Origin of the sequence: Streptococcus sp. 2_1_36FAA, assembly GCF_000161955.2 — a bacterium.
Classification (GTDB): Bacteria; Bacillota; Bacilli; order Lactobacillales; family Streptococcaceae; genus Streptococcus; species Streptococcus gordonii.
In genome coordinates, this window is sequence record NZ_KI391973.1 from 264,895 (window position 1) to 492,057 (window position 227,163).

The window sequence follows — 227,163 nt, forward strand, 5'->3', positions numbered from 1 at the left end:
CTTAAATTTTGCTATAATAGAAACATTGAAAAAAGAAGAAGGTTCGGATTAATCATGTTTAAAAAATACATTCCAGGTTTGGGTTTATCTTTAGCCATAGCTACGCTTGCTACTTTTTTGGGCAAAGCTTTTCCTTTGTTTGGCTCCAGTGTATTTGCAATTTTACTTGGTATTCTGTTGAATCATTTTTGGAAAATTCCTCAGAAATTTCATTCTGGCTTGGTTTTTTCGGGTAAGAAACTCTTACAGTATTCTATTATCTTGCTAGGTTTTAGTCTGTCTATTTCAAAAGTTTCTGCAACTGGCTTATCATCTTTAAAAATCAGTATTCTTACGATTTTACTAGCCTTTTTATCCTCTTATCTTATAGGCCGTTTTTTGGGAATGGGACGAGTCTTAACCTTGTTGATTGGATTTGGAACGGCTATTTGTGGGGGTTCTGCTATTGCGGCAGCTTCACCTATTTTAGAAGCTAAAGAAGAAGAGATTGCTCTTTCGATTTCAACTATTTTCTTCTTCAATATTTTAGCAGTTTTCATTTTTCCTTTTCTTGGACATGTTATGCAGATGTCGGCCGAGACCTTTGGGACCTGGGCAGGGACAGCTATCAATGATACTTCGTCTGTAGTAGCTGCTGGCTATACCTATGGACAGACTGCTGGTGATTTGGCAACTATTGTTAAATTAAGTCGAGCTCTGATGATTGTGCCAGCTTGTCTCATTTTTGCAGGTGTTCGCTATATTAAGTCCCAGTCATCTAAACAAAAAGTAGATTTAAAGAAAATTTTCCCTTGGTTTATTTTATGGTTTGTCTGTGCATCTCTGATTAGTAGTACGGGTGTTTTACCTGCTTCCTTTATTTCCTTTACAAAAATTCTATCTCAATGGCTGATGGCAATGGCTTTAGCAGGAATAGGCTCTCGGGTCTCTTTTGCTCAGTTTAAACAAGCAGGAGCAGCTCCACTTTTAACTGGTGCCTTTGCTTGGTTTGTTGTTGCTGTCTCTAGCTTGATTATTCAGTATTTTTTCTAGACAGGAGTGAGTATGTCTTATTTTAAACCCTCGATTGATTCGCGAGTGGATTATAGTTTAATTTTACCAGTTATTTGTTTATTGATTTTTGGCATCATGGCCATTTATATAGCAGTGAATCATGACTACCCTGCTAGTGCCTGGGCAATAGTTGGACAGCAAATTGCTTGGATAGCTTTAGGGATTGTGATTAGTTTTGTTGTCATGTTTTTTAACACCAAATTTCTTTGGAAGATGACTCCCCTGCTCTACGTTTTTGGTTTAGGTCTCATGGTTTTACCCCTGGTCTTTTATAGCCCGTCTCTTGTTGCTTCAACAGGAGCTAAAAACTGGGTAACTATTGGTGGTACGACCCTCTTCCAGCCGTCAGAGTTTATGAAAATCTCTTATATTCTGATCTTATCGCGTTCAGTTGTTCAATTCAGCCAACGAAATAAAGACAAGATTAGGACGATCAAAATGGATTGGCTATTGATTTTGGAGCTCTTTCTCTATACTGTGCCAGTCTTGATTTTGCTGACCTTACAGAGTGACTTGGGGACGGCTCTTGTTTTTATGGCTATTTTTTCAGGAATTGTACTCTTATCTGGAGTCTCTTGGAAAATTATTCTTCCTATCTTTCTAACGGGCGTTTCACTTTTTCTAGCCTTTATGCTAATTTTTACCTGGGAAGGTGGTAGGGCGTTTCTTCACAATCTAGGCATGCCGACTTACCAAATTAATCGGATTTTAGCATGGCTTCATCCTTTTGAATATGCCCAAACGACTACTTATCAACAAGCTCAGGGCCAGATTGCTATCGGTAGCGGTGGAATCTGGGGGCAAGGTTTTAATGTATCCAATTTATTAGTGCCGGTGCGAGAAAGTGATATGATCTTTACGGTAATTGCGGAAGACTTTGGCTTTATGGGCTCGATCTTCCTGATTGCCCTCTACCTCTTGCTTATTTATCGCATGTTAAGGATCACTCTGAAATCGAACAATCAATTTTATACCTACATTTCCACTGGTCTCACTATGATGCTGATTTTTCATATTTTTGAAAATATTGGAGCTGTGACGGGCTTACTTCCTTTAACAGGAATTCCTCTGCCCTTTATTTCCCAAGGAGGCTCCTCTATTATCAGTAACCTAATTGGAGTAGGTCTCTTGCTTTCTGTTAGTTATCAAAATAATCTTTTAGAAGAGCAACAGACAGGATATTCTAGAAGACGAAAGAAAATTATTCTGAAAAAATTAAAATAGGAGGATAGGATTCATGACGAAAGTTGCGGTTATACTGGCTAATGGTTTTGAAGAAATAGAAGCACTCACAGTTGTGGATGTTTTGCGTCGAGCCAATATTGCCTGTCATATACTTGGATTTGAGCAAGTAGTGACAGGTTCTCATGGAATCAGTGTCCAAGCTGACCGATTGTGGCAAGGAAATTTAGACGATTATGATATGGTTGTTTTGCCGGGTGGAATGCCTGGGTCTGCTAATCTTAGAGATGACCAGAACCTGATGAAAGCTCTAACTAAGATGCAGGAAGAAGATAAGTGGATTGCTGCAATCTGTGCCGCTCCCATAGTACTTGAAAAAGCAGGAGTACTGGAGAATAAAAAATTCACCTGTTATGATGGCGTTGAGGAGAGCATTAAGAGCGGGAATTACCTGAAGGAGACAGTGGTCACTGATGGCAAACTTATTACAAGTCGAGGTCCCTCAACTGCGCTTGCTTTTGCTTATACCATAGTGGAGAAGTTAGGCGGTGACGCGGATTCCTTACGTCAAGGTATGCTATATACAGATGTTTTTGGAGAATAAAATAGGAAACCCATTTATCAATAAGTGGGTTTTTTATTTATTAATATAAATGAGGAATCCATACTTTATTTTTATTTGGTTTAAAAGGATTCTTATCAGTATATTTTGCCAATATTAGCGCTTTTTCAGGAAAAATATGGTATAATAAAAGCTATGGATTATCAAGATTATATCTGGGATTTAGGCGGTACGCTTCTCGATAATTATGAAACTTCCACAGCTGCTTTTGTACGAACTTTAGCGTCATTAGGCATAGAAGCTAGCCATGATGAAGTATATCAAGCTTTAAAAGTATCAACGGATTATGCAGTACAACAGTTTGCACCGGGAGTGAAAGATTTTTTGAGATCTTACAAGGCCAATGAAGCTAAGGAACTTCAGCATCCTGTTTTATTTAACGGGGCAAAAGAGCTACTAGAGACCATAATTAAGCAGGGTGGCAGAAACTTTTTAGTCTCCCATCGGGACAATCAGGTTTTAGAGATTATCTCTAAAACAGGAATTGATTCCCTCTTTACGGAAATTGTCACAGCGGATAATGGTTTTAAGAGAAAACCTGACCCAGAATCCATGAATTATCTCAAGGAAAAGTACAAGATTAGCTCCTGCATAGTTATTGGTGATCGCCCATTAGATATAGAGGCTGGTCAAGCCGCAGGTTTTGCTACTTATCTTTTTGATAATATGGAACATCTAAAGAATTATTTACATTTAAATACAGAAAAGGAATAAAATGACAGAAGAAAAGCAACAAGACATCCAATCTCAAGAATATGATGCCAGCCAGATTCAGGTCCTTGAAGGACTTGAAGCAGTTCGTATGCGTCCGGGTATGTATATCGGATCAACTTCTAAAGAAGGTCTGCACCATTTGGTATGGGAAATCGTTGATAACTCTATTGACGAAGCCTTGGCTGGTTTTGCTAGTCATATTCAAGTCTTTATTGAAAAAGACAATTCTATCACAGTAGTCGATGATGGGCGTGGGATCCCTGTCGATATTCAGGAAAAAACAGGTCGTCCTGCTGTTGAAACTGTCTTTACTGTCCTTCACGCTGGAGGGAAATTTGGCGGTGGCGGCTACAAGGTTTCAGGAGGTCTTCACGGTGTAGGTTCTTCTGTTGTAAATGCTTTATCCACCCAACTAGATGTTAAAGTATATAAAAATGGTCAAATTCATTTCCAAGAATACACTCGTGGCCAGGTCGTGGCTGATTTGAAAGTGATCGGTGATACAGATCGTACAGGTACAACGGTTCATTTTACGCCAGACCCAGAAATCTTCACCGAGACTGTTGAATTTGATTTTGAAAAACTCAATAAACGGATCCAAGAACTTGCCTTTCTCAATCGAGGCTTGTCTATCTCAATTACCGATAAACGAGATGGTATGGAACAAAGCAAAGACTATCATTACGAAGGTGGGATTGCTAGTTATGTCCAGTACATCAATGAAAATAAGGAAGTAATCTTCGACAATCCTATCTATACAGATGGAGAAATGGAAGATATAACCGTGGAAGTAGCTATGCAGTATACGACAGGCTACCATGAAACGGTGATGAGCTTTGCAAATAACATCCACACACATGAAGGTGGGACACATGAGCAAGGTTTCCGTACAGCCCTAACTCGAGTCATCAATGACTATGCTAAGAAGAATAAACTTCTCAAAGAAAACGAAGATAACCTCACAGGTGAAGATGTTCGAGAAGGCTTGACAGCGGTTATCTCCGTTAAACACCCAAATCCTCAGTTTGAAGGACAAACCAAAACCAAACTGGGAAATAGCGAAGTTGTTAAAATTACCAACCGTCTATTTAGCGAAGCGTTCTCAGATTTTCTTTTAGAAAATCCTGCAGTTGCTAAGAAGATTGTCGAAAAAGGAATTTTGGCTTCAAAAGCTAGAATAGCTGCAAAAAGAGCGAGAGAAGTCACCCGTAAAAAATCTGGCCTGGAAATTTCGAATTTGCCAGGTAAACTGGCGGATTGTTCCTCAAATAATCCTGCTGAAACAGAACTCTTTATCGTAGAGGGAGACTCAGCTGGAGGTTCAGCTAAGTCAGGACGGAACCGTGAATTTCAGGCAATCTTGCCAATTCGAGGTAAGATTCTCAATGTTGAGAAGGCCAGCATGGATAAAATTTTGGCCAACGAAGAAATCCGGAGCCTTTTCACGGCTATGGGAACTGGTTTTGGTGCTGATTTTGATATTAGCAAGTGTCGTTACCAAAAATTGGTTATCATGACTGATGCCGATGTCGATGGAGCTCATATTCGTACCTTGCTTTTGACTTTGATTTATCGCTATATGAAGCCGGTCTTGGAAGCAGGCTATGTTTATATCGCTCAGCCACCTATCTATGGTGTTAAAGTTGGCAGCGAAGTAAAAGAATATATTCAGCCAGGTGCTGATCAAGAAATAAAACTTCAAGAAGCCTTAGCTAGGTATAGTGAAGGTCGCTCTAAGCCTTCAATTCAACGTTATAAAGGTTTGGGAGAAATGGATGATCACCAACTATGGGAAACAACCATGGATCCAGAACACCGCTTGATGGCGCGTGTTTCAGTTGACGATGCAGCAGAAGCAGACAAGATCTTTGATATGCTGATGGGAGATCGGGTAGAACCACGTCGCGAATTTATCGAAGAAAATGCTGTATACAGTACATTAGATGTATAGAAATGAAGAAATTATATACAAGACTAATGAAATTATGATATAATCATTATGTTTATTCTCAAGTAATAATACGAAGGAGTTTTATATGTCTAACGGACTAATTATTCTAATCATAGTGATTGCAGTAGCTTTAATTCTTGCTTATGTAGCTGCTGTTGTCCTAAGAAAGAGAAATGAGACTCTACTTGATAGTTTGGAAGAACGTAAAGAGAAACTATATAATCTTCCTGTGAATGATGAAGTAGAGGCGATTAAGAATATGCATCTCATCGGTCAAAGTCAGGTGACTTTCCGTGAGTGGAATCAAAAATGGGTCGATCTTTCCCTTAATTCTTTTGCAGATATTGAAAATAATATCTTTGAAGCAGAAGGTTATAACAATTCCTTTCGCTTTCTAAAGGCAAAGCATGCGATTGATAACATTGAAAGTCAGATTAATCTGGTTGAAGAAGATATTGAGTTAATCCGTGAGGCCTTAGCAGACTTAGAAAAGCAAGAAGCAAAAAATAGTGGTCGTGTTCTTCATGCTTTGGAATTGTTTGAAAATCTACAAGTTAAAGTAGCTGAAGATACTGAAAAGTATGGACCAGCAGTTCAAGAGATTCAAAAGCAGTTGCAAAATATTGAATCAGAGTTCTCCCAATTTGTTACCCTTAATTCTTCTGGGGACCCAGTAGAAGCTGCGGATATTTTGGATAAAACAGAGAACCATATCCTTGCTTTAACTCATATTGTTGATAAGGTGCCAAGTATTGTCACTGAACTAAGAGAAGTTTTACCAGACCAGCTGGAAGATCTTGAATCTGGTTATCGGAAATTGGTGGAAGCTGGATATCATTTTGTTGAAACGGATATCGAGTCTCGCTTCTCACAACTCCATTCTAATATCACTCAAAACTATGAGAATATTGCTGCTTTGGAGTTGGATAATGCCCAATATGAAAATACTCAAATTCAAGAAGAAATCAATGCTTTGTATGACATCTTTACGAGAGAAATTGCTGCTCAGAAAGTTGTCGAAAAATTACAAGAAAACTTACCAGCTTATTTGAAACATACAAAAGAAAACAACCAACACCTTCAAAGTGAGTTGGATCGTTTGTCTAAGATGTATCTTCTATCTGATGAAGAAGATGAGAAAGTTCGTGATTTACAAAGTGAATTGTCTGCATTAGAGGCAGTTGTTTTAGCTACTGTAGAAGACTCAGCTGAAAATAAACAAGCTTATTCGTTAACTCAGGAAGCACTTGAAGCAACTCAAGAGCGCTTGAAAGAAATTGAAGACGAACAAATCACTCTTGGTGAGCGTCTAGCGAGAATTGAAAAAGATGATGACAATGCTCGTCAAAAAGTCAACATCTACATCAACAAGCTTCACACAATTAAGCGCTATATGGAAAAACGCAATTTACCAGGAATTCCAAAGAGTTTCTTAAGTCTCTTCTTTACAGCCAGTGATCATACAGAGGCTTTGCTTACAGAGTTGGAGCAGTTGCGCGTAAATATTGACAATGTTAATTTGTTACTTGAAAATGTTACAAATGACATTCATGATTTGGAAACTGAAACCTATCAGATTGTTCAGTACGCAACTTTGACAGAACAGCTTCTTCAGTATTCTAATCGTTATCGTTCCTTTGATCAAAGTATTCAGGAAGCTTTTAATAAAGCTTTGGATATCTTTGAAAATCAATTCGATTACGAAAGTTCATTCGAAGTGATTTCTCAAGCTCTTGAAGTTGTTGAGCCTGGCGTAACAAGTCGTTTTGTTACATCTTATGAGAAAACTCGTGAAAATATTCGATTTTAAAAGAGTTCCTAAGGGAACTTTTTTTCATTCTCAGCAAAAAAGCTCTTATGTTATAATAGAGGGAAAAATGAAAGCGGAAAGTCTATAAAAGAAATGAAAAAGATTAAAAAATATATTACTCTCATTATTCTCGTAGGTGTAGCCGTTTTATCGATAGCATTGATGAATGGTTGGCGTTTGGATGATTATACTATTCCAAAAAACAGAACAAGAGAACAGTATGATTTTGAAGGCACTTTTGAGCCAATGTTTAAATTCTTAGAGCAAGAAAATATAGACTTAACAGGAATCAAAAGCTATTCTGTTTCAGTTAGTATTGGTGATCGAGAGAAACAAAAAGAAAGTTATGAAGTTTTTTTAAATTCTAAAAATAATCTTGTGGATGGAAGTTATACTATTCGTAAAGATGAAAAAACACGGGAGGTTCATGTCAGTTATGAAAATTCTCAGTTGCTTTATTCAGATAGTATTGACCCTAAGTTTGATGAGGAAATCTTTAACTTAAGTATTAAACGAGAGTATTTTGAAGCATTGGAAGTAAAAGAAGTTTTTAGAAGTTCGGAAACATCCTTAAGTAATATTATTTATAAAACTGATGATAACTCGGAACTTTTTAATAAGCTAGTCAAAAAGTATAATTTTTCTAAAAATGCAAAATGCTTCGTATCTATCACACATTCGAGTGGTAATGCTTATAATATTGCCATTGTATTAGAAGATGATAAAAAAAGCATTCAAATTGATAAATATATTTCAATAATGAAAGGGGAGGCGAATGAATTAGATTGAAAAAAACAATCGTCAAGTTGAAATGTCAGCTGTCTTATCTGATACTGTATATGAATACGAGAGAGAATATACTTTTGGTGGTAGAAGAACATAAAAAAGAGTGAATATAGTGGATGTTGCTGGTAGAGATGTCAATAGAAAAGGAGTCAAGAGATGGATAAAGTTAAAGGTCTCTTAGTCATGGATGTTGACAGCACCTTAATCATGGAAGAGGGGATTGACCTGCTAGGAGAGGAGGCTGGTATAGGAACTCAGGTCGCGGCTATTACCGAGCGTGCCATGCGAGGAGAGTTGGTCTTTGAAGCTGCCTTGCGTGAGCGGGTGGCCCTTTTAAAAGGGCTGCCAGAGGATATTTTTGCTCGAATTGCAGAAAGGATCCATTTCATGCCAGGAGCCGAGGACTTGGTCAAGGAGCTACATAAACGTGGTTATAAAGTAGGCTTGGTGTCAGGTGGTTTTCATGAGACGGTGGATAGACTGGCTGAGCAGCTAGGAGTTGACTACGTCAAGGCAAACCGTTTGGAAATCAAGCAGGGCCTTTTGACAGGTCAAGTCTTAGGAGAGATTGTCACTAAGAATACCAAGCTTGCCATGCTAAAAGAATGGGCATCAGAAAACAATTTAGAATTAAATCAAACGATTGCTATGGGGGATGGTGCCAATGATCTGCCTATGATTCAGGCGGCGGGGATGGGAATTGCCTTTATGGCCAAGCCAATCGTGCGTGAGCAGGCTCCTTATCAGATTCAAGAACGCAACCTCTCTCGGGTTATTGCTCTTTTAGACAATAGAAAAGAATAGGAGAGAAGTATGCATATCCTAATTGCACCAGATTCTTTCAAGGAAAGTTTATCAGCTCCTCAGGTTGCTCAGGCTCTGCAGAACGGATTTTCTCAGGCCTTGCCAGATGCTAGCTTTGACTTGCTGCCAGTTGGTGACGGGGGCGAGGGGACAATGGCTGCGCTGACATCAGCCTTAGGCTGGACTGAATTTTACCACATTGTGACTGGTCCTTTTGGCCAGCCAGTAAAAATGCCTTATGCTAGGAACGGTCAGCAAGCACTGTTTGAGATGGCTGACTTGGTCGGACTCGCTTCTATTCCTCAGGAAAAACGAAATCCCTTGGCCATAGAGACCAAAGGATTGGGAGAATTGATTTTGTACCTAGCTGAAGACGGTGTCAGAAAAATTTTAGTGGGTGTTGGAGGTTCGGCCAGCAATGACGGTGGAATTGGACTAGCAGCTGGCCTTGGCTATGAATTTTTCGATGCGGATAATCATAGACTGCGCCCCATTGGCTCATCTTTGGGAAAGGTCGCTCGAATATCAGCTGAGCAGGTTCCTGCTTTCTTGAAAGAAGTTGAGATTAAGATTTTGACTGACGTTGACAATCCTCTTTGTGGTGAGCGCGGTGCGACAACTGTTTTCGGAGGTCAGAAAGGTCTAGCTCCCTTATTATTCTCCCAAGTGGATCAAGCCATGGCAGATTTCTATCAGTTGGTTGATCCTCAGGTGATTGATATGGATGGAGCTGGAGCCGGAGGCGGAATGGCTGCAGGACTGGTTGCTTTTGCTGGAGGAAAAATCGTTTCGGGTATAGAAACCTGTTTAGATTTACTGGATTTTGATGACAGAGTTAAAAAAGCGGACTTGGTCGTCGTTGGCGAAGGACGAATGGACCGTCAGTCTTTGGCGGGTAAGGCACCTGTTGGGGTCGCAAGACGAACACCTGAAGGTATCCCTGTACTGGCGATTTGCGGAAGTCTGGAAGATGATTTACCGGATTTCCCAGTTGGGAATATCCAGGCAGCTTTTCCGATTATTGCGCGAGCAGATAGTTTGGATAGGGTTTTAGAGCAGGCGGAGCGAAATTTGATTCGAACAGCAAGAAATATTGGCAATGTACTAAAAATGAAAAAAAGCGGTTAGTCCGCTTTTTTTAGTAGGTATTCAATTTCTTTGACTATCATGCCCTTTTCAAAGAAGAAGATGTCACAAGACAGGTCACCCAAGTCATTTTCTAAAATGGTCACAATCCGATTCTGGTCGGGACTAAGCTGATAATAAGTACAACGAAATTGGACGGGGTTGTTATGGTAGACTTTTTGAATCTTAGTCAGGTAGCCTGTTTTTCCTTTGATGATTTCGGTTGTGTCACCTTCTAATTCCCAGCTAACATGATCAGAAAGAAAAGTCTGATAGGTTTGCCAGTCTCGCTGATTTTCTGCATCAAAAAAAGCAAAAAGTTTCTCTATATTAGTCATCTTATCCAAACCACTTTTTCCAGATAGATTGCTTTTCTTTTGTAGGCTTTTCTGTTGGCTGAAAAAGACTAGCAAACTGTTGGAACATGTCCTTATCATCCACTTGGACTAGATGGTCACTGTGGATAATGAGGCCAAATGGAGAAGTTTGGTAATCACCAGAAACAATTGTTGCCTCACAACTAAGATCTTTAGATATTTTCAAATAAAAGATTTGATTGCTAGACTCCACTTCTGGTGAAATTTTGACTAGGACAGGCTGATATTCTTCTACAATTTTGCTGAGCACTTCTTTGAAGTGACTACGAACGAGAGAACCGTTTGCTTGCTCAACAGAGCAGAAGGCTAGTACTCGTTCCTCAAAAGTTCCTAAAAATCTACGTTGCTCATCAGGGTTAAGTTTGGCACCACCTTGGGCTTTCTCCATGATTACTTTATTAATATCTGTCATAGGTTTAGTATAGCATAAAGTTATAGGTGCTGCAAAAATACTTATTTTCATAATATTTCATAAGAATAGAAAAAGCATGAAGTGTGTAAGCGGTTGCTTGATAAATCTAGATTTTTTAAGGTTAAGAGACGATTTTTTCTTGAAAAAAACGCTTTTTTAGAGTATGATAGAAGAGTAAATAAAAAAACTCAAAGGAGAGTAAGAAATGTCAATTATTACTGATGTTTACGCTCGCGAAGTCCTAGACTCACGCGGTAACCCAACACTTGAAGTAGAAGTTTATACTGAATCAGGTGCATTCGGACGTGGAATGGTTCCTTCAGGAGCTTCTACAGGTGAACACGAAGCAGTTGAACTTCGTGATGGCGACAAATCTCGTTACGGTGGTCTTGGTACACAAAAAGCAGTTGATAACGTAAACAATGTTATCGCTGAAGCTATCATCGGTTACGATGTTCGTGACCAACAAGCTATCGACCGTGCAATGATCGCTCTTGATGGTACTCCTAACAAAGGTAAATTGGGTGCAAACGCAATCCTTGGTGTGTCTATCGCTGTAGCTCGTGCTGCTGCTGACTACCTTGAAATCCCACTTTACAGCTACCTTGGTGGATTCAACACTAAAGTTCTTCCAACTCCAATGATGAACATCATCAATGGTGGATCTCACTCAGATGCTCCAATCGCTTTCCAAGAATTCATGATCGTACCTGCTGGTGCACCTACATTCAAAGAAGCTCTTCGTTGGGGTGCTGAAATCTTCCACGCACTTAAGAAAATCCTTAAAGGTCGTGGTCTTGAAACAGCCGTTGGTGACGAAGGTGGATTCGCTCCTCGTTTCGACGGAACTGAAGATGGTGTAGAAACTATCATCGCTGCTATCGAAGCTGCTGGTTATGTTCCAGGTAAAGACGTATTTATCGGATTTGACTGTGCATCATCAGAATTCTACGATAAAGAACGTAAAGTTTACGATTACACTAAATTCGAAGGTGAAGGAGCTGCTGTCCGCACTGCTGCTGAACAAATCGACTACCTTGAAGAATTGGTAAACAAATACCCAATCATCACTATCGAAGATGGTATGGACGAAAACGACTGGGACGGTTGGAAAGCTCTTACTGAACGTCTTGGTGGTAAAGTTCAATTGGTTGGTGACGACTTCTTCGTAACAAACACTTCTTACCTTGAAAGAGGTATCGAAGAAGGTGCTGCTAACTCAATCCTTATCAAAGTTAACCAAATCGGTACTCTTACTGAAACATTCGACGCTATCGAAATGGCGAAAGAAGCTGGTTACACTGCCGTTGTATCACATCGTTCAGGTGAAACTGAAGATTCAACAATCGCTGACATCGCAGTTGCAACAAACGCAGGTCAAATCAAGACTGGTTCACTTTCACGTACAGACCGTATTGCTAAATACAACCAATTGCTTCGTATCGAAGACCAACTTGGTGAAGTAGCTGAATACCGTGGATTGAAATCATTCTACAACTTGAAAAAATAATTCATTCAGATTGAATGAAGTAAGGATCCCTCAAGCTTGACTTGAGGGATTTTTGAATAAAGTAAAGGGAGACTTTTGGGATGTTTTATTTCCTTCTATATATTCTAAGCAGAGAGTTGCCAGCTCTTATTCTCTTGGCTGTTGGACTTCTTGTATCTAATCGATGGAAGTTGAGAGATCTGGCGCCTTTGGTGGTTATTTTATTCTTTTTGATTACCAGTATGTTGTGGAAACCTCAGTTGAGTCCGTGGCTTGCCTTTCTATTTTTATTCCTCGCTTTCTATTTATTAATTAAAAGATACAAATGGGTTCTTTATCCAGCTCTTGCTCTAGGAGCCTTGTTAGTGGCATTTTCTCCTATTCTTGGGATATTTTTTACGGTTTATGTTCCGGTGAACCATTATGCCTATCTTGAGGAAAAAGGGCAGACAGTAGTGGTTCGAGAAGACTACTATGGAGCTTTTTTTAGTGATAGTAATATAGAGATTATAATTTATGGCGAAGGGAAGCTTATACCAGTAAATGTAAAGCAGTATGATAATGTTCCTATGCATGAATTTAATGAAGGCAAAGATGTTAACGAAGATGCTTTTCTTGCTCAATCGCTAACAAGAGAACGATTGGAAGAATTAAAAGACTTTATTAATAAAAGAAATCAGCAAAGACGATAGATTAGCTAGAAGCAGATTTTTTATAGATTTGTTGGGAACTTTCCTTGCTTGAATCAATGAAAAGTAGTATGATAAGACACAGATTGTGAGGAGAAATAAATGAAAGATTTTCACTTTGATGCGATTTCAGCATTTGAGAACTACGAAATTGAAAAAATGGAGGATGGCCAAGTCATTGTTACGACCGAAGTCGTTCAGTCCTCTTTGAACTATTACGGAAATGCTCACGGCGGCTACCTTTTTACTCTCTGTGATCAGATTTCTGGTCTAGTCTTGATATCTCAAGGTGTAGATGGAGTAACGCTCCAGTCTTCAATTAACTATCTGCGAGCGGGACATCCTGGAGATAAGCTGACAATTTCAGGAAACTGCCTACACCCTGGTCGCAAAACGAGAGTAGTGGATGTGGTTATCATTAATCAAGATAACGAGAATGTCTGCAAGGCGACATTTACCATGTTTGTTACAGGACAAAGAAAAGAAGAAAGACAGATTAATATTTAGTACTTAAGTCCCAGTTTTTAACTAGAAACTGGGATCTATTTTTTTAAAATGCCTAGCCAGTATCTGAAATTTGTGTATATAAAAAGCATCTCTTAATGAGGATGCTTTTTTAGTTATTTGCTTAAAACAAACCTTTAATTTTATCGATAGCGCCACTAGCCATTTCATTTCCAGCTACTAACTTTTTGGCTTGGTCTAGGTATTCACCAAATTTGTCTTTATTATCTTCAACAAACTTTTTAGCTGCATCGAAATCTTTCTTTTCGATCATTTCTTTTACTTGGTTAAATAAATCTAGGGGATTCATAATAGGCTCCTTAGTCATTTTTTCATACGGTAATAATTTAATCAAACTTTTAAATAGAAAGCAAGGAATCTGCTTATTTAAAGGTGACACAGACAGATTCAGGAACATAAAAGTCATGAGAGACTTCTGTTAATTTACCGCTTTCTATATCACGTTTGAAAACTGTCGCATTGTCAGAATCTTGATGAACAGCGATAATGTAGTTTTGATCAGGTGTGATATTAAAATCTCGTGGATTCTTTCCATTGGTTGGTGTAATTTCGACTAATTCCAAGCTGCCATCCTTGAGAATTTTATAGACAGCGATTGAATCATGCCCACGATTGGATCCATAGAGAAACTTGCCATCTGCAGAAAGTCTGATAGCAGCAGTACCATTTGCTCCAGTGAAGTCTTCAGGTAGGGTCGAGATAGTTTGTAAGTGGTCAAATTGGCCGACGCCATCATAGATAAGAACTTCAATCGTTGAGTTTAGTTCACAAATGAGATAAGCCATTTTGTAATAATTATGGAAGACTAGATGGCGTGCTCCAGCACCAGGCGCGCAAGTGTATGTATCTAATTTTTTTAGTTTCCCATCTTCTGAAAGGTCATAGGTTACCACTTGGTCAGTTCCTAAATCACATGTAACTAAGTATTGATCAGGTGTTAAGTCAGTGAAGTGAACATGAGCAGAAGCTTGATTCTCATGTGGACCAGATCCTTCATGCGTGTCTGAATCTGCTAGCTCCAGACTGCCATCAGATAAACGTTTGTAGACTAGGACTTGTCCCTTATGATAGTTGGCTCCATATACCAAATCACGCTTTTCATCTACTGCAACATAGCATAGTGGAGCTCCTTCTTCAACGACATGATTTAAAAGTTTGAAATCCTTGTCAAATGCAGCGATTCCTCCCTGCCCATTTTCAGCCCCAACAGTATAAAGATGATCCTCTGCATCAAATGCAAGATAGGTCGGACTGGCTTCTTCGGCAACTAGTGTTAAGTTTGACAAAGTTCCATTATTTGAATCAAAATCTGCCTTGTAAAGACCTTTTGATTCTCGACGTGTATAAGTACCAAAGCAAACTGTTTGTGTCATTTTCTTACCTCGTATTGGTGTTTATTAAAGATATTGCCATTATATCATAAAAAAGCTTGGATTGGTTTTCATGATAGGATATGCAAAAAAATTAAAAGAATAGTATCAGTTTAAAAAACACAAAAAAAACAGATGGCGGGTAGGAGGGTCTTAGATAGCTTTGTTAGAATAGATTTGTTCAAACAAAACAAAAAGGTTAAAAAACTGTTTATGTTTGTTGATAAAAACATTTACAACAGATTTTAACCCAATAACTTACTAAAAAGGAGAACATCATGAACTTTAAAAAATTAGCTACTCTTATCGCTGTCTTAGGACTCTCAATTATATTTTTAGCAGCTTGTGGAAATAAGGATAAGCAAAAAACAGAGACCTTAGATGGCAAGCCAATTGATTACAAGAAGGATGCTGTAGATAAGAAAAACAAAGTAGTTGATGGGAAAGAAGTGACAGAATATACTATGCCAGATGGCAATATTGTTCAAATTCCAGTAGATAATGAAGAAGATACAGATACAGCAGATTCAAGCGCAGAATAATAATGAGTGGTCGTGAGACTTGGAGGCAGTATGTTACGAGGAAAAAAGAAAAATTCTAAAATTATTTTAATCAGTAGTGTAGCTTTATTGACTTGTGCAGCTGTGGGAGGATACTTCCTTTTGCAGCCAGGTCAAAATCAATCTGTTGTTGTTAACAATAAAGTTGACTCTAAAACAGTTCAAGAAGCTGTGGATGAAGCTAAGAAGAAAAGCTTGGTTTTATCTGGTGAAGTTGCACCGAATAATAGCAGTAAGGTTAAGATCGATCCATCAAAAGGTGAGGTCAAGGAAGTATTCGTCAAAAATGGCGACACTGTCACACAGGGACAGCCTCTCTTTTCCTATGTAACGTCCCAAGAGCTGACGGCTCAATCAGCTCAATATGATGCTCAGGCTAAGTCTAATAGTATTAGTACGGCGCAAAGTAATGCCTCAATTAAGTGGGAGACTTATAATCGCAAATTAGCAAATTTGAACAGCTTGCGTGAAAAATATAATGCGAATAACGATGAGTCCCTACTAGATCAGATCAAATCTGCGGAAGATGAAGTTGCACAAAGTTTAAGCGATGCGAATTCAGCTGATAATGAAGTAAAAAATGCTCAGATTGAAGCAGAAAAAGCTCAGGCAACTGCTCAAACTGAATCAGACCGAATGAAATATGATACAGTAACAGCAGATACAGCGGGCACTATCACTTCTATGAATGAAGACTTACCGACTCAATCAAAAGCTAAGAAAGAAGAAGAAAACTTTATCGAAATCATGGACAAGTCCAAGACTTTTGTAAAAGGGAATGTTAGTGAATTTGATCGCGAGAAATTACAAGTAGGACAAAAAGTTGAAGTAGTTGACCGTAAGAACCCTAAGAAAAAATGGACAGGCACAGTAACTCAAGTCGGTACTCTTACAGCGGATGCAGCAGCAAATGGTAACAAACAACAACAGGAAAATCCAAATCAAGCTAAATATCCATATAAAGTAGAGTTAGACCAAGCCGAAAATATGCCTTTGATTGGTTCACATACTTATGTCAATGTTATTGAAAATGCGCCTGAAGCTGGCAAGGTTGTTGTGAATAAATCTTATGTGTTCACAGAAAACGGTAAATCTTATGTTTGGAAAGTTGAAAACAAAAAGATCAAAAAACAAGAAGTTAAAACCAAGGCCCTTAAGGGTTCGCTTGTTGAAATCACTGAAGGTTTGAAGATGGAAGACAGTATCTCTAGTGTTAAGAACGGCATGAAAGAGGGCATGGAGGTAGGAGCAGATGTTAAAGCTTAAAGAAATTCATAAATCTTACCAACAGGGCAGTCAGGAATTTCCTATTCTAAAAGGAATCGATCTTCATGTAAAAGAAGGTGATTTTCTAGCTATTATGGGTCCGTCAGGATCCGGTAAATCAACTCTGATGAATATCATCGGATGCTTGGACAAGGCTAATGCTGGAAGTTATCATATTGAAGGTACAGATGTATCCAATCTATCAGACAATCAATTGTCAGATTTACGAAATCAAAAAATTGGTTTTGTATTTCAGAACTTCAATCTGATGCCAAAGTTAACAGCTTGTCAAAATGTGGAATTGCCTTTAACCTATATGAAGATTCCCAAAAAGGAAAGACGGGAACGGGCAATGGAAATGTTACGTTTGGTAGGCTTAGAAGAGCGAAGCGAATTTAAGCCAATGGAATTATCAGGGGGACAAAAGCAGCGGGTAGCCATTGCCCGCGCTTTGGTTACTAACCCAAGTTTTATTCTTGGAGATGAACCGACCGGTGCCTTGGATACCAAGACCAGCGTACAAATCATGGAACTTTTTAAGCAGTTTAATGAAGCTGGAAAGACAATTGTGATTATTACCCATGAACCAGAAGTGGCTCAAATGTGCAAGAAAACAGTTGTTTTGCGAGATGGAAATATTGAACACAAAGAGGTAGAAAGGAATTAAGACATTTATGGAAGATATTTTTGTAGCTCTAAATTCCATTTTATCGCATAAAATGCGCTCAATGCTGACCATGCTGGGAATTATCATTGGGATCGGTGCCATCATTGCTATCTTTTCAATTATCGAAGGAAATACAGAAAATACCAAGCGACAGTTGATCGGTGGCAGTAATAATACCATCAAAGTGGTCTATGACAAGAAGAATGTGATTGACCCTAGTATACCTGAAAAGGCTCAGGCAAAAAAACCTGGTTACATCCCTTTCATGGGTGAAGATATACTAAATAAGATTCGAGAAATTCCTGGTGTTAAAAATGCTCTTTTAACTTATGGAACGGATGACAAGATTTACCATCTGGAACAAAAAACATCTGGTAAGGTACAGGCTGTTTCTCAAAATATTGCAGAAATTAAGAAAATGCGGACCGTAGAGGGTGCGGATTTTTCCGATCCTGCTTTCCAAAATCAAGAGCAGGTTACTTATCTGGAAAAATCTCTCTATGATAGTCTTTTCCCAAATGGAAATGGGATTGGAAAATATATCGAAGTCAAGGGAAGTCCTTTCAAGGTAATTGGTGTTTTTGAGTCTACGGAACAAAGTGGCTTGACAGCGGGAGCTGATCGGGTTGCCTACATTCCACTCCAACAATGGCACAGGCTTTTTGAGGAGCTGAATGTCAATCCTGAGGTGACAGTTCAAACCTATAAAGCAGATGATCTAAAGAAGGTAGCAAAAAAAGTTGGAGATTATCTCAATCAACAAGTCCCTAGTTCTGATTATATGTTTGGGGTGCTAAATTTACAGGAATTTGAACGTCAATTGGATAATTTGAACCAATCAAACTTTGTACTTTTGGCAGGGATTGCCAGTATTTCCCTTCTGGTCGGAGGGATTGGTGTTATGAACATCATGCTAGTCTCTGTTACAGAAAGGACTCGTGAAATTGGTATTAAGAAGGCTTTGGGGGCAAGACGAAAAATCATTCTCAAGCAGTTTTTGATTGAAGCAGTTATCTTGACCTTGATGGGTGGATTTATAGGAGTAGTTGCTGGAATCCTATCTGGTTTTGCCATTACCCAGTCATTGGCTTATCCTTACATTCTTTCCCTCTTCTCAGTCTTTGTAAGTTTGCTATTTTGTTGTATAATAGGGGTAGTATTTGGATTGCTACCAGCCGTCAAGGCGTCCAAGCTTGATCCAATCGAAGCTTTGCGCTTTGAATAGAAGTAATAAGGAGTCGTTATGTATAAGATTTTGGTCGTAGAAGATGATACTACTATCAACCAAGTCATATGTGAATTTTTAAAAGAAAGTAACTACAGTGTTACGCCGGTTTATGATGGCGCAGAGGCTCTACGTCAGTTTGAAGAAGAGACTTTTGATTTAGTCATTTTAGATATGATGTTGCCATCCGTTAGTGGTTTAGATGTTCTCAAGGAAATCCGTAAGACATCGCAGATCCCAGTCATGATTTTAACTGCTCTAGATGATGAATATACCCAGCTAGTGAGTTTTAATCACTTGATTAGCGATTACGTGACTAAGCCTTTTTCACCCCTCATTTTGGTGAAAAGAATAGAAAATATTTTACGTCGAACTGCCGTTTATTCTGAAATTGTCATCGGTGACTTGCGCGTGGTTTTAGAAGATTGTACGATTTTCTGGCAAGGAGAAAAGCTAGCTCTGACCAAGAAGGAGTATGAAATTCTAGAAGTTCTTGCTAAACGCAAGGGACATTTAGTGACAAGAGACCAGCTTATGAATACTATTTGGGGTTATAGTGAGTTAGATAGTCGTGTCTTAGACAATCATATCAAGAATATTCGCAAGAAAGTTCCTGGAATTCCTTTGTCAACCATTACCGGTATGGGCTATCAATTGGGTGGAGATCAGGCGTGAAGATTGTAAAAAAGAATTTCCTGCTGACCAGTTCGATTATCTTTGTCGTTGTCACAGTAGTGCTTGCTAGTCTCTATTTTGCTATGCCAATCTATTATGAGCAAGTAAAGAGTAGAGAAGCTAATCATGAATTTGAACAAGTGACTCAGCAAATGAAGGGAAAGTCGATTGACGAAATAAAATCTCTTCTCACTGATTATAGTCATAAAAATAATCGAATCTGGTTTAATTTGACAGACACCAAAGATCAGGTCATTTACCCGACTGTTGAAGTAAGTGAGACCCAAGATTCCTTACAACTAACAATCCTTCCTACCATGGCTGATGGAACAGCTAAGCATAAAAGTATCAGCAAGAAGCTTAAAACATCAGATGGAAAAATCTTGACCCTGCAGGGAGAATATTCTCTGCAGCCCGTCAGTGATGCCAGTCATATTTTGCTCAATCTCTATCCTTTTGTTTTAGTCGTATCCCTTAGCCTAGGAGGGCTATCAGCCTATCTTTACAGCCGGACCTCTAGTCAGCGGATAAAGGATATATCGGCTGCAACTCGTCAGATGACCAGTTTAGCGCCGGATGTTGTTTGTGTAGCTAAAGGAAAAGATGAAATCGCTGAACTCGCTCAGGATATCAATCACCTTTATGCCAACCTGCTGACAAGTATGGAAGCGTTGAAAGTAGAAAATGAAAAGGTTGCAGAGAGTGAAAGGGAGAAGGCTGAGTTCCTTCGTATGACTTCCCATGAGCTGAAGACGCCAATAACCAGTATGATGGGAATGATTGACGGTATGATATACGGCGTGGGGGAATTCAAGGATCGAGATACCTACCTTCATAAATGTCGAGAAATTTTAGAAGAGCAATCTGCTCTGGTTCAGTCCATCTTAGCTATCTCTAAAATGGAGATGGGAACAGAGGTGACTGAGGAAGTCTTTTCGTTGAAGCAGGTTCTAGAAGAAAATCTCGGCGCCTACAAACTGATGGCAGACATGAAGCACTATCAGTTCCAAGTTAGTCTAGAAGAGGCTAATATGAAGGGCAATAAGATCTACCTGGTTAAGGCGATCAAAAACCTGATCGATAATGCATTTAACTACACCGTTAAAAATGGGAAAATCTCAATCCGCCTTGAAGAACACCTCTTGGTCATTGAAAACCAGGCTGAGCGTGTTTTAGATGAGACTCAGATTCAGCAGATCTTTCAACCATTTTACAGACCGGATTATAGCCGAAATCGGAAAGATGGAGGGACTGGCCTGGGACTCTTTATCGTTCAGCAAATTTTAGATAAGCATCAGTTTGCTTATAAGTTTGAAGCTGTTGATGATAAATGGATGCGATTTAGCATTTCCTTTTAATTGAAAACTCTTAGACAAGCAGGAATAGACTTTACAATCTAATAAGAACACCACAGAACAATGTGGTGTTCTTATTTTTTTTGATTTTGTGTAAAATAGACAAAGATAGATTGACAGCGCTTACATATAGTGCTAGAATGAAGCTGTAGTTTGCTGAAGAATAATAGTAAGAGGCCCTCAGAAAGCCTCTTTGACTGTAGTTAAATGAGAGTCAATAGGATTTATTTGATTAAGAGGTGTTTTCAGTATAACGTGAGTCTTAGAAAAGTATGATGAGTAGTTTGGCTTGATTTATCAGTAATTTGCTAGTTTATGTTTTGCAGTATCTGATACTAATTGGCCTTTAAAATAGTGTATTACAGTTTAATTTCCTAATTGTTTCTCCTCTTCAATGATCTTGCTTTCTATTTAAGTTTAAGAAATAGAGCAGATATTTCCAATAAGGAGGGGGAGTCATCTTGCCTTTTTAAAAGAGGCGTTTTATAAAGTGAAAGAGGGGTGGAGCGCTTCAAGCTTTTGAAAGTCCTGAATGTATTTAAAAATTTTTTCGTTATTTGTTTATCAAACGGCAGTGAAGGAAATTGTATCTACTAGCCTTGACTGCTGATTTTGAAAACATGGTATAAGGAGTCATTTTATGAAAAAATCAACCATTGTTTCGATTGTAGCTGCAAGTTTATTGATTAGTCCTCTTGTTTTGGCGCGTCACGTTCAAGCAGATGAAGTTGGCACAAATAGTGTCGAGCCAGTCTTGGCGACCAGTACGGATCAAGAGTCTAGTCCTGATAAATCGGTATCTGAGCATGTAGAATCAAGTGAGAATGCTGAAGTGTCTAAGGAAAGCTCTACAGAAAATGTAGGGGAAAAAGCGGTCGTTGAGCAAGCAATCGATTCCAATCAATCTATAGGTGAGAAGGAAAATCATTTCGATAAAGCAGTCCCTGAGTCTTCAAATGTGTCGGATCAATCAGCTACGGACAAGGGAGTTGTTCCTGAAAAGCCAGTAGCAGATACTGGAAGTGAAGCTGAAAAGAAAGTTGATCCAAGAGTAGAGAACAATTCAGTAACTGTAACTTCGAATAAAGAGCCAGGAAATGATAGAAGTGCTACTAGAGTGTCTAATCCACCTAAGACGACCTTAGCAGACTTGTCAGAAGTAACTGGTCAAGCAAGGACTGAGGAAGATTCTAAGAAGGAAGCAACAATCAGCGAAGCTGTTAATCAACTCTTGAAATGGGCATCGACAAAAGAAGGACAAGTTGGTTCAACTGACCAGGATCGTTTAGCCTTTGCTAAGAGTCTAGGAATGATTGACCAAAAGGCGAAAGGATCCGATCCAGTTACAGACCTTGTTACTATGGTTGCTGCAGCTAAAAAACTCCATGCTGCTTACAGAGCAGAGCGCAAGACACCTCTCTTTATGAATGGTAGAGCACAGCCTATTTTCCCATTTACTCGTGGTGATGATCCTGAACATTATTCATATGAGAATAGTGATATTGTCCGTTATGTTGTTTATGTTGAAACGGACTATGATACAGATGGAGATGGGAAACCTGACTTGGTAAAGACTTTCGTTCAAGTTCCGAAAGCTGCTGTTAAAGGTGATTATAAAGCTCCGACAATCTTTGAAGCTAGCCCATACGTTGCAGGTACGACAGAAGAACGTACCCTAGAAGGGCTTGGTCTCAAAGAAGGTGGCAAATTTGACATGGCTAAGCTCTATACCAAGCCAGACAAGAGAAAAGCAGTCAAAGAAGTTTCGACAGAAGAGGTTGCAAAAGCGACTAAACCTAAAGATTGGTACTATGTCAATCCACGTGAAAGTTCAGCAGATTACACTCATTATGATTATGAAAACCTGAACTGGTACAATTATTACCTAGTCCGTGGTTATGCGGTTGTAACAAGTAGTGGATTGGGCTCAAAAGGGTCAGATGGAATCAATACAACTGGCTCTGATTTGGAAGTTGCTGCCTACAAGAGTATTATCGAATGGTTGAATGGTAAACGCAAGGCCTATGCAGATAAAACAAGTAATCGGGAGGTCAAGGCGGATTGGTCGAGTGGCAATGTTGCCATGACTGGTTTGTCTTGGGCTGGAACAACAACTTTTGGGGTTGCATCTACTGGTGTAGAAGGTCTTAAAACAATAGTACCGGCAGCGGGAATTGCCAGTTGGTATGATCACTTTAATAGTCAAGGTTCTCCTCTTGATACAGGGGCTTCAAATGATCTATCGTGGTTGTCTGTTTATACCTCTGGTAGGATCTTAGACAAGGATGACTGGGATAAAATTAAAGACTACTATGCTGCTTATATCACAAAACTCAACGAGCTTCAACACAAGGATGGTCATAATTATAATGGAGAATATGCTAAGCGTGACTATACCTTAAATGCAGCCAATCTAAAAGCTGCTCCTTTGCTTATTCAAGGTCTAAATGATGATAATGTCAAACCAAAACATTTTGAATTAATGCTAGAAGCATATAAGAAGGCAGGTATAGATCCAAAAGTATTGCTCCACCAAGGAAATCACGTTTATCCATCTACTCGCTGGGCAGGAACTACAGTGGCTGGTCAAGCCTTTAACGATTTAATGAATCAATGGTATAGTCATTATTTATTTGGACTTCAAAATGGTATTGAACATCTTCCACAGGTGACTGCTCAGGACAACCTAGATCCAACCAAGTGGCGTCGATTTGATAAATGGGAAACTGACAATAAAATCACTGCTCGTGCCTATTCCAAGAGAGAGGATGTGACTGTATCTAGTGATTTTTATGGAACGGGTGAAAATTGGACTACGAGAAACCAAGACGCAGCCTTTCATTCATCTGCTGTCAGTGCTTCATATGCGGCTCCAGTTGATCGTGATATTACCATTAAAGGCCATATCCCTCTTCATTTTAGTGCAGCCTTCTTGAAAGGTGATAAGAAGCATGCCCATGTCAGCGCGACTTTGATGGATGTATCTGATGAAGAATTTGATGTTGTCAAAGAAGAAATCACTTATGATAAGGACGGTTATAGTACTCGTACACTCGAAAAAGAAACGGTTGATGAAAAAGGGGACTGGCATGGTAGCAATCTAGACAGCCTTCCAGTGAAAGAATACAAGACGCATAAAGTGAAAAGTGTGGTTATCTCTAGAGGCTGGATGAATTTGGCTAACCCAGATTCAGGTTTTAATTCTGCAAGTTCTAGACATTCAATCGATTTAAAAGAAAATGAGTACCACAACTATACTATGTACTTGCAGCCAAACTTGTATACTGTTAAAAAGGGTCATCGTCTGGTCCTAACCTTACATGCTTTTGATCCAGACTACATTTATTATGCTGATCCATACGAAGTCAAGTTTAAGACAGATTCTATTTCTGCAACGATACCAATTGTAGAAGAAAGTCAATCTCTCTTACTTCGTTATCAACCAAATGAGAAAGATACCGAGTACGCTAAGTTAGCAGACCGTATCCTAGCAATTGCTAAAAAGAACCCTGCAGTAGAAAAGGACAATCAGCAGGACAAAGGAAGTGGTTCTGAACTTAAGCCAGTAGGACAAATGGATCAACAACCACCAGTAGGACGGGACTCTATGGAATTCCGTAAGGAACAAAAGGTTGAAATCGCTAATCTAGAACACAAAGAAAATGATGTTTCTTCAAAAGAAGTAGGTCTTTCAAGAGAAGCAAGACTTCCTGAAACTGGTCAAAAAGCAAATTCTTGGTCAGTCTATGGTATGCTAAGCTTACTTTTAGCCGGCTTATGGAAAGTGATTAGTGGACGTAAAGAAGAGAAATAATAGGATTGAATCATTTTATTTACACTTGGCTTTTCACTTCTTGCTTACTAGATTAAATTCTAAGCCTCATTAGGAAATACCGAACTCTAGTGGATCTTCAGTAGTTTGGAGCAAACCGTTTTTATAGAAAAAAGACTGGTTTTGCAATTTGGCAGATAAATCACACCCTGAAAGTTAGAAATGAACTAACCTTCGGGGTGTTTTCATTTGAAATATTCTAAGCTGGTTGAAGTTTCCGCTGTTTAAAAAAGTAGGAAAAATAAGTAGATGCAAGACGTCTCATCTAGTTGTCAGGGGATGAAAAAGGATTAGTTGAATGTGTATAGCTAAGAGTCAAATCCCTTCAAAAATGATATAATAAACCTATATTTTCTAGAGGAAAAGGCAGGCTATGAAATTACTTTATACAGATATTCGCCATTCTTTGACCAAGGTTTTAGTGGCTGAGGCTGAGAGTTTGGTGGCGGCTGGTAAGCGAGTCTTTTATATTGCGCCAAATTCGCTTTCTTTTGAGAAAGAGCGGGCGGTTTTGGAGTGCCTGAAGAACAAGGCTTCCTTTGCCATTACGGTGACGCGCTTTGCCCAGATGGCTCGGTATTTTGTCCTCAATGATGTCCGAAAAGGGCAGAGTTTGGACGATATTGGTCTGGGAATGCTGATTTATCGGACCTTGACAGAGTTAGATGATGGAGAGCTTAAGGTCTATGGCAGGATTAAGAAGGATCCCCAGTTTATCCAGCAACTGATGGATCTTTACCATGAACTGCAGACAGCCCAGATGTCCTTCGCGGATTTGGAATTTCTTGAGGAGCCTGAGAAGCGGGAGGATCTGGTCAAGATTTTTACAGCTGTGGCTACGGCTCTAAATAAGGGTGATTTTGACTCATCCTCTCAGATTGCGACTTTTGCTCAGCATATTCTGTCAGGTGAAACCGATGAGGAGTTGGTAGATTTGGCTCTGGTCATCGATGGCTTTACTCGTTTTTCTGCTGAAGAGGAATACCTGGTCGGTCTCCTGCATCGAAAAGGCGTGGAGATTGTTATTGGGACCTATGCTAGCCAAAAAGCCTATCGAGCAGCCTTTCGTGAGGGCAATCTCTATCAGGCAAGCGTGGATTTTTTGAGAAAGCTGGCCGAGGACTATCAGGTCAAGCCTGACTATATCCCTCATGCAGAAGCAGAAGATGCCTTTGGACGGATTTCTAATATCTTGGAGAGTCGCTATGACTTTTCAGAATCAACGGTGAGTCTGAGTGAGACAGATCGCTCGCGGCTTCAGATTTGGGCTACTATGAATCAGAAAGAAGAGCTGGAGTATGTGGCTAAGTCCATCCGGCAGCGGGTTCATGATGGTGTGCGTTATAAGGATATTCGTCTGCTTTTGGGAGATGTGGAAGCCTACCAGCTTCAGCTCAAGACCATTTTTGATCAATATCAGATTCCTTACTATTTAGGGCGGAGCGAGTCAATGGCCCAGCATCCGCTGGTTCAGTTTGTCGAGTCCTTGGAGCGGCTCAAGCGCTATAACTTCCAACTGGAAGACCTGCTCAATCTCTTAAAGACGGGGCTCTACGGCAATTTGACTCAGGAGGAGCTGGATCATTTTGAGCAATATCTGCGTTTTGCGGACATCAAGGGAGCAGGCAAGCTAGCCAAGGATTTCACGGCTAATAGCCAAGGAAAATTTGACCTTGACAGTCTCAATCACATTCGCCGCCGGGTTATGACTCCGCTACAAGACTTTTTCAAATCCCGCAGCCAGACGGCGTCGTGGCTCTTAGCTAAGTTTACGGAGTTCGTCCAAGCAGCCCGTTTGTCTGACAATTTGACGGCTCTACTGCAGGGAGAAAGTCAGCAGGAGCAGGAGCGTCATGAGGAAGTCTGGAAGGCTTTCAGCCATGTATTAGAGCAGTTTGCTCAAGTATTTGCAGACAGTAAGGTCAAACTAGACGACTTTCTGGCCTTGGTCCTCTCAGGCATGCTTTTGTCCAACTATCGGACAGTGCCTGCGACAGTTGATGTGGTCAAGGTTCAGTCTTATGACCTGATAGAGCCTTTAGCAGCTCCTTATGTCTACGCAATTGGACTGACTCAAGAGCGTTTCCCGAAAATCGCGCAAAACAAGAGTTTGCTCAGTGATGAGGATCGGGCTCGACTTAATGAAGAGACGGATTCTCAAGCGGAACTGCAGATTGCTAGCTCAGAAAATCTCAAGAAGAATCGCTACACAGCCCTGTCGCTGATGAATTCTGCCACCAAAGAGCTGGTCTTGTCTGCGCCAGCTTTGGTCAATGAAGTAGAGGACAGCATGTCGACCTATCTGCTGGAATTGACTGCAGCTCCACTTTCCTTGCCCATCATTGTCAAAAAGTCTCAGGCTTCTAGTGACGATATTGGCAGCTACCGAGCTCTCTTGTCTCAAATCATCGAACTCAACCAAGAGGAGATTGACCGAGAGTGGACAGCAGAGGAGAAGACTTTTTGGGCGGTGGCTGTGCGGGTTCTCCGCAAGAAATTGGCAGTAGAAGGCATCAGTATTCCACAAATCAGCAAGGAACTGAAAACGGAGTCTCTGCAACCAGAAACTCTGCAAGCCCTTTATCCAAAAGATCAGCCCCTCCGACTTTCCGCCTCTGCTTTAAACGAATACTTCAAAAATCAATATGGCTATTTCATCAAATATATTCTAGGATTACAGGAAGAGTGGACTATTCATCCAGATGCTAGAAGCCACGGAAATTTTCTGCATCGAATTTTTGAGAAAGTACTTCAGGAGGATACTAGTCGAGACTTTGACCAGCGACTAGAAGTGGCAATAGACGAGACTATGCGGGAGACTGAATTTGAAAGTCTATACAATGAATCTAGCGAGAGTCTCTTTACTCGTCAGTTGCTACTAGATACTGCTAAATCAACTGGTCAAGTTCTGGCTCAGTCAGCTGGTATTGAAACGATTGGGGAAGAAACAGTCTTTGGGAACAGTAAAGAGCCTTTCCTTATCTTGGAAGATGGCAGAGCTGTTAGTGTTCGAGGCAAGGTGGATAGAATTGACCGTTTGCTAGCCGATGGGAGTCTGGGAGTCGTGGACTATAAGTCCAGTGAGACTAAGTTTAGCTATGAAAAATTTTTTAATGGTCTGAATTCTCAGCTTCCAACTTATCTAGCGGCTATCCAGGAACTCCAAGGTCAGCAGGAAGGTAGAGATCTTTTCGGTGCCATGTACTTGCAAATGACAGAGCCTATTGTTGCCCTTAAAGATACCAAAGAGCTAGGAGATGCGGTCAAGGAAGTTGCGAAAACCATGCAGTACAAGGGGCTCTTTTTAGCAGATAAGCTGGCCTCTTTGGGTCCTGTTTATGAAAAGAGCAAGGTTAATAGTCTCAGTAAAGAGGAACTAGCTATTTTACTAGCTTATAATGAAATTCTCTATAAAAAAGTAGCTGAAGGCATTCTAGCTGGTCACTTTGAGGTTAATCCCTATACAGAAAATGGCCGGAATATAGCACCATATGTCGATCAGTTTAAGGCTATTACAGGCTTTGAAGCCAATCGCCACCTAAGCCAAGCCAGACAGCTAGATAAATTAGATTTGAGTAAATTTGAAAAACGTCCAGTTGGTGAGAAACTGCGCCGAGCATGGATAGAAAAGATGAGGGAGGAATTGGAAAAATGAGGAAAAAGTCTTTTTTAAGTCCAGAAGAAATCAGTCAGCTACAGCATTTTGAAGCCACTTCAAGTAAAGAACAGAAACGAACTGCTGAGCAGATTGAGGCTATCTATTCCTCAGGTCAAAACATCCTAGTCTCTGCATCAGCTGGGTCAGGGAAAACCTTTGTCATGGTTCAGAGGATTATTGACCAGATCCTCCGTGGAGTGTCCATCCAGGAACTCTTCATCTCAACCTTTACCGTAAAAGCGGCAGGAGAACTCAAGGAACGTCTAGAAAAAGAGTTAAGTAAAGCCCTTAAAGAAAGTCAGGATGAAGAACTTAAAGAGCACCTAGCCCAGCAGTTAGCGGCTATTGCCACGGCTGATATTGGGACCATGGACTCTTTTACACAAAAGCTTCTTAACAAGTATGGCTATCTTCTAGGCTTGGCCCCTAATTTTCGTATTCTCCAGTCAGCTAGTGAGCAGACTATGCTACAAAATGAAGTCTTTCAGCAGCTTTTTGAGCAATATTATACTGGTGAGCAGAAGGATATTTTTGAAAAGTTAGTCAAAAATTTCACAGGCAAGAAAAAGAACATCTCTGGTTTTCGCCAGCAAGTCTATACCATTTACCAGTTTCTTCAATCAACTAGCAATCCTCAGAGATGGTTGCAGGACTTTTTCCTGATAGGCTATGAAGAGACCGATTTTTCGCGCGAGAGAGACAAACTTTTACAGCAAGTGAAAGGTGCTCTTTTTGACTTTGAAGATTATTTCCGTTTTCATTTGGATAACGAGGGACGTGAATTTGCGGGAGCTAAATATCAGGAAAATGTGTTGCTTGCGCTAGATAAACTGGGAAGTTTGCAGGAATTGTCCTCTGAGCAGGACTATTTCCGCGTCTTAAAAGATGTGGTTCTTCTATCACGGGCTAGTGGTGGCCGAGCCTTGACCATTACTACTCGCAAGGAAGAATTAAAAGAGCTGGCTGATACCTTTAATCAAGGACGTAAAGAACGAATCGAGCATTTGCGAGGTCTTGAGTCCAGCCTCTATCAATTTGAGTTCCTTGAGAAGTATCAAGATGATAGTCTGCCTCTCTTAGATTTGCTGCGCGATTTCATGAGTGATTTTACTCGAACTTATCTGGAGCGAAAAAAAACAGAGAATGCTTTTGAGTTTGGGGATATCAGCCATTTTGCTATACAGATTCTAGAGGACTTCCCACAGGTAAGAAGCTTCTATCAAGAGCGTTACCACGAGGTCATGGTCGATGAGTACCAGGACACCAACCACACCCAGGAGCGAATGTTGGAGCTCTTATCTAACGGCCATAATCGCTTTATGGTGGGAGATATCAAACAATCCATCTATCGTTTTCGTCAAGCGGATCCCCAGATTTTCAACGATAAGTTTCGGCTTTATCAAGCAGATCCAAGCCAAGGGAAACTGATTGTCCTCAAGGAGAATTTCCGTAGTCATGTAGAGGTACTGGAAGCAACCAATGATGTCTTTAAGAGACTGATGGATGAGCAGGTCGGGGAAATCAACTATGATGAGACCCATTATTTGGTGGCGGGAAATCCGACGAAAGCATCACCTAATCCAAAAAATAGGGCTGAATTCCTCCTTTATGATTCGACGGTAGCAAGCGAGGAACTAAGCGAGGAAAGCATCTCTGCTGGAGAAGTTTCTCTAGTTATCAAAGAAATCATTCGCCTGCATGAGGAAGAAGAGGTTGCCTTTAAGGACATTACTCTTTTAACGGCTTCTCGGACTCGAAATGATATAATCTTGGCTGAGTTTGACAAGCACAATATTCCTCTTGTACCAGATGGAGGAGAAGACAATTACCTCCAGTCTGTCGAGGTCATGGTCATGCTGGACACTTTGCGAACGATCAATAATCCCTTAAATGACTATGCCTTGACAGCACTACTCAAATCAGCAATGTTTGACTTTGGAGAAGATGAGCTGGCTCGTATCGCTTTACAAAATAGTCAGGAAAAATCGCAGGAAAATCTCTATGAGAAGATTGAAAATGCCTTAACTAATCAAGGGCTACATTCAGACTTAATCTTGCCAGACCTTAAAAAGAAGCTAGTTCTCTTTCAAAAGACGCTCTTATCGTGGAGAATCTTTGCTAAAACTCATTCTTTGTACGATCTGATTTGGAAGATTTATCAAGACCGCTTTTATTATGACTATGTTGGTGCCTTGCCCAATGGGACCCAGCGTCAAGCAAATCTCTATGCCCTCTCACTCAGAGCTAATGACTACGAGAAATCAAGCTTTAAAGGGCTGTCTCGATTCATTAGCATGATTGATAAGATTTTAGAGAACCAGCACGATTTGGCTAGCGTTCCCTATGCTGCACCACAAGATGCGGTTCATCTGATGACAGTCCACAAGAGTAAGGGACTAGAGTTCAAGTATGTCTTTCTGCTTAATATGGACAAGGCTTTTAACCGCCAAGATACCAGTTCTAGCATTATCTTGAGTCGTAAAAATGGGATTGGGATAAAATATATCGCTGATGTAGAGGTTAAATATCCTGAAGAAGTGAAACCGAGATCAATCCGTTTGTCGATGGACACGCTACCCTACCAACAAAATTTAGAAGAAATCAAGCTAGCTAGTCTTTCTGAGCAGATGCGCTTGCTTTATGTAGCCATGACACGGGCTGAAACCAAGCTCTACTTAGTTGGAAAAGGCAGTCAAGAAAAACTTGAGAAGCGAAGCTGGGGGCAAGCTGAACAGGGGCTTTTATCGGCTTCCATACGTAGTCAGCTAACTTCTTTCCAAGACTGGATTTATGCTATCCAGGCTGTTTTTTCAGAAGATCACCTTGCTTTTGATTTGAGATTTGTCAGTGACGAAGATTTGACTGCTGACAAGATTGGCCAGATCCACCATTCAAATCCCTTTGATGCGGATGATTTGACAGACAACCGTCAGTCTGAAGATATCGGCAGGGCTCTGGATATTTTAGAAAGTGTAGATCGACTAAATTGCCAATATCGCTCTGCCATTGAGCTGCCTAGTGTGCGAACGCCAAGCCAGATTAAGAAGTTTTATGAGCCAATCATGGACACAGAAGGCCTGGATATCATGGATGAGCGAGTAGCATTTCGGCCTCAGCCTAACTTTGACTTACCTGATTTCGGCAGGAAAGCCAAAGTGACTGGGGCACAAGTCGGTAGTGCTGTTCATGAGCTTATGCAAAGGATTCCTTTAGATCAGAAGCCAGACATGGCAGTTTTAAAATCAAGTCTAAGACAAGTTCAAGCAGAAGAGTCTGTGAAAAAACAGATTGACCTCAACAAGATTGCAAGTTTCTTTGAGAGTCAGCTTGGTGAAATCTTGCTAGCTAACTCAGATAAGTTGCATCGAGAAGCGCCTTTTGCTATGCTTAAGAGGGACGAAACCAGCGGTCAGGAATTTGTTCTTCGGGGGATTCTGGATGGCTATCTGCTATTTGAGGATCGGATTATCCTCTTTGACTACAAGACGGATAAATATAAGGAAGCATCTGAGTTGATAGCTCGCTACCATAGTCAGCTAGACCTATATGCTCAAGCTCTCAGTCGTTCATATGGTATTTCTCGGATTGAAAAATATTTGATTCTGTTGGGAGGTGAGAAGCTTCAGGTGGTTCAGGTGGATTGATTGGTTGGTTGATTTTAGAAAGGAAAGAATTAGATGGAGCAGTTAGAACGCATTCAAAAAATGGAAGGACATCTGAATAAATATGCTCAAGTCCTAGCAGATGCTCAGAAAGCTCTAGATCAACTGGTGCGCTGTCAAACTGAATATATTCAGCTGAGGGACTATTATACTAGTCAGAAATTTTTTGATGATTTAGAGTTCTCGAATGGACCGGATTTCCCTGAAAATATAGCTTGCGGTGTCTTAAGCGAAGATGCTGTCTATGACCTAATGGGGGAGCATTTTGAAACAGCGATTAGTCTGCTGGATTTGTCCAGTGCCATGCTAAAAGAACGATAGTATGTTTTAAAAATACAAATAAAATTAATAATTTTCATTTTTCTCTTGCTTTTTATTTAAAATTCATGTAGAATATTCAACAATAAATTGAAAGCGATGAGAGAAAAAGTCTAAGACAAGAAACAGAGAGTGCCTATTGGTGAGACGGCATCCAATCCTTAGACGACACATTCTTGAGTGCGGGTGCGAAATCTGTCAGTAGACGGAGACTAGTGCTCGACGGCTGATTACCGTTATCAATCTGGAGTCTCGTACTCCCAGAGGGTCCTCAGGCGACTGGGGTCCGAATAAAGGTGGAACCACGTGTCAACGTCCTTGCAAAGTTTTTTTGCGAGGGCTTTTTATTATATTTAAACTAGAAGATTCCCCTATTTTTCTTTAGCAAAGCGGTAAATTTCGTCTTTCATTTATTGGAAGTTCTAAAAGATAATCAGAGTCAGATAATGGCTAGTGTGTGAAAGAGAGGTGGCAAAATGGTTAAGCTAAAAGGTCTCAGACAGATCAATCCTTATGTAGCGGGGAAGCAGCCCAATGAGCCAGATATGATTAAGCTCAATACCAATGAAAATGCTTATGGACCAAGTCCTAAGGTGGCAGAGGCCCTGCAGAACTTTGATGCCCAGGAGTTGCGCAAGTATTCCAGTTTGGATCAGGCGGAGCTCTGTCAGGCTTTGGCTGCAAATTTGGGTGTATCACCCGACCAGCTCATTATCGGTAACGGGAGTGACGACATCTTGTCCATGGCTTTTCTGGCTTTCTTTAATAGCGACGAGTCGGTCTTATTTCCGGACTTGACCTATGGTTTTTACAAGGTCTGGGCAGACCTCTACCAAGTGCCTTTTCGAGAAATCCCACTGACAGCTGATTTTGAGGTCCATCCGTCAGATTATTTTGGAGATAATGGTGGCATTATCCTAGCCAATCCCAATGCCCCGACGGGGATTTATCTACCGCTGAATCAGTTGGAGGAAATTCTGGCGTCTAATCAGGATGTAGTAGTGGTGGTGGATGAGGCTTACATTCACTTTGGCGGTCAATCTGCCCTGCCTCTTCTAGACACCTATCCCAACCTCTTTATTACACGGACCTTTTCCAAGGATGCTGCCTTAGCAGGTCTGCGGGTGGGCTACGGCATTGGTCATCCAGACTTAATAGCTGTTATGAAAGCTGTCAAGGATTCCATCAATCCTTACTCAGTGGATCTCTTAGCAGAGCGCTTAGCCCTTGCGGCAGTGGAAGATTGGGATTATTATCTTGAGACCGGTAGAGCCATTCAAGAGACCCGAGATTGGTTTTCTGAGGAATTGGCTGCGCTGAATTTCCAAGTCCTGCCCAGTCAGACCAACTTTGTCCTAGCTCAGCCAACTAGAATCTCTGCAGCAGAGCTTTTCCAGCAGCTAGAAGAGCGTCGGATTTATGTGCGATATTTTCCAAAAGCAGAGCGGATTAAAGACTTCCTGCGCATCTCTATCGGACGACGAGAGGAGATGGAGACTGTTCTAGCAGCTATCAAGGAAATTTGCAGTAGCTGAGAGTTTGACTCAAAGCTGGCCAGTGTAAGAATAGAGCAAGAAAGGAAAGCAGTCTATGAATAAAATCACCCTTCCGATTGGCATGCACGACAAGCTTTTCAAAAGGGCGCGTGTGACCTACGAGATTGAACGGGACATCAGTGATTTCCTGATGGCTCAGGGCTTCAATCGGATTGACACGCCGACTTTGGAGCATTTTGAGGTCTTCAGTGACCATGTAGAGCCCCATCATTATCATCTTTTCGATAAAAAAGGCGAGCTATTGGTGCTGCGGCCTGATGTGACCAGCCAGATTGGTCGGGTTATTGCTTCGACAAGGGTGCATACGCCGACCAAGTTTTCCTATTCGGGCAAGGTCTTTCACTATCAAGAAGAGCTGCGCGGTCTTGCCAACGAGCTCAGTCAAGCTGGTATTGAGATTATCGGTTATCCAGCTCGCGAGGCGGTGCTTGAGGCGATCAAGACAGCCAAGCAGTCGCTGGATTTGGCGCAGGTTAAGTCTTATCAGTTCGAGTTTTCCCATGCGGCAATCCTGCAGACAATTCTAGAGAGTTTGGCCTTGGATTCGAAGGAGGAGGCCCAGCTGCTAGATTATATTCGCAAGAAAAACAGGACGGGACTCTTTGAATTTACCCGGACTAGATCGAGTGAGTTTGATGATTTTTTACAGGAGCTGCCCTATCTGTTTGGTCCTAGCCAACAGGTTTTAGCTAGGGCCAGAGAGATAGTTGATAATGAGCGGATATTGACTGCTCTAGATGATGTGGAGCAAGTTTTGCAGAGTCTTTCAGGCTTGCTGGATCAGACAACCATGGACTTGGGGCAGGTAGCATCCATGCCTTACTATACTGGCCTGACCTTCAAGGTTTTTGGCGACCGAGTACCAGATGCTTTTCTATCTGGTGGTCGCTATGATCAGCTTTTCAAGCGCTTCGGGGCAGCAGAACTGACAGCTATCGGCTGGTCTCTGGATATTGATAGTGTCTATCAGGCTATTCATGATGACCTGCCGGACGAGGGCGGAAAGGAAGGTGACAGCAGATGAGTCAGATTACCATTGCCCTGACCAAGGGGCGGATTGAAGAAGATACAGTCAAGCTCTTGACTCAGGCTGGCTTTGATATGTCCTTCATGGCAGACAAGGGGCGCAGTTTGATTTTTGAAAGTCCAGACAGTCGTTTTCGCTTTCTTTTGGTCAAGGGGCCTGACGTGACGACCTATGTGCGCCACGGAGTTGCTGATCTGGGCATTGTCGGAAAGGACATTCTCTTTGAGCATCCGACTGGCTATTTGGAGCTACTGGATCTGAACTTTGGGCTTTGTAAATTCTCACTGGCCTCGGTGCCCAGCTATGACCCTCATGATCACAAGCGCAAGCGGATTGCGACCAAGTACCCAACGGTAGCGACTGATTATTTTAATCAAAAAGGGGAAGATGTGGAAATCATCTCCATCCAAGGTAGTGTGGAGATTTCACCTGTGTTGGGTCTGGCGGATGCCATTGTTGATATTGTAGAGACAGGGCATACCCTGTCAGCTAACGGCCTGCTGGTTTTTGAAGACATTTGTCGGGTGTCAGCCCGGCTCATTGCTAATCAGGCTTCCCTGAAAAATAACCCGGATATCATGCCTTTTGTGGCAAAGATTGAATCCCTAGTAGGAAGAAGAGAGGTGGCTTTTAAATGACAATCATCAAGCGTTTAAGCGGAAGTAACGAAGAAATTTCACGGATTTTATACGAAGAGCAACTGCAGCTTAGTCAACAGAACTTAGATGTGGAAGAAGCAGTGGCTGAGATTATTGAAAGGGTCAAACAAGACGGTGACCAAGCTTTAAGAGACTATACCAAGCTCTTTGACAAGGTTGAGGTGACAGACTTTGAAATTGGGCAGGAGCTGATAGACCAGGCCTTTGAGGAGATTGATCCAGAGGTCCTGACCGCCCTGAAAAATGCCCAAGCCAATATCGAATCCTACCACCGCCAGCAGTTGGAGACTGGTTTTGAGGACAGTCCCAGCGAGGGCGTTATCCGTGGCCAGTTGATTCGGCCGATTGAGCGGGTCGGTACCTATGTACCTGGTGGTACCGCAGCCTATCCATCCTCCGTCCTCATGAATGTTATCCCAGCCAAGATTGCTGGTGTCAAAGAAATTATCATGATTACACCGCCCCAGGAGCATTTTACCCCAGCGATTTTGGTCGCTGCCAAGCTGGCTGGTGTGGATCGGATTTTCCAAATTGGCGGAGCCCAAGGTGTAGCAGCTTTAGCCTACGGTACTGAGAGCATTCCCAAGGTAGATAAGATAACGGGGCCAGGCAATATCTTTGTGGCTACAGCCAAGAAGATGGTCTATGGTGTCGTGGGAATTGACATGATTGCCGGTCCTTCGGAGATTGGAGTCATTGCGGATCGTTCAGCCAGTCCAGTCTATGTGGCAGCTGACCTCCTGTCGCAAGCTGAGCATGACAAGCTGGCTCGGGCTATTCTGGTGACCGACTCAGAGGAGTTGGCGGACCAAGTTGAAGCAGAGCTGGACAGACAGTTGAAAGAGCTACCGCGAGAGGAAATCGCGCGTGCTTCGATTGAGAACAACGGCCGCATCATCCTTGCGCCTTCCAAGGAAGCTATGTTTGAGCTTATGAATCAGGTGGCACCTGAGCATTTGGAAATTGCCATGGATGATGCCTACAGCTATCTGGACCAGGTTGAAAATGCTGGCTCTGTCTTTCTGGGGCATTATACTAGCGAGCCAATCGGTGACTACTATGCGGGAGCCAATCACGTTTTGCCGACAACCAGCACCAGCCGTTTTTCATCAGCGCTGGGAGTTTATGACTTTATCAAGCGCATCCAATACACCCAGTACAGCCGTGCTGCTGTAGGGGCAGCTGACAAGGATATTACTAGTCTGGCCTATGCAGAAGGCCTGCAGGGACATGCCAAGGCCATTGAAGCTCGCAGACAGGAAAAATAAAAGGAGTTGCCATGAGACAAGCTGAAATCAAGCGTAAAACACAGGAGACCGATATTGAACTGACTGTCAATCTCGACCAACAGGAGCCGGTAGCTATCGAGACTGGTGTCGGATTCTTTGACCACATGTTGACCCTTTTTGCCCGCCACAGTCGAATTTCTCTGACGGTCAAGGCTGAAGGCGACCTTTGGGTGGACAGCCATCATACAGTCGAGGATGTGGGTATCGTATTAGGACAGGCTCTGCGTCAGGCTTTGGGAGACAAGGCAGGTATCAACCGCTACGGCACTAGCTTTGTGCCTATGGACGAAACCCTAGGCATGGCCAGTCTGGATTTATCCGGTCGGTCTTATCTAGTCTTTGAGGCTGATTTTGACAATCCCAAGCTTGGGAATTTTGACACCGAGCTAGTAGAGGAATTTTTCCAAGCCCTAGCCTTTAATCTGCAGATGAACCTGCACCTGAAAATCCTTCATGGCAAGAACAGCCACCACAAGGCGGAAAGCCTCTTTAAAGCGACTGGCCGAGCTCTGCGGGAGGCTATTACCATAAATCCAGAGATACATGGAGTCAACTCCACCAAGGGCTTGCTCTAGCTTGCCCTTCTGAGTGAAAGGAGTTGATGTAGAGATGATGATTGTTATTGATTATGACGCGGGAAATACTACCAATGTTCTCCGTGCTCTAGCTCAGGTCGGAGTAGAAGCGCGCCTGTCAGCTGACCCGCAGGAAATTTTGGACGCAGATGGATTGATTTTACCAGGAGTCGGTGCTTTTCCTACTGCTATGCAGGAGTTGAAAAGACGAGGGCTGGTGTCAGTTATCCAGCAGGCTGTGGCCGATGGCAAGCCTCTCTTGGGCATTTGCTTAGGCATGCAGCTTCTGCTGGAGTCTGGATTGGAGAATGGTCAAAGCTCTGGACTGGGTTTGATTCCCGGTGTTTGCCGTCGGATTCCGGATCAGGCTGGTCTGCCTGTGCCTCACATGGGCTGGAATGACTTACAAATCCGTCAGTCGTCTGTCTTGACAGATGGTCTTGAGGGTCAGTCAGTCTATTTCGTCCATAGCTACTATACAGATGTTCCGGAGGAGTACTTGGATGTGACGTCTGATTATGGGCTGCCTATCCCTGCTATGATCCACCGAGGCTCTGTATTTGGCTGCCAGTTTCACCCAGAAAAGTCCGGTGCTGTTGGCCTCGGTATCCTAGAGAAGTTTAAGGAGTATGTCTATGAAAATACTGCCCGCTATTGATATCAAAGACGGCCAGGCCGTCCGCCTTTTTAAAGGGGATTTTAGTCAGAAGACGGTGGTAAATCCCGATGTTTTGGAGCAAGCTCGAGTTTTCAAAGAAGCCGGGGTTACTATGATTCATGTGGTTGACTTGGACGGAGCCTTAGAAGGTCGGGCGGCCAATCGAGATCTGATTGCCCAGATTAAAGCGGAGACTGGCCTAGCTATCCAAGTCGGGGGTGGCATCCGCAGTCTGGAGCAGATTGAAGATTACCTGGCGGTTGGCATTGACCGTGTCATTATTGGCTCTATGGCTGTTAAGAATCCTGAATTTGTTGAGGCTGCGCTGGAGAGCTTTGGAAGCAGCAAAATCGTAATTGGCATTGATGCGAAAGAGGGGCTGGTTGCGACCGAGGGTTGGCTGGAAACCAGCAGTCAAGACTATATCAGCCTGGCGCAAGCTATGGAAAAAATTGGCGTCCGCCTCTTTGTCTATACGGATGTAGACCGAGACGGTACTCTCACTGGCCCCAATATCCAGCATTATCAAAAATTGTTGGCAACTCTCAAGCAAGCTCAAGTCATTGCCTCAGGCGGCATCCAGTCAGCGTATGACTTAGAAGAACTGAAAAAGCTGGGTTTGGCTGGTGCTATTGTGGGCAAGGCCTATTACAGTGGACGAATTAGCCTAGAGCAGATCAAGGAAGCAGAAAGGGGCTAGCCATGCTGAAAAAACGAATCATTCCCTGTCTGGATGTCAAGGACGGCCGGGTGGTCAAGGGTATCAACTTTGTCAATCTGACTGATGTAGGAGATCCAGTCGATGCAGCCAAGGCCTACTATGAAGCTGGCTGCGATGAGTTGGTCTTTCTGGACATTACAGCCACTCATGAGGAGCGGGACACGACGGTCGAGATGGTCCGGCGCGTGGCGGAGCAGGTTTTCATTCCCTTTACCGTTGGTGGAGGCATTCGCACGGTTGAGGACATGAAGCGGATGCTGCAGGCTGGGGCGGATAAGGTTGCGGTTAATTCATCAGCACTGGCAAATCCTCAGCTTTTAGCTGACTGCGCTGAGAAATTCGGCAGTCAATGCGTGGTGCTGGCCGTGGATGCTAAGAAAGAAGCGGATGGTAGCTGGCATGTCTATCTGGCTGGTGGCCGTAAGGACAGCGGTCGCGACCTGTTAGACTGGGTTCAAGAAGCTGTCAGTCTTGGAGCGGGGGAAATTCTTCTGACCAGTATGGACAAGGACGGGACCAAGTCTGGTTTTGACTTGCCAATGCTGGAAGCTGTTTCCCAAGTGGTTTCCGTTCCCATCATCGCCTCTGGTGGTGCTGGCAGTAGCCAGCATATCCTAGAAGTTTTTGAAAGGACTGCAGCGACGGGTGCTTTGGCAGCTTCAATTTTCCATTATGGTCAGGTCTCCATCACAGAGACCAAAAAAGCCATGCAGGCAGCTGGATTGGAGGTTCGCATCTGATGACAGAAGTAAAGTTAGATTTTCAAAAGCAAGGCGGTCTCATACCTGCCATTATCCTAGATTACACCAGCAAAGAAGTCCTCATGCTGGCCTATCTCAATGAAGAAGCCTACCAGCTTACCCGCACTAGTGGTCAGATGTGGTACTGGAGCCGATCGCGTCAGGAGCTTTGGCATAAGGGAGCCACCAGTGGCCACTACCAAACCGTCAAAAAAATCACGGCTGACTGCGACCTCGATACCCTGCTGATCGAGGTAGACCAGCTGGGAGCAGCCTGCCACACCGGTGCTAAATCCTGCTTTTTCCATCCAATCTGGGATGAAAAAGACAGCAAAACTGACTAAAAGCTCTCTTGTTTTAGTACTTGGTTAATGCAAATATAAAACTAAGAAGTCAGTATCAAGAAACCAGCCTGCCATTGGAAAGAATTGTATTTTATAGTAAAATAAGGACAGTAACAAGGAGATACTATGCTAGAAACTCTCTATCAAGAAGCCCTCAAACGCAAAAAAGAGCCCAAGGAAGGCTCCTATACCAGCTATCTCTATGACAAGGGGCTGGACAAGATTCTCAAAAAAGTCGGTGAAGAAGCGACTGAAGTGGTCATTGCGGCTAAAAATGCTAACAAGGACGAGATGGCCAATGAGACAGCTGATCTGCTCTACCATCTGGCGGTTGCTCTCGTCGAGACTGGCGTCAGTCTGGAAGAGGTAGAGACCGTCCTCCAGGCCCGTCAGGGCAAGCAGAGCCGGATTCATGATCGACCTAAAATTGATCAATACTAAACGGATATACGATTTGCAGAAAGGCGGTCCAGCATGCGCGACAACCATCTTCATACCTATTTTTCCTATGATTCTGAGGCGGATTTCTGTGACTATCTGGACCATTATGAGGGCGAGATTGTCACCACCGAGCACTATGATTTGTCCAATCCCTACCCCTATGAAGCGGCCTCGCCCCACGATGATGTGCCTGACTATGCGGCCTATTCAGCAAAAATAGCAGAGCTGAACCAGCAATATGGCAACCGCATCAAAAAGGGCATTGAAATTGGCTATTACGCTCCGCGCAAAGACGATATCCTAGCTTTCCTAGCGGACAAGGATTATGATCTCAAGCTCCTATCTGTTCACCACAATGGCAGTTTTGACTATCTGGAAGATCCGGTCCTGCAGTTGGATAAGCTGAAGTTAATTCCCAGATACCTGAAAGAGTTAGAAGAGGCTATTGAGGCTGTGCCAGCAGATGTACTTGCTCACTTTGACTACGGTTTCCGCAAATTTGCGCTTACCGTAGATGAGTTAAAAACTTTTGAACCAGAGTTGCGACAGCTTTTTCAAAAGATGATTGACCACGATCTGGCCTTTGAGCTTAACTGCAAGTCCATGTATCTCTATGGTCACGAGGAACTCTATATCTATGCTCTCTCTCTAGTTAAGGAGCTGGGCGGTCAGCGCTTTTCAGTGGGATCAGACGGCCACAAGCTGGAGCATTTTAGACTGGGTTTTGATCAGATCCAGAAAATCTTGGAAGCCTTTGAAATTGGGGAAGATGAGCTCATCTGACATCTGTTAGACCTGCCTATGCTGATAAAGAAACAAAATATGAAATAGGTCATTCTAAAAAGTGCCTGTTTACCTAACTGTTATTCAAGAGAGAAGAAAGAGTCTTCTCTCTTTTTAAAATCTCTGTCTTACGAAAAGAATAGGCAAAAACAGGTATCTGTGATATAATAGATAGGAATTCTATGTATGAAAAAGCTTGAGAGAGAAATAAAATGAGAAAAATAGTGATAAATGGTGGCCGTCCTTTAAAAGGTGAGGTTATGATTAGTGGTGCAAAAAATAGTGTTGTAGCTTTAATTCCAGCTATTATTTTGGCAGATGGCATTGTGACTTTAGATGGAGTGCCAGCTATTTCAGACGTTGATAGCTTGATTGATATCATGGTAACCATGGGAGCTAGTGTGAAGCGGGATGGAGACAGTCTTGAGATTGATCCACGTCAGGTTCAAAGTATGGCGATGCCTTATGGTAAAATCAATAGCCTCCGCGCTTCCTATTATTTCTACGGAAGTCTTTTAGGGCGTTTTGGAAAAGCAACAGTAGGTCTTCCAGGCGGATGTGACCTTGGACCGCGTCCGATTGACCTTCATTTGAAAGCTTTCGAAGCTATGGGAGCTCAGATGACTCAAGAAGGCAATGCCATGCATCTGGAAGCCGAGACTGGACGCATGCGGGGAGCAAGCATTTACATGGATACAGTGAGTGTTGGTGCGACGATTAATACTATGTTAGCTGCTGTTCGAGCATCTGGTCGGACGGTTATTGAAAATGCAGCCCGTGAACCTGAAATTATTGATGTTGCTACTCTTTTGAATAATATGGGTGCCCATATTCGTGGTGCTGGTACAGATATTATCACAATCGAAGGTGTAGATAAGCTTCACGGCACTCGTCATCAGGTTATTCCAGATCGAATCGAAGCAGGGACTTACATTTCACTGGCAGCAGCAGTCGGCCAAGGGGTTCAGATTAATAATGTCTTGTATGAGCACTTGGAAGGTTTTATCGCTAAGCTAGAAGAAATGGGTGTTAGAATGACTGTCTCAGAAGACAGCATTTATGTTGAAGAGCAAAGAGAACTCAGAGCTATCAATATTAAAACTGCTCCATATCCAGGGTTTGCCACTGACTTACAGCAGCCAATCACTCCACTTTTGTTGAAAGCCAAAGGACGGGGCATGATAATGGATACGATTTATGAGAAGAGAATTAATCATGTGCCTGAGCTTGCTAAAATGACAGCCAAAATCTCATCAACCAGTCATCAAATTATCTATGAAGGACCAAATCAGCTACATGGTGCTGCTGTAAAAGCTACTGACTTACGTGCGGGAGCGGCATTGGTTATTGCTGGTTTGATGGCTAAAGGCCGGACAGAGATTACCAATATTGAGTTTATCCTTCGTGGCTATTCTAATATTATTGAGAAGCTGAAAAATTTGGGTGCCGATATTGAGTTGGTAGAAGAAGCGTAAGGATACAAGAATAGGATATATACGAAAGTATTGTCTAAAGGTAGCTTATGAATATTTGGACAAAACTAGCTGAATTTGCTTTTATTGAAACGGACCGCCTGCTACTAAGACCCTTCTCCTACCAGGATGCAGAAGATTTCTATGCCATAGCCTCTAATCCACAGAATCTGGAGTTTATCTTTCCAAGTCAATCCAGTCTACAGGAGAGCCAGTATGTAGTGGCTAACTTTTTTATGAAGAATCCTCTTGGTGTTTGGGCAATCTGTGATAAAGAAAGCCAGCAAATGATCGGTTCTATCAAGTTTGAGAAGTTAGATGAAATTAAGCAAGAAGCTGAACTGGGCTATTTTTTAAAAAAGGATTATTGGGGAAGAGGACTAATGACCGAGTGTGTCAAAGAGATTCTCTTTCTGTCTTTTGGCGAATTTGACCTAAAAAGGCTAAGCATTGTCACTCATCAGGAAAATCTAGCTAGTCAGCGTGTTGCTCAAAAGGCGGGTTTTAAAATGTGTCGACAATTTAAAGGAAGTGACCGCTATACACGCAAGATGAGAGACTATATCGAATTTCGCTATGAAAGAGGTGATTTTTATGAGTAAACACCAGGAAATTATCGCTTATTTGGAGAAACTTCCTATTGGTAAAAGAGTCAGTGTTCGTAGTATTTCGAACTATCTAGGAGTCAGTGATGGAACGGCCTACCGAGCGATCAAGGAAGCTGAAAACAGAGGCTTGGTTGAGACTCGTCCTCGTAGCGGTACTGTTCGAGTGAAATCTAAAAAAGTTGTTCTAGAGCATCTGACCTATCATGAAATCGCTGAAATTACTCGCTCAGAAGTATTAGCTGGACAGGCTGGTTTAGATAAGGAATTCAGTAAGTTCTCCATTGGGGCCATGACAGAGCAAAATATTATGCGTTATCTGACTGAAGGAGGTCTCTTGATTGTTGGGGATCGAACAGAAATTCAACGCTTAGCTCTAAAGAATGAAAATGCTGTCTTGGTTACAGGGGGATTTCGAGTTGAAGAGGATATTTTAACTCTTGCAGATCAGATGGGAATCCCGGTCATGCGGACCCAGCATGATACCTATACAGTAGCGACAATCATTAATCGTGCGCTTTCCAATATTCAAATAAAAACAGATATTTTAACAGTTGAACAGGTCTATCGTTCTAGTCATGAATATGGCTTTTTAAGGGAAACGGATACAGTTCGTGATTATTTGGAGCTGGTGCGTAAAAATCGTTTCAGTCGCTTTCCGGTCATTAACCAACATCAAATGGTAGTTGGAGTAGTGACAATGCGTGACGCTGGAGATAAATCGCCCCATACAAATCTTGATAAAATCATGACAAAAAATCCTTTTATGACAGGCTTGAAGACGAATATTGCCAATATTAGTCAAAGGATGATTGCAGAAGATTTTGAGATGATTCCTGTTATACGAAGCAATCAAACCTTGCTAGGAGTCATTACTCGGCGGGATATTTTGGAAAAAATGAGTCGGGAGCAGGTATCGAGTCTGCCAACCTTCAGCGACCAGATTGCTCAGAAGTTAGTCCAGAACGCTAATGGTTTCTCCTTTACAGTAGAGCCTTTTATGCTGGAAAATAATGGGGTTTTATCGCATGGAGTTCTAACAGAAATCTTAAATACTGCAACTCATCAGCTGGTAGCTTCTAATGGACGAAGTTTAATTATTGAACAGATGATGATATACTTTTTACAGGCTGTTCAATTGGATGACTACTTGACTTTGACGTCCCGTGTGGTGCATGAAACAAGACGTTCAGCAATTATAGATTACGATGTCTATTTAGACCATCAATTAGTAGCTAAGGCAACTATGACAGTGAAAATAAACTAAGAAGAGGAATAAAATCTAAGAATGATTACAATAAAATCGCAACGCGAAATTGATTTAATGGCAAAAAGTGGGGAGTTTCTCGCTTCTATTCATCGAGGTTTGAGAGACTTGATTAAGCCAGGGATCGATATGTGGGATATTGAAGAATACGTCCGCAAACGCTGTAAAGAAGCAAATGCTTTGCCCTTGCAGATTGGTGTAGAAGGCAGCATCATGGACTATCCATATGCTACTTGCTGCTCTCTAAATGATGAAGTAGCTCATGCTTTTCCCCGTCATCAAAAGCTGGTAGAAGGTGACATCATCTGTGTAGATATGGTTGTCGGATTGGTTGATAAGGCTGAATTAGATGTTTCAAAACTGGATTTTAATAAGGTCTCAGAGGTAAAAAAATACACAGAAAGTTTTCGTGGCGGTGTTGCGGATTCTTGCTGGGCTTATGCAGTTGGGAAAGTCAGTCCAGAAGCTCAGCAACTCATGGATGTGACCAAAGAATGTCTTTACCGAGGAATTGAAGCAGCACAGGTTGGTAATAGAATTGGCGATATTGGTGCAGCGATTCAAGAATATGCTGAGAGCCACGGTTATGGCGTTGTGCGAGATTTGGTTGGCCACGGAGTTGGTCCAACTATGCACGAGGAACCAATGGTTCCCCACTATGGTCGTGCAGGACGTGGCTTGCGCTTAAGAGAAGGAATGGTATTAACCATTGAACCAATGATCAATACCGGTACTTGGGAAATTGACACTGATTTTAAGACTGGCTGGGCCCATAAGACTCTTGACGGTGGTTTGTCTTGCCAATACGAACATCAGTTTGTGATTACAAAAGATGGACCAGTGATTTTGACCAGTCAGGGTGAAGAAGGAACTTATTAAAAAACATAGGAGGTTGGGATAAGGCGTTCCTAGCCTCTTAACTTTGTCCGATAGAGACTGAGAACCGTAGCAAAAAAGACTTCTTGCTATTAGAAAATAAAAAAGAAATAAATGATGGGCCTTTGCCCTAGTTTTAGAAAGGAAGCTCATGAAAAAAATAGTCGAAAAACTAAAACAACAGCAGTTTTTACGGGCTTTTATAGGATTTTATGATAAGTCTGAGATAGGCATGACCAGTATAGCTGTTGCCTACTATTTTTTGATTTCGGCCCTTCCTTTATTGCTGGTTTTAGCCAATATTTTACCCTATTTTCAAGTTCAAACGGACGCCCTCTTGAATTTGTTAAACGAAATACTACCAGATTCGCTTTACCCCATGGTGGCTAAAGCTGTGAGAGCAGTTTTTGGTCAGCCATCTTCTGGTTTACTAGGTTTCTCCATCTTGTCAGCTCTCTGGGCTTTTTCCAAATGTATCTCATTTTTGCAAAAGGCCTTTAATAAGGCTTATGGTGTTACAAAAGGGCATGGCCTGCTTCGAAACCGCCTGTTTAGTTTTGTGGTGAGTATCGGTTTACAGATTCTCTTGATCCTTTCCATGATTCTATCTGTTTTTGGTCGAAGTATCCTAACTGTGGTTTACAATGTTTTTGATTTAGATGTCTCTTTCTATAGACAAATCACGACCATAACTGAGGGACTTGTTTTCCTAGTTCTCTTTCTAACCTTAGTTGCCCTCTATTATCTTTTGCCTAATGTTAAGATAAACAAACTTCGTTATGTTTTGCCAGGGACCATCTTTGTAGTGGGAATTCTCTTTGGCCTACTAAATTTATTTAGTGCCTATTTAGAAGCGTACATGCACCACTTTATTAATGTCCGTTTTTTCGGATCAGTAGTTGTCATCATCATTATGTTATGGTTTATCATTGTTTCTAAAATATTGATTATCGGTGCTATTCTCAATGCGAGTATCCAAAGTTGCTCTGAATCCGAGTTTCAACTAGATAGAATAGGAAGTTTTTCCTTTAAAAAGAAGAACTAGCTAAATGGCAACCTAAAGGATACTCAAGAACATATTAGCTACTGTCAAGAATTGAATTCCGCATTTTTCTCTAGCATCATTACTAATCTTAATAAGAATAAGAAGATACCTTACCTATAAAGGTTTGGTATAGATTTCTTAAAGAGGAATTTTCCTCTTTTCTTTTTTAGTCTTTTTTATTGCATTTGCAATAAAAAGTGGTATAATAGATTCAAATAAAAGTTTAAAGGAGGGGATATGTCAGTATTGCGGGAAATTGGGATTATCGCCCGAGCTTTGGATTCCATTGCTAATATTGAGTTCCGTGACATAGAGCTGGCGCGGGGGCAATATCTTTATTTGGTAAGAATCGCGGAGAATCCAGGAATTATCCAAGAGGAGCTATCGGAGCTGCTCAAGGTGGATCGCTCAACGGTTGCCCGTTCTGTTAAGAAGCTAGAGGCCAAGGGCTTGGTCCAGCAGAAGGCAGCCAAGGAAAACAAGAAGAACAAGGAATGGTTTGTGACGGAAAAAGGAGAAAAACTTTATCCTTTTATCCTAGCGGAGAATAACTATTCTGAAGAGACATCCCTGCAGGGCTTTTCTCAGGCGGAAGTTCAAGCTTTGGAGAAAATGCTGGTACGAGTGCGTGAAAACATCACAGGTGACTGGGAAGCAGTCAAAAAAGGACAAAAAAGAAACTATTAAGATTAAAGAGGTGCATCATGAAAGTTACAGTTGAACATGAATTTTGGCAAGTATTTCCAGAAGCTCAGATTAGTGTTTTAGTAGTCAAAGGACTGGATAATCGAGTGGATGAAAGTAAGGATCCATATTTCAAATCCCTGCTGGATAAGGGAGCGAAACGAGCTGAGGACTTTATCTTAGATGAGAACTTCACTCAAAATGAAGTCATTCAAGAGTGGCGGCAGGCCTTCAGCAAATTCAAGACCAAGAAAGGAGCACGATCCTCTATCGAGGCTCTGCTTAAGCGGATCAGTCAGGGGCGAGAGTTCCAGCCAATCAATCCTTTGGTCGATATCTATAATAGTGTCTCGCTGTCTTATGCAGTTCCTTGTGGCGGTGAGGATTTGGATAAGATTGTCGGAGGTCTTCATCTAGGAAAAGCAAAGGGTGGGGAAGCATTTTTCCCATTGGGCGCTGAGAGTGACGCGCCGGCACTGCCAGAAGAAATCATCTACTACGATGAAGAGGGAGCTGTCTGCCGTTGCCTTAACTGGCGAGAAGCGAAGCGTACCATGCTAACAGAGGAGACCAAGGATGCTATCTTGGTCATTGAGGCCATCAATAAAGAGCAAGCAGTGCGTGCTCGAGCAGCGATGTCAGAACTCCAGACCTTGATTGAGGACTATTTTGGCATCAAAGGTGAAATCACCCATCTGACTGCTGAACATCCCAATCTGGAAATTTAAAAACAAAAAATCTGGATCAGAATTATCTGGTCCAGATTAATTTATGTAGGGTGGATCCTTTTTTTATAAATAGTTGCCAGAATCCCCCCTTCTCATTAGTCCTCAGATCCTAAGTCTTTCGTAAAATAGTACCTTTTCCCGCTATAAGGATATTCTTTCAGGGTAAATACTTCTTGATAACCATGTTTTTTATAAAAATCAGGTGCCTGAAACTGATAGGTATTGACGAATGAATAGGTACAGTTTCTGACTCGAGCCTCTTTTTCCGCCTGATCCAAAATTTTTGATCCAATACCTTGCCCACGAAGGTCTTCTTTGACAAATAGATATTCGATTTCAAACCAATTTCCAAAAGTTTCTCCGGTCAAGCCAGCTATGAGGTTTCCTTCATCATCCTCTAAATAAATGTCCAGAGCTTGGCTTTCTGACGGTTCTCTTTTTGAGCGGTTATAGGTTCTGAGTAAGTTTCTCAGTTCTTCTCTTTTAGCTGAGTTACCATTTTCAAATTTAAAGTTCATTTTTGCCTCCATGGAGCTTATTTGTGAATTTTTTTAGTTCTTATTCTCAAAGACAAAGAGTTTGCTGAAAACGTAGTTTAGAACGATAATAAGCACCTGAGCGATAAAGGTTTCAATAGTGTTGACCATTTTGATATTATGATTAACAAACTGGCCGATAATCTGCGGGAAGCTAGTCACAAAGATAAAGGTCAAGAGTAAATTTAGACCCATCGTAGCCAATCGAGCTGTGAAAAACTTGACTAATCTAGCAGGCCAGCCATTTCTTTTTTGCTTAAAAACGATGGTGTCATTGGTCGCAAAGGCAAAGAGAATACCGAGAACATCACCAATGACGGTTGCCAAGATTTCATTGCTAGTTAATTCATAACAAATCATCCGGCTGGCAACAGAAACGATTGTTGTTGCTACACCAAAAAAGAGATAGGATAGGATCTCGTTGTCAAAGAATTTTTTAATTAAGGATTTCATAAAGATAGTCTATCATATTTCAAATATTTATGCTATACTAGTTTAGTTGCCGAGTTTGTAAGGGAAAGGCTTGTCTCTCTTCTTATTCCTAGCAACCCTTGGCGCTTAGCTTCTTTCGCCAAGCATATTACACGCGGTAAAACCGCTAAAGGAGAATTTGATGAAAAAATTAACTGCCCGTGATATGGTGCAAATTGCTATTGTAGCAGCTATTTACATTGCTCTTACAATCATACCACCCTTCAATGTGATTAGCTTTGGCGCTTATCAGTTTAGAATTTCTGAAATGATGAACTTTATGGCCTTTTACAATCGTAAATACATTATTGGTGTAACAATCGGTTGTATGATTTCCAATTTCTTTAGCTTTGGTATCTTAGATGTTTTTGTCGGAGGGGGTTCAACTTTAGTTTTTCTAACTCTTGGGGTTGTCCTATTCAGCAAAGTTAAGCCGGGCTATCTGCTCAACGGTTGGCTTCGAAAAGACTTCTTTTTATTCTCAATTTTCTTTTCGATTTCAATGGTGACAATTGCTATTGAATTGAATATTGTTACTGGGGCACCATTCTTACTTACATGGTTTACAACAGCTATTGGAGAATGTGCATCTCTACTTGTCGGAGCTATCTTGATTGATAAAATCAGTAAACGCGTTGACCTAACCCAATAAAAACGAAAAGGCTTATTAGGTTTGTGAAATCTGAGGCCTTTTTTGTTGCCGTTAAGGCTAAGAGAAACTTTGATTGATAGGCCTTTTTCTTCGCTTTTTAAGGGAAAAAATAGGGCGAATAGAGATATTTATGATAAAATAAGAGTATGAAAGATAGAATGTCTGAGTTAGTTTCCCTGCTCAATCGTTATGCTCATGAATATTATACAAAAGATGCGCCAAGTGTGTCAGATAGTGAGTATGATCAGCTATACAGGGAACTGGTTTCATTGGAAGAGCAATATCCAAACGAGATTTTACCAGAAAGCCCAACTCACCGAGTGGGTGGAAAAGTTTTAGATGGTTTTGAAAAATACCAACACCAGTATCCTCTCTATAGTTTGCAGGATGCTTTTTCACGTGCAGAATTAGTTGCCTTTGATGAACGAGTAAGAAAAGAATTTCCTGAAGTATCTTATTTATGCGAGTTAAAAATTGATGGTTTATCTATTTCACTGGCATATGAAAATGGTATTTTGGTAGCAGGAGCGACTCGTGGTGACGGATCCATTGGTGAGAACATTACGGAGAATCTCAAGCGTGTCAAGGATATTCCTTTGACTTTACCAGAGCCCTTGACTATTACAGTACGTGGGGAATGCTATATGCCAAAGGCATCTTTTGATGCGGTAAACCAGCTTCGGCAGGAAAATGGAGAAGCAGAATTTGCCAATCCAAGAAATGCAGCAGCAGGGACCTTGCGTCAGCTGGATACATCAGTTGTAGCCAAGCGCAACCTAGCAACATTTCTCTATCAGGAAGCCAGCCCAACATCTGAAGCGACTCAGGAAGATGTCCTTGAAAAACTAAGTCAACTTGGCTTTTCTGTTAATGAAAAACGGGTACTGGCTAGCACTATAGACCAAGTCTGGGACTTTATCGAAAAGGTTGGTCAGGAACGGGACAAGCTTCCATATGAAATCGACGGAATCGTTATCAAGGTCAATCATTTGGCTGCGCAAGAAGAACTTGGTTTTACTGTTAAGGCGCCTAAGTGGGCCATCGCTTATAAGTTTCCAGCTGAGGAAAAGGAGGCCCAGCTTTTATCTGTAGACTGGACAGTGGGTCGGACCGGAGTAGTAACACCTACGGCTAATCTAACACCAGTTCAGTTGGCAGGGACAACTGTTAGCCGTGCGACTCTACACAATGTTGATTACATCAGGGAAAAGGACATTCGCAAAGATGATACAGTTATTGTCTATAAAGCTGGAGATATCATTCCAGCCGTCTTGCGTGTGGTAGAAAGCAAGCGTGTTTCAGATGAACACTTGGATGTACCAAGCCAGTGTCCGAGTTGCCAGAGCGATTTGCTCCACTTTGAAGATGAGGTTGCCTTGCGATGTATCAATCCACTCTGTCCTGCCCAAATCATGGAAGGCTTGGCTCACTTCGCTAGTCGTGATGCTATGAATATTAGTGGCCTGGGACCGGCAGTGGTTGAAAAGCTCTTTGCCAAGGATTTAGTTCGAGATGTGGCAGGCATTTACCGCTTAAGCATCGAGGATTTACTCCAGTTAGAGAACTTTAAGGAAAAATCAGCTAATAAGTTATATAATGCTATTCAGGCTTCTAAGTCAAACTCAGCCGAAAAACTCTTGTTTGGCTTAGGTATTCGCCATGTTGGTAGTAAGGCTAGTCGGATTTTACTGGAGAAATTCCATGATATTCCAAGCCTTGCTCAGGCAGAGCAAGAAGAGATTGCCAGCATTGATAGTCTTGGCATGGTGATTGCTAAAAGCCTGCACAGCTATTTTGCCCAAGAGGGAACCCAGATCCTGCTGAAGGAGCTAGAAGAAGCTGGAGTTAACTTGGCCTACCTTGGTGAAAAAGTGGCTGCAGATGCAGTCCTATCGGGTAAAACAGTTGTTTTAACAGGAAAATTAGAAACATTAACACGAACACAAGCTAAAGAAAAACTTCTTCGTTTAGGAGCCAATGTTGCTGGCAGTGTTTCCAAGAAAACGGACTTGGTTATTGCTGGAGTGGATGCAGGTAGCAAGTTGGCCAAGGCCCAAGAATTGGGAATCGAAATCCAAGATGAAGCATGGCTTGAACAGTTATAGAGGCACTGTATGAAAGATGTAATAAAAAGAGCAAGACTCATTTATAACCCGACATCTGGTCAGGAAATTATCAAAAAGAATATTGCGGAAGTGCTGGACGTTTTAGAGGACGTAGGCTATGAAACCAGTGCTTATCAAACGACGCCAGAGCCTCTTTCTGCGCAAAAAGAAGCAGAGCGGGCTGCTAAAGCTGGTTTTGATTTGATTATCGCAGCAGGAGGGGACGGCACCATCAATGAAGTCGTAAATGGAGTTGCACCCTTGGAAAATCGGCCCCGCTTGGCCTTCATCCCGACAGGTACAACCAATGACTATGCGCGTGCGCTGAAGATTCCTATGGGAAAACCTGTCGAAGCTGCAAGAATCATTGCTAAAAATCAGACCATCAAAATGGATATCGGCCGTGCCTTTGGGCAAAAATATTTCATTAACATCGCAGCGGCTGGTACTTTGAGTGAGCTGACCTATCGTGTTCCAAGTGAAGCCAAATCTCGCTTGGGCTACTTTGCCTATGTTGCCAAAGGTGCTGAAATGTTGCCACGTTCTAAATTCCGCAAGGTGCGTATTACTCATGATCATGGTGTTTTTGAAGGTAAGATTTCACTCATGTTTGCAGCACTGACCAATTCTATTGGAGGCTTTGAGCGAATCGCTCCTGATGCCAAATTAGACGATGGCAACTTTACCTTGATTTTGGTCAAAACAGCCAAACTGTTTGAAATGTTAGCCCTAATGATTCAGGCCATTAATGGTGGCCAACACGTGACAGATGTCAATGTCGAATATTTAAAAACAAGCAAACTAAAACTAGAAGTTTTAGACAGCAAAGAACCATTTATGCTTAATCTTGATGGCGAATATGGTGGAGACACTCCAGTTGAATTAGAAGTCTTCCACAATCACTTAGAATTTTTTGCCAATATCGATGAAATCAGCGACGATGCTCTTTGTTCAGAAAAATCATGATGAACCTAGGAGATAAAAATGCCAGACTACCAGGTCTTAGTCCATTACCACAACCCCACTGATGATTACCTTTCGTACAATATATGGCAGTGGCAGGAAAACCAAATTGGAAAGGAAGCTTCATTTTCTAATTTTGATTATTTTGGGCGAAGTGGACTTGTTACTTACCAAAGTGAGACAAACTTGGATTATGTCCATTTGATTATAAAAAAAGCAGACTGGTCAAGCCAGACCATTGATTATACCATTCGTCTCTTGCCGGCTCACCTGGTTACAGAAGTTTGGATTCTTGAGGGAGACCATCAAGTCTATTATTCTAGGCAGGCGGCAATCACTAGCCACTATTACAAATACAGAAATCCTCACGCTTTTGATATGGCGGTTTCTTCCAAGGAATTTGACCGTCACTGGGGCTATCAGGGAAGTTTAGGTGTCTTTTACCAAGCTGACAAGACTGAGTTTAAACTTTGGGCACCGACAGCAAAAGCGGTTGAAGTGGTCATCTATAAAGATGCCAGCAACCAAGCCAGCATTTGGAAAACTATTTCTCTAAAGAGAGGCCGAGATTTCTCAACAGACCACACAAAGAATACAATTGGAGTGTGGCAAGGGAGCATTTCTGAAGATTTAGCCAAGCGTGCCTACCAATATCGCATGATCTTTGATCATGAAGAATACTTGACTCGGGATCCATATAGTCAGGCTACTAGTCCTGATGGTAAACGAACAGCTATCGTGACAGACCAAGAACGAAATCCACTTGGTTTTCAAGTTAAGCAAGGGCAAGAAGCCCACTGGCGCGTGAAGAATGCCTGTCAAGCAGTTATCTATGAGATGCATATCCGTGACCTAAGCCAGTCAGAAAGCTCAGGTGTCACACCAGCTTACCGCGGAACCTTCCTCGGTGCTTGTCAAACAGGTACGACAAATGGCAATGGTCAAGCGACAACCTTTGATCATATTCGTGACTTGGGTGTGAATTATGTCCAGCTCCAGCCCATTTCAGACCGCCATAAAGACTATGATGAAAATGGGCAGGTAACCTATAACTGGGGATACGATCCGCAGAACTATAATGCCCCAGAAACTAGCCTTTCTAGTAACCCATCTGATCCAGCTCAGGCTATTCGTGATTTAAAAACCTTGATTCAAGCCTATCATGATGCTGGTATCGGAGTGATTCTTGATGTAGTCTATAATCACAGTTACTCTACCTTTGACTCTCCTTTTCAAGCCAGTGTTCCCGATTATTACTATCGGATGAATCCAGATGGCTCTTTCCAGAATGGAACCGGAGTCGGGAGTGAAACCGCGAGCGAGCATGAAATGTTCCGTAAGTATATGATTGATTCACTTTTGTATTGGGTCAAAGAGTATAACGTGGATGGTTTCCGTTTTGATTTGATGGGAATCCACGATGTAGAGACCATGCAGATCATTCGAGATGAGTTGGACAAGGTAGACCCACGTATCCTGACTTACGGAGAAGGATGGGATATGGGGACAGGCCTCCTGCCTCAAGATAAGGCCAAGAAAGACAATGCCTATCAGCTTCTAGACATTGGATTTTTCAACGACAATGAGCGAGATGCTATTAAAGGTGCTGAGGTGTTTGGAACCTTGAAAGCTGGATTTGTCAGTGGACAAGGGACGGAAAATATCATTGCCAAGGCTATTTTAGGAAGTAGTGAGTTAGGTAGCTACCTCATGCCAAATCAGGTCGTCAATTATGTCGAAGCTCATGATAATTATAATCTACATGACTTACTAGAAGAATTCCATCCACATGATGATCTAGAAACGCTTACCAAGCGGATTGAACTGGCAACAGCCATGAATATTCTTATGCAAGGCTTAGCCTTTATGGAGCTAGGACAGGAGTTTTCTCGAACTAAGTTGGTGGGAACTGGACCAAATGGGCAGGTGACTCAAGCAGATAAAGAAAGAGCTATGAATAGCTACAATGCGCCAGACCAAGTCAACCAGGTGGATTGGAATCTGCTTTCGAAACATCAAGATAGTGTCAATTTTATTCGCAAGATTATCCAGCTAAAAACGACCATGAAAGAATTTTCTTACTCAACATATGAAGAAATTTACCAACATGTCTATGTTCGTCATGCACAGACAAATAGTGGTCTTATCATTTTTGAAGTCAAGGACAAGAAGCATTATTTAGTCGTCTTTAATGCTAGTGGCACACCTTATCGCTTGGAAAATGCGGACCAGCTCAAACTAGTCGTCAGCAATAACCGTAGAAAAATTAAGACAGAAGTTGAGAACTTAACCGCAAGCGTTTTTGAGATCTTAGCTTGAGTTGATTCATTTTGGATGAGCTTACTTTATAAAATCATTGAAGCAGAATGGGAACAATCAGATCCTTTCTGCTTTTTTTGCTAGATCAAATAGAATAATTGTCTCTTATTTTCTGACAATTCTAATCTAGAAGAGTATAATAAGGGTAGGAACCCATGTGATTCTTTCTGTATGGAGAAAGGAGGCTTTTATGCCACAACGTGATTATGCTTTCGGTTTTCATGATGATATAGCACCGCTTTATTCGACTGGGAAAGGATTGACAGAAGCAGTTGTTCGTGAAATATCTGCCATCAAAAAGGAACCCCAGTGGATGCTAGACTATCGCTTACGCTCTTTAGAGCTATTTAACAAATTGCCCATGCCAGATTTTGGCCCTGATTTGTCAGGCATTCGCTTTGAAGATGTCATCTATTACCAGAAACTAAGCGGACAGCCAGCTCGTAGTTGGGATGACGTTCCTGAAGAAATAAAAAAGACCTTTGATCGTCTGGGAATCCCAGAAGCAGAAAAGCAATTCCTATCTGGTGCTGTTGCCCAGTACGAGTCTGAGGTGGTTTACCACAATATGAAGGAAGAATTCGAAAAGCTAGGGATTATCTTCACTGATACGGATACAGCGGTTCAAGAGTATCCAGAGCTAGTCAAGCAATATTTTGGGACAGTCGTGTCAAATGCTGAACATAAGTTTGCAGCCTTGAATGGAGCAGTCTGGTCAGGTGGAACCTTTATCTATGTTCCTAAAAATGTACACTGTCAAATTCCTGTTCAGACCTATTTTCGTATCAATGGGGAAAACGCAGGCCAGTTTGAGCGCTCCCTCATGATTATCGAGGAGGGTGGCTCCATTCAGTACATCGAGGGTTGTACAGCACCAACCTATACGACCAATAGTCTTCATGCTGCGACTGTTGAGATCATAGTCAAAAAGGATGCTTTTTTCCGCTATACGACCATCCAAAACTGGTCGGATAATGTCTATAATCTGGTAACGGAGCGGGGCACTGTCGAAGAAGGTGGTACCTTGGAGTGGATTGATGGCAATCTAGGTAGCAAGGTTAACATGAAATATCCTTGCAGTATTCTCAACGGCCGTAATGCACGAACTTCTGTCCTCTCTATGTCCTTTGCCAACTATGGCCAGCACTTGGATGCAGGCTGCAAGGTCTTTCATAATGCACCCAAGACTTCCAGTACCTTGATTTCTAAATCAGTGGCCAAGGATGGAGGTAAGACCGACTATCGTGGCCAGGTTCGCTTTGGTAAGAATAGTGCTGGCTCCAAGTCGCATATTGAGTGCGATACCATTCTCATGGATGGTGAGTCCAGTTCCGACACCATTCCCTTTAATGAAATCCATAATTCCAACGTCGCCCTAGAACATGAAGCCAAGGTTTCCAAAGTGTCTGAGGACCAGCTCTACTATCTGATGAGTCGCGGTATCAGCGAAGAAGAAGCCACAGCTATGATTATCAATGGTTTTATGGAACCCATCACCAAAGAACTCCCCATGGAATACGCCGTTGAACTCAACCAACTCATCAACATGAGCATGGAAGGCTCAGTTGGCTAAAACAGTCTGGGAGACTGTTTTAGGTTGCAGATAAAAACTCGCCCTGGCGAGTTCCCTTTAATCTAAGGTTCGGGGAACCTTTTTAATCTGTAGATAGGGGCTCGCCTTTGCGAGTTCCCTTTAATGAGGTCCAGTGGAGCTTTTTAATCCGTAGATAAGAACCGACGTTAGTCGGTTTACCCTGAGACAAACCTAACGGGTATTTTTAGGTTGCGGATAAGGACTCGCCTTTGCGAGTTCCCCTTAATCTAAGGTTCGGGGAACTGTTTTAGGCTGCAGATAATCCAAGGTCCAAGGCAACCTTGAAATCTGTAGATAAGAATCACATTGTGATGATAAAAGAGGGCTCTATAAGAGTCCTTTTTCTTAGAAAATACTGTCAAACTGGACTCACTTTCCAAGAAAACTAGAAAATCATCCAGAATTTTGATATGATAGGTAAAATACAAGGAGGTAACGAATGAATCTAGAAGAACTGAGACAAAAAATCAATCAAATAGACGATGACCTCGTAGTCTTGCTGGAAAAACGGATGAAACTCGTGAACCAAGTGGCTGCTTACAAGCAGGAGACAGGTAAGGCAGTGCTGGACACGAAGAGAGAAGAAGTCATTTTGGGTCGAGTGGCTGATCATGTTGAAAATCCAGCCTACAAAGATACGATTCTTGCTACCTTTAAGGATATCTTGAAGAACTCCCGTGCTTATCAGGAACAGAAAAAAGCATGAAGGAAGTGAAAAATTCTCTTGCCATCTGCTTAGCTGCTATGCTTGGTGGCTGGCTTCGTTACTTGATCTCTTCCTTCGTCACCTTCACTGGACATTTTCCCTTAGCCACACTCTTGGTCAACTATCTTGGGACCTTTATCCTGGTTTATTTGGTAAAGGGTTATCTAGCAAATAAGCAAGTGTCTAAACGTTTTATCCTGGCCATATCGACAGGCTTTTGTGGAGGCTTGACTACATTTTCAAGTCTCCTTTTAGACTCCATTAAACTGCTGGACCTAGGGCTATACACGGACTTTATCCTCTATCTAGTCTTGAGCATTGGCGGTAGTTTGTGGATTGCCTTGTGGGCTGGAAAGAAGGTGGCTCTATGATTTGGCTTATGCTTACAGCTTGCGGGGGTGGGGCTCTCGTCCGTTATTTTCTTTCTAAGGTCAATAGCAGAGCTGTTTTGCCAGTAGGGACTTTGATGGCCAATTTACTAGGAGCTTTTTTGATTGGGTATTTCTATAACCATGTTCAAGATAAGCAACTTTATACTATCCTGGTAACTGGCTTTTGCGGAGGCTTGACGACATTATCAACTTTCAATGCTGAGCTGGTAGATTTTTTTTCTGATAAGAAGAAATTCATCCATTATCTGATATTGACTTATTGTTTAGGATTTTTAGCTATTATTTTAGGAATTTTTATCTAAAAATCTTTACATTTACCGGAATTTTGATATAATATTCTTTGTGCAAATGGAGCACAAAAAAACGGCTAATCCGCTTTGGTCATGAATCATAAGATTAGTAAGATAGGAGTAAAAAATGAATCCATTAATCCAAAGCTTGACTGAAGGTCAACTTCGTACTGATATCCCTGCATTCCGTCCTGGTGACACTGTCCGCGTTCACGCGAAAGTTGTCGAAGGAACTCGCGAACGTATCCAGATCTTTGAAGGTGTCGTTATCGCTCGTAAAGGTGCTGGCATCTCAGAAAACTACACAGTTCGTAAAATCTCTAACGGTGTAGGTGTTGAACGTACTTTCCCAATCCACACTCCACGTGTTGATAAGATTGAAGTCGTTCGTTACGGTAAAGTGCGTCGCGCTAAATTGTACTACCTTCGTGCATTGCAAGGTAAAGCGGCTCGTATTAAAGAAATCCGTCGTTAATCTTAGAAAGCTCTGTCAGATGGCAGAGTTTTTCTCTAGGTCCCCTTAGTTCAATGGATATAACAACTCCCTCCTAAGGAGTAGTTGCTGGTTCGATTCCGGCAGGGGACATGAAACAAACAGCAAAACCCTTGATTTACAAGGGTTTTTGTTATATTTGCCCCAAATCCGCCCCAAAAGTTTCGAAGATATTTCTTATTCGATTATGATTTTTTTCTTCTTGTTGCTCTAGTTGATGTGCATAGACTTCTAGTGTAATTGTTAGATTTTCATGGCCTAAAACTTTGGAAATGGAAATAAGGTCTACTTCCTTAGAAATGAGATAGGAAGCGTATGTGTGTCTGAGAGAATGTGCATGAACATCTCTGCCTACAATGTTTCTCAGAGTCTTATTGACTCCGTTATTAGATATTTTTGAGAAAATGCGATTTTCATCATTTTCTTTCCAGTATTTTTTTGTACTTTTCTAGCAAGAGTAGTGTGTGTTGATCAAGTGGGATTTTTCGGATACTGCTTTTGGTTTTAGTGGGTTTGAAGCCAGTATTAGTATGATAATCCCATGTTTTATTGACAGATACGGTCTTTGCTTGCTTGTCTATATCGTCCCAAGTAAATCCCAAACACTCACCAAATCGAACCCCAGTCACAGAAATTAGATAAAGGATAAAATAGGATTGGTATTCTATCTTTTGGTTAGTAATTTCAAGTAGTTTTAGGTATTCCTCGACTTCAAGAAATTTAGTTTCTGTTTCAATTCCTTTATTTTGAGAGTTGACTTTTGCGAATGTGCAGAAATTTCTAGTAATCAGACCTTCGTAAACTGCCATAGAAACTGCTGATTTTACATGCACATTAAATCTTTCTACAGTTTCCTGAGAGTGCGTCTTAGCATATCTATTGATGACTTCCTGGTACATGCTATACTGATTACCTCCTTGTTATTCTCCTTTTAGTTGTTTTGTTTCATTTATTTTTTCTTTTAGAATAGTGACTTTCTCTTTGTAATCAGCAATTTTAGCAAGGTCGCTGTTTCCTTCGTTAATGTAATAATTTATTTCATCATAGATTTTTTGAGCAGACTCAGGTGCGTTGAGCGAATTAAAATAGTCAACTAATTTTTTACAAAATTTAGCGTGGTCACTATAGTATCTAATCTCCATTTGATATATCATCAAATCAAAGTTGTTTTTATCCCACTTTGGAAAGTCGATATCAAGATTTGTCGGATATTGTTTAATGGAATGTATCTCCCAAAGAGGTAAATATTTGTCGGCTATTTTCCTTCCTTCTTCTGTCAAAAGTGTCCTTTCACCTTCATCAAAAATTAACCCATCTAATTTGAATTTTCTGGTCAATTTTTCAGCGTTTAAATTATAGTCAGAAAAAAAGTATTTTGGAATGGAAACAGTTGACTTCCTACCAGATTTTGTTTTCCCCCACCACACCAACAGTAGTAGCTCTCTTAGGCTATAACCTTCTGATGTGATAAATTTGTCATTGTATTTTGGAAAATTGTAATCCCTGCCGTAAATTTCAAAGATATTAGGCCTTGACTCTAGTATCTTGAAGTATTTAGGGCTGTAGTAGTCAATATCATCAGATGTTGAAAATGTGACATATGGTTCTGCTTGTGATTTTTTCTTATTATCACGACCGAATAAGAAGTCAAAAAATCCCATAATATTCTCCCTTAAATAATATTAATTAAATTATAAAACTCCTCTTTTACCATTGCTTCATCAGCGATGGTTTTTAATTTGTAAGTTTCCATGATTGTGCAGCAATATCTCTGAGGTCTAATGGTGCAGAAGCATCACCATCTTTTGCAATATTCGGATTATCAGTGCGTCCCAATAGGTAGTCGGTGGACACATTGAAGTAGTCAGCGATTTCTTGTAATCTGTCTGATTTAGGAGTTTTTTCTTTCAAAGTATAAAGGTAATTTATACTATAACCTAAATCTTCAGCGACCTTTTGAATGGTTGTTTTTTATACATGATTTCCTCACACTCAAGCTTGCAGTCAGGGAGTGTGGAGGTTTTTTATTTAGTTATTTACTTTTACTTTCATCGATTTCTTGATGGTACCACTTTCTTCTGCAAGCGTTGTGTCATCTTCCGATTTTACATATAGATTGGGAGAGTTAGCAAAGCTCAAATCATAGCCATTTTCTATCGCCCAATTTTTAAAAGTGCTTTCTTTAATATTGTACAGTTTGTCAGCAATTTGTTGGATTTCTACTTTAGAGTAATATTTGACATCTTGAGGAAGATACAAGTAAATGACATTTTTACCCACTGCTTTTGTTATAACCTGATAACCTGACTCTGCAAGCTGGCTATTGATCTCGGTAGTCAAATGGTTAGCGAATTGTGTGTTAGATTCTTCTGCATATTCAGGGCCATCATTTTTAATTTCTTGAGATGAATTTACTTCACTTTTAGATTCGCTAACTTTATCTTCTCTTGAATTTTCCTTGCCCGTCGAACTCTTAGACGAAGAAGATGAGGTGGTTTGTGTTGAAGCTGGCTCTGTGATCTCAGAGTTTGTTTTGTTTTCTCGGAAGAAAATCCCAATAACAAGAGCACAGCTTATCAGAACAGCGATTGAAATATTTCTATATTTGGCGTTTGGTCGTTTTTTGATAAAATACCAAATGCCAGTTGCTGAAACTAAAACGATTAACGATAAAATATTTTTTAATATTTCCATTTTTTATCCCACTAATCTATAAAATTCATCGATGACCATCAGTTCGTCTGTGGTCGTTTTTAATTTATGCCGTTCCATAAAATTCAAATAATTAAAATCTTCTTTTTCTATTTCTTTTAGCTCTTCTTCCAACAAAGCGTGTATCATGCTTCTATTCGCTTCGTTTTCGCATTTAATCGTGTTGATGGCATATTCTGTACCAGAATGGTTCAAGTGCCCTAATTCGTGCAGTATAACTCGTTTTTGAGCGTCTGACGATAGAGCCTTGTTAACAAATACTATTTTTATCTCATCGATATAAACACCGTGCCTATGCCATAACTCCTTATCAAAGTAGGCAATCTGGACACCGTGTTTGTCACAAATTTCTTCTATACTCATAATCTCCCCTTGAGATAGATTTCTATAATTTTTTGGATTGCTTGGATATCCTCTTCATTCAACGGCTTCCCATCAAATGTTTTGGCGTTCTCTGCCATTTTGCGTAAGTCAGTTTCGTTATAATTATTTGTGGCGATTGCCCCCTTTCTATCAGCGTTTTGTTCTTCCCAACCCATGAGCTGGGCTGGAGAAATATTCAGTGTATCGGCTATCTTTTTTAAGACTTCAGGCCCTACTTTTTCAATATCGCCTTTTTCGTATCGGAAAATAGTTGATCTAGAGACGCCAACTCGTTCAGAAAGTGCATCAGCAGACATTTTCAACTCTTTTCTTCGTTGTTTAATTCTTTCTCCAACGTTCATGATTTTAAAAACCTTTCTATATATTACAAAGGTATTTTACAACTTTTGTTGCAAAAATGCAATAGAAAAAAGTTTCAAAAATGCGATTTTTTGTTGACAAACACTTTTCATCATGTTATACTTAATTCAACAAGTTGCATAAGTGCGACAAAATAGAAAGGAGAAGATATGGTAAATGTAGCTAAGCTGAAAGGCAAAATTGTTGAATGCGACACAACGCAAGAAGAACTTGCGAAGAACATCGGCATTGATAAAAGCACATTCTATCGCAAGATGAAGCAAAACGGAAACTTCTCAATCAAAGAAGTTAATCTAATTGTTTCTTCGCTTAATCTTACGAAAGATGAAGCCGTAAATATTTTTTTGTTGATTCGGTCGCATAAGTGCGACAAAATAGAAAGGAGCAAACATGAAACCAAAACGATATCCGTATAGCGGAAAAAGAAAAAGCAATCCGATGAACAGATTGCTAAGTTGAAAAGAGATATCGATGTAAATCGTACAAATATATCATCTTTAAATTTCGCTATTGAAACTCTAAAAAACCATTAGAATTATCGATAACTTGGTAACCTTGAGCAGTTGCTTCTTCTATAATTTCGGATTTAGACATCTCGTATTCAGATAGTCGAATTACTGCACTAGGATTATCAGTCGCTGACTCTGAAAAATTGGATAACAGAATGCTATCGAGGTCAGACCAAGTAAGTTTTTTAACATGATGGTTTGGTTTTCTGCTAAGTTTACTCATTTATTTTTCTCCCTTCTGTTTTAATATTGACTAAAACGGTGAGAGGTCCTAGTCAATATATATTATATGATTATAAACGTATGCTGTCAATATATTGTGCAAAAAAATGTACATCTATTTTTGTGACACAATATATAGTAAATATTTATAAAAGGAGAAAATAAATGCTTTGGGAAACAATATCTAAAAAGTTATCAGAAAAAAATTGGACGATTTATAAACTTTGTCGTTTTAGAGCTGTGTTGTTTCGAATGGTTCCAAAATAATATTAAGATTTAATTCAATTCAACCATACTAGCTAGAGGTTGGTGGGGAGTTCAAATGAGAAAGCAGATAGAAAAGTTATTAAACAGCGATATAAGCACAAGTGCAATCGCTAAAGGAGCGGGCGTTCCTTGGTCTACAGTAGCGGACCTTAGAAAAGGGAAAACCAGTATCGATAAAATGGCCCTGCTTACAGCCGAGAAATTAAATGATTTTGCGGAAGAATTAGAAGCGGAAAAGGACGATGAGTTTTACAATTAATCTATCCAAAAAAACCACCTATTAGGTGGTTTTTTTCAGTATCTATCACTGCTTACTAGAAGAACTTGAGCTACTTGAGCTGTCGCTGCTGGATTCAGAACTGTCTTCTGAGGAGCTGGTGCTTTCAAATTGTTCTGGGTGGAGCGCTCGATAGCTTGGAGCATCAAAGAGGTCAATGGTCGATTCGCCCTTGCGTTGGCTGTAGAGACTGGTTGATTGGTCTCCTTTTTCTTCCTCGATTTTCTTCAATGCTTTGAAAGAGTGGTTGTAAGAGTATTTCTTGACATCTACCTTGCCCAAGTCATTACCCTCGTAGAAGCGAATCAAGTCACCGGTTTGAATAGCGTCACTAATCTTCAGCTGGGTATTGGCAGCATTACGAATATCATCCAGTTCTTTCTTGATGGTTTCGTCTGGATTGGTAATTTCCTCACCGGTTTGAGTGTAGTAAGTCCGTCCGTTGAAGCTAGTGTATTTTGGTGTGACAAAGTTATTGCTGGATCGGAAAGCTGTAATTTGCTGATGCTGAGTTGATAGCATATCCTGGCCGACCTGAAGGTAGTTTTTAGAGTCAATGCCCAGCAAATGCTCCAATGTTGGCAGCATATCTACTTGACCACCGTATGTATCTATTATCTTTCCTTTGTCCATGCCAGGAATTACGACCATGTAAGGGACGCGTTGCATCATGGCATTGTCGTAGTTGGACCAAGTCTCAGAAGTCTTTCCTACAAGAGGGGCCAAGTTAGGATTGCGGGTTTGGGAAATTCCAAAATGGTCTCCGTAGAGAACGATAATAGAGTTGTCATAGAGGCCGGATTTTTTGAGATAATCAAACAAGGCCTTAACAGAAGAATCTAAATAGTTGGCAGTAGAAAAGTAGCCATTGATGGTCTCATCCTTTGTCTTAGCCAGAGGGAATCCAATCTCGTCACCAATCAAGCTAGTTGTGTAAGGATAGTGGTTGGAAACCGTGATATATTTAACATAGAAAGGCTGCTGCAAGCGCTCCAGGTATTTGATGGAATCTTTCAGCATAATCTTGTCATTTAAGCCGTACTGGAAGGAGTTAGTGTCGTCCTGCTTAGTAAAATAAGACGCGTCGAAGAAATAGTTATAACCCCATTGTTTATAGGCTGTATTGCGGTTCCAGAAGCTTCCAGCATTACCATGGAAAACAGCAGAAGTATAGTCGCCATTTTTGGAAAGAATAAAAGGTGCAGCTTGCTGGGTATTGGTACCACCGTAGTTAACCATGAAGGAGCCTTGGTTGAGACCGAAGAGCCCAGTTTCAATCATGGTTTCAGCATCAGAAGTCTTACCAGCCTTAACCTGGTTGAAGACATTTGAGAAAGCCAGAGTCGAATTGGAGTGGTAGAGGGAGTTGAGGAAAGGGGTCACCTCGTACGCTTTTCCATCCGCCTGAAGCTTATAGTCGATTAGGAACTGCTGGAAGCTTTCCAGATGGACATAGATAACATTGCGACCTTTGGCAATACCAAAGTAATCCTTGTTAGGTTCTGCATAATGATTCTGAATGTATTCTTCTACAGGCTTCAAATCTTCAGCAGAGGCTTTAGAGCGCTCTTTGTTGGCTTGATAGGTTTGATTTCCGCTGTAGCCTAGAAAGGCTGGAAGTCCTAATGCCCGAACGACATAGTAGTTTGAGAAACCACGGGTCAGGAGCTGAGGACGGTCAATTTCCGCCAAAAAGAGATTGGCTGTAAAGAGCATAGTAGAAAGTGCTGTGATGGCAAAGCTAGCTCTCTTATTAAATGGACGATGGTCAACCCTGATGAGCTTTTTATACATGAGGTAGCCTAGGATCGGGAAATCAATCAAATAGATGATATCCCATGGTCTAAATAAGCCGAGGGCAGCTTCACCCAAACCAGCAGAAACACTGCTGGAAGCCATCATGGTATTGACGGTTACAAAGTCACTGAATTCGCGGTAGTAGACGGCATTTGAAAACAGCCAGATAAAGAGCAAAATATAAACAAAAATTGAAAATCCATAGAATATGGCGCTTCTTTTGAAATAAAGCGCTAAGCCAATAAATAATAAGCCTAAGGGGATAGGATTTACAAAGGCTAAGAAGGCCTGATAAAATCCTTGGATATCCAAATTAAAGTCGACAGTGTATGCCCACATGGTTTTTAACCAGTAGAAGCAAAGCAAGGTCAAGACAAAACCTAGTCTGGTACTCATGAAATTGAGTAATTTCCTAGTCATTTTTTTCACAAAAGTACTTCCTTGTCTTATTTCCTAAATTTTTCTGTATCGTATTAAGTATATCACATTTTGTTTTATAGGGTGAACGAAAAGTATAAGCTTTGCCTAAATTAACAGTTAGTCATAATTTTCTGAGGTGAGCTGGTTAAGAGGTAAAAGAAGTAGGAGATAGAGGGAGCTAATGTTACTAATGGCCTGCTTTACGTAATTTTTTTGAAATATTTCTCAATATTTGATATAATTTAGAATATGAAAAAGCTTACGGTTTCTCGTTATAAGGAAGAAAAGATTCGGCAGGGTGCCCTACTTTTAGAAAAAGAAGACTTTCCAGAGCTATCTTTTGATCATCAAGCTGTGGAGCTGATATCAACCCAAGGAAAGTTTCTGGGTTGCGGTTATATTTCAAAGCAGAACAAGGGACTTGGCTGGCTTATTTCTAAGCAAAAAGTAGATTTTGATAAAGATTTTTTTATTTCCTTATTTGAGAAAGCCAAGGGAAAGCGTCGTTTTTACCGTCAGGCGGAGGATATTACTGCATACCGCCTCTTTAATCAAGAGGGTGATGGTTTTGCAGGATTGACTGTTGACCAGTACGGAGACTATGCTCTTTTTTCTTGGTACAATCCTTTTGTCTTTTCTTTAAAGGAAGAAATCCTTCAAGCTTTTCAAGAAGTCTTTCCAGAATTAATGGGAGCTTATGAAAAAATTCGTTTTAAGGGGCTGGACTATGAATCAGCCCATGTCTATGGAGCTGAAGCACCAGAGGTCTTTACGGTTTTAGAAAATGGTGTGGCTTATCAAGTTTTTCTAAATGATGGTCTTATGACTGGGATTTTTCTAGATCAGCATGAGGTTCGGGCCAGTCTTGTTGACGGCTTAGTCCTTGGGAAAAGTTTGTTAAATATGTTTTCCTACACAGCTGCTTTTTCTGTTGCAGCTACTATGGGAGGTGCTAGCCAGACAACCTCAGTTGATTTGGCAAAACGTAGTCGGGAACTGTCCGAAGCACATTTTCAAGCCAATGGTCTGACTTTAGACAATCATAGGTTTGTGGTTATGGACGTTTTTGATTATTTCAAATATGCCAAGCGACATGGTCTCAGCTATGATGTCATAGTGCTAGATCCACCAAGCTTTGCCCGTAATAAAAAGCAGACTTTTTCTGTCGCGAAAGATTACCATAAGCTTATCAAAGAATCACTGGAAATTTTAAATCCAAAAGGAATACTGATTGCCAGTACCAATGCGTCCAATGTGTCGCGTGCTAAATTTAAGAAAGAAATTGAAAAAGGTTTTGCAGGAAAGCGCCATCGTTATATCAAAGAATATGGTTTGCCAGCAGACTTTAGTTATAATAAGAAAGACGAAAGTAGTAATTACTTAAAAGTTTTTACGATTAAGGTAGAAGAATGAAGTTAGTTGTCTCTGTCACCCCTAGAAATTTAGAAGAAGCTCAACAGATCGACGCGCAACGTTTTGTAGATGCGGATTTGATCGAGTGGAGAGCAGATTTCTTGGAAAAAGAAGAAATCTTAAAGGTTGCACCAGCTATTTTTGAAAAATTTGCTGGCCGTGAACTGATTTTTACACTTCGGACCAAGGATGAAGGTGGTCATATTCAGCTATCTGATGACGAATATGTGGAAATGATAAAAAAGGTAGCCCAGCTCTATCAACCAGATTATGTGGATTTTGAGTATTTCTCCCACAAGGACAAAATCGATGAAATGCTGGAATTTCCAAACCTGGTCTTGAGTTATCATAACTTTGAGGAAACTCCTGAAAATATGATGGAAATCTTGTCCGAGCTGACTAGCCTAACGCCTAAGGCTGTCAAAGTATCGGTGATGGCTAATAGTGGCCAGGATGTTTTGGACTTGATGAACTATACTCGTGGCTTTAAGACTTTAAATCCTGAGCAAGAGTATGTAACTATTTCTATGGGAAGGGTTGGACGCATCTCACGAATTGCATCTGATTTGACGGGTTCTGCTTGGTCTTTTGCTAGTTTAGACGAAGCAACAGCACCAGGTCAGATTTCTTTGAGCAGCATGAAAATAATTCGGGATATTTTAAATGAAAATTGATGGACACACTCGTTTGGCTGCTGTCATAGCTAAGCCAATCAAGCACAGTATTTCGCCCTTTATTCATAATATGGCTTATGCCCTTACAGATACCAATGCGGTTTATCTGGCTTTTGAGGTGGACAGGGAAAATCTGGAACAGGCTGTTGAAAATATTCGGCTTCATCAGATGTTGGGAGCTAATATTTCTATGCCCTATAAGCAAGAGGTAATTACTTATCTTGATGAGCTTGATGAGTCGGCCTTGCTTATCGGCGCGGTCAATACGATTGTCAATCAAAATGGTCGACTTATCGGATACAATACAGATGGTTTTGGTTTTTTCAGAAGTTTGTCTAACTTTCATATTAAGGGGAAAAATCTGACAATCCTTGGGGCTGGAGGTGCAGCTTCAGCTATTATTGGTCAGGCTATGCTGGATGGTGTAGGAAAGGTCTGTGTCTTTGACCTCAGAGATAGATTGGCAGGACATCAAGAGAGAATGGGACAGATGTCTCGTCGTCTGGGTCATCCCATTCAATTACTGGCTGTTGAAGACTTAGCAGCTCTTACTGATGCTGTCAATCAATCAGATTTATTTATCAATGCGACAGGCCTCGGGATGGATGGAAAATCACTACCTATTCCAAGCGATTTTGTTTTTCCTAAGGGACTGCTAGTGGCAGATATGACCTATTGTCCAGCTGAAACACCATTTTTGCGCTTGGCTAGAGAACAAGGACTGCAGACTGTAAATGGTCTGGGTATGTTGCTCTATCAAGCAGAAAAAGCATTTGAACTAATGACAGGTAAAAAGATGCCATCTGAAAAAATCAAAAAAGCCTTGTTAGAAAAATTGGAAATATAGTTTATAGTAGATAGTGTGGGACATTCTTGGACTTTGTAGGCTTTGGGTGTCCATTTTCATATATAAAGGAGGCGCTTATGAAACTGAATGTAAATCTTCCTCATCATCCCTATGATATCGTTATTGAAAACGGGACTTTATCTCAGGCTGGAAATTGGCTGAGTCAGCTTTGGCAGCCCCAGAAACTAGTAATTATCACAGATAATCGGGTGGCTAGACTCTATGCAGAGAAGGTTAAATTGAGTTTGGAAGCTGCTGGTTTTAAGGTCTTTACCTTTGATTTTCTTGAAGGTGAAGCTAGTAAAAATCTAACAACTGTTAATAAAGCCTATGAATTTTTGGCAAAGGTCGGTTTAACTCGCAGTGACGGAATTGTAGCCTTGGGTGGCGGAGTTGTTGGTGATTTGGCAGGCTTTGTTGCTTCGACCTACATGAGAGGCATTCATTTCGTTCAGATTCCGACCAGTCTGACAGCTCAAGTGGATTCCTCTATTGGTGGTAAGACAGGTGTCAATACGCCTTTGGCCAAGAATATGGTTGGCACTTTTACCCAGCCTGACGGAGTTCTGATTGACCCTCAAGTTTTGCAGACTTTAGGGCAACGTGAACTGATTGAAGGTATGGGCGAGGTGGTCAAGTACGGCTTGATTGAGGATAAGGAACTCTGGGACGAGCTTTCAGAAATGGATGGCAGTCCAGAGTCGATTTTGGAGCATGCAGAGAGTATCATTTACCATTCCTGCGATGTCAAGCGTAAGATTGTGGTTGAGGACGAGCTGGATAATGGCGTCCGCCTCTATCTGAACTTCGGCCATACCATTGGTCACGCCATTGAAGCAACAGCGGGCTATGGTCAGGTCATGCACGGTGAAGCTGTGGCAATTGGCATGGTACAGGTTTCTCGTGTCGCTGAAAAGCAAGGCCTTATGCCAACCGGAATCACAGAAGACATCATCCATATGTGTCAGAAGTTTGGCTTGCCGGTGGATTACCAGACTTGGGATGAGAATGCTCTTTATCAGGCCTTGACCCATGATAAGAAGGCTAGAGGCAACTCTATCAAGCTAGTATTGGTGCCCGAGCTAGGTTCAGCAAGCATTCACCAGATTCCGCTGGAAGAGATGAAAGAATTTCTAAAGAAATAAGAGTCTGATGGAACCTGAGACGATTGGACAGTTTGGATAATAAATAGATGGACTGCCCAGATTTTTCATACCAGAATAGGAGAAATGTATGAGATACTTAACAGCAGGAGAATCCCATGGACCACGCCTGACAGCTATTATTGAGGGTGTGCCGGCTGGTCTTCCTCTGACCGCTGAATACATCAATGCTGAGCTCAAGCGCCGTCAGGGTGGATACGGCCGTGGAGCCCGTATGAAGATTGAAAGCGACCAAGTCGAGATTACGTCTGGGGTTCGCCATGGCTTGACCATGGGCGGTCCAATTACTCTCAATGTCACAAATCTGGATCATCAGAAGTGGTTGGAGATTATGAGTGTGGCTGATGTGGATGAAAAGAAAAAAGGGCTACGTAAGATTACCAAACCACGCCCTGGCCATGCGGACTTGGTCGGAGGTATGAAATACCGCTTTGACGATTTGCGAAATTCCCTAGAGCGTTCTTCTGCCCGTGAAACGACTATGCGTGTAGCAGTCGGAGCAGTAGCCAAGCGCTTGCTAGAAGAAATCGGTGTGGAGGTAGCCAGCCATATCGTAACCTTTGGTGGCATTGATATTGATGTACCGAATAATCTAACTGTAGCAGAAATAAAGGAAAGAGCTGCCCAGACTGAGGTTTCCATTGTCAATCCCGAGCGAGAAGAAGAGATCAAGGCCTACATTGACCAGATTAAGAAAGACGGTGATACTATCGGTGGTGTCATTGAGACTGTCGTTGGCGGTGTGCCAGTTGGTCTTGGCTCCTATGTCCAATGGGACAAGAAGCTGGATGCCAAGATTGCTCAAGGAGTCGTGTCCATCAACGCTTTCAAGGGAGTCGAGTTTGGTGTGGGCTTTGAAGCTGGCCGTCTCAAGGGTAGTCAAGTCATGGATGAAATCCTCTGGTCTGAGGAAGATGGCTTCACTCGTAGAACCAATAATCTAGGCGGCTTTGAGGGCGGTATGACCAATGGTCAGCCAATCGTAGTGCGTGGTGTCATGAAGCCTATTCCAACCCTTTACAAGCCACTGATGAGTGTAGATATTGAGACCCACGAGCCCTATAAGGCTACAGTAGAGCGGAGTGATCCTACGGCTCTGCCAGCAGCAGGTGTTGTCATGGAAAGCGTGGTGGCGACAGTTTTAGCCACCGAAGTTCTGGAGAAATTCTCTTCGGACAATCTGGAAGAACTCAAGGACGCGGTAGCCCGCCATCGGGAGTTTGTCAAGAACTTTTAGAAGTAAGGAGAAGGGCATGGAGAGAAAAACAGTCTATATCGCAGGTCTGGGACTGATTGGAGTTTCTTTGGCTTTGGGCGTCAGGCGAGCTCATCCTGAGATTGAAATTCTCGGCTACAATCGAAGTGAGGAATCGCGCAGAGTTGCCCTGGAACGTGGAATGGTAGACCAGGTAACGGATGATTTTGCCGCCTTTGCACCTTTGGCTGATGTGATTATTCTGGCTGTGCCCATCAAGCAGACCATAGCATTTATCAAGGAACTAGCGGATCTGAACCTGAAGGAAAATGTTATCATCTCAGATGCTGGATCGACCAAGGCTGAGATTGTGGCAGCTGCAGAAAAGTATCTGCAGAATAAGCCCGTCCGCTTTGTAGGTGCTCACCCGATGGCCGGAAGTCACAAGACCGGAGCCAAGGCTGCCCATGTCACCCTCTTTGAAAATGCCTATTATATCTTTACCCCTTCTAGCCTGACCAAGCCTGGTACTCTTGAGGAAATGAAGGACTTACTGAGTGGTCTTCATGCCCGCTTTATTCAGGTAGATCCTGTAGAGCATGACCGAGTGACCAGTCAAATCAGCCATTTTCCGCATATTTTAGCCTCCAGCCTGATGGAGCAAACGGCAACTTATAGCCGAGAACATGAGCTGACCCAGTCTTTTGCCGCCGGTGGTTTTCGTGATATGACGCGAATTGCAGAGAGCGAGCCGGGCATGTGGACCTCTATCCTCTTGACCAATCCTCAAGCCATTTTGGAGCGGCTGGAAGATTTTAAAAAACAGCTAGACAAGGTTGCTGCTGCAATTGAGGCCAAGGACGAGACAGCTATCTGGGAATTTTTCGACCGAGGGCGGCAGAGTCGCAAACAGATGGAAATTCATAAGCGAGCCGGTGTTGATAGCTTTTACGATCTTTTTGTCGAGGTGCCTGATGAAGAAGGAGCCATTCTTAGCGTCCTAGAATTGTTGAGAGGGATCTCTGTTGTCAATATCCGAATTAATGAGGAAAATCGGGAGGATACCCATGGTATTCTACAAATCACCTTTAAAAATCGTAAAGATTTAGAAAAATCTGCTAAAATAGTAAGAGAAAATACAAGATATCAGGTGTTTTTAAATTAAAGAAATGGAGAAATACTATGTCAAATATTTATGATTTAGCCAATGAACTCAACCGTACTTTCCGTGAACTACCTGAGTACAAGGCAGTTTTGGAGAGCAAGGCAGCCATTGATGCAGATAGTGAAGCCAAGTCTCTTTTTGACGATTATATTGCTTTTCAAGGAAAAATCCAGCAATTAATGCAGACAGGACAAATGCCGACACCAGAGTTGCAAGAAGAAATGAAGTCATTCGGAGAAAAAATCCAAGCCAATGCAATTGTGACGGAGTTTTTCACGAAGCAGCAACAACTTTCTGTTTACTTGTCTGATATTGAACGTATTGTCTTTGAGCCAATTCAAGATTTGATGAAATAAAAGCTGACAGTCTGTTTTCTCTTCTGAGTCTACAGGCTTTTTGCTTCAAAAACTTGATTTTTGATGCTTTCTGAGTATAATGAATCATAACGAAAAGGAAATGAGAGGAATTTCTATGTCACGAAAAGTTGCTATTATTGGGATGGGAAATGTTGGAGCTGCGGTCGCTCATGGTTTGATTGCACAAGGAGCTTTTGATGATTATGTGCTGATTGATACTAATGAAGCTAAGGTCAAGGCTGATGCATTAGACTTTCAAGATGCTGCAGCCAATCTCAATCATCATGCTAATATCACAGTTAATTCTTATGAAGCTTTAGCGGATGCTGATGTTATTATTTCAGCCTTAGGAAATATTAAATTACAAGACAATCCAAATGCTGACCGATTTGTAGAATTGCCTTTCACTTCAAAAGAGGTGATTGAAGTTTCCAAAAAAATCAAGGAAGTAGGCTTTAAAGGGATTTTGATTGCCATCACGAACCCAGTTGATGTTGTGACCAGCCTATACCAGCATTATACAGGCCTTCCGAAAGAAAGAGTGATTGGGACAGGTACCTTGCTGGATACTGCTAGGATGAAGCGGGCAGTTGGAGTCCGTTTTGGAGTCGATCCTCGTAGCGTTTACGGCTATAATCTGGGCGAGCATGGAAATTCCCAGTTTACCGCTTGGAGCCAAGTTCGAGTTAAGGGGCAATCTATTAGCAAGCTGACTTCAGAAGAAGTTTTAGAAGAAATTGCTACAGAAGCAATGAGGGGTGGTCACACCGTCTTTTACGGGAAAAAGTACACTTCCTACGGGATTGCTAGTGCGGCTATCCGTTTGGCTTTGGCTGTCATTTCAGATGCCCATGAAGAACTGCCTGTGACAAATTACTATGCACCGCTTGATACTTATCTAAGTTATCCTGCTCTTGTTGGTCGTTCAGGCATTATCGAACAGTTGCAATTGACTTTGACAGAAGAGGAAGAAGCTAAATTAGCTCGTTCGGCCCAATTTATTCAAGATAAGTTTTCAGAACATATTTAATCAGTCAAAAAAGGACCTAATCCTATAACACTCTAATAGATTTAGAGTGTTTTTTGTCTTTAGAAAAGGCTGATCTTCATTTGTTTTCATGCTCTATTTGTGTTAAAATGAAAGGAAACAATTGTGCGAGGTATTCCATGAAACTAAGGACAAATGCAAAAGGTTTAAGAGGAAGTTTGCGTGTGCCAGGTGATAAGTCTATCAGCCATCGCTCCATTATTTTTGGAAGCTTGGCCAAGGGTGTCACCAAAGTTCATGATATTTTGCGTGGAGAGGATGTCCTCTCAACTATGCAGGTTTTCCGAGAGATGGGAGTTCAAATCGAGGATAAAGGAGATCTTGTTGAAATCCATGGCTGTGGCTTTGATGGTTTGCAGGAACCTCAGCGTCCACTTGATATGGGGAACTCAGGTACCTCTATGCGCTTGATTGCTGGCGTTTTAGCTGGTCAGAACTTTTCTGCTCAGATGGTAGGAGATGACAGCTTGTCTAAGAGACCCATGGATCGTATCAGCCTACCTTTGCGACAGATGGGAGTTGAGATTGCTGGCCAAACAGAGCGGGATTTACCTCCTTTGACCATTCATGGCAATCCAAGCCTAAAACCCATTCAATATCAATTGCCTATTGCTTCGGCTCAGGTTAAATCAGCCCTCATTTTTGCAGCTCTGCAAGCACAAGGGGAGTCTCTGATTATCGAAAAAGACTTGACACGAAACCATACGGAAGATATGCTCTTACAATTTGGCGGTCAGCTAAAGGTGGACGGCAAGGAGATTCGAGTAGCTGGTAAACAAGAACTGCAAGCTCAGGAAGTTGTTGTTCCTGGAGATATTTCTAGTGCAGCTTTTTGTCTCGTAGCTGGTTTGGTTGTGCCCAACTCCAAAATTACTCTAACCAATGTCGGTATCAATGAGACTCGGACAGGCATCTTAGATGTGATCCAAGCTATGGGAGGCAAGTTGTCAGTGTCTGAGGTTGATGAAGTAGCCAAGTCGGCAACCATCACTGTTGAAAGCTCGGAACTTCATGGAACAGAAATCGGTGGAGAACTAATTCCTCGCTTAATCGATGAGTTGCCTATTATTGCTTTGCTAGCGACACAAGCTGAGGGACAAACCTTGATCCGAGATGCTGAGGAGTTGAAAGTTAAAGAAACGGACCGCATTCAGGTTGTAGCTGATGCACTCAATAGTATGGGAGCGGACATCCAGCCGACAGCGGATGGAATGATTATCCAAGGGAAAACACCTTTGAAAGGAGCTTCCGTTCATACATATGGAGATCATCGAATTGGTATGATGACTGCCATCGCAGCACTTTTAGTAAAAGATGGAAACGTGGAGCTTGAGAGGGCAGAAGCAATCAATACTAGCTATCCAGACTTTTTTGCTCATTTGGAGGGATTGTTAAGTGACTAAAATACTATTAGGTTTTATGGGGGCAGGCAAGACTACTGTCGGTCGCCTTCTGGATCCCAATTTTCATGATATGGACGAGCTGATTGTTAATCAGATTGGGATGTCTATTAATGACTTCTTTGCTCAGGAAGGTGAAGAGGCATTCCGAAAGATAGAGACAGCAACCTTGGAGAGTTTATTAGCAAATCAGGCAAAAATCATCTCTCCAGGTGGAGGAATTGTGGTCAATCCGCATAACCGAGATCTGCTTGACAAGAATCCATATAATATTTATCTACGAGTGGATTTTGATACTCTGTATCAGCGCATTGAGAATGATCTTGCCATGCAGCGGCCACTCTACTTAAACAACACACGAGAAGAATTTAAGAAAATTTTTGAAGCTCGCTTACCTCTTTATGAGAAAATTGCTACGCATATCATTGATGTAGCAGGAAAAACACCAGAAGAAATTGCGGAGATTATTCGATGCTTGTAGGCTACCTTGGGCCCAAGGGCTCTTTTTCTCATCAAGTGGCTCAGAAGGCTTTTCCAGAAGCACATTTAGAGTCCTATCCAAACATCACAGAAGTCATCAAAGCTTATGAAAGAGATCAAGTGGACCTATCAATTGTTCCAGTTGAAAATTCGATTGAGGGCAGTGTTCACGAGACTTTGGACTATCTCTTTCATCAGGCCCAGATTCAAGCTGTAGCAGAGTTGATTCAACCAATTAAGCAGCAGCTCCTAGCCTGTCAGACTGATGGGCCGATAGAGACAATCTTTTCTCACCCACAAGCTCTTGCTCAGTCTAAGACTTATATTCAGGAGCATTATCCATACGCTAAGTTGGAAGTAACTGCTAGTACAGCTGCAGCAGCGCGTCTAGTAGCAAAACATCCAGAGAAGCCTTATGCTGCTATTGCACCAGAAACGGCTGCTGAGGAGTATGGCTTGCAACTTGTGGCAAGAGATATCCAAGAAATGAGTGAAAATTTCACACGTTTTTGGGTTTTAGGCTGTAAGAGACCGGAGTTTGCTTTAGAAAAACTTGCTCCCAAAAAGACCTTGGGCTTGACCTTGCCGGATAATCTACCAGGTGCCCTCTATAAGGCTTTGTCTGTCTTTGCTTGGCGGGGAATTGATTTGACCAAGATTGAAAGTCGACCTCTAAAGACAGCTCTGGGAGAGTATTTTTTTATCATTGATGTCAATGGTGAACAGGAGTCTCTGCTCCAATTTGCTCTGGAAGAATTAACAGCCATCGGAATTACTTATAAAATTTTAGGACAGTATAGTGTCCATCTTATTTCATAAATGTCGGGGGAAATATGGCGAAACAACAAGACAATCTGAGCCATCATGAACAATTACGTTTAGATTATTTATATAAAAACTTTCATTACTTAAATGAGCGGGAACAGGAAGAATATAACTATCTGATGCGTAAGGCTCAGGGAGAAATTTTTGAGCCTAGCTACAGAGAAGAGGAAAAGCCTGTTTCTGACAAGTTGGAAGACTCTTTACCTGTTTACCCAAATAGAACAAACCGCAGAAAGGATCGGCAACAGTCTGAAAAAGCTGAGAGGCCTAAAAAACGGCGAATAGAAAAGCCAAGTCAGACTGAACTAGGTCCTGAGGGAGAGGAAAAGAAACCCAAAAAACGCAAGAAAAAATGGACCTTTGGTCGTGTCTTGAAATGGGTGCTTACTTTTATCGTTCTCGTATTGGCTGGAATGCTTGTCATGTTTATCAAAGGAGTCTGGTCAGTACCAGCTGAAAACAAACCGACAGCTGAAGTCTTTCATGGCGAAGATAGTCCAAATGGAACCAATATCCTTATTTTAGGGACAGATGGTCGTGTTGGGCAGACTTCTGACGAAACGAGAACTGATACTATCATGGTTCTCAATGTTGGGGGCAAAGACAAGAAACTGAAATTAGTCAGCTTCATGCGGGATACTCTCGTTAATATTGAAGGTGTCAGCCAGCCTGGTGAGTATGATCAGAAGCTCAATTCAGCCTATACCATTGGTGAGCAAAATAATCACCAGGGGGCAGAATTGGTGCGTGAAATGCTCAAGGATAATTTTGATATCAATATCAAATATTATGCCTTGGTAGACTTTTCAACCTTTGCGACAGCTATTGACACACTCTTTCCAGAAGGCGTTGAGATGAATGCACAATTTTCAACGATTGATGGACAGCCTGTAACGGAAGTAGAAGTCCCAGATGACCTCAATATGAAGGATGGAGTAGTTCCCAATCAAACCATTAAAGTCGGTCCGCAGCGGATGGATGGCAGAACCTTGCTCAACTATGCGCGTTTTCGTAAGGACGACGAAGGTGACTTCGGTCGGACTCGTCGCCAGCAGGAAGTATTGGCAGCCGTGATCCAGCAATCCAAAAATCCAATGAAACTCTTTTCAGGCTCAGAGGCTTTGGGTAAGGTCTATGCAATGACCTCAACAAATCTACCTTACACTTTCCCTTTGACCAATAGCTGGTCTCTCTTGAGTGGGGCAGCGGGTGGAGTTGAACGTGTCACCATTCCTGACTTAGGTGACTGGCAAGATGCCTATGACATGTACGGTGGCCAAGGTCTCTTGATCGACTTTGAAGCCTATAAGGCCAAATTACAGCAAATGGGCTTGAGATAGATATCTATGATATAATGGAAGGTAGGACAAGTTTCTACCTTTTCTTTTTGAAAAATGGCAGAGCGATAAAGCAGAAAGAGAAAAATATGTTAAAGAAAAATGATATTGTAGAAGTTGAAATTGTGGATTTGACCCATGAGGGAGCAGGAGTTGCCAAGGTTGATGGCTTGGTTTTCTTTGTAGAAAATGCTCTACCGACTGAGAAAATCCTCATGCGAGTCCTCAAGGTCAATAAAAAGATTGGTTATGGGAAAGTTGAGGACTATCTTACTCAATCCCCACACCGCAATCAAGACCTAGACCTCGCTTATCTACGAACGGGGATTGCTGATTTGGGGCATCTTGCCTATCCAGAGCAACTCAAGTTTAAAACCAAGCAAGTCAAAGATAGTCTCTACAAGATTGCTGGAATTACGGATGTAGAGGTCGCTGAAACGCTTGGTATGGTGAATCCAGTCAAGTATCGTAACAAGGCGCAGGTACCTGTTCGTCGAGTGAATGGTGTCTTGGAAACTGGTTTTTTCCGTAAAAATTCGCATGACCTTATGCCCCTTGAAGATTTCTTTATCCAAGATCCTGTCATTGACCAAGTCGTGGTAGCTCTTCGAGATTTGCTCCGTCGTTTTGATTTGAAACCTTATGATGAAAAGGAACAATCTGGCTTGATTCGGAACCTTGTTGTGCGACGTGGGCACTATTCAGGACAAATCATGGTCATTTTGGTAACGACTCGTCCGAAAGTTTTCCGAGTGGAGCAATTGATTGACCAAGTCATCAAGCAATTCCCAGAGATTGTGTCTGTCATACAAAATATCAACGACCAAAATACCAATGCGATTTTTGGCAAGGAGTGGCGGACATTGTATGGTCAAGATTACATTACTGACCAAATGTTGGGGAACGACTTCCAAATCGCTGGACCAGCCTTTTACCAGGTCAATACTCAAATGGCTGAAAAGCTTTATCAGACAGCCATTGACTTTGCAGGATTAAAAGTAGATGATGTGGTTGTTGATGCCTACTCAGGAATTGGAACGATTGGATTATCCGTTGCGAAGCATGTCAAGGAAGTATATGGTGTTGAGGTTATTCCAGAAGCAGTTGAGAATAGCAAAAAGAATGCGGCAATCAACGGAATCACCAACTCCCACTATGTCTGTGACACAGCAGAAAATGCCATGAAGAACTGGCTTAAAGAAGGAATCCAGCCAAGTCTTATTCTAGTGGACCCACCAAGAAAAGGCCTTACTGAAAGCTTTATCAAGGCAAGCGCCCAAACAGGAGCAGACCGCATTGCCTATATCTCTTGTAATGTTGCAACCATGGCGCGTGATATCAAACTCTATCAAGAATTAGGATACGAGTTGAAGAAAGTCCAACCGGTTGATCTTTTTCCACAAACGCACCATGTTGAGGCGGTATCACTGCTTGTACGAGCTGAGGTATCAGCGAAGTAGAAGTAGATGCTCCACCCATGGGATAGGACTCGTAGAATGAGGAGAGCAACCGACGAAATGATACGGTAAGTCCGAACCGCTGAGTGTGTAAGTTTGTTAGAGAAACGTAACTAATTCTCTCGCTTTTTCATTTTAGGGCGAGAGGCTTCAAAGCTCCACTGGAGCTTTGAACTCCCCGAACCTTTTGAGTTCCACAGACGCATCACGTTGAGGCAGTATCACTGCTTGTACAAGCTGATTGAACAAGGGAAATTAGCTAGTGAAAGTCCTACAGTAAGGAGTTTAAACATGAAATTCCATGAATTTGGTAATAAGAATTTGCCTCCTATCTTACTAATACACGGTGGTGGCAGTTCTTGGTGGAATTACCTTCGTCAAGCACGTATCTTGTCAGAAAAATACCGTGTTATTTTACCTACTTTGAATGGTCACGGCGAAGAATATCAACTTGATTATGTTTCTACTGAAGATTCTGCTTTGGAGATTCTAGACTATATCAAAGCAAACTGTGGTGGGAAATTGTTTGCAATCGGTGGTGTTTCACTTGGTGGTCAAATTGCCATGGAGCTTTTGTCTTTAGACAGTGAAATTGCTGAGAAGGCCATCATAGATGGAAGCCTCTGTATTCCTCAACCAAGGTTAGCTAAAATCAGCATTTTTCTAGTGTCTCTATTTGGTAAACTGATGTTCAATAAATTCTCTTGCAAACTTCAGTTAAGCATGATGAACAAACTCTATCCTAAACTGGCTTATCCAGAGGAAATAAAAGCTTATTATTTAGAGGATTTGCCAAGGACGCCTGTCAAAACATTGGTGACCATTTACAAAAACTATATGGGATGTTACAAGCTGAAAGATATGATTTCTGCTAGCAAGGCTCAGGTTCTGTATATCTATGGTGAAAAAGAATTGAACTGTGTGAAAGAATCAGCGAAATTATTTCATCAGCTACATTCAAATACAATTTTGTATGAAGCAAAGGGCTATAACCACGGCTATTTATCAGCTTACCTGCCTTATGAGTGGATTGATTTAGTGGTGCCATTTTTAAAGAGTGATTCATTAGAAAAATGTAACGAATCTGATATGCCATAAGGAGGAAACGTATGCTAGGAGCAATAGTTGGAGATATTGTAGGTTCAGTTTACGAATGGAACAATATCAAAACGAAGGATTTTCCTTTATTTCGGAAAGACTGCTTTTTTACAGATGATACGGTAAGTCCGAACTGCTGAGTGTGTAAGCTTGTTAGTGAAACGTAGCTAATCCTCAAAAGGTTCTCCAAACTTTTTGTGCTCGCTTTTGAATTTCAAGGCGAGATGCTTCAAAACTCCACTGGAGCCTTGAACATATATAAAAATAAAGTTATTGTGTGACTGATATAATCAGGCACTTGGATAGAATGGGATCGAAAGGACTATTTGATGAAAAAACAACCGCAAATAATGGAAAAGGAACGTTTGGGAGCCTTTATTGATGCTGTGTTGGCCATTGTTATGACTATCTTGGTTTTAGAGTTGGAAAAGCCAAAAACCTTTGATTTACAAGGACTAATGGAACTTAGAACAAACTTTTTTGCCTATGGTATTTCTTTCTTTTGGCTGGGAGCTATGTGGGTTAATATCCATTCTTCTTCACATCTCATTAAAAAAGTTAGCCAAAAAACAGTCTGGGCAACTATTGTTATGCTCTTTTTCTCTTCCCTCTTTCCCTATACCACACAGCTCATAGCTAACCATTTCGACAATGGGACCATGCAAGCATTCTATGGAGTAATCGTCTTACTTATTACCTTTTCAGTATTATGGTATTACCGTACCTTGGACGAAGTGAATAATGTAGCTGAGATGCATGCGCTAAGACAAGGACGAAAACATTGGATGCGGTGGGATATTGGTATTAAAATGTTAGGGCTCATCTTGTCTCTGACAATCTTCCCAGCAGGAGTAGGACTGTCAGTTCTAGTAACACTTTTGTTTATTGTAATTCCAAGACAATTTAAAGTCTAATTGTTTAATCAGTTTAGTTGCTCTTTCCAAGAGCAGTTTTACTGCTTTCGGTGCTGAGATTTTTGAATTTATATTGTCATATGTTACGTTTAGTAGTTTTATATAGAGGCTTATTTTTAGTTTCACAATATAAGAAATAACAGTCAAGATATGTGGAGGCAGTGTCACTCCTTGTACGAGCGGAGGTATCAGCGAAGTAGAAGAGTAGTTTATATTCTTACGGAAAATCTAGAATTTTTTATTAAGTATTACAAACTGATAAATATGTGCTAGATATTGAACGGAATCACTATCTAATCAGAAAATATTACTGTTAAATTTTTAGATGGAACAGATATAGAATAGTAAGAGACTGTGACTATTTTGTTGCAGTCTTTTTTGTAGTTTTAATGGTATAATGAACTATATGAATAAGCTGTTTTGGAGGATTAAATGACTGATAGTAATGGAGCGAAGAATTTTGATATAGACTCTATAAAAATTGCACTAGACAACGTAGCAAACTCATTTGAGAAGATTAAATTGGGACAAAATACTCTAGCAATTTCTATTTTGTCTGATACTCTTAGTAACTTTCAAGCAGCAGTAAACACCTCTAATATTTTAGGAATCATTGCAACTTCAAATGTATTAAGTGCATTTAAATTAGTTAATATAGATAATTTAATGACTCCTTCACCAAGTCTGACTTTATCAATTCAAATGTCCAAAATTGCTACCAATGCTATGTCAGAAGTAATTGTTTCGTACAATAAGATGTTGTCGAGTACACACTTACAGGCCATTCAAAACATTGCAGAATCAGCTAAAAAGTTAATTGCTAGCTATCAAATTGACTATTCAAAGATTTTTAGTAACGTTAATGAACTTTTAAAGTCACTGCCTTCGACTTATACATATGAGGAAATTGAACAGATTACTTCTGGAGTTAAACTTTTGGCAGAAAGTGGATGGGTTATTTATTTTCGTGATAAAAATGTTTATCGGCGTATACTTGCTAAGGACTGGAATGTATTGGAAGAAGAATGGACTGAGTTACTTAGGGACAAACTAAGAGATGGGGATTTTATTATTGATTTGCAAAAGTCGGAATGTTACTCAGAACCCTTAGTAAAATCAATGGTTGAGTGCTATTTAAATCAAAATTTTTATGCAGCATACACTTTAGGCAGTTTGGCGATTGATGGCGTACTAAATAGAGTTTCAGAAAGGACTTCTTCAAGCAAGAGAATACCTGTTGGGTATAAAGCTGTTGAAGAAATTGATACTATATTTATCGAGAAGTCGTTTAGTGAAATAGGGTTAATGCATTGGTTGTATAATTTTTTCAAAGATACGAATAGATTTACACTTGATGAACCAAATAGACACATGGTGGGGCATGGTCGTTGGGAGAAGGAAATCGAAGAAAAAGATTTTTTGAAATTATTTAATACATTATTGTATATCTATGATGAGTATGAGAACTGGTTAGAAATCGTAGATACTGTCAGATAAACAATTATGAGAGAGTTGAATTATGAAGATTAGTAAAATATTTAAATATACCTCGCTACTTATAATGGTAGCACTGTTACTATTTTTTGGAAAAATTATAGTTAGTGAAGTTATTTCTACTAATTTGAACGTTTCTCAAGGAAATTTGTTGGATTTAACTTTTATATATTGGATAGAATTACTTTTTGTATTACTCATATATGATTTAGTAATTATTAAGTTATATAGCGGTATAAGCTATTATTTGAGTGAACTAGGGCAATTCGCAGTAAGAACGAAGAAGATAGGAATTGCACTCTACGCAATTAGATTAAATTATTATTTGCTAAGACTAAGTAAATTATTACGTTTAGGTTGGGTAACTTATGGTAGTAGTGAAAAAAGCTCAGTCTGGAGAGGGCTATCTAAGCTCTCCTTGGCTCAGCTGTTAGTTAATATTTTTAGAATTATAATAAGTGCACCTATGCTCTTTGCATTTTTATCTGCTTGTTTTTCATTGGGAAAATTGAAAGGAGATATTGCATATTATTTGTATAAGCTTCAAGAATTTCTAAGAGGTATTTTACAAATAAAAGTAAATACTGGTGATATCTTTTCAAGATTACCAGCCCTTGTAGCTTTGATGACGATATTACCAATAGTCTTTTTCTTCTATTTCTATAGCCAAAAACGTGATGTTCGAAAAATAATTGATAAGGAAAATAGTCAATATTTTGAAGAAGTTGTCTTATTATACGAAAAATTATTGATTTGGATTGATAAACATATCTATCAATTATCTGAAAATTTTGATTATGTTATTAGTTGCCAAGACTCAATTGTTGAAACATTTTTAAATAAGGAGATTCCTAACTATATAGCATTAGTTGGGGAGCAGTATTATATTCCCAGAGATATTGAGTCATTTAAATTTGTTGAGATAGCAGATCTGACTGAGTTACGAGAAATTATTATTAAATTATCAAGTGATAGATTAATGAAATTTACACGAATATTCTCTGTTAAACGGTTTGATATATGGTATTTTTATTTTTGGGATTTTCATACATTGAATGCAGAAGAGAAAATCGAAAAGTCTTTCTATACTAAAAAGGGGATGACTTATAAATTAGCTAAACGCCACACTTATCAGAATGATTTTACTCAAGAGAAAATTGAGAAGAGGAGGAAAGAGGAACTTTCTCTTTTATCTTGGTCTATTTATGATGACTTGGAGCTATTATACAGGTTTAAGAGAGTAAGTGATTCATTGAGAAAATACCTTTATTCTTCACGGATGGAGCGATTGATATTAAAAGCATTAAATAAAGATCAGTGACTCCGTTCCATAGTATAATTTAAAACTTGACTAACTATATTCGTTTTATGGTGTAAGAATGCTATATCACCAAATGTTGAGTGTGTAGCTTTGCCCGTCAAATCCTAGAAACCTTTTAGCGAAAGAATTTTTAAGTTCTTATATCCCCGTCTAAAGAAAAAACGACCATCTAAGTTGGTAAATAACTTCAGGAGGTTTATTGACTATGCTTAGATCTTATGTAACTAAAAAGTATTTATTCTTCTATTTTGTGGCGATTATGATTACTTGGCTGGAGGCTGTCATTACTCCAGCTTTGATTCAGTATATTGTCTCTAGTTTTACCAATCACCAGTTGCATTTGCTGTGGCAGGTCTTGATTTGGGGGATTGTGGGGAATTTGATTCTCTTGCTGGGTTTGGCGGGGAAACGCTATTACTATGCACGAGTGGTGACGGACTTCAAGTCGGGTATTAAGCAGGCCATCTTTCAGACTTTCTTATATAGCCGTCGGATAGCGGATGAAGAGGTTTTGTCCGACCTGGAAAATGATGTGAAACAGCTAGAAGATAACTATATTGAGCCGACTGTCATTATCATTTCTTCTTTGGGATTTACAACCGTTTCCATCTGTTATGCACTCTGGACAAATTTTTATCTAGGCTTGCTTTTTATCATTTTTTATTCGATACCGGTTCTTTGTAGTAGTATAGGTTCTAAACGCTTGGATGCGATTACTAAGCAGAAGTCCATGGCTAACCAAGGCTATGTCTCTCAGGTGACCAATATGATTGCGGGTGCTCGTCCCATACGGCATTATCGGGGACAAAGCTTGTTTTACAATCTTTTTTCCAAAGATTTGCACAAGACTTTAGAGCAAGAAATCGCCTATGAAAAGCAGCGGACGCTAAACAGCCTCTTTATCAATGGGATTGATGCCTTTTGCTCGGTCGCGCCTATTGTCATTGGTGGTTTCATGACTTATTATAACTACCTATCTGCAGCCAGCTTTGTTGGGATTTACCTAGTATCGCACAATATCGGCTACCAATTTCAAGAGCTATCTTACTTTATCAATACTAGAAAATCAGCCAAGTCTCTTTGTGATAAATATCAAAAACTGCTGGGAGAGGAGTTGACGAAGCCTTCTGTTCTTGAAAGTTCCGTCTTTCCTATCCAGCTAGAGCAAGTCAGCGTAGAGCGTGATGATCAAGAAATTCTAGCCCCTTGCGACCTTACCATTGAGGAAGGAGAAAAGATCGCCATTATCGGAGAAAGTGGGTCTGGGAAAACAACCTTACTTAACCTCATTTATGGAGAAATCAAGCCTAGTCAAGGTCGGATTCGCTACCATGGACAAGAGCTAAGCTCGGATGAACTTTATCAGGCAGGAGCCTACATTCTCCAGTCCAGTCATGTCTTTGATGGCTTGAGCCTAGAGGAAAATATCGCTTTGGGACAAGAACTGGATTCTGTAAGGATGGAAGAGATTCTACAGCAAACTGGTTTGAAAGATCTCCAAGGGAAAAACACCCAGCAATCAAACTCTGTCAGGTGGTGAGAAGCAGCGGCTAGAAATTGCCCGTGCTCTCTATCACAATCGCCAATTTATCCTGGCTGATGAGGTCAAGGCCAATCTGGATCTCAAAAACCAAGAGAAAATCAGCCGACTTCTCTTCTCCCTCCCGCAAGCTCTCGTAGAAGTGATTCATCACTACAGCGAAGAGGACTTGAAGCGCTATGATAAGGTGATAAAATTGGAGAGATAGGTGGAGGCATAGATTTCAGAAAGGAGTGGCAGAGCCAATTCTCAGATTGCAGACAAAGCCCTTAGAAATTTGTGTGCTGAGGACTTTGTCTGCAATCTTAACGCACCAAAATTGGTGCGTTATAATTTTGTGCTATAATGGAGATATAAAATCAAAGGAGAGAGCCATGGTTGGAGACAATATAAAATCTTTACGAAAGACAAACGACTTGACACAACCAGAATTTGCACGGATTGTTGGTATTTCACGTAATAGTCTGAGCCGTTATGAAAACGGGACAAGTCCTATTTCAACGGAGTTGATAGACACCATTTGCCAGAAATTCAATGTATCCTATGTCGCTATTGTGGGGGAAGAGAAAATGTTAAACCCAGTAGAAGATTATGAATTGACATTAAAAATAGAGATTGTCAAGTAACGTGGCACAAATTTACTAGCTCGCCTCTATCGTTATCAAGATAGTCAAGAGATTGCCTTTGACGATGAGAGTAATCCGTGGTTTTAATGAGTGATGATTTGTATGATATGGTCAATACTAACATTTATCTGGTGACTACTTTTGAAGAACTAGAGCGATACAGTGGTTACTTGGATGGAATCGAGCGTATGTTGGAAATATCAGAAAAACGGATGGTAGCTTGATGGGGATTCAGGATTATACCGAAGAAGAGTTTAATCATGCCTTGGCTCGCAATTTACGCACACTGACTAGAGGAAAACAAGTAAGTAAAAATCCAGGCGCTATTTTGCTTGGAGGACAGAGTGGAGCTGGTAAAACGGCTATCCACCGTATCAAGCTCAAAGAATTTCAGGGTAATATAATCATCATTGATGGCGATGGTTTTCGAGCTCAACATCCACATTACCTGGACCTTCAGCGAACTTATGGTAAAGATAGTGTCGAATACACCAAAAAATTTGCAGGACAGATGGTGGAATCCTTGGTAGAAAAACTGAGTGAGGTGGGCTACAATCTTTTGATTGAGGGGACATTGCGAACGGTTGACGTACCAAAGAAAACAGCAGAACTATTGATAAGTAAAGGCTATGAAGTTCAGCTATCTTTAATCGCTACAAAGCCTGAGCTGTCTTATTTGAGCATGCTTATCCGATACGAAGAACTAAACGCTATCAATTCCAATTAAGCAAGAGCAATTCCAAAAGAACATCATGACTTGATAGTGAACAATCTAGTTGAGAACACCCATCAGCTGGAGCAATTAGGTATCTTTGAACAAATCCAAATCTATCAACGAGATAGGACCTGTGTTTACGATTCGAGAGATGATGAAATATCAGCAGCAGTTGTTCTTCATGAGTTATTGTTTGGAGAGTGGAGTCAGGTAGAAAAGGAGATGTTGAGGGTAGGGGAGGAACGGTTGATAGAATCGCATAACAAAGAAAGAGATAATATTAGGGAGTAAGTTATAATTGATTATGTTAGAGAATTTAAAAAATCATTTTGATAATCTATTTACTGAGGATAAAAACAATATACTAAACATAGATTTTAGTCAATCTATTGATAAACTACATGCTCCAATAAATAATGAGGATATTGAAGATATTCTTTTAGCAGAGGAGACTTCAGATGATGGTGGGATTATTGCTATGACAGGATTTTATTATCAGATGATGGTGGCTGTACTTTATTTGGGAGAAGTATTCCAAGGTGATTGGGATGGGATGTTTTTAGATCATCACCAAGATATTGTTTTGTTTAATAATTCAAAGAAAATAATAAAATTTATCCAAGTGAAAACTAAAAATAGCACCTATGCACCTGCAAATAAAAAAATAGTAGAAAGCTGGATTCCCAAATTATTTATAACTGCGTTCAATATAAAACAAAAACAAGACTTCAATTTAAAATTTGAATTAGTTTCTAACTGTTTTTTTCAAGATCAAAAAAATTTTAATATTTCACCATTTTATCCAGATTCGGAAAGTAGAAGTATTGAAGAGACAAAACAAATAATCAGTGCTTCTTTTGGTTCGAAAGTTATTAATTACAATGATAATAATGAGGATTTTCTGGACCAAGCTTTTGAAAACTTTAATATGAGACATATACCTCATGAATCATTAGAAGAAAAGGTAGTGAGGAATATACCAATAAGTTTAGGTTTTGTGAACAATCAACTATCGCAAGATATGCTTGATCACATTATTTCCGAGTTTTTTAAATCATGTTACAACCCTGAAGATGCGTCGGTACAATTAATTAGTGGTGAAAGGTTAAACAAACTCAAAGGAATTATAAAAAAGCAACTAGAAAACTCAGTAGTAAATGCATATCATATAAGTTCTGAGAAAATTTTCACAGATTACTTAACAAAATTGGACAAAGAATATTCTCATCCTAAAATGAAGTCAGATTTTATTAAGGAGTTTAGAATATTTTTGGATAGGTTTGATGTTGAGATAAAAAAGACTTTGTCATCTAGCGATTTAACAATGATGGGTATTATCAATAGGTATTTAAAATACAATGAGAGTATTAATGTAATGCTAGAGGAGAGTGACCGTAAGGAACATTTTAATGACTTGTTTTCATTATTGTTATTCCTCAAGATTTCGATTGAAAGTGATATAAAGATTGACGAGAAAAACAGACACATTTTATCAGTTAATTTAGATAAACTGCTCTTTTTGGTTTTAGGAAATGACGATAATTTTAGGGAGCCTTCAGAAATTATTAAAGAGTTTAAAGATTTATTTCAGAGGTTAGATGATTCAGAAAAATTTAGAATTTTTTATTCTGGGAATATTTCTGTGATTATTTCAGGTAAATTTTATAATGAAAATAGTAGTGAGTATACTACATTAAAAAAAGAAGAGTTAGATTTTTATACAACTCCTAGCATAAATAATCCTAAATTGGATGATATGAGTACTAATAATATTAAAGATGTTCAGGCACCAATAAATATTTTATATGCTCATCGAAAGAGATTGGCTGAAATAAACGATGATAGAATAAAATATAATAATTTAGTGGAGATGAAAAATAAAATTGTTGAGGAGTTACAGTTAGATGGTATTATTTGAAGAGTTGAGAAGTTATATTAATAAAGCACGATATAAAGAGGTAAATGTTCAGGAGATTGATTATCCTACCTTTTATGATGAAGCAAATGGGAAATTAATAATTGTATACAATGAACAAATTACCCAAGATGATTCGCTTAGAGAGAAGATTAATAATATATCGAAAAGTATTAGAGAGATTATCAAGAATCATGTTGAATATAATTTATGGAATACTTATTTGCTAGTATTAGTTGATATAAATTTGTTTAACGAAAAATATTATTATGTCGAAAGAGATGTAAGAAATCTTAGGAAATATGTTATCCAAAATGAAAAGGACATTTCACGAATCCCGTTTATAAATATGGCAGAACATAAAATAGATAACGATGGAGTAAAGGGGCATAGCTATTCGCCTTCAGTACAGATTCAAGATTTGTATAAAAATTTAATGGCCAAAGATGGGGATAGAAAAAAATTATCGAAATCTAAGATATCCGAAACTTTAAAAGAGTTAAAATTTTTAGGAGAAAATGATGATTAGATTGAAGCAAGTAATAATTAAAAATTTTAGAAATTTTCAAGGTACACATCAGTTTGATTTTTCAAAAGATGTTACTATCTTTTTAGGAGATAATGGAAATGGGAAAAGTTCAGTTTTTGACGCGATCCAATGGTGTTTAACAGGAAATGTTGATAGATTCAAAAACATCGGTAGTGTAGAAATCTTGAAAAGCGTGCTAATAAATAAAGACTCCGATGAATGTGCAGTTGAAATTATCTTTACAACTAATCTATCTTTGAAAAGGGTAGCACCAAGAAAAGGTAATATTACAGTTTATTGTAATGATGGCAATAAAACCGTACGAGGAGATAACAATGTAAAAGAACGTATCGAGGAATTATTCAAGTATTCAAATAATGAAAAATTTGATATTCAAGAATTTCTGAACTCCTCCTTGCTTGCTCAAGATCAGGTGCTGGATTTCATTGCGAGTGATACTGCGAACGATCGTTATAGGGTACTATCCTCGATACTGGGGATGAATGAAATAACTAACTTAAAGGAGAATTACGAAAAGGTTAGAACTCTGCTAAAGAGTGAAATGGAGAGAAAAGAAGATTTTGTGAATTCTCTTCAAACTGAAATTAGTCTTCAAGAATCAAAAATTGACTATGGATATAAATATCTGATTACTGATGAAATAAGTAATTCTAGTTTCGAGGATAAACAAAAAGAAAATAATGAGCTACAGAAAAGTAAAGCTCAGATTGAAGAGAGACTTACACGATTTAATTTGCAGTATAATAATATTAAACAGGATATTGGTGATCTAAATCAGATTGCTAACACAATTAAATCACTAGAATATGAGATAAAAGAACTTCAAATCGCTCAAGAAAAAAACTTAAAAGATTCTGCCTTGAATGATAATTTATTAGAACAAAATAAGAAGAATATTGAACAAGCAAATAAAGAAGAGGAATTTTTATCTAAAAATAAGCTTTATCAATCTGAATTTATAGATATAAAAAATAAGTTGTCTAATTCTAACTTTGACGGATTAACTTTTGAAACGGATAAAGATATACAAAAGAAGATTGAGGAATTAAAGGGGCAGATTGAAAAGTATCAATATGCTTTGTCTCATATTGTAAACTATTACAATTTAATAAACGATAAGGAACAAATTCCAAAATCTATTGACGAGTTTAATCAAAAAAATGAAAAATTAGAAGGCGAAATCCAAGTATTACAAGATAGGGTAGCTGAATTAAAGTCAGAGTTTAGCATAGTTGAATCAAAGAATGATATTGATTCACTGATTCAATTAGTTCAAGAGGCATATAAATTTGTGAGTGACCATAAGGAATTTGAAAACACTTGCCCGGTTTGCAGTCAGTCCGTTAAAAATGCCCCCAAACATTTTGATGAGCGTATTACCAATCTATTGGAACAAAGTAACATTACAGCTGAAAAAATTAGTGGATTTAGGAAACGAATAAACGAGACTGAATCAAGCATTTTGAATAAACAAGAAGAAGTTCGTACAATTCAATCAGATATATCCAAATTAAAATATCAAGAAAACGAAATCCAGACAAAACTAGACATTATATTGGGTGATTATCTATATGTTAAAGACAACTTTACATTAGATAAAGAACAGTTGGAGTATTTTATAAATGAATCTCAAAATACTATTGAAAAATGTAAAAAGTATCTAGAGTTAAAAAATAAAAAGAGTATAATCGAAGAACAGTTGGCGGAAATATCTGATATTGAATTCTCAGGTTTAAATTTAAAAGAATTATTGTCAAAAAATGAGGAATTATTAAAAAAACAAGACAAATTATTAATACTTCAAAATGACCAAAAGGATGATTTAGAGGAAAAGAATAGCCTCTTGAATTTGCTGAACAATGTGAGTGAAATGATTGATGAATATGCCAAGGAATATTCTGTTAGCAATTATAATGATATTCCGAATGTCCTGTCAAATTTAATTGATGACAAAAATAATAAAATTATTTCACTAGCTCAAGAGTTAAAAAATTATCAAGATGTTATTAGATATAATACTTTAAATGAAAATATACGTCAAAAAAAGGAATCTTTGCAGCAACCTCAAAAAACTATCATAGCATTGAAAGAAAAATTGGAAATTGTAGATGAAGAAATAAAGAAGATTAATGAATCATATAACTTTGTTCAGTTAATTAACAGCAATGAATCAATTATCCAACAATATTTTAATTACCTTAATCCGAATGTATCAAGTTATAGAAATTTATATTTCAATATAAATGATGATGATAATACGTTAGATATTGAAATAAAAAATAGTGATGGAACTACTAACGCTGCTAATGTTTTAAGCTCTGGACAACTGAACGTCTTAGCAATCGCTATTTTTATTGCGAAGAATATTAGTCAGAATAGCACAGTGATTGATTTTATTGGTATAGATGATCCTATTCAAAATATGGATGACATTAATCAATTCTCTATGATTGATGTTCTCAGTCAATTAAAAAAGCAACTCATTTTCACTACACATGATGTAAAATATGTAAATCTATTTCTGAAAAAAAATGAACTTCGCTTAGACGATATTTCTGTATATTATTTGGATGCTGAAAACAATAGTTATGATAATATTTTAAATTAAGGCTAAATCCATAGGGGATTATATGTATGTTTAGAGTTGAGAGTCAAGAATTCTTGACTCTCTTTTTTCATTTCCTATTTCATCCCCTCATTCCCTTGTGATGAATCCTCCAAATTTCTTCTGCTATACTTTTCTCAACTTAAAAAATCCAACTAAGATTTTTCTCTGGGGGGTTGGGGACTTGCTACTACATTTTCATATCGTTTGTGTTTCTGAACCGTGAGGTTTGGGAGGACAGACGATATGATTTTAGGGTTATTTTTACCATGATAACTGAGCTCGCAAAGCATTACAAGGATGATAATCAGTTTTTTGAAAAAGTGTACGGATATTGTACGGTAGCCTACACTGTCAGTACAGGTATTTGGAAAGGAAGTAGCAGTATGAAAAGAGATTTACGTGATATTCGGAAACAATTTCGACTAACAGATGCGAGAGAAAAAGGAGAAGTCAATTTTTCTGATTTTCTCTGAAAAAGTCTACTCCCCTCTGATTCACAAAAAACAAATGGAGAGCTGGTTTGCCCTCTGGCAATCTCAAAAGATGGAACAAATCAGTCGCGATGTTCATGAGATTTTAATCTTGGCACAGATAAAACATCAAGTCACCAAAGATTATGTGTCCATTCTCTTAACTTGAGTGCAGGAATTGATTAAGGAGGTCAGGAATTCCATTCCCTTTAGTCAAGACTTCTGTGAGAAATATATTTAGAAAATAAACCTTCATTGTTGTGCTGTTTCGAGGTATAAAAGTTTTGATATTTTTTGAAAAGATATACCTCCTATTCCCAAACTTGAACAATAGCTTGCAATCATTTTTTTAAAATAGTATACTAGAGTCACATTATGAAAACGTTTGCTTTAAAAATTGAAAGAGATAGTTTAGGAGACAAAATATGGAATTAACAGCCATTTATCATAGACCGGAGTCGGAGTATGCCTACCTTTATAAAGAACGTCAAGTGCATATCAGAATTAGGACTAAGAAAGAGGATATAGAGAAAATCGTTTTGCACTATGGGGATCCCTTTATTTTTATTGAGGATTCTTATGAAGATGTGAAAGATATGGTCAAGGTGACCTCTGATGCCTTATTTGATTATTGGCAAGTGGCTGTCTCTGTGCGCTTTGCTAGGATCCAGTATCTGTTTGAGCTTAAGGATAAAAAAGGTCAAAGCATCTTGTATGGAGATAAAGGTTTCACAGACAATTGTCCAGAAAACCTTGCTTTAGAGGGCAATGGCTTTAAACTCCCTTATATTCATGAGATTGATGGTTGCCAGGTTCCTGACTGGGTTTCAAAAACGGTCTGGTATCAGATTTTTCCAGAACGATTTGCCAATGGAAATGCCGAGCTTTCACCAGAAGGATCCCTAGATTGGGATTCGTCAATCAGACCTAAAAGTAGTGATTTCTTTGGTGGGGATTTACAGGGGATTATTGACCATCTGGATTATTTGCAAGACTTGGGCATTACAGGGCTTTACCTCTGTCCCATCTTTGAATCTCCAAGTAATCACAAGTACAATACGACGTATTACTTTGAAATCGATCGACACTTTGGGAACAAGGAGACTTTCCGTCAACTGGTGGAGCAAGCTCATCAGCGTGGCATGAAGGTCATGCTGGATGCGGTTTTCAATCATATGGGCGATCAATCCGCTCAATGGCAGGATGTTCTCAAACATGGTGAAAAGTCAGCTTACAAAGATTGGTTCCACATTCAAGAGTTTCCAGTGACGAATGACAAGTTCGTGAATCCCAAAGAACTGCCTTATCATACCTTTGCTTTTGCCAGCTACATGCCTAAGTTAAACACGGCAAATCCCGAGGTGAAAGACTATCTCTTAAGCGTTGCGACCTATTGGATTGAACATTTTGATATTGATGCTTGGCGGCTGGATGTGGCTAATGAGGTTGATCACCAATTTTGGCGTGATTTCCGCAAGGCCGTTTTGGCCAAAAAGTCTGACCTTTATATTCTCGGAGAGGTTTGGCATACGTCTCAGCCTTGGCTAAATGGCGATGAGTTTCACGCTGTCATGAATTATCCCCTATCCGATAGTATCAAGGACTACTTTTTGAGCAGGAGCAAGAAGACCAGTCAATTCATAGCTGAGATTAACTGCCAGTCCATGTACTACAAGCAGCAGATTTCTGAGGTCATGTTTAATCTCTTGGATTCGCATGATACGGAGCGCATCTTGACGACAGCTCAAGCAGATATCCAGCTTGTCAAATCTGCACTCGCCTTTCTCTTTTTACAAAGGGGGACGCCTTGTATCTATTATGGGACCGAGCTAGAATTGGGCGGAGGTACGGACCCGGATTGTAGACGGGTTATGCCTTGGGACAGGGTTTCTAATAGCAATGACATGCTCAATTTTATGAAGGACTTGATTCAGCTTCGCAAGGAAATTGCGGACATTATTCAGCATGGGAAATTTACCTTAGAAGAAATCGCTCCTGATGTGCTGGCTTTAGAATGGCAACATGATCATCAAGTAATCCGAGCCATTTTTAATCAGTCCAAAGAGAATTATCTCTTAGACAAAGATTCAGCTGATTTGGTGAGTCGATGCCAAACTGATGGCCAGCAACTTGTCATCTTACCAAAGGGATTTGTAGTTTATTGTGATGAGTCTAAAAAGTAATGGAGTAGAAACAAAGGAACTCGGGCAAACAGGATCTTTAAACCTTCTTTTTTAAAATGTTAGAATTTTTTCATGGTGGTGTAAGATGAAATCAAAAGAGCTTCTGAAGCAAAAGTTGACTAATCTAGCTAGCGGGGAATTGGCAGCTGTTGTAGTATTTTGGATGAATTTTTTCCTGCTTAAAAAGTGGATTCTCACTACTAAAGCCTTCATTTCTATTTCTTTCTCCTTGTTTCTCCTAACTTTTATCTTGATACAAGGATCCGTTTTTTGGTGGATTTTAATCAAGAGGATTTCCAATCCGAGATTTGCTGAAAAGTATACTGGAAAGATTTACAAGATATTGAAGAAATTGGATTTTATTTTACTAGCTACTGGAATTTTTGTGATATTATTGAATCACGGAGAAGTTTCCACGTTCATTATTTCTTTTTCGATTTGGATGTTTGCTCTTATAGAGTGGGTAAATTACTATCTACTGCAATTGTCCTACAGCTTGAATCCTGCTGTTTTATGGAGATACCTTAGACATAGGAAATTGAAAAAGAGTAAAATAGCAAAGGAAATTGAGAAAATCTTATAATGCTGATGATTTCCAAGAGCTGAAAGTTACAAAGGAGCGCAATCTTATGCCAAGACCGAAAACTAAAGAAGATTTGATGCTAGCTGCTAAGGAAAACTTTGAGAAGCTACAAACTCTTATTTCCAAACTGTCTGATGAAGAGCTAAATACGCCTTTTGATTTTTCTCGGGATGAAAAGAAGAAAGAGGCCCATTGGAGACGAGATAAAAATCTAAGAGATGTTTTGATTCACCTCTATGAATGGCATCAGCTCTTGTTGAATTGGGTGCATTCCAATCAAAAGGGTCAAGAGCAGCCCTTTCTTCCTGCGCCCTATAACTGGAAGACTTATGGAGAGCTGAATCTGGAATTTTGGCAGAAGCATCAAAATACTTCTCTTGAAGAGGCAACTGAGATCTTTCGTCAGTCCCATCAAGATGTTTTGAAGTTGGTAGACACATTTACAAATGAAGACTTGTTTTCAAAAGATGTCTATAAATGGGTCGGAGGCACTGTACTAGGTTCCTATTTTGTAAGTGCTACTTCCAGCCATTATGATTGGGCAATGAAAAAGTTGAAAGCTCATCAGAAAAATTGTAAGGCAAAATAGTCTGTAGAAGACAAGAATTAGAGAGAAATAAGAATGAAGAAATACAGCAAAATAATCATGTCCTGTGCCTGCCTGGCTATTGCTTTTGGGCTGGCAGCATGTACTAGTTCGCAGAAAAATAAAGAAACAAGTCAAACTACATCGACCTATTCAAATCTAAACAGTAAAAAGAGTGTCGAGGAAGTGAGGAGTTTGTTATCAGCTCATTTGGATAAAGACAGTGTCGATAACTTTGTCAATCTAGTCAATGACTACAATGGCCTTGTCGGATCGACCGGATTAAGGGGCGATTTCACTAAGTTTACCAAAACGGAATATGATGTAGAAAAAATCAATCCTTTATGGCAGGCAAAGAAGGGCGATTTTATCGGGACAAATTGTCGGATTAATACTTATACTTTGCTGAAAAATAGCATCGAAATCCCTCAAATAGAAAAAGATGACGAACTCTTGTTCATAGATAATGACGCGATTGACAAGGGCAAGCTCTTCGATGCCAAGGACAAGGAAGAATTTAATATCCTGTTTTCAAGAGTCAAGACTGAAGCGACTCAAGATGTAAAAGTCCATGCTAAGAAGATGGAGGAATACTTCAAACAGTTCAAGTTTAATGAAAAGGCTCGAATGCTCTCGGTCATTGTTCACGACAATCTTGACGGTGATTCTCTCTTTGTAGGTCATGTCGGTGTCTTGGTTCCAGACAAAGACGGATATTTGTTTATCGAAAAACTGACCTTTGAAGAGCCCTATCAGGCAATCAAATTTGCGACCAAGGAAGATGTCTACAAATACTTGCAGACCAAATATAAAGACTACACAGGGGAAGGCCTGGCTAAGCCCTTTATCATGGATAATGATAAGTGGGTAGAGGGTAAATAGTGTGCTCTGTTAGCATTAAGAAAATAGAAGAGTGAGATTTATCGTATGGAATTAAAAGATTTTACAGAAAAAGAGCAGGAGCAGATCAATCAAGGGCTCAGCACTGCAGAAATTTCCGATAAGGAAGCTGCTAAAAAGATTCTGGCACTCGTGCCCCAAGAATGGATTAAGAGGATTCCTTTCTTTGTTAGAGGGCATGCGACGACTAAGACCGTTGAGCGAGTTGCCAAGCAATATCCTGAACTATACGCTGTCGCTAAGCAGCAAGGCGAACTTCCTGACAAAGAAAGAGAAGAATTGCGCGCCATTATGACAAGCATCTTTGAAGAAAAGATGAATAAACATAAGATTAAGTAAGCGAATTTCAAGGTGGTCTGAAAAAAGTTTGACTTAATACTTGCATACAAAAAACAAGTGACGGCATCAATAAAAGATGCGGTCACTTGTTTTATATTATTTATTTTCAACCTCGTTTTGGAAAACTAGGTTAGGTTTCAATTCTAGTACCTTTTCAAAAAATGCCATCAAGTGTTGGTATTTGTTGGGATCGATGATTCCCAAACCAATCTTTTGTTGCTCTTTCCCATTTTTTGTATAAAGGAAGAAATTTTTTGTTTTTACATTGCCAGCATGAACCCACTCAATTTTTAAAGTGATAGACTCAATTTCATCTAAGTAAACAGGCATAAGGAGTCTCTTTTTAACGAGAAAGAGAGCGTCTCGATAGAGATAAAGAGAGTTAAAATCATCTTTAACGAGTGCCTTTTCTTGGATGAGCTGGTGCTGGTCTGTGAGCTCAGGATAGCGTTCGTAAATACTTTGGTATTTTTCTCGGATTTTTTGAGGTGCTTTTATAGCCAAGTGGCCAAAAGCAATAATGATCCCCAAAAGAATAATTCCAAAGATTCCAGAGAATACGAGTCCAATGGTGTCATTTTTTTGGAGAGCAGATGGTAGGTTCAAAAGCAGAAATAGCAGGCCAAGGCTTCCCAAAATAACCCAGATTAGTGAAGACGTAACAGAAGCTTTGATTTCTTTTTGCATGAAAGCAACTCCTTTAAATAAAATAATATACAGTCTTATTGTAACACGAATAAGCGCCCTTGAAAACTAGAGTAAAAAAACAATCAAGTAAATTTCTGATTGTTTTTTTGATGATTTAAGATTTTTATTCAAGGTTTAGCTTAGTTCGAGTAATATAGTAAACCCCAAAATAGAAAAGAAGAAGTTTTATAATCTCATAAGTATAAGCAGACAGGAATGAGAACTGAATAGGCGGTTGGGAATAAGAACCAACATATTGTGCATAGGTAATCGCATAGATGAAAGGATTTGTGAAATAAAGCTGACGATTCAGTACTCCTATTATAATCCATAGAACAAAGGCTGCTACAAAGGACATTAAAATGCGATGATTTTGGAAAAGCTGTCCAATGGAAATAGACAAGTATAGGAATAATACAAAAGAAATCGAACCTAGAAGCAAATAGAAGGCTATTTGAAGAGTAGGAATCAATGGAATGTAGGAAAGAAGAAGACCAATTTTATTGAGGACATCAACCCCTGAACCAAGAGCTACAAGAAAAGCCATCCAGATGATGCTTAGGAAAATTCCCAAGACGCTCGCAATATACCAAATAGTTGCCATTGTCATTTTTGAAAGGATGATTTGGTGGGCATTTGCGGGCAGTGTCCAAGTCAAGTATGCTTCACGACCAAAAATATTTTGATAGAAACGTCTAATGGTAATGACTAGGTTAGAAATAACAAGTGCTGTACAGGTTGAAAAGAATACAATAGTAAAGAATGAATAGACTGCTGAGACAGCATCATCTGACGTAATTCCAGTAGATATACTGTTAGACAGCATCAGACCAAATATTGATGAGACAATAGCCAGAATTAAGAACAAGACGCCATATAATTTTCCGGCTGCTTTAAATTCATATTTTAATAATTTCCCAAACATAAATCTCTCCTTTAAATTCTAAACTGATCACGGAAGATATGGTCAATAGTGTTGTCATGTTTTCTGCGAAGCTCATTAGCATCTTCCTGCAACAAGATTTCCCCATCTTTGATAAAGATGACATCATCAAGAATATCTTCGATATCGGAAATCAAGTGGGTAGAGATCAACACAGAAGAATTCTCTGAACGGTTTTGAATAATTGTCTTCAAAATATAGTCTCTGGCTGCCGGATCCACACCACCAATTGGTTCATCAAGAACGTAGAGATCAGCCTTTCGACTCATAACTAGGATCAATTGAACCTTTTCTTTATTACCTTTTGAAAGATTCTTCAAACGACTTTTTTCGTCTAAATTGAGATCTTCTAAAAGGTGGTTGGCCTTTTCTTCATCAAAGTCAGAATAGAAGTCTTTGAACATAGCAAATACTTCTTTAATTTTCATATTATCACCAAGATAAGTTGTATCTGGTAGATAAGAGACAGCCTTTTTCGTTTTTGGAGAAGGTTTTTCTCCGTTGATAAGAACCTGTCCAGAAGTCGGTTGCAGAAGACCATTGATAAGTTTGATGATAGTTGTTTTTCCACTACCATTTGGTCCTAGCAAACCAACAATACGTCCAGGTTGGATATCCAAGTTAACACCAGAAAGAGCTTCAGTCTTTCCATAATTCTTTTGAACATGCTCCAAACGAAGCAAAGATGAAGTTGACATATAAACCTCCTAAAAGATACAAAGCTAACAAGACAGCATCATGCGGTATTGATATTAGATTTGATTCTTAGTTGCCAGTACAATTAGTATTATTTGGGCTAAAAATCAATATGCTTTTAAGATATTATATAGTTTGTTAAAAAAAAAATCAAATTTGTTCGGAGATTCCATAGATTCTCTAAGGCTTTTTTTGTCATTGGTTTCTTCTTTTTTTAAATTCTAGTATAATAGGAACTAAAGATTACAAGCGAAGGAGAGGCCAGTGATTGCACAGTTAGATACTAAAACAGTATACAGTTTTATGGACAGCCTCGTCTCTATTAAGAAGTACGTTGAAAAGGCGAAAGAATTTGGTTATAGTCACTTAGGGATTATGGATATGGATAATCTCTACGGAGCCTATCATTTTTTAGAAGAAACAAAAGTAGCTGGAATTCAGGGGCTTTTAGGTCTGGATTTGAACTTAGTCAAAGATGGACAGCCTTTGTCCTTACGATTGTTGGCGATAAACAGCCAAGGTTATCGGAATTTGATGAAGGTTTCAACTCTCATCATGCTTGATAAAAAAGAGTGGTCAGATATTCAGCATTTGATGCAAGGTTTGGCTCTGATTGTTCCTGCTTATCCTGGAATTGATGATTTAGATCTGGGAAAAGATTATTACATTGGGGTTTCTCCAACGACTCCTCTTCAAGATTTTTCAAGGCCTACGCTACCTCTTTATACTGTCCGCTATTTTGATACAGGAGACTTGGAAACCTTGCAGATGCTGAGGGCTATTCGAGAGAATGTTAGTCTGAGAGAGGTAGGGGATTTGCCAAGCGGTCAGCATTTTTTGCGACCCGAGCAACTTAGGGACGCTTTTGAGAAGACCTTTCCAGAGAGTTTGGAAAATCTTGAAAGACTAGTTCAGGATGTCCATTATGATATCGATACAGAGTTAAAATTGCCACGTTTTAATCCGGAGCGTCCAGCAGTGGAAGAACTACGTGAGCGCTCAGAAGCTGGGCTGAAAAAACGAGGCTTAACAAGCTCTCTCTATCAGGAACGCCTCAATCAGGAACTTGCTGTTATTCATCAGATGGGCTTTGATGATTATTTTCTCATCGTATGGGATTTGTTGCGTTTTGGACGTAGTCAGGGTTATTACATGGGAATGGGGCGAGGCTCTGCAGTAGGAAGTCTGGTGGCTTATGCCTTAGAAATCACAGGAATTGATCCTGTCAAGAACAATCTACTCTTTGAACGCTTTCTAAATCTGGAACGCTACACTATGCCTGATATTGATATCGATATTCCAGATGTATACCGGCCGGAATTTATTCGTTATGTCCGTGATCGTTATGGTACACTTCATGCTGCCCAAATCGTGACTTATTCGACCTTTGGAGCTAAGCAGGCCATTCGTGATGTTTTCAAACGCTTTGGTGTCGCAGAGTATGAGCTGACCAACATCACTAAGAAGATTCGCTTTGGAGATAGTCTGAGTACAGCCTATGAAAAGAATATTGCATTCCGACAGATTATCAATAGCAAGTTAGAGTATCAAAAGGCCTTTGACATTGCTAAAAAAATCGAAGGGAACCCCCGCCAGACCTCTGTTCATGCGGCGGGTGTTGTAATGAGTGACAATGATTTGACAGACCAGATCCCACTCAAATATGGCGAAGATATGTACATTACTCAGTATGACGCCCACGGAGTCGAGAGCAATGGACTTCTCAAGATGGACTTTCTAGGTTTGCGCAATTTAACCTTTGTCCAGCGAATGAAAGAAGCTGTCCAAAAGAAATATGAGATAGACATCCAAATCGAGTCCATTGATTTGGAAGATAAAAAAACCCTACAACTTTTCGCTGCTGGTGATACAAAAGGAATTTTTCAATTTGAACAGCCAGGAGCCATCAGTTTACTCAAGCGAGTTCAACCAGTTTGTTTTGAAGAAGTAGTCGCTACAACCTCCTTGAATCGACCTGGTGCCAGTGATTATATTGACAATTTTGTCAAGAGAAAGCATGGCCGTGAAGCTGTTGTTTCAATTGATGAAAGCTTAGACGATATCCTGGCTCCAACCTATGGTATCATGCTCTATCAGGAGCAGGTCATGCAAGTTGCCCAGCGCTTTGGCGGCTTCAGTCTAGGAAAGGCGGATATCTTGCGTCGAGCCATGGGGAAGAAAAATGCCTTAGAAATGCATAAGATGGAGGAAGAGTTTGTCTCAGGCGCAATGAAGCTTGGACACTCAGAAAAGAAAGCTAAAGAAGTCTTTGCCATCATGGAGAAATTTGCTGGCTATGGCTTTAACCGCAGTCATGCTTATGCTTACTCTGCCTTAGCCTTTCAGTTGGCTTATTTCAAGGCTCATTATCCAGAAGTTTTCTTTGACGTTCTCTTAAATTATTCTAGCAGTGACTATATTACGGACGCACTTAGCTTTGGATTTAAGCTTGCTCCCTTGACCATCAATACAGTTCCTTATCACGATAAATTTGAGGAAAATCAAATCTTTCTAGGTCTGAAAAATATTAAGGGGCTTCCTCGCGATTTAGCTTACTGGATTATTGAAGAGCGACCTTTTACTGGAATTGAGGATTTTCTGCTACGCTTACCATCCCAGTATCGGAAAGAGTCTTCTTTGATTCCTCTGGTTCAGATTGGCCTTTTTGACAGTTTTGAGCCTAACCGTCAAAAGATAATCTCTAATTTGTCGAACCTATTCATTTTTGTGGAAGAATTGGGAAGTCTTTTTGCTGATAGCAGTTATTCATGGACAGAGGCTGAGGATTATAGTCAGGCTGAAAAGTTTGAGCTGGAGCAATCTATTCTTGGTGTTGGCTTATCGGATCACCCTTTAATGACCATTGCCAAAGCGACAACAGAATCCTTTTCTTGGATAGGAGATCTAGCTGAAAACAGCAGGGCAAAAATTCTTGCTCAAGTCCAGTCTATCAAAGTTATTCGAACGAAAAATGGTGAGAACATGGCCTTTTTGCAGGTCACTGACACAAAAAAGAAACTGGATGTGACCCTGTTTCCAGAAACTTATAAGTTGCTAGCGAATCGCATAAAAGAAAAAGGTATTTATTTTTTAACGGGTCGAATTCAGGAAAGAGACGGTCGTTTGCAAATGATTTTATCTGAGGCCATAGAAGCCAGTTCAGAACGGTTTTGGATTCAGTTAGAAAACCATGAACATGATATTCAGATTGCAGAAATCCTCCAACGATTTCCGGGATCGATTCCAGTTGTTTTACACTACGAAATTGATGGTAAAACAATCGCTGCACCGCATTTCCAAGTGGAAAAATCAAAGGATTTGCAAGAGGATTTACAAAAATTTACAATGAAAACGATTTATCGCTAAAAAAGGAAGAATTTTCCCTAAGATTGTGGTATAATCAGTTAGAATGTTAAAAGAAAAAGGAGCATAAACGAATGAAACGTATTGCTGTTTTGACCAGTGGTGGAGATGCCCCTGGAATGAATGCTGCCATCCGTGCAGTGGTTCGTAAAGCAATTTCTGAAGGAATGGAAGTATTTGGTATCTATGATGGGTATGCTGGTATGGTTGCTGGTTCGATTCAACCATTAACAGCTGCATCGGTAGGGGATATTATTTCTCGAGGCGGTACTTTCCTTCACTCTGCTCGTTATCCTGAGTTTGCGCAAAAAGAAGGGCAACTTAAGGGAATTGAGCAATTGAAAAAGCATGGAATTGAAGGTGTCGTGGTTATTGGTGGTGACGGTTCTTACCACGGTGCTATGCGTTTGACAGAGCATGGCTTCCCGGCTGTTGGTGTACCAGGTACAATCGATAATGACATCGTTGGTACTGATTTTACAATTGGTTTTGATACAGCAGTAACAACAGCAATGGATGCGATTGACAAGATCCGTGATACTTCATCTAGTCACCGCCGTACTTTTGTTGTTGAAGTAATGGGACGTAATGCTGGGGATATCGCGCTATGGGCAGGTATTGCTACTGGTGCAGATGAGATTATTGTTCCTGAAGAAGGTTTCAAATTTGAAGAGATTGTGGCTAGCATCAAGCATGGATATGAGGAAGGTAAGAAGCACAATATCATTGTTCTTGCAGAAGGTGTTATGTCAGCTGATGAATTTGGTGAAAAATTAAAAGCTGCTGGTGATACAAGTGACCTTCGTGTAACTGAGCTTGGTCACATTCAACGTGGTGGTTCTCCAACCGCTCGTGACCGTGTTCTTGCTTCTCGCATGGGAGCACATGCTGTTGAATTGCTTAAAAAAGGGATCGGTGGTGTAGCCGTTGGTATCCGCAATGAGAAAATGGTTGAAAATCCAATTCTTGGAACAGCAGAAGAGGGAGCACTCTTTAGCTTGGCGGAAGATGGTAAGATTATCGTCAACAATCCGCACAAGGCAGATCTTGCTTTGTCTAGTCTAAATCGTAGTATTTCTATTTAATTTGTTATAAAGGTCGGAATGGCCAAATATATAAAAGGAGTTTCATAAGATCATGAACAAACGCGTAAAAATTGTTGCAACACTAGGTCCAGCGGTTGAAATCCGTGGTGGTAAAAAATTCGGTGAAGACGGATACTGGGGCGAAAAACTTGACGTTGAAGCTTCAGCTAAAAACATTGCTAAATTGATTGAAGCAGGAGCAAACACTTTCCGTTTCAACTTCTCACACGGTGACCACCAAGAACAAGGTGAACGCATGGCAACTGTTAAACTTGCTGAAGAAATTGCTGGACAAAAAGTTGGTTTCCTTCTTGACACAAAAGGACCTGAAATCCGTACAGAATTGTTTGAAGGTGACGCAAAAGAATATTCATACAAAACTGGTGAAAAAATCCGTGTTGCAACTAAACAAGGAATTAAATCTACTCGCGAAGTGATTGCTTTAAACGTTGCTGGTGGATTGGACATCTATGACGATGTTGAAGTTGGTCGTCAAGTATTGGTTGACGATGGTAAACTTGGTCTTCGCGTTGTTGCAAAAGACGATGCAACTCGTGAATTTGAAGTTGAAGTTGAAAACGACGGCATCATTGCTAAGCAAAAAGGTGTAAACATCCCTAACACTAAGATTCCTTTCCCAGCACTTGCTGAGCGCGACAACGCTGACATCCGCTTCGGTCTTGAGCAAGGAATCAACTTCATCGCGATTTCATTCGTACGTACTGCAAAAGACGTCAACGAAGTTCGTGCTATCTGTGAAGAAACTGGTAATGGTCACGTTCAATTATTTGCTAAAATCGAAAACCAACAAGGTATCGATAACTTGGACGAAATCATTGAAGCGGCTGACGGTATCATGATTGCTCGTGGTGACATGGGTATCGAAGTACCATTTGAAATGGTTCCAGTTTACCAAAAAATGATCATCACTAAAGTGAATGCTGCAGGTAAAGTTGTTATCACAGCAACAAACATGCTTGAAACAATGACTGAAAAACCACGTGCAACTCGTTCAGAAGTATCAGACGTATTTAACGCTGTTATCGATGGAACTGATGCTACAATGCTTTCAGGTGAGTCTGCAAACGGTAAATACCCACTTGAGTCAGTAACTACAATGGCTACAATCGACAAGAACGCTCAAACTCTTCTTAACGAATACGGACGTTTGAACTCAGATTCATTTGAACGTAACTCTAAAACAGAAGTTATGGCTTCAGCAGTTAAAGATGCTACCAACTCAATGGATATCAAATTGGTTGTAACACTTACTAAGACTGGACACACAGCCCGTTTGATCTCTAAGTACCGTCCAAATGCTGATATCTTGGCATTGACATTTGACGAATTAACAGAGCGTGGATTGATGTTGAACTGGGGTGTTATCCCGATGTTGACAGACACTCCATCATCAACTGATGACATGTTTGAAATTGCTGAACGTAAAGCAGTTGAAGCAGGTCTTGTACAATCTGGTGATGATATCGTTATCGTTGCTGGTGTACCAGTTGGAGAAGCTGTTCGTACAAACACAATGCGTATCCGCACAGTTCGCTAAACATATATATAAAACCAATGATTCTCTTGTAATCATTGGCTTTTTTTATTCTGTAAAAAATGGTATAATAGGGTGAAAAAGGAGAGATGATGGTTAAGAGAGATTTGATTCGCAATTTGCTGATCCTTGTGATAGCAATTTTCATTTTTGTTGCCTTGCGTCTATTAGTTTTTACTCCCTATACAATAAAATCACAAGATTCAAACCGCTATCTTGCTGAGAATGATTTTGTTTTAGCGATTAGAGGAGAAAAGATTCAGAGGGAAGATTTTGTTCTTTACGAAGTAGATGGTAAGGAATATGTAGGACGAGTGATTGCCAAAGGAAATGATTCATTCATCTATATGGATGACGTCCTATATCTGAATAATAAGATTAAAACTGAGAATTACTTATCTAGTATAAAGGAAAAATACCTGGCAACACCTGGTAACTCAGGTTATTTTACGCATGACTTTAGCTTGCAGACGCTGACTGATTCAAAAACTCGTAAGATTCCGAAGGATTCCTACTTGATATTAAATGATAATCGACAGAATACAAGAGATAGTCGAGAGTTTGGTCTAATTTCAAGCAAGCAGATTCAGGGAGTCATTTCATTCAGAATTTCCCCATTAAAGAAGTTTGGTTTTATTGAGAATAAGTAGAAAACAAAAAAGAAGAGGCTTAGGCCTCTTCTTTTTGGGTATTTAGATCTTATCCAAGTCAACCTGAGTTAAAGCCTAGGATTATGTCACTTAGGAAATCTTTAATCTCCTTTTCTGGTTTCTTGGTGGAAGATATTTTGCCAGTTTTCATGACGTCTCCAGATGCTTGTGTGAAGAACGTCGCCAATTTGATAACGGATAAGTTTGGTTTTGTGGCTGATAGAAATCAGTTCAAAATTTTTGATCTTTTTTTCTGAGGATTTTTCAGCCTGGAATTCAGCCTTATTTAGCTGACGGCCATCTTGGGAAATGTAGAAAAATTCTTCAGAAAGTAAATTGTCTAACTGACTTCCTTGGTCAACTAGTTGTTCACGCATTAGGAGTTTTTTATAGACATTATCGAGAATTTCATCTTCTGGTATGGGAGCGGGTTCAATGTGAATATCAATATCGAAAATGCCAAATCGTTCCATTAACATCTCTTCAACTTGATCAGCAATTTCGTGACTTTCATAGACGGAAAGGTCTGGGTTCATTTCAAGAATAATATCTAGATAGATATTGCTACCATAAGTGCGACCTCGCTGGGACTTAACTTGTGTGATTTTAGGAATTTCAAGGATGGCTTGCTTATAATCTTGCAAGAGGCTTTCATCGAATCCATCAGAAAGACTGAAGGAGGATTCCATAAAAATATCATAAGCAGTTTTTAAGATGAAGAAAGTAATAATAATGGCTACCAGCTGGTCAACTAGGGGATAGTTCAAGGCGCTCGCTATAATAGCAATTGAAGTACCAAGGGAAGTGATAGCATCTGATAAATTATCTTTTGCTGCTGCTTCTAGGGCTTTAGAGTTGGCTCTTTTTGCAAGTTTTTTATTAAAGAGATAAACCCCAGTCATGATGATGGCTGAAATAAAACCTACGATTGCACCTAGAGGATCGATGGCTGTGACTTGTTTGGAAATAATCTTTTGAACGGTTTCAAATAAGACGTCCAGTCCAACAAAAAACATGATTAGGGAAGTAATCAGGCTTGCCAGATCTTCAATCTTCCAGTGACCAAACTTATGGTCCATATCAGCTGGTTTTCGAGCCATTCGCAGACCAATAAGAACTGCAATATTAGCGACGATGTCGGAAATGTTATTGAAACCATCAGCAGTCAAACTAGAAGAGTGTAGCATAGAGCCTGCAATCAACTTGGTAGTAGAAAGAAGGATATAGGTCACAATAGCTAGCAAGGCACCCTGCTCTGCCAGTTTGAGATTTTTTGAGGGATTGTTCATGCTTACTCCTTTCAGATAGTACATTATAGCGTTTTTTTGACTTTTTTTCAAATAATCATTGGTAGGGGCAGCTTATATAAAGAGCTAGGAGATTGTTGCAACTTTCTTGATTTTTATCTTTTGATTCTGTTGACTCGGTACACCCTTTGAAGGTATTTTTTGGTATAATAATAGCATTGACTTTGAAAGAGGAAGAAAAATGCATCCTTTATTAAACGGTATGAATGACCGTCAGGCTGAGGCGGTTCAAACAACAGAAGGGCCTTTGCTGATAATGGCGGGGGCTGGTTCGGGTAAGACCCGTGTCCTGACCCACCGTATTGCCTATTTGATTGATGAGAAGATGGTCAATCCTTGGAATATCCTTGCTATTACCTTTACCAATAAGGCGGCGCGGGAGATGAGAGAAAGGGCTGAAAAACTTAAAACAGAGGCCCAAGATTGCTTAATCGCCACCTTCCACTCCATGTGTGTGCGAATCCTGCGGCGAGAAGCAGACCATATTGGTTACAACCGCAACTTCACCATCGTTGATCCGGGCGAACAGCGGACTCTGATGAAGCGGATTCTCAAAAATCTCAATCTGGACCCTAAAAAGTGGAACGAGCGCGCCATTCTGGGAACTATTTCCAATGCTAAGAATGACCTGATTGATGAGGTGGCCTATGCAAATCTAGCTGGTGATATGTACACGGAGATTGTGGCCAAGTGTTACACGGCCTATCAAAAGGAATTACGCCAGTCTGAGGCCATGGACTTTGATGACTTAATCATGCTGACCCTGCGACTTTTTGATCAAAATCCTGACGTCCTGACCTACTATCAGCAACGTTACCAGTACATTCATGTGGACGAATATCAGGATACCAACCATGCCCAGTACCAGCTGGTCAAGCTCTTAGCTTCTCGCTTTAAGAATATCTGTGTGGTCGGGGATGCTGACCAGTCTATCTATGGCTGGCGGGGAGCCGATATGCAGAATATTTTGGACTTTGAAAAGGATTATCCTGAAGCTAAGGTAGTCTTGCTTGAGGAAAACTATCGCTCGACTAAGACCATTCTTCAGGCGGCTAATGAGGTCATCCGAAACAACCGCAACCGGCCTCCTAAAAATCTCTGGACTCAAAACGAAGACGGTGAGGAAATTGTCTACTATCGGGCTAATGACGAGCAGGACGAAGCTCTCTTTGTCGCTCGGACTATTGATCAGCTGAGCCGAGAAGGCTACAGTCATAAGGATTTTGCAGTTCTGTACCGGACCAATGCCCAGTCACGGACGGTGGAGGAAGCCCTGCTCAAGTCCAATATTCCCTACACCATGGTCGGGGGCACCAAGTTCTACAGCCGCAAGGAAATCCGTGATGTTATTTCTTACCTCAATCTCATCGCCAATCCTAGCGATAATATCAGTTATGAGCGCGTGGTCAATGAGCCCAAGCGTGGTGTTGGACCAGGAACGATGGAGAAAATTCGAGATTTTGCATCCAGTCAGGAAATGTCTTTACTAGATGCGTCGGCCAATATCCTGCTGTCGCCGGTCAAGGGAAAGGCGGCTCAGGCAGTCTATGATTTTGCCAATATGCTTCTTGATTTGCGGGAGCACTTGGATGATTATACAGTGACGGAGCTGGTAGAGGCTGTATTGGAAAAGACAGGTTATGCAGCAGCCTTGGTAGCCCAAGCGACCTTGGAGAGCCAAGCTCGGATTGAAAATATCGAAGAATTCCTGTCTGTAACCAAGAACTTTGATGAAAGTCCAGATAATTCTAGTGATGAGTCTGGCCTTGATAAGCTTAGCCGTTTTCTCAATGACTTAGCCTTGATTGCGGACACAGATGATGGTGATCAGGAGAGCTCTGAAGTGACTCTGATGACCCTCCACGCGGCCAAGGGATTGGAATTTCCAGTCGTCTTTCTGGTTGGTATGGAGGAAAATGTCTTCCCTCTAAGTCGGGCGTCTGAAGATGAGGATGAGCTGGAAGAGGAGCGGCGTTTGGCCTATGTCGGCATTACCCGAGCAGAGAAGATTCTCTATCTGACTAATGCCAATTCCCGTATGCTTTATGGTAAAACCAACTATAATCAACCTAGTCGCTTCTTGAGAGAAATCAGCTCAGACCTGCTAGACTATCAGGGACTAGCTAGGCCATCAAACAGCTCCTTTAAGGTCAATTATACCAATAGCGATACTAGCAAATTCGGCCAGGGTATGAGTCTAGCACAGGCTCTACAGGAGCGGAAGCGTCAGGCGGCACCAAGTTCCATTTCTACAGGCAGTCTGCCTTTTGGAAAGAGCAGTCAGAGCCAGCCATCTAAGCCAGAAGTTGCTTGGGCTATCGGAGATATTGCCCACCATAAGAAATGGGGCGATGGGACAGTTCTGGCAGTCTCTGGCAGCGGAAACAGTCAAGAGCTTAAGATTAATTTCCCAGAAGTAGGACTGAAGAAAGTGCTGGCCAGCATAGCGCCGATTGAGAAAAAATCATGATGAGGCAGTCGATTGAAGCCTGGATCTATCATCCAGAGGAACGAGAAATCTTGCTCTTGAAAGTTGAGGATGATCCTGTTTCCTTTTGGTAGCCCATTACTGGTGGGATTGAGAGCGGTGAGAGTCCAGAAGAGGCCTGCCTTCGTGAAATAAAAGAGGAGACTGGCTTGGTCTTACATCGTTCAAACCTGACGAGTCTTGGAGATTTAACAGTAAAGATTGATGAAAATCTGACTATACACAAAAATCTCTTTCTAGTTCTGACAGATCAGAAAGAAATCCAGATTTCTGATGAGCATGTGGGAGCTCAGTGGGTAGCTTTAGACAAAGTTTCGTCGCAGTTGTACTGGCCCAGCAATCAAGCGACTTTTGAGATGATATCTGAGAAGCTATAAGATATAGCTTCTCTTTATTTCTTTTGATAAGAAAATTCTATTAGTCAAGTGGGGCGTTTAGTGGTAGACTTATCAGATAACTATAGTGAGGTGACCTTATGACACGTGAATTTAAATTTGAAACCCTGCAGCTTCATGCCGGACAGACAGTGGACCCGACAACCAAGTCACGGGCTCTGCCTATTTACCAGACAACTTCCTATGTGTTTGACGATACTCAGGAAGGAGAAGATCTCTTTGCCTTACGTAAGCCGGGCAATATCTACACTCGGATTACCAATCCGACTCTGTCTGCTTTTGAGGAGAGGATTGCGGCTTTGGAAGGTGGAGTCGGAGCTCTAGCAACAGCTTCTGGTATGGCAGCTGTGACCTACACCATTCTAGCTTTGGCCCATGCTGGCGACCATGTAGTAGCAGCCTCTACCATCTACGGTGGTACCTTTAATCTGCTCAAGGAAACCCTGCCTCGCTATGGCATTACCACGACTTTTGTCGATATTGAAAATCTGGCTGAAGTAGAAGCGGCCATTCAGGACAATACCAAGCTGGTTCTGATTGAAAGCTTGGGCAATCCGCTGATTAATATCCCGGATTTTGATGCTTTGGCAGAGTTGGTTCATGCTCATAAAATTCCGCTGATTTCCGACAATACCTTTGCTACTCCTTATCTGATCAATGTCTTCTCTCACGGAGTGGACATTGCGGTGCATTCTGCGACCAAGTTTATCGGCGGTCACGGAACTAGTATCGGTGGTGTGATTGTGGACAGCGGTCGTTTTGACTGGGAAGCTTCTGGCAAGTTTCCGCAGTTTGTTGACCCGGACCCGAGCTATCATGATATCAGTTATACGCGCGATGTCGGAGCAGCAGCCTTTGTTACTGCTGTTCGGACCCAGCTCTTGCGCGATACAGGCGCTGCCATGTCCCCCTTCAATGCCTTTCTCTTCTTGCAGGGGTTGGAAACTCTCTCTTTGCGCGTAGAGCGCCATGTGTCCAATGCGGAGAAGATTGTAGATTTCCTAGCAGGGCATCCTAAGGTCGAGCAGGTCAATTATCCCAAGCTTGCTGATAGTCCTTATCATGCTTTGGCAGAAAAGTATTTCCCTAAAGGCGTGGGCTCTATCTTCACCTTTAATGTCAATGGCGGAGAGAAAGAAGCTCGTAAGGTTATTGACAGCCTAGAGATTTTCTCTGACTTGGCCAATGTAGCCGATGCTAAGTCCTTGGTTGTCCATCCAGCTACGACAACTCACGGTCAGATGTCGCCAGAAGATCAGCTGGCAGCAGGCATTACACCAAATCAAATCCGTCTCTCTATCGGTCTGGAAAATGTGGATGACTTGATTGAAGATTTGAGAATCGCCTTGGATCAATTATAAGAATAGGTCAATCATAGTTTGAAGGAGGTGTTTGGTGTGATCCGTTATGTTTGCAATCCACAGCTATATTTTGGGGCAGTACTAGACCTCTATGATTCTGTGGGGTGGAGCAATTACACCAATCATCCTCGGCGGTTAGAGCAGGCCTTCCATCAGTCCTTGTTTGTCATGGCGGCCTATGATGAAGATAAGTTGGTTGGTTTGATTCGAGCGGTCGGAGATGGGCTTACCATTGTCTTTATTCAGGATTTGCTGGTGTATCCACACTATCAGCGTCAGAGGATTGGCCGGAGCCTTCTTGAGCAGACGTTGAAACGATTTAAAGATGTTTACCAAATCCAGTTGGCAACGGAGCTGTCAGATAAAAATCTAGCTTTTTATCAAGAGCTCGGCTTTCGCCGACAAGAAGATTTCGACTGTACTGGCATGATTTATGCACCTAATAAAAATTAAAATTCTAGAGGAGCTTATCAATAAGCTCCTTTTGTCATGTTTACAAGAGGAAAAGTAATAGTACTGGACCGATGAAAATATTTCTCGGTCTTTTTTGTTTTTCCTTGACAGTTAAATTGTCAGAATTTATAATAAAAGAAGAAAGGTGATAACAGTGTTATCAATTTAAAATCATGAAAAAAGAAACAGATGAGTTAAACGAAAAAATCTTGGAAAGCGCAAGGAGTGAATTCTTGGCTTATGGCTATCAGGATGCTTCACTGCGGAGAATTTGTCGAGCTGCTGGCTTGACGACTGGGGCTCTTTATAAGCGCTATGAGAGTAAGGACAGTCTCTTTGCTACCCTGCTTGAGCCTACTCTGATAGCCTTAGACCAGTATGGACAAGAGCAGAAGCGACGTGACTATGCTTTCCTAGAAGAGGGACACCTGTCTGATATGTGGGCCCATCGCTTGGAGGATCTCCAGTCCCTGATGCGGATTCTCTATGAGCATAAGGATATTATGCAACTCTTGCTCTTTAAATCTCAGGGTTCTTCACAAGCGGACTTCAGGACGCGTCTGCCTCATTTGGCTGCAGACGAGACTTATCGCTATTTGGAGCTGGCTTACAAAGAGGAGAGAATTAATCATTTGGTCAAATACGAGTTTCTGCGATCGTGCATGACAGCTTATTATACAGCTGTATTTGAGCCTTTGGCTCAAGACTGGCCCCAAGAGCAGGCGCTGGAATTTTGCCATTCCATCATGGACTTGTTTGACTGGGGAGGTTTGCTAGGTTTTTGATAGAAAGAAGGAAATTCTATGAAGAAAAAATCTACTCTTGCTTGGATCTGGGACTTTGTCTCCCTTCATAAGATATATTTTGTGCTCAGTCTGATCTTTGCTTTTGCCTCTGTGCTTTCAGGATTTCTACCTTATTTCTTTATTGGCGGGATGATTAATCAGCTCTTGGCTGGCAATAAAAACTGGAATTTCTACTTGCAGCAGTCAGCTTGGGCAGGTCTGGCCTGGATTGGCTACTGGGAATTCCACGGTATTTCTACCATGCTGTCACATACGGCTACTTTTAAGATTCTAGCGGAAATGCGGCACCGCCTGACAGACAAGCTAGCCAGGCTGCCTCTTGGTACAGTACTCAGTCAGTCATCAGGCAGTTATAAAAACATTATCGTTGAGCGGGTGGATGCGACCGAAACGACCTTGGCTCACCTGATTCCAGAGTTTACCGCTGGGATTTTTGGTCCGATTATTGTTCTCATTGCTATGCTAGTCATCGATTGGCGGCTGACCTTGCTGTCTCTCCTGACTATTCCCATCGTGGCGCTGGCCTATATGCGGATGGCTGTCAATAGCGAAGCGGACTATCAAAATACTCTGGTCAAGACCAAAAAGCTCAATGATACAGCGGTGGAATACATCAATGGGATTGAGGTTATCAAGGTTTTTGGTAAGGAAAAGTTCTCTTACGATAAGTTTGTGACGGCTGCTAGAGAAGGAGCAGATTGCTTTATTGAGTGGATGCGCAAGTTCAATCTGGAGATGGGCATTGTGACTGCTTTTCTGCCATCAGGCTTGCTTTTTCTGCTGCCGGCTGGCTGTTATTTCTATCTGCAAGGCAGTTTGACTGCCGGCAATTTCATTCTAATGATTATTCTTTCGCTCAGTCTTCTGACTCCTCTGATTTTAGTGGCAAGCTATATGGACGATTTACGGAAAATGGGGACTATTTTTGGCCAAGTCATTGATATTCTGGAAAAGCCTGATTTGAAAAGACCTCAGGAGCTGAGAGAACTTCCAAAAGGAAGGGATCTGGTCATGACGGATGTCAGCTTTGGCTATACAGATGAAGAGGAAGTACTACATGGTATTTCGCTAGATATTAAGGCTGGCAGCATCAATGCTTTAGTTGGGCCATCAGGCTCAGGTAAGTCTACAATTGCCAAGCTTCTAGCTTCATTCTGGGATGTCAGTTCTGGTCAGATTACTTACGGTGGCTTGGACATTCGTCAGCTTCCGCTAGACTATTATAGTCGGCAGATTGCTTACGTGACTCAGGATAACTATCTCTTTGATGAGACTATTATGGAAAATATCCGGATGGGAAATCCAGCAGCTTCTGACGAAGAGGTCATCGAAATTGCTCGTCGCTGCGGCTGTTATGACTTTATCATGAACTTAGAAGACGGCTTTGAAACTCAAGTAGGCTCTGGCGGCGGTCATCTATCTGGTGGGGAGCGTCAGCGGATTTCTATCGCCCGTGCCATGCTCAAGGATGCGCCGATTCTTATCTTGGATGAAGCGACTGCTTATACAGATCCGGAAAATGAAGCACGTATTCAGTCCAGTCTAGCTCGTCTGATTGAAGGACGGACCTTGATTGTCATTGCCCACAGGCTGTCTACGATTATGAGTGCAGACCAGATAGTCTTGGTCAATGATGGTCGGATTGAAGCTAGAGGTCGGCATGAAGAATTGCTGACAGCAAGTCCGCTTTATGCTTCCATGTGGCAGGCCCATATTGCTACTAGGGATAGTGATGAGATGGAAGGAGGGTTGACTCATGCTTAATATACTGAAGAAATTCTTTGATTTCTGTACGGCAGAGGACCGTAGGAAATTTTATCAATCCATTTATCTGGGCGTCATCAAGTCCTTTATCATCGCTCTGCGTATTCCAGCAATCGGCTTAGTCGTTATGGGACTGATTGAGAAGAATCTTTCTATGCAGACCTTCTGGCTGGCTCTGGCTATCATGTTGGTATCCACTGTGCTAAACGTCTGGATTACCCTGAAAATCACCATGCTGCAGACGGAAGCGGGCTATCATACCTGTGCTCAGAAGCGGATTGAAATTGCCGAGCACATGCGCTATCTGCCCATGGGTTACTTTAATCAAAATAGCTTAGGCAAGATTACCAGTGTTACGACTAATACGCTGGAAGGGCTGTCTGATGTCGCTACTCGGGTGGTTATGATGACCGTTCAGGGCTTTCTGACGACTGGTCTCATCACTATTTTGGTTTTTCTATATGATTGGCGGGTTGGACTGGTTCTCTTGGTGGGTCTCGTTCTCTTTCTTCTGCCGAATACCCTCATGCGTTGGCAAGTTGGCAAGGTTTCTGATGACAAGTATCAGGCGGATATGGACCTGGTAGCCGTTGTTTTGGAGTACAGCCAAGGGATTGCAGAAGTCAAGAACTACAATCTGGTCAACCGTTCTGCCAAGAAGCTGTCCAAGGCTATTGAAGGCAAGAGTCAGCTAGATACTAGAATGACACTCGTGACCTCACCTTACATTGCCCTCCAGGGCATGGTGACCAAGCTGACCGGTCTCTTTATGGGTCTTTTCTCTATCTATTTTTATCTCAATGGCAGTATGGAGCTGCTGGTAACCATTATGATGATTGTCAGTGGTTTTATGATTTATGAAAATCTAGACGGCGTTGGCTCTTTCTCTTCTCTCCTGCGCATCGTTGATTTGTCGGTTGATATGGTCAATCAAGTTTTGGCTATCCAGCCGATGGACATCAGCGGTCAGGATATTGAGCCTAAGAGCAGTCGGATTGAGCTGAGAGACGTTAGCTTCTCTTATGGAAATAAGAAAATCATTGACCAGGTTTCTCTCACCATTCCAGAAAAAACGACAACTGCCTTGGTTGGACCTTCTGGATCAGGCAAAACAACGCTCTGCAACCTCATTGCCCGCTTCTGGGATGTGGACCAGGGAAGTATCAGTCTAAGCGGGCATGATGTTAGGGATTACAGCTATGACAGTCTGATTCGGAATTTCAGCTTTGTCTTTCAGAGCGTCTATCTCTTTGAAGATACCATTGCCAATAACATTCGTTTTGGCAAGCCGGAGGCCAGTCAGGAAGAAGTGATAGAGGCTGCCAAGAAAGCAGCCTGTCATGACTTTATCATCTCACTGCCTGATGGCTATGACACCAAGATTGGTGAAGGAGGTGCTAGTCTTTCTGGAGGTGAGCGTCAGCGCATTTCCATTGCACGGGCTATTATCAAGGATGCACCTATTATCATTCTGGATGAAGCAACAGCCAATGTTGACCCAGAAAACGAAGAAGCCCTCATGCAGGCTATTCAAGCTTTGACTCGCGATAAGACCATTATCATGATTGCCCACCGACTCAAGACGGTTGAGCATGCAGACCAGATTTTGGTGCTAGATCAAGGCCGCATTGTCGAGCAGGGTAAACACCAAGACTTACTAGCTAAACAAGGTATCTACAGTAAGTTTATCCAAGAAAGAAAAACAGCTACCAGCTGGCGGATAAATACGGAAAGTTAAAGAAATATCTTAGCTAACAAGAAATTCACATCGTAATAAGAAAAGTAGCAAACAAATCGTTTGCTACTTTTCTAATACCAAATATAAGATAACTTTCTCACTTGACTGTCTATAATATATGGTATAATAAGTACTATGCAAACCAAACCAACCTCTGCTTATGTGCATATTCCTTTTTGTACTCAGATTTGTTATTACTGCGATTTTTCCAAGGTTTTTATCAAAAATCAGCCGGTGGATAGTTATCTAGAGCATTTGATCGAGGAGTATGATTCTTACGATATCAAAAAGCTCCGTACCCTCTATATCGGTGGCGGAACTCCGACAGCTCTATCTGCTCCTCAGTTGGCTTTTTTACTGGAAAAGCTGACGGATAAGCTTGATTTGTCTTATCTTGAGGAGCTGACCATTGAAGCCAATCCTGGGGACTTAGATCAGGAGAAGATTGCTGTACTCAAAGACTCGCCTGTCAATCGGGTTTCTCTGGGTGTACAGACCTTCAATGACCGCATGCTTAAGCAAATTGGCCGCAGTCACTTGGAAAAGGATATCTATGAGAATATAGCTAATCTCAAAAAAGCAGGTTTTGACAATATCTCAATTGACTTGATTTATGCCCTGCCCAAGCAGACTATGGAAGATGTGAAAACCAATGTAGCTAAGGCTATTGCCCTGGACATTCCCCACATGAGTCTGTACAGCTTGATTTTGGAAAATCATACAGTCTTCATGAATCGGATGCGGCGTGGGAAGTTGCCTTTGCCTAAAGAAGATTTGGAAGCAGAGATGTTTGAATACATTATAGCTGAGCTGGGAAAGGCGGGTTTTGAGCATTATGAGATTTCTAACTTTTCCAAGCCAGGCTTTGAGAGCCGTCACAATCTCATGTACTGGGACAATGCGGAGTATTATGGTATCGGAGCGGGAGCGTCTGGTTATGTCAATGGTGTTCGTTATAAAAACCACGGTCCCATTCGTCATTATCTTCAGGCGGTGGAAGTGGGCAATGCCCGCGTGCAGGAAGAAGTGCTGACGCTGAAAGAAAAGATAGAAGAAGAGATGTTTCTAGGACTGCGGAAGAAATCAGGTGTTTCTAAAAAGCGCTTTGAGGAAAAATTCGGCCTTTCCTTTGAAGATCAATACGGAGCAGTTGTGGCTGAACTGACTGAGCAGGGCTTGCTAGTGCCGGACAGAGACATCGTTCGTATGACCAAACAAGGCCTCTTTTTGGGCGATACGGTTGCTGAGAAATTTATATTGGAGTAAATCATGGGCTTAACTTATCAAATGAAAATGAAAATTCCTTTTGATATGGCAGATATGAATGGCCATATCAAGCTTCCAGATGTCATCCTGCTGTCCTTGCAGGTATCGGGGATGCAGTCAATCGAGCTTGGCGTCAGTGACAAGGATATGCTGGATCAGTATAACCTAGTTTGGATTATCACGGATTACGATATCGATGTAACACGTCTGCCACGATTTGCAGAGGAAATTACCATCGAGACTGAAGCCCTGAGCTACAACCGGCTCTTTTGCTACCGTCGCTTTACGATTTTTGGTGAAGCAGGTGAGGCCATTATCCAGATGATGGCGACCTTTGTCCTTATGGATCGAGATAGCCGCAAGGTTCACGCAGTTGAGCCAGAGATTGTTGCTCCTTATCAGTCTGATTTTTCCAAGAAATTACTGCGCGGTCCCAAGTATCCAGCTTTGGAGAATCCTGTCAGCAAGGACTACCATGTGCGCTTTTACGACTTGGATATGAATGGGCATGTCAATAATAGCAAGTATCTGGACTGGATCTTTGAGGTTATGGGAGCGGACTTCCTTATGAAGTATATTCCTAAGAAAATCAATCTCAAGTATGTCAAGGAAGTTCGACCGGGTGGTATGATTGCTTCTAGCTATGACCTAGAGGGTCTACAAAGTAATCACCAGATTTCCAGTGACGGCGAGGTCAATGCCCAGGCTTTGGTGACATGGCAGGAGTTTAAACAAGAGAATGAGGAAGAGTAGAAATGACTTATAAAGGATATTTGATTGATTTAGACGGGACGATTTATAAGGGCAAGAGCAGAATTCCGGCTGGCGAAGCTTTTGTGCATGAGTTGCAGAAACGCGGTATTCCCTATCTTTTTGTGACCAATAATACTACACGCACGCCAGAAATGGTTCAAACCATGTTAGCTGAGAATTTTAACATTGAGACGCCACTTGATACCATTTACACAGCAACTTTAGCTACTATTGATTACATGCAGGAGAAAAATCTGGGCAAGAAAGTCTATGTTATCGGAGATGTCGGGCTTAAACATGCCATTGAAGAAGCTGGCTATATAGAAGATACAGAAAATCCTGACTATGTAGTAGTGGGGTTGGATTGGGAAGTGGACTATGAGAAGCTAACAATAGCAACTTTAGCCATTCAAAAGGGTGCTCACTTTATCGGGACCAATCCAGATCTCAATATTCCAACGGAGCGAGGCCTACAGCCGGGAGCGGGTGCTATCAATGCTCTCTTGGAAGCTGCCACTCGGGTTGAGCCAACCTTTATCGGCAAGCCTAATGCTATCATTATGGAAAAAGCCATAGAGCATCTAGGACTGGCGCGTGAAGAAGTGGTCATGGTGGGTGATAACTATCTGACAGATATTCGAGCGGGAATCGACAATGGTATTCCGACCCTCTTGGTTACAACAGGATTTACACTGCCAGAAGAGGTGCCAAATCTGCCTATCCAGCCGACACATGTCTTGTCTAGTCTATCGGAGTGGGAATTTGATGCGTGATAAGGTAAGATTTTCAGCCAGCGTCTTGTGCTTGCTGGCAACAGCTATCATGTTAACCATTTATCTGGCTTGGCTCTTATACCCAATAGAGATTTCTTATTTCAACCTGCCAGATAAAGTTTATTTAAAATCAGAGACCATTCAGTATAATTTTAATATTTTGATGAATTACCTAACCAATCCTTTTAGTCAAAAGCTAGCGATGCCGGATTTTCGATCGTCTGCAGCTGGGTTGCATCATTTTCAGGCAGTTAAGTACCTCTTTCACTTGGCGCAAGCTATTTTTCTAGTTACTCTGCCGGCTTTGATCTTCTTTGTCAAAAAAGTGGTCAAAAAGGGATTATTAGGTCTCTACAGACGAGTATTTCTGTTAATCTGTCTTTTACCACTTATTCTAGTAGGACTAGTCTTCCTGATTGGTTTTGACAATTTTTTTACGCTCTTTCATCAAGTTCTTTTTGTTGGTGATAGCACCTGGATGTTTGACCCGGCTAAGGATCCAGTCATTTGGATTCTACCTGAAGAATTTTTCATGCACGCCTTTATTCTTTTTGCTTTGCTTTATGAGGGAATTTTTTCGACCTTGTATTTCCTGAGCAAAAAGGTTAAATGACTAAGTTAATTAAGGAAATATTTATGACAAGTAAAACTAATCAAGAAATCCGCAAAGATGTTTCTCGATTTTCAGGCTTGTGTCTCTTGTATACTTTAGCAATGTCAGCAGTAGTAACTGTTTATTCAATTGTGACCCTGCTAATTTTTATTTATCAATATGGAGGGGACAATTTACGAGCTGCAAAGGAAGCAGCATCACAATTTCTAGCAAATGATGGGGGAATGTATCTTTTTGCTGTACCGGTTGGCCTCTTGATTTTCTGGTTATATCGTAAGAAGCAACTTTTTAGCACTGATCTTAGACATAAAAAAAGAGCAATGACACCAAAAGCTTTTCTTATTCTGACTAGCTTGCTTTTACTTGCCCAGACTTTTTTTAACTTGTTTAGTCAATTCTTTGAATACTTTTTGAATATTTTTGGTCTCTCAATAATGTCTTCAGTTGAGGCTGCTTCCGCAGATTCTACAACCTGGACGATGTTTTTATACAGTGCTATTGTCGGTCCCATATCAGAAGAGTTGATTTTCCGGGTTGCAGGACTAAGGACTTTCGAAAAATATGGAAAAGTATTTGCCATCAGTTTCTCTTCCCTTTTATTTGGAATTTTCCACGGGAATTTACCTCAGATCATTTTCGCTACCTTTGTTGGTTTCATTTTCTCTTACGTCACTCTAGAATACTCAGTATTTTGGGCCATTGGACTTCACATCTTCAACAATCTTGTCCTTGGAGATGGTTTAGCATTGATTTATAGCTTCTTACCGGGAGTTTTAGTTGGACTTGTGCACGTTATCTTACTCTATGGTGGAAGTGGTCTAGCCCTTTATTTCCTTTACAGTCTTCGAAAAGAGATTTCAGTCTATATAGAAATAAATAAACCTGAGAGCGGAAGCTTTCGTTCAGCTTTTATGTCTGTCTGGTTTTGGCTCTTTACGATTTTCATGATTGGAAATGCAATATATATGCTATTTTTATAATAGTATGAGAAGGTCTTCTAGAAAAATCCAAGTCCTGACAATTTTATGGCCTGAGTTGTTGCATAGGAAAGAGTTGGAGTTTCATCGTAGATTCGAAGGAGTGAAAAATGAACGATAGAGTAGCTGAACTCCTAAAAGCAATTTTGATTGCTTTTGCGGTTCTTCTAACAATTTCACTTTTGATACTTTTTTCAACTTTTAATCCCTTAACTTTTAATCTTTTTAAGGCATCCCCTAGCGATATAAGGGAAGGAAATACAAAAATCGAAAAAATTTTTACTTCTCTAGATTTGAAGCCGGAAAAAGTCGAATCTGATGGAAGCTATCATTATGAAGGTGGAGGACTTACATTTACTGTTCATTTTTCAGAAGAAATGATTCAGCGTCACCCTGTACTAAAAGAAAGTCCCAAACGAACAAACAACCGAATTGAGGTATATGTTGTACAGCTAGAGGATATTTCTTATGCTGAGGTCGGGGAAAATTTATTAAATACTGATTTATATCAGTTTTTAGAAGAAAAAAGTTTGGACTACTTTAAAGAGATTGGGAAAGATCAGTCTATAAATTACTCAATTCTACAATGGAACAATCAGGAAAGACTAAAAAAAGGGATTGAATATTACGAGAAGGCTTTGACCTTGGTTGATATCCAGGATAATTCAGCCATAAGGCACATCGATACGATCACTGTAAAACCCGGTAAAGAATCTCAAATGAAACAATTGATTCGTGAAATGGATCAAGCAGGTTTATAAACTCAAACATCCGAAAAGAATGGCGAAATTTCTCGTTAAAAAAATCAATCCTGTCAAGTTTTTTTCTTGACACCTCTCTAGAACTATGGTAAGATAATATCTGTCAGTAAATAGCTTTGTTATTTACTAAAATATAAAACAGAAAAGAGAAATTTAAAAATGGCAGTTAAAATCCGTTTGACTCGTATGGGTTCTAAAAAGAAACCTTACTACCGTATCAACGTAGCAGACTCACGTTCACCACGTGATGGTCGTTTCATCGAAACAGTTGGTACTTACAACCCACTTGTTGCTGAAAACCAAGTGACTTTGAAAGAAGACCGTGTACTTGCATGGTTGGAAAATGGTGCGCAACCATCTGATACAGTTCGCAACATCCTTTCAAAAGAAGGCGTATTGAAGAAATTCCACGATTCAAAATACTCTAAATAATAGAATTGTAGGTTGACTATGGACACGATTGAAAATCTAATTATTGCAATAGTGAAACCTTTGATTTCACAACCAGATGCCTTAACTATCCGAATCGAAGATACTCCAGAGTTTATGGAATATCATCTCGATCTTGATCAAACTGACGTTGGACGTGTTATCGGTCGTAAAGGTCGTACTATCTCTGCCATAAGAACGATTGTCTACTCTGTCCCAACCGAAGATAAAAAAGTTCGCATCGTCATTGATGAGAAATAAGAAGTAGCGGGACCATGTGTCCCGTTTTTTCTATTTCTCTTAGCGAACTGAGTGCCTAGCACGCAAGTGAGGTTAGAGAAATAGATGCAGTTCGAGCTCCGCGAGAACTACGCTCCTTATTATCATTAATGAACCAAGCTGTTAGGCGTAGTTGAATTTAGGGCCATTGATGCAGTTTGAGCTTCGCGAGAACTACGTTCCTTAATTTTCTTGCCGAAACAAGTTATTAGGCGCAGTTGAGTTTAGGACCATTGATACAGTTCGAGTTCTCCGAGAGCTGGGTACTCCATTTAAGAGAAGAACGAAATGCAGGGGCGAGTTTAGAAAAATTCGAAACTGGAGGACATATGAAGCCAGAAGATTATGCTTGGAACGCTCATGAGCGCAAGTGTTATGAGAATAGCCAAGTGATTTTACCGAGTCCATACAAGCTGAAAATCCTGGATGATGGTGAGGAGAGATTGGAATTGGAGCTTGTCTTGGAACAGCTTCCTCAGGGGCAACTGGCTCGATGGGCTATGAAAATGGCGTCAAGCTTTATAGCTCTGATAGATGCGGAAGATGAGTCTGAAAAGCAGAAGATTTTGACTCAGGTAAGAGCAATTTTTCAGGCTCGACTTGATGGTAGGGCATCTGCCTATGAACTAAGGCAGGCTGGTTTCTTGGCTAACAAACTGTCGCAGCAAGCCCAATCACAAATCGGTAAATATGCTGCGCGTGTCTTTGCCCAAGCAGTCGCAACAGGCCACATGCGGGGCCATGCTATTGTCGCAGCGGATTATGCCATCAAAGTCAGAAATTTGCAGAGTCCAGATGATTTGCAACTGGCTGCCAAGGAAAGAGAAGGGCAGATAGAGCTAGCCTCTGCTTTTATTAGATCAGGAAAGGAAACTTTATGAAGCATTTATTTTCACGCTTGTCACCAGCGCAAAAGATTATCTTGTCTTTTCTTCTGGTGATATTCTGTGGCTCCTTGCTACTCAGTCTGCCTTGGGTGCAGACGGCTAGTTCCCAAGCGGGCTATCTGGATCATCTTTTTACAACTGTCTCGATGGTCTGTGTGACAGGGCTTTTTACTCGATCGGTTGTGGATACATACAATGTCTGGGGGCAGCTCCTTTGCATGTTACTGATTCAGATTGGTGGCTTGGGCATCCTGACCTTTATCGGTTTTTTCACCATGGAAAGTCGGAAAAAGCTCAGCCTCAAGGATCGCCGTATTCTGCGGGATAGTTTTAGTTATGGTCACAATCGTACCTTAGGTCAATTTGTCCGTTCGATTTTTATCACGACTTTTAGTATCGAAGGACTGGGTGCGCTCCTTCTCATGATTCGCTTCATTCCCAAGTTTGGTCTGAGAAAAGGGATTTTTAATTCTATCTTTTTAGCCGTTTCTGCATTTTGTAATGCGGGCTTTGATAATTTTGGCAATGATAGCCTACTAGGCTTGCAGACAGATGTTTTGGTCAATATCACCTTGGCTCTCCTCATCATTACTGGAGGACTGGGCTTTATGGTCTGGTTTGACTTGGCGACTAAATTGGGAGGAAAACAGAAGGGGCTGCACTTTCATACTAAGGTAGTCTTGCTGCTGACTGCTGGTCTCCTCGTTTTTGGGACGGTCACGAGTCTCTGGACGGAGTACAATAATCCTGGAACGATTGGCAATCTTTCCTTTGGCGATAAGCTACTGGTCAGCTTTTTTCAGACAGTCAGTATGAGGACAGCTGGGTTTTCTTCCATAGATTATACGGCTGCTCGTCCAGTAACACTGTTTATCTATCTGCTTCAGATGTTTCTAGGAGGGGCTCCGGGTGGTACAGCGGGCGGTCTGAAAATTACGACCTTCTTAGTTCTTTTGCTTTTTGCCCGAAAGGAAATTCTGGGCTTGCCTCATACCAATATGGGGCGGAGAACGCTGTCTCCTCAGCTAGTGCAGAAGGCTTTTGGTGTGACAGTGATTTTTCAGCTGACATTTCTGCTCGGACTTTTAGCACTGGGGCTAGTGACCGATAGCAGTCATCGCTTTATTTACCTGATATTTGAGACTGTGTCGGCATTGGCTACAGTTGGTGTCACGGCAAATATCACTACCAGCCTCAATACAGCTGGTATGATTGTGATTATGTTGCTAATGTTTATTGGACGGGTGGGGCCGCTGACGCTTATGGTCAGTCTTAACCATTATCAACCGAAGAATGCTGCAACCTTGCATTACAGCAAGGCGGACATTATGATTGGATAGGAGAAAAGAAATGGCAAATCAAACAGTTGGAATCCTCGGCTTGGGGATTTTTGGACAGAGTATCATTGAGGCCTTGATTTCTCAAGATGTAGAAATCATTGCGATTGATAATCACGAAGAGACAATCAATCAGTATGAAGAAATGATTGCCGTTGGTGTGATCGGGGACATTACTGATATGGAGCTTTTAGAGGCGGCAGACGTTGGGGCGTGTGATACGGTCGTCGTAGCGACGGGAGAAAGTCTGGAATCCAGCGTCCTAGCGGTCATGCACTGCAAAGCATTGGGTGTGAAAAATGTCATTGCTAAGGTCAAGGATGAAGTAACTCAGCAGGTGTTGGAAAAGGTGGGAGCTGATCTGGTTATTCTGCCTGAAGTGGAGGCTGGTATTTCATTGGCCAAGACCATTCTCTTTAATCATTCGATTGAGGTTTTCCAGCTGGATGATGATGTAGTGGTGGCTGAGTTTGAACTGCCTGCTAGCTGGGTCGGGAAAACGGTCCGTGAAGTAGATGCTCGCAGGCTTTATCATCTTAATATTATCGGCTACCGTCTGAAAAAACATCAGCCTTTGGAAAGCCAGTTTACTCCAGACTTTGTTTGGCAAGAAGGTGTCAGCATTATGGCTGTGACTGATAACCAGCATTTGGATAATTTACGTGAAATAGTGAAGTAGCAGCTAGAATAAGTCCTCTTCGCTGGGAGTCCAACCGATTCTAACTAGGCATTCGGCACCTTTCTATTATATGAAGAAAAAATCGATACATAGGAGCTCTTTCAGGGCTCTTTTTTGAAACCAGTTGTAAAATTTGTTATACTACCACAAGAAAAGGAGTGATTTTATGAGCTTAACCAGCCAGATCATTACAGCAGATTTTCCAGATTTGGATAAGGTAGAAGCCTTGAATAATGAAGCTTTTCCAGAAGAGGAAAGGATACCGCTCAGTGAATTTTTACGATATGAGGAACAGGAAGATGCTAATTTTTTCGCCTTTTATCATGAAAAGGAATTTGTTGGTTTTGCCTTTGCCATCTCCAACGCACAAGCCTTTTATGTTAGTTTCTTTGCGATTATGCCCCACCTGCGCAGCCATGGCTATGGCGGTGAAATCATCGAAAAGCTGGTCAATTTCTATCAGCGAACCATGATTTTAGAAATCGAGCGCTTAGATGAGCCGTGTGATAATATTGAACAGCGTCAAGCTCGCTGGGATTTCTATCACAGCAAGGGTTTCCGCTCGTCGAATGCATTTCTAGAATATGACGATCTTAGTTTTGAAATTCTTTATCGAGGGGATTCTTTTGACGAAGAAGCCTACCGAGACATTTTCCACCGACTTCAGGAGGAGAATTATTTCGACTTTGAAATCAAACATAGACGTTTCAGCGATTATTAAAAGGAAGTTCTCAGGAGCTCAATTGAGATTTGGATCAATAAAAGATTGCTTTGTTTTTACTATTAGGTATTTTACCTTGTAAATAAGATGCCCACTTCTCATCATAGCAAACCCTCCTTCTTATATTTTTTCCATTACCTTAGCATAGATTTTTAGGAAAAACAAGATTTACAGTAATATGATACATTTTTAGGAATAGAAAATGACCGAGATAGAAACTCGGCCAATGAGTAAGCATTGTTTTAGGAATTTATCACCCTAGGATTTGTGCGACCGCATCTCGAATCTCCTGAACGGTTGCGGATTTGCTATGGTCACTGGTATCAAACTCAATGTATTGGCCATCAGCATCAACAGTTCCACCGACAGGCCCTTCGGATCCATCGACTGATGTTCCAATGGCTGGTGGCAAACTCTTATCCGCATCATCAGTATCAATAACTATGATGCGAGTATTGGACTCGAGATCATCTATCATTGGAAGAGACGATGCGGAGGTCATGTTCTGACTAGCATAGTATTCTAGAAAAGCCTTGATGGTTGGATTGTCAATTTGAGCAATTTTTTCATCAAGGGCTGAGAGATTTCTAGTTTCCCTCGTTTCATTTTCCATTGCTTGGCCTTTTTTGACCTGTGTCAAAGCAGTCAGACTGGTGGCTGTTGCGGCTAGAATAGCAGTAGAGAGCAGGAGTTTACTTAACTTTTTCCCCATAGTCGTCACCAACTTCTTTCTAGTTTTGCGTAAACACACTCGGGTGTTTATAGTGTTAAAGCTCTATATGTATAATTATACGTTAAGTAGCAACTTTAATCAAATAAATATAGGCAAGGGAATTCTCATTTATCTCCCTTGTACATTCCCCTATATCATGATAAAATACTAGGCAGAGTATAATATGTTGGAGTCAATATGAATTATTTTAATGTTGGAAAAATTGTCAATACCCAAGGTTTGCAAGGTGAGATGCGGGTTTTGTCAGTGACCGATTTTGCAGAAGAACGTTTTAAAAAAGGAAATACACTGGCTCTTTTCGATAAAAAGGATCAGTTTGTTATGAATGTGGAGATTGCCAGCCATCGCAAGGTCAAAAACTTTGATATTATCAAGTTTAAGGGCATGTATCATATCAATGACATTGAGAAATACCGTGATTTCAGTCTGAAAGTAGCTGAAGAGGATTTGACGGACTTAGAAGATGGTGAATTTTACTATCACGAAATCATCGGACTTGAAGTTTATGAAAATGATGTTCTTCTTGGTACGATTAAGGAAATTCTGCAGCCAGGAGCTAATGATGTCTGGGTTGTCAAACGTAAAGGCAAGCGAGATTTACTTTTGCCCTACATTCCGCCAGTGGTGCTGGGAATCAACATCGAGCAAGGTCGAGTTGACGTAGAGATACCGGAAGGATTGGACGATGAAAATTGATATTTTGACCCTCTTTCCGGAGATGTTTGCTCCCTTGGAGCACTCTATCGTAGGAAAAGCGCGAGAAAAAGGACTATTAGAAATCAATTACCACAATTTCCGAGAAAATGCAGAGAAGTCTCGTCATGTGGACGATGAGCCTTACGGTGGTGGTCAAGGGATGTTGCTACGGGCCCAGCCTATTTTTGATGCCTATGATGCCATTGAAAAGAAGCAACCGCGAGTGATTTTGTTGGATCCTGCTGGTCGGACTTTTGACCAAGCCTATGCTGAGGAGCTGGCTAAGGAAGAGGAACTCATCTTCATTTGTGGCCATTACGAAGGCTATGATGAGCGGATTAAGACTTTAGTGACTGACGAGATTTCACTTGGTGATTATGTCCTTACTGGTGGAGAATTAGCGGCTATGACCATGATTGACGCTACTGTTCGCCTGATTCCAGAGGTTATCGGCAAGGAAGCCAGTCATACAGATGACAGTTTTTCGTCTGGGCTCTTGGAGTATCCTCAGTACACTCGGCCCTATGAATATCGGGGTATGGTCGTTCCGGAAGTCCTCATGAGCGGCCATCATGAAAACATCCGCAAGTGGCGTCTCTATGAAAGTCTGAAAAAGACTTATCTAAGACGGCCTGATCTCTTGGAAGATTATGATTTCACAGAAGAAGAAACAGCATTTTTGGATCAAATAAAAGAATCTTTAGAAAGAGAAAATCTTTAAGAATAGTTTAAGATGCCTATTCTATACTATACCCATCAAATAAAAACTCCTAATTTTATTTGATAGTATCCTAATCTTTTTCATAATAATCTCCCCAAAAGTCACCATCGGTGGCTTTTTTGTTGTCATAAGGTTTCTTAGAAAAGACAAATATCTTTAAAATTATGAAAAAAATACTTGACAGGATAGACCAAAAAGCGTAATATGTTAACTGGTTAATAAACCAGTTAAGAAAAAAGCTGTTTTTAAGACATGTTTTAGTGTTTTAGAAATAGCTATTCATTTGACTAATTATTGAACTGGTTAAGGAGTTTTATGAAAATTAAAAGAATACTTCGTTTAATAGCTCTTGTGATAGTAGGGATCTCACTTGTAGCTTGCACAAAAAAGGAATCGAGTCCACCTCAGAGTCATAAGGGGCTCAAAATTGTGACAAGTTTTTATCCTATCTATTCTATGGTGAAGGAAGTTTCGGGTGACTTGAATGATGTCCGAATGATCCAATCAAGTTCTGGGATTCATGAATTCGAACCATCTGCCAGTGATGTGGCAGCTATTTATGACGCTGATATTTTTGTTTACCACTCAAGAACGTTAGAATCTTGGGCGGGTAGTCTAGACCCGAGCTTAGAAAAGTCTAAGGTTCAAGTGGTTGAAGCTAGTGAAGGTATGCAGTTAGAAAAGGTAGCTGGCCTAGAAGATGTTTCTGCTGATAAGGGAATTGATGAAAAGACTCTTTATGATCCTCATACTTGGTTAGATCCTGACAAAGTAGCTGAAGAGGCACAATTAATTGCTCGACACTTATCTAAGTTAGACAGTAAGAATGCTACAAAATATGAGAAAAATGCCTTGAAGTTTGCTGAAAAGGCTAAAGAACTTAGTAAGAAGTATCAAGGAGTTTTTTAATGGAATTAAGAATAAGACTTTTGTTACGCAACACACAGCCTTTTCTTATCTGGCCAAGCGTTTTGGTTTGAAGCAGCTTGGGATTTCTGGTATTTCTCCTGACCAAGAGCCCAGTCCAAGACAATTAACTGAAATTCAGGATTTTATTAAGACTTATCAAGTAAAGACCATTTTTGTAGAAAGCAATGCTTCTTCTAAATTGGCAGAAACTCTAAAGAAGGCGACAGGTGTCAATCTTAAGGTATTAAATCCTTTGGAAGCCGACCCTGAAAATGATAAGTCCTATCTGGAGAATTTGGAAGATAACTTTAAAATATTAGCTAAAGAATTAAAAAATTGAGGTTTAGAATGAAAAAGAAATATATCATTGGTTCAGTTGCGGCCTTAGCGACTCTAACAATATGTGGATATGCTATTATGCAACATCAATCAGAACAGACAGAATCAAAAAATAAGGTCGCTTATGTAGAGAAAAAAGCAAATAGTAAACAAAATAGCAAAGCTAGAAAGGCTGAAAACCTAAAACCTGACCAGGTTAGTGCTAAAGAAGGTATTGCAGCAGAGCAGATTGTCGTTAAAATCACTGCAGAGGGCTATGTTACTTCTCACGGTGATCACTATCATTACTATAACGGGAAAGTCCCATTTGATGCGATTCTTAGTGAAGAATTGATTATGCGTGATCCCAATTATCAGCTGCAAGAAGCTGATATTGTCAATCAGGTAAAAGACGGTTATATTATTAAAGTAGCTGGGAAGTATTATTTATACTTGACGAATGCTAAAGAAACAACTAATGTTCGGTCAGTCGATGAAATTGCTCGACAACGTCAGCTTCATCCTGGTAAGGAAGACGAAGCTGGAGTCGAAACGGATGGTAAATCAAGTCAAAATCAATCCAGAAAGACGCAGGACTTTAGTCGCCCAAGTGCTTCGTTTGCTGCTGGGAAAAGAAGTACTTCACCTGTGAATACTGCATCACAGAATAGAGGGGGAGCTTATACGACGGACGATGGTTATGTTTTTAGTCCTTCTGACATTATTTCGGACACGGGTGATGGCTATTTGGTTCCTCATGCTGGTCACATTCATTATATTCCAAAGGGAGACTTATCAGCTGGTGAATTAGCTGCTGCTCAAGCTTATTGGAACTATTTGCAAGGCAGAAATCAACAGGCTTCTTCGACTGATAAACCATCTGGAGAAGAAAATTCGAATCTTGCAAACAATCCTTCTCAAGACCAGAACACTGGCCATATAGCAAATTCTAATCATCAAGCAAATCACGATCCAGCTCCTGTTCCAAGTCAGCCTTCCAAGCCAAATCAAACTGGAGGAGTAGGATTAGTCACTAAACCGAGCGATCAAGGAACTGAGGTTAGCAAAAACTATCAGGACGAATTGCAGAAGCTTTACAGCATGCCTAAAGAAAAACGTTATGCTGAAAAAGATGGCCTGATTTTTGATCCTGCAAAAATTGCCCATAGGACAGCTGAGGGAGTGGCTATTCCTCACGGGAACCATTATCACTTTATTCCATATAGTAGCTTGTCATCTCTAGAAGAAGAGATTGCAAGAAATATTCCAATAGCTGGTCAAAAGACTTACCCTAAGACAGCAGTAAATACACCTACTCAGCCTTCTAAGCCTAGTGAACCAACAAAACCAGTTGAAAAAGATGACCACGGTTTCCACGCTGAAAATGTCATCTCAAAAGATGAGGAAGGATACGTTGTTCAACATGGTGGTCATGCTCACTACTTCTTTAAAAAGGATTTGACAGCAGACCAAATTGCAGCGGCTGAAGCACAGTTGATGAAGCAACAACATTCAGCGCAAGCAAGTCAAGAGAAATCTGATTATGATCGTTTTTCTCGTGATGCGAGCGATGAAGAAAAGATGGCCTATATCTCTAAAACATATGGAGTTCCTCGTGAAGCCATTAAGATTTCCAAAGGTTTCTTCGTCTTTAATAATCCAGATCAGGCTTATGATCCAACCCATATCCATCCATATGCTGTTAGAAAAGAACATGTCCGTATTCCTTTAGAAACTGGAAATCCTGAGTTAGACTTCTTAAACGAACTCTACACAACGGCTCTTCGTTCAGGTTTGTCACCATACAGCATTCAAGTCGAAAACGGTCAGTTTGTCATTCCTCATGGAGATCACAATCATTACATCCGAGTTCAATCTAAAGGGGTTAACTTAGGCTTGAAGAATAAATTGCCTATTTTACAATCAGCATATCAGGACGGAGCTTATAGTGAAAAGGCAGTTTTAGAGAAAGTAGACTCACTGCTAGCTGCTAGTCGAACAATCTACGAAAATGATTTGTTGATGCAACGTCGAATTGAGCTTGCTTTAGGAAATTTTGTAGAAACCATGAAGCAGTTACCGAGCAACTCAACGGCTGGTTATTTAGCAAGTTTAGAGCAGTTTGATAAGCATTATATCCATGTGGATAAAAATGCCCAGACTGAGCAACTGACAGAAGTAGATAAGAAGTATCAGGAATTAGTTGATAAGATCAAACGCTTGGAAACAGATAGCTACAATGTTAATAAAGCTTCCTTACTAAGTGACTTGCAAATGGCAAAGGTTGAAAAAAATGAAGATAAGATGAAAGAAATTGATCAGCTTCTGACCAGTCTTCAAGATTATCAAGACCGGACAGGTATGACCTCTGTCGAATATCTTAAGACATTCTACCTTGCTGTAGATGATGCTCGCCTGCAACCGGAACTACGTAAAAAAGTTGCAGATTTAGCTATGAAACTTTATAAGTCGCAAGCCTTTATCGAGGCTGTGGATTTGAAAGCTTTATTCTTGGATCTCTATCAAACCAAACTAGAAGTTGATAAGGCTCTTGCTAGTGGAGAGGCAAGTCAAGCTAAAGATAAAACTATTCTAGATACCGAAAAAACGGATGATCAGAACTACAAAACAGCCATTTACGGTTTCTTAAAAGAACTTTATGGTGAATTTGCGCCACAGCCAAAAGTAGAAATTCCTGATGCAACCTTCCAAGCACTCTTCCTGCAAGGACAAACACTTTTAGATAAGGTTAAAGATTCTACCAGTCAAGAAAACTACAAGAATCAATTATTGGCTCTTCAAGCTGATCTTAAAGAAGGACGTAAAGATCGGGAGACCATCTTGGAAGAGCTTAAGTTACTCTTGTCTCAAATGGTTGATACTATTAAAAATCAGCAAGAAGAAACAAATCCAAAAGATCAAGAACTGTATAAGAAAATTTATGCTTTACTGATGGCGGCCCATAAGCTACTTGAAGAGCAAAATGCGTCAGATGAATTATTTACTAAAGTAGATACTTTATTTGATAAGCTTGCAGATAGCAAAGTCAATAAAGAAGAGTTGCTTGCCGAAGTTCAATCGTTTGTTGAAGGGCTTCAAAATCAAGGGAAGGTAGAAAAACCAGTTTCTGATACAGCTAAATCAGAGGAAAAAGAATCTGAGACTGCAAAACCTACTGAAACTCCAACCGATAGTTCATCCAATCAGACATCTAGTGAGCCTAACAAGTCTACTAGTTCATCAAGTGAAAGTTCCAGTCCAACAGAAGCGGTTAGTTCTGCTTCAGAGCTAAAAGATCAAGGAAGCGAGGCTACTCAAGAAGAGCCAGCTCAGTCTTCTGAACAGGCATCCACGACAAATGAAGTAAGCAACTAATAAAGAAAAGGTTTATTCTGAGAAGATTCTGTAATATGTTAATAAGATTACCTAGGATTTATCAGACGAAATCTCATTCATAAAAGCCTAATCAAATTAGAAGAATAAAAAAAAGAACAAGCTAATTTTGAAAAGATTAGCTTGTTCTTTTTTATGTTCATGAGAGGTTTATTTTTCTTGATAAGAGACGATACCGATAATGGTATCGACAGCATGTTCCATGGTTTCTAGGCTGACATACTCAAAGCGTCCGTGCATATTTTCGCCACCGGCAAAGAGGTTAGGTGTCGGGATGCCCATAAAGGAAATTTTTGAGCCATCAGTTCCGCCACGGATGGGCTCGATAATAGGCCGGATGTCAAGACTTTCCATAACTGCCTTAGCGATAGTGATTGGTGTCATGTCTTTTTCAATGACCTGCTTCATGTTGTAATATTGGTCTTTGAGGGTCAAGTTGATACGCTCGCTGCCCAGCTCTTGGTTCATCTTATCAGCAATGACCTGCATAGTAGCTTTGCGATTTTCAAAAGCCTCTGTCTCAAAGTCACGGATAATGTAGCTTGCTTGGGCTTCTTCGACTGTACCAGTCAGATTCATCAGGTGGTAGAAGCCTTGGTAGCCATCAGTTTTCTCTGGTCGATCGGCTTCTGGTAGCTGGTTGTGGAAGTCAATAGCCAGCTGGAGAGCATTGATCATTTGACCTTTGGCAGTTCCTGGATGGACATTGCGGCCTTGGAAGGTCAGTTCAGCTCCAGCAGCGCTAAAGGTTTCGTACTGGAGCTCGCCTAGTGGTCCGCCGTCCACTGTGTAGGCAAAGTCCACATCGAAGTCTTCAGCGTCAAACTTATCAGCTCCGATACCGATTTCCTCGTCTGGGCCAAATCCCACTCGGATTTCTCCATGCTTGATCTCTGGATGGGCAGACAGGTATTCGATAGCAGTCATGATTTCAGCAATACCAGACTTATCATCTGCTCCCAAAAGGGTGGTTCCGTCAGTCGTAATCAGGGTTTGCCCCTTGTATTTATGAAGACTAGCAAAGTCCGCAGGATCTAAGTTGAAGCCAGATTGTCCCAGCGAAATCACTCCGCCATCATAATTCTCAATGACCTGTGGCTGGATGTTTTCTGCGTTGAAGTCCGCCGTATCCATGTGGGAAATAAAGCCAATCTTGCGGGTAAAGCTGGGGTCGTTGGCAGGCAGAGTTCCAATCGCAAAGCCGTTGGGCAGGTAGTAGACATTTTCCAAGCCAACCCGCTTCATTTCAGGAATGAGGACATTGTTAGCAAAGTCCACCTGACTCTGGGTGCTGGGTGTAGTAGTAGATGTCTCGTCTGAGCGCGTGTTGACCTTGACATATGTCAAGAAACGCTCTAAAAGATTAGGGTATTTCATAAAATCTCTTCTTTCATTTTGATTTAAATCTATTTTAGCATATTGATATGTTTCTGACAAAGTAGAAAAGAATAGAAAAGTCATACTTATTTTGACTGATATCATGTTATAATAGCAGAGAGCTTTAGAAAAAGAGGGAAATATGACTAAAAAAGCTATTTTGATGATGACCTTTGGTTCGCCAGAAGGTTATACTTTTGAAGACGTTGCTGCATTTTTTACCAATATCCGTCGAGGTGTGCGTCCAAAAGACCAAGAAATTCAACATCTTTACGATAACTATCAGCTAATTGGTGGAAGTCCTTTACAGGAAATTACGAGAGAAGAAGTCAAGCTGGTCGGACAAGTTTTATCAGACGAATATGCAGTTTATTTTGCGAATAAGTTCTCCTCCCCCTTCATCCCAGACCTTATTCGTCAAATGGAGTTAGATGGCATTGAAGAATGTATCTGTCTGATTTTGGAACCACATTATTCTTTTTACTCGGTTATGGGATATGAAAAGTTCATCCATAGTGAGAAAATCCGTTTTAATATCATCAAGGACTGGTACCGTTCAGAAGATTTGTTAAACTTTTGGGTAGATGAAATTAGGAAGATTATCGATAAACAAGTCAAGGGTGAAAGCTTCAAAGTTATTTTCTCAGCACATAGTGTACCACTATTAGCTCTAGATTTTGAAGATCCTTATATTGATCAAATTGTTGACAATGCGCAGATGATTGCACAGCGCTTGGGACTATCTTCTTTTGAATATACTAATACTTGGCAAAGCGAAAGTGATATCGGCCTTCCTTGGATTAAACCAGATGTCTTAGAGTATCTTCGTGATCAGACTGTCCATCCTAAACACTATATTTTTGTTCCGATTAGTTTTATCAGTGAGCATATAGAAGTTCTTTTTGATAATGATGTGGAATGTCGAGAACTGTGTCAAGAGTTTGGTGTGGCTTATCATCGTCCACCAATGCCTAATGCAGACCCTCGTTTGATTGCAGCAATCGTGACAACCATTCGTAAGCATGAAGGAGATGATTTTCAGTATCTCTATCCAGAAGAAACGACTTTTGATGAATTGGCTCCTTCTGAGACAAGTTCTAAGATATTAAAAGAAATAGATGAGCCTCAAATGCCTGAATTTGTAAAAAAATTAATTGAAAAAAAGGGAATTGAAAACGTAAAAATGCCCTATTTTGTTAAGAAAATGCTAGAAAAAAAGGGAAGAATCAAGCATTAAAAATGAATGTATGTTATTCTATTTATTGTTAATAATGAATTTTAGCCTTTTAAAGAGGTAAAATGCAAGTTTAGAAGGAGTCGATATGTCTTTTAAAAGAGTTATATTTTTAATTTTAGCAGTTTTTGCTGTTTATCATGGTTTTGTAACTCCATTACCTGCTGATTCAGATGTTTCTTATAGGATGGGTGCTCTGGCAGCTAATGTGTTACTTCCGGTCTTATTATTGTATTTTGCTTTTAAAAAAGAAAAGCCTAAAAATGAAAAGCTTAAAAAAGAAAAAAATAGAGAATAATTCAACCGAAGTGATATATAAATAGTCAAGAAGCTTGGAACTTATTGTATTTTTAACTATATTTGACTAAAAAGCTCTCTGAGAATTTTTCTCAGAGAGCTTTTACTATGATTAGTATACAAGTTTAAAGTAATCATTTAAGATGAAAGATGGTTACATGGTAAAGACAATAGCGATGTATTGAAAGGCAGAGGCAGCAAGAATAAAGAGATGCCAAATCATATGAAAATATGGTTTTTTCTTGGCATAAAATCCTGCTCCAATGGTATAGCAAAGGCCTCCAGCCAGCATCAATCCCCAGAAAAGCGGGCTCGTTTGGCTAATAATTGGTGGGATAATAAAGACAACCAGCCAGCCCATCATAAGATAAAGAGCGAGACTAAATTTTTCATTGACCTTTTTGGCAAAAATTTTGTAGAGAATACCAAAAATTGTCGTTCCCCACTGGATTAGAATAATCAAATAACCCAACCAGTTATTCATTAAAGCCAAGACAACTGGAGTATAACTACCCGCAATGGCAATATAAATCATACTGTGGTCAATGATACGCAAGATATATTTATGAGTTGAGCCATAAGACATGGAGTGGTAGATTGTAGATGAAAGAAACATAAGAAAGAGGCTGATGACAAAAATGGAGACACCAATAGCTGATAGTAAGCCATGGACTTCATAGCTATAGATAGCTGATAAGGGAAGTAGGATAAGTGTAAGGACAGAGCCTACAGCATGGGTAACAGCATTTGCCACTTCCTCACCAAAACTCAAACGTTTACTTAATTTCATGGTTAGATTCATTTGCATGTGCTCCTTTCAATTCTAGAGATAATTGTCTGGTCTGATGGTAGAGTTTGACTGTCTGACAAGCAGATGAAACAAGAGGATGGATTTCTATATTAGTCTCTTCTTTCATATAGCTAACAAATTGATTGTAAAAGAGTTCGGAACTCTCTTGGTTTTTCACTAGATATTCAACAGTCTCAATAATATCCTGAATAGGAAATACTGGTTTTAGCGTTGTGAGAATAATTAGCCGAGCAATTTGGGTACGATTGTATTTTTTCTTGATCGGTTTTTGAATGTGAGCATGCTTGACATAATTATTAATCATCGCTGCTGTTAAGACTTTTTCCTGTCCTGGAAAAGCCTTTTGATTGACAGAGTTAACATATAATAGGACCTGGTCTAAATATAAATCAAGATCAGGTAATTCTTGCCAGAGGGGAAAGGATATCATAAAATATCAACCTTTCTATAATCTAGTATCGATAACTAGATTATATGATATAAAATATAATTAGTCAAGAATAAATCGTAAGGATAGTCAAGAAAATACAAGTTTTGTTATAATGAATCTATGAAAATTTTAATTCCAACAGCAAAAGAACTAAATACTCAAGTCGCTCAGATTGAGCCAGAAAGTCTGTCAGAAAAGACGAAATTAATTATTCAGGCTTTGAGTCAGTATTCAGTGACTGACTTAGCCCAGCTATATCAGATTCGACTAGAGAAAGCAGATGAGGAATACCAACGTATTCAGGAACTTCAAAATGAGACAGCACCAACCTATCCTGCTCTCTATCTTTTTGACGGTCTCATGTATCGAAACATTAAGCGTAAGGATCTGAGCAAGGAAGAAGAACGGTATATCCGAAATCATCTTTTGATTACCTCTAGCTTGTATGGAGTGATTCCAGCTTTGGCGCCCATTGCTCCCCACCGTTTGGACTTTATGACAAAGCTCAATGTCGAAAAGCAATCATTGAAAAAGCTGTGGACAGAGACCTATGGTCAAGCTGTTGCAGATCAGGAAATTCTGCTTTCGCTCTTGTCTAGTGAATTTGAAGATGTCTTTCCTAAAGAGGTGAGAGACAAGATGATCCGCTTCAAATTCATGGAAGAAAAAGATGGAAAACGGAAAATTCATTCGACTATCTCAAAAAAGGCGCGTGGCCAATTTTTGAGTTATTTGATTGAGAATCACATTACCAAACTATCTGATATTAAACAGAGTTCTTTTTCTGGATTTAAGTTTCAAGAAAATCTTTCACAAGAAAGAGAATTTGTTTTTGTAAAGAAAGTAGATGGATAAAACTTTACAAAAAAAGTGAAATTATTTATAATCAATTGAGGAAAACGATTGCAAGATATGTCTTGTTTTTTTAAATGGAGGTTAAGAAATGCAAGGAAAAAGTCGGACATCCATCACAATGAAAGATGTAGCTAGTCGTGCTGGTGTTAGTGTCGGAACAGTTTCGCGCGTTATTAACAACGAGAAAGGTATCAAAAAAGTCACACTAAAAAAGGTACAAGAAGCAATTAAAGAGTTGAATTATATTCCAGATAATTATGCGCGGGGGCTAAAGACCAATAAAAGTAATAATATTGCTCTTATAATCCCGACAATTTGGCACCCATTTTTTTCAGAATTAGCCTACTACGTTGAAAAAGAATTACTTAAAAATCAATATAAACTATTCATTTGTAATGCTGATGGCGATGTCAAAAATGAGATTGAGTACATTCAAATGTTAGAGAAAAACAAAGTAGATGGTATTATTGCTGTAACTTATTCAGATGTTGATAAATATGTTTCAAGCAGTTTGCCTTTTGTAAGTTTTGATCGACATTTTTCTGAGAATGTCTCCTATGTGACTTCAGAGAATTATAAAGGGGGGCAGATGGCAGCGGAAGAGTTGCTTAATCGAGGTGCTAAACAGCTCGCTTATATTGGAAGTACTAATATCCATGAGAATGAAACTAAACAACGTGAATTAGGTTTTTGTGAAAAGTTGATGAGTATGGGACATTCTGTTTTAAAATTAGATATGTCAGAACCACTTGTTGAACCTGAAAAACAGATTGAGAAATTTTTACTAAAACATTCAACAATTGATGGTATTTTTGCTATTAATGACTTTATGGCTATTAAAGTTATGAAAGTAATGGAGAAATTTGGTAAAAAAGCTCCACAAGATTATCAGATTATTGGTTTTGATGGTTTGAGAAATGCTGCGGATCAAACTTATTTACTGTCAACAATTGCACAACCTCTGGATAAGATTGCCCAAGCTTCTGTCAAATTATTGTTGCAACTCATTTCTAAAGAAAAAGCTGTGTTATCAAGGGTTTTATTACCAGTTTATTTTGCAGAAGGTGGTACTACAAAAAAAATACAGAAATCACTTGACAAAAAATGAAAGCGGTTGTATAATGAAACCATAAAAATGAAACGTTTCAAAAAATATAAAGGTTTAATATAAACCTTTATATAAAACAAATAAAAATGAAACGTTTCAAAAAGGAGGAAAATATGCGTAAAGGCGTAATTCTGTCAATGGTTGCTGCACTATCACTAGGGCTTCTTGCTGGATGTAGTGGAGGTTCATCTAGTAAGACTTCTAAAGAAGCAGCATCAAAAGATGACGTGAAAGTTTGGGTTCAATTTTCTGATGAGACTGCAGAAGGGAAGGCTTGGGAACAAGTAGTTCAAAACTTTAATAAGAAGTATAAAGGAAAATACAAAGTTGTAACTGAGTTTATTCCGCGTAGCGGAAGCGGCGGTGGATATGAAGATAAAGTTAACGCAGCGATTACAACAAATAGTTTACCTGATGTGATTACGCTTGATGGTCCGAATACAGCAGCATATGCTAAATCAAAGGTTATTACTCCATTAGATGATTATTTGAAAGATAATAATATGGAGGATGTGCTTGATAGTATCAAACAACAAGGGACTTACGATGGTAAATTCTATGCATTTGGTTACTCAGAATCAAACGTAGGAATTTATTATAATAAAAAAATGTTTAAAGAAGCAGGAATTGATGAATCAAGTTTACCAACTTTGAAAAAGCCTTGGACTTGGAATGAATTCAAAGCGGTTAGTAAAAAGCTAAAAGATCACTTTAAAGAAGCTGCTATTGATTTCCGTTTGAACTCAAATGATGAAATGCTTCCTTATGCATATATGCCATTGATTTGGTCAAATGGTGGCAGTGTAGTAAATGAAGATGGAACAAAAGCGGAAGGGTACTTTAACTCTAAAGAAAGTACACAAGCTGTTCAATTTATCCAAGATTTAGTAAAAGAAGGATATACAACTGTTAGTCCAGTTGAAAAAGGATTTGAAACTGGACAGTATCCAATGGTGTTAAGTGGTTCGTGGACAATTGCTGATTTGCAAACCAACTATAAAGATATTGATTTCGGTATTTTGCCATATCCTGTGTCAAACAAGACTAAGAAATTGGTATCACCTTCAGGAAGCTGGCAATTAGCAGTTACAACTAAGTCTAACAAAAAAGATGCAGCTGCTGAGTTTGTTAAATTTGCAACGAATACTGAATCAAGCGAAATTTTAAGCCTTGGAAATAGTGTGTTGCCAATCCGTAAATCAACTATTAAAAATATCAAAGACAAAGTTTCTGAACCAATGCGTTTCTTGATGGAACAAAACGCAGCTACTGCGCATGCACGTCCTGTTGTAGTAGCCTATCCGCAAGTATCACGTTCATTCCAACAAGCTATGCAAGACATCAGCTACTATGAAGAAAATCCAGATGTTCAAAAAGTGCTTGATTCACGCGCCAAAGAGATGCAAACGGCTATTGATGATAGTTTGAAAAAATAGATGACAATAAAACTGGGTGGGGCAAAACGTCAAATATGAAGTTGGTCTCAGCCAGTTTTTGTTTAGCGAATATGCAGATAAGTATGTCAATTTTTTAATGTTCCATTTTTACATTAATTTATCATGATTTTACTTAATTTATCATATCTTGGAGGAATTTAACATGAACCAGAAAAAGAGTTTAAAATTAAAAGAAAATCTTTTAGGATATGGTTTTTTATCGCCAGCTTTAATCCTGCTTTTGATTTTCCTGGTTATTCCAGTCTGTATGGTTGTTTATTATGCTTTTACAGATTACTATTTATTGACACCAGACGACAGAAAATTTATTGGTTTAGAAAATTTTATTCGTTTGTTTAAAGATCCAATTTTCTTAAAGAGTGTTGTTAATACGGCACAATTTGTTGTATGGATTATTCCTATTCAGCTTGGTGCAGCGCTAGGTATGGCTTTGATTGTCAATAAAAAACGAAAAGGAAATATGTTTTTTAAGGTAGCTTTCTTTGCTCCAGTTGTAATGTCACTAGTTGTTATTTCGATTTTATGGCTTTATCTATTGAATCCAAATAATGGTCTTTTGAATGCCTTGTTGAATAAAATTGGAATTGCGTCTCAGCCATTCTTGAGGAGTCCAAAACAAGCCATGTATGCTATTGTCTTTGTATCAGCTTGGCAAGGTGCAGGTTATCAAATGCTCCTTTTCCTTGGAGGTATGCAAAATATTCCACAAGATGTTTATGAAGCGGCAGAATTAGATGGTTTTACTAAATGGGAACAATTCCGTTACATTACGATGCCACTTTTGAAACCAACCGCTTTGTTTGTCCTCTTGACAACATTGATTTCTGCTTTTAAGCTCATTGTTCAGCCAATGGTTATGACTCAGGGTGGTCCGATGAACTCAACTATTACCATGGTTTATTATATTTACCAACAAGGGTTCACAGATCGATTGGTTGGATATTCAAGTTCAATTGCCCTTGTATTTACAACATTGATTGGTATGATTAGCTTAGTCCAAAGACGTGTATTGAAGGAGGACAACTAGAATGAAACGTAGAAAAATTTTTAGACCAACGACTATTCTGGAATATGTCCTCTTAACCCTCTTAGCTGCTCTCTTTCTTTTTCCAATGATTTGGATGGTGGTTTCCTCTATGAAGCCAGAAGCTGATGTTTACAAGAATTTGACAGGTTGGCAGGCTTTCTTACCAAGCTTAAATCCAGCAAATTGGTTTAAGCCTTATCAAGAAGTTTTAGAGCGTTTTAGCATCCTTACCTATATCGGAAATAGTATTTTCTATGCTGGAACTTTTGCTATAGGATCTATCATCGTTAACTCTTTAGCAGGTTTTGCCTTTGCTAAAATTAACTTTTCTGGGAAAAAACTTTTATTTGGTATCCTTTTGGCTTTGTTGATTATTCCAATGGAAACGATGTTGATCCCTCAGTTTACCATTATTAACGCACTAGGGTTGGTTAATAATCGCTTAGCTGTTATTATACCTGGTTTAGCAAGTGTTTTTAATATTTATCTATTTAGAAATTTTTTTATTGCTATTCCTGAAGAAATCATCGAATCTGCTCGGATGGATGGCGCAAGTATTTTACGGATATTCTTCCGTATTATGCTACCCATGTCTAAACCTGCAGTAGCAACAGTAGGAGTCTTGTCTTTTATTTCTAGCTGGAATGATTATATTTGGCCACTCATGGTTTTGACGGATTCATCAAAATTCTCTCTCCAAGTTGCGATTACAACCATTAATACAACTCAACCTGTCTATATCAACCAAGTAATGGCTGTCTTAACGATTTCAACAATTCCATTGATCTTGGTTTATATTGTCGCTCAAAAATACATTATTCAAGGTTTGGGTGGTTCAGGGACAGGTATTAAGTAGGTGACTTTATGAAAGAAAAGATTGAACAAGTAAATCGATATATCAAAGAAAATCGTCATCGAGTTAATCATTGCTATCGAGGCAAGTTTCATTTGTTGCCCCCAATTGGTTGGATGAATGATCCAAATGGTTTTGTTTACTATAAGAACGAGTATCATCTCTTTTATCAATTTTACCCATATGATAGTGTTTGGGGACCTATGCATTGGGGACATGCTAAATCAAAAGATTTGATTCACTGGGAGGAATTACCAGTAGCTTTGGCTCCGAGTGAAGTTTATGATAGAAATGGTTGTTTCTCTGGAAGTGCCATTGTGATAGATGATAAGTTAGTTCTTATCTATACTGGTCATGTTGAAGAAGGAAATGTACGCACAGAGACCCAATGTATGGCAGTTTCACATGATGGTATTCATTTTGAAAAGTATGCCGGAAATCCAGTTATTGGAGAAAAGCATATAAACGGAATTGCAGATATTGCGGATTTTCGTGATCCGAAAATTATGAAATACGACAGCCACTATTATACAGTTGTCGCTTCTAAAACAGAGGACAATAGGGGACAAATTCTTTTGTTTGAGTCGGATAATTGCTTCGATTGGCGTTTTAAATCAGTACTATTAGTAGGAAAAGAAGATCAAGGAATCATGTGGGAATGTCCAGATCTATTTGAATTGGATGGCAAATGGGTTCTTATTATGTCTCCAATTGAGATGGAACGTAAAGGCAACCAATATTGGAATTTAAACTCTACTCTTGCATTCATTGGAGGTGTTGACTGGGAATCAGGTTATTTTCAAGTGGAAAATTTTCACGAAATAGATGGCGGATTGGATTTTTATGCTCCACAGACCTGTGTTAATGACAAAGGGGAACGCTATCTAGTAGCTTGGCAACAGATGTGGCATCGAAATATTCCCACACATGATTTAAATCACGGATGGGCTGGTATGATGACCATTCCTCGTAAATTATCCATTAAGAATAATCGTTTGTATCAAGAGATTCCTGAGACATTAACAAGCCAACTAACTATACAAGAGAGATTTTCAGGTCAAGTTGATCAATCAGAATTAGTCTTCTCCAGTGCTGTTAAACAGCAACAATACCTAATACTAGAGCTTGAAAAGCCAGAAGATTTTGAATTGATATATGCAAGAAATGTCATAAATCAGCAGGGTGTGAAAATCTCCTATAATGAAAATAATCAGGTCTTATCTTTGGGACGTGAACGACTGGGCCATAAGATTATTGGAAAAGAAGAACCTTATGCGGATATTCGCCATCTGAATATATCAGATCCTCCTAAGTCATTAACCTTGGAAATTCTTCGAGATATTAATTCAATCGAGCTTTTTGTAAATGGACAAACAATGTCTATGACGTTTTATGAAAAAGAATTTGGGACAGATATTGTCTTAACAAATGCTGATAAATTGAATATAAAAACGTTAGGATTTTATGATATAGCTTGAGCGAGATCGATTATTTTGCCCCCTATTTGAACCAGTTTAAGTAGACCAAGTTTGGTTACTTAAACTGGTTTTTATTGTTGGTTAAACAGGAAAAACACTGAGATTGGCATCCCAGTGTTTTAAATCATTGGAGTTATAATTTCTAATTGATAGCTGCAAGAAGAGCGTCCGCTTGAGCTTTTAGTCCCGCAAGAGTTTCTGAGCTAGCAATAAATTTACCATCTACCCAAGCAGAATCATTGACTTGAGCTGAGGTGAATTCTCCCACAGCAGTTGTCCGAATAAATGGTAGTAAGTCTTTATAGATAGCAAACATTGGTTCTTGTCCTGCATTCGCAACTGAAGAGACAGTCACAATCTTCTCGTTAATAGCAGAAGCGCCACGAGGATCAGAAAGATCAAGTGAACGAGAGAGCCAGTCTAGCAGATTTTTCACTGAACCAGGAATAGAGAAGTTGTAAACCGGTGAGAAAATCCAGATAGCATCAGCAGCTTGGACCTCTTCACGGACCTTAGCAACAGCTGAAGGCGTTGATTGTTCCAAATCTTGACTAAAGATTGGAACTTGAGACTAATCGAGGTAAGACACGTCAGCTTTACCAGACAAAGCTTTTTCAGCTTCTTGCGCCAGTTGGTGGTTAAAAGAACCTTGACGAAGGGATCCAACGATAAATAGTACTTTAGACATTATGAGTCCTCCATATTTTTTAATCAAAGAGGGTTAGACCTCTTGTTACCGTTTATGTTACAACAAATGTTACTAATTAGCAATTATTTAGCTCAGATTTTTATATTTTTTTAAAATTGAAATGAGAGTCTCTTTGTCTTCGTCTGATAAAATAGCTAGGGCATCCTTTACACACAGGATATGCTGAGGAAAGATTTCTTCGATTAATTCCTGACCTTTCTGGCTTAATTCAATCAGATAAGAACGGCGATCATTTGGATCGCTAGTCCGAGAAATCAAGCCGTCACGAACCATATTTTTGATGACGACAGTCATATTTCCAGAGGTCGCAAGCATATGGTCTATCAGATCTTGGATTCGCATTCTTCCCTTACTGTAGAGAGTTTCCAGAACAGAAAACTGAGTAGGGGTTAGTTTGTTTTCTTTGATGACTCTTTGTTCAATGGAGCGTATGGTCCGCTCAGCCTTCCTAAAAACAATCATGGTTTTAAGGTCTAGTTTATTTTCTTCTAATAATTCTTCTAGTGTTCTCATAGCCATATTTTATCAATAAATAGTATTAAAATCAATGTGAAAAAGATAGAAATATAGATAGAATTATAGTATAATGGACGAGTGAAAAATAGAAGAAAAAGAAATAAAAAAATCCTTATATGGCAGTATGTCATTGGAATAGGTATTCTTTTAACGGTGCTTGCCTTTTCTCTGCTAAATCTATTTAATTTATCAATGGAGCCTTATCGGGCTGCTCGTTCTAATTCCATTGAGTTGGCACGCAAGTATGCAGGAGTCAGTAAAGTTGATAGCTTTGCTATTTACAATGGGGACAAGACCTATTACAGCTTGCTAGGTGAAACGGATCAAGAGAAGAAAAAAGCCATCCTGATTGAGAAGGGTTCTGATAAAATTTTTGTTTATGAACTCAGTGAGGGAACTAGCAAAAGGCAGGCTGAAAAGATTGCAAAGAAAAACGGAGCTGATGTGATTGACAAAGTGACTTTTGGTTATTTGAACGGCCGACCAATTTGGGAAGTCAAATCTGGAAAGAGTTACTATATTGTCGATTTTGAAAAAAGGAAATTGCTGAGCAAGGAGGGGCTATGAAATTATCTAATCGTGTTTTAAAAATGGAAGAAAGTGTGACTTTGGCTGCAGCAGCTAGAGCCAAAGCTTTAAAGGCTGAAGGCAGAGATATTCTGTCGCTAACTCTTGGAGAGCCGGATTTTCCGACTCCTAAAAACATTCAGCAAGCAGCTGTGGCAGCTATTGAAGATGGAAAAGCTAGTTTCTATACAGTGGCTAGTGGTCTTCCAGAGTTAAAAGAAGCTATTGTTCAATACTTTGCCAACTATTATGGTTATGAAATCAAGCCGAATCAAGTGACGGTGGCAACAGGAGCTAAGTTCTCCCTCTACACCTTCTTTATGAGTGTTCTTGATCCAGGTGATGAAGCAATTATTCCTACGCCTTATTGGGTCAGCTACGGCGATCAAATTCAGATGGCTGAAGGAATTCCTGTTTTTGTTCAAGCTACTGAAGAGAACGACTTTAAGATAACTGTAGAACAATTGGAAGCTGTTCGAACTGACAAGACCAAGGTCTTAGTTCTGAATTCACCATCCAATCCGACGGGGATGATTTATACAGCCGAGGAACTTTTGGCTATTGGAAACTGGGCTGTGGAGCATGACGTTCTGATTTTGGCAGATGACATCTATGGACGTCTGGTTTATAACGGTAATAAATTTACGCCAATTTCTAGTCTATCAGAGGCTATCCGCAAGCAAACAGTGGTTATCAATGGCGTTTCTAAGAGTTATTCCATGACTGGCTGGCGGATTGGCTATGCTGTTGGTGAACCAGAAATCATAGCTGCTATGAGCAAGGTTGCAGGCCAAACCACTTCCAATCCAACGACAGTTGCCCAGTATGCTGCTATTGAAGCCTTGACAGGTAGTCAGGAGACTGTTGAAATTATGCGTCAGGCCTTTGAAGAGCGTCTCAATACCATCTACCCACTTCTAGCTCAAGTACCAGGTTTTGAGGTCATTAAGCCTCAAGGAGCCTTCTATCTCTTCCCTAATGTCAAAAAAGCTATGGAGATGAAAGGTTATACAGATGTGACAGCCTTTACCACAGCTATTTTGGAAGAAGTTGGTGTGGCTTTGGTGACTGGCGCAGGATTTGGTGCTCCAGAAAATGTCCGTCTCAGCTATGCGACTGATCTGGAAACACTTAAAGGAGCTGTTCAACGCCTGCAGCAATTTATGGAGCGCTAAAGCATGAGGAGAATCTCCTGTTTTGCAATGTTGGCAGTCAGTTTGGTTTGCTTGACCGCTTGTTCTTTTGTTCATTCAGAGCAGAGGTGGACCACTGTTTCTCAGTCTAAGGAGGGAGACCCCTTTTATAGGTTACAAGTGTCTGGAAAAATGTACCAGATTCTATACAATGACAATGGTTCAGCTAGAAAAACCTGGCATTTAGATAATTATAATCCACTTGAAAATCTTGAGTGCCATACTCTTAATCAAGAAGAGATAAAAGGGTTAGACGGGGCGACAGCCAAGAGGGAACTGTCTGGTCAAGGTTCGGCTAACTTTACTATGGTTTATGAACATTATTCAGGTAGTCAAAAAGAAATAAATTATTATCAAGTTGGAATAACTGCCGACAAGAATGGACAAATCAAACCTTCAGAAAGCAGTATGGTCTTAGTTAAGACTGAAAAGGTTGATTCTAAGTAAACATATAAATGAAAAGCAATTATATTTTTAAAATAGAGGATGGGCTTAAAGCCTGTCCTTTTTGCTTTTCTTCGACTCTAGCTGGTAAGAGGTTGTTTAAAGTGATAAAATGATTCTGAAAGCGTTTGTTCTAGGGCTTCCTTATGGAGTAGCTCAGAGTCAAGACATATAGCCTTAATATGAGTTAAAGTGTATCTAATATATGTTTTGATTTCTATTAGAAAGGAATGTGGCATGAAACGTAGTTTGATATTTTTAAACCTAATAATATGTTTGCTCCTATTGACGGCTTGTTCTTTCCTTAATGCTGAGCAAGGGTGGACAACTATTTCTGAATCAAAGTCTGGCGAACCTACTTATAGCTTACAAGCCAAGGGTAGACAGTACCGGATCTTTTTTGAAGAAAATGCATCAACCCGAATGGATTGGTACTTGAACGATTATCAACCAGGGTTAGAGTTAAAGTTACGAACTTTAAACAGCGAGCATTTGAAAAATTCTCTCGGTGGACCTTCAGAGCAGGAACTTTCTGGGAAGGGATATGCAGACTTTACTATGGTTTATGAGACTCGTTATAACCCTCAGATTGAGCGGACTTATTTTAAGGAACATATTGAAGTCAATGATAAGGGAGAGGTAAATACTAAGAAAAGTAGTATGGTTTATGAAAAGTCTGAGAAGCTTGAAAATAAGAAAGGAGACTGATTTTCCAAACAGCTGTTTTCTTTTTCTGATTTCTTATAGAATAGTATTTTCGGAAAAAGATAGCTTTTTAAAGAATTTTAAATTTTCGTCTCTTCAAGGATAGCTATTGCAATCGCTTTATGGTAAAATATAGAACAGATGTCCAAAAGATTTGTCTTGAAATAAAGTGACATTTAGCAACCAATCTAGGAGGCAGATATGATTGATCATTTTGGGATTACAGTCAAGGATTTGGAAGCCAGCAAGCTCTTTTATCAGCAAGCTTTAGAGCCATTGGGCTACAAAATTGCCTTTGAAATTCCTCAGGCGGTAAGTTTTGCAGAGCCTCAAACAGCTCCAGCTGGAGATTTTTGGTTAAGTCAGGGGCAATCAGATGCGTCTCATTTTGCCTTTCGTGCTGAGACTAGAGAGCAAGTGGATGCTTTTTATCAAGCTGGTCTAGCAGCGGGAGGTCAAGATAATGGCGCTCCGGGTATTCGTCCCCAATATCACCAACCTTATTATGCAGCCTTTGTCTTGGATCCAGATGGTAATAATGTCGAGGCAGTCTGTCACAAAGAATAAAAAATAGAAAAGAGAAAAAAAGTGTCAAACAAATATGTAACGATTATTGATGTAAAAGACTACGTGGGTAAAGAAGTGACCATAGGTGCTTGGGTTGCCAACAAATCAGGTAAGGGTAAGATTGCTTTTTTACAACTACGTGATGGTTCAGCCTTTTTCCAAGGTGTAGCCTTCAAGCCTAATTTTATCGAGAAATTTGGTGAAGAAGTAGGACTTGAGAAATTTGATACTATCAAACGACTTAGCCAGGAAACATCTGTTTTTGTGACAGGGATCGTCAAGGAAGATGAGCGTTCAAAATTTGGCTATGAGCTGGATATCACAGACATCGAAGTAATTGGTGAGTCAAATGATTATCCGATCACGCCCAAAGAACATGGGACTGACTTCCTTATGGACAACCGTCACTTGTGGCTGCGTTCTCGTAAGCAAGTTGCCATGATGCAGATCCGCAATGCCATCATCTACGCTACCTATGAATTCTTTGACAAGAATGGCTTTATGAAGTTTGACAGCCCAATCTTGTCAGGAAATGCTGCAGAAGACTCAACTGAGCTTTTTGAAACAGACTATTTCGGAACTCCAGCATACTTGAGTCAGTCAGGTCAGCTTTATCTGGAAGCAGGTGCTATGGCTCTTGGTCGCGTTTTTGACTTTGGTCCTGTATTCCGTGCTGAAAAATCAAAAACCCGTCGTCATTTGACTGAGTTCTGGATGATGGATGCAGAGTATTCATACTTGACCCATGATGAGTCACTTGACTTGCAAGAAGCTTATGTTAAGGCTTTGATCCAAGGTGTTCTTGATCGTGCTCCTCAAGCTTTGGAAACCTTGGAGCGTGATGTAGAACTCTTGAAACGCTATATTGCAGAGCCTTTCAAGCGTGTTAGCTATGATGAAGCGATTGACCTCTTGCAAGCCCATGAAAATGATGAGGATGCAGATTATGAGCATCTTGAACATGGTGATGACTTTGGTTCACCGCATGAAACATGGATTTCCAACCACTTTGGTGTACCAACCTTTGTCGTGAACTACCCAGCAGCTATCAAGGCTTTCTACATGAAGCCAGTTCCTGGAAATCCTAACCGTGTCCTCTGTGCAGACTTGCTTGCTCCAGAAGGCTACGGTGAAATCATCGGAGGCTCTATGCGTGAGGAAGACTACGATGCCCTTGTTGCTAAGATGAATGATCTTGGTATGGATACGACAGAATATGAATTCTACCTGGATCTTCGTAAGTATGGAACAGTTCCACATGGTGGCTTCGGTATCGGTATCGAGCGTATGGTAACCTTTGTAGCTGGTACTAAGCATATCCGTGAAGCCATTCCATTCCCACGTATGTTGCACCGTATTAAACCGTAAATTAATGAAAACGCCCATGTGGCGTTTTTTCAACAATGAACTATGAAATAATCCAAATATAGAATTTTAGAGAAAGAAGAGGTAGGAGTCATGTAAACAGCAGATTAACAAGTGATAAAGGATAGAAATTAAAAAAACACTTGTTAAAGGAGAAAATATGTTTAAAAGAAGTTATCGGAAAAATATCGGTCTTATGGCCGGAGTAGAATTTTTTGCCTTTCTAGGCATTACTAGTTTTTGGATTTTATTTCTAAGTCAAAATGGCATGTCCCTTTGGCAGATTGGGCTTTTGGAAAGTATCTTTCATGCCACTAGTGTCATCTGTGAAATTCCTTCTGGGATGTTGGCGGATCGCTTTTCCTACAAGACCAATCTTTATCTGAGCCGGATAGCTGGGATTGTGTCTTCGATTCTTATGTTGGCGGGGCAGGGGAACTTCTGGGTCTATGCACTGGCTATGGTGATTAGTGCTTGGTCCTATAATTTTGATTCGGGGACAAGCGCAGCCATGGTCTATGATTCATCTGTGGAGGCCGGACTCAAGGAACGTTACTTATCCATCTCCAGTTTTATGTCTGGGGTGGCTGAAGCGACTCGGTCTTTGGGAACGGTCTGGGCCGGATTTTTTGTCCATGGACAATTGCATCTGACCTACTATATCATGATTGGGACCTCTATCATCGTTCTTTTCTTAACCTGGATGCTGAAGGAGCCAAGTGTCAAAGCAGAGAAAGCGGAACGCCTGACTATGAAAAAGATTATCTGGGCTGTCAAAGAGGAGTTGCAGAGAAATCCCAGCCTTTTTATCTGGATGATTCTGTCCCAAATCATCGGAACTCTCATGTGTATGTTTTATTTTTATTATCAAAATCAATTGCCCGACTTAAAAGATTGGCAGATTTCGGTAGTCATGCTGATTGGCAGTGCTTTGAATATCTTGGCGGTCTATCTGGCAAGTGTGATTGGAAAGAAATATTCTGCCTTGAAACTCTTTCCTACAGTAGTTCTTCTAACTGGAGCAAGCTACTTGCTGTCCTATTTTGGAACGCCCTTCATCTATATTTTGATTTATCTAATCAGCAACGCCTTGTATGCTCTTTTCCAGCCGATTTTTGACAACGATTTGCAAAAACAGCTGCCAAGTGAAGTACGGGCGACCATGCTCAGTGTCTATTCTATGATGTTCAGCCTAAGTATGATTGTCATTTTCCCTGTGACGGGCTGGTTGATCGACCACTTTGGTTTTGACTGGACGTTTATAGTTTTAGGCGGCTTCTTATTTGCTGTAACTCCATTTTTGCATATGGGGCTAAAGAAAATAAGCCAGAATTTACAAGAAGTCTAAGATTAATGTTCTCTTTCTGCTGGTCAGAAGGAGAATATTTTTTACCCTTTGAAAATTATGGTAAAATAAATACAGTTTAATGGAGAAGTAGACAGTATGAAAGATTTATTGAAATATTTCAAGGGCTATATCAGGGAGTCTTTGCTGGGACCCTTGTTTAAGCTCTTGGAGGCCAGTTTTGAACTCTTGGTTCCGCTTTTGATTGCGGGGATTGTGGATGAGACCATTCCTAGACACGACAGCTCCCATCTCTACTGGATGGTTTTTCTTTTGATGGGCTTGGCTGCGCTAGGCGTGGTGGTAGCAGTGGTGGCCCAGTATTATTCGTCAAAGGCAGCAGTGGGCTTTACTCGTCAGATGACAGGTGACCTATATCAAAAGATTCTGCGCTTGCCCAAGGCTAGTCGGGATGAGCTGACGACTTCTAGCTTGGTGACTCGACTGACGAGTGACACCTATCAGATCCAGACGGGCATCAATCAATTTCTTCGTCTCTTCCTGCGGGCGCCTATCATTGTTTTTGGCTCCATCATCATGGCCTTTACTATCAGTCCAGTCATTACCTTGTGGTTCTTGCTCATGGTGGCAATTTTAACGGCTATTATCGTTTTCATGTCTCGTCTGATGAATCCCCTCTATGCCAAGATTCGTCAGCTGACTGACCAGCTAGTCAATCTGACGCGTGAGCAGCTACAGGGCATGCGGGTTATACGAGCTTTCGGTCAGACCCAGCGTGAGATTCAGAGTTTTCGCAATCGCAACGAGCTTTATAAAACCTGGCAAATCAGGACTGGAGTTCTGGCTAGTCTGATTAGTCCTCTGACCTTTCTTACGGTCAATGGTACCCTGATTGCTGTGATTTGGCAGGGGAATGCTTTTATTGGCAAAGGCCTGCTGACCCAGGGGATGCTAGTGGCCTTGGTTAATTATTTATTACAGATTTTAGTGGAATTGCTCAAGCTAGCTATGCTGGTCAACTCGCTCAATCAAAGCTATATCAGTGCAGGCCGAATCAGTCAGGTCTTCGAGCAAGCAGAAGAAGATGTCCTGCAGGAATTAGTGCAGGAAACAGCTCTGCCGAATCAAGCTATTAAAGTCCAGCAAGTCAGCTTTTCTTATCCAAATGCAGCTAGTCCAGCCTTGACTGGTCTGACTTTTGATTTGAAAAACGGCCAGACTTTGGGGGTTATTGGCGGGACAGGTTCAGGTAAATCTACTCTGGTTCAGCTGCTGTCTCATCTCTATCCTGTGGCTGCTGGTCAGTTGACCATATTTTTCCAAGGACGTAGTCCTAAAAATCTCAGAGAATGGCGATCTTGGATTAGTCTGGTGCCTCAGAAGGCGGAGCTTTTCCAAGGAACTGTTCGTTCCAATCTGACCTTGGGCATGTCAAGCAAGCCAACAGACGCAGACTTGTGGCAGGCTTTAGAGATTGCTCAAGCGGCGGACTTTGTCTCTCAGAAGGAAGGTGGCTTGGATGCGACTGTAGAGGCCTTTGGTCGGAATTTTTCTGGCGGTCAGCGTCAGCGTTTAACCATTGCCAGAGCTGTCTTGCGGAGAGCGCCTTTCTTGGTTTTAGATGATGCAACCTCTGCTCTGGACTATCTGACAGAGGCAAGACTCTTGCAGGCTATCAAGAATGAATTGACAGAGACCAGTCTGGTCTTGATCTCTCAGCGGACCAATAGTTTGCGCTCAGCGGATCAAATCTTAGTCCTAGATAAGGGAGAACAGGTGGCCCTTGGTCGCCATGAGGAACTCCTAATCAGCTCTGCCATTTACCGAGAAATCCATCAATCACAGCATAGTCAAGGAGAGGAGGGAAAGCATGAAGCATAAGACATCATCTAGTAGCTTGAGGCGTTTGACTCGAGACTTGCTACAGGCGCGCTGGCTTTTTCTCCTAGCTAGTCTGGGAACGGTGGCTCAAGTGGCTCTAACTGTTCTTCTCCCAGTTTTAATCGGGAATGCGGTTGATAGTGTTCTTCTTCCGCAAGCGGACCAGCATTTGATGCCGATTCTGGGCCAGATGCTGTTGGTTATCTTAGCCAATACGCTGATTCAGTGGCTCAATCCCTTACTCTATAATCAGCTGGTCTATCGCTACAGCCAGCAGCTCCGTCAAGGCGTTATCAAGAAAGTTCACTATTTGCCTTTGGCTTATCTAGATCGGCAGGGAACCGGCGACTTGGTTAGTCGGGTGACGACGGACTTGGAGCAGCTCAGCAATGGCCTACTTATGGTTTTCAATCAATTTTTTGTGGGTTTGCTGACAATTTTAGTGACCATCATTAGTATGGCCAGATTGGACTTTTTCCTCTTACTTCTGGTTCTGCTTTTGACACCCCTTTCTCTCTTCTTAGCTCGCTTTATTGCCAGAAAGAGTTTTAGCTTTTTCCAACGACAGACACAGGCGAGGGGAGCACAGACCCAGCTGATTGAGGAAAGTTTGACTCAAGAAAGTCTGATCCAGGCTTTTAATGCTCTGGAGCAGTTTGACTCAGCTTTTACCCGCAGTAATCAAATCTATGCAGACTATTCGCAGGCGGCTATTTTCTATTCATCAACAGTCAATCCTTCGACTCGTTTTATCAATGCTCTGATCTATGCTTTGATTGTAGGCTTTGGGGCTGTCCGAATCATTCAGGGAACAGGCTTTACGGTTGGGCAGCTGGTAACTTTTCTCAACTACGTCAACCAGTACACCAAGCCCTTCAACGATATATCGTCAGTCATGTCAGAATTGCAGAGCGCTTTAGCTTGTGCGGAGAGGATTTACAGCGTTTTGGACCAAGAAGAAATAGCAGAGCCAGGCCAGGGAATTCTTCAGTCTGAAGATGTCAAAGGACAGATTAGCTTTGAGCATGTGGCTTTTGGCTATGAGTCCGGCAAAGAGTTGATTCAGGATTTGAATATAAGGATTCCAGCAGCTAGCAAGGTCGCCATTGTCGGGCCAACTGGTGCTGGTAAGTCAACCTTGATTAATCTCCTCATGCGCTTTTACAATGTTGATAGTGGCCTTATTTCTTTAGATGGTATTCCTATCAGTCATTACACCAGAGCCTCTTATCGTCAGCAGTTCGGTATGGTACTGCAGGAGACTTGGCTCAAGACGGCGACCATTCATGACAACATAGCTTTTGGCCGGCCAGACGCTAGCCGAGAAGAGGTCATTGCAGCTGCCAAGGCGGCCAACGCTCATTTCTTTATCCAGCAGCTGCCTCAGGGCTATGACACCTATCTGGCGGATGCTGGGGACTCACTTTCTCAAGGTCAGCGGCAGCTCTTGACCATTGCGCGTGTCTTCCTTTCCGTTCCTAAAATCCTAATCTTGGATGAGGCGACTTCCTCCATTGATACTCGGACAGAAGTCTTGATTCAGGAGGCTTTCAGCAAGCTCATGGTGGGACGGACTAGCTTTATCATCGCCCATCGTTTGTCCACTATTCAAAATGCGGACATCATCCTCGTCATGGTAGACGGCAATATCGTCGAACATGGTAATCATCAGGAGCTCATGGCAGCCAGAGGCGTTTATTACCAAATGCAGACGGCGCAGGAGTAGAAGAGGAGCTTTATTAAAGTTCACAGATTGATGCTAAACAAAACTAAAAGAGTTGGAATTTCCAACTCTTTTTGCTTATAATTTAACTTCTTCGAGCCCTGTCTCCATCAGTTTATAAATCTTTGTACAGACTTCTTTGAGAAAGATGCGGTCGTGGGAGACAGCGATAATGGCGCCAGGATAGGTCGCCAAAAGCTGGCGAACCTGAGGCTGAGAGGTGGGAGAGAAGTTGCGGGTTGGCTCGTCCAGAAGGAGGATATTGGGGCGGTCTAGGACTAGTTTGAGCAGGAGGAGCTTGGCTTTTTGGCCACCGGAAAGCTGCCCAATAGGATGGCGGGCCTCGTCGCGCGTGAACTGAAGACTAGCTAGATGCGTCAGGATTTTCTCCTCCTGGGCCTTGTCGCCTGAGGGAGCCAGAAAGTCCAAAGGGCTGCTCTCATCAGCCAGCAAGTCGCTATAATGCTGGGGCATGTAGCCAACTCGCATATCTGTCCGCTCACGCAGGATCTTCCATATTTCCTTAAGCAGAGTAGATTTGCCTGCACCATTAGCACCAATCAGTCCGATTTTTTCTTGGCCACAGACCTCCAGAGTCAGGTTATCCGCCAGTTGTCGTTCGTCTGTTTTCAGCTTCATTCCTTCTAATTTTAGGATTCTTTTGGTCAATGGCAGAGCTTCTATGTCTGAGAAGTGAAGGCTGATGACATCTTCCTGTGTCGGGATTTCGGTCATTTCAGCGCCTGCCTTTTCAAATCGTTTGCCCTGCGAGAGAATATTTTTCATCTTCTTAGCCACCAATCGACCTGCAGTAGCGTCATGGGTATTTCGTAAAGTATGCTCCACACTCTGCTTAACCCGTCGGTGTTTTTCCATGGTCTTGGCGTGTTCTTCCCGCTCTTTCCGTGCCAGTTGTCCTTGTTTCTCAAAAGCCTCCTGACGCTGCTGGCGGTAATTTTCATAGTCCAGACTCTTGACGCTGGTTCTAGCTTCCTGCTTCTTTTTGATTCTCTCCAGATGAACAATCTTGGTCGCAGCTTGAGCGAGGAAGTGTTCGTCGTGAGAGACGAAAAGGACAGTTTGCTGGCTATGGCTGATAAAGTTTTCCAGCCAAGTCAGAGTTTCGAGATCAAGGTCATTAGAGGGCTCGTCAAGAAAGAGAATGTCCCAATCGCTGGCTAGTTTCTTGATGAGCTGAACCTTAAGTTTTTCTCCTCCAGATAGGCTAGAGAGTTGCTGCTGACTGGCAAAGCGCTGGCTGTCAAAATTGAGCTCCCCAGCATAGCGATAGAGCTTGGCATAGTCCAGCTCTGTCTCAAAATCAGCAAAGAAATAGTCATTGAGCGTCAGTTGGGCATCTTCTGAAGGCAACTGCTGGGGCAGGTAGACAGCAGCAGTATAGGACTTATCAATCTGTCCGCTGTAGCTGACATAGGAGCTGACCAGTCGCTCGTCTAGCAAGAGCTTGAGCAGGGTGGATTTGCCATTACCCTCCTCACCGATAATAGCGACCTTGTCTCCTTGATTTACAGTCAGTGACAAATCTTTGATTAACTCTTTCAGATCTTTTAGGTGGGTAATGGTTAGATTTCTTATTTGAAGCATAAATGTCTCCTTCATTTTTTAAAACAAAAAACAGCTCTGCTTTATTTAGCAGAGCTGTTGAGATTGCACAAAGAAGACACAGGAGTGTAAATAGGGGAATTCGTTTGTAGACTTACAACTTGCACTGTCATAGGAGCGACAGGATTGATCTAAATATAAGCCATAGAAGCTTGAAAGCACAAAAAAACGAAAGTCCCGCGGATATGCAGAAACATGACAAAATCTACTAAATAAAGTTTCCTTTAAAAAATAGACTTAATTTTTCATGTCTCCGTGTACCTCCGAAATATACTTGACTACAGTTTAGCAGAAGAAGCTAAGAAAGTCAATAGAAAACAAGGCTGAGACAGTATATCCCAACCTCGATTGCGTTTTTATATTATAAGCTTGTAGAATGTTTGGGTTGGACTTTTTGCTCAGGATAGATATGGTTAATAGCATTGTTGACAGCAGTAGGTGCCTCACCTAACCCAGTCGCAATCAAGTCGATCTTACCTTCGTAGCTGCAGCAGTCCCCAGCTGCATAGATTCCTGGTACGGAGGTTTCTTGCTTGCTATTGACCAAGATTTTGTGACGGTTAAGTTCCAAGCCCCAATCTTTGAGATTGCCGACAGAGGATTTAAAACCGTAGTTGACAAATAGATGATCTAGAGGTAAAAGCTGACTTTCCTCTCCCTTGACTTGGCTGATTTCCAAGTGGGTTATCTTGCCATTTTCACCGACCAATCGACTAGGTACAAATGGTGTCTTAATCTTAACACTAGAAGCCTTGAGTTCTTCCACACTATGCTCCAAAGCTCGGAAGTTATCCCGTCGATGAACTAGGCTGGTTTCTGCGATTTTTTCAAAAGCTAGCGCCCAGTCAACAGCTGAGTCGCCACCGCCCAGAACAACAACCTTTTTGCCAGCGTACTGGCTGATATTTGACACATGATAGTGGAGGTTGCTGTAGATCTCAGTATCATCTAGCTCCAAAGCTCTCGGTTTGAAAGCACCACCTCCCATGGCGATGATAATGGTTTTGGTCTGATGCTTCGCTTTAGAAGTCGTAATAGTGAAGCCCTCTTCGCCTTTCACGATATCCAACACTGTTTCGTTGAGACAAATCTCAGTCTGGAAAGTTTCCAGCTGCTCAATCAGACGCTGAGTCAGTTCTTCGCCAGTTAGATTGGTAAAGCCCGGCACATCCAGAATCTTCTTCTCTGGATAGAGAATGGCTGGCTGACCGCCCAGCTGAGGCAGGGAATCAATAATTTTAACTTTGGCTTGGCGCAGATGAGCATAAAAAGCTGCGAATAGGCCAACTGGACCACCGCCGACAATCGTAATATCATACAGTTCAGACATAATTTTCCTCAATCTTTTTTAAAATAAACTAGCATTATTGTACCACAAAAAGGGGGAGAAATGTAAGTGAGTAAGTTTACCTAATATTAAAAGCCCCTGATGGGGCTTGAAATTAGATAGCAAATAAATCATTAAGGTTTTCAGCCAGCGTTGGGTGGGTGAAGATTTGCTTGCTCAAGTAAGTGTAAGGAATTTTATTATCCATGGCTACAGTCAGGATATTGATAATTTCCTGAGCTCCAGCTGAGAAGATAGTCGCTCCAACAATTTCCTTGGTTTCAGTGTTGACAACAGCCTTGAAGGCACCGCGTAAGTCAGCATTGACATGTCCGCGAGGCATTGCTGCGACTGGAATCTCCTTAACTGCAATCGGCAGTCCTTGCTCTTGCGCTTCCTTTTCAGTCAATCCGATTTGAGCCAAAGGCGGTGTGATGAACATGCTAGTAGGGACGTTTTTACGGTCTTCTAGTGTGTAGCTGCCATCCCCAGCCAGATAGCTATAAAGGATACGGAAGTCATCCAGTGAGATATAAGTGAACTGGAGACCGCCATTGACATCACCCGCTGCAAATACACCAGGTACAGATGTTTCCAAGTGTTTATCAACCTTGATAGCTCCGCGTTCTGTCAGCTCAATGTCAGTATTTTCCAAGTGAAGTGGCTCAATATTCGGCTTACGTCCAGTAGCATAGAGCAGAGCATCAAAGCGGAATTCTCCATCCTCTGTCACAACGACAACTTCATCACCATCATTTTTGACCTGTGTGGTACGAACATTTTGTAAGAGCTGGATTCCGTCTTCTTCCATGTACTGCTTAGCTAGAGCAGCGATAGAAGGTTCTACTCGAGGGAGAAAGACAGGAGCAGCATCCAGCACAGTCACTTGACTGCCTAATTTATTGTAGAGCCCAGCAAATTCTAAGCCGATATTACCGCCACCCAGAACTCCCAAGCGTTTAGGAAGTTCTTTCAAGTTTTGGATACCTGTTGAATCGTAAACATTTTTAGTTTCAGTCAATCCAGGAATTGGTAGGACATTGGAAACAGCACCAGTATTGATGACAATAGTCTCAGCAGTCAGTTCCTCTTTTTCATCACCAGCTGTGATTTCGATGACTTTATTGGAAAGGAAATGAGCTTCCCCATCGATGATGTCGACACCAGCACCACTAACTCCCGCATAGTTTTTACTATTAAGGCGGCTAGTTACAGCATTTTTCTCAGCCATAACTTGGTCAAAAGTTAAACCTTTTTCAGCAGCGACTAAGAGAGTTTTGGTTGGAATGCAGGCGATATTGATACAGGTTCCCCCATACATAGCCTTGCTTCGCTCAATCAAAGCAACTTTTTTTCCTTGAGACGCCATTTTAGCAGCCAAAGTTTTACCAGCCTTACCAAAGCCGATAACAATCAAATCATAAGTTAACATAATTTACCTCCATTTTCCAAAAAAATTTTACCATATCTATTCAGAAAATGCTGATTTTTGCTACGCATATTTTATTTATGTTTTTTATTTGACAATTAAAAGTGATTTGTATAAGTTCTGAGCAAGATTTGCCTTCCATGTTGATTTCTATGTTATACTAATTAAATTAGGTTTTAAAAGAAGGAGGACAAGATGTCTATTTTTACAGTTGCTTTGGCAATTTTAGTTTCTTTTGAATTTTTTTATATCATGTATTTGGAGACTTTTGCAACAGCTTCAAAAACAACAGCCCGAGTCTTTAACATGACTCAGGAGGAGCTTGAGAGAGAATCTGTTAACACTCTTTTTAAAAACCAAGGAGTCTATAATGGTTTGATTGCTGTCTTGGTTTTACTAGCTGTTTTTACCCAAGATTCTTTTTGGATGGCTATCTTTATGATTTACATTATCTTAGTAGCGGCCTACGGTGCAATGACAAGTGATTTGAAAATTTTATTCAAACAGGGAGGGTTAGCTATACTGACCTTGATCAGTTTATTTATCTAAAAAGAGTGGGGAAAATTTGATTCCTCACTCTTTTTTACATAATGATTGACTTTTTAATTAGACAAGTGTAGAATAAAGGTGAGAATATTACATAGAAAGACGGGAAGACTATGAAAACATCCATTAAACGTTTACCTGACGGAGAATTTACTATTTTAAAAGTAATTTGGCAATTGCCAAACCCAACAACATCTGCACAAATTATGGAAAAACTGGGCGAAGATAACCATTGGAAACCCCAGACCCTATTAACTGTCTTAGCTCGTTTGACGGAAAAAGGCTTTTTAGAAAGCGTCCGTAAGGGGCGTGAAAGACAGTATACGGCCATTATCTCAGAGGATGAATACTTAGAAGTAGAAACTTCAGATTTTCTGAAGCGTTATAGTGGTCATTCCATGGGTGGCCTTGTTAAAACTCTCTTTTCATCTAATTCATTGTCAGACAATGAATTAGACGAGTTGAGGAGTTTACTTGATCAGAATAAATAAGTGGAGTTATCACCATGAAGCAATTCCTTTTATCTTTTTTGTTAACTAGCGTTTCTACCTCGATTTTAGTAATCTTGCTTAGTTTACTTTTTGCGCTTTTTAAGACGAGAGTCTCAGCCAGAGCAAAATATGTCATTTGGTTTTTGGTTTTGCTTAGTTTTCTCTTCCCATTCCGCCCTCAGTTTGGTTCAGGTTTGATTCGGATGAATGCAGGATCGACTATCAATACAGTGGCTACACAGCTTTCTTCTGGAACTGCGCAAGTGCCTTCTCAAGTTTCTGAAAAAACGATTCAGCCCAATCTATGGCAAGCTTTTCTAAATTTGCCTTGGTTCGAGATTCTTATTGCTATATGGTTGCTAGGGTTTGTCTTTAGCATTGCACGATATGCTTATTCCTACATTCTTTTTAGAAAGATGCTGAAACGCTGGGGGACCCCTGTTGAGGATGAAGGGACTTTGGCTCAATTACAAAAGATTCAAGAAGAAATGGGAGTAAAAAACAAGGTTCGTTTGCTTCACTATCCTATGTCACAAAGCCCTATGTTGATTGGTTTCAGAGATATATTGATTGTATTACCAGAATCAGACTACACCGAAGAGGAGCTACAACTGGTTTTCAGGCATGAACTGACGCACTACAAACACCATGATGTCTTGGTTAATCTTTTGGCAATCCTTGTTAAAAGCCTTCATTGGTTTAATCCAATAGTCCGTCTAGCCTGTCGTGAAACCCAAGAAGTAGGAGAAATGTATTGTGATTATGACGTCTTAAATGATCAGGATATGCACTACCGGACTTTTTATGGAGAGACCATTTTAACCATGATTGATCGCAGTAAAAAGACGCCGATTGCTCTGACGACCTGCTTTTACTCTGAAAAATTTAATCTAAAGAGAAGGATTATCAGCATTATGGATAGCCGTCTACCTAAGAAGTTATGGTCTACTGTTTTCGTAGTAGCCGTTTCAGTTCTCTTGCTTTTGACTAGCTCGGTCTTTGCTATTGAAACTTCTGCAATTAATGTTCAACAAACACAGAAAGTAACCAGTCAAAAAGTATCCAAAGAATATAGTCAAGATCAGGCTTTGGCTGTTGCCTTGAAAGATTCAGGTCTTGGCCAAAAAGATATTAAAGATTTAAAAATTGTTCGAGATAAAGACAATTACCAAATCTATTTTTCTCACGGTCAAACTGCCCATGAGGTTCTAATCAATGCAAAGAATGGAAAAGTTTTAAAATCTAAACAACATACTGTTGTCGAAAAGACTGTGACAGTTGAGAAAGAAGTCCCAAGTTCTAATCATACTTCAACAGATACTAATCAGCCAGCTGTGACGACGCCTAGTAGTAGTTCGAGTGTCACAACAGTTCCATCTCCAAGTAAGAGTCAGACGTCATCTTCTCGAGATGATGACGATAAAGACGACGATGATGATAAGGATGACGATTAAAATTAACTCTACCTATTTGGGTTTGATAAGAACCTTGATGGGTAGAGTTTTATATTTTTTGAAAAATCTCTTGACAAACTAAATCTACAAGTGTAGAATATAACCATAAACGACAAATGTAGAAATAAAATTTTTAAAATTTGAGCAGCCGCTCTCTTTCTTTTAAATCATTAAACTACATTTGTAGAACAAAAGGAGAATCCCCATGAAACAAAAGAAGATTCAAACAAACTTTCAGCGTATCGAGACTAAGTATATCTTAGACCGGGCCACATTAGAGCGTTTAGAGGCTGAGATGGCGCCTTATTTTATTGCTGATGACTATGCAAGATCCACTATAACAAATATCTATTTTGATAATGATGATTTTCAGATGATTCAAGATTCAATTGCTCGCAAAGGTGGGCGTGAAAAGTTACGTATGAGAACTTATGCAGAGCAACCTACAGATGATTGCCAAGTTTTCTTAGAAATTAAGAAAAAGTCTGAAGAAGTAGGATTTAAGTATCGCCTAGTCTCTAATCCAGTTTCTGTTGTAAATTTCATTGAAAATGGATTAGCTGATGCGACTATTTCTGATGATCGAGTGAAGGCAGAAGTAGAAGCATTACAAGAACGCTATCTAGATTTAAAACCCAAAATGGTGATTAGCTATGATCGTTATTCTATGAAAGGATTAGAGGATAAGAAGGTGCGTGTGACCGTTGATTCAAATATTCGATATAGAGATTATGATGTTGAGTTGACTTCTGGACGCTATGGCTGGCCTTTGCTAGAAGATGGAAAAGTCATTATGGAAATTAAGGTCCCTGGTCAATATCCTCAATGGATGGCTGACATTCTCAATAAATTTGGTCTTATAGATCAATCCTTCTCAAAATATGGCAAAGCATATCTACAGACAAGAGAAAGATTAAGCCACACAGTCAAGTCTTAAGGAGATCTCAATGCTCAATCAGTTATTTAATAGTATTTATTCCTCGGCTGAAGTGAAAATTAATCCCTTAGCTCTGATTTTTTCAATGATCACAAGCTTGATTTTAGGGATTGTTTTAGCAAAGGTATATAAACGTCAAACGATTTATACAAAAGAATTTGTGATTACTTTGTCTCTGTTACCTGCTATTATTTCTATTATCATTTTCTTAGTTAATGGGAATTTAGGTACCAGTGTTGCAGTAGCAGGAACTTTCAGTTTGATTCGCTTTCGATCTGCTGCAGGAGGATCAAAAGAGCTCTTGGCAGTCTTTATGGCAACAGCCATCGGAATTACAACAGGGATGGGATTTGTTGCTTTAGCTGTCGTTTTTACCCTATCAATTTCCTTTGTTTGGTTGATTTTTGAAAAAATGAATTTTACTTCTGTTAGCCAGACAAGACGATATGTGGAAATGAAGGTTCCAGCTAATTTTGATTATGAATTGCTCTTTGAAGCTATTTTTTCAGCTAACTGTAAAAGTGTTGAAATGACATCAATTGAAGCAGCTGAAAAGCAATTGATCAAGTTGGAATACGTCATTGATTTATTACCGGAGATAAGTGATAGTAAGCTCATGCAGCAGTTTCTAGTCTATGATAAGGTTTTGTCAATGACTATTTCCAAAGCTGCTAAAAAGAAAAAAACATTGTAAAGTGAATTTTAGAGTAATTTTTTAAAATCTCAAAAGAACAGACACATAGTATTCAATAAAAACTTGACATGAATTCCCTAATATGATATCATTAACTAGATTCTGAACTTGAAGGGAGTGAAAAACATGTCAAAAACAGTAGTACGTAAGAACGAATCTCTTGATGACGCTCTTCGCCGTTTCAAACGCGCTGTTACTAAAGCTGGTACTCTTCAAGAAACACGCAAACGTGAATTCTATGAAAAGCCTTCTGTAAAACGTAAACGTAAATCAGAAGCAGCTCGTAAGCGCAAGAAATTCTAATTGAAATAAAAAACAGCCCTTAGGCTGTTTTTTTGTTAAAGAGCTATTGCGTTATTGTAGGAATGCAATAAAAAAACCTGAACATATACTTTCAGGTTTTTCGTTATATTATTTTTTTTCAAGCAAAGCTTTGATTTCTTGAAGTACTTCAAGTTCAGTTGGAGCTGGTTCTTCTTCGACAACTTCTTCTTGTTTTTTACCGAAGCTTTGAGCTTTTTCAGCAGCCTTAACAATGAAGAAAAGAACTGTTCCGATAACAAGGAAGTTAATAACCGCACTTAGGAAGTTACCATAGGCAATACCGTTCCAAGATAATTCAGCAATTTTATCTACACCAGCAGCGCTCAAGGCTGGGTTTAAAATAAGTGGTGTGATAATGTCATTTACTATTGAAGTAACAATTGCACCAAAAGCAGCACCAATGATAACAGCAACAGCTAGGTCAACTACGTTGCCACGAAGTAAAAAGCTTTTTAACTCTTTTAACATAGAAATATCTCCTTTTTTTAATCAGTCTCTATTATAATGAAAATAACAACCTTTTGCAAGTGGTTGGTTTTATAGGATTGTTAAATTTTCATGTCTATCTTTTAAAGTATATTTATTTGTAAATCTGTAGCTGATATTTTACTTTTTTGTTAATTTATTATAAAATATAACATAGTATTCTATGGTAAATTGGAGGTATTGTCGGGTGATTGATAAAGAAATCATTTCTGATATTAAAAACAGCGTCAATATCGTCGAAGTCATAGGAGAAGTTGTTGCTCTGACTAAGGCTGGACGCAACTTTCTTGGACTATGTCCATTTCATGGAGAAAAGACACCTTCCTTTAATGTCGTTGAAGATAAGCAGTTTTACCACTGTTTTGGTTGCGGCAAGTCGGGAGATGTTTTTAAGTTTATCGAAGAATATCGTGGCGTTTCATTTATGGAAGCTGTCCAAATAATTGCTGAACGATCGGGTATTCAACTTGCAGTTGATAAAAATGATCTATCCCAACCAAAAAGACAACACCCGCATCAAGCTCTCTATGATATTCATACTGAGGCTGCAAAATTTTATCACGCTGTCTTGATGACGACCAAGATGGGAGAAAAAGCCAGATCTTATCTTTACAAACGTGGATTGACTGATGAGATCATTAAGCATTTTCAGATTGGTTTAGCCCCTAGTGAGGGCAACTATCTTTATCAGAGTATGGTTGGAAAATTTGATGAAGCAACCATTATGAATTCGGGTCTGTTTAATCTAGCAGAAAGTAATCTAGTTTATGATGCTTTTCAAAATCGTATCATGTTTCCTTTGGCCAATGATAATGGCCAAGTAGTAGCATTTTCCGGAAGGATTTGGAAAGAATCTCCTCAGACTGATGGTCATCAAGCTAAGTATAAAAATAGTCGCAGCACAGCAATTTTCAATAAGAGTTACGAACTCTATCATTTGGACAAGGCAAAACCAACCATAAAGAAAAGTCATGAAGTCTATCTGATGGAAGGTTTCATGGATGTCATTGCTGCTTACCGGGCAGGAATAGAAAATGCAGTTGCATCAATGGGGACGGCCTTGACACATGAACATGTTCAGCATCTTAGCAAGTATTGTAAAAAGGTCATCTTATCTTACGATGGTGATAAGGCTGGACAGGCAGCAACTGTTAAAGCTTTGGATGAATTAAAAGACTTGGCTGTTGAGATTGTCTCTATTCCAGATCAGATGGATCCAGATGAATTTGTTCAAAAAAATTCTCCTGAAGAACTACAACATTTGCTAACCAAAACTCGGATAAGTGATGTGGAGTTTCTAATTCGCTATCTGAAACCGGAAAATACAGAGAATTTGCAAGCTCAGATTGAATTTGTTGAGAAAATGGCTCCGATCATTGCTCAGACCTCATCAATTACGGCGCAAAATTCTTATATTTATATGCTGGCAGAACTTCTACCAGACTTCGATTACCAGCAAGTTGAGCAGGCTGTTAACAATAGTCGCTTGAGTAATCGAAAGAGTCAGCAAGAACAGGTTTATCAACAGCCTCATTTTCAGACAAATCTTCCGCTTTCTAAGCAAGTGTCTCGTTTAGTAAAAGCTGAGAATCACCTTCTTAATCGAATGATTGAATATCCTATTGTTTTGAATGATTACCGTTTGAGAGAGGATTTTCAGTTTGCAACACCTGAATTACAGATTCTATACCAGATACTTTGCGAAAATGGTGAAGTGACATCACAAGATTTGTCCGAGCAATCAGATGGGGTCCAGCAAGCCTGGTATCGTATTTTAGAAGAAGATTTACCTAGCGAAATTGCGGATAATGAATTGGCAGAAGTAGAGTCTATCAGAGATAAAGAATTGCTCCGTAAGGAAAATCAAATAATTGGGAAAAAAGTCCGAGAAGCATCTCATAATGGTGATGTTGATACGGCTATTGAAGAACTGGAGCGCTTGATCGCTCAGAAAAGAAGAATGGAGTAGGAATGGCTACAAAACAAAAAGAAGTAACAACATTTGACGTACAAGTTGCAGAATTTATTCGAAACCATAAAAAAACTGGTACGGCAATTGATGATGAAATTAATGATAAATTGATTATTCCTTTTACCTTAGATGCAGATGGTATCGAAGATCTATTGCAACGTATCCAAGATGCAGGGATCTCTATCACAGATAAAGAAGGGAATCCAAGTGCACGTGTTTTACACAACGAAGAGGAAGAAGCAGAGCTGACTGATGAAGAACTTTTAGGTAGCAATTCAGCTAAAGTCAACGATCCTGTTCGTATGTACTTGAAAGAAATTGGAGTCGTTCCACTTTTGACAAACGAAGAAGAGCAAGAATTGGCAATCTTGGTAGAGCAGGGGGATACTGAGGCTAAGCAACGTTTGGCTGAAGCCAACCTTCGCTTGGTAGTTTCTATTGCAAAGCGTTATGTTGGACGTGGCATGCAGTTCCTTGACTTGATCCAAGAAGGAAATATGGGCTTGATGAAGGCTGTTGACAAGTTTGACTATACCAAAGGATTTAAGTTTTCAACATATGCAACTTGGTGGATCCGTCAGGCCATTACTCGTGCGATCGCTGACCAAGCTAGAACAATCCGAATTCCAGTTCACATGGTAGAAACGATTAACAAGCTAGTTCGTGAGCAACGTAATCTCTTGCAAGAATTAGGTCAAGATCCAACACCTGAGCAGATTGCTGAGCGTATGGATATGACACCAGATAAGGTTCGTGAGATTCTTAAGATTGCTCAGGAGCCAGTTTCGCTGGAAACACCTATCGGTGAGGAAGATGATAGCCATCTGGGTGACTTTATCGAAGACGAAGTAATTGAAAATCCAGTTGATTATACAACTCGTGTTGTTCTTCGTGAGCAGCTGGATGAAGTTTTAGACACCCTTACAGATCGTGAAGAAAATGTTCTTCGTCTGCGTTTTGGTTTGGATGATGGGAAAATGCGGACCTTGGAAGATGTTGGTAAAGTCTTCAATGTGACCCGTGAACGCATCCGCCAAATCGAAGCTAAAGCCCTACGTAAACTACGCCACCCAAGTCGTAGCAAGCCACTCCGTGATTTCATTGAAGATTAAAAAATGATGAAATGTTGATTCTACAGATATGAACTAAATAGGAGATGATAGGATGGCAGAGCAAAAATATACAGCAGAAGAAATTGATGACATTAAAAACCGCATTCTTGAAAGTTTGGAACAAGTAATCGACCCTGAGTTGGGGATTGATATTGTCAATTTGGGATTGATCTATGAAATTCGTTTCAACGAAGAAAATGGTGAGACAGAAATCGACATGACTCTAACAACTATGGGATGTCCTTTGGCTGATCTACTGACAGATCAAATCCACGATGCCCTTGAAGAAATTCCAGAAGTAACTAAGGTTGAAGTTAAACTAGTTTGGTATCCCGCTTGGACTGTTGAAAAAATGAGCCGTTACGCAAGAATTGCACTTGGAATCAAATAATAAATAATCTCGAATCTAACTGGGTTCGAGATTTTTTACTAAAGTAAATCATAAATATCTGATCTGAAAAATTGCAATTTTGCTGAAATATGATATAATAATTCTATTGTCTTGGGGTCGTTACGGATTCGACAGGCATTATGTGGCACATTTTGCGACTCATCTTGCGGATGTAAAACGCCAGTTAAATATAACTGCAAAAAATAATACTTCTTACGCTTTAGCTGCCTAAAAAACAGCAGGCGTGACCCGATTCGGATTGCTTGTGTCTGATGACAGGTCTTATTTTAGCAAGCTACGGTAGAATCTTGTCTAGGGATTTTACAAGAGATTGATAGACTCGCTTGATTTGGGCTTGAGTTATGTGTCAAAATCAAGTTAAAACAATACATAGCCTATGGTTGTAGACAAATGTGTTGGCAGATGTTTGGACGTGGGTTCGACTCCCACCGGCTCCATATTTAAAAATGGAAGATTACTCAAGAGGCTTAAGAGGCTGTGTTGGAAACGCAGTAGGCGTGTAAAAGCGTGCGTGGGTTCGAATCCCATGTCTTCCGTAATATTTATAAGGCGCCCATTGGCGTTTTTTTGTTGGCTTAAAAGGATTGGAATTTTTTGGCTGATTGGATGGCTAAATCTAAAATTGGACTACTATTTAGACTTTCTCATATGCAGAAGAAAGATGGATTCGTTTCCATCTTTTTATTTTTGTAAAATATATTGAAATTTTTCTGAAAAGTAGTAGACTGTTACTTAGAAAAGTGAGGGGACTTCATGAAATTATACGTACAATTGATGATTATCTTTTCGATTTCGTTACTTGGAGAGGGAATTTCAACTATTTTTCACTTACCAATTCCAGGTAGCATCATCGGATTAATTTTGTTATTTTTAGCTTTAGAATTCAAATGGCTACGCCTACGTCATGTAAATATGGTTGGTAATTTTTTACTGGCGAATATGACTATTCTTTTTTTGCCGGCAGCAGTTGGTATTATGGATAAATTTCATATTATAGCACCTTATCTCCTGCCTATCATTTTGATTGTTGTCTTGGCAATTGTTCTGAACGTTGTGGTCATTGCCTATACAGTGCAGTTTATTAAGAGACGTTATGAAGGTGATTATGAAGAAAGGGGAGCAAGACATGACTAGTGTAGTTACTAATCCTTTGTTTGGCTTGGCTTTGTCTATCTTAGCTTATCTTATTGGAATGTTGATTTTTAGACGTTTTCCACATCCTTTGACGACCCCATTGTTGCTGGCAACAATTTTAGTGATTCTCTTTTTATCTTGGACTGGGATTTCTTACAAGGATTATTATATCGGAGGATCATACTTGAATAATCTGATTGTACCTTCGACAGTTGCTTTAGGGATTCCGCTTTACAAGACTTTCCATTTAATGAAACACCACGCTAGAAGTATCTTATTAGGTATCTTTTTATCAGTTTTGGTAAATACAAGTTTTACAGCACTTGTAGCAAAATTTTTTGGAATGGACTTTTTCTTAGCTATTTCTTTGTTTCCAAAGTCAGTAACCACTGCAATGGCAGTTGGTATTGTGGATAAGATGCAGGGGATTACAACAATTACTTTGGTAGTTGTTGTAGCTACTGGGATTTTGACGAGTGTAATGGGTCCTAGTATCTTAAAACTTCTTAAAATTGAAGATCCGGTTGCTATTGGCTTAGCACTTGGGGGGACAGGGCATGCAGTCGGAACAGGAGCGGCCTTTAAATATGGTCAAGTTGAGGGAGCTATGGCTGGTTTGGCTATTGGAGTGACAGGTTTAATGTATGTTTTTGTCAGTCCTTTAATTGCTGGGCTTATTTTAGGAAAATAAGAGGGATAACCTCTTTTTTTTTGATAAATTCTTATCTTATTGAAATGTCGTTTTAAGTTGTTATAAAATGAAATACTTTTAAGAAGTTGGATAGGAAGATGGAAGTCAGTTTTAGATATAAATAGAGAAGAATGGGAATGGTACTCAATATCTTTAGACTAGCCAAGTTATAAGCGAGAAAACTCTGATAAATCAAGCATTTTAATGGATGAATTAGTTTAAACAATGATGTTATGGATTGTAAAATGCTCTAGTATATCTTTTAAGTTAAAGTTGTTGATGTGGTACAGTGAAACTGATATAATAAATTTACTACTGGCGCGTTATACAAAAATATTTTCAATAGTTTAGAACAATATTTTTTGAGCGTTTATAGACTGCAATCTCTTATATTTATTAAATATTTTGAGATGGATTATTATGAGGTGAGAAAATGTTAAAAGATAAATGGTGGTTGCCCTTTCTGACTGTAGGAGTCATTGTTGCGGCAGTTTTTGCTATGCTTTATTTTTCTGGAACTAAAAAGAACGATAAAGCTTCTACACAGACAAGTGGAAGTGCAGCTGTAGAACATGTATTGACAGGTCAGCAATTGCCAGAGTTTGAAATGGAAGATCAGCTAGGGGCTTTAAAGAAGAGTTCAGAGTTTTATGATAAGCCTATGCTGGTAGTAGAGTGGGCTAGCTGGTGTCCTTATTGTCAGCGACAGCTACCAGAAATTCAAAAAGTATACGAAAAGTATAAAAATAAAATAAATTTTGTCATGTTGGATATGCTTGATTTTCATAAGGAAACAAAGGAACAAGCGGATCAGTATGTCAGTGAGAAAGGCTATACCTTCCCGTATTACTATGATGCAGGTGAGAAAGCAGCGGATATCCTCCATGTTCAATCAATTCCTGGAATTTACCTAGTCGATAAGAATCAAAAAGTAAGAAAAGTGATATTAAACTTTCATGACGAAGCAGCGCTCGAAAAAGAGCTAGAAGAGATTTTAAAATAAAGAACTAAATGGAGAGCTTATAATAGACTCTCTAAGTAGCTTTCGATAAATAATAAAAGGTATGAATCTTTGTAGGACACAAGAATCATACCTTTTATTTTATTATAGATAGGTGTTGTTAAAATAGAGTTTAATGCCTATATAGAAATCTTATTTACCCAAGCAGAATTGGCTGAAGAGTTGGGTTATGAGTTCGTCTGGTGCGGCGTCACCAGTGATTTCACCGAGGATTTCCCAAGTACGGGTCATATCAACTTGGAGAAGGTCTACCGGCATACCCATTTCCAATCCTTGGTTGACGGCTTGAAGGCTTTCCAGAGCTTTTTCAATCAAGGAGATATGGCGTGCGTTAGACAGGTAGGTGGCGTCTTGTTCGACGATACCAGCATTTTCAAAGAAGAGTTGATTGATGCGTTCTTCAATTTTGTCGATATTTTGGTTGTGAAGGACAGAAATCTTGATAGCATCTGCTGGCAGCTGGTCCAGCTCAATCTTTTCTTCGAGGTCAGTCTTGTTAAGTAAGACGATACGATTGCTATCTTGGCTGATTTCAAGCAATTGTTTGTCCTGATCTGTCAAAGGCTCGCTGGCATTGAGAACTAAGAGGACCAAGTCGGCTTCCTGCAGAGCTTTTTTAGAGCGCTCAACTCCAATTTGTTCTACAAGGTCATCGGTTTCCCGAATTCCTGCTGTATCAATAAGCTTGAGCGGTACTCCCTTGATATTGACATACTCCTCAATCACATCCCGAGTCGTACCCTCGATATCAGTCACAATGGCCTTGTCCTCGCGCAGGAGATTGTTGAGCAGACTGGACTTGCCAACATTAGGTCTGCCGATGATAGCAGTGGAAATGCCTTCGCGTAAAATCTTACCTCGTCTTGCAGTATTGAGAAGATTGCTTAGCAGAGCCTCGAACTCAGCTGTTTTCTCTCGCATCAATTGGGTCGTCATCTCTTCCACATCGTCGTACTCCGGATAGTCAATGTTGACCTCGACCTGAGCCAAAGTGTTGAGAATTTCCTGACGAGTATTGTTGATAAGATTGGAGAGAGACCCATCCAGCTGCTTGACAGCATTGTTCATGGCTTTATCGGTCTTGGCGCGGATGATATCCATAACTGCCTCAGCCTGAGTCAGGTCCACTCGACCATTCAAAAAGGCCCGCTTGGTAAACTCACCAGGCTCTGCCATTCTAGCTCCTTCTCGGATAACTAGTTGCAGGATTTCATTAGTAACCGCAATTCCCCCGTGAGTGTTTATTTCAATGATGTCCTCGCGCGTGAATGTCTTGGGAGAGCGCATAGCACCAACCATGACCTCGTCCAAAATTTCCTGATTTTGAGGGTCGACGATATGACCGTAGTTGAGTGTGTGACTTTCCACTTTGCTTAGATCCTTGCCTTTGAAGATTTTTTGGGCAATAGCAAAGCTGTCAGTCCCGCTTAGTCTGACAATACCGATAGCCCCTTCGCCAAGAGGAGTAGAAATCGCAGCGATTGTATCAAATTCTCTGGTAATCATACAGTATTTTTCCTTGTGTTTTAAAATCAATTACCCTAATTGTAACGCAAAAACGAAAGGGGAGCAAGATTTTGATTTAACTATGGCAATTTTCAAAAAATTATTAGAAATTAGGAAAATGCTTTCATGTTCTATGAAATAGTGCTATACTATAAATAGATTGATTCTTTTGGCTAGGCAAAGAACCTTTTTTTTACGGTTTAAATGTCTGAAAAATACAAAGGAGGTCAAAATGGAGAATCTAAAGAAGATGGCAGGGATTAAGGCTGCTGAGTTCGTGACAGATGGTATGGTAGTTGGACTTGGAACGGGTTCGACCGCTTATTATTTTGTCGAAGAGATTGGCCGTCGGATCAAAGAAGAAGGACTGCAGATTATCGCAGTAACAACTTCAAGTGTAACCAGCCAGCAAGCAGAAGGTTTGGGAATTCCACTCAAATCCATTGATGAAGTCGATTTAGTTGATGTGACAGTTGATGGGGCAGATGAGGTTGATCCAAACTTTAATGGTATTAAAGGCGGTGGGGGCGCTCTCCTTATGGAGAAGGTCGTTGCAACACCGACAAAATGCTACATTTGGGTAGTTGATGAGAGTAAATTGGTTGAGAAGCTAGGAGCTTTTAAGCTTCCGGTCGAAGTTGTCCAGTATGGTGCAGAGCAAGTTTTCCGTCGCTTTGAACGTGCAGGTTACAAACCAGCTTTTCGTCAGAAAGATGGTCAACGCTTTGTTACAGATATGAAGAATTTTATCATTGACCTAGATTTGGGTGTGATTGAAAATCCTATTGAATTTGCCCGTGAATTAGACCACATTGTTGGTGTAGTTGAGCACGGTCTCTTTAACCAAATGGTAGATAAGGTTATTGTAGCAGGAAAAGCTGGTGTTCAAGTTTTAGAAGCCAATAAATAAAAGGAGGATCTTATGGCAAAATTTAATCGTATTCACTTAGTAGTTATGGACTCAGTTGGTATTGGTGCCGCACCCGATGCTAACAACTTTGTTAATGCTGGAGTGCCAGACGGTGCTTCAGATACTCTGGGACATATTTCCAAAACAGTTGGACTTACCGTCCCTAATATGGCTAAGATCGGTTTAGGAAATATCGAACGTCCTGTTCCTTTGAAGACAGTTCCTCAGGAAGCAAATCCAAGTGGCTATTATACTAAACTTGAGGAAGTATCACTCGGAAAAGACACGATGACTGGCCACTGGGAAATCATGGGACTAAATATTACTGAACCATTTGATACTTTCTGGAATGGTTTCCCAGAAGAAATCTTGACTCAGATTGAAGAATTTTCTGGTCGTAAAGTTATTCGTGAGGCTAATAAGCCTTATTCAGGAACAGCGGTTATTGATGATTTTGGTCCTCGTCAGATGGAAACAGGTGAGCTAATTATCTATACCTCTGCTGATCCAGTATTGCAGATTGCTGCTCATGAAGAAGTGATTCCATTGGAAGAACTCTATCGCATTTGTGAATATGCTCGTTCTATTACTTTAGATAGACCTGCTCTCTTGGGACGTATCATTGCCCGTCCATATGTGGGTGAACCAGGAAACTTCACTCGTACTGCTAACCGCCATGACTATGCGGTATCACCATTCGAGCCAACTGTACTTGATAAGCTTAACGAAGCGGGAATTGCTACTTACTCTGTTGGTAAGATCAACGACATCTTCAACGGAGCTGGAATCAACCATGATATGGGCCACAATCAATCTAATAATCATGGGGTAGATAATCTTGTTGAAGCATTGAAGGACGAAAACTTTAAAGAAGGTTTCTCATTTACTAACTTGGTAGACTTTGATGCTCTTTATGGTCACCGTCGTAATCCACATGGTTATCGCGACTGCTTGGAAGAGTTTGATGCTCGTATTCCTGAAATCATTGAAAATATGTGTGAAGATGACTTGCTCATGATTACTGCTGACCATGGTAATGATCCTACCTACGCTGGTACTGACCATACTCGTGAATATATCCCTCTCTTAATTTTTGGAAAATCTTTAAGCGGTCACGGTCATATTCCTGTCGGACACTTTGCGGATATCTCAGCTACTGTTGCTGAGAACTTTGGAGTGGACAAGGCAATGATTGGTGAAAGCTTCTTAGATAAATTGGTGTAAGAAGACAGGACTAAGCTAATCAAAATAGCATCATAATAATAGGCTAGTAGGCAATAGAAATACCTTTGAGAATTAGTTTATTGCTTTATAAAACAATAGATAGGTGAGGAATATTAATGTCATTATTAGAAAAAATCAATGAAACAGCTGCTTATTTGAAAGGCAAAGGAGTTGAAGCCCCTGAGTTCGGTTTGATCCTTGGATCAGGTCTTGGAGAATTAGCCGAAGAAATCGAAAACGCAGTAGTAGTAGACTACACTGAGATTCCAAACTGGGGCCGTTCAACAGTAGTTGGCCACGCTGGTAAATTAGTCTATGGAGACTTGGCGGGTCGCAAAGTGTTAGCTCTTCAAGGTCGTTTCCACTTCTATGAAGGAAATCCATTGGAAGTTGTGACTTTCCCAGTACGTGTGATGAAAGTTTTGGGATGTGAAGGGGTTCTTGTAACCAATGCAGCTGGAGGTATCGGATTCGGACCTGGTACATTGATGGCTATTACTGACCATATCAATATGACGGGTCAAAACCCATTGATGGGTGAAAACTTGGATGACTTTGGTCCACGTTTCCCAGATATGTCTAAGGCCTACACACCAGAATATCGTGCTATTGCCCATGAAGTGGCTAAAAAACTCGGTATCAAGCTTGATGAAGGTGTCTATATCGGTGTAACTGGTCCGACTTATGAAACACCAGCTGAAATCCGTGCTTACAAGACTTTGGGAGCAGATGCTGTTGGCATGTCTACTGTGCCAGAAGTAATTGTGGCAGCTCACTCAGGTTTGAAAGTTCTTGGAATTTCATGTATTACTAACCATGCTGCTGGTTTCCAAGAAGAACTTAATCACGAAGAAGTTGTAGAAGTCACTGAGCGAGTCAAAGGCAACTTCAAAGAATTGCTTAAAGCTATTCTTGCTGAATTGTAATGCCATGAAAATGCGTCTCCAAATACTGCCACACGGATTGCGCCTGCTTCTAGTAACTGTCGGATTGGGAATAGGAACAGGTCTGGTTGGAATTGCCTGCCATTATCTATTAGAAGGCGTACAATGGGTAGCATTTGGAGAACATAGGTTGGACTTGCTACAACAATTTGAACAAGCTGGTGGGGTCCGTAGGTTCCTAGTTTTGTGTACGGCAGGGTGTTTGGCGGCATGTTTTTGGTATGTCCTACAGAGACGCTATAAAATTCTGTCAATTCGAAAGCAAATTGAGTTGGTTGGAGATGTGAGTCCATCGCCCTTAGTCCAGATTCTTCATGCAGTTATGCAGATAGCAATTGTAGGGGCAGGCGCTTCTGTCGGAAAAGAAGGAGCCCCACGTGAGTTTGGGGCTCTTCTTGGGAGTTGCTTGTCTAGGGAATGTTCCTTAACTCTTAAAGATCAGAAAGTATTGATCGCTTGTGGTGCAGGTGCTGGACTCGCAGCTGTTTATCAAGTTCCATTTGCTAGTAGTTTATTTATCTTTGAGACCTTAGGACTTGCCTATAGTTGGCAGAACTTTTTGCTGGTTTTGACTAGTACTTATCTGGCAACTTGGGTTGCTCGGCCCATTGTTGGTCATGATGCCATCTATCACTTGTCAACAGTCTCTTGGTCGGCCAGCAGTTTCTTGCAGGCTATCTTGATTGCTTTAATAGTAACTCCGTTGGCTCTGGTCTTTAGTTCTCTAGCTAAGTGGGCTAGTCGTAAACGACGGAAGGATGAGTCGATTCTTTGGGCTCTTCCTCTAGCCTTTCTAGTGCTGGGGGGCCTTGTATTCTTTTTCCCTATCTTTATGGGAAATGGTCAGGTACTAGCGCAAGCCTTGTTATCTCGCCAGCCGGTTCCCTATCTTCCACTGGCTCTTGCAATGAAGGGGCTTCTGGTTTATCTCCTCTTACGCAATGGTGCCTATGGGGGAACCTTGACACCATCATTTGCCTTGGGGATTGGATCTGGCTACTTAGTGACCTTGCTTTTGACAGTAGTTGGCATTCATCTGGATCCAGCTCTAGGAATGCTATTAGGAGCAACAGTCTTTTTAGGGACGACCTTACAAGCTCCTCTGACGGCTATTGCCCTAAGTCTTGGATTTACAGGCCAGGATTGGATTTTGACAATACCGCTTGTACTAGCGGCAGGAATGTCTTACGTGATTAGAAAGAGATGGGAGAAGGAACAATGAAGGTACATTTTGTACTGCATGAAACATTTGAAGTGCCAGGCGCTTATCTCAAATGGGCTCTGGAACGAGGTCATCACATTACAACAACAAAGGTTTATGAAAAAGAACCTCTTCCTGAAACAATTGACGGGATTGACTTTCTGATTGTCATGGGTGGTCCTCAATCTCCCGATGAGGATAGAGAAAACTTCCCATATTATGATCCAAAGGCTGAGCTTTCTTTTATGAAAGAAGCGATTGCTGCAGATATCTATATTGTTGGTGTTTGTCTTGGTGCGCAGCTTCTATCTGTTGCTTATGGTGCGAAGTATGAACATAGTCCTGAGCGTGAGATTGGGGTTTATCCTGTGACATTGACACCTGAAGGGATTGTAGATCCTCATGTTAGTTTGTTTGGAGCAAGCTTTGATTCTGGCCACTGGCACGGTGATATGCCAGGGCTGACAGAGAATGCTGTTGTTCTTGCGACGAGTCAAGGTTGTCCACGTCAAATTATTCGCTTCAGTCCGAAACATTATGCCTTTCAGGCTCATTTGGAATTTAATCCAGAAGCTGTTGAACTATTAATTGCCGCGGATGGTGAAGAGGTCTTGGAAGAACAAAGTCGAAAATTGACCTTTGTCCAAAAGCCTGAAGTCATTCGTGCTTACGATTATAAAGAAATGAATGCAAAACTCTATAAATTTTTAGATTCATTGGTAAACTAGGAACTACAGAAAGGCAGAGTATTTGAGTTTGTAGTCAAACTCGGTCTAACTGTTCTGCGACATATTTAAATTTAAAATTAAGAAAGAAAGGTAGAGCAAGGTGTTCTAATTTGAACACGAGCGGAAAACTCGGAAAATAGATAATCTGACTGAGAAATCAGGATTTCTCGTCAGATTCCTAATTTTCAGTCGTTTTCTTCTCGCTCTTTGTATCATAAACTATGTCTATTCATATTGCTGCTCAGCAGGGTGAAATTGCTGATAAAATTCTTCTTCCGGGGGATCCTCTTCGCGCTAAGTTTATTGCGGAGAACTTCCTTGAAGATGCTGTTTGTTTTAACGAAGTGCGTAACATGTTTGGTTACACTGGTACTTATAAAGGTCACCGTGTTTCTGTCATGGGAACTGGGATGGGGATGCCATCAATCTCTATCTATGCGAGTGAGTTGATTGTTGACTACGGGGTTAAAAAATTAATCCGTGTCGGAACTGCAGGTTCGTTAAACGAAGATGTCCATGTTCGTGAATTGGTTTTGGCACAGGCAGCTGCAACTAACTCAAACATTATCCGTAATGACTGGCCACAGTATGATTTTCCGCAAATTGCTAGCTTTGATTTACTAGACAAGGCCTACCATATTGCCAAAGATCTCGGTATGACCACCCACGTTGGTAATGTTTTGTCTTCTGATGTCTTTTATTCAAACTACTTTGAAAAAAACATCGAGCTCGGTAAATGGGGTGTTAAGGCTGTGGAAATGGAAGCAGCAGCGCTTTACTATCTTGCTGCCCAACACCATGTGGATGCGCTAGCTATCATGACTATTTCTGATAGTTTGGTCAATCCAGATGAAGACACTACTGCAGAAGAACGTCAAAATACCTTCACCGATATGATGAAGGTTGGTTTGGAAACCTTGATTGCTGAAGCATGAAAGTAGATGCTAAAGAAGCTATTCTCTTTGCGATTTCCCGCTATGACTATGCTTATGCCCTTAAACTGGCTGAGCGAGCAGGAAAGTCTACCCAGTCTGACTTGGTTCGCCTTCTTGGGGCACTAGCGGAGCGAAGAGAGCTCAACATCCAATCTATCATGAATCTAAAGTTGGAAATCACTGGAATGAATCCAGCTGATTTTCAGCTTTTTTGCCATGAAAATGAAGCAGACGAGCAGTTGGCTAATTACCTATATGACCTAGATGCAAAATTGAGGAATGAACAATTGATTGACTTTGTTCGAGCAGTTAGTCCGGCCATTTATAGGATTTTTATGCGGTTGATTCGCATGCAGTTGCCGGATATTGACAGCTATATTCATAATTCTAGAGAGGCTAGCTATGACCGTTGGAAGTTTGAGAAGATGAGGAATTCTGATAATCCTATTTTGCAAAATTTCCATACGGAAAGCACGGTTAATTCTTCTAGTTTGACGGAGCTGATTTTGCAGTTGGATTTGTCCGAATCTATCAAAAAATCGGCAGGGCAACTAAGAGAGTTGGAAAGATCAGTCCGTAATCCGCTTGCCCACCTTATCAAGCCTTTTGATGAGGAAGAATTGCACAGAACGACAGGTTTCTCGTCTCAGCACTTTATGGAGCTTCTGATTGATTTGGCGCAGGAGACAGGTATTGTTTATCAGAGGGAGCCTTTTTACTTCGACCGAGCAAACGCGATCGTAGAAAGTCTCTTATAAGGAGTAGTAGGATGGATAAGATTGCAAGGCTGCAAGAATTGATAGACCAAAGTCAAAATATAGTCTTTTTCGGTGGTGCGGGTGTTTCGACTGAATCCAATATTCCGGACTTCCGCAGCTCGGATGGAATATACAGTGTCAAGCTAGGACGGCATTTTACGGCAGAGCAGCTGGTTTCTCACACTATGTTTGAGCGCTATCCGCAGGAATTTTTTGACTTTTACAAGAAGTATCTGCTCTATCCGGATGCTATGCCCAATGTAGCTCATGTCTATTTGGCGGATTTGGAGAAGGAAGGCAAGCTCAAGGCTGTTGTGACTCAAAATATCGATAGCTTGCATGAAATGGCTGGTTCGAAAAAAGTTCTTAAACTTCATGGCAGTGCGGATAGAAATTACTGTCTGAATTGTCAGCGATTCTATGATTTGGACGGTTTTCTAGCTTTGAAGGGTACCGTTCCTCACTGTCTTGACTGTGGAGGCATTGTAAAACCTGATGTGACTCTTTATGAAGAACCTCTAGATATGGAGGTTTTTCAGCAGGCTGCTCAAGCTATCCATCAAGCGGACCTGCTGATAATTGGTGGCACTTCCTTAGTCGTCTATCCTGCAGCCAGCCTCATCCAGTACTTTTCAGGAAAGCATCTGGTCGTCATCAACAAGACCAGTATTCCTCAAGACAGTCAGGCGGACCTGGTCATTGAAGGGAAGATTGGCCAAGTATTTTCTCAATTAAGACAATAAAAGAACACCTGAAAGAAGTGGAAATCCACTTGTTTCAGGTGTTTTTTGATTAAATGTTCTCTCATTAAGAAGTCTATAATAATGATGGTGATTATGATATAATGAAATTAATTTCCCAGGAGGTGAGGAGTTGAAAAAGGTAAAAAAAGTGAAGCGTAAAATTCCACTTACTATTAAAGTTTTAGTTTGTTTTGCTATTGGACTTTATATTTTGCTTCGATATTATGTTGCTCCTGGCTTATTTGATAGCAAGAATCAATACATCAAAGTATATAACTATCAAACTAGTTCGATAAAAGCTAGACAGTCAACCATAAAAGAAATAAATCTTGAATTTATTTATGAGAAAGAGGCTGAAGTTCCTGAGGGACTAACTTGGTCAGAAATAACTTTGACAAATGCTGATCGCTATTATAAAAGTAGGGTCATTTTGAATGCTAAATTGGATGATGGGACAAGTGTTTGGATTCCGCTAAAAAAATTTTCTGAAACGGGTCCAGCTTTTAGCGATAAATTTTACATTGATGATAAACTTTTTCTAGACATGACCCAAAGATTTCCAGGCTTAAATAAGGCATATATGTCTGGTTATAGGCTCGTCTTTCTCTCTGGGATGCTATATACTGGGGATACATTATACCAAATTCCAAAAGCATCCGATGTAACTCGTTTTGACCTCAAAAATCCTAGAACAGGTAAGTTACAGACCTATTATGAGTATGGAAATCCTCCAGGAAAAACAATATTTCCGATTTATTTGAAAGTTGAAAGAAGAGCGAATCAGGACGGATTGCAAGAATTTTATGATGATTATAACACCAGTAGTCTTGGTTATTGGGATAAGAGCTCTGACATCCCTAGAAAAATGCTTAGTCATGATTTTACTTTTCTATATGCTAAATGGTATTATTCCGATGCTTTAACTAATCTTCCTGTGAGTGTCAAACTGACGGGTTCAAAATTTAAAATCTCTGTTACAAGGACTCAACTACTGGATTATGGTTATGGTAAAGTAAAAGTACGAAAGGCGACCAAGTTATATTCAGAAGAAAATAAAGACGAATACATCAAAGAAGTTCTAGGCGATCTTGATACTTTTGTAAAATCCAATGATGACGCTTTAACAAAAAGATATAAAAATAAAAAATAAGCTATCATTTTATGAAATTAATTTCCCAGGAGGTGAGTATGAAGAAGGTGAAGTTTGAGAGAAAATTTATCCTCCTTGCTTTAGTTAGTTTGTTTATTGGCTATATTGGTCTTCGTTACTATATCAGGCCGGATTGGTTTGATTCAGAACCCATCTATCACAGAGTTTATAATTTAAAAGTTACTTATAAAAAAAGTCCTAAAAAGACTATTCAGGATATTAATATCGAATTTATTCATGGTAAACACGAAAAGAAACCTTCTGATGATCAATGGACAGAATCAACCAGAACAGATTTAAAATTTGATAGGGATCATACTATTTTACATTTATCATTCACCGATAAAACGAAGTTGGATATTTTATTTAACACATATAATAGTGGTTCACTGTTTAAATCGGATAGTTTTTATTATCGACAGTTTAATGAATTATCACGTCGTTTCCCTGGGATTGAACGAGGTTATGGTAGCGGATATAGAAACTATTTGATGATTTTATCAAGGTGATCCATTATACCAAAATTCAGACGATCAATATGTAGCAACTAGTTTCCAGTTAAAAAATCCAAAATCTCACAAACTACAAACTTACTATGAATATGGAGTTGTCCCCGAATTTAATTTTTTTCAACCAATTTACTTTTTACAAGATAAGTCACATTCAGTAGCTGAGCGCCAAGATTTTTTTGATGATTATCAATCTGATGGCATGACCAATTATTGGATACGTAACTCTAGAAGTAGAATAACTCCAGATTGCAGTATGCAATTTGGAGTTATTCTTTTATATAGCTTTCTTATTTATCAAACTTCACTTCCTCAATCAAATATTCTATAAAACGTTCACCCATCTTAGATAGGCTGGCTTTTTCATGTTTGATGTAGACTAGCTCGATTGGGTCATCAATATCAAGCGGAATAGAGACAATGTTGTCACCATTAAGGTTGCTGTTGAGGATACCAGTAGCAATCGTGTATCCGTCCAGACCAATCAAGAGGTTAAAAAGAGTAGCTCGGTCACTAACTACGATAGATTTTTTATGGTGTTCTTGGGAGAGGATTTCCTCAGAAAAGTAGAAGGAATTGTGGGTCCCTTGGTCGTAGCTGAGGTAAGGGAAATTTTCTAAATCTGACAGTTGTACCAATTTTTTCTTAGCCAGAGGGTTGGACTTGCTGACAAATATATGGGGCTGGGCAGTGAAGAGATGAGTTGCAATTAGATGATTATCATCTAGCATTTTGGATAGGACATCACGATTATAACTGTTGAGAAAGAGGACACCAATTTCACTGCGGAAGTTTTTAACGTCATCAATGATTTCCCAAGTACGAGTTTCCCGAAGAAATAGCTCATATTTTTCCATATCACTTTTCTTAAGGAGGGAGACAAAAGCATTGACTACAAAAGCATAGTGTTGGGCAGATACGCTGAAGAGTTCGCGATGGGCGACAGGGTTCTTGTACCGTTCTTCTAGAAGTTGTGTTTGCTCAACCACCTGACGAGCATAAGATAGAAATTCCATGCCATCTTTGGTTAATGTGATTCCCTTAGGATTTCGTATGAAAATATCAATCCCCATCTCGTTTTCAAGGTCTCGTACTGCATTAGAGAGACTAGGTTGGGTAATAAATAGTTGCTTGGCAGCTTCATTCATGCTGCCAGTTTCGACGATTTTGATAATATAGTGTAGTTGTTGAATTCTCATAGGTCTATTTTATCATAATAGGATTGACAAAACATCTATTTAGTTGTAGAATATGATAAATTTAAACCTTTAATCAAGTCCAGTGAGGCTGCAAGGTAGGAAAAACGATATAAGAGGCAATTGACTGCCTTGTTTTTTGCGAAACCTTGCTGTGGCGAGGTTTTTTCTTGTAGAAAGTGAGGTTGTCATGGTTAGTGACAGTTGCAAAAAGAGATTTGGCAAGATTATGCTGGAGCAGATGGAGCTTCTGAATCAAGTAGAGATTGCGCCTAATATTTTTTCCATGATTCTAAAGGGGCAAATGGTCAGCCAGATGCAGGCTGGGCAGTTTTTACATATTCGGGTACCAGATGACAGCAAGCTTTTGCGCCGGCCGATCTCAATTGCAGAAATTGACCGAGATAGTCTGACTTGTCGCATCATCTACCGGATAGAAGGTGGCGGCACGGCTATTTTTTCTCAACTTCCAGTTGGGTCTTTTCTTGATGTTATGGGGCCTCAGGGCAATGGTTTTGATTTGAGTCCTGTAAGGGCAGGTGACCACGCTTTGATTATCGGTGGTGGGATTGGTGTCCCTCCCTTGCTTGAGGTTGCTAAAGAATTGTATGCCAAGGGAGCTCAAGTGACAGCTGTACTGGGATTCTCTGATAAATCCGCTGTCATTTTGGAAGCAGAAATGAAAAAATACGCCGAGGTCATTGTTACGACGGATAATGGTTCCTATGGTCGCAAGGGCTATGTATCAGCAGTTGTAGATGAGTTTTCCCAAGACTATGTGGCTGTCTATTCCTGTGGAGCGCCAGCTATGCTCCAGTATGTGGATCGTAAGTTTCAGGAGCATCCGCATGCTTATCTTTCCATGGAATCTCGTATGGCTTGTGGCATGGGCGCCTGCTATGCCTGCGTCGTTCATGTGGCTGGTCAGGACGAGTCAGTCAATAAGCGGGTTTGTGAAGACGGTCCGGTCTTTGAGACGGGTACGATTATTGTCTAGGAGGGGAAAGAATGAGTGACAAACGTTTAAGAGTTTCCTTGCCAGGCTTGGACCTGAAAAATCCAATTATTCCAGCGTCTGGCTGTTTTGGTTTCGGTCAAGAATATGCCAAGTACTATGACCTAGATTTGCTAGGCTCTATCATGATAAAGGCTACGACTTTGGACCCCCGCTTTGGCAATCCCACTCCTCGTGTGGCAGAAACGCCAGCTGGGATGCTCAATGCCATTGGTCTGCAAAATCCAGGTGTTGAGGCTGTTCTAGCTGAAAAACTGCCCTGGCTGGAAAAACATTATCCCGGCCTGCCAATCATCGCTAATGTAGCGGGATTCTCCAATCAAGAGTATGCAACAGTGGCTGGGAAAATATCTCAAGCTCCTAATGTCAAGGCTATTGAGCTCAATATCTCCTGTCCTAATGTTGACCATGGAAATGCTGGGCTTTTGATTGGTCAAGTTCCAGAGTTGGCTTACGAAGCAACCAAGGCAGCAGTAGATACTTCTGATGTACCTGTCTATGTCAAATTAACTCCGAGTGTGGCTGATATTACTCAGGTAGCCAAGGCCGTTGAAGATGCTGGAGCTGCTGGATTTACCATGATTAACACCTTGGTAGGTATGCGATTTGACTTGAAGTCACGCAAGCCTATTATCGCTAATGGCACAGGTGGTATGTCGGGTCCAGCTGTCTTTCCGGTAGCGCTCAAGCTGATCCGTCAAGTGGCGCAGGCAAGCAAACTTCCTATCATTGGTATGGGGGGAGTTGATTCGGCGGAGGCTGCTCTGGAGATGTTTATAGCGGGCGCCTCAGCCATTGGGGTGGGCACTGCCAATTTCACGGATCCTTATGCCTGTCCTACCATCATTGAAGATCTGCCTAAGGCGATGGATAAATACGGCATCGAAAGTCTTGAAAGCTTACGAAAAGAAGTTCGAGATAATTTGCTTTAAAGTTACATTTTTGCTTGACAATCTTGCTGTGAAATTATAGAATGAACTAAATATAACCTTTAAAGAAGTCCAGAGAGGCTACTAAGGATCATACGTTTGAATGGCAAATTCTGCCACATTTTCGTGTAACCTTGCTCTCAGGCAAGGTTTTTTCTATATTTCCGTGTCTAGCGTGAAGATATAGTTGACAACAGGAGTATCTAGCGGAGTTCTTTAAAGCTAATAATCAAAAAAGGAGATTATCCCTACATGCGTGAAGAACGTCCTATTATCGCCCTCGACTTTCCATCTTTTGACGATGTCAAAGCTTTTCTGGAGCATTTTCCAGAAGATGAAAAACTTTTTGTAAAAATCGGTATGGAATTCTTCTATGCTATCGGTCCAGAAATCGTTCATTATTTGAAAGGTCTTGGGCACAGTATTTTCTTGGATTTGAAGCTACATGACATTCCCAATACTGTGCGCTCAGCCATGTCTGTCTTAGGTACTTTTGGCATCGACATGGTGACAGTTCATGCTGCTGGCGGCGTAGAGATGATGAGCGAAGCCAAGAAGGTCTTAGGGGATAAAGCTAAGTTGGTTGCGGTGACTCAGCTGACCTCGACCAGTGAAGAAGATATGCGTGATTGTCAAAACATCCAAACTACGGTTCAGGAGTCTGTTGTCAATTATGCTCGGAAGGCTAAAGAAGCTGGCTTGGATGGCGTAGTTTGTTCAGCTCAAGAGGTTGAACTAATTAAGGCAGCAACTGCCAAAGACTTTCTCTGTGTGACGCCGGGTATTCGGCCAGCTGGATCAGAAATTGGCGACCAGAAACGGGTCATGACACCACAGGAAGCCCATCAAATCGGTAGTGACTATATTGTAGTCGGTCGTCCGATTATCCAAGCTGAGAATCCTTGGGATGCTTATCATGAAATCAAGAAGCAGTGGAATAGCTAAGCAAAACAAGGAATTCGAATTAAATCGTTATACAAAATTAACAGTATCATAAAATTTCAAATTTATAAGGAGCAAAAAATGACTTTAGCAAAAGAGATTGCGCGTGATTTATTGAAAATTAAGGCTGTGTATTTGAAGCCAGAAGAGCCTTTTACATGGGCATCAGGTATCAAGTCACCTATTTACACAGACAACCGTGTGACCTTGGCCTATCCAGAGACTCGGACCTTGATTGAAGATGGTTTCGTCGAAAAAATTCGGGCAGAATTTCCAGATGTAGAAGTCATTGCTGGAACTGCGACAGCCGGTATTCCCCACGGAGCCATTATCGCAGATAAGATGAACCTGCCATTTGCCTATATCCGCAGCAAACCAAAAGATCACGGAGCGGGCAATCAAATTGAAGGACGCGTAGCGCCAGGGCAGAAGATGGTTGTTATTGAGGACTTAATCTCGACAGGCGGTTCTGTTTTAGATGCTATTGCTGCTGCCAAACGTGAAGGTGCGGATGTGATTGGTGCAGCAGCTATCTTTACCTATGAGTTACCAAAAGCAGAAAAGAACTTTAATGATGCGGGTGTGAAATTAGTGACTTTATCAAACTATACAGAGTTGATTCACTTAGCTGAGCAAGAAGGCTATATCAATGCTGAAGGATTAGCCTTGTTGAAACGATTTAAGGAAGACCAAGAAAATTGGCATCTGTAAGAGTTTGTTCTGCTTGAGTTTAAACGATATTTCATATCGAAATAGATACTTTATCTTTGCTAAAAGAAAAGCAGCAGTCTCTTGATTGCTGTATTTTCTTAGCTAAAAACCTTGATTTTTGCTATAATAAACCTATGTCAAAGATTTATCGTCTATCGTTTTCCATTTTACAAAAAATCATGTTAGTCCTTGTAGTACATTGGTTTTTTGTTTCAATCTTTTATATCAGTGAGATGAGTTATTGGGCTTATCCAATTTTTGCAATCTTACTGCTTGGGGCTTATTATTACCGTAAAGAAGTTTTGAAAATATACCGCTATTTGATGCGACATAAGATAGCGATTATGGTGGCTGTAGTAGTCTTTCAGCTCATTATGATTTGGTCGGCTGAGTTGCTGGTGCGTCGGGACGCAGCAGTTGTTCTGAACGGGGCATTTCGCTTGCTCAAAGAGACATCGATTTCAAGCTATATCACTCGTAACCCAAATAACTTGCCTCTCTTTCTCTACGAACGCTTTTTCTACAAGCTGTTTGGAGAGTCGTCTGCGCTTTGGATAATGCAGGGGCTTAACATGGTGTATGCTAATCTAACAGCGTGTATTTTGTATAAGGGTAGTCAAAAATTCTTTAATCAAAAAACAGCTGATATCGTTTTTAGTCTTTATGTACTTTTGGCTGGATTTTCTCCTTATTTCTTCTCTATGTATACGGATATTCCGCCACTGCCCTTTATTTCTTTACAGATTTTCTTAATTTTTGGAATCTTTAAAGCTGACAGTATTAAGAAATTGACTGCCTTAAGTATCTCATTGGGGTTGCTAACAGGCTTCTTGTATTTTGTTCGACCGACAGTCATGATTCTCTTGATTGCTTTCTTCGTAACATTCTTTTTGCAGAAGCAGTGGAAAAATTTTCTTTTGGTTTTATCAATATTTGTTCTTACTTTTGGGATAACCTATAGTGGACTTCATACGGCTATTAAGAACCAGAATGAAGTGACAATTATTCAAAAAGAAGGATTAGCTAAGGGACCGCTTCTCTTTATCAATTTGGGGCTTACATACATAGGTCATAATCAAGCAGATATGAAAGAAGGGTTGCTTCAATATATTGAACCCGGAAAGAGAGATGACTATAATAATGGCATGTTTGCTAAGGAAAATGTCATTAAGGAAATTAAGCGTCGCTTGAAAGAATACACACCCGCGACATTTTGGGGGCACTTATATTACAAGCAATCTCTAACGGTGGCAGAGGGGACTCTGGGTTGGCTCTATCGGGATGTTGAAAATGAAAAGACACCATTTATTAATCCTTTATACGAAATGACCAAAAACAATCCACTTGCTCAGTTTGTTCGGACATTCTTTTTAAGCATTGATAAGAAGGAGTATGTTTATTATGCTCTTATTAAGCAGCTGGTTTGGATTGTTATGAGTCTAGGTCTCGTTATGACTTTATGGAAGTTCCGACCTGATGATCGCGTCAATTTTTTGAATCTTGCTGTTTTTGGAGGCTTACTCTTCCTACAGATTTTTGAAGGTGGGAAAACCCGTTATCTTATCCAATTTTTACCACAGATTTTACTAGTTTCTGCTCTTGGTTTAAGTCAGTATTCTCAAGATTTGAAGAAAAGCCGTTTGTGGCCAAAAATTTCCAAACTAAAGTCGTCGAAAAGGAATGATTGAAGATGAAAAGACCTGTTCCTATCTATGAACCGCTTTATACCTTGAAGCCCATTGCTGAGAATATCTGGATTGTCGACGGTGATTTGATTGAGATGGATGCGGTGCTGACAAAGTTGCCATTTTCTACCCGCATGACGGTCATCAAGTTATCAAATGGCCAGCTCTGGTGCCATTCACCAATCCAACCAAATCAAGCCTTGTTTGACCAGTTAGATGCTTTGGGACCAGTCGCACACCTTGTTTCACCTAATAAGATTCACTATGCCTATATAGCTGACTGGAAGAAGCGATACCCTGAGGCAATTGCTTGGTCTAGTCCAGGTGTTGAAGAGAGAGCAGCTAAACAGAAAATCCCAGTCTCTTTTGATGAAAAGCTGACAGATGAAGCTCCTGAAGCTTGGGCGGGCCAGATAGAACAGTTGGTTTTCAAGGGAAGTGCTTATATTGAGGAAGTTGTCTTTTTTCATAAGGACAGTCAAACCTTGATTTTGACAGATTTGATTGAGAATTTTGAAACAGAGCGTTTTCCAAGTTCTCTTCGTAGCAAGGCTTATAAATTAGTTCGTGTTGCGGCTCCGGATGGGCAGACACCTATTGACTACCGTATGACCTTTATCGGTCATCAAAAAGAAGCTAAGGAGTGCTTAGAGCAGATGTTAGCATGGAAACCAGAAAAAATCATTCTGGCTCACGGTCGCTGTTTTCTGGAAAATGGCACAGCAGAACTAAGAAGAGCATTTAGGTGGATTCGATAAAATATCCAATCCTAGGAAATGAGAGGAGACATGTATGCAGCATTCAGCATGGCACGCTTTGATTAAGGAGCAGCTGCCGGAAGGTTATTTTGCAAAAATCAATCATTTTTTAGACGAAGTGTATGCTTCAGGGACCATTTACCCACCACGGGAAAAGGTGTTTAATGCGATTCAGACGACAGATTTAGCGGATGTTAAAGTGGTTATTTTGGGGCAGGATCCCTACCACGGACCGAGACAGGCGCAGGGCTTGAGTTTTTCGGTACCTGATGACATTCCGGCTCCGCCTTCTTTGCAGAATATTCTCAAAGAACTGGCTGATGATATTGGAGTGAAAGAGTCGCATGATTTGACTTCTTGGGCTCAGCAAGGTGTTCTTTTGCTAAATTCTGGTCTGACAGTGCCTGCTGGTCAGGCCAATGCGCATGCTGGCTTAATCTGGGAGCCTTTTACGGACGCTATTATCAAGGTAGTTAATGCAAAGACCGATCCAGTTGTCTTTATCCTCTGGGGTTCTTACGCTCGCAAGAAAAAAGCCTTGATAAGTAATTCGCAACATTTGATAATCGAGTCGGCTCACCCAAGTCCGCTGTCTGCTTATCGTGGTTTTTTTGGTAGCAAACCTTTTTCTCGTACCAATGATTTTTTAGTGGCTAAGGGATTGGAACCTATCAATTGGTTAGCTTAGGAGGTAGTATGGTTCAGTTAGCAACGATTTGTTATATTGATAATGGTCGAGAGTTTCTTATGTTGCATCGCAACAAAAAGCCCAATGATGTCCATGCTGGGAAGTGGATTGGTGTTGGTGGCAAGCTAGAGCTAGGAGAAACTCCGCAGGAATGCGCTGCGCGCGAGATTCTAGAGGAGACGGGACTAAAGGCCAAGCCCGTTCTCAAAGGCATTATTACTTTTCCAGAGTTTACTCCTAATTTGGACTGGTATACCTATGTTTTTAAGGTGACCGAGTTTGAGGGGGAACTGATTGACTGCAATGAAGGTACTTTGGAATGGGTGCCCTATGACCAAGTCTTATCTAAACCAACTTGGGAAGGAGATCATACCTTTGTTGAGTGGCTTCTAGAAGACAAGCCTTTCTTTTCTGCAAAGTTTGTTTATGACGGGGATAAGCTTCTGGATACGCAGGTGGACTTTTACGAATAAGGAGAGAAGACGATGCTATTAATCAAAAACGGACGAGTTATGGATCCTAAGACTGGTTTTGACCAAATTACTGATCTCTTGGTTGAGGGGAAAAAGATTGTTAAAATCGGTCAAGATTTGCAGGCGGAAGATGCAAAAGTCATTGATGCCAGTGGTTTGGTTGTGGCACCAGGTTTGGTGGATATACATGTGCATTTCCGGGAGCCGGGCCAGACTCATAAGGAAGATATTCATACGGGAGCCTTGGCAGCAGCAGCAGGTGGCTTTACGACAGTTGTTATGATGGCTAATACCAATCCGACCATCTCTACAGTTGAAACCCTGAAGGAAGTGCTGGAGTCAGCTAGTCGGGAAAATATCCATATCAAGTCGGTCGCGACGATTACAGAGAATTTTGATGGGCAGCATCTGACAGATTTCCAAGGTCTCTTGGCAGCAGGAGCGGTTGGTTTTTCTGATGACGGTATTCCGCTGACCAACGCTGGCATTGTCCGCCAGGCGCTCGTAGAAGCACGTAAAAATGACACCTTTATCAGCTTGCATGAGGAAGATCCCAATCTCAACGGCATACTTGGTTTCAATGAGCATATTGCCAAAGAGCATTTTCATATCTGCGGCGCGACAGGTGTGGCAGAATACAGCATGATTGCTCGCGATGTTATGATTGCTTATGATGCAAAGGCTCATGTGCATATCCAGCATTTGTCCAAGGCTGAGAGTGTAAAGGTTGTGGAATTCGCTCAGAAGCTAGGCGCTCAAGTCACTGCTGAAGCAGCACCTCAGCACTTTTCTAAGACAGAAGCTCTGCTATTGACTAAGGGTAGCAATGCTAAGATGAATCCGCCTCTGCGCTTAGAATCGGACCGTCTGGCGGTTATCGAGGGGCTCAAGTCTGGTGTCATTTCTGTTATTGCAACCGACCATGCTCCACATCATGCTGACGAGAAAATTGTTGAAGACATCACTAAAGCGCCTTCTGGTATGACTGGGCTTGAGACTTCGCTTTCTCTGGGACTGACCTACCTAGTTGAGGCTGGTCATCTGAGCTTGATGGAACTTTTGGAGAAAATGACAGTCAATCCAGCTCAGTTGTATGGTTTTGATTCTGGCTTCATTGCTCAGGATGGTCCTGCTGATTTGACAATATTTGACCCAGAAGCCGATAGACTTGTGACTAATCACTTCGCCTCCAAGGCTGCCAATTCGCCTTTCGTTGGTGAAAAGCTTAAAGGCCAAGTGAAGTTTACCATCTGTGATGGGGAAGTTGTCTTTGAAGGATAAACTAAAGAAATCTGAGATAAATAAGATCTCAGATTTTTTTGTTTAGATACGAACAAAAATAGGTAAATCACAGAAAATAATTCACTTTTACTCTCTTTTTCGATATAATAAAACTAATAAAAAAGAAAAAGAGGACGGTTTATGCAAAAGAAAAAAATTCTTTTACCGCTTTTATTGCTTGCTCCAGCATTTCTAGCTCATCAGGCATATGCAGATGAACAAGTAGCTTCTGAACCTAGTCAAGAAGTTGCAGCAGCAACTTCAGCTCAAGAAGGGAATGTCCCAGATGGAGCTATTGATACAAGTGCGCAGGGTGAAGAAAGCGCTTCCGGAAAACAAAGTGATTTACCTGAAGCAAATATTATCCATACAAATGACGTTCACGGACGTATTGTTGAAGAAAAAGGAGTTATTGGAGACGCTAAATTAGCAGCCGTTATTGAAGAGGAACGAAAAAACAATCCTTCAACTCTTGTAGTTGATGCGGGAGATGCCTTTCAAGGTTTGCCAATTTCAAATAGTTCCAAAGGTGAAGAGCGTGCTAAACTACTCAATGAGATGGGCTACGATGCGATGGCCGTTGGGAACCATGAGTTTGACTTTGGTCTAGATGAAGCTAAGAAATATAAAGAAATTCTTAATTTTCCTCTTTTAAGCTCTAACACCTATGTAAATGGTGCCCGCTTATTTGAAGCATCAACTATCGTAGATAAAGATAAGAATGTTGTAGGTGATGAGTTTGTGGTAATCGGTGTGACAACACCAGAAACTGCAACCAAGACTCATCCCAAGAATGTTCAAGGCGTAACTTTTAAAGATCCAATTTCAGAAGTTAATTCAGTTATTGATGAAGTAGAAGCTCGCGCTGCGGCAGAGGGGAAAACATACAAGAATTATGTGGTTTTGGCTCACTTAGGTGTTGATACGACTACTCCAGTAGAGTGGCGTGGATCTACTTTAGCTGAAGCTCTTTCAAATAATCCAAAGCTCAAAGGCAAACGTGTAACGGTTATTGACGGTCACTCTCATACAGTTCAATCTACAACCTATGGAGACAATGTTACTTATAACCAAACGGGAAGTTATTTGAATAACATTGGTAAAATTACTTATAAGGCTAATCAATTATTGGGAAATCCACAACAAATCTCTGCAGCTTCTACTAAAGATGTGGTACCAAATGCTAAAATAGCAGCTATGGTCAAAGAAATTAAAGAAAGATATGATGCTGAAAATGCTAAAGTTGTTCGTGACAATAGCCCAGTTGAATTGAACGGTCAGCGCGAGAATGTGCGGGTTCGTGAGACAAACCTTGGTAATGTGGTAGCGGACGCCCTCTACGAATACGGGCAAACTGGATTCAGCCATAAAACAGATCTTGCTGTGACAAACGGTGGTGGTTTGCGTGAAACAATTGCCAAAGATAAGCCAATTACAAAAGGTGATGTGATCGCTGTCCTTCCTTTTGGAAACACTATTTCTCAAATCAAAGTAACGGGACAAAACATTGCTGATATGTTTGCTAAATCTCTTGGATCTATTTTACAAGAAAAAAATGGTCAGCCTGTTTTGGATGAAAATGGCCAACCCCTTCTTGAGCCAAGCGGAGGCTTCCTACAGGTTTCAGGTGCTAAGGTTTATTACGATACAACCTTGCCTGCTGAAAAACGTATTTTGCATATTGAAATTAAAAACCCAGAAACCGGTAAGTATGAAAACTTAGATCCTGCTAAAGAATACTATTTGACAACAAATGATTTCTTAGCAGCCGGTGGTGATGGCTACACCATGTTGGGTGGTGCGCGAGAAGAAGGCCCTTCTATGGACGTTGCTTTTGCCGATTATTTAGCTAAAGCAGATTTAAGTGCATATTCGGTTATAAATCCAAATTCCCGTACGATTTCTATTTCTTCTAAAAAAGATAGTGATGGAGATGGAGTTTCTGATATTGAAGAAATCAAAAATGGAACAGATCCATCTGATCCAAAATCTTATCCTGGCAGAACAGATGTTCCAAATGGACAGTCTAATCAGAATCCAAGTGGCCAAAACTATCAACCTCTTCCAAATTACTCTTCAAATGGCAATGTAGTTCAACCGTCTCCTAAACCAGCAGTCACAGTAGACCCTGCAAAAGAAGAGAAGAAGGGGGAAGTTGCTACAAACAGTAAGCCTTTGACAGTTAATGTTGCTAAAACATTTACATCATCTAAGGCTAGACTTCCTGAAACTGGAACAAAAGAGTCACCAGCTTTACTTATTGTATCCTTGTTTACTGCTTTCTTGGGAATCCTTGGTTTCAAGAAGAGTCAAGAAGACTAAAAAATAAGCCCTAGGGCTTATTTTTTTGGTACTTGTTTAGTGATATTGATTCCCCAGGGAATAAGATTCTCTGATTTATTTTTAATTCTTTCCATATTATCCCTATGTCGAATCAGAATAATAGATGCTAGAAGAATAATGATTAGAGTAAAAAGAAGATCGTAACTAGGAAGGATAATTCCTAATAAAGGAAATATAAGAACGGAAATAATCGCAAAGCCAGCTACAACAATGCTAGCCAAAGAAATCATACTTCCCAAGTAAAGCGTTACAATAAAAATAATAATCAGATAGGAAAAGAAGAGGGGAGAAAATCCAAGAACAACACCTGCACTTGTAGCAACGGCCTTGCCTCCCTTAAATTCAGCAAAAATAGGAAAGGTATGACCAAGGACAGCAAGCAATCCAAAGATCATTGGGGAAATACCGTTGATATGCAATAAAAGAGGAAGCAGGGTTGCAAGAGTTCCTTTTAGGAAGTCGAATACAAAAGTAACAGTTCCGGCTGTCTTTCCTAAAATACGGAAAGTGTTGGTTGTGCCGGTATTGCCACTACCGTATTCTCGTAAATTCTTTTTAAAGAAAATCTGTCCAATCCATAAACCAGTTGGAATTGAACCCAGTAAATATGCCAAAATTAGGCCCAAAATTGTATTTATCATAATTTTATTATATCACGAATTTTGCTTTGTATTTAGCAATCTAGTAAATTATTTGTCTAATCCGATAAAAATGTTTATTTCAAGGCTTTTGTGACAAAAACTTTTGCAAAATTTTATAAAAACTTGTAAGATAGTAAGGATGAATAATGCAGGAGGTTCCTTGTGGCAAAGAAGGAAATCAATATTAATAATTATAATGATGATGCCATTCAAGTATTAGAAGGGTTGGATGCGGTACGTAAACGTCCGGGTATGTATATCGGATCCACCGACGGGACAGGACTCCATCATTTAGTATGGGAAATCGTGGATAACGCGGTTGATGAGGCTCTATCAGGCTTTGGTGATCGGATTGATGTCACTATCAATAAAGATGGGAGCTTAACAGTATCTGACCATGGACGCGGGATGCCAGTTGGTATGCACGCTATGGGAATTCCTACTGTTGAGGTAATTTTTACAGTATTACATGCTGGTGGTAAGTTTGGTCAAGGTGGTTATAAAACTTCGGGAGGACTCCACGGGGTTGGTTCTTCGGTCGTTAATGCCCTATCTAGCTGGTTAGAAGTAGAAATTACTCGTGACGGTACAGTCTACAAGCAGCGCTTTGAAAATGGCGGAAAACCAGTTACCACACTCAAGAAAATCGGTACTGCACCTAAGTCCAAGTCTGGAACCAAAGTGACCTTTATGCCGAACGATACGATTTTTTCAACGACAGACTTCAAGTACAACACTATTGCCGAGCGGCTTAAAGAATCTGCTTTCCTTCTTAAGAATGTTCGCTTGTCTTTGACCGATGAGCGAACTGGCGAAAAAGTAGAGTTCCATTATGAGAATGGTGTTGAAGACTTTGTCAGCTACCTCAATGAAGATAAGGAAACATTGACTCCAGTTCTCTATTTTGAAGGAGAGGAAAGTGGTTTCCAAGTTCAAGTGGCTCTCCAGTATAATGACGGTTATTCAGATAATATCTTATCCTTTGTTAATAATGTCCGCACCAAGGACGGTGGTACTCATGAGACGGGGCTCAAGACCGCTATTACCAAGGCTATGAACGACTATGCCAGAAAGACGGGTCTGCTCAAGGAAAAGGATAAGAATCTGGAAGGTTCAGACTACCGCGAGGGTCTATCTGCCGTCTTATCAATCTTAGTTCCTGAGGAGCATTTACAGTTTGAAGGCCAGACCAAGGACAAGTTAGGTAGTCCCTTGGCTCGTCCTGCTGTGGACTCCATTGTCTCTGACAAGCTGACTTTCTTCCTCTTGGAAAACGGTGAGTTGGCATCAAACCTCATCCGCAAGGCTATCAAGGCTAGAGATGCGAGAGAAGCGGCCCGCAAGGCGCGTGACGAAAGCCGTAATGGCAAGAAAAATAAGAAAGACAAGGGCTTACTCTCTGGTAAGCTAACTCCGGCCCAATCTAAGAATCCAGCTAAGAACGAACTCTATCTGGTCGAGGGAGACTCTGCCGGTGGCTCTGCCAAACAAGGACGTGATCGTAAGTTCCAAGCCATCCTGCCCCTGCGAGGTAAGGTTATCAATACCGCCAAGGCAAAGATGGCCGACATTCTTAAGAACGAAGAAATCAATACCATGATCTACACAATCGGAGCTGGTGTTGGGTCAGACTTTACACTTGAAGATGCCAACTATGACAAGATCATTATCATGACCGATGCGGATACTGACGGTGCCCATATTCAAACCTTATTGCTAACCTTTTTCTACCGCTATATGCGTCCGCTGGTTGAAGCTGGTCGTGTCTATATCGCCCTTCCTCCTCTTTACAAAATGTCCAAGGGCAAAGGCAAGAACGAAGTTGTTGAGTATGCCTGGACTGATGGTGAGCTGGAAGACCTGCGTCGCAAGTTTGGCAAAGGAGCTATGCTTCAACGCTACAAGGGGTTAGGTGAAATGAACGCCGATCAACTCTGGGAGACCACAATGAACCCTGAAACTCGCACTCTCATCCGTGTCACCATCGAAGACTTGGCTCGTGCAGAACGCCGTGTCAATGTCCTCATGGGAGACAAGGTCGAACCACGCCGTAAGTGGATTGAGGATAATGTTAAATTCACGCTTGAGGAAGCAACAGCTTTTTAAAATTTATTTAACGAATCATTATAAATAATTACAATATTTAGGAGTTTTATTATGAAAAAAATCTATACACTGGCATTGCTTGTATTTTCAGTATTTATCCTAACTGCTTGCTCTTCGCAAGAAGCTTGGCTAAACGGTACATGGAAGAGTGAAAAAACAAAAAGCACCTATGTTTTTGAAGAAAAGCAAGGTAAATGGAACATTTTAAACGGTAAGGAAAAAATTGCTGAAAAAGGTGAAGTAAAAGATAAAAAAGGCGATCAATTCACTATTGTTGATGCTAATGGTAATCGTCATCAGATAAAAAAAGTTGATGAAAATACTATTGAATATCAACCTTTTACATCTGATGGCATTTCTGCAACTAATGGAGAAAGTTTTAAATTTAAAAAGGAAAAGTAGAGTTATTTTTAGATTTAGGTGAGCAGATGAGTGACTATATGACTATACTTGAAATGGTCAGTCAAATCTTTCGAGACGTGCAGGAATCAGATTTGCCAGCTTTGATTGCTCTGAATCAGGATCCAGAGGTCATGCAGTATTTCCCAAAACCATATAGTCAAGCGGAGTCCTTGCGGCTTTATCAGGGTATTCAAGATGAAGTTAAGGCTTATGACTACAGTCTTTGGACTGTTGAAGAAAAGACGAGTCGGGAGTTTATCAGCTTGGTAGGTCTGCACCATTCGGATTTACAGATTTTCGCTGGAAAAGAAGCTATAGAAATCGGCTGGCGTCTGCGCAAAGAGTTTTGGAATTGTGGTTATGCGACGGAGGCTGCCCAAGCCTGTCTAGACTTTGCTTTCCAGCAAGCTGGCTTGTCAGAAGTTTACTCTTTTACATCCTTACTCAATCTCCCTTCGCAAAAAGTCATGCAAAAACTGAGCATGGAATTTGTCAAAGAGTTTGATAACGAAAAAGTTCCAGCAGAGAGTCCGCTTTATAGACATGTCCTCTACAGAATCAAGAATTTCAGCTAAAAAGGCAGGTATTCCCATGAAAACTAAAACCGAGATGTTTGATGTGATTTTGCAAACTGCAAAAGCGCTACAGGTCTACGCTGTCGCCATGTCCGGCTCGCGGACAAACCCAAAGGCTCCCAAGGACGAGTTCCAAGACTATGATGTGGTCTACATTGTAGAGGATTTGGATGGTCTGGTGGCTGACCTTGCTTGGTTAGACCAGTTTGGCACTCGTATCATTGAGCAGCATAATGTCCTAGGCAACCGTCGCCTCTATCTTATGCTCGTTGAAGATGGCAATCGGATAGATTTGACCCTTTGTCCTAAGGAGCACATCAAAGAGTGGGTGTATAGCGAAGCGGATTTCACGGTGCTGGATGACCCGCAGGGACTGTTTGCTCCTTACGCACCGACACCCAAGCGCTATTGGACGGCACCAGCCATCGCGACTGACTTTGACAAATTCTGCAATGAATTCTGGTGGGTGTCAGCTTATGTAGTCAAGGGCATTCATCGGAACCACTTTGTCTATGCGACGGATCATCTGTATGGAATCTGTCAGCAAGAATTGCTCAAGCTTTTAGCTTGGCAAGTAGCAGCGGATAAAGGAACTGTCGATATTGGCAAGAACTACAAGTACCTCTTTCAGTATTTGCCTGCTGAGAAAGAGAAGGAATTTACAGCCTTGCTTGACTTTTCTGACCAGAAAAAAATCACTAAGTCTCTCTTTGCTACCATGGACTTTTTCCACAGAGAAGCCCAAGCTTTCTCTCTCAAAACCGGCTTCCACTATGACAAAGAAACCGCCGAGAAGATGATTGAATATGCTGAGGAGAGACTTCCCAATCACTGACTAAATAAAGAACGTAATTTAAAATATTAAACTACAGAAAGGATAGTTTAGTTACTTATTGTAACTGAACACGGGATTAATTTCCTGTAAGATATCCTTTATTTTATCAAAAACTACTCTACATTCTTTGAAAGGAGTTGAACACGCCCTAAATACTGTGTGAAAATGATAAATTTTGTCGCGAGCATCGCTCACTGTAAGAATTTCCTATTTTCACTTTGCATTTTACGGGCTTAGTATCCTATGTCTAACATTCAAAACATGTCCCTTGAGGACATCATGGGAGAGCGCTTTGGTCGCTACTCCAAATACATCATTCAGGAGCGGGCCTTGCCGGACATTCGCGATGGCTTGAAGCCTGTTCAGCGCCGTATTCTTTATTCCATGAATAAGGACGGCAACACCTTTGACAAGGGCTACCGCAAGTCTGCCAAGTCTGTCGGGAACATCATGGGGAATTTCCACCCTCACGGTGACAGCTCCATCTACGATGCCATGGTCCGTATGTCTCAGGACTGGAAAAATCGTGAGATTCTAGTTGAGATGCACGGTAACAATGGTTCCATGGACGGTGATCCACCAGCAGCAATGCGTTATACTGAGGCGCGGCTGTCTGAGATGGCTGGCTATCTTTTGCAGGATATCGAGAAAGATACCGTTCCTTTTGCTTGGAACTTTGACGATACCGAGAAGGAGCCGACTGTTCTGCCGGCAGCCTTTCCTAACCTTTTGGTCAATGGAGCAACTGGGATTTCCGCTGGTTATGCGACTGATATTCCACCTCATAATCTAGCCGAAGTGATTGACGCGGTTATCTATATGATTGACCATCCGTCTGCCAAGGTGGACAAACTCATGGAGTTTCTGCCTGGTCCAGACTTCCCGACAGGAGCCATTGTCCAAGGCCGTGATGAGATCAAGAAAGCCTACGAGACTGGGAAAGGTCGCGTCGTAGTCCGCTCTAGAACTGAGATTGAAAAGCTGAAGGGTGGTAAAGAGCAAATCGTCATCACCGAGATTCCTTACGAGATTAATAAAGCGGTCTTGGTCAAGAAGATTGACGATGTTCGGGTCAATAACAAGGTAGCCGGAATTGCTGAGGTACGGGACGAGTCTGACCGAGACGGCCTTCGCATTGCCATCGAGCTCAAGAAAGACGCCAATACCGAGCTGATTCTCAACTATCTTTTCAAATACACTGATTTGCAAGTTAATTACAACTTCAACATGGTGGCTATTGACAATTTCACACCTCGTTTGGTGGGAATTGTGCCAATTTTGACTAGCTATATTGCCCACCGCAAGGAGATTATTCTAGCTCGCAGCCGGTTTGACAAGGCCAAGGCTGAGAAACGGCTCCATATTGTGGAAGGATTGATTCGGGTTATTTCCATCTTGGACGAGGTGATTGCCCTGATTCGTGCTTCAGAAAACAAAGCAGACGCCAAGGAAAATCTTAAAGTTAGCTATGATTTCACCGAGGAGCAGGCTGAGGCTATCGTCACTCTCCAACTCTACCGTTTGACAAATACAGATGTAGTGGTTCTGGAAGAGGAAGAAGCAGAGCTGCGCGAGAAGATTGCCATGCTAGCAGCCATTATCGGCGATGAGCGAACTATGTATAACCTCATGAAGCGGGAGCTCCGCGATGTCAAAAAGAAGTTTGGTAATCCGCGTCTCAGCGAGCTGCAGGATACAGCAAACGCTATCGAGATTGATACAGCTAGTCTGATTGTTGAGGAAGAAACCTATGTCAGCGTGACACGTTCTGGCTATATCAAGCGGACCAGTCCGCGTTCTTTCTCTGCTTCAACCCTAGAGGAGATGGGCAAGCGTGACGACGACCGACTGATTTTCGTCAGTCCGGCCAAGACAACTCAGCATTTGCTGATCTTTACGAGTCTTGGAAATGTCATTTACCGGCCTGTTCATGAGCTGTCAGACATCCGCTGGAAAGAAATCGGAGAACACCTCAGCCAGACCATTAGCAACTTTGATACCAAGGAAGAAGTTATCTATACAGAATTGCTGGACAGCTTTGAGGAAGGCACTTACTTTGCAGCGACTAAGTTAGGTCAAATCAAGCGAGTGGAGCGCAAGGAGTTCAGTCCTTGGCGGACCTACAAGTCTAAGTCGCTCAAGTTTGCCAAGCTGAAAAATGAAGGTGACCAGGTTATTGCTCTGGCGCCAATTAAGCTGGACGATGTTATGCTCGTGACCAAGAATGGCTATGCCCTTCGTTTCAATATTGAGGAAGTACCTGTTATTGGTGCTAAGGCAGCTGGGGTTAAAGCCATCAATCTTAAGAAGGACGATGTTCTAGTGGCAGCTTTTATCGCCAATACAGACTCACTTTACCTCCTGACTCAGCGCGGTTCGCTCAAGCGTATGGCAGTCGCAGATATTCCTGTTACTAGTCGGGCAAATCGCGGTCTTCAAGTTCTGAGAGAGCTTAAGACCAAGCCGCATCGTGTCTTTGTGGCTGGACCTGTCTTTGGCGAAGCAGTGGACTTTGATCTCTTCACAACAGAAGCAGAAGCCAGTGAGGAGCAGATTTTGCAGGTGCTTTCCAATAAAGGAACTGCTTATGAGATTAATCTAGCTGATCTTAGCCTGTCTGAGAGAACTAGCAACGGCAGCTTCATTTCTGATACCATTTCAGACGAAGAAGTCTTCTCAGCTTATATTAAATAATTTTCAAACCAGTTCAAACGAGCTGGTTTTTTCAAACTAAAATTTAATAACAAAATTTTCTGAAAATTGAAAATAATGCTTGAAAATTTCTTAAAAAGGTGTAAAATAAGGAGTATCTAAAAAATGAAGTTTGGAAGTAGAGGAGTAAGATTATGACTGTAAATCTCGACTGGGAAAATCTAGGATTCTCATATATGAAATTGCCTTATCGCTTTTTAGCTTATTACCGCAATGGTCAGTGGGAGGAAGGCAAGCTGACAGAAGATGCGACCCTGCATATTTCTGAGTCTTCACCAAGCCTTCACTATGGTCAGCAGGCTTTTGAAGGACTTAAGGCCTATCGAACCAAGGATGGCAGTGTCCAGCTCTTCCGTCCAGATGAGAATGCTAAGCGCCTGCAACGCACTTGCGATCGTCTCTTGATGCCACAAGTCTCAACTGAAATGTTTGTGGAAGCCTGTAAGGCTGTTGTCCGTGCAAATGAAGAATATGTACCTCCATATGGAACAGGAGGAACTCTCTACCTTCGTCCACTTTTGATTGGTATCGGAGATATCATCGGGGTAAAACCAGCAGAGGAGTATATTTTTACGATTTTTGCTATGCCAGTCGGAAACTACTTCAAGGGTGGTTTGGTTCCAACCAATTTCTTGATCCAAGACGAATATGACCGAGCTGCTCCACATGGTACAGGTGCTGCTAAGGTAGGTGGTAACTATGCAGCCAGTCTCCTACCAGGTAAGATAGCTAAGACTCGTAACTTTTCAGATGTCATCTACCTTGATCCATCAACTCATACCAAGATTGAAGAAGTCGGCTCAGCAAACTTCTTTGGAATCACAGCTAATAATGAGTTTGTAACACCACTGAGCCCATCAATCTTACCATCTATTACCAAGTACTCTTTGCTTTACTTGGCAGAACACCGCTTGGGCTTAACTCCGATTGAAGGCGATGTTCGGATTGATGATTTGGATCGCTTTATTGAAGCCGGAGCTTGTGGTACCGCGGCAGTTATCTCACCAATCGGAGGTATCCAGCATGGTGATGATTTCCATGTGTTCTATAGTGAGACAGAAGTCGGTCCAGTTACCCGCAAGCTGTATGATGAATTAACAGGTATCCAATTTGGTGATGTTGAAGCGCCAGAAGGTTGGATCTACAAAGTTGATTGATAGGAAGAGCCTAAAAGGCTCTTTTCTTCTTAATTGCAGGAAATCACTTGCCAGGTTTTTGCTTTTTGTGTAAAATAGTATTTTGAAAGAGGTAAGAAATGAGTAAAAAAGATAAAAAGATTGAAATTCAAATTAATGATAGTAAGGTAAAAGTAGGAGCAGATCTATTTGATGGCTATTCACTCGTTATTGGTAAAAAAGTAATTGGTGAGATTGCAGAATTAGACGGCCAGTATGCTATAATCAAAAACGGAAATGCAGATGCTTTCTATAAAAAACTTGAAAAAGCTGTTGAAAATTTAATAGAAACCTATAATTTAGGTAAATAAGGTGTTGATTTTCCATTTTTTTCGTGTTATAATAGATGACGTTGATTGTATACGGAGAGATAGCGAAGAGGCTAAACGCGGCGGACTGTAAATCCGCTCCTTCGGGTTCGGGGGTTCGAATCCCTCTCTCTCCATTAGCGTTCATTTTGACGATGATAAAGTGACTATTGTCAGCGCTCTTTTTTGGGGTATAGCCAAGCGGTAAGGCAAGGGACTTTGACTCCCTCATGCGTTGGTTCGAATCCAGCTACCCCAGTTCTTAGGTGATATATCAGATGAGGGGATAAAATATCTTAGGGTATTTTATTTCTTTATAAATGGTATAAAAACGGTAAAGATAAATCAATATGTCGTTGCGGGCGCTTAGGAAAATAAAATGGATGTCAAGTGAAAACTTGATTGTTGGAGGATTTTTTAGATGAATGAATTTGAAGATTTGCTAAACAGTGTTAGCCAAGTCGAGCCAGGTGATGTTGTTACAGCTGAAGTATTGACAGTTGATGCAAACCAAGCTAATGTTGCAATTTCTGGAACTGGTGTTGAAGGAGTGTTAACTCTTCGTGAGTTGACTAATGATCGCGATGCTGACATTAACGACCTTGTAAAAACAGGCGAAACACTTGAATTGCTCGTTCTTCGTCAAGTAGTGGGTAAAGATACAGATACAGTTACTTACCTAGTATCTAAAAAACGTTTAGAAGCTCGCAAAGCATGGGACAAATTGGTTGGTCGTGAAGAAGAAGTTGTTACTGTTAAAGGAACTCGTGCAGTTAAAGGTGGACTTTCTGTTGAGTTTGAAGGACTTCGTGGTTTCATTCCAGCTTCAATGCTTGACACTCGTTTTGTACGTAATACTGAACGCTTTGTAGGTCAAGAATTTGATGCTAAGATTAAAGAAGTTGATCCAAAAGAAAATCGCTTCATCCTTTCACGTCGTGAAGTTGTTGAAGCTGAAGCTGCAGCAGCTCGTGCTGAAGTATTTGGAAAATTGAATGTTGGTGATGTTGTAACTGGTAAAGTTGCTCGTATCACTAGCTTTGGTGCTTTCATTGATCTTGGTGGTGTTGATGGTTTGGTTCACTTAACTGAGTTATCACATGAGCGTAACGTATCACCTAAATCTGTTGTAACAGTTGGTGAAGAAATTGAAGTGAAAGTCCTTGACTTAAACGAAGAAGAAGGTCGTGTATCACTTTCACTTAAAGCTACAACACCTGGACCATGGGATGGTGTTGAACAAAAACTTGCTGCTGGTGATGTAATTGAAGGTACTGTTAAACGCTTGACAGACTTTGGTGCTTTTGTTGAAGTATTGCCAGGTATTGATGGTTTGGTTCACATCTCACAAATTTCTCACAAACGTGTTGAAAATCCAAAAGATGTCTTGTCAGTTGGCCAAGAAGTAACTGTTAAAGTTCTTGAAGTTAACCCAGCTAATGAGCGTGTATCACTTTCTATTAAAGCTCTTGAAGAACGCCCTGCGCAAGAAGAAGGACAAGAAAAAGAAGAAAAACGCCAATCACGTCCACGTCGTCCTAAACGTCAAGAAAAACGTGACTTTGAACTTCCAGAAACTCAAACTGGATTCTCAATGGCTGACTTGTTTGGTGATATCGAATTATAAGATAATTTAGAAGTTGAGTTTTCTCAACTTCTTTTTCTTTTTTGACTTGTATTTTTAGTGAAAATTAGTTATAATAAATGAGTTGCCACCCTTAGTGTAATGGATATCACGTAAGATTCCGGTTCTTGAGATGGGAGTTCGATTCTCTCAGGGTGGATGACTTAAAATTGGACTCTTCGGAGTCTTTTTTCTTTCTTGGAGGAACATGCAATGACAGTAAAATTAATTGCCCATAGCTTGATCGAGAAAGACAGGAAGTATTTGCTTATCAAACGCTCGAAAATAAAGCGAGGCCTCCCTAATGTCTATACATCTTATTGGGATATTCCAGGCGGAAGTGTAGAAGAGAATGAACTGCCTAGAGAGGCCGCTCTACGTGAGGCTATGGAGGAGGTTAATCAAAACCTTCGGATTGATAAGATTATCCATGAAGATAGTCAGTTTGATGCTAGCAAAGATACTGTTTTCACACGCTTAGTTTATGCGGGTAGAATTTTGGAAGAGTGTGATATTATATTAGATCCAGAAGAGCACACAGACTTTGTCTGGATTTCTTCTTTGAAAGACCTAGAGAGCGAGCTCATCGTACCTTATTTGATAGATATTTTTGCTGACAAATCTGTATAAAGCAAAAAAAACATCCCCTTTTAACAAGGAGATGTTTTTTTCTTAGTTTTTAGAAGCTGCTTGGAATTCTGGATTTTTCCATGCTTCATCAATGATTGCTTGTAACTCTTTAGCAGAAGCTTGCATTTTTTGAGTTTCAGCATCGTTCAATGGGATATTTACTGGACGTACGATACCGTGAGCACCAACGATTGCCGGTTGACCGATAAAGACGTTTTCAACTCCATATTGGCCTTCTTGGAAGACAGAAAGTGGTAGAACGGCATTTTCATCATCAAGGATAGCTTTAGTAATACGAGCAAGGGCAACTGCAATACCGTAGTATGTAGCACCTTTTTTATTGATGATTGAGTAAGCGGCGTCACGGACTGAAATGAAGAGGTCTACAAGATCTGCTTCGTTCAAGTCACGGTTAGCTTGTAACCATTGTTCTAGTTTTACACCAGCTACGTTAGCGTGTGACCAAACAGCGAACTCTGAGTCACCATGTTCACCCATGATGTAGGCATGGACTGAACGAGCATCAACACCGATTTTAGCTGCCAAAGCTTGACGGAAACGAGCTGAGTCAAGTGATGTACCAGAACCAATGACACGTTCTTTAGGGAAGCCAGAGAACTTCCAAGTAGAATAAGTCAAGACATCAACTGGGTTAGCAGCTACGAGGAAGATACCATCGAAACCAGAAGCAACAACTTGCTCTACAATAGATTTGTTGATAGCAAGGTTTTTACCAACAAGATCAAGACGAGTTTCGCCTGGTTTTTGGGGAGCACCAGCTGTGATAACAACAAGGTCAGCATCCGCACAGTCTTCGTATTTTGCTGCATAAATTTTCTTAGGTGAAGTAAATGCGAGCGCATGACTAAGGTCCTCTGCGTCACCAACAGCTTTTTCAAATAATTGTGGAATTTCAATAATACCAAGTTCTTGTGCAATTCCTTGGTTAACAAGCGCAAATGCGTATGAAGAACCTACGGCACCATCACCGATAAGGATTACTTTTTTATGTTGTTTTTCAAGAGTCATCTCTAAAATCTCCTTTTATTTTTTACGGGTTTGTCCCAAACAAGTCTATTCTATCACTTTTAACATGCTTTGTCACGGCAGATGGTCAACTTTAAAAGATGTAAACGTTTTTAGGATCAAGGCTATTTTCTGAAAAAATGTTTAAAATATGATATAATAGTACAGTTATATAAAGTGAAAAGAGGCATTTTTTTAATGCAAGATAAGAATTTAGTAAATGTCAATCTAACGAGTGAAATGAAGACAAGTTTCATTGACTATGCTATGAGTGTTATCGTTTCTCGTGCACTTCCAGATGTTCGTGATGGATTAAAACCGGTTCATCGTCGGATTCTTTATGGAATGAATGAGCTGGGAGTTACTCCTGATAAACCACATAAAAAATCAGCCCGTATTACAGGTGATGTTATGGGTAAATACCATCCGCATGGTGACTCTTCTATTTATGAAGCTATGGTTCGGATGGCGCAATGGTGGAGCTATCGCTACATGCTTGTTGATGGCCATGGAAATTTTGGTTCCATGGACGGAGATGGAGCTGCTGCTCAGCGTTATACAGAGGCACGTATGAGCAAAATTGCTCTTGAGATGCTTCGTGATATCAACAAGAATACTGTTGACTTTATCGATAACTATGACGCTAATGAGCGAGAACCAATAGTCCTTCCTGCACGTTTTCCAAATCTTTTGGTCAATGGCGCAACTGGTATTGCTGTTGGAATGGCGACTAATATTCCGCCTCATAATTTAGCGGAGTCTATTGATGCAGTTAAGCTAGTCATGGATAATCCTGAAGCAACAACCCGTGATATTATGGAAGTTTTGCCTGGGCCTGATTTTCCAACTGGCGCTCTAGTTATGGGCAAATCAGGTATTCACCGTGCTTATGAAACGGGGAAAGGATCGATCGTTTTACGTTCTCGGACTGAAATCGAAGAAATGAAAAATGGTCGCGAGCGGATTGTCGTAACTGAGTTTCCTTATATGGTTAATAAGACTAAGGTTCATGAACACATTGTTCGCTTAGTACAAGAAAAACGCATCGATGGTATTACAGCTGTCCGTGACGAGTCTAATCGTGAGGGTGTCCGTTTTGTCATTGAGGTTCGTAGGGATGCGTCTGCTCATGTCATTCTAAATAATCTCTTTAAATTGACACAAATGCAGACCAATTTCAGCTTTAATATGTTAGCGATTCAGGGTGGTGTTCCTAAAATACTCTCTCTCCGTGAGATCCTTTTAGCTTATATTGAGCACCAAAAAGAAGTTGTGACTCGTCGAACAGCCTTTGATAAAGATAAGGCCGAGGCTCGCGCTCATATTTTAGCAGGTTTGCTAATTGCTCTTGACCACATCGATGAAGTTATTCGCATTATTCGCAACAGCGAGACGGATGCTGAAGCACAGGCTGAATTAATGGCTAAGTTTGAATTGTCTGAACGTCAAAGTCAGGCTATTCTCGATATGCGCTTGCGTCGTTTGACTGGTTTGGAACACGATAAAATTCAGTCAGAATATGATGAATTGATTGCTCTAATAGCTGATTTGGCAGATATCTTAGCTAAACCTGAAAGAGTTCTTACAATTATTAGAGAAGAATTGGATGAAGTTAAGCGGAAATTTGCTGATGAACGTCGAACAGAGCTTATGGTAGGAGAAGTTCTCTCTCTAGAAGATGAAGATCTGATTGAAGAAGCGGATGTTTTGATCACCTTGTCAAATAAAGGATATATCAAACGTTTAAACCAAGATGAGTTTACAGCTCAGAAACGTGGAGGTCGTGGTGTTCAAGGGACAGGCGTCAAGGATGATGATTTCGTCAAGGAACTTGTTTCGACTAGTACTCATGATCGTCTACTCTTCTTCACTAATAAGGGACGAGTTTATCGTCTGAAAGGATATGAGATACCTGAATATGGCCGGACTGCAAAAGGTTTACCAATTGTGAATCTCCTGAAATTGGATGAAGGAGAAACAATTCAAACTATTATCAACGTTGAACAAGATCATAGCCAGGACTCTTATCTCTTCTTTACAACTCGGCTTGGGGTAGTCAAGCGTACTAGTGTGGCTGATTTTGCTAATATTCGTCAGAATGGACTCAAGGCTTTGAATTTGAAGGATGAAGACGAGCTGATTAATGTTTTCCTAACTGATGGAGCTGCTGATGTTATTATCGGAACAAAATTTGGTTATTCTGTTCGCTTCAATGAGACAGCTGTTCGTAACATGAGTCGTATTGCAACTGGTGTACGTGGTGTTAACCTAAGAGACGGTGACCAGGTTGTTGGAGCAGGTGTTGTGTCTGACAACGATGAAGTTCTTGTTATTACTGAGAAGGGTTATGGTAAGCGAACTCTTGCTAGTGAATATCCGACAAAAGGCCGTGGTGGTAAAGGGATTAAAACAGCTAATATTACAGAGAAAAATGGTCCTTTAGCTGGTTTAATGACAGTCAATGGTCAAGAAGATCTGATGATCATAACCAATACTGGTGTGATTATTCGGACAAGTGTTGCAAATATTTCACAAACTGGTCGCTCTACAATGGGTGTTAAGGTTATGCGTCTTGATCAGAATGCTCAGATTGTTACCTTTACAACTGTAGAAGCAGATGATAAAGAAGAGTTGCAAGACGAGAAGGAGTAAAATATGGCTAGAGGATCACGAAGAGCCAAGAAGAAACGTAGTAGACGTAATATTATATTAAATATTCTTTCGGTTATCTTACTGTTAGTTGCACTTGCCCTAATCTTTAATTCTTCAATTAGAAATATGATTATGGTTTGGCATACAAACAAGTACCAGGTTTCTAAAGTATCTAAGAAAGAAATTGAGAAGAATAAAGCAAGTAAAGGTAGTTTCAATTTTGAAAAGGTTGAGCCTCTATCGACTGAAGCAGTTTTAAATGCTCAATGGAAAGCGCAACAACTTCCTGTTATCGGTGGGATTGCGATTCCTGAACTATCCCTTAATTTACCAATTTTTAATGGACTGGAGAATGCAGGTCTTTATTATGGCGCTGGTACTATGAAAGAAACTCAGCAAATGGGAAAAGGAAACTATGCTTTAGCTAGCCACCATGTTTTCGGGATTACGGGAGCCAATGAAATGCTCTTCTCCCCTCTTGATCGAGCAAAAGCTGGTATGAAGATTTATCTGACAGATAAAGATAAAGTTTATACTTATTCAATAACTAGTGTTGAAAACGTGGAACCTGAAAGGGTAGATGTGGTTGATGATGCAGCTGATGGTACAGCAGAGGTTACTTTGGTAACCTGTGAAGATGCTGCGGCAACTTCTCGTACAATTGTTAAGGGTGTTTTAGAAAGTGAAACTCCATACAAAGAAACACCGAAGAAGATTTTGAACTACTTCAATAAATCATACAATCAAATGCAACTATAAATCTTATAATAAAAAAGAAGGAAGCATAAGTTTAATGCTTTCCTTTTTTCTTTTGCGAATAAATAGATTGTAAGGAGGTTTTTATGTACAGTATATCATTTCAAGAGGAATCATTATTACCACGGGAACGATTAGTAAGACTAGGAGCAGAGCAGTTAAGCAATCAGGAATTGCTGTCTATTCTCATTCGTACAGGAAATAAAAAAGAGAATGTATTCCAAATAGCTAGTAGAATTTTAGCATCAGTATCAAGTCTGACTGAACTGCGTCACATGACTCTATCTGAACTACAGGGGATATCTGGTATAGGGCAAGTAAAGGCGATTGAGCTACAGGCCATGATTGAGTTGGGTAGTCGTATTTCAAAAGCGGAGAATTTTGAAGGAGAACGTATACTGAGTAGTCAAAAACTTGCTAAGAAAATGCAACAGGAATTAAGTCATAAAAAACAGGAGCATTTGGTTGCACTTTATTTGAACACACAAAATCAGATTATTCATCAACAGACAATTTTCATTGGAAGTCTGACTCGGAGTTTAGCAGAACCTAGGGAGATTCTTCATTATGCGATTAAGCATATGGCGACATCAATTATCTTGGTCCATAATCATCCTTCAGGCGCGACTAGGCCAAGTAGGGATGATGATCAGGTGACTGAGAAAATAAAAGAAGCCTGCGAAATGATGGGCTTCGTTTTATTGGATCATTTAATTGTGGGAGGGGATAGCTATTATAGTTATCGAGAGGAAACAGACCTCATTTAAGGACGGTTAGCTATAGTGCTTAATCATGCTCTTTTTTCATAAAGTAGAGAAGAGTTTGCAGTTCGCTTGTCAAATCGACGTACTGAACCACAATTTCTTTTGGCAGGTGAAGATGTACAGGTGAAAAACTCATGATCCCTTTTATTCCAGCCTCTACAAGAATATTGGCTACTTCCTGGGCTTTTACACTTGGAACAGTTAAAATTGCTGTCTTGATGTCAGCGTCCTTGATTTTCTCTTTGATTTGAGAAATTCCATAAATTGGAATGCCGTCAGGAGTTTTTGTTCCAACTTCTTTATGGCTATCAACGTCAAAAGCCATGACAATTTTCATCTTATTTCTTTCGTGGAAGCGGTAGTGGAGAAGAGCGTGCCCCATATTACCAACGCCTACAAGCATGACATTGGTGATTGAGTTATCATTAAGTAGATCAGCAAAAAAATTCATTAATTTTTTAACATCGTAGCCAAAACCTCTGCGTCCAAGTTCACCAAAATAAGAAAAATCTCTTCGAACAGTAGCAGAGTCAATACCAATTGCTTCAGCAATTTGTTTGGAACTGGCTTTTTCTATTTTTTCTGCATTAAAACGTTTAAAAATACGGTAGTAGAGGGATAAACGCTTGGCAGTTGCACGAGGAATACTTGAATTTTTTTCAGTTTTCACAAAATCACGTCCTTTCATTTCTATTTTATAGAAAGTTTGTGAAAAAATCAACTATTTTAAAATAATCCAAGAAAGTAAAAATAAAAAAGAAAACTAAAATCCTTAGTTTTCTTTTTTATTTTCGTATGCTGACAAATCAAACTGTGACATGGTTCGATAGAGATTGCCTATTTTTCCTTCGTAGGGAAGTTCCTTACCGTTATAAGTCAAAGAGAGGACCTTTAAGTTATCCGGAATAGTGACACAGCCTGAAAAAGCTAGCATGAATTCATCAAAATCAAGATAACGAACGATTCGTTCGGCCTTATAAGAATCTAAGTATTTAAGTTCAATCATGTATATTCTCTGCTATTCTTGAATGAATGTTGGATTATTGTTCTGTCTTTATAAAAATCTCTCTCTCAACTAAACTATCCATCAAAAAGTAGAATTTCTGCTGAATAATCTTTTGATCTTCTGATTTAAAAATATTAACTAAGCGAAGACCAGATTTATCTGTGATATTAATTTTAAAGCCTGACAGGTCTTTATTGAAAATAATCTTCAACAAAAATCCTTGACCACTATTTGGAATTTCTTCTAAGAGGCGAGTTAGCTCAAAGTTTCCTACTTTTGTTTCGGCAAAGGTATTATCCTTTAATGTAAATTTTTTAACATTTGGATTTACTTCATAACTGTATAAACAATCTTTTAATGCTACTGACTTTTCAAAGGCCATGTGTTTCTCCTAAAATTTCTTTTAATTTTTTTGTTAAAATTTGTACTTCTTGAACAGTATTTTGATCAGAAAAACTGATTCTGAAGGATTCTTTTAATCGGGGGGATGTCTCACCATAAAAAGCCGACAAAACGAGGCTTGGCTCAATCGCTCCAGCAGTACATGCTGATCCTGTGGAGACAGAAATACCTTCCATATCTAACTTCATCAGCAGAATATCGTTTACTTGGCCGGGAAATCCCATGTTAAGCACATGAGGTAAATGAGGCTCCTGTTCATTGAGATAATAGTCGATAGTGCCGAGTCCTTTCAAAAGTTCGTGTCGAAGCTCTTGAATGTGACTGGAGTTTTCGGTTATATGTTCAATGTTATTTTCCAGTGCTGTGGCCATTCCGGCAATGGAAATGATGTTTTCTGTACCAGCTCTTTTTTTATCTTCCTGGCTTCCACCGTGAAGTAGATTATCAAAGTGGAAATCTTTAGCATATAAGAAGCCAGTTCCCTTCGGCCCGTGAAATTTATGAGCTGAAGCACTTAAAAAATCAATTCCTAATTCTTCTGGATAGATAGGAATCTTCCCCATAGCTTGAACCGCATCTACATGAAATTTTGCTGGATGAGCTTTTAAAACTTCTCCAATTTCCTTAATAGGTAGTAGATAACCGGTCTCATTATTAGCAAACATGGTAGAAACAAGAATTGTGTCAGGACGAAGTGCATCCTTTATATCTTTTACTCGTATCTTTCCGTCGACTGGTTGGATAAAAGAAATCTCAAATCCGTATTTTTCGGCTAAATGGTGTAAGGGTTCTAAAACAGAATGATGCTCAATTGCTGTCGTAATAATGTGTTTTCCTAGATCTTGATGCTTGAGAGCATAGCCTTTTAGTATGGTATTATTGCTTTCGGTAGCACCAGAAGTGAACAGAATATTTTTGGCATTAGTTCGCAATACCTGAGCAATAGTCTGCCTGGCCTGTCTAAGAATCTTGCTAGCCTCTCGTCCATGTTGATGAGTGCTAGATGGATTTCCATAGACCTGTACCATTAAGTCGGTCATCTTTTGGATAGCTACAGACGAAAGAGGGGTCGTGGCTGCATTGTCAAAATAAATCATCTTCAGTCCTTATTTTTTATTATATGCAAAGAGAGGACTGACTGGTTTTCTCTCTTGGATGCGGACAATAGCATCAGCAATCAACTCACTTGCTGTGATATACTGGATGTTTTTTGGAGTTTTTTCTTTGGTGTCTACAGAATCGGTTACTAAAATTTCTTTGATCGGAACAGCATCTAATTTTTCAGCGGCACCGTCAACGAAGATACCGTGGCTTGAAACCGCATAGATTTCGGTTGCTCCTTCTCGATCGACAATTTTAGCAGCTTCAGTAAAGGTACGTCCAGTATTCAAGATGTCATCAATTAAGATCGCTTTCTTACCAGCTACCTCACCAATAATATACCCTTCATTGCGGTGAGCATCGTCTTGAGCATAGTCTATAATAGCGATAGGAGCATCTAGATGTTCTGCTAAACTACGAGCTCTCTTAACACCTGAGTTCTTTGGACTTACAACGACAACATCATCACCTGTTAAGCCTTTATCGCAATAGTGTTTTGCAAAAAGAGGAACAGTGTAAAGATTGTCAACAGGAATGTCGAAGAATCCCTGCACTTGAACAGCGTGTAGATCAAGAGTCAGTACTCGATTCACACCTGCTTTTACTAACATATTTGCTACTAGTTTTGCTGTGATTGGCTCCCTAGGCGCCGCTGTACGGTCTTGACGAGCGTAACCAAAGTAAGGAATTACAACATTAACTGAGTTAGCACTGGCACGATTACAAGCATCTACCATGATGAGCAGTTCCATCAAATGGTTGTTTACTGGAAAACTTGTAGATTGAATGATGAAAACATCAAAGCCACGTACGCTTTCTTCGATGTTGACTTGGATTTCTCCATCAGAGAACTGACGTGATGAAAGTTTCCCAAGCGGTATTCCAGCAGCTTTTGCAATCTTCTCAGCGATAGCATGATTTGAGTTGAGCGAGAATAATTTCATGTTCTTTTTGTCATTGATTGAACCAAACATACCTAAAGATAACTCCTTTAATTTTCTGATTACTATTTTATCAAAAATATAAGAATTTTTCAGCTATTTGGCAAGTTTTTAGCAAATCTAGCGATCTTGCTTTTTAGGGGTGTGTACGGGAGATTGTTTTCTTGTAGAAAGTCAAAGAAATTAACTTTTCCATCTTCAGCTTCTTGAACTTCAAGTTCGATTTCATAATCGTGAACATCAAAATAAAAATTTTCATCCAGAGCTAGAAGTCCAAACTCATGTTTCATTTCTCTGCGAATGGTGGTTAAGTGGCCTAGGATATTTAATTGATTCAGCTGAATCTTCGTTTTCTTCAAGTTTTCAAGAATCTCTCCCTCTGGTAGAGTCATACTCCCAATTATAGAATTAACTTCATCTGCTGATAAAGCTTGGTTGTATTCCATTGTTCCTACCCCTTGTGATACCTTCAAAGTCAGCTCAGCTGAATCCTCAAAACGACGGATACGTAAGGCCATTTTGTGGTCTCTAATAAAAAAATCGGGAGTATCGATATAATAATTTGTTTGTTTTACAGGGGTAATATCTTTGAAAAGTGGTAGCAGACTGTCGAATTGTTCTTTGTTTAATCCGGATTTGTATTCAATCTCTAAATGGTTCATTGTTGATCCTTTTCTTTCGTTTGAAAACGATTTATGTTATAATAATAGACGTATTTATTTTATATAAAATAATTAAAAATGACAAGGTGAGCGCGTTTATGGAGTGGGAACAATTTTTAGACCCTTATGTCCAAGCTGTTGGTGAGTTAAAAGTCAAACTGCGTGGGATTCGAAAGCAATACCGCAAGCAACAACGACACTCACCTATAGAATTTGTAACCGGTAGGGTCAAGTCTATTGAAAGTATCCAAGAGAAGATGGTTATGCATGGAATAAGTTTAGAAAACTTAGACCGTGATATGAATGATATTGCAGGACTTCGAATTATGGTTCAATTTGAGGATGATATCACTGAAGTTCTGAAAGTCTTGCGTCAGCGGAAAGATATGAAGATTGTTCTAGAGCGAGATTATATCACTTATAAGAAGCCAAGTGGCTACCGTAGCTATCATGTGATAGTTGAATATCCTGTTGATACAATTGACGGTAATAAAGTTGTCTTGGCTGAAATTCAAATTCGGACCTTAGCCATGAATTTTTGGGCGACAATTGAGCATTCTCTGAATTATAAATATAAGGGAGAATTTCCTCAAGAAATTAAGGAAAGGTTGGAAATAACAGCTCGAATTGCCTATGAATTGGATAAAACAATGGGTGAAATTCGCCATGATATTCAAGAGGCTCAGGTTCTTTTTGATCCTCCTTATCGGATGTTAAATGACGGCGTAGGAAATAGTGACGATACAGATGAAGAATACAGATAAAAAAATTGCTGTTTTTAGCAATTATAAACCTCAAAGTAAAGAAGTCTGCCAATTGTTGATTAAGAAACTAAGGCAGAATCGTTTCATTTTAACTGATAAAAATCCTGATATAGTTATTTCTGTAGGCGGAGATGGTATGCTCCTGTCTGTTTTTCACAAGTATGAAAACCAATTAGATAAAGTTCGTTTTGTCGGTGTTCATACTGGACACTTAGGATTTTATACTGATTACCGAGATTTCGAAATTGACAAGTTAATAGATAATCTAAAATTGGACACAGGTGCTCAGGTTTCCTATCCGATTTTAAATGTTAGAATTTTTCTTGAGGATGGTTCTGTAAAAACTAAACTAGCTTTGAATGAAGCTACGATAAAGCGATCAGATCGGACTATGGTCGCTGATGTCATGATTAACCATGTGGCCTTTGAACGCTTCCGAGGGGATGGGATTTCAGTTTCTACTCCGACAGGCAGTACGGCTTACAATAAGTCCTTAGGTGGAGCAGTTCTCCATCCGACAATCGAGGCCTTGCAAATTGCTGAGGTGGCTAGTCTTAATAATCGTGTATATCGTACTTTGGGCTCGTCTATTATTGTTCCCAAAAAAGATAAGATTGAAATCTTTCCAACTCGAAATGATCAGCATACGATTTCGGTGGATAATAGAACTTATACTTTCAAGCATATTGCTAAGGTTGAATTTCAAATAGATAATCATAAAATACATTTTGTCGCTAGCCCAAGTCATACGAGCTTTTGGAACCGAGTTAAGGATGCCTTTATTGGAGAAGTAGACGATGAGATTTGAGTTTATTGCAGATGAACATGTCAAAGTCAAAACTTTTCTCAAAAAACATGATGTTTCAAAGGGGCTTCTTGCTAAAATTAAGTTTAGAGGCGGAGGTATTTTAGTAAATGACGAACCGCAAAATGCAATTTACTTGTTAGACATTGGTGATAAAGTTACGATCGATATTCCCAAGGAAGAAGGTTTTGAAAGTTTAGAAGCGATTTCGAAAAAACTAGAAGTGGTTTTTGAGGATGATCATTTTTTAATACTTGATAAACCAGCTGGAGTCGCAAGCATTCCTAGCGTGAACCATTCTAATACTATGGCTAATTATGTCAAAGCTTATTATATAGATTCTGGTTATGAGAATCATCAAGTCCATATTGTGACACGTTTGGACAAGGATACTAGCGGTCTTATGCTATTTGCCAAACACGGCTATGCCCATGCACGATTGGATAAACAATTACAAAAAAGAGCTATTGAGAAGCGTTATTTAGCCCTGGTTAAGGGAGATGGTCTTTTAGAAAAAGAAGGGGAAATTATTGCTCCGATTGCGCGTGATGAAGATAGTATTATTACACGAAGAGTTGCCAAAGGAGGTAAATATGCTCATACTAGTTACAAGGTGATTGAGCAATTTGGCAACATCTATCTAGTGGATATTCACCTTCATACAGGAAGGACGCATCAGATTCGAGTTCATTTTTCACATATCGGCTTTCCACTTTTGGGAGACGATTTATATGGTGGAAGCTTAACTGAAGGTATCAGTCGCCAAGCTCTTCACTGTCATACTTTGAAATTTTACAATCCATTCAGTGGAGAGGAAATTGGACGTGCCAGTCCTCTTCCAACAGATTTTGAACATGTAGTTCAGACATTTAAAAATTAATTAAGAGGAGATTAACAAAATATGAAAATTTTTGATGATATTCGTGATGCCTTGCAGGATAAAGAAGTGAAAATTGTCTTGCCTGAAGGAGAAGAACCTCGTATTCTTCAAGCAACTAAGCGCCTTGTAAAAGAAACTAGTATTACTCCAGTTCTTTTGGGTAATCCTGAAAAAATTCGTATTTATTTAGAAATAGAAGGAATAACAGAAGGGTATCAGGTCATTGATCCTACAAACTGTTCTTGCTTTGAGGAAATGGTGGAAGCTTTTGTCGAGCGTCGTAAAGGAAAAATTACTGCAGACGAAGCGCGTCAATTGTTGAAGGAAGATGTCAATTATTTCGGTGTTATGCTAGTCTATCTTGGTAAGGTTCAAGGAATGGTTTCAGGCGCTATTCACTCTACAGCAGCGACTGTTAGACCTGCTCTTCAAATCATCAAGACTTTGCCATGGGTTTCGCGCACTTCTGGTGCCTTTCTAATGGTTCGTGATGATGAGCGCTACATTTTTAGTGACTGTGCCATCAATATTGATCCAGACGCCAATGTTTTAGCAGAGATTGCTATTAACTCAGCTTTGACAGCACAAATTTTTGATATTGATCCGAAAGTTGCCATGCTCAGCTATTCTACCAAAGGTTCTGGTTTTGGAGAAAAGGTTGATAAGGTCGTAGAGGCAACTAAGCTGGCTCAGGAAATGCGTCCAGATTTGGCTATCGATGGCGAATTGCAGTTTGATGCAGCTTTCGTGCCTGCAACTGCAGAGCTGAAAGCACCTGGCAGCCCAGTGGCTGGTCAAGCGACTGTCTTTGTCTTCCCTAGCATTGAAGCTGGTAATATCGGCTACAAACTGGCTGAACGTTTGGGTGGATTCTCCGCAGTAGGTCCTATCTTACAAGGGCTTAATCATCCAGTTAATGATCTTTCTCGTGGATGTAATGCGGATGATGTTTACAAGCTGACCTTGATTACAGCTAGTCAGGCAGTTGGTCATTATTAAACGATATGAGATAATTGGGGGGCGTAAGCTCTCCAATTTTTTTATCCTTATGCTATACTAGATTTATGTTAAATTTGAAAGAATACGGAATTGAGATGTGGGAGGCAGGTAAAATTGCTTCTTTTCGCGAGAAATTATTAACTTGGTATGATAAAAACAAACGCGATCTGCCTTGGCGTAGAACAAATAATCCTTATCATATCTGGGTTTCTGAGATTATGCTGCAGCAGACTCGGGTGGATACGGTGATTCCTTACTATGAGCGTTTTCTTGACTGGTTCCCGACAGTAGCTGACTTAGCACAGGCACCAGAAGATAGACTGCTCAAGGCATGGGAAGGTTTGGGCTATTATTCGCGGGTGAGAAATATGCAAAAAGCAGCCCAGCAGATAATGATAGATTTCGCTGGGAAATTTCCTGATAGCTATGAAGGGATTGCTAGCCTCAAAGGAATTGGACCTTATACGGCTGGTGCTATTGCTAGTATTGCCTTTGGTCTAGCTGAGCCTGCAGTGGACGGCAATGTCATGCGGGTGCTGAGTCGATTGTTTGAAGTGGATTTAGATATTGGTCAACCCAGCAATCGGAAGGTCTTTCAGGCTATGATGGAGATTCTGATTGATCCAGACAGGCCCGGAGATTTCAATCAAGCACTGATGGATCTGGGGTCAGATATCGAAGCTCCTCTTAATCCTCATCCAGAAGATAGTCCTGTAAAAGAGTTCAGCGCAGCCTATTTACATGGAACTATGGATAAATATCCTATTAAAGCTCCTAAAAAGAAGCCTGTTCCGGTCTATCTTCAGGGCTTGATTATCGAAAACGAGCAGGGACAATTCTTGCTTGAAAAGAATGAAACTGCTGGCTTGTTATCAGGTTTTTGGCATTTTCCCTTGATTGAAGTTGAGGAATTTCAAACTGAAAATCAGATGTCCCTCTTTGAGATAGCTGAAAATCAGCCAAGTCCGGATTTGTCTCCTCAAGAAAGTTTTGAACAGGATTATGATTTGATTGTCGATTGGCAGCAGGAGTCTTTTCCAAAGGTGCAACATGTCTTCAGCCATCGCAAGTGGCATATCCAGCTAGCTTATGGCCGAGTTAATGATAGCCAGATCGTAGCTGATGGAGAGGTCATGTGGCTACATCCAGATGAATTTGAGAAGTATCCTTTTGCCAAACCCCAGCAGAAGATGTGGGAGGCATTTAATAAATGAACGTTCATTTCAATTTAGAGCATAGGTTTATGAAGAAAGAATGGGATTATGTAACTTATATGGATTATAGACCAGATTATTCAGATAAAAATTTTATAGGAGCTCGTAGTATATTTGCTAGTATTCTCTATTTTATATTAGCATGTTTCAATTATTTTTTGGCTTTTGCATATTTTGCTTTTATTCGCGAATTATATTCTAATCATGCAAAAATCAGTTCTATCTTAATTTGTTGTTTTATTTGTTACAATTTATTTTTCTTAATTCGTGAGTTAAATTTTAAAATCCTTCATTGGTGTGGCTATCATGCCTTACCAAAATATTATAGATTTGGCAGAGGGAGGTTTCCTTTATTCAATAAAATAACGAAAACATATAAAAGACATTACAGAAGAAGATCAAGGAAACACCAATTTCTATTCCTACTCAGTTATTTGCTTTATCTAAATTTGTTGCCCATCTGTCCCCTTATATATTTTTATTTTATAATACATTTTAATATAACAGACTTCAATAATGAAAATAAAATCTATTCTTTTATCATCTTCATCTTGTTATTTGTGCTGATCTATATATTAGAATTACTTTTTAAAAGATATAGAAAATGGTTTACAAAACACTTTAATCTTGATGATAGGCTAGAGGAGCATGAATTTCCAATATTTTTCTTAAAAGAAAAATGATCTACTAGAATAGTTTGTAAAAAAATAACAATAGAATTGAACAACTTTTACGGAAAACGAATAATAGCTAGAGAATAATCTCTAGCTATTATTTTTATAGATGAGCGAATGCTTTAATTTCATCTGCAGTCATAGAAGAATCACAACGAACTGCTACTTGGCCGTCTTGAACATGAACAAAACCAGGAACCGTCGGAATGCTATATTCAGAGCGGAAGGCTTGCAGTTTCTCTAATTCACTAGCTTCTTCACTGTTAATGAAGTAGATGTGTGCTTTAGTTTCAGCTACGACACCAGCTAATGTTCCAGCAAACTTACGGCAGTAAGGGCAAGTTTTGCGACCAATAAAGAAAGTTGCAGTTTCTTTGTCAGCAATCGCTTGGCGAGCACGATCAACAGTTGTGACTTCTAAGTCTTTAATATTTTGAGCAAATTGTTCCATAAATCATCCTCATTTCTTTTGATAAAACTAGTATGCCATAAAGTTTCTAAAATTGCTTAGATTTGATACGAAAAAAAGATGAGATTGGTTGGTCTCATCTTTTATAATTTCTTATTTTACAAAAGCATTGATTTCCGCTTCGATATTTGCAATCTTAGCTTGTGAATCTTCGTTGCTTTCACCTACAACTGCAATGTAGAACTTGATTTTTGGTTCAGTTCCAGAAGGGCGAACAGCGATCCATGAACCATCCGCAAGTGTGTATTTCAAAACATCACTTGGAGGTGTTGTCAAGGTTGTTACAGTGCCATCTGCAGCAGTAGAAGTTTGGGCTTTGAAGTCTTCTACGACAGTGATAGCTGTTGCATTCCATTCTTTTGGAGCATTGTTACGGAATTTAGCCATGATGGCTTTGATTTGTTCAGCACCGTCTACACCTGAAAGAGTCACAGAGATGGTCTTTTCAGCATAGTAGCCGTACTCTTTGTAGATTTCTTCGATACCGTCAGCAAGTGTCAAACCACGTGAGCGGTAGTAGGCAGCAAGTTCAGCAACGACAAGAACGGCTTGGATGGCGTCTTTATCACGTACAAATGGTTTGATCAAGTAACCGAAGCTTTCTTCAAATCCCATCATGTAAGTGTGATTGTGTTTTTCTTCAAATTCTTGGATTTTTTCAGCGATAAATTTGAAACCAGTCAAGACGTTGAACATTGTTGCGCCGTAGCTTTCAGCAATCTTCGTTACCAAGTCAGTTGATACGATGGATTTGCAGAGAGCTGCATTATCAGGAAGAGTTCCAGCATTTTTGTGGGCTTCCAAGATGTATTTAGCCATGATAGCACCGATTTGGTTACCTGAAAGGTTGAGGTAGCTACCATCTTTTTGAAGCACTTCCACACCAACACGGTCAGCGTCAGGGTCAGTTGCGACAAGAACATCTGCACCAACTTGACGACCAAGTTCTTCGGCAAGGGCAAAGGCTGCTTGGTTTTCTGGGTTTGGAGACTTAACTGTAGAGAAGTCAGGGTCTGCAGTTGCTTGCGCTTCAACAACTTGAACAGAGTCAAATCCTGCTTGGGCAAGAGCACGACGAGCCAACATTTCACCAGTACCATGAAGTGGTGTGTAGACAATCTTCATGTCTTTACCAAATTCTTCAATCAAAGCTGGATTGATGTTCACATCTTTCACTTCTTTTAGGTACTCTACGTCGACAGCTTCGCCGATGACTTCAATCAAGCCAGAAGCTTTTTCAGCTTCTACATCTGCAACTTCAACAGCGAATGGGTTTTCGATAGCACGGATGTAAGTTGTCAAAGCATCTGCATCGTGTGGAGGCATTTGTCCACCGTCTTCGCCGTAAACCTTGTAACCGTTAAATGGAGCAGGGTTGTGGCTGGCAGTAATCATGATACCTGCGAAACAGTTGAGGTGGCGAACGGCGAATGAAAGTTCTGGAGTTGGACGAAGGCTTTCAAATACATACGATTTGATACCATGTTTTGCAAGAACTGCAGCAGATTCAAAGGCAAATTCTGGAGAGAAGTGACGACTATCGTAGGCAATTGCCACACCACGTTCTTTTTCATTTCCACCTTTTGACTCAATCAAACGAGCCAAACCTTCAGTCGCTTGACGGACAACATAGATATTAATGCGGTTTGTACCAGCACCAATCAATCCACGCATACCAGCAGTACCAAATTCAAGATTGGTATAAAAGGCATCTTCCTTTGTTTTTTCATCCATATTTTCTAAATCTTGACGAAGGTAGTCTGGAAGATCAGCGAAATCGACCCATTTTTGATAATTTTCTTGGTAAGTCATAGAATGTCTCCTTTATTTAAAAAATGAAGAGAGGAAAATCATGATAAATCATCCCGCTCTTGAATATATCTAATCGCTTTCATTGTAGCATATTTTCACTTATTTTGAAAGGTCAGATATAGAAAATGATGAAATACTTTTGAAAAAATTTTTTCAAAAATTTCTAATAAATTATATAGACAAATTCAAAAAAGGACAGATGGATAACTGTCCCTACAAACTTATTGATTTGAATTTTATTGCTTAACTTTTTCAAGTGCAGGAATAATACCAACTGTCAAGACTACCGAAATAAGTAACTCTGCAATTGAATTTGCGGATAAAACTATGGCAAGCATGGCTTGGATATTACCTTGATAGACATTTGAAAATAGTAAAAAGATTCCTCCCAAGACAAAAATGGTATTAGTAGCAGAACCAACTGCTCCAGCTATAGCTAAACCAAGTTTGTTGTGTAGAACTTTATAGACAAGGTAAGGTGTGAGACCGATTAAAATGCGTGGCACCATGGCAACCATAAGCGAATAGAGATTTCCGTTTGGTACAAAAGGGCTAAAAAGATAGCTACTAGGAATAATCACTATGGTGTTAGTAATTACACTAATACATCCCATAAGGAAACCTAAGACCATTCCAACCTGAGGACCATAAAGGATACTAGCAATAATAACAGGTATATGAATAATCGTTGGTTTAATATCTACTGGCAATAGGTTGAAAATTACTGAGCTCAGTAGATGCAGTACCAACATAATGGCAAAGAAAATAGCAATTTGAGCAATCTTAGATTGTTTTTTCATAAATAAGTTCCTTTACAGTATCTATAATTGTATCTATATCAGCTAGAGCGCCTGTTCCCTGATCACCGCAAGCTAGTACAGCTTCACGAGGTTGGATAATCTTCCAACCAAAATTTTGCAGACGCTCTAGGTTGTGCTGGGTTAGTGGGTTTTCATACATCTTGGTGTTCATAGCTGGCGCCAAAACTTTCTTAGTATGAGTCGGTAAGGCCAGAGCAGTAGCTGTTACCATATTATCTGCTAGACCATTTGCTAATTTAGCAATCGTATTGGCCGTTGCAGGAGCTAGTAGAAAGAGGTCAGTCTCCTTGGCAATGGTAATGTGGTTGACCTTGCTAGGATCAGGCTCTTGCATGATATCTAGACCAACCAACCTTTGAGATAAAACTTGCAAAGTTAGAGGTGTGATGAATTCTGTCGCAGCCTCAGTCATGAGGACGGCCACATCAAAGTTCTCTTTCTTTAGGCGACTAGTAATATCTGCTGCCTTGTAGGCTGATATGCTACCACTAACTGCTAGAGTAATCTGAGTCATGTTTTTGCCTCCCTGTGGATATATTGGTAGAGGAGTTGAGCAATCTCAACCTTGGAATGTGCTTGCGTCACCCTATCTTTTTCAACTAGATAAGCTTCATGCCCTTTCTCAGTAATTTTATTTAAATCATTGGCAATAATAATATCTGCTTTGTTTTTTTGGAGACTGGCTCGCGCAGTCTCAAGTAACTTTTCCTTAGGAACATCAACCAAGAGTTTGAATCCAATCAAGCGAATGTCGGGATTCCATTGTTTTACTAAGGAGATGATTTTTGGTGTTTTTTTAAGGAAAAGTACCTGGACATCATCCTGAGAAGAAATCTTGCTTTCTGAGTTAGACTTATTCAGTAATTCTGTAAGGTCAGAGCTAGCTAAAACTTTATCAAAGCCTGTCATATAAACTGGAGTGTAGTCAGAAACTGCCATAGCATGAATTAGTACATCGTGCGTGTGTACAAGTTGCTCCAGCTTTTCATGAAGCTCTGCGACATTTTCAATTTCTACTGTAGTAAGATTGGGATGTAGTAGAGGACGGACAGCCTTGGAAGTCGTTACTAAAGTCACTCGGTCACCCTTATTTAGGAAAGTTTCGGCTATAATTTTTCCTAACTGTCCAGTTGAATGATTGGTAATAGAACGGACTCGATCGATTTTTTCACTTGTTCCGCCTGAAGTAATCAATATATTCATAGCTTTATTTTACAAGAAAAAGTAAATTTAGTAAAATAATTATATTTACAGAAAGCTACTGAGAATTAAAATTTTGAAAACAGATTGAAGTTACTTGTTTCATATCAATAATCTATAGGAATGATTGTAATTTTTTGAAAAAAGGAGAGAGTATGGAGAAAGAGAAATATCAGTTTGAATATTACGCTGGTTCGAATTTTTATTTCACAAATTTGATGTTTATATTGGTCTTGTTTGGATTTGGAATTGTTGCTTTTATAAGTATATACATGGATATTGATAAGGGCATAGAGCATGATTTGTCGCACTCTACCTTAATGATTATATTCTTAGCAGCGATCTTTGGCGGAATCATACTCTATCTGATAAAAAATATATTTAAAGAAAAAGAAAGCAACGTACCAATTCTAGCAGGGACAAAAGATGAGTTCGTCTTTCGCATTGATGATGAACAAATTAGCATTCCATGGAAAGATATTCAAAGAATTTCTTATAAGAAGCGTTCCGAATATAGTTCTGAAGGACATAGAAGTGTAAAGCATTATATTTGTCCCTATACCCAAGATGGTCCTGATTACGAAATTTCGATTGATAAATTAGATGAAGACCAGTATGATATCTATGATGTCTTAAATAAATACCATCCGGAGATTCTTTTGAGTGGATTTCTTGATTAAAGGAATTACAACTTAAAGTTTAGATTTCTATAAAGTTTCAAGTGAATTTCATAATTTTATCTGATGAATTCTAGTTTTCGCAAAGCAAAACACGAACAATATTTTTTAAAAAGAGTTAAATTGTGTAGATTTTACTCTTTTTTTGTTATAATCTATATACTAAATGGATGAAGGAGAATTTGATGAAAACAGATATCGAAATTGCTCAAAGTATTGAATTACAGCCTATAGTGGATGTGGTGAAAAAAATTGGCATTGACTATGATGACTTGGAACTGTATGGTAAGTACAAGGCTAAGCTTAGCTTTGATAAGATTTCTGAGGTAAGAAAAAATCCAGTTGGTAAACTGATTTTGGTAACGGCTATTAATCCAACTCCAGCAGGTGAAGGGAAATCAACTATTACCATTGGTCTTGCGGATGCCTTGAACAAGATTGGCAAGAAAACTATGATTGCCATCCGCGAACCGTCTTTGGGTCCAGTAATGGGGATCAAAGGAGGAGCAGCTGGCGGTGGCTATGCGCAGGTCTTGCCTATGGAAGATATTAACTTGCATTTTACTGGAGACATGCATGCCATTACGACTGCCAACAATGCCCTGTCTGCCCTCATTGATAATCATCTTCATCAGGGAAATGCTCTGGGAATTGATCAGCGGCGCATTATCTGGAAACGTGTGGTTGACTTGAATGACCGAGCTCTGCGCCATGTGACTGTTGGCTTAGGTAGTCCAGTCAATGGTATTCCACGCGAAGATGGCTTTGATATCACGGTTGCTTCTGAAATCATGGCAATTCTTTGCCTAGCTACGGATATTGAAGATTTGAAAAATCGCTTGGCAAACATTGTCATCGGTTATCGCTATGACCGCTCACCAGTCTATGTTCGTGACCTTGAGGTCGAAGGTGCCTTGGCTTTGGTATTGAAAGATGCGATTAAGCCAAATCTAGTTCAGACTATTTACGGGACACCAGCCTTTGTTCATGGTGGTCCTTTTGCCAATATCGCCCATGGTTGTAACTCTGTTTTGGCGACTAGCACTGCGCTACGCTTGGCTGATTATACGGTGACTGAAGCAGGATTTGGGGCAGATCTTGGAGCCGAGAAATTCTTGGACATTAAGACTCCAAACTTGCCAACTTCTCCAGATGCAGTAGTCATTGTTGCAACCCTTCGTGCTCTTAAGATGAATGGAGGCGTAGCTAAGGATGCACTGACAGAAGAAAATGTAGAAGCAGTTTGTGCAGGTTTTGCTAACCTTAAACGCCACGTTGAAAATATCCGTAAGTTCGGTATTCCAGCAGTTGTTGCAATTAATGAATTTGTTTCTGATACAGAAGCTGAAATTGCAACCTTGAAGGAACTTTGTGCAGAAATCGGAGTACCGGTTGAGTTAGCTAGCGTTTGGGCTGACGGCGCTCAAGGTGGTGTATCTTTGGCTGAGACTGTAGTCAAAACCATTGATGAAGAACCAGCTCATTACACTCGCCTCTATGACAATGATTTATCTATTGAAGAAAAAATCGAAAGAATTGTCACAGAAATTTATCGTGGTTCAAAAGTAAACTTTGAGAAAAAAGCGCAGACTCAGATTCGCGAAATTGTCAAAAACGGCTGGGACAAGCTACCAATCTGTATGGCCAAAACACAGTATAGCTTCTCAGACAATCCTGCTGCTCTGGGTGCGCCAGAAAACTTTGAAATTACCATTCGTGAATTGGTACCAAAACTTGGAGCAGGCTTTATCGTGGCTTTGACAGGAGATGTCATGACCATGCCAGGATTGCCAAAACGTCCTGCAGCACTCAATATGGATGTTGCAGCAGACGGCACAGCGATTGGTCTATTTTGATCTTGGTTTAAAAGGCTCTTTACGAGTCTTTTTTTGGTATAATAGTGAAAATAATGAGAATAGAATATGGAGTCATTATGGAGATTAGATTAGCAACTCCATCAGACGCTGCAGCCTTGCTTGCTATTTATGCGCCTTATGTGGAAAATACAGCCATTACTTTTGAATATGAAGTTCCAACTATCGAAGATTTCACAAATAGGATTGCGAAAACATTGGAAAAATATCCTTACCTGGTGGCGGAAGAAGATGGTGTGGTCTTAGGTTATGCTTATGCTTCGACTTATTATGCGCGTGCCGCCTATGATTGGGCAGTGGAATTATCTGTCTATGTCAGTCTAGATTCTAGGGGACAGGGAGTTGGCAGTAAGCTTTATGATGCGCTAGAATACCTGTTAGATCAGATGGGATATGTGCATTTTCTAGCCTGTATCTCTCTGCCAAACGAAGCTAGTCTAGCTTTGCACCGAAAAAGAGGCTACCAGCAAGTAGCTTATTTTCCAAAAATTGGCTATAAATTTGAGCGTTGGCATGACATTGTTTGGCTACAAAAGTCCTTAGACAAGGAAGCTGGACCAATCAAGCTTTTAAAAGTAAAGGAGTCGGAAGTATGAAAAAGAAATATCTAATTATTTTGTTGTTATCCATTGGTTTAATTACCTTATCCGGTTGTCAGATGATTGAGAACTGGATTAAAAATGCCAAAGAAGAATGGATTGGTTTAGAGATGACAGTTCGCACTTATGATGAAAATTCTCAGCTTATTGACCAGATGTCGGGCAAATCTCTATCCATCTCTCGTAATGAGGAGTTTGACTCAGTTGATGCGGAGGGAAATTCCAAGGAAGATTCTTCTGTGCTCAAAATCACCTTGGGTAAGTACGAGATTGACCATGTAGGTTCTTCTCTGATTGCAGAAGAAAAAGGATTGAAAGATGTGTTTGCCCAGTATCAAAAGACGGCAGATGTTGAGGAGAATAGTCATTCTGTTCCCGTTTTAAATCGTATGATTTCAGCCTTTAAAAACGACTTTACTGGAAAGAAAAAAGTCATTCTAATTCGCTCTCAAAATGGGACTCCGCTGGCAGCATATGCTGGCGATCGTGTCTCTCTTGATAAATCTGATGCTCCTAAAACATCTGAGCTGCTGATTGACGGCAAACGTCTCGTGATATATCGCTGTGACTACACTATTTATGACCGTGAATTGTTGGAGTAAGCTATGGATGTAGAGGAATTGGTAAAAGAGTTAAAAGCTGTAGCTAACCCAGATGATGCGGTGGCTATGAAAGCCTATATGAAAAACAAATTTGAGTTTCTAGGAGTCAAGACTCCAGCTAGACGGAAGCTCACAAAGACTTTTTTAAAACAGCAGACTAACTTAGTCATTGACTGGAATTTCATTAATGAAGCTTGGAATTATCCCTATCGAGAATTGCAGTACGTAGCGCTCGACTATCTGGAGATTCGCAAGAAATTATTGACACCATCTGACTTGCCAGATTTAAAAATACTTGCCCAAACAAAATCTTGGTGGGATACGATTGACTTTCTAGACCGTTTGGTCGGATCCATTATTGCCCAATTTCCAGAAACCAAAGCTACTATTTTATCTTGGAGTTGTGATGAGGATATCTGGTTGCGTCGCTTGGCTATTGATCATCAGCTATTGCGAAAAGAAGAAGCGGACACAGAGCTGTTGGAAAAGATTTTAATAAATAACCTTGGCCAAACAGAATTCTTTATTAACAAGGCTATCGGCTGGGCGCTGAGAGATTATTCCAAAACCAATCCAAACTGGGTCAGAGATTTTATCGAGCGGCATCGAGCTGAAATGGCTGCACTTAGTATTCGAGAGGGAAGTAAGTATTTATGAAACAAGTTTATTTAAAATATCTGGATGAGAAGGATTACTCAGTTTGGCTGGAAGGTTTTTCCAATAGACTACCCTCCCAATCGCCATTTGATGATGGACTTTTAGATATGACAATTTGTACAGAAAGTTGGTTTGCGGATTTGGTGGCTAAGCACCGCAATTTCCGAGAGAAAGACCAGCAGTATATTTGGGGAGTTTATGATGCAAAAAGCGAAAAACATGTAGGTATGGTTAATTTATTTGTGCTGGCTAGAGACGATTTTCAATGGGCGGAAATAGGTTATACGATACATAATCAATATTGGCGTCAGGGCTATGCCAGAGCTATGTTAGAAGAACTCAAGCAAGTCAGTCGCGAACTAGGATTTCATCGCTTAGAAGCACATGTTGATCTACAGAATATCCCTTCGCAAAAATTACTGGAGCAAGCTGATTTCTATCTTGAAGGAGTACGGAAAAAATTCCAAAAAGAAGGTCAAGAGTGGAAGGATAGACAAGTCTTTGTTTATATTTTAGATTGTAAGTGTCTAGAGTTTTGAGAAAGTGAAAAATTGAATAAGAAATTGACGAGGAAATGAGAAATCATTTCCTCGTTTTTTGTTTGTTTAAGATAACTAAGGAGGGGCTAATATGTCACCTAAAGAAAAAGAATCCAGAGAGGCTATTATTTCATTCTTGATGAAAGAGACTGGTTTTACACGAAAAGAAACGCTAGAAAATTTGAAAGAACTAGAAGCGTTTGGATTGATTAGATTTAACTCAAAAGGTGCTTTTAGACTGAGGGAGGTTTAATCAATGCGAGATATAAA

At 40.3% G+C, this 227,163-nt stretch carries 216 protein-coding genes, 5 tRNA genes, 1 other RNA gene, 8 pseudogenes and 1 riboswitch; of the genes and pseudogenes, 187 read left to right on the top strand and 43 right to left on the bottom strand.

The genetic code is table 11. From position 1 onward, the window contains the following. Positions 1 to 54 precede the first annotated feature (54 nt). The 9 genes from HMPREF0847_RS01280 to HMPREF0847_RS01320 all read left to right on the top strand — a co-directional run bounded on the left by HMPREF0847_RS01280 (position 55) and on the right by HMPREF0847_RS01320 (position 10,050). On the top strand, positions 55 to 1,032 hold the full coding sequence (locus HMPREF0847_RS01280) for a YeiH family protein (RefSeq protein WP_008809375.1): 978 nt from the start codon (positions 55 to 57) through the stop codon (positions 1,030 to 1,032). A 12-nt stretch (positions 1,033 to 1,044) separates the two neighbouring features. Further along, positions 1,045 to 2,277: an FtsW/RodA/SpoVE family cell cycle protein gene (locus tag HMPREF0847_RS01285; RefSeq protein WP_020992597.1), complete on the top strand. Its 1,233-nt coding sequence runs from the start codon at positions 1,045 to 1,047 to the stop codon at positions 2,275 to 2,277. A gap of 13 nt (positions 2,278 to 2,290) precedes the next feature. After that, entirely contained in the window at positions 2,291 to 2,839 is a 549-nt protein-coding gene (locus HMPREF0847_RS01290) for a DJ-1 family glyoxalase III (protein WP_008809373.1), read from the top strand. A 153-nt stretch (positions 2,840 to 2,992) separates the two neighbouring features. Next, on the top strand, positions 2,993 to 3,571 hold the full coding sequence (locus HMPREF0847_RS01295; protein WP_008809372.1) for an HAD-IA family hydrolase: 579 nt from the start codon (positions 2,993 to 2,995) through the stop codon (positions 3,569 to 3,571). A 1-nt stretch (position 3,572) separates the two neighbouring features. Continuing rightward, positions 3,573 to 5,522, top strand: coding sequence for a DNA topoisomerase (ATP-hydrolyzing) subunit B (gene gyrB / locus HMPREF0847_RS01300; RefSeq protein ID WP_008809371.1), 1,950 nt, complete (start codon positions 3,573 to 3,575; stop codon positions 5,520 to 5,522). An 85-nt stretch (positions 5,523 to 5,607) separates the two neighbouring features. Then, on the top strand, positions 5,608 to 7,332 hold the full coding sequence (gene ezrA, locus HMPREF0847_RS01305; RefSeq protein WP_008809370.1) for a septation ring formation regulator EzrA: 1,725 nt from the start codon (positions 5,608 to 5,610) through the stop codon (positions 7,330 to 7,332). A gap of 93 nt (positions 7,333 to 7,425) precedes the next feature. After that, positions 7,426 to 8,121, top strand: a complete 696-nt coding sequence (locus HMPREF0847_RS01310) for a hypothetical protein (RefSeq protein WP_008809369.1) — start codon at positions 7,426 to 7,428, stop codon at positions 8,119 to 8,121. A gap of 153 nt (positions 8,122 to 8,274) precedes the next feature. Further along, the gene (gene serB / locus HMPREF0847_RS01315; protein ID WP_008809368.1) at positions 8,275 to 8,922 is read left to right on the top strand and encodes a phosphoserine phosphatase SerB; all 648 of its coding nucleotides are present in this window, start codon (positions 8,275 to 8,277) and stop codon (positions 8,920 to 8,922) included. 9 nt (positions 8,923 to 8,931) lie between these two features. Continuing rightward, positions 8,932 to 10,050: a glycerate kinase gene (locus HMPREF0847_RS01320; protein ID WP_008809367.1), complete on the top strand. Its 1,119-nt coding sequence runs from the start codon at positions 8,932 to 8,934 to the stop codon at positions 10,048 to 10,050. Here HMPREF0847_RS01320 and HMPREF0847_RS01325 read toward each other — a convergent pair. Together HMPREF0847_RS01325 and HMPREF0847_RS01330 are read right to left on the bottom strand one after the other, a co-directional pair. After that, a complete protein-coding gene (locus HMPREF0847_RS01325; RefSeq protein ID WP_008809366.1) occupies positions 10,047 to 10,385 on the bottom strand; it encodes a nuclear transport factor 2 family protein in 339 nt (112 codons plus the stop codon). The two genes, HMPREF0847_RS01320 and HMPREF0847_RS01325, sit on opposite strands and share 4 nt — an antisense overlap. A gap of 1 nt (position 10,386) precedes the next feature. Next, positions 10,387 to 10,836: a DUF1694 domain-containing protein gene (locus tag HMPREF0847_RS01330; protein WP_008809365.1), complete on the bottom strand. Its 450-nt coding sequence runs from the start codon at positions 10,834 to 10,836 to the stop codon at positions 10,387 to 10,389. 205 nt (positions 10,837 to 11,041) lie between these two features. Between HMPREF0847_RS01330 and eno the strand changes: the two genes are divergently transcribed. The 3 genes from eno to HMPREF0847_RS01345 all read left to right on the top strand — a co-directional run bounded on the left by eno (position 11,042) and on the right by HMPREF0847_RS01345 (position 13,521). Further along, the gene (gene eno / locus HMPREF0847_RS01335) at positions 11,042 to 12,346 is read left to right on the top strand and encodes a surface-displayed alpha-enolase (protein WP_008809364.1); all 1,305 of its coding nucleotides are present in this window, start codon (positions 11,042 to 11,044) and stop codon (positions 12,344 to 12,346) included. Positions 12,347 to 12,426: 80 nt separating this feature from the next. After that, positions 12,427 to 13,017 carry a hypothetical protein gene (locus tag HMPREF0847_RS01340; RefSeq protein ID WP_008809363.1) on the top strand — a complete coding sequence of 197 codons (591 nt, stop codon included), beginning with the start codon at positions 12,427 to 12,429 and terminating at the stop codon, positions 13,015 to 13,017. Between the two features lie 99 nt (positions 13,018 to 13,116). After that, positions 13,117 to 13,521 (top strand): PaaI family thioesterase, encoded by a 405-nt coding sequence (locus HMPREF0847_RS01345; protein ID WP_008809362.1) that lies wholly within the window; start codon positions 13,117 to 13,119, stop codon positions 13,519 to 13,521. A 121-nt stretch (positions 13,522 to 13,642) separates the two neighbouring features. Here HMPREF0847_RS01345 and HMPREF0847_RS01350 read toward each other — a convergent pair whose 3' ends face one another. After that, complete coding sequence (locus HMPREF0847_RS01350; RefSeq protein WP_008809361.1) at positions 13,643 to 13,828, bottom strand: hypothetical protein; 186 nt, start codon at positions 13,826 to 13,828, stop codon at positions 13,643 to 13,645. A gap of 73 nt (positions 13,829 to 13,901) precedes the next feature. Further along, the gene (locus HMPREF0847_RS01355) at positions 13,902 to 14,912 is read right to left on the bottom strand and encodes a lactonase family protein (RefSeq protein ID WP_008809360.1); all 1,011 of its coding nucleotides are present in this window, start codon (positions 14,910 to 14,912) and stop codon (positions 13,902 to 13,904) included. Between the two features lie 275 nt (positions 14,913 to 15,187). Between HMPREF0847_RS01355 and HMPREF0847_RS01360 the strand changes: the two genes are divergently transcribed. The 28 genes from HMPREF0847_RS01360 (at position 15,188) to HMPREF0847_RS01495 (ending at position 47,597) form a co-directional block, all read left to right on the top strand. Next, positions 15,188 to 15,451 (top strand): hypothetical protein, encoded by a 264-nt coding sequence (locus HMPREF0847_RS01360; protein WP_008809359.1) that lies wholly within the window; start codon positions 15,188 to 15,190, stop codon positions 15,449 to 15,451. Positions 15,452 to 15,481: 30 nt separating this feature from the next. Then, complete coding sequence (locus HMPREF0847_RS01365; RefSeq protein ID WP_008809358.1) at positions 15,482 to 16,735, top strand: efflux RND transporter periplasmic adaptor subunit; 1,254 nt, start codon at positions 15,482 to 15,484, stop codon at positions 16,733 to 16,735. Continuing rightward, on the top strand, positions 16,722 to 17,402 hold the full coding sequence (locus HMPREF0847_RS01370; protein WP_008809357.1) for an ABC transporter ATP-binding protein: 681 nt from the start codon (positions 16,722 to 16,724) through the stop codon (positions 17,400 to 17,402). Before HMPREF0847_RS01365 ends, HMPREF0847_RS01370 begins: the two co-directional genes overlap by 14 nt. A gap of 7 nt (positions 17,403 to 17,409) precedes the next feature. Continuing rightward, positions 17,410 to 18,627 (top strand): ABC transporter permease, encoded by a 1,218-nt coding sequence (locus tag HMPREF0847_RS01375; RefSeq protein ID WP_008809356.1) that lies wholly within the window; start codon positions 17,410 to 17,412, stop codon positions 18,625 to 18,627. An 18-nt stretch (positions 18,628 to 18,645) separates the two neighbouring features. Next, entirely contained in the window at positions 18,646 to 19,302 is a 657-nt protein-coding gene (locus tag HMPREF0847_RS01380) for a response regulator transcription factor (protein WP_008809355.1), read from the top strand. Then, positions 19,299 to 20,660 carry a sensor histidine kinase gene (locus HMPREF0847_RS01385; protein ID WP_008809354.1) on the top strand — a complete coding sequence of 454 codons (1,362 nt, stop codon included), beginning with the start codon at positions 19,299 to 19,301 and terminating at the stop codon, positions 20,658 to 20,660. Before HMPREF0847_RS01380 ends, HMPREF0847_RS01385 begins: the two co-directional genes overlap by 4 nt. A gap of 637 nt (positions 20,661 to 21,297) precedes the next feature. Next, positions 21,298 to 24,471 carry a CocE/NonD family hydrolase gene (locus HMPREF0847_RS01390; protein ID WP_020992598.1) on the top strand — a complete coding sequence of 1,058 codons (3,174 nt, stop codon included), beginning with the start codon at positions 21,298 to 21,300 and terminating at the stop codon, positions 24,469 to 24,471. Between the two features lie 391 nt (positions 24,472 to 24,862). Beyond that, a complete protein-coding gene (rexB, locus tag HMPREF0847_RS01395) occupies positions 24,863 to 28,144 on the top strand; it encodes an ATP-dependent nuclease subunit B (protein ID WP_008809352.1) in 3,282 nt (1,093 codons plus the stop codon). Beyond that, positions 28,141 to 31,791, top strand: a complete 3,651-nt coding sequence (gene addA, locus HMPREF0847_RS01400; protein ID WP_020992599.1) for a helicase-exonuclease AddAB subunit AddA — start codon at positions 28,141 to 28,143, stop codon at positions 31,789 to 31,791. The genes rexB and addA overlap by 4 nt, the downstream gene beginning before the upstream one ends. Before the next feature lie 33 nt (positions 31,792 to 31,824). Continuing rightward, the gene (locus HMPREF0847_RS01405; protein ID WP_008809350.1) at positions 31,825 to 32,130 is read left to right on the top strand and encodes a DUF4298 domain-containing protein; all 306 of its coding nucleotides are present in this window, start codon (positions 31,825 to 31,827) and stop codon (positions 32,128 to 32,130) included. Positions 32,131 to 32,603: 473 nt separating this feature from the next. Beyond that, positions 32,604 to 33,662: a histidinol-phosphate transaminase gene (gene hisC, locus HMPREF0847_RS01410; RefSeq protein WP_008809349.1), complete on the top strand. Its 1,059-nt coding sequence runs from the start codon at positions 32,604 to 32,606 to the stop codon at positions 33,660 to 33,662. Positions 33,663 to 33,717: 55 nt separating this feature from the next. After that, positions 33,718 to 34,707 carry an ATP phosphoribosyltransferase regulatory subunit gene (locus tag HMPREF0847_RS01415; RefSeq protein WP_008809348.1) on the top strand — a complete coding sequence of 330 codons (990 nt, stop codon included), beginning with the start codon at positions 33,718 to 33,720 and terminating at the stop codon, positions 34,705 to 34,707. Then, positions 34,704 to 35,348, top strand: a complete 645-nt coding sequence (hisG, locus tag HMPREF0847_RS01420) for an ATP phosphoribosyltransferase (RefSeq protein WP_008809347.1) — start codon at positions 34,704 to 34,706, stop codon at positions 35,346 to 35,348. Before HMPREF0847_RS01415 ends, hisG begins: the two co-directional genes overlap by 4 nt. Beyond that, positions 35,345 to 36,637, top strand: a complete 1,293-nt coding sequence (gene hisD, locus HMPREF0847_RS01425; protein WP_008809346.1) for a histidinol dehydrogenase — start codon at positions 35,345 to 35,347, stop codon at positions 36,635 to 36,637. Before hisG ends, hisD begins: the two co-directional genes overlap by 4 nt. Before the next feature lie 11 nt (positions 36,638 to 36,648). After that, a complete protein-coding gene (gene hisB / locus HMPREF0847_RS01430; protein WP_008809345.1) occupies positions 36,649 to 37,233 on the top strand; it encodes an imidazoleglycerol-phosphate dehydratase HisB in 585 nt (194 codons plus the stop codon). A 34-nt stretch (positions 37,234 to 37,267) separates the two neighbouring features. Further along, positions 37,268 to 37,891 (top strand): imidazole glycerol phosphate synthase subunit HisH, encoded by a 624-nt coding sequence (hisH, locus tag HMPREF0847_RS01435; RefSeq protein ID WP_008809344.1) that lies wholly within the window; start codon positions 37,268 to 37,270, stop codon positions 37,889 to 37,891. After that, positions 37,869 to 38,591 carry a 1-(5-phosphoribosyl)-5-[(5-phosphoribosylamino)methylideneamino]imidazole-4-carboxamide isomerase gene (hisA, locus tag HMPREF0847_RS01440; protein WP_008809343.1) on the top strand — a complete coding sequence of 241 codons (723 nt, stop codon included), beginning with the start codon at positions 37,869 to 37,871 and terminating at the stop codon, positions 38,589 to 38,591. The genes hisH and hisA overlap by 23 nt, the downstream gene beginning before the upstream one ends. A 2-nt stretch (positions 38,592 to 38,593) precedes the next feature. Then, positions 38,594 to 39,352 carry an imidazole glycerol phosphate synthase subunit HisF gene (gene hisF, locus HMPREF0847_RS01445; RefSeq protein WP_008809342.1) on the top strand — a complete coding sequence of 253 codons (759 nt, stop codon included), beginning with the start codon at positions 38,594 to 38,596 and terminating at the stop codon, positions 39,350 to 39,352. Continuing rightward, positions 39,352 to 39,696, top strand: coding sequence for a phosphoribosyl-AMP cyclohydrolase (gene hisI / locus HMPREF0847_RS01450; RefSeq protein ID WP_008809341.1), 345 nt, complete (start codon positions 39,352 to 39,354; stop codon positions 39,694 to 39,696). Before hisF ends, hisI begins: the two co-directional genes overlap by 1 nt. 126 nt (positions 39,697 to 39,822) lie before the next feature. Then, complete coding sequence (hisE, locus tag HMPREF0847_RS01455; RefSeq protein WP_008809340.1) at positions 39,823 to 40,137, top strand: phosphoribosyl-ATP diphosphatase; 315 nt, start codon at positions 39,823 to 39,825, stop codon at positions 40,135 to 40,137. Positions 40,138 to 40,170: 33 nt separating this feature from the next. Continuing rightward, positions 40,171 to 40,920 (top strand): PHP domain-containing protein, encoded by a 750-nt coding sequence (locus HMPREF0847_RS01460; RefSeq protein WP_008809339.1) that lies wholly within the window; start codon positions 40,171 to 40,173, stop codon positions 40,918 to 40,920. Positions 40,921 to 41,132: 212 nt separating this feature from the next. Beyond that, entirely contained in the window at positions 41,133 to 42,395 is a 1,263-nt protein-coding gene (locus tag HMPREF0847_RS01465; protein ID WP_008809338.1) for a UDP-N-acetylglucosamine 1-carboxyvinyltransferase, read from the top strand. 47 nt (positions 42,396 to 42,442) lie between these two features. Then, the gene (locus HMPREF0847_RS01470; protein WP_008809337.1) at positions 42,443 to 42,994 is read left to right on the top strand and encodes a GNAT family N-acetyltransferase; all 552 of its coding nucleotides are present in this window, start codon (positions 42,443 to 42,445) and stop codon (positions 42,992 to 42,994) included. Next, positions 42,987 to 44,264 carry a CBS-HotDog domain-containing transcription factor SpxR gene (spxR, locus tag HMPREF0847_RS01475; protein ID WP_008809336.1) on the top strand — a complete coding sequence of 426 codons (1,278 nt, stop codon included), beginning with the start codon at positions 42,987 to 42,989 and terminating at the stop codon, positions 44,262 to 44,264. The genes HMPREF0847_RS01470 and spxR overlap by 8 nt, the downstream gene beginning before the upstream one ends. Positions 44,265 to 44,285: 21 nt before the next feature. Further along, a complete protein-coding gene (locus HMPREF0847_RS01480) occupies positions 44,286 to 45,143 on the top strand; it encodes a methionyl aminopeptidase (RefSeq protein ID WP_008809335.1) in 858 nt (285 codons plus the stop codon). A gap of 148 nt (positions 45,144 to 45,291) precedes the next feature. Further along, the gene (locus HMPREF0847_RS01485) at positions 45,292 to 46,185 is read left to right on the top strand and encodes a YihY/virulence factor BrkB family protein (RefSeq protein ID WP_008809334.1); all 894 of its coding nucleotides are present in this window, start codon (positions 45,292 to 45,294) and stop codon (positions 46,183 to 46,185) included. Positions 46,186 to 46,422: 237 nt separating this feature from the next. Next, the gene (locus tag HMPREF0847_RS01490; protein ID WP_008809333.1) at positions 46,423 to 46,872 is read left to right on the top strand and encodes a MarR family winged helix-turn-helix transcriptional regulator; all 450 of its coding nucleotides are present in this window, start codon (positions 46,423 to 46,425) and stop codon (positions 46,870 to 46,872) included. 17 nt (positions 46,873 to 46,889) lie between these two features. Continuing rightward, entirely contained in the window at positions 46,890 to 47,597 is a 708-nt protein-coding gene (locus tag HMPREF0847_RS01495) for a B3/B4 domain-containing protein (protein WP_008809332.1), read from the top strand. Between the two features lie 95 nt (positions 47,598 to 47,692). Here HMPREF0847_RS01495 and HMPREF0847_RS01500 read toward each other — a convergent pair whose 3' ends face one another. Both HMPREF0847_RS01500 and HMPREF0847_RS01505 read right to left on the bottom strand, forming a co-directional pair. Further along, on the bottom strand, positions 47,693 to 48,115 hold the full coding sequence (locus HMPREF0847_RS01500) for a GNAT family N-acetyltransferase (protein WP_008809331.1): 423 nt from the start codon (positions 48,113 to 48,115) through the stop codon (positions 47,693 to 47,695). Between the two features lie 33 nt (positions 48,116 to 48,148). Further along, positions 48,149 to 48,586, bottom strand: a complete 438-nt coding sequence (locus tag HMPREF0847_RS01505) for a GtrA family protein (protein WP_008809330.1) — start codon at positions 48,584 to 48,586, stop codon at positions 48,149 to 48,151. A 28-nt stretch (positions 48,587 to 48,614) separates the two neighbouring features. Continuing rightward, a riboswitch (PreQ1 riboswitch) is annotated at positions 48,615 to 48,749 on the top strand. On the opposite strand from HMPREF0847_RS01505, the gene HMPREF0847_RS01510 reads away from it, so the two are divergent. The 10 genes from HMPREF0847_RS01510 (at position 48,747) to HMPREF0847_RS01555 (ending at position 58,211) form a co-directional block, all read left to right on the top strand. After that, entirely contained in the window at positions 48,747 to 49,256 is a 510-nt protein-coding gene (locus tag HMPREF0847_RS01510; RefSeq protein ID WP_008809329.1) for a QueT transporter family protein, read from the top strand. It overlaps the preceding riboswitch by 3 nt. A gap of 146 nt (positions 49,257 to 49,402) precedes the next feature. Beyond that, complete coding sequence (ligA, locus tag HMPREF0847_RS01515) at positions 49,403 to 51,361, top strand: NAD-dependent DNA ligase LigA (protein WP_008809328.1); 1,959 nt, start codon at positions 49,403 to 49,405, stop codon at positions 51,359 to 51,361. Between the two features lie 9 nt (positions 51,362 to 51,370). Then, complete coding sequence (locus HMPREF0847_RS01520) at positions 51,371 to 52,327, top strand: diacylglycerol kinase family lipid kinase (RefSeq protein ID WP_008809327.1); 957 nt, start codon at positions 51,371 to 51,373, stop codon at positions 52,325 to 52,327. An 18-nt stretch (positions 52,328 to 52,345) separates the two neighbouring features. Further along, positions 52,346 to 54,643 carry a type I pullulanase gene (gene pulA, locus HMPREF0847_RS01525; protein ID WP_008809326.1) on the top strand — a complete coding sequence of 766 codons (2,298 nt, stop codon included), beginning with the start codon at positions 52,346 to 52,348 and terminating at the stop codon, positions 54,641 to 54,643. A 190-nt stretch (positions 54,644 to 54,833) separates the two neighbouring features. Further along, positions 54,834 to 56,216 carry a Fe-S cluster assembly protein SufB gene (gene sufB / locus HMPREF0847_RS01530; protein ID WP_008809325.1) on the top strand — a complete coding sequence of 461 codons (1,383 nt, stop codon included), beginning with the start codon at positions 54,834 to 54,836 and terminating at the stop codon, positions 56,214 to 56,216. A gap of 460 nt (positions 56,217 to 56,676) precedes the next feature. Beyond that, positions 56,677 to 56,943: a chorismate mutase gene (locus HMPREF0847_RS01535; RefSeq protein ID WP_008809324.1), complete on the top strand. Its 267-nt coding sequence runs from the start codon at positions 56,677 to 56,679 to the stop codon at positions 56,941 to 56,943. Beyond that, the gene (gene crcB, locus HMPREF0847_RS01540) at positions 56,940 to 57,314 is read left to right on the top strand and encodes a fluoride efflux transporter CrcB (protein ID WP_008809323.1); all 375 of its coding nucleotides are present in this window, start codon (positions 56,940 to 56,942) and stop codon (positions 57,312 to 57,314) included. Before HMPREF0847_RS01535 ends, crcB (HMPREF0847_RS01540) begins: the two co-directional genes overlap by 4 nt. Beyond that, positions 57,311 to 57,637 carry a fluoride efflux transporter CrcB gene (gene crcB, locus HMPREF0847_RS01545; RefSeq protein WP_008809322.1) on the top strand — a complete coding sequence of 109 codons (327 nt, stop codon included), beginning with the start codon at positions 57,311 to 57,313 and terminating at the stop codon, positions 57,635 to 57,637. The genes crcB (HMPREF0847_RS01540) and crcB (HMPREF0847_RS01545) overlap by 4 nt, the downstream gene beginning before the upstream one ends. Before the next feature lie 115 nt (positions 57,638 to 57,752). Further along, entirely contained in the window at positions 57,753 to 58,100 is a 348-nt protein-coding gene (gene rplS, locus HMPREF0847_RS01550) for a 50S ribosomal protein L19 (RefSeq protein WP_008809321.1), read from the top strand. Between the two features lie 39 nt (positions 58,101 to 58,139). Next, positions 58,140 to 58,211: transfer RNA gene (locus HMPREF0847_RS01555), tRNA-Arg, on the top strand. A gap of 40 nt (positions 58,212 to 58,251) precedes the next feature. On the opposite strand, the gene HMPREF0847_RS11515 is transcribed toward HMPREF0847_RS01555, so the two are convergent. The 6 genes from HMPREF0847_RS11515 to HMPREF0847_RS01585 all read right to left on the bottom strand — a co-directional run bounded on the left by HMPREF0847_RS11515 (position 58,252) and on the right by HMPREF0847_RS01585 (position 61,555). Further along, complete coding sequence (locus HMPREF0847_RS11515) at positions 58,252 to 58,524, bottom strand: tyrosine-type recombinase/integrase (protein ID WP_316242236.1); 273 nt, start codon at positions 58,522 to 58,524, stop codon at positions 58,252 to 58,254. Between the two features lie 10 nt (positions 58,525 to 58,534). Then, complete coding sequence (locus HMPREF0847_RS11520) at positions 58,535 to 59,017, bottom strand: site-specific integrase (RefSeq protein ID WP_008809320.1); 483 nt, start codon at positions 59,015 to 59,017, stop codon at positions 58,535 to 58,537. Between the two features lie 21 nt (positions 59,018 to 59,038). After that, positions 59,039 to 59,779 carry a hypothetical protein gene (locus tag HMPREF0847_RS01565; protein ID WP_008809319.1) on the bottom strand — a complete coding sequence of 247 codons (741 nt, stop codon included), beginning with the start codon at positions 59,777 to 59,779 and terminating at the stop codon, positions 59,039 to 59,041. A 367-nt stretch (positions 59,780 to 60,146) separates the two neighbouring features. Further along, positions 60,147 to 60,812, bottom strand: a complete 666-nt coding sequence (locus HMPREF0847_RS01575) for a DUF3290 family protein (RefSeq protein WP_008809317.1) — start codon at positions 60,810 to 60,812, stop codon at positions 60,147 to 60,149. 3 nt (positions 60,813 to 60,815) lie between these two features. Beyond that, positions 60,816 to 61,193 (bottom strand): ImmA/IrrE family metallo-endopeptidase, encoded by a 378-nt coding sequence (locus tag HMPREF0847_RS01580; protein WP_008809316.1) that lies wholly within the window; start codon positions 61,191 to 61,193, stop codon positions 60,816 to 60,818. After that, the gene (locus tag HMPREF0847_RS01585; protein WP_008809315.1) at positions 61,190 to 61,555 is read right to left on the bottom strand and encodes a helix-turn-helix domain-containing protein; all 366 of its coding nucleotides are present in this window, start codon (positions 61,553 to 61,555) and stop codon (positions 61,190 to 61,192) included. Before HMPREF0847_RS01585 ends, HMPREF0847_RS01580 begins: the two co-directional genes overlap by 4 nt. Positions 61,556 to 61,723: 168 nt before the next feature. On the opposite strand from HMPREF0847_RS01585, the gene HMPREF0847_RS01590 reads away from it, so the two are divergent. Continuing rightward, positions 61,724 to 61,990, top strand: coding sequence for a hypothetical protein (locus HMPREF0847_RS01590; RefSeq protein WP_020992601.1), 267 nt, complete (start codon positions 61,724 to 61,726; stop codon positions 61,988 to 61,990). Between the two features lie 91 nt (positions 61,991 to 62,081). Here the strand turns inward: HMPREF0847_RS01590 and HMPREF0847_RS01595 are convergent, their stop codons facing one another. Further along, complete coding sequence (locus tag HMPREF0847_RS01595; protein WP_008809314.1) at positions 62,082 to 62,306, bottom strand: hypothetical protein; 225 nt, start codon at positions 62,304 to 62,306, stop codon at positions 62,082 to 62,084. A 321-nt stretch (positions 62,307 to 62,627) separates the two neighbouring features. Here HMPREF0847_RS01595 and HMPREF0847_RS01600 point away from each other — a divergent pair, with 321 nt between their 5' ends. Next, on the top strand, positions 62,628 to 62,831 hold the full coding sequence (locus HMPREF0847_RS01600) for a hypothetical protein (RefSeq protein ID WP_008809313.1): 204 nt from the start codon (positions 62,628 to 62,630) through the stop codon (positions 62,829 to 62,831). A gap of 45 nt (positions 62,832 to 62,876) precedes the next feature. Here the strand turns inward: HMPREF0847_RS01600 and HMPREF0847_RS01605 are convergent, their stop codons facing one another. After that, on the bottom strand, positions 62,877 to 65,075 hold the full coding sequence (locus HMPREF0847_RS01605) for an LTA synthase family protein (RefSeq protein ID WP_037622226.1): 2,199 nt from the start codon (positions 65,073 to 65,075) through the stop codon (positions 62,877 to 62,879). Positions 65,076 to 65,315: 240 nt separating this feature from the next. On the opposite strand from HMPREF0847_RS01605, the gene HMPREF0847_RS01610 reads away from it, so the two are divergent. From HMPREF0847_RS01610 to HMPREF0847_RS01750, 30 genes and pseudogenes are all read left to right on the top strand, one after another. After that, positions 65,316 to 66,479: a class I SAM-dependent rRNA methyltransferase gene (locus tag HMPREF0847_RS01610; RefSeq protein WP_008809311.1), complete on the top strand. Its 1,164-nt coding sequence runs from the start codon at positions 65,316 to 65,318 to the stop codon at positions 66,477 to 66,479. Continuing rightward, positions 66,476 to 67,153 carry a type I 3-dehydroquinate dehydratase gene (gene aroD / locus HMPREF0847_RS01615; protein ID WP_008809310.1) on the top strand — a complete coding sequence of 226 codons (678 nt, stop codon included), beginning with the start codon at positions 66,476 to 66,478 and terminating at the stop codon, positions 67,151 to 67,153. The genes HMPREF0847_RS01610 and aroD overlap by 4 nt, the downstream gene beginning before the upstream one ends. After that, positions 67,143 to 68,000 carry a shikimate dehydrogenase gene (locus HMPREF0847_RS01620; protein ID WP_008809309.1) on the top strand — a complete coding sequence of 286 codons (858 nt, stop codon included), beginning with the start codon at positions 67,143 to 67,145 and terminating at the stop codon, positions 67,998 to 68,000. Before aroD ends, HMPREF0847_RS01620 begins: the two co-directional genes overlap by 11 nt. Positions 68,001 to 68,077: 77 nt before the next feature. Beyond that, positions 68,078 to 69,145, top strand: coding sequence for a 3-dehydroquinate synthase (gene aroB / locus HMPREF0847_RS01625; protein ID WP_008809308.1), 1,068 nt, complete (start codon positions 68,078 to 68,080; stop codon positions 69,143 to 69,145). 88 nt (positions 69,146 to 69,233) lie between these two features. Continuing rightward, positions 69,234 to 70,400 (top strand): chorismate synthase, encoded by a 1,167-nt coding sequence (aroC, locus tag HMPREF0847_RS01630; RefSeq protein WP_008809307.1) that lies wholly within the window; start codon positions 69,234 to 69,236, stop codon positions 70,398 to 70,400. A gap of 16 nt (positions 70,401 to 70,416) precedes the next feature. Beyond that, entirely contained in the window at positions 70,417 to 71,523 is a 1,107-nt protein-coding gene (locus HMPREF0847_RS01635; RefSeq protein WP_008809306.1) for a prephenate dehydrogenase, read from the top strand. Between the two features lie 17 nt (positions 71,524 to 71,540). Next, a complete protein-coding gene (locus HMPREF0847_RS01640; protein ID WP_008809305.1) occupies positions 71,541 to 71,879 on the top strand; it encodes a YlbF/YmcA family competence regulator in 339 nt (112 codons plus the stop codon). Between the two features lie 115 nt (positions 71,880 to 71,994). Then, the gene (locus HMPREF0847_RS01645) at positions 71,995 to 72,909 is read left to right on the top strand and encodes an L-lactate dehydrogenase (protein ID WP_020992603.1); all 915 of its coding nucleotides are present in this window, start codon (positions 71,995 to 71,997) and stop codon (positions 72,907 to 72,909) included. 137 nt (positions 72,910 to 73,046) lie between these two features. Next, a complete protein-coding gene (gene aroA / locus HMPREF0847_RS01650; RefSeq protein ID WP_008809303.1) occupies positions 73,047 to 74,330 on the top strand; it encodes a 3-phosphoshikimate 1-carboxyvinyltransferase in 1,284 nt (427 codons plus the stop codon). Further along, complete coding sequence (locus HMPREF0847_RS01655) at positions 74,323 to 74,808, top strand: shikimate kinase (protein ID WP_008809302.1); 486 nt, start codon at positions 74,323 to 74,325, stop codon at positions 74,806 to 74,808. Before aroA ends, HMPREF0847_RS01655 begins: the two co-directional genes overlap by 8 nt. Next, positions 74,799 to 75,626 carry a prephenate dehydratase gene (gene pheA, locus HMPREF0847_RS01660; protein ID WP_008809301.1) on the top strand — a complete coding sequence of 276 codons (828 nt, stop codon included), beginning with the start codon at positions 74,799 to 74,801 and terminating at the stop codon, positions 75,624 to 75,626. The genes HMPREF0847_RS01655 and pheA overlap by 10 nt, the downstream gene beginning before the upstream one ends. A gap of 14 nt (positions 75,627 to 75,640) precedes the next feature. Continuing rightward, positions 75,641 to 76,972, top strand: a complete 1,332-nt coding sequence (locus tag HMPREF0847_RS01665) for an LCP family protein (protein ID WP_008809300.1) — start codon at positions 75,641 to 75,643, stop codon at positions 76,970 to 76,972. A gap of 86 nt (positions 76,973 to 77,058) precedes the next feature. Beyond that, positions 77,059 to 78,429 carry a 23S rRNA (uracil(1939)-C(5))-methyltransferase RlmD gene (gene rlmD / locus HMPREF0847_RS01670; RefSeq protein ID WP_020992604.1) on the top strand — a complete coding sequence of 457 codons (1,371 nt, stop codon included), beginning with the start codon at positions 77,059 to 77,061 and terminating at the stop codon, positions 78,427 to 78,429. Between the two features lie 288 nt (positions 78,430 to 78,717). Next, positions 78,718 to 79,524 (top strand): alpha/beta fold hydrolase, encoded by an 807-nt coding sequence (locus tag HMPREF0847_RS01675; RefSeq protein WP_008809298.1) that lies wholly within the window; start codon positions 78,718 to 78,720, stop codon positions 79,522 to 79,524. Between the two features lie 11 nt (positions 79,525 to 79,535). Beyond that, positions 79,536 to 79,664, top strand: coding sequence for a hypothetical protein (locus HMPREF0847_RS10990; protein WP_020992605.1), 129 nt, complete (start codon positions 79,536 to 79,538; stop codon positions 79,662 to 79,664). A 189-nt stretch (positions 79,665 to 79,853) separates the two neighbouring features. Next, on the top strand, positions 79,854 to 80,438 hold the full coding sequence (locus tag HMPREF0847_RS01680; RefSeq protein WP_008809297.1) for a TMEM175 family protein: 585 nt from the start codon (positions 79,854 to 79,856) through the stop codon (positions 80,436 to 80,438). A 432-nt stretch (positions 80,439 to 80,870) separates the two neighbouring features. Beyond that, positions 80,871 to 81,935, top strand: coding sequence for a hypothetical protein (locus HMPREF0847_RS01685; RefSeq protein WP_008809296.1), 1,065 nt, complete (start codon positions 80,871 to 80,873; stop codon positions 81,933 to 81,935). A 22-nt stretch (positions 81,936 to 81,957) separates the two neighbouring features. Next, positions 81,958 to 83,253 carry a hypothetical protein gene (locus tag HMPREF0847_RS01690; RefSeq protein ID WP_008809295.1) on the top strand — a complete coding sequence of 432 codons (1,296 nt, stop codon included), beginning with the start codon at positions 81,958 to 81,960 and terminating at the stop codon, positions 83,251 to 83,253. Between the two features lie 205 nt (positions 83,254 to 83,458). Continuing rightward, positions 83,459 to 85,001 (top strand): annotated as a pseudogene (gggC, locus tag HMPREF0847_RS01695) (streptosactin export ABC transporter GggC). 166 nt (positions 85,002 to 85,167) lie between these two features. Continuing rightward, a pseudogene (gene pezA / locus HMPREF0847_RS01700) lies at positions 85,168 to 85,643 on the top strand (type II toxin-antitoxin system antitoxin PezA). Further along, a pseudogene (locus HMPREF0847_RS01705) lies at positions 85,643 to 86,425 on the top strand (zeta toxin family protein). The pseudogenes pezA and HMPREF0847_RS01705 overlap by 1 nt, the downstream one beginning before the upstream one ends. A 13-nt stretch (positions 86,426 to 86,438) precedes the next feature. Beyond that, positions 86,439 to 88,052 (top strand): dsDNA nuclease domain-containing protein, encoded by a 1,614-nt coding sequence (locus HMPREF0847_RS01710; RefSeq protein ID WP_037622229.1) that lies wholly within the window; start codon positions 86,439 to 86,441, stop codon positions 88,050 to 88,052. Beyond that, entirely contained in the window at positions 88,039 to 88,578 is a 540-nt protein-coding gene (locus tag HMPREF0847_RS01715) for an ABC-three component system middle component 1 (RefSeq protein ID WP_008809290.1), read from the top strand. Before HMPREF0847_RS01710 ends, HMPREF0847_RS01715 begins: the two co-directional genes overlap by 14 nt. Beyond that, positions 88,571 to 91,207, top strand: coding sequence for an AAA family ATPase (locus HMPREF0847_RS01720; RefSeq protein WP_020992606.1), 2,637 nt, complete (start codon positions 88,571 to 88,573; stop codon positions 91,205 to 91,207). Before HMPREF0847_RS01715 ends, HMPREF0847_RS01720 begins: the two co-directional genes overlap by 8 nt. 383 nt (positions 91,208 to 91,590) lie before the next feature. After that, positions 91,591 to 91,918 (top strand): annotated as a pseudogene (locus HMPREF0847_RS10995) (SAG1252 family conjugative relaxosome accessory protein). A gap of 184 nt (positions 91,919 to 92,102) precedes the next feature. Continuing rightward, a complete protein-coding gene (locus HMPREF0847_RS01730) occupies positions 92,103 to 93,860 on the top strand; it encodes a glycoside hydrolase family 13 protein (RefSeq protein WP_008809286.1) in 1,758 nt (585 codons plus the stop codon). Between the two features lie 85 nt (positions 93,861 to 93,945). Then, positions 93,946 to 94,443 (top strand): hypothetical protein, encoded by a 498-nt coding sequence (locus HMPREF0847_RS01735; protein WP_008809285.1) that lies wholly within the window; start codon positions 93,946 to 93,948, stop codon positions 94,441 to 94,443. 46 nt (positions 94,444 to 94,489) lie between these two features. After that, on the top strand, positions 94,490 to 95,032 hold the full coding sequence (locus HMPREF0847_RS01740; protein WP_008809284.1) for a ClbS/DfsB family four-helix bundle protein: 543 nt from the start codon (positions 94,490 to 94,492) through the stop codon (positions 95,030 to 95,032). 33 nt (positions 95,033 to 95,065) lie between these two features. Continuing rightward, positions 95,066 to 95,911: a DUF4300 family protein gene (locus HMPREF0847_RS01745; protein WP_008809283.1), complete on the top strand. Its 846-nt coding sequence runs from the start codon at positions 95,066 to 95,068 to the stop codon at positions 95,909 to 95,911. Positions 95,912 to 95,956: 45 nt separating this feature from the next. Beyond that, the gene (locus HMPREF0847_RS01750) at positions 95,957 to 96,268 is read left to right on the top strand and encodes a hypothetical protein (RefSeq protein WP_008809282.1); all 312 of its coding nucleotides are present in this window, start codon (positions 95,957 to 95,959) and stop codon (positions 96,266 to 96,268) included. A gap of 96 nt (positions 96,269 to 96,364) precedes the next feature. On the opposite strand, the gene HMPREF0847_RS01755 is transcribed toward HMPREF0847_RS01750, so the two are convergent. From HMPREF0847_RS01755 to HMPREF0847_RS01765, 3 genes are all read right to left on the bottom strand, one after another. Continuing rightward, the gene (locus HMPREF0847_RS01755; protein WP_008809281.1) at positions 96,365 to 96,955 is read right to left on the bottom strand and encodes a hypothetical protein; all 591 of its coding nucleotides are present in this window, start codon (positions 96,953 to 96,955) and stop codon (positions 96,365 to 96,367) included. Between the two features lie 124 nt (positions 96,956 to 97,079). Next, a complete protein-coding gene (locus HMPREF0847_RS01760) occupies positions 97,080 to 97,880 on the bottom strand; it encodes a hypothetical protein (RefSeq protein ID WP_008809280.1) in 801 nt (266 codons plus the stop codon). 11 nt (positions 97,881 to 97,891) lie between these two features. After that, entirely contained in the window at positions 97,892 to 98,596 is a 705-nt protein-coding gene (locus HMPREF0847_RS01765; RefSeq protein ID WP_008809279.1) for an ABC transporter ATP-binding protein, read from the bottom strand. 262 nt (positions 98,597 to 98,858) lie between these two features. Between HMPREF0847_RS01765 and HMPREF0847_RS01770 the strand changes: the two genes are divergently transcribed. From HMPREF0847_RS01770 to lepB, 4 genes are all read left to right on the top strand, one after another. Further along, entirely contained in the window at positions 98,859 to 101,960 is a 3,102-nt protein-coding gene (locus HMPREF0847_RS01770; protein WP_008809278.1) for a DNA polymerase III subunit alpha, read from the top strand. A 71-nt stretch (positions 101,961 to 102,031) separates the two neighbouring features. Next, positions 102,032 to 103,042: a 6-phosphofructokinase gene (pfkA, locus tag HMPREF0847_RS01775; protein WP_008809277.1), complete on the top strand. Its 1,011-nt coding sequence runs from the start codon at positions 102,032 to 102,034 to the stop codon at positions 103,040 to 103,042. Positions 103,043 to 103,094: 52 nt separating this feature from the next. Beyond that, a complete protein-coding gene (pyk, locus tag HMPREF0847_RS01780; RefSeq protein ID WP_008809276.1) occupies positions 103,095 to 104,600 on the top strand; it encodes a pyruvate kinase in 1,506 nt (501 codons plus the stop codon). Between the two features lie 89 nt (positions 104,601 to 104,689). Further along, positions 104,690 to 105,247: a signal peptidase I gene (gene lepB / locus HMPREF0847_RS01785; protein WP_008809275.1), complete on the top strand. Its 558-nt coding sequence runs from the start codon at positions 104,690 to 104,692 to the stop codon at positions 105,245 to 105,247. 101 nt (positions 105,248 to 105,348) lie between these two features. On the opposite strand, the gene HMPREF0847_RS01790 is transcribed toward lepB, so the two are convergent. After that, entirely contained in the window at positions 105,349 to 106,536 is a 1,188-nt protein-coding gene (locus tag HMPREF0847_RS01790) for a cation diffusion facilitator family transporter (RefSeq protein ID WP_020992607.1), read from the bottom strand. Positions 106,537 to 106,735: 199 nt separating this feature from the next. Between HMPREF0847_RS01790 and pcrA the strand changes: the two genes are divergently transcribed. The 19 genes and pseudogenes from pcrA to HMPREF0847_RS01885 all read left to right on the top strand — a co-directional run bounded on the left by pcrA (position 106,736) and on the right by HMPREF0847_RS01885 (position 125,034). After that, positions 106,736 to 109,024: a DNA helicase PcrA gene (pcrA, locus tag HMPREF0847_RS01795; RefSeq protein WP_008809273.1), complete on the top strand. Its 2,289-nt coding sequence runs from the start codon at positions 106,736 to 106,738 to the stop codon at positions 109,022 to 109,024. Then, a pseudogene (locus HMPREF0847_RS01800) lies at positions 109,021 to 109,419 on the top strand (NUDIX hydrolase). The gene pcrA and the pseudogene HMPREF0847_RS01800 overlap by 4 nt, the downstream one beginning before the upstream one ends. Positions 109,420 to 109,517: 98 nt before the next feature. Continuing rightward, positions 109,518 to 110,798, top strand: a complete 1,281-nt coding sequence (locus HMPREF0847_RS01805) for an O-acetylhomoserine aminocarboxypropyltransferase/cysteine synthase family protein (RefSeq protein WP_008809271.1) — start codon at positions 109,518 to 109,520, stop codon at positions 110,796 to 110,798. 36 nt (positions 110,799 to 110,834) lie between these two features. Then, positions 110,835 to 111,251 carry a GNAT family N-acetyltransferase gene (locus HMPREF0847_RS01810; protein WP_008809270.1) on the top strand — a complete coding sequence of 139 codons (417 nt, stop codon included), beginning with the start codon at positions 110,835 to 110,837 and terminating at the stop codon, positions 111,249 to 111,251. Positions 111,252 to 111,424: 173 nt separating this feature from the next. After that, entirely contained in the window at positions 111,425 to 112,036 is a 612-nt protein-coding gene (locus HMPREF0847_RS01815) for a TetR/AcrR family transcriptional regulator (RefSeq protein WP_008809269.1), read from the top strand. Between the two features lie 18 nt (positions 112,037 to 112,054). Further along, the gene (locus tag HMPREF0847_RS01820) at positions 112,055 to 113,821 is read left to right on the top strand and encodes an ABC transporter ATP-binding protein (RefSeq protein ID WP_008809268.1); all 1,767 of its coding nucleotides are present in this window, start codon (positions 112,055 to 112,057) and stop codon (positions 113,819 to 113,821) included. Further along, positions 113,814 to 115,559: an ABC transporter ATP-binding protein gene (locus HMPREF0847_RS01825; RefSeq protein WP_008809267.1), complete on the top strand. Its 1,746-nt coding sequence runs from the start codon at positions 113,814 to 113,816 to the stop codon at positions 115,557 to 115,559. Before HMPREF0847_RS01820 ends, HMPREF0847_RS01825 begins: the two co-directional genes overlap by 8 nt. 135 nt (positions 115,560 to 115,694) lie before the next feature. Then, positions 115,695 to 116,825, top strand: a complete 1,131-nt coding sequence (hemW, locus tag HMPREF0847_RS01830) for a radical SAM family heme chaperone HemW (protein WP_008809266.1) — start codon at positions 115,695 to 115,697, stop codon at positions 116,823 to 116,825. A 3-nt stretch (positions 116,826 to 116,828) separates the two neighbouring features. Further along, a complete protein-coding gene (locus tag HMPREF0847_RS01835; protein ID WP_020992609.1) occupies positions 116,829 to 117,578 on the top strand; it encodes an acyl-[acyl-carrier-protein] thioesterase in 750 nt (249 codons plus the stop codon). Positions 117,579 to 117,580: 2 nt separating this feature from the next. Then, positions 117,581 to 118,351: a TIGR01457 family HAD-type hydrolase gene (locus tag HMPREF0847_RS01840; protein WP_008809264.1), complete on the top strand. Its 771-nt coding sequence runs from the start codon at positions 117,581 to 117,583 to the stop codon at positions 118,349 to 118,351. Beyond that, positions 118,344 to 118,964 carry a TIGR01906 family membrane protein gene (locus HMPREF0847_RS01845; protein ID WP_008809263.1) on the top strand — a complete coding sequence of 207 codons (621 nt, stop codon included), beginning with the start codon at positions 118,344 to 118,346 and terminating at the stop codon, positions 118,962 to 118,964. The genes HMPREF0847_RS01840 and HMPREF0847_RS01845 overlap by 8 nt, the downstream gene beginning before the upstream one ends. A gap of 23 nt (positions 118,965 to 118,987) precedes the next feature. Next, on the top strand, positions 118,988 to 119,944 hold the full coding sequence (locus HMPREF0847_RS01850; RefSeq protein ID WP_008809262.1) for a CPBP family intramembrane glutamic endopeptidase: 957 nt from the start codon (positions 118,988 to 118,990) through the stop codon (positions 119,942 to 119,944). Between the two features lie 107 nt (positions 119,945 to 120,051). Beyond that, the gene (locus HMPREF0847_RS01855) at positions 120,052 to 120,702 is read left to right on the top strand and encodes a hypothetical protein (protein ID WP_008809261.1); all 651 of its coding nucleotides are present in this window, start codon (positions 120,052 to 120,054) and stop codon (positions 120,700 to 120,702) included. A 159-nt stretch (positions 120,703 to 120,861) separates the two neighbouring features. After that, the gene (rpsP, locus tag HMPREF0847_RS01860) at positions 120,862 to 121,134 is read left to right on the top strand and encodes a 30S ribosomal protein S16 (RefSeq protein ID WP_008809260.1); all 273 of its coding nucleotides are present in this window, start codon (positions 120,862 to 120,864) and stop codon (positions 121,132 to 121,134) included. A gap of 18 nt (positions 121,135 to 121,152) precedes the next feature. Beyond that, complete coding sequence (locus tag HMPREF0847_RS01865; RefSeq protein WP_008809259.1) at positions 121,153 to 121,392, top strand: KH domain-containing protein; 240 nt, start codon at positions 121,153 to 121,155, stop codon at positions 121,390 to 121,392. Between the two features lie 347 nt (positions 121,393 to 121,739). After that, positions 121,740 to 122,291 (top strand): putative immunity protein, encoded by a 552-nt coding sequence (locus HMPREF0847_RS01870; protein WP_008809258.1) that lies wholly within the window; start codon positions 121,740 to 121,742, stop codon positions 122,289 to 122,291. After that, positions 122,288 to 123,637 (top strand): TrkH family potassium uptake protein, encoded by a 1,350-nt coding sequence (locus HMPREF0847_RS01875; protein WP_008809257.1) that lies wholly within the window; start codon positions 122,288 to 122,290, stop codon positions 123,635 to 123,637. The genes HMPREF0847_RS01870 and HMPREF0847_RS01875 overlap by 4 nt, the downstream gene beginning before the upstream one ends. 10 nt (positions 123,638 to 123,647) lie before the next feature. Further along, positions 123,648 to 124,313: a potassium channel family protein gene (locus HMPREF0847_RS01880; protein ID WP_008809256.1), complete on the top strand. Its 666-nt coding sequence runs from the start codon at positions 123,648 to 123,650 to the stop codon at positions 124,311 to 124,313. A 166-nt stretch (positions 124,314 to 124,479) separates the two neighbouring features. Further along, on the top strand, positions 124,480 to 125,034 hold the full coding sequence (locus HMPREF0847_RS01885; RefSeq protein WP_008809255.1) for a GNAT family N-acetyltransferase: 555 nt from the start codon (positions 124,480 to 124,482) through the stop codon (positions 125,032 to 125,034). Positions 125,035 to 125,287: 253 nt separating this feature from the next. On the opposite strand, the gene HMPREF0847_RS01890 is transcribed toward HMPREF0847_RS01885, so the two are convergent. Next, positions 125,288 to 125,746, bottom strand: coding sequence for a hypothetical protein (locus HMPREF0847_RS01890; RefSeq protein ID WP_008809254.1), 459 nt, complete (start codon positions 125,744 to 125,746; stop codon positions 125,288 to 125,290). A gap of 198 nt (positions 125,747 to 125,944) precedes the next feature. Here HMPREF0847_RS01890 and rimM point away from each other — a divergent pair, with 198 nt between their 5' ends. From rimM to HMPREF0847_RS11560, 4 genes and pseudogenes are all read left to right on the top strand, one after another. Beyond that, positions 125,945 to 126,463 carry a ribosome maturation factor RimM gene (gene rimM / locus HMPREF0847_RS01895; RefSeq protein ID WP_008809253.1) on the top strand — a complete coding sequence of 173 codons (519 nt, stop codon included), beginning with the start codon at positions 125,945 to 125,947 and terminating at the stop codon, positions 126,461 to 126,463. Continuing rightward, positions 126,453 to 127,184 (top strand): tRNA (guanosine(37)-N1)-methyltransferase TrmD, encoded by a 732-nt coding sequence (gene trmD, locus HMPREF0847_RS01900; protein WP_008809252.1) that lies wholly within the window; start codon positions 126,453 to 126,455, stop codon positions 127,182 to 127,184. The genes rimM and trmD overlap by 11 nt, the downstream gene beginning before the upstream one ends. A 315-nt stretch (positions 127,185 to 127,499) precedes the next feature. Then, positions 127,500 to 128,433, top strand: a pseudogene (locus HMPREF0847_RS01905) (metal ABC transporter solute-binding protein, Zn/Mn family). Positions 128,434 to 128,441: 8 nt separating this feature from the next. Beyond that, positions 128,442 to 130,571, top strand: a pseudogene (locus tag HMPREF0847_RS11560) (pneumococcal-type histidine triad protein); the annotation flags it as partial. Between the two features lie 1,383 nt (positions 130,572 to 131,954). On the opposite strand, the gene pepT reads toward HMPREF0847_RS11560, so the two are convergent. Further along, a complete protein-coding gene (pepT, locus tag HMPREF0847_RS01915) occupies positions 131,955 to 133,181 on the bottom strand; it encodes a peptidase T (protein ID WP_008809249.1) in 1,227 nt (408 codons plus the stop codon). A 142-nt stretch (positions 133,182 to 133,323) separates the two neighbouring features. Between pepT and hemH the strand changes: the two genes are divergently transcribed. Both hemH and HMPREF0847_RS01925 read left to right on the top strand, forming a co-directional pair. Next, complete coding sequence (gene hemH / locus HMPREF0847_RS01920) at positions 133,324 to 134,418, top strand: ferrochelatase (protein WP_008809248.1); 1,095 nt, start codon at positions 133,324 to 133,326, stop codon at positions 134,416 to 134,418. Between the two features lie 85 nt (positions 134,419 to 134,503). Continuing rightward, positions 134,504 to 134,713 (top strand): hypothetical protein, encoded by a 210-nt coding sequence (locus HMPREF0847_RS01925; protein WP_008809247.1) that lies wholly within the window; start codon positions 134,504 to 134,506, stop codon positions 134,711 to 134,713. A gap of 153 nt (positions 134,714 to 134,866) precedes the next feature. On the opposite strand, the gene trhA is transcribed toward HMPREF0847_RS01925, so the two are convergent. Then, complete coding sequence (gene trhA, locus HMPREF0847_RS01930) at positions 134,867 to 135,514, bottom strand: PAQR family membrane homeostasis protein TrhA (protein ID WP_012000697.1); 648 nt, start codon at positions 135,512 to 135,514, stop codon at positions 134,867 to 134,869. After that, positions 135,489 to 135,953 carry a DUF1836 domain-containing protein gene (locus tag HMPREF0847_RS01935; RefSeq protein ID WP_008809245.1) on the bottom strand — a complete coding sequence of 155 codons (465 nt, stop codon included), beginning with the start codon at positions 135,951 to 135,953 and terminating at the stop codon, positions 135,489 to 135,491. Before HMPREF0847_RS01935 ends, trhA begins: the two co-directional genes overlap by 26 nt. A 120-nt stretch (positions 135,954 to 136,073) precedes the next feature. Here HMPREF0847_RS01935 and yaaA point away from each other — a divergent pair, with 120 nt between their 5' ends. The 6 genes from yaaA (at position 136,074) to HMPREF0847_RS01965 (ending at position 142,731) form a co-directional block, all read left to right on the top strand. After that, positions 136,074 to 136,808, top strand: coding sequence for a peroxide stress protein YaaA (gene yaaA / locus HMPREF0847_RS01940; protein WP_008809244.1), 735 nt, complete (start codon positions 136,074 to 136,076; stop codon positions 136,806 to 136,808). Between the two features lie 88 nt (positions 136,809 to 136,896). Beyond that, entirely contained in the window at positions 136,897 to 137,916 is a 1,020-nt protein-coding gene (locus HMPREF0847_RS01945; protein WP_008809243.1) for a LacI family DNA-binding transcriptional regulator, read from the top strand. A 113-nt stretch (positions 137,917 to 138,029) separates the two neighbouring features. After that, positions 138,030 to 139,352, top strand: a complete 1,323-nt coding sequence (locus HMPREF0847_RS01950) for an ABC transporter substrate-binding protein (protein WP_008809242.1) — start codon at positions 138,030 to 138,032, stop codon at positions 139,350 to 139,352. A gap of 163 nt (positions 139,353 to 139,515) precedes the next feature. After that, entirely contained in the window at positions 139,516 to 140,400 is an 885-nt protein-coding gene (locus HMPREF0847_RS01955) for a carbohydrate ABC transporter permease (protein ID WP_008809241.1), read from the top strand. Between the two features lies 1 nt (position 140,401). Next, positions 140,402 to 141,256, top strand: a complete 855-nt coding sequence (locus HMPREF0847_RS01960) for a carbohydrate ABC transporter permease (RefSeq protein ID WP_008809240.1) — start codon at positions 140,402 to 140,404, stop codon at positions 141,254 to 141,256. An 8-nt stretch (positions 141,257 to 141,264) separates the two neighbouring features. Beyond that, entirely contained in the window at positions 141,265 to 142,731 is a 1,467-nt protein-coding gene (locus HMPREF0847_RS01965) for a glycoside hydrolase family 32 protein (protein ID WP_008809239.1), read from the top strand. A 142-nt stretch (positions 142,732 to 142,873) separates the two neighbouring features. Here HMPREF0847_RS01965 and HMPREF0847_RS01970 read toward each other — a convergent pair. Further along, positions 142,874 to 143,422, bottom strand: a pseudogene (locus HMPREF0847_RS01970) (NADPH-dependent FMN reductase). 84 nt (positions 143,423 to 143,506) lie between these two features. Further along, on the bottom strand, positions 143,507 to 143,953 hold the full coding sequence (locus HMPREF0847_RS01975) for a MarR family winged helix-turn-helix transcriptional regulator (RefSeq protein WP_037622268.1): 447 nt from the start codon (positions 143,951 to 143,953) through the stop codon (positions 143,507 to 143,509). Positions 143,954 to 144,034: 81 nt separating this feature from the next. Here HMPREF0847_RS01975 and HMPREF0847_RS01980 point away from each other — a divergent pair, with 81 nt between their 5' ends. The 9 genes from HMPREF0847_RS01980 to HMPREF0847_RS02020 all read left to right on the top strand — a co-directional run bounded on the left by HMPREF0847_RS01980 (position 144,035) and on the right by HMPREF0847_RS02020 (position 153,710). Then, complete coding sequence (locus HMPREF0847_RS01980) at positions 144,035 to 144,523, top strand: cell wall elongation regulator TseB-like domain-containing protein (RefSeq protein ID WP_008809236.1); 489 nt, start codon at positions 144,035 to 144,037, stop codon at positions 144,521 to 144,523. After that, on the top strand, positions 144,520 to 145,698 hold the full coding sequence (locus tag HMPREF0847_RS01985) for a pyridoxal phosphate-dependent aminotransferase (RefSeq protein ID WP_008809235.1): 1,179 nt from the start codon (positions 144,520 to 144,522) through the stop codon (positions 145,696 to 145,698). Before HMPREF0847_RS01980 ends, HMPREF0847_RS01985 begins: the two co-directional genes overlap by 4 nt. A gap of 150 nt (positions 145,699 to 145,848) precedes the next feature. Beyond that, positions 145,849 to 146,163 (top strand): hypothetical protein, encoded by a 315-nt coding sequence (locus tag HMPREF0847_RS01990; RefSeq protein WP_227955607.1) that lies wholly within the window; start codon positions 145,849 to 145,851, stop codon positions 146,161 to 146,163. Between the two features lie 234 nt (positions 146,164 to 146,397). Further along, a complete protein-coding gene (locus tag HMPREF0847_RS01995) occupies positions 146,398 to 146,868 on the top strand; it encodes a hypothetical protein (RefSeq protein ID WP_008809233.1) in 471 nt (156 codons plus the stop codon). Positions 146,869 to 147,066: 198 nt separating this feature from the next. Then, the gene (locus HMPREF0847_RS02000) at positions 147,067 to 147,432 is read left to right on the top strand and encodes a VOC family protein (RefSeq protein WP_008809232.1); all 366 of its coding nucleotides are present in this window, start codon (positions 147,067 to 147,069) and stop codon (positions 147,430 to 147,432) included. A gap of 21 nt (positions 147,433 to 147,453) precedes the next feature. Beyond that, positions 147,454 to 148,800: an asparagine--tRNA ligase gene (gene asnS, locus HMPREF0847_RS02005; protein ID WP_008809231.1), complete on the top strand. Its 1,347-nt coding sequence runs from the start codon at positions 147,454 to 147,456 to the stop codon at positions 148,798 to 148,800. Positions 148,801 to 148,957: 157 nt separating this feature from the next. Further along, a complete protein-coding gene (locus tag HMPREF0847_RS02010; protein WP_008809230.1) occupies positions 148,958 to 150,145 on the top strand; it encodes an MFS transporter in 1,188 nt (395 codons plus the stop codon). A gap of 96 nt (positions 150,146 to 150,241) precedes the next feature. Further along, entirely contained in the window at positions 150,242 to 151,984 is a 1,743-nt protein-coding gene (locus tag HMPREF0847_RS02015) for an ABC transporter ATP-binding protein (RefSeq protein WP_008809229.1), read from the top strand. Beyond that, a complete protein-coding gene (locus HMPREF0847_RS02020) occupies positions 151,974 to 153,710 on the top strand; it encodes an ABC transporter ATP-binding protein (protein ID WP_008809228.1) in 1,737 nt (578 codons plus the stop codon). The genes HMPREF0847_RS02015 and HMPREF0847_RS02020 overlap by 11 nt, the downstream gene beginning before the upstream one ends. A gap of 75 nt (positions 153,711 to 153,785) precedes the next feature. Here HMPREF0847_RS02020 and HMPREF0847_RS02025 read toward each other — a convergent pair whose 3' ends face one another. From HMPREF0847_RS02025 to HMPREF0847_RS02035, 3 genes are all read right to left on the bottom strand, one after another. Continuing rightward, entirely contained in the window at positions 153,786 to 155,312 is a 1,527-nt protein-coding gene (locus HMPREF0847_RS02025) for an ATP-binding cassette domain-containing protein (protein ID WP_008809227.1), read from the bottom strand. Positions 155,313 to 155,691: 379 nt separating this feature from the next. After that, entirely contained in the window at positions 155,692 to 156,660 is a 969-nt protein-coding gene (locus tag HMPREF0847_RS02030) for an NAD(P)/FAD-dependent oxidoreductase (protein WP_008809226.1), read from the bottom strand. Between the two features lie 112 nt (positions 156,661 to 156,772). Further along, positions 156,773 to 158,089 carry an FAD-containing oxidoreductase gene (locus tag HMPREF0847_RS02035; protein WP_008809225.1) on the bottom strand — a complete coding sequence of 439 codons (1,317 nt, stop codon included), beginning with the start codon at positions 158,087 to 158,089 and terminating at the stop codon, positions 156,773 to 156,775. A 192-nt stretch (positions 158,090 to 158,281) separates the two neighbouring features. On the opposite strand from HMPREF0847_RS02035, the gene HMPREF0847_RS02040 reads away from it, so the two are divergent. The 6 genes from HMPREF0847_RS02040 to rpsU all read left to right on the top strand — a co-directional run bounded on the left by HMPREF0847_RS02040 (position 158,282) and on the right by rpsU (position 162,511). Then, positions 158,282 to 158,635 (top strand): DUF1304 domain-containing protein, encoded by a 354-nt coding sequence (locus HMPREF0847_RS02040; RefSeq protein ID WP_008809224.1) that lies wholly within the window; start codon positions 158,282 to 158,284, stop codon positions 158,633 to 158,635. A 110-nt stretch (positions 158,636 to 158,745) separates the two neighbouring features. Further along, the gene (locus tag HMPREF0847_RS02045; RefSeq protein ID WP_008809223.1) at positions 158,746 to 159,123 is read left to right on the top strand and encodes a BlaI/MecI/CopY family transcriptional regulator; all 378 of its coding nucleotides are present in this window, start codon (positions 158,746 to 158,748) and stop codon (positions 159,121 to 159,123) included. Positions 159,124 to 159,137: 14 nt separating this feature from the next. Continuing rightward, positions 159,138 to 160,577, top strand: a complete 1,440-nt coding sequence (locus HMPREF0847_RS02050) for a M56 family metallopeptidase (protein WP_008809222.1) — start codon at positions 159,138 to 159,140, stop codon at positions 160,575 to 160,577. 205 nt (positions 160,578 to 160,782) lie between these two features. Further along, positions 160,783 to 161,514 carry a polyphosphate polymerase domain-containing protein gene (locus tag HMPREF0847_RS02055; protein ID WP_008809221.1) on the top strand — a complete coding sequence of 244 codons (732 nt, stop codon included), beginning with the start codon at positions 160,783 to 160,785 and terminating at the stop codon, positions 161,512 to 161,514. A 10-nt stretch (positions 161,515 to 161,524) separates the two neighbouring features. Then, positions 161,525 to 162,208, top strand: coding sequence for a DUF4956 domain-containing protein (locus HMPREF0847_RS02060; RefSeq protein ID WP_008809220.1), 684 nt, complete (start codon positions 161,525 to 161,527; stop codon positions 162,206 to 162,208). Positions 162,209 to 162,334: 126 nt separating this feature from the next. After that, positions 162,335 to 162,511 carry a 30S ribosomal protein S21 gene (gene rpsU / locus HMPREF0847_RS02065; RefSeq protein WP_000048054.1) on the top strand — a complete coding sequence of 59 codons (177 nt, stop codon included), beginning with the start codon at positions 162,335 to 162,337 and terminating at the stop codon, positions 162,509 to 162,511. Between the two features lie 108 nt (positions 162,512 to 162,619). On the opposite strand, the gene mscL is transcribed toward rpsU, so the two are convergent. Further along, positions 162,620 to 163,000 (bottom strand): large conductance mechanosensitive channel protein MscL, encoded by a 381-nt coding sequence (gene mscL / locus HMPREF0847_RS02070; RefSeq protein ID WP_008809218.1) that lies wholly within the window; start codon positions 162,998 to 163,000, stop codon positions 162,620 to 162,622. A gap of 205 nt (positions 163,001 to 163,205) precedes the next feature. Between mscL and dnaG the strand changes: the two genes are divergently transcribed. The 8 genes from dnaG to HMPREF0847_RS02105 all read left to right on the top strand — a co-directional run bounded on the left by dnaG (position 163,206) and on the right by HMPREF0847_RS02105 (position 169,342). Continuing rightward, complete coding sequence (dnaG, locus tag HMPREF0847_RS02075) at positions 163,206 to 164,987, top strand: DNA primase (protein ID WP_020992610.1); 1,782 nt, start codon at positions 163,206 to 163,208, stop codon at positions 164,985 to 164,987. Positions 164,988 to 164,989: 2 nt separating this feature from the next. Further along, positions 164,990 to 166,102 carry an RNA polymerase sigma factor RpoD gene (gene rpoD / locus HMPREF0847_RS02080; protein ID WP_008809216.1) on the top strand — a complete coding sequence of 371 codons (1,113 nt, stop codon included), beginning with the start codon at positions 164,990 to 164,992 and terminating at the stop codon, positions 166,100 to 166,102. A 52-nt stretch (positions 166,103 to 166,154) separates the two neighbouring features. Next, positions 166,155 to 166,493 carry a metal-sulfur cluster assembly factor gene (locus tag HMPREF0847_RS02085; protein ID WP_008809215.1) on the top strand — a complete coding sequence of 113 codons (339 nt, stop codon included), beginning with the start codon at positions 166,155 to 166,157 and terminating at the stop codon, positions 166,491 to 166,493. A 113-nt stretch (positions 166,494 to 166,606) separates the two neighbouring features. After that, positions 166,607 to 166,954: a transfer-messenger RNA gene (ssrA, locus tag HMPREF0847_RS11000) on the top strand. Positions 166,955 to 166,962: 8 nt separating this feature from the next. After that, positions 166,963 to 167,050: transfer RNA gene (locus HMPREF0847_RS02090), tRNA-Ser, on the top strand. A 217-nt stretch (positions 167,051 to 167,267) separates the two neighbouring features. Continuing rightward, positions 167,268 to 167,648 (top strand): CidA/LrgA family protein, encoded by a 381-nt coding sequence (locus HMPREF0847_RS02095; protein WP_008809214.1) that lies wholly within the window; start codon positions 167,268 to 167,270, stop codon positions 167,646 to 167,648. Further along, on the top strand, positions 167,641 to 168,339 hold the full coding sequence (locus HMPREF0847_RS02100; RefSeq protein WP_008809213.1) for an LrgB family protein: 699 nt from the start codon (positions 167,641 to 167,643) through the stop codon (positions 168,337 to 168,339). Before HMPREF0847_RS02095 ends, HMPREF0847_RS02100 begins: the two co-directional genes overlap by 8 nt. 433 nt (positions 168,340 to 168,772) lie before the next feature. Next, positions 168,773 to 169,342, top strand: coding sequence for a TlpA family protein disulfide reductase (locus HMPREF0847_RS02105; RefSeq protein ID WP_008809212.1), 570 nt, complete (start codon positions 168,773 to 168,775; stop codon positions 169,340 to 169,342). Positions 169,343 to 169,492: 150 nt separating this feature from the next. Here HMPREF0847_RS02105 and mnmE read toward each other — a convergent pair whose 3' ends face one another. Then, on the bottom strand, positions 169,493 to 170,866 hold the full coding sequence (gene mnmE / locus HMPREF0847_RS02110; protein WP_008809211.1) for a tRNA uridine-5-carboxymethylaminomethyl(34) synthesis GTPase MnmE: 1,374 nt from the start codon (positions 170,864 to 170,866) through the stop codon (positions 169,493 to 169,495). A 232-nt stretch (positions 170,867 to 171,098) separates the two neighbouring features. On the opposite strand from mnmE, the gene rpiA reads away from it, so the two are divergent. The 10 genes from rpiA (at position 171,099) to HMPREF0847_RS02160 (ending at position 179,968) form a co-directional block, all read left to right on the top strand. Beyond that, positions 171,099 to 171,776 carry a ribose-5-phosphate isomerase RpiA gene (gene rpiA / locus HMPREF0847_RS02115; RefSeq protein WP_008809210.1) on the top strand — a complete coding sequence of 226 codons (678 nt, stop codon included), beginning with the start codon at positions 171,099 to 171,101 and terminating at the stop codon, positions 171,774 to 171,776. A 12-nt stretch (positions 171,777 to 171,788) separates the two neighbouring features. Beyond that, on the top strand, positions 171,789 to 173,000 hold the full coding sequence (locus HMPREF0847_RS02120; RefSeq protein WP_008809209.1) for a phosphopentomutase: 1,212 nt from the start codon (positions 171,789 to 171,791) through the stop codon (positions 172,998 to 173,000). Positions 173,001 to 173,116: 116 nt separating this feature from the next. Beyond that, complete coding sequence (locus tag HMPREF0847_RS02125; protein ID WP_008809208.1) at positions 173,117 to 173,926, top strand: purine-nucleoside phosphorylase; 810 nt, start codon at positions 173,117 to 173,119, stop codon at positions 173,924 to 173,926. Positions 173,927 to 173,930: 4 nt separating this feature from the next. Continuing rightward, positions 173,931 to 175,166, top strand: coding sequence for a chloride channel protein (locus HMPREF0847_RS02130; RefSeq protein ID WP_223352113.1), 1,236 nt, complete (start codon positions 173,931 to 173,933; stop codon positions 175,164 to 175,166). Continuing rightward, positions 175,163 to 175,873 (top strand): type 1 glutamine amidotransferase, encoded by a 711-nt coding sequence (locus tag HMPREF0847_RS02135; RefSeq protein WP_020992611.1) that lies wholly within the window; start codon positions 175,163 to 175,165, stop codon positions 175,871 to 175,873. Before HMPREF0847_RS02130 ends, HMPREF0847_RS02135 begins: the two co-directional genes overlap by 4 nt. Before the next feature lie 221 nt (positions 175,874 to 176,094). Further along, positions 176,095 to 176,808 carry a purine-nucleoside phosphorylase gene (gene deoD / locus HMPREF0847_RS02140; RefSeq protein ID WP_008809205.1) on the top strand — a complete coding sequence of 238 codons (714 nt, stop codon included), beginning with the start codon at positions 176,095 to 176,097 and terminating at the stop codon, positions 176,806 to 176,808. Next, complete coding sequence (locus tag HMPREF0847_RS02145; RefSeq protein WP_008809204.1) at positions 176,805 to 177,566, top strand: hypothetical protein; 762 nt, start codon at positions 176,805 to 176,807, stop codon at positions 177,564 to 177,566. The genes deoD and HMPREF0847_RS02145 overlap by 4 nt, the downstream gene beginning before the upstream one ends. 11 nt (positions 177,567 to 177,577) lie before the next feature. Next, complete coding sequence (locus HMPREF0847_RS02150; RefSeq protein WP_008809203.1) at positions 177,578 to 178,309, top strand: NAD-dependent protein deacylase; 732 nt, start codon at positions 177,578 to 177,580, stop codon at positions 178,307 to 178,309. Between the two features lie 130 nt (positions 178,310 to 178,439). Beyond that, complete coding sequence (locus HMPREF0847_RS02155) at positions 178,440 to 179,459, top strand: hypothetical protein (protein ID WP_008809202.1); 1,020 nt, start codon at positions 178,440 to 178,442, stop codon at positions 179,457 to 179,459. 38 nt (positions 179,460 to 179,497) lie between these two features. Further along, positions 179,498 to 179,968: a hypothetical protein gene (locus HMPREF0847_RS02160; RefSeq protein ID WP_020992612.1), complete on the top strand. Its 471-nt coding sequence runs from the start codon at positions 179,498 to 179,500 to the stop codon at positions 179,966 to 179,968. Positions 179,969 to 180,258: 290 nt separating this feature from the next. Here the strand turns inward: HMPREF0847_RS02160 and HMPREF0847_RS02165 are convergent, their stop codons facing one another. Then, positions 180,259 to 181,167, bottom strand: coding sequence for a LysR family transcriptional regulator (locus HMPREF0847_RS02165; RefSeq protein ID WP_008809200.1), 909 nt, complete (start codon positions 181,165 to 181,167; stop codon positions 180,259 to 180,261). Between the two features lie 187 nt (positions 181,168 to 181,354). Here HMPREF0847_RS02165 and HMPREF0847_RS02170 point away from each other — a divergent pair, with 187 nt between their 5' ends. The 10 genes from HMPREF0847_RS02170 (at position 181,355) to nt5e (ending at position 191,968) form a co-directional block, all read left to right on the top strand. Beyond that, on the top strand, positions 181,355 to 182,161 hold the full coding sequence (locus HMPREF0847_RS02170; RefSeq protein ID WP_008809199.1) for a dihydroorotate dehydrogenase electron transfer subunit: 807 nt from the start codon (positions 181,355 to 181,357) through the stop codon (positions 182,159 to 182,161). A gap of 11 nt (positions 182,162 to 182,172) precedes the next feature. Then, the gene (locus tag HMPREF0847_RS02175) at positions 182,173 to 183,111 is read left to right on the top strand and encodes a dihydroorotate dehydrogenase (protein WP_008809198.1); all 939 of its coding nucleotides are present in this window, start codon (positions 182,173 to 182,175) and stop codon (positions 183,109 to 183,111) included. Positions 183,112 to 183,360: 249 nt separating this feature from the next. Further along, positions 183,361 to 184,053, top strand: coding sequence for an orotidine-5'-phosphate decarboxylase (gene pyrF, locus HMPREF0847_RS02180; protein ID WP_008809197.1), 693 nt, complete (start codon positions 183,361 to 183,363; stop codon positions 184,051 to 184,053). Between the two features lie 78 nt (positions 184,054 to 184,131). After that, the gene (gene pyrE, locus HMPREF0847_RS02185; RefSeq protein ID WP_008809196.1) at positions 184,132 to 184,761 is read left to right on the top strand and encodes an orotate phosphoribosyltransferase; all 630 of its coding nucleotides are present in this window, start codon (positions 184,132 to 184,134) and stop codon (positions 184,759 to 184,761) included. A 134-nt stretch (positions 184,762 to 184,895) separates the two neighbouring features. Continuing rightward, positions 184,896 to 186,449, top strand: coding sequence for a glycosyltransferase family 39 protein (locus tag HMPREF0847_RS02190; protein WP_008809195.1), 1,554 nt, complete (start codon positions 184,896 to 184,898; stop codon positions 186,447 to 186,449). A gap of 2 nt (positions 186,450 to 186,451) precedes the next feature. Continuing rightward, entirely contained in the window at positions 186,452 to 187,204 is a 753-nt protein-coding gene (locus HMPREF0847_RS02195; RefSeq protein ID WP_020992613.1) for a DUF4336 domain-containing protein, read from the top strand. Between the two features lie 34 nt (positions 187,205 to 187,238). Continuing rightward, positions 187,239 to 187,892, top strand: coding sequence for a uracil-DNA glycosylase (locus tag HMPREF0847_RS02200; protein ID WP_008809193.1), 654 nt, complete (start codon positions 187,239 to 187,241; stop codon positions 187,890 to 187,892). Positions 187,893 to 187,900: 8 nt separating this feature from the next. Beyond that, complete coding sequence (locus HMPREF0847_RS02205) at positions 187,901 to 188,365, top strand: NUDIX hydrolase (protein WP_008809192.1); 465 nt, start codon at positions 187,901 to 187,903, stop codon at positions 188,363 to 188,365. Positions 188,366 to 188,377: 12 nt separating this feature from the next. After that, on the top strand, positions 188,378 to 189,646 hold the full coding sequence (locus HMPREF0847_RS02210) for a dihydroorotase (protein WP_008809191.1): 1,269 nt from the start codon (positions 188,378 to 188,380) through the stop codon (positions 189,644 to 189,646). Positions 189,647 to 189,787: 141 nt separating this feature from the next. After that, on the top strand, positions 189,788 to 191,968 hold the full coding sequence (gene nt5e / locus HMPREF0847_RS02215; protein WP_008809190.1) for a cell surface ecto-5'-nucleotidase Nt5e: 2,181 nt from the start codon (positions 189,788 to 189,790) through the stop codon (positions 191,966 to 191,968). Between the two features lie 17 nt (positions 191,969 to 191,985). Here nt5e and plsY read toward each other — a convergent pair whose 3' ends face one another. Next, the gene (gene plsY / locus HMPREF0847_RS02220; protein WP_020992614.1) at positions 191,986 to 192,630 is read right to left on the bottom strand and encodes a glycerol-3-phosphate 1-O-acyltransferase PlsY; all 645 of its coding nucleotides are present in this window, start codon (positions 192,628 to 192,630) and stop codon (positions 191,986 to 191,988) included. Between the two features lie 162 nt (positions 192,631 to 192,792). Here plsY and parE point away from each other — a divergent pair, with 162 nt between their 5' ends. The 12 genes from parE to HMPREF0847_RS02280 all read left to right on the top strand — a co-directional run bounded on the left by parE (position 192,793) and on the right by HMPREF0847_RS02280 (position 202,997). Further along, on the top strand, positions 192,793 to 194,736 hold the full coding sequence (gene parE, locus HMPREF0847_RS02225) for a DNA topoisomerase IV subunit B (RefSeq protein ID WP_008809188.1): 1,944 nt from the start codon (positions 192,793 to 192,795) through the stop codon (positions 194,734 to 194,736). Between the two features lie 51 nt (positions 194,737 to 194,787). After that, positions 194,788 to 195,138 (top strand): hypothetical protein, encoded by a 351-nt coding sequence (locus HMPREF0847_RS02230; RefSeq protein WP_008809187.1) that lies wholly within the window; start codon positions 194,788 to 194,790, stop codon positions 195,136 to 195,138. Between the two features lie 38 nt (positions 195,139 to 195,176). Beyond that, on the top strand, positions 195,177 to 195,713 hold the full coding sequence (locus tag HMPREF0847_RS02235) for a GNAT family N-acetyltransferase (protein ID WP_008809186.1): 537 nt from the start codon (positions 195,177 to 195,179) through the stop codon (positions 195,711 to 195,713). A gap of 16 nt (positions 195,714 to 195,729) precedes the next feature. Then, on the top strand, positions 195,730 to 196,548 hold the full coding sequence (locus HMPREF0847_RS02240) for an aminoglycoside 6-adenylyltransferase (RefSeq protein WP_008809185.1): 819 nt from the start codon (positions 195,730 to 195,732) through the stop codon (positions 196,546 to 196,548). Between the two features lie 243 nt (positions 196,549 to 196,791). Further along, positions 196,792 to 199,242, top strand: coding sequence for a DNA topoisomerase IV subunit A (gene parC / locus HMPREF0847_RS02245; RefSeq protein WP_008809184.1), 2,451 nt, complete (start codon positions 196,792 to 196,794; stop codon positions 199,240 to 199,242). 152 nt (positions 199,243 to 199,394) lie between these two features. Further along, entirely contained in the window at positions 199,395 to 200,417 is a 1,023-nt protein-coding gene (locus HMPREF0847_RS02250) for a branched-chain amino acid aminotransferase (RefSeq protein WP_008809183.1), read from the top strand. Positions 200,418 to 200,515: 98 nt separating this feature from the next. After that, a complete protein-coding gene (locus HMPREF0847_RS02255) occupies positions 200,516 to 200,746 on the top strand; it encodes a DUF2969 domain-containing protein (protein ID WP_008809182.1) in 231 nt (76 codons plus the stop codon). Between the two features lie 53 nt (positions 200,747 to 200,799). Beyond that, positions 200,800 to 200,880: transfer RNA gene (locus HMPREF0847_RS02260), tRNA-Tyr, on the top strand. Between the two features lie 50 nt (positions 200,881 to 200,930). Then, positions 200,931 to 201,002 (top strand) — tRNA-Gln (locus tag HMPREF0847_RS02265). 162 nt (positions 201,003 to 201,164) lie between these two features. Then, complete coding sequence (gene rpsA, locus HMPREF0847_RS02270) at positions 201,165 to 202,370, top strand: 30S ribosomal protein S1 (RefSeq protein ID WP_008809181.1); 1,206 nt, start codon at positions 201,165 to 201,167, stop codon at positions 202,368 to 202,370. Between the two features lie 85 nt (positions 202,371 to 202,455). Next, positions 202,456 to 202,527, top strand: a tRNA-Arg gene (locus tag HMPREF0847_RS02275). Between the two features lie 53 nt (positions 202,528 to 202,580). Next, positions 202,581 to 202,997, top strand: a complete 417-nt coding sequence (locus HMPREF0847_RS02280) for an NUDIX hydrolase (protein ID WP_008809180.1) — start codon at positions 202,581 to 202,583, stop codon at positions 202,995 to 202,997. 42 nt (positions 202,998 to 203,039) lie between these two features. Here HMPREF0847_RS02280 and HMPREF0847_RS02285 read toward each other — a convergent pair whose 3' ends face one another. After that, on the bottom strand, positions 203,040 to 204,026 hold the full coding sequence (locus HMPREF0847_RS02285) for an L-lactate dehydrogenase (protein ID WP_008809179.1): 987 nt from the start codon (positions 204,024 to 204,026) through the stop codon (positions 203,040 to 203,042). Between the two features lie 195 nt (positions 204,027 to 204,221). Between HMPREF0847_RS02285 and gyrA the strand changes: the two genes are divergently transcribed. The 3 genes from gyrA (at position 204,222) to radC (ending at position 208,198) form a co-directional block, all read left to right on the top strand. Beyond that, entirely contained in the window at positions 204,222 to 206,675 is a 2,454-nt protein-coding gene (gyrA, locus tag HMPREF0847_RS02290; protein WP_020992617.1) for a DNA gyrase subunit A, read from the top strand. Between the two features lie 3 nt (positions 206,676 to 206,678). Further along, positions 206,679 to 207,434, top strand: a complete 756-nt coding sequence (locus HMPREF0847_RS02295; protein WP_008809177.1) for a class A sortase — start codon at positions 206,679 to 206,681, stop codon at positions 207,432 to 207,434. 83 nt (positions 207,435 to 207,517) lie between these two features. Next, positions 207,518 to 208,198 (top strand): RadC family protein, encoded by a 681-nt coding sequence (gene radC, locus HMPREF0847_RS02300; RefSeq protein WP_008809176.1) that lies wholly within the window; start codon positions 207,518 to 207,520, stop codon positions 208,196 to 208,198. Positions 208,199 to 208,217: 19 nt separating this feature from the next. Here the strand turns inward: radC and HMPREF0847_RS02305 are convergent, their stop codons facing one another. The 6 genes from HMPREF0847_RS02305 to HMPREF0847_RS02330 all read right to left on the bottom strand — a co-directional run bounded on the left by HMPREF0847_RS02305 (position 208,218) and on the right by HMPREF0847_RS02330 (position 212,307). Then, the gene (locus tag HMPREF0847_RS02305; protein ID WP_008809175.1) at positions 208,218 to 208,865 is read right to left on the bottom strand and encodes a redox-sensing transcriptional repressor Rex; all 648 of its coding nucleotides are present in this window, start codon (positions 208,863 to 208,865) and stop codon (positions 208,218 to 208,220) included. Between the two features lie 102 nt (positions 208,866 to 208,967). Then, entirely contained in the window at positions 208,968 to 209,201 is a 234-nt protein-coding gene (locus tag HMPREF0847_RS02310) for a DUF4649 family protein (protein ID WP_008809174.1), read from the bottom strand. 34 nt (positions 209,202 to 209,235) lie between these two features. Then, a complete protein-coding gene (locus HMPREF0847_RS02315; protein WP_008809173.1) occupies positions 209,236 to 209,583 on the bottom strand; it encodes a DUF1831 domain-containing protein in 348 nt (115 codons plus the stop codon). Continuing rightward, positions 209,573 to 210,700 (bottom strand): cysteine desulfurase family protein, encoded by a 1,128-nt coding sequence (locus tag HMPREF0847_RS02320; protein WP_008809172.1) that lies wholly within the window; start codon positions 210,698 to 210,700, stop codon positions 209,573 to 209,575. The genes HMPREF0847_RS02315 and HMPREF0847_RS02320 overlap by 11 nt, the downstream gene beginning before the upstream one ends. A gap of 9 nt (positions 210,701 to 210,709) precedes the next feature. Beyond that, positions 210,710 to 211,666, bottom strand: coding sequence for a ribose-phosphate diphosphokinase (locus tag HMPREF0847_RS02325; RefSeq protein ID WP_148507646.1), 957 nt, complete (start codon positions 211,664 to 211,666; stop codon positions 210,710 to 210,712). 71 nt (positions 211,667 to 211,737) lie between these two features. Beyond that, positions 211,738 to 212,307 carry a CYTH domain-containing protein gene (locus tag HMPREF0847_RS02330; protein WP_008809170.1) on the bottom strand — a complete coding sequence of 190 codons (570 nt, stop codon included), beginning with the start codon at positions 212,305 to 212,307 and terminating at the stop codon, positions 211,738 to 211,740. A gap of 98 nt (positions 212,308 to 212,405) precedes the next feature. Between HMPREF0847_RS02330 and HMPREF0847_RS02335 the strand changes: the two genes are divergently transcribed. From HMPREF0847_RS02335 to mutY, 5 genes are all read left to right on the top strand, one after another. Beyond that, entirely contained in the window at positions 212,406 to 213,071 is a 666-nt protein-coding gene (locus HMPREF0847_RS02335; protein WP_008809169.1) for a GTP pyrophosphokinase, read from the top strand. Continuing rightward, positions 213,055 to 213,879, top strand: a complete 825-nt coding sequence (locus tag HMPREF0847_RS02340) for an NAD kinase (protein WP_020992619.1) — start codon at positions 213,055 to 213,057, stop codon at positions 213,877 to 213,879. Before HMPREF0847_RS02335 ends, HMPREF0847_RS02340 begins: the two co-directional genes overlap by 17 nt. Further along, a complete protein-coding gene (locus tag HMPREF0847_RS02345) occupies positions 213,869 to 214,756 on the top strand; it encodes an RluA family pseudouridine synthase (RefSeq protein WP_008809167.1) in 888 nt (295 codons plus the stop codon). The genes HMPREF0847_RS02340 and HMPREF0847_RS02345 overlap by 11 nt, the downstream gene beginning before the upstream one ends. 21 nt (positions 214,757 to 214,777) lie before the next feature. Beyond that, positions 214,778 to 215,755 carry a phosphate acetyltransferase gene (gene pta, locus HMPREF0847_RS02350; RefSeq protein ID WP_008809166.1) on the top strand — a complete coding sequence of 326 codons (978 nt, stop codon included), beginning with the start codon at positions 214,778 to 214,780 and terminating at the stop codon, positions 215,753 to 215,755. 65 nt (positions 215,756 to 215,820) lie between these two features. Further along, entirely contained in the window at positions 215,821 to 216,969 is a 1,149-nt protein-coding gene (mutY, locus tag HMPREF0847_RS02355) for an A/G-specific adenine glycosylase (protein ID WP_008809165.1), read from the top strand. A 777-nt stretch (positions 216,970 to 217,746) separates the two neighbouring features. Here mutY and HMPREF0847_RS02365 read toward each other — a convergent pair. The 5 genes from HMPREF0847_RS02365 to HMPREF0847_RS02385 all read right to left on the bottom strand — a co-directional run bounded on the left by HMPREF0847_RS02365 (position 217,747) and on the right by HMPREF0847_RS02385 (position 221,948). After that, positions 217,747 to 218,094, bottom strand: coding sequence for a thiol reductase thioredoxin (locus HMPREF0847_RS02365; RefSeq protein ID WP_008809163.1), 348 nt, complete (start codon positions 218,092 to 218,094; stop codon positions 217,747 to 217,749). Positions 218,095 to 218,205: 111 nt separating this feature from the next. Then, positions 218,206 to 219,924, bottom strand: coding sequence for a phospho-sugar mutase (locus HMPREF0847_RS02370; protein WP_008809162.1), 1,719 nt, complete (start codon positions 219,922 to 219,924; stop codon positions 218,206 to 218,208). A gap of 236 nt (positions 219,925 to 220,160) precedes the next feature. After that, positions 220,161 to 220,724 carry an ECF transporter S component gene (locus HMPREF0847_RS02375; protein WP_008809161.1) on the bottom strand — a complete coding sequence of 188 codons (564 nt, stop codon included), beginning with the start codon at positions 220,722 to 220,724 and terminating at the stop codon, positions 220,161 to 220,163. Continuing rightward, positions 220,708 to 221,259, bottom strand: coding sequence for a phosphopantothenoylcysteine decarboxylase (gene coaC, locus HMPREF0847_RS02380; RefSeq protein WP_008809160.1), 552 nt, complete (start codon positions 221,257 to 221,259; stop codon positions 220,708 to 220,710). The genes HMPREF0847_RS02375 and coaC overlap by 17 nt, the downstream gene beginning before the upstream one ends. Further along, on the bottom strand, positions 221,256 to 221,948 hold the full coding sequence (locus HMPREF0847_RS02385; protein WP_008809159.1) for a phosphopantothenate--cysteine ligase: 693 nt from the start codon (positions 221,946 to 221,948) through the stop codon (positions 221,256 to 221,258). The genes coaC and HMPREF0847_RS02385 overlap by 4 nt, the downstream gene beginning before the upstream one ends. Before the next feature lie 152 nt (positions 221,949 to 222,100). Here HMPREF0847_RS02385 and HMPREF0847_RS02390 point away from each other — a divergent pair, with 152 nt between their 5' ends. The 7 genes from HMPREF0847_RS02390 to HMPREF0847_RS11320 all read left to right on the top strand — a co-directional run bounded on the left by HMPREF0847_RS02390 (position 222,101) and on the right by HMPREF0847_RS11320 (position 227,146). Then, entirely contained in the window at positions 222,101 to 222,625 is a 525-nt protein-coding gene (locus HMPREF0847_RS02390) for a hypothetical protein (protein ID WP_008809158.1), read from the top strand. A gap of 182 nt (positions 222,626 to 222,807) precedes the next feature. Then, positions 222,808 to 224,478, top strand: a complete 1,671-nt coding sequence (locus HMPREF0847_RS02395) for a formate--tetrahydrofolate ligase (RefSeq protein ID WP_008809157.1) — start codon at positions 222,808 to 222,810, stop codon at positions 224,476 to 224,478. Between the two features lie 77 nt (positions 224,479 to 224,555). Beyond that, positions 224,556 to 225,092, top strand: coding sequence for a GNAT family N-acetyltransferase (locus HMPREF0847_RS02400; RefSeq protein WP_020992622.1), 537 nt, complete (start codon positions 224,556 to 224,558; stop codon positions 225,090 to 225,092). Beyond that, complete coding sequence (locus HMPREF0847_RS02405; protein ID WP_008809155.1) at positions 225,089 to 225,697, top strand: DUF5052 family protein; 609 nt, start codon at positions 225,089 to 225,091, stop codon at positions 225,695 to 225,697. The genes HMPREF0847_RS02400 and HMPREF0847_RS02405 overlap by 4 nt, the downstream gene beginning before the upstream one ends. Before the next feature lie 3 nt (positions 225,698 to 225,700). After that, positions 225,701 to 226,354: a DNA alkylation repair protein gene (locus HMPREF0847_RS02410; protein ID WP_008809154.1), complete on the top strand. Its 654-nt coding sequence runs from the start codon at positions 225,701 to 225,703 to the stop codon at positions 226,352 to 226,354. Then, positions 226,351 to 226,893, top strand: coding sequence for a GNAT family N-acetyltransferase (locus HMPREF0847_RS02415; RefSeq protein WP_020992623.1), 543 nt, complete (start codon positions 226,351 to 226,353; stop codon positions 226,891 to 226,893). The genes HMPREF0847_RS02410 and HMPREF0847_RS02415 overlap by 4 nt, the downstream gene beginning before the upstream one ends. Positions 226,894 to 226,984: 91 nt before the next feature. Further along, positions 226,985 to 227,146 carry a hypothetical protein gene (locus tag HMPREF0847_RS11320; protein ID WP_008809890.1) on the top strand — a complete coding sequence of 54 codons (162 nt, stop codon included), beginning with the start codon at positions 226,985 to 226,987 and terminating at the stop codon, positions 227,144 to 227,146. Positions 227,147 to 227,163 lie beyond the last annotated feature (17 nt).

What these genes read in the sequence shown, in the direction of transcription:
- HMPREF0847_RS01280 (WP_008809375.1), top strand. Translation starts at nt 55, where the DNA reads ATGTTTAAAAAATACATTCCAGGTTTGGGTTTATCTTTAGCCATAGCT.
- HMPREF0847_RS01285 (WP_020992597.1), top strand. Translation starts at nt 1,045, where the DNA reads ATGTCTTATTTTAAACCCTCGATTGATTCGCGAGTGGATTATAGTTTA.
- HMPREF0847_RS01290 (WP_008809373.1), top strand. Translation starts at nt 2,291, where the DNA reads ATGACGAAAGTTGCGGTTATACTGGCTAATGGTTTTGAAGAAATAGAA.
- HMPREF0847_RS01295 (WP_008809372.1), top strand. Translation starts at nt 2,993, where the DNA reads ATGGATTATCAAGATTATATCTGGGATTTAGGCGGTACGCTTCTCGAT.
- gyrB (WP_008809371.1), top strand. Translation starts at nt 3,573, where the DNA reads ATGACAGAAGAAAAGCAACAAGACATCCAATCTCAAGAATATGATGCC.
- ezrA (WP_008809370.1), top strand. Translation starts at nt 5,608, where the DNA reads ATGTCTAACGGACTAATTATTCTAATCATAGTGATTGCAGTAGCTTTA.
- HMPREF0847_RS01310 (WP_008809369.1), top strand. Translation starts at nt 7,426, where the DNA reads ATGAAAAAGATTAAAAAATATATTACTCTCATTATTCTCGTAGGTGTA.
- serB (WP_008809368.1), top strand. Translation starts at nt 8,275, where the DNA reads ATGGATAAAGTTAAAGGTCTCTTAGTCATGGATGTTGACAGCACCTTA.
- HMPREF0847_RS01320 (WP_008809367.1), top strand. Translation starts at nt 8,932, where the DNA reads ATGCATATCCTAATTGCACCAGATTCTTTCAAGGAAAGTTTATCAGCT.
- HMPREF0847_RS01325 (WP_008809366.1), bottom strand. Translation starts at nt 10,385, where the DNA reads ATGACTAATATAGAGAAACTTTTTGCTTTTTTTGATGCAGAAAATCAG.
- HMPREF0847_RS01330 (WP_008809365.1), bottom strand. Translation starts at nt 10,836, where the DNA reads ATGACAGATATTAATAAAGTAATCATGGAGAAAGCCCAAGGTGGTGCC.
- eno (WP_008809364.1), top strand. Translation starts at nt 11,042, where the DNA reads ATGTCAATTATTACTGATGTTTACGCTCGCGAAGTCCTAGACTCACGC.
- HMPREF0847_RS01340 (WP_008809363.1), top strand. Translation starts at nt 12,427, where the DNA reads ATGTTTTATTTCCTTCTATATATTCTAAGCAGAGAGTTGCCAGCTCTT.
- HMPREF0847_RS01345 (WP_008809362.1), top strand. Translation starts at nt 13,117, where the DNA reads ATGAAAGATTTTCACTTTGATGCGATTTCAGCATTTGAGAACTACGAA.
- HMPREF0847_RS01350 (WP_008809361.1), bottom strand. Translation starts at nt 13,828, where the DNA reads ATGAATCCCCTAGATTTATTTAACCAAGTAAAAGAAATGATCGAAAAG.
- HMPREF0847_RS01355 (WP_008809360.1), bottom strand. Translation starts at nt 14,912, where the DNA reads ATGACACAAACAGTTTGCTTTGGTACTTATACACGTCGAGAATCAAAA.
- HMPREF0847_RS01360 (WP_008809359.1), top strand. Translation starts at nt 15,188, where the DNA reads ATGAACTTTAAAAAATTAGCTACTCTTATCGCTGTCTTAGGACTCTCA.
- HMPREF0847_RS01365 (WP_008809358.1), top strand. Translation starts at nt 15,482, where the DNA reads ATGTTACGAGGAAAAAAGAAAAATTCTAAAATTATTTTAATCAGTAGT.
- HMPREF0847_RS01370 (WP_008809357.1), top strand. Translation starts at nt 16,722, where the DNA reads ATGTTAAAGCTTAAAGAAATTCATAAATCTTACCAACAGGGCAGTCAG.
- HMPREF0847_RS01375 (WP_008809356.1), top strand. Translation starts at nt 17,410, where the DNA reads ATGGAAGATATTTTTGTAGCTCTAAATTCCATTTTATCGCATAAAATG.
- HMPREF0847_RS01380 (WP_008809355.1), top strand. Translation starts at nt 18,646, where the DNA reads ATGTATAAGATTTTGGTCGTAGAAGATGATACTACTATCAACCAAGTC.
- HMPREF0847_RS01390 (WP_020992598.1), top strand. Translation starts at nt 21,298, where the DNA reads ATGAAAAAATCAACCATTGTTTCGATTGTAGCTGCAAGTTTATTGATT.
- rexB (WP_008809352.1), top strand. Translation starts at nt 24,863, where the DNA reads ATGAAATTACTTTATACAGATATTCGCCATTCTTTGACCAAGGTTTTA.
- addA (WP_020992599.1), top strand. Translation starts at nt 28,141, where the DNA reads ATGAGGAAAAAGTCTTTTTTAAGTCCAGAAGAAATCAGTCAGCTACAG.
- HMPREF0847_RS01405 (WP_008809350.1), top strand. Translation starts at nt 31,825, where the DNA reads ATGGAGCAGTTAGAACGCATTCAAAAAATGGAAGGACATCTGAATAAA.
- hisC (WP_008809349.1), top strand. Translation starts at nt 32,604, where the DNA reads ATGGTTAAGCTAAAAGGTCTCAGACAGATCAATCCTTATGTAGCGGGG.
- HMPREF0847_RS01415 (WP_008809348.1), top strand. Translation starts at nt 33,718, where the DNA reads ATGAATAAAATCACCCTTCCGATTGGCATGCACGACAAGCTTTTCAAA.
- hisG (WP_008809347.1), top strand. Translation starts at nt 34,704, where the DNA reads ATGAGTCAGATTACCATTGCCCTGACCAAGGGGCGGATTGAAGAAGAT.
- hisD (WP_008809346.1), top strand. Translation starts at nt 35,345, where the DNA reads ATGACAATCATCAAGCGTTTAAGCGGAAGTAACGAAGAAATTTCACGG.
- hisB (WP_008809345.1), top strand. Translation starts at nt 36,649, where the DNA reads ATGAGACAAGCTGAAATCAAGCGTAAAACACAGGAGACCGATATTGAA.
- hisH (WP_008809344.1), top strand. Translation starts at nt 37,268, where the DNA reads ATGATGATTGTTATTGATTATGACGCGGGAAATACTACCAATGTTCTC.
- hisA (WP_008809343.1), top strand. Translation starts at nt 37,869, where the DNA reads ATGAAAATACTGCCCGCTATTGATATCAAAGACGGCCAGGCCGTCCGC.
- hisF (WP_008809342.1), top strand. Translation starts at nt 38,594, where the DNA reads ATGCTGAAAAAACGAATCATTCCCTGTCTGGATGTCAAGGACGGCCGG.
- hisI (WP_008809341.1), top strand. Translation starts at nt 39,352, where the DNA reads ATGACAGAAGTAAAGTTAGATTTTCAAAAGCAAGGCGGTCTCATACCT.
- hisE (WP_008809340.1), top strand. Translation starts at nt 39,823, where the DNA reads ATGCTAGAAACTCTCTATCAAGAAGCCCTCAAACGCAAAAAAGAGCCC.
- HMPREF0847_RS01460 (WP_008809339.1), top strand. Translation starts at nt 40,171, where the DNA reads ATGCGCGACAACCATCTTCATACCTATTTTTCCTATGATTCTGAGGCG.
- HMPREF0847_RS01465 (WP_008809338.1), top strand. Translation starts at nt 41,133, where the DNA reads ATGAGAAAAATAGTGATAAATGGTGGCCGTCCTTTAAAAGGTGAGGTT.
- HMPREF0847_RS01470 (WP_008809337.1), top strand. Translation starts at nt 42,443, where the DNA reads ATGAATATTTGGACAAAACTAGCTGAATTTGCTTTTATTGAAACGGAC.
- spxR (WP_008809336.1), top strand. Translation starts at nt 42,987, where the DNA reads ATGAGTAAACACCAGGAAATTATCGCTTATTTGGAGAAACTTCCTATT.
- HMPREF0847_RS01480 (WP_008809335.1), top strand. Translation starts at nt 44,286, where the DNA reads ATGATTACAATAAAATCGCAACGCGAAATTGATTTAATGGCAAAAAGT.
- HMPREF0847_RS01485 (WP_008809334.1), top strand. Translation starts at nt 45,292, where the DNA reads ATGAAAAAAATAGTCGAAAAACTAAAACAACAGCAGTTTTTACGGGCT.
- HMPREF0847_RS01490 (WP_008809333.1), top strand. Translation starts at nt 46,423, where the DNA reads ATGTCAGTATTGCGGGAAATTGGGATTATCGCCCGAGCTTTGGATTCC.
- HMPREF0847_RS01495 (WP_008809332.1), top strand. Translation starts at nt 46,890, where the DNA reads ATGAAAGTTACAGTTGAACATGAATTTTGGCAAGTATTTCCAGAAGCT.
- HMPREF0847_RS01500 (WP_008809331.1), bottom strand. Translation starts at nt 48,115, where the DNA reads ATGAACTTTAAATTTGAAAATGGTAACTCAGCTAAAAGAGAAGAACTG.
- HMPREF0847_RS01505 (WP_008809330.1), bottom strand. Translation starts at nt 48,586, where the DNA reads ATGAAATCCTTAATTAAAAAATTCTTTGACAACGAGATCCTATCCTAT.
- HMPREF0847_RS01510 (WP_008809329.1), top strand. Translation starts at nt 48,747, where the DNA reads ATGAAAAAATTAACTGCCCGTGATATGGTGCAAATTGCTATTGTAGCA.
- ligA (WP_008809328.1), top strand. Translation starts at nt 49,403, where the DNA reads ATGAAAGATAGAATGTCTGAGTTAGTTTCCCTGCTCAATCGTTATGCT.
- HMPREF0847_RS01520 (WP_008809327.1), top strand. Translation starts at nt 51,371, where the DNA reads ATGAAAGATGTAATAAAAAGAGCAAGACTCATTTATAACCCGACATCT.
- pulA (WP_008809326.1), top strand. Translation starts at nt 52,346, where the DNA reads ATGCCAGACTACCAGGTCTTAGTCCATTACCACAACCCCACTGATGAT.
- sufB (WP_008809325.1), top strand. Translation starts at nt 54,834, where the DNA reads ATGCCACAACGTGATTATGCTTTCGGTTTTCATGATGATATAGCACCG.
- HMPREF0847_RS01535 (WP_008809324.1), top strand. Translation starts at nt 56,677, where the DNA reads ATGAATCTAGAAGAACTGAGACAAAAAATCAATCAAATAGACGATGAC.
- crcB (WP_008809323.1), top strand. Translation starts at nt 56,940, where the DNA reads ATGAAGGAAGTGAAAAATTCTCTTGCCATCTGCTTAGCTGCTATGCTT.
- crcB (WP_008809322.1), top strand. Translation starts at nt 57,311, where the DNA reads ATGATTTGGCTTATGCTTACAGCTTGCGGGGGTGGGGCTCTCGTCCGT.
- rplS (WP_008809321.1), top strand. Translation starts at nt 57,753, where the DNA reads ATGAATCCATTAATCCAAAGCTTGACTGAAGGTCAACTTCGTACTGAT.
- HMPREF0847_RS11520 (WP_008809320.1), bottom strand. Translation starts at nt 59,017, where the DNA reads ATGTACCAGGAAGTCATCAATAGATATGCTAAGACGCACTCTCAGGAA.
- HMPREF0847_RS01565 (WP_008809319.1), bottom strand. Translation starts at nt 59,779, where the DNA reads ATGGGATTTTTTGACTTCTTATTCGGTCGTGATAATAAGAAAAAATCA.
- HMPREF0847_RS01575 (WP_008809317.1), bottom strand. Translation starts at nt 60,812, where the DNA reads ATGGAAATATTAAAAAATATTTTATCGTTAATCGTTTTAGTTTCAGCA.
- HMPREF0847_RS01580 (WP_008809316.1), bottom strand. Translation starts at nt 61,193, where the DNA reads ATGAGTATAGAAGAAATTTGTGACAAACACGGTGTCCAGATTGCCTAC.
- HMPREF0847_RS01585 (WP_008809315.1), bottom strand. Translation starts at nt 61,555, where the DNA reads ATGAACGTTGGAGAAAGAATTAAACAACGAAGAAAAGAGTTGAAAATG.
- HMPREF0847_RS01590 (WP_020992601.1), top strand. Translation starts at nt 61,724, where the DNA reads ATGGTAAATGTAGCTAAGCTGAAAGGCAAAATTGTTGAATGCGACACA.
- HMPREF0847_RS01595 (WP_008809314.1), bottom strand. Translation starts at nt 62,306, where the DNA reads ATGAGTAAACTTAGCAGAAAACCAAACCATCATGTTAAAAAACTTACT.
- HMPREF0847_RS01600 (WP_008809313.1), top strand. Translation starts at nt 62,628, where the DNA reads ATGAGAAAGCAGATAGAAAAGTTATTAAACAGCGATATAAGCACAAGT.
- HMPREF0847_RS01610 (WP_008809311.1), top strand. Translation starts at nt 65,316, where the DNA reads ATGAAAAAGCTTACGGTTTCTCGTTATAAGGAAGAAAAGATTCGGCAG.
- aroD (WP_008809310.1), top strand. Translation starts at nt 66,476, where the DNA reads ATGAAGTTAGTTGTCTCTGTCACCCCTAGAAATTTAGAAGAAGCTCAA.
- HMPREF0847_RS01620 (WP_008809309.1), top strand. Translation starts at nt 67,143, where the DNA reads ATGAAAATTGATGGACACACTCGTTTGGCTGCTGTCATAGCTAAGCCA.
- aroB (WP_008809308.1), top strand. Translation starts at nt 68,078, where the DNA reads ATGAAACTGAATGTAAATCTTCCTCATCATCCCTATGATATCGTTATT.
- aroC (WP_008809307.1), top strand. Translation starts at nt 69,234, where the DNA reads ATGAGATACTTAACAGCAGGAGAATCCCATGGACCACGCCTGACAGCT.
- HMPREF0847_RS01635 (WP_008809306.1), top strand. Translation starts at nt 70,417, where the DNA reads ATGGAGAGAAAAACAGTCTATATCGCAGGTCTGGGACTGATTGGAGTT.
- HMPREF0847_RS01640 (WP_008809305.1), top strand. Translation starts at nt 71,541, where the DNA reads ATGTCAAATATTTATGATTTAGCCAATGAACTCAACCGTACTTTCCGT.
- HMPREF0847_RS01645 (WP_020992603.1), top strand. Translation starts at nt 71,995, where the DNA reads ATGTCACGAAAAGTTGCTATTATTGGGATGGGAAATGTTGGAGCTGCG.
- aroA (WP_008809303.1), top strand. Translation starts at nt 73,047, where the DNA reads ATGAAACTAAGGACAAATGCAAAAGGTTTAAGAGGAAGTTTGCGTGTG.
- pheA (WP_008809301.1), top strand. Translation starts at nt 74,799, where the DNA reads ATGCTTGTAGGCTACCTTGGGCCCAAGGGCTCTTTTTCTCATCAAGTG.
- HMPREF0847_RS01665 (WP_008809300.1), top strand. Translation starts at nt 75,641, where the DNA reads ATGGCGAAACAACAAGACAATCTGAGCCATCATGAACAATTACGTTTA.
- rlmD (WP_020992604.1), top strand. Translation starts at nt 77,059, where the DNA reads ATGTTAAAGAAAAATGATATTGTAGAAGTTGAAATTGTGGATTTGACC.
- HMPREF0847_RS01675 (WP_008809298.1), top strand. Translation starts at nt 78,718, where the DNA reads ATGAAATTCCATGAATTTGGTAATAAGAATTTGCCTCCTATCTTACTA.
- HMPREF0847_RS10990 (WP_020992605.1), top strand. Translation starts at nt 79,536, where the DNA reads ATGCTAGGAGCAATAGTTGGAGATATTGTAGGTTCAGTTTACGAATGG.
- HMPREF0847_RS01680 (WP_008809297.1), top strand. Translation starts at nt 79,854, where the DNA reads ATGAAAAAACAACCGCAAATAATGGAAAAGGAACGTTTGGGAGCCTTT.
- HMPREF0847_RS01685 (WP_008809296.1), top strand. Translation starts at nt 80,871, where the DNA reads ATGACTGATAGTAATGGAGCGAAGAATTTTGATATAGACTCTATAAAA.
- HMPREF0847_RS01690 (WP_008809295.1), top strand. Translation starts at nt 81,958, where the DNA reads ATGAAGATTAGTAAAATATTTAAATATACCTCGCTACTTATAATGGTA.
- HMPREF0847_RS01710 (WP_037622229.1), top strand. Translation starts at nt 86,439, where the DNA reads ATGTTAGAGAATTTAAAAAATCATTTTGATAATCTATTTACTGAGGAT.
- HMPREF0847_RS01715 (WP_008809290.1), top strand. Translation starts at nt 88,039, where the DNA reads ATGGTATTATTTGAAGAGTTGAGAAGTTATATTAATAAAGCACGATAT.
- HMPREF0847_RS01720 (WP_020992606.1), top strand. Translation starts at nt 88,571, where the DNA reads ATGATTAGATTGAAGCAAGTAATAATTAAAAATTTTAGAAATTTTCAA.
- HMPREF0847_RS01730 (WP_008809286.1), top strand. Translation starts at nt 92,103, where the DNA reads ATGGAATTAACAGCCATTTATCATAGACCGGAGTCGGAGTATGCCTAC.
- HMPREF0847_RS01735 (WP_008809285.1), top strand. Translation starts at nt 93,946, where the DNA reads ATGAAATCAAAAGAGCTTCTGAAGCAAAAGTTGACTAATCTAGCTAGC.
- HMPREF0847_RS01740 (WP_008809284.1), top strand. Translation starts at nt 94,490, where the DNA reads ATGCCAAGACCGAAAACTAAAGAAGATTTGATGCTAGCTGCTAAGGAA.
- HMPREF0847_RS01745 (WP_008809283.1), top strand. Translation starts at nt 95,066, where the DNA reads ATGAAGAAATACAGCAAAATAATCATGTCCTGTGCCTGCCTGGCTATT.
- HMPREF0847_RS01750 (WP_008809282.1), top strand. Translation starts at nt 95,957, where the DNA reads ATGGAATTAAAAGATTTTACAGAAAAAGAGCAGGAGCAGATCAATCAA.
- HMPREF0847_RS01755 (WP_008809281.1), bottom strand. Translation starts at nt 96,955, where the DNA reads ATGCAAAAAGAAATCAAAGCTTCTGTTACGTCTTCACTAATCTGGGTT.
- HMPREF0847_RS01760 (WP_008809280.1), bottom strand. Translation starts at nt 97,880, where the DNA reads ATGTTTGGGAAATTATTAAAATATGAATTTAAAGCAGCCGGAAAATTA.
- HMPREF0847_RS01765 (WP_008809279.1), bottom strand. Translation starts at nt 98,596, where the DNA reads ATGTCAACTTCATCTTTGCTTCGTTTGGAGCATGTTCAAAAGAATTAT.
- pfkA (WP_008809277.1), top strand. Translation starts at nt 102,032, where the DNA reads ATGAAACGTATTGCTGTTTTGACCAGTGGTGGAGATGCCCCTGGAATG.
- pyk (WP_008809276.1), top strand. Translation starts at nt 103,095, where the DNA reads ATGAACAAACGCGTAAAAATTGTTGCAACACTAGGTCCAGCGGTTGAA.
- lepB (WP_008809275.1), top strand. Translation starts at nt 104,690, where the DNA reads ATGGTTAAGAGAGATTTGATTCGCAATTTGCTGATCCTTGTGATAGCA.
- HMPREF0847_RS01790 (WP_020992607.1), bottom strand. Translation starts at nt 106,536, where the DNA reads ATGAACAATCCCTCAAAAAATCTCAAACTGGCAGAGCAGGGTGCCTTG.
- pcrA (WP_008809273.1), top strand. Translation starts at nt 106,736, where the DNA reads ATGCATCCTTTATTAAACGGTATGAATGACCGTCAGGCTGAGGCGGTT.
- HMPREF0847_RS01805 (WP_008809271.1), top strand. Translation starts at nt 109,518, where the DNA reads ATGACACGTGAATTTAAATTTGAAACCCTGCAGCTTCATGCCGGACAG.
- HMPREF0847_RS01815 (WP_008809269.1), top strand. Translation starts at nt 111,425, where the DNA reads ATGAAAAAAGAAACAGATGAGTTAAACGAAAAAATCTTGGAAAGCGCA.
- HMPREF0847_RS01820 (WP_008809268.1), top strand. Translation starts at nt 112,055, where the DNA reads ATGAAGAAAAAATCTACTCTTGCTTGGATCTGGGACTTTGTCTCCCTT.
- HMPREF0847_RS01825 (WP_008809267.1), top strand. Translation starts at nt 113,814, where the DNA reads ATGCTTAATATACTGAAGAAATTCTTTGATTTCTGTACGGCAGAGGAC.
- hemW (WP_008809266.1), top strand. Translation starts at nt 115,695, where the DNA reads ATGCAAACCAAACCAACCTCTGCTTATGTGCATATTCCTTTTTGTACT.
- HMPREF0847_RS01835 (WP_020992609.1), top strand. Translation starts at nt 116,829, where the DNA reads ATGGGCTTAACTTATCAAATGAAAATGAAAATTCCTTTTGATATGGCA.
- HMPREF0847_RS01840 (WP_008809264.1), top strand. Translation starts at nt 117,581, where the DNA reads ATGACTTATAAAGGATATTTGATTGATTTAGACGGGACGATTTATAAG.
- HMPREF0847_RS01845 (WP_008809263.1), top strand. Translation starts at nt 118,344, where the DNA reads ATGCGTGATAAGGTAAGATTTTCAGCCAGCGTCTTGTGCTTGCTGGCA.
- HMPREF0847_RS01850 (WP_008809262.1), top strand. Translation starts at nt 118,988, where the DNA reads ATGACAAGTAAAACTAATCAAGAAATCCGCAAAGATGTTTCTCGATTT.
- HMPREF0847_RS01855 (WP_008809261.1), top strand. Translation starts at nt 120,052, where the DNA reads ATGAACGATAGAGTAGCTGAACTCCTAAAAGCAATTTTGATTGCTTTT.
- rpsP (WP_008809260.1), top strand. Translation starts at nt 120,862, where the DNA reads ATGGCAGTTAAAATCCGTTTGACTCGTATGGGTTCTAAAAAGAAACCT.
- HMPREF0847_RS01865 (WP_008809259.1), top strand. Translation starts at nt 121,153, where the DNA reads ATGGACACGATTGAAAATCTAATTATTGCAATAGTGAAACCTTTGATT.
- HMPREF0847_RS01870 (WP_008809258.1), top strand. Translation starts at nt 121,740, where the DNA reads ATGAAGCCAGAAGATTATGCTTGGAACGCTCATGAGCGCAAGTGTTAT.
- HMPREF0847_RS01875 (WP_008809257.1), top strand. Translation starts at nt 122,288, where the DNA reads ATGAAGCATTTATTTTCACGCTTGTCACCAGCGCAAAAGATTATCTTG.
- HMPREF0847_RS01880 (WP_008809256.1), top strand. Translation starts at nt 123,648, where the DNA reads ATGGCAAATCAAACAGTTGGAATCCTCGGCTTGGGGATTTTTGGACAG.
- HMPREF0847_RS01885 (WP_008809255.1), top strand. Translation starts at nt 124,480, where the DNA reads ATGAGCTTAACCAGCCAGATCATTACAGCAGATTTTCCAGATTTGGAT.
- HMPREF0847_RS01890 (WP_008809254.1), bottom strand. Translation starts at nt 125,746, where the DNA reads ATGGGGAAAAAGTTAAGTAAACTCCTGCTCTCTACTGCTATTCTAGCC.
- rimM (WP_008809253.1), top strand. Translation starts at nt 125,945, where the DNA reads ATGAATTATTTTAATGTTGGAAAAATTGTCAATACCCAAGGTTTGCAA.
- trmD (WP_008809252.1), top strand. Translation starts at nt 126,453, where the DNA reads ATGAAAATTGATATTTTGACCCTCTTTCCGGAGATGTTTGCTCCCTTG.
- pepT (WP_008809249.1), bottom strand. Translation starts at nt 133,181, where the DNA reads ATGAAATACCCTAATCTTTTAGAGCGTTTCTTGACATATGTCAAGGTC.
- hemH (WP_008809248.1), top strand. Translation starts at nt 133,324, where the DNA reads ATGACTAAAAAAGCTATTTTGATGATGACCTTTGGTTCGCCAGAAGGT.
- HMPREF0847_RS01925 (WP_008809247.1), top strand. Translation starts at nt 134,504, where the DNA reads ATGTCTTTTAAAAGAGTTATATTTTTAATTTTAGCAGTTTTTGCTGTT.
- trhA (WP_012000697.1), bottom strand. Translation starts at nt 135,514, where the DNA reads ATGAATCTAACCATGAAATTAAGTAAACGTTTGAGTTTTGGTGAGGAA.
- HMPREF0847_RS01935 (WP_008809245.1), bottom strand. Translation starts at nt 135,953, where the DNA reads ATGATATCCTTTCCCCTCTGGCAAGAATTACCTGATCTTGATTTATAT.
- yaaA (WP_008809244.1), top strand. Translation starts at nt 136,074, where the DNA reads ATGAAAATTTTAATTCCAACAGCAAAAGAACTAAATACTCAAGTCGCT.
- HMPREF0847_RS01945 (WP_008809243.1), top strand. Translation starts at nt 136,897, where the DNA reads ATGCAAGGAAAAAGTCGGACATCCATCACAATGAAAGATGTAGCTAGT.
- HMPREF0847_RS01950 (WP_008809242.1), top strand. Translation starts at nt 138,030, where the DNA reads ATGCGTAAAGGCGTAATTCTGTCAATGGTTGCTGCACTATCACTAGGG.
- HMPREF0847_RS01955 (WP_008809241.1), top strand. Translation starts at nt 139,516, where the DNA reads ATGAACCAGAAAAAGAGTTTAAAATTAAAAGAAAATCTTTTAGGATAT.
- HMPREF0847_RS01960 (WP_008809240.1), top strand. Translation starts at nt 140,402, where the DNA reads ATGAAACGTAGAAAAATTTTTAGACCAACGACTATTCTGGAATATGTC.
- HMPREF0847_RS01965 (WP_008809239.1), top strand. Translation starts at nt 141,265, where the DNA reads ATGAAAGAAAAGATTGAACAAGTAAATCGATATATCAAAGAAAATCGT.
- HMPREF0847_RS01975 (WP_037622268.1), bottom strand. Translation starts at nt 143,953, where the DNA reads ATGAGAACACTAGAAGAATTATTAGAAGAAAATAAACTAGACCTTAAA.
- HMPREF0847_RS01985 (WP_008809235.1), top strand. Translation starts at nt 144,520, where the DNA reads ATGAAATTATCTAATCGTGTTTTAAAAATGGAAGAAAGTGTGACTTTG.
- HMPREF0847_RS01990 (WP_227955607.1), top strand. Translation starts at nt 145,849, where the DNA reads ATGTACCAGATTCTATACAATGACAATGGTTCAGCTAGAAAAACCTGG.
- HMPREF0847_RS01995 (WP_008809233.1), top strand. Translation starts at nt 146,398, where the DNA reads ATGAAACGTAGTTTGATATTTTTAAACCTAATAATATGTTTGCTCCTA.
- HMPREF0847_RS02000 (WP_008809232.1), top strand. Translation starts at nt 147,067, where the DNA reads ATGATTGATCATTTTGGGATTACAGTCAAGGATTTGGAAGCCAGCAAG.
- HMPREF0847_RS02010 (WP_008809230.1), top strand. Translation starts at nt 148,958, where the DNA reads ATGTTTAAAAGAAGTTATCGGAAAAATATCGGTCTTATGGCCGGAGTA.
- HMPREF0847_RS02015 (WP_008809229.1), top strand. Translation starts at nt 150,242, where the DNA reads ATGAAAGATTTATTGAAATATTTCAAGGGCTATATCAGGGAGTCTTTG.
- HMPREF0847_RS02020 (WP_008809228.1), top strand. Translation starts at nt 151,974, where the DNA reads ATGAAGCATAAGACATCATCTAGTAGCTTGAGGCGTTTGACTCGAGAC.
- HMPREF0847_RS02025 (WP_008809227.1), bottom strand. Translation starts at nt 155,312, where the DNA reads ATGCTTCAAATAAGAAATCTAACCATTACCCACCTAAAAGATCTGAAA.
- HMPREF0847_RS02030 (WP_008809226.1), bottom strand. Translation starts at nt 156,660, where the DNA reads ATGTCTGAACTGTATGATATTACGATTGTCGGCGGTGGTCCAGTTGGC.
- HMPREF0847_RS02035 (WP_008809225.1), bottom strand. Translation starts at nt 158,089, where the DNA reads ATGTTAACTTATGATTTGATTGTTATCGGCTTTGGTAAGGCTGGTAAA.
- HMPREF0847_RS02040 (WP_008809224.1), top strand. Translation starts at nt 158,282, where the DNA reads ATGTCTATTTTTACAGTTGCTTTGGCAATTTTAGTTTCTTTTGAATTT.
- HMPREF0847_RS02045 (WP_008809223.1), top strand. Translation starts at nt 158,746, where the DNA reads ATGAAAACATCCATTAAACGTTTACCTGACGGAGAATTTACTATTTTA.
- HMPREF0847_RS02050 (WP_008809222.1), top strand. Translation starts at nt 159,138, where the DNA reads ATGAAGCAATTCCTTTTATCTTTTTTGTTAACTAGCGTTTCTACCTCG.
- HMPREF0847_RS02055 (WP_008809221.1), top strand. Translation starts at nt 160,783, where the DNA reads ATGAAACAAAAGAAGATTCAAACAAACTTTCAGCGTATCGAGACTAAG.
- HMPREF0847_RS02060 (WP_008809220.1), top strand. Translation starts at nt 161,525, where the DNA reads ATGCTCAATCAGTTATTTAATAGTATTTATTCCTCGGCTGAAGTGAAA.
- rpsU (WP_000048054.1), top strand. Translation starts at nt 162,335, where the DNA reads ATGTCAAAAACAGTAGTACGTAAGAACGAATCTCTTGATGACGCTCTT.
- mscL (WP_008809218.1), bottom strand. Translation starts at nt 163,000, where the DNA reads ATGTTAAAAGAGTTAAAAAGCTTTTTACTTCGTGGCAACGTAGTTGAC.
- rpoD (WP_008809216.1), top strand. Translation starts at nt 164,990, where the DNA reads ATGGCTACAAAACAAAAAGAAGTAACAACATTTGACGTACAAGTTGCA.
- HMPREF0847_RS02085 (WP_008809215.1), top strand. Translation starts at nt 166,155, where the DNA reads ATGGCAGAGCAAAAATATACAGCAGAAGAAATTGATGACATTAAAAAC.
- HMPREF0847_RS02095 (WP_008809214.1), top strand. Translation starts at nt 167,268, where the DNA reads ATGAAATTATACGTACAATTGATGATTATCTTTTCGATTTCGTTACTT.
- HMPREF0847_RS02100 (WP_008809213.1), top strand. Translation starts at nt 167,641, where the DNA reads ATGACTAGTGTAGTTACTAATCCTTTGTTTGGCTTGGCTTTGTCTATC.
- HMPREF0847_RS02105 (WP_008809212.1), top strand. Translation starts at nt 168,773, where the DNA reads ATGTTAAAAGATAAATGGTGGTTGCCCTTTCTGACTGTAGGAGTCATT.
- mnmE (WP_008809211.1), bottom strand. Translation starts at nt 170,866, where the DNA reads ATGATTACCAGAGAATTTGATACAATCGCTGCGATTTCTACTCCTCTT.
- rpiA (WP_008809210.1), top strand. Translation starts at nt 171,099, where the DNA reads ATGGAGAATCTAAAGAAGATGGCAGGGATTAAGGCTGCTGAGTTCGTG.
- HMPREF0847_RS02120 (WP_008809209.1), top strand. Translation starts at nt 171,789, where the DNA reads ATGGCAAAATTTAATCGTATTCACTTAGTAGTTATGGACTCAGTTGGT.
- HMPREF0847_RS02125 (WP_008809208.1), top strand. Translation starts at nt 173,117, where the DNA reads ATGTCATTATTAGAAAAAATCAATGAAACAGCTGCTTATTTGAAAGGC.
- HMPREF0847_RS02130 (WP_223352113.1), top strand. Translation starts at nt 173,931, where the DNA reads ATGAAAATGCGTCTCCAAATACTGCCACACGGATTGCGCCTGCTTCTA.
- HMPREF0847_RS02135 (WP_020992611.1), top strand. Translation starts at nt 175,163, where the DNA reads ATGAAGGTACATTTTGTACTGCATGAAACATTTGAAGTGCCAGGCGCT.
- deoD (WP_008809205.1), top strand. Translation starts at nt 176,095, where the DNA reads ATGTCTATTCATATTGCTGCTCAGCAGGGTGAAATTGCTGATAAAATT.
- HMPREF0847_RS02145 (WP_008809204.1), top strand. Translation starts at nt 176,805, where the DNA reads ATGAAAGTAGATGCTAAAGAAGCTATTCTCTTTGCGATTTCCCGCTAT.
- HMPREF0847_RS02150 (WP_008809203.1), top strand. Translation starts at nt 177,578, where the DNA reads ATGGATAAGATTGCAAGGCTGCAAGAATTGATAGACCAAAGTCAAAAT.
- HMPREF0847_RS02160 (WP_020992612.1), top strand. Translation starts at nt 179,498, where the DNA reads ATGAAGAAGGTGAAGTTTGAGAGAAAATTTATCCTCCTTGCTTTAGTT.
- HMPREF0847_RS02165 (WP_008809200.1), bottom strand. Translation starts at nt 181,167, where the DNA reads ATGAGAATTCAACAACTACACTATATTATCAAAATCGTCGAAACTGGC.
- HMPREF0847_RS02170 (WP_008809199.1), top strand. Translation starts at nt 181,355, where the DNA reads ATGGTTAGTGACAGTTGCAAAAAGAGATTTGGCAAGATTATGCTGGAG.
- HMPREF0847_RS02175 (WP_008809198.1), top strand. Translation starts at nt 182,173, where the DNA reads ATGAGTGACAAACGTTTAAGAGTTTCCTTGCCAGGCTTGGACCTGAAA.
- pyrF (WP_008809197.1), top strand. Translation starts at nt 183,361, where the DNA reads ATGCGTGAAGAACGTCCTATTATCGCCCTCGACTTTCCATCTTTTGAC.
- pyrE (WP_008809196.1), top strand. Translation starts at nt 184,132, where the DNA reads ATGACTTTAGCAAAAGAGATTGCGCGTGATTTATTGAAAATTAAGGCT.
- HMPREF0847_RS02190 (WP_008809195.1), top strand. Translation starts at nt 184,896, where the DNA reads ATGTCAAAGATTTATCGTCTATCGTTTTCCATTTTACAAAAAATCATG.
- HMPREF0847_RS02195 (WP_020992613.1), top strand. Translation starts at nt 186,452, where the DNA reads ATGAAAAGACCTGTTCCTATCTATGAACCGCTTTATACCTTGAAGCCC.
- HMPREF0847_RS02200 (WP_008809193.1), top strand. Translation starts at nt 187,239, where the DNA reads ATGCAGCATTCAGCATGGCACGCTTTGATTAAGGAGCAGCTGCCGGAA.
- HMPREF0847_RS02205 (WP_008809192.1), top strand. Translation starts at nt 187,901, where the DNA reads ATGGTTCAGTTAGCAACGATTTGTTATATTGATAATGGTCGAGAGTTT.
- HMPREF0847_RS02210 (WP_008809191.1), top strand. Translation starts at nt 188,378, where the DNA reads ATGCTATTAATCAAAAACGGACGAGTTATGGATCCTAAGACTGGTTTT.
- nt5e (WP_008809190.1), top strand. Translation starts at nt 189,788, where the DNA reads ATGCAAAAGAAAAAAATTCTTTTACCGCTTTTATTGCTTGCTCCAGCA.
- plsY (WP_020992614.1), bottom strand. Translation starts at nt 192,630, where the DNA reads ATGATAAATACAATTTTGGGCCTAATTTTGGCATATTTACTGGGTTCA.
- HMPREF0847_RS02230 (WP_008809187.1), top strand. Translation starts at nt 194,788, where the DNA reads ATGAAAAAAATCTATACACTGGCATTGCTTGTATTTTCAGTATTTATC.
- HMPREF0847_RS02235 (WP_008809186.1), top strand. Translation starts at nt 195,177, where the DNA reads ATGACTATACTTGAAATGGTCAGTCAAATCTTTCGAGACGTGCAGGAA.
- HMPREF0847_RS02240 (WP_008809185.1), top strand. Translation starts at nt 195,730, where the DNA reads ATGAAAACTAAAACCGAGATGTTTGATGTGATTTTGCAAACTGCAAAA.
- parC (WP_008809184.1), top strand. Translation starts at nt 196,792, where the DNA reads ATGTCTAACATTCAAAACATGTCCCTTGAGGACATCATGGGAGAGCGC.
- HMPREF0847_RS02250 (WP_008809183.1), top strand. Translation starts at nt 199,395, where the DNA reads ATGACTGTAAATCTCGACTGGGAAAATCTAGGATTCTCATATATGAAA.
- HMPREF0847_RS02255 (WP_008809182.1), top strand. Translation starts at nt 200,516, where the DNA reads ATGAGTAAAAAAGATAAAAAGATTGAAATTCAAATTAATGATAGTAAG.
- rpsA (WP_008809181.1), top strand. Translation starts at nt 201,165, where the DNA reads ATGAATGAATTTGAAGATTTGCTAAACAGTGTTAGCCAAGTCGAGCCA.
- HMPREF0847_RS02280 (WP_008809180.1), top strand. Translation starts at nt 202,581, where the DNA reads ATGACAGTAAAATTAATTGCCCATAGCTTGATCGAGAAAGACAGGAAG.
- HMPREF0847_RS02285 (WP_008809179.1), bottom strand. Translation starts at nt 204,026, where the DNA reads ATGACTCTTGAAAAACAACATAAAAAAGTAATCCTTATCGGTGATGGT.
- gyrA (WP_020992617.1), top strand. Translation starts at nt 204,222, where the DNA reads ATGCAAGATAAGAATTTAGTAAATGTCAATCTAACGAGTGAAATGAAG.
- HMPREF0847_RS02295 (WP_008809177.1), top strand. Translation starts at nt 206,679, where the DNA reads ATGGCTAGAGGATCACGAAGAGCCAAGAAGAAACGTAGTAGACGTAAT.
- radC (WP_008809176.1), top strand. Translation starts at nt 207,518, where the DNA reads ATGTACAGTATATCATTTCAAGAGGAATCATTATTACCACGGGAACGA.
- HMPREF0847_RS02310 (WP_008809174.1), bottom strand. Translation starts at nt 209,201, where the DNA reads ATGATTGAACTTAAATACTTAGATTCTTATAAGGCCGAACGAATCGTT.
- HMPREF0847_RS02315 (WP_008809173.1), bottom strand. Translation starts at nt 209,583, where the DNA reads ATGGCCTTTGAAAAGTCAGTAGCATTAAAAGATTGTTTATACAGTTAT.
- HMPREF0847_RS02320 (WP_008809172.1), bottom strand. Translation starts at nt 210,700, where the DNA reads ATGATTTATTTTGACAATGCAGCCACGACCCCTCTTTCGTCTGTAGCT.
- HMPREF0847_RS02330 (WP_008809170.1), bottom strand. Translation starts at nt 212,307, where the DNA reads ATGAACCATTTAGAGATTGAATACAAATCCGGATTAAACAAAGAACAA.
- HMPREF0847_RS02335 (WP_008809169.1), top strand. Translation starts at nt 212,406, where the DNA reads ATGGAGTGGGAACAATTTTTAGACCCTTATGTCCAAGCTGTTGGTGAG.
- HMPREF0847_RS02340 (WP_020992619.1), top strand. Translation starts at nt 213,055, where the DNA reads ATGAAGAATACAGATAAAAAAATTGCTGTTTTTAGCAATTATAAACCT.
- HMPREF0847_RS02345 (WP_008809167.1), top strand. Translation starts at nt 213,869, where the DNA reads ATGAGATTTGAGTTTATTGCAGATGAACATGTCAAAGTCAAAACTTTT.
- pta (WP_008809166.1), top strand. Translation starts at nt 214,778, where the DNA reads ATGAAAATTTTTGATGATATTCGTGATGCCTTGCAGGATAAAGAAGTG.
- mutY (WP_008809165.1), top strand. Translation starts at nt 215,821, where the DNA reads ATGTTAAATTTGAAAGAATACGGAATTGAGATGTGGGAGGCAGGTAAA.
- HMPREF0847_RS02365 (WP_008809163.1), bottom strand. Translation starts at nt 218,094, where the DNA reads ATGGAACAATTTGCTCAAAATATTAAAGACTTAGAAGTCACAACTGTT.
- HMPREF0847_RS02370 (WP_008809162.1), bottom strand. Translation starts at nt 219,924, where the DNA reads ATGACTTACCAAGAAAATTATCAAAAATGGGTCGATTTCGCTGATCTT.
- HMPREF0847_RS02375 (WP_008809161.1), bottom strand. Translation starts at nt 220,724, where the DNA reads ATGAAAAAACAATCTAAGATTGCTCAAATTGCTATTTTCTTTGCCATT.
- coaC (WP_008809160.1), bottom strand. Translation starts at nt 221,259, where the DNA reads ATGACTCAGATTACTCTAGCAGTTAGTGGTAGCATATCAGCCTACAAG.
- HMPREF0847_RS02385 (WP_008809159.1), bottom strand. Translation starts at nt 221,948, where the DNA reads ATGAATATATTGATTACTTCAGGCGGAACAAGTGAAAAAATCGATCGA.
- HMPREF0847_RS02390 (WP_008809158.1), top strand. Translation starts at nt 222,101, where the DNA reads ATGGAGAAAGAGAAATATCAGTTTGAATATTACGCTGGTTCGAATTTT.
- HMPREF0847_RS02395 (WP_008809157.1), top strand. Translation starts at nt 222,808, where the DNA reads ATGAAAACAGATATCGAAATTGCTCAAAGTATTGAATTACAGCCTATA.
- HMPREF0847_RS02400 (WP_020992622.1), top strand. Translation starts at nt 224,556, where the DNA reads ATGGAGATTAGATTAGCAACTCCATCAGACGCTGCAGCCTTGCTTGCT.
- HMPREF0847_RS02405 (WP_008809155.1), top strand. Translation starts at nt 225,089, where the DNA reads ATGAAAAAGAAATATCTAATTATTTTGTTGTTATCCATTGGTTTAATT.
- HMPREF0847_RS02410 (WP_008809154.1), top strand. Translation starts at nt 225,701, where the DNA reads ATGGATGTAGAGGAATTGGTAAAAGAGTTAAAAGCTGTAGCTAACCCA.
- HMPREF0847_RS02415 (WP_020992623.1), top strand. Translation starts at nt 226,351, where the DNA reads ATGAAACAAGTTTATTTAAAATATCTGGATGAGAAGGATTACTCAGTT.
- HMPREF0847_RS11320 (WP_008809890.1), top strand. Translation starts at nt 226,985, where the DNA reads ATGTCACCTAAAGAAAAAGAATCCAGAGAGGCTATTATTTCATTCTTG.